227 protein-coding genes and 4 tRNA genes (2 of these 231 running past the window's edge) are annotated in these 221313 nt (G+C 64.9%); 123 read left to right on the top strand and 108 right to left on the bottom strand.

Going from position 1 to position 221313, the window contains the following annotated elements; all coding sequences use genetic code 11:
• The 5 genes from AC5FRW_RS08960 to AC5FRW_RS08940 all read right to left on the bottom strand — a co-directional run.
• On the bottom strand, nucleotides 1-818 hold the 5' portion of the coding sequence (locus tag AC5FRW_RS08960) for a PAS domain-containing sensor histidine kinase (protein ID WP_493568100.1). It extends 1015 nt beyond the left edge of the window; the window shows 818 of its 1833 coding nt (coding positions 1-818); it begins with the start codon at nucleotides 816-818; the stop codon falls past the left edge of the window.
• Complete coding sequence (locus AC5FRW_RS08955) at nucleotides 819-3878, bottom strand: ATP-binding protein (RefSeq protein ID WP_493568099.1); 3060 nt, start codon at nucleotides 3876-3878, stop codon at nucleotides 819-821. It lies immediately after the preceding gene.
• A 5-nt stretch (nucleotides 3879-3883) separates the two neighbouring features.
• Nucleotides 3884-4042 (bottom strand): hypothetical protein, encoded by a 159-nt coding sequence (locus tag AC5FRW_RS08950; RefSeq protein ID WP_493568098.1) that lies wholly within the window; start codon nucleotides 4040-4042, stop codon nucleotides 3884-3886.
• A gap of 283 nt (nucleotides 4043-4325) precedes the next feature.
• Nucleotides 4326-4988 (bottom strand): ATP-binding cassette domain-containing protein, encoded by a 663-nt coding sequence (locus tag AC5FRW_RS08945; RefSeq protein ID WP_493568097.1) that lies wholly within the window; start codon nucleotides 4986-4988, stop codon nucleotides 4326-4328.
• A gap of 2 nt (nucleotides 4989-4990) precedes the next feature.
• Nucleotides 4991-6058 carry an ABC transporter permease gene (locus AC5FRW_RS08940; RefSeq protein ID WP_493568096.1) on the bottom strand — a complete coding sequence of 356 codons (1068 nt, stop codon included), beginning with the start codon at nucleotides 6056-6058 and terminating at the stop codon, nucleotides 4991-4993.
• A gap of 206 nt (nucleotides 6059-6264) precedes the next feature.
• On the opposite strand from AC5FRW_RS08940, the gene AC5FRW_RS08935 reads away from it, so the two are divergent.
• From AC5FRW_RS08935 to AC5FRW_RS08915, 5 genes are all read left to right on the top strand, one after another.
• Nucleotides 6265-6798, top strand: coding sequence for an amino acid-binding protein (locus tag AC5FRW_RS08935; protein ID WP_493568095.1), 534 nt, complete (start codon nucleotides 6265-6267; stop codon nucleotides 6796-6798).
• Nucleotides 6795-7748: a homoserine dehydrogenase gene (locus AC5FRW_RS08930; protein ID WP_493568094.1), complete on the top strand. Its 954-nt coding sequence runs from the start codon at nucleotides 6795-6797 to the stop codon at nucleotides 7746-7748. The genes AC5FRW_RS08935 and AC5FRW_RS08930 overlap by 4 nt, the downstream gene beginning before the upstream one ends.
• A 216-nt stretch (nucleotides 7749-7964) precedes the next feature.
• Nucleotides 7965-9227, top strand: a complete 1263-nt coding sequence (tuf, locus tag AC5FRW_RS08925; RefSeq protein WP_493568093.1) for a translation elongation factor EF-1 subunit alpha — start codon at nucleotides 7965-7967, stop codon at nucleotides 9225-9227.
• Nucleotides 9228-9230: 3 nt separating this feature from the next.
• Complete coding sequence (gene rpsJ, locus AC5FRW_RS08920; RefSeq protein ID WP_493568092.1) at nucleotides 9231-9542, top strand: 30S ribosomal protein S10; 312 nt, start codon at nucleotides 9231-9233, stop codon at nucleotides 9540-9542.
• Nucleotides 9543-9679: 137 nt separating this feature from the next.
• A tRNA-Ala gene (locus AC5FRW_RS08915) sits at nucleotides 9680-9751 on the top strand.
• A 247-nt stretch (nucleotides 9752-9998) separates the two neighbouring features.
• On the opposite strand, the gene AC5FRW_RS08910 is transcribed toward AC5FRW_RS08915, so the two are convergent.
• From AC5FRW_RS08910 to AC5FRW_RS08880, 7 genes are all read right to left on the bottom strand, one after another.
• Nucleotides 9999-10256, bottom strand: a complete 258-nt coding sequence (locus AC5FRW_RS08910) for a hypothetical protein (protein WP_493568091.1) — start codon at nucleotides 10254-10256, stop codon at nucleotides 9999-10001.
• A gap of 50 nt (nucleotides 10257-10306) precedes the next feature.
• The gene (locus tag AC5FRW_RS08905) at nucleotides 10307-10498 is read right to left on the bottom strand and encodes a hypothetical protein (RefSeq protein ID WP_493568090.1); all 192 of its coding nucleotides are present in this window, start codon (nucleotides 10496-10498) and stop codon (nucleotides 10307-10309) included.
• Between the two features lie 30 nt (nucleotides 10499-10528).
• Nucleotides 10529-11368, bottom strand: coding sequence for an aldo/keto reductase (locus AC5FRW_RS08900; protein WP_493568089.1), 840 nt, complete (start codon nucleotides 11366-11368; stop codon nucleotides 10529-10531).
• Between the two features lie 126 nt (nucleotides 11369-11494).
• Entirely contained in the window at nucleotides 11495-11797 is a 303-nt protein-coding gene (locus AC5FRW_RS08895) for a CPCC family cysteine-rich protein (RefSeq protein WP_493568088.1), read from the bottom strand.
• Between the two features lie 80 nt (nucleotides 11798-11877).
• Nucleotides 11878-12162: a DUF6360 family protein gene (locus AC5FRW_RS08890; protein WP_493568087.1), complete on the bottom strand. Its 285-nt coding sequence runs from the start codon at nucleotides 12160-12162 to the stop codon at nucleotides 11878-11880.
• Nucleotides 12163-12854: 692 nt separating this feature from the next.
• Nucleotides 12855-14627, bottom strand: coding sequence for a nitrite/sulfite reductase (locus AC5FRW_RS08885; RefSeq protein ID WP_493568086.1), 1773 nt, complete (start codon nucleotides 14625-14627; stop codon nucleotides 12855-12857).
• A gap of 94 nt (nucleotides 14628-14721) precedes the next feature.
• Nucleotides 14722-15060 carry a DUF8134 family protein gene (locus AC5FRW_RS08880; RefSeq protein ID WP_493568085.1) on the bottom strand — a complete coding sequence of 113 codons (339 nt, stop codon included), beginning with the start codon at nucleotides 15058-15060 and terminating at the stop codon, nucleotides 14722-14724.
• A 266-nt stretch (nucleotides 15061-15326) separates the two neighbouring features.
• On the opposite strand from AC5FRW_RS08880, the gene AC5FRW_RS08875 reads away from it, so the two are divergent.
• On the top strand, nucleotides 15327-15482 hold the full coding sequence (locus AC5FRW_RS08875) for a DUF8595 family protein (RefSeq protein ID WP_493568247.1): 156 nt from the start codon (nucleotides 15327-15329) through the stop codon (nucleotides 15480-15482).
• A gap of 393 nt (nucleotides 15483-15875) precedes the next feature.
• Nucleotides 15876-16544, top strand: a complete 669-nt coding sequence (locus AC5FRW_RS08870; RefSeq protein ID WP_493568084.1) for a DUF7119 family protein — start codon at nucleotides 15876-15878, stop codon at nucleotides 16542-16544.
• Nucleotides 16545-16576: 32 nt separating this feature from the next.
• Here AC5FRW_RS08870 and AC5FRW_RS08865 read toward each other — a convergent pair whose 3' ends face one another.
• Nucleotides 16577-17332, bottom strand: coding sequence for an SIMPL domain-containing protein (locus tag AC5FRW_RS08865; protein ID WP_493568083.1), 756 nt, complete (start codon nucleotides 17330-17332; stop codon nucleotides 16577-16579).
• A gap of 65 nt (nucleotides 17333-17397) precedes the next feature.
• Nucleotides 17398-18681: a TIGR00341 family protein gene (locus tag AC5FRW_RS08860; protein ID WP_493568082.1), complete on the bottom strand. Its 1284-nt coding sequence runs from the start codon at nucleotides 18679-18681 to the stop codon at nucleotides 17398-17400.
• A 463-nt stretch (nucleotides 18682-19144) separates the two neighbouring features.
• On the opposite strand from AC5FRW_RS08860, the gene AC5FRW_RS08855 reads away from it, so the two are divergent.
• Complete coding sequence (locus AC5FRW_RS08855; protein ID WP_493568081.1) at nucleotides 19145-19630, top strand: DUF6653 family protein; 486 nt, start codon at nucleotides 19145-19147, stop codon at nucleotides 19628-19630.
• A gap of 204 nt (nucleotides 19631-19834) precedes the next feature.
• Here AC5FRW_RS08855 and AC5FRW_RS08850 read toward each other — a convergent pair whose 3' ends face one another.
• Both AC5FRW_RS08850 and AC5FRW_RS08845 read right to left on the bottom strand, forming a co-directional pair.
• Complete coding sequence (locus AC5FRW_RS08850) at nucleotides 19835-21082, bottom strand: Gfo/Idh/MocA family protein (RefSeq protein WP_493568080.1); 1248 nt, start codon at nucleotides 21080-21082, stop codon at nucleotides 19835-19837.
• Nucleotides 21083-21155: 73 nt separating this feature from the next.
• Nucleotides 21156-22304 (bottom strand): Gfo/Idh/MocA family protein, encoded by a 1149-nt coding sequence (locus AC5FRW_RS08845; RefSeq protein WP_493568079.1) that lies wholly within the window; start codon nucleotides 22302-22304, stop codon nucleotides 21156-21158.
• Between the two features lie 285 nt (nucleotides 22305-22589).
• On the opposite strand from AC5FRW_RS08845, the gene AC5FRW_RS08840 reads away from it, so the two are divergent.
• The 3 genes from AC5FRW_RS08840 to engB all read left to right on the top strand — a co-directional run bounded on the left by AC5FRW_RS08840 (nucleotide 22590) and on the right by engB (nucleotide 27386).
• Nucleotides 22590-24506, top strand: a complete 1917-nt coding sequence (locus AC5FRW_RS08840; protein WP_493568078.1) for a hypothetical protein — start codon at nucleotides 22590-22592, stop codon at nucleotides 24504-24506.
• Between the two features lie 18 nt (nucleotides 24507-24524).
• On the top strand, nucleotides 24525-26489 hold the full coding sequence (locus tag AC5FRW_RS08835) for a hypothetical protein (protein ID WP_493568077.1): 1965 nt from the start codon (nucleotides 24525-24527) through the stop codon (nucleotides 26487-26489).
• A 279-nt stretch (nucleotides 26490-26768) separates the two neighbouring features.
• Nucleotides 26769-27386: a GTP-binding protein EngB gene (gene engB, locus AC5FRW_RS08830; protein ID WP_493568076.1), complete on the top strand. Its 618-nt coding sequence runs from the start codon at nucleotides 26769-26771 to the stop codon at nucleotides 27384-27386.
• 232 nt (nucleotides 27387-27618) lie between these two features.
• Here the strand turns inward: engB and AC5FRW_RS08825 are convergent, their stop codons facing one another.
• The 6 genes from AC5FRW_RS08825 to AC5FRW_RS08800 all read right to left on the bottom strand — a co-directional run bounded on the left by AC5FRW_RS08825 (nucleotide 27619) and on the right by AC5FRW_RS08800 (nucleotide 34801).
• Nucleotides 27619-29628 carry an ATP-binding protein gene (locus AC5FRW_RS08825; RefSeq protein WP_493568075.1) on the bottom strand — a complete coding sequence of 670 codons (2010 nt, stop codon included), beginning with the start codon at nucleotides 29626-29628 and terminating at the stop codon, nucleotides 27619-27621.
• Between the two features lie 210 nt (nucleotides 29629-29838).
• Nucleotides 29839-30132 (bottom strand): stress response translation initiation inhibitor YciH, encoded by a 294-nt coding sequence (gene yciH / locus AC5FRW_RS08820; RefSeq protein WP_493568074.1) that lies wholly within the window; start codon nucleotides 30130-30132, stop codon nucleotides 29839-29841.
• Between the two features lie 62 nt (nucleotides 30133-30194).
• Complete coding sequence (locus tag AC5FRW_RS08815; protein ID WP_493568073.1) at nucleotides 30195-32387, bottom strand: transglutaminase TgpA family protein; 2193 nt, start codon at nucleotides 32385-32387, stop codon at nucleotides 30195-30197.
• Complete coding sequence (locus AC5FRW_RS08810; protein ID WP_493568072.1) at nucleotides 32384-33361, bottom strand: DUF58 domain-containing protein; 978 nt, start codon at nucleotides 33359-33361, stop codon at nucleotides 32384-32386. Before AC5FRW_RS08810 ends, AC5FRW_RS08815 begins: the two co-directional genes overlap by 4 nt.
• Before the next feature lie 2 nt (nucleotides 33362-33363).
• Entirely contained in the window at nucleotides 33364-34326 is a 963-nt protein-coding gene (locus tag AC5FRW_RS08805; protein ID WP_493568071.1) for an AAA family ATPase, read from the bottom strand.
• A 160-nt stretch (nucleotides 34327-34486) separates the two neighbouring features.
• Nucleotides 34487-34801 (bottom strand): DUF7573 domain-containing protein, encoded by a 315-nt coding sequence (locus AC5FRW_RS08800; protein WP_493568070.1) that lies wholly within the window; start codon nucleotides 34799-34801, stop codon nucleotides 34487-34489.
• 84 nt (nucleotides 34802-34885) lie between these two features.
• Here AC5FRW_RS08800 and AC5FRW_RS08795 point away from each other — a divergent pair, with 84 nt between their 5' ends.
• On the top strand, nucleotides 34886-35092 hold the full coding sequence (locus AC5FRW_RS08795; RefSeq protein WP_493568069.1) for a DUF8024 family protein: 207 nt from the start codon (nucleotides 34886-34888) through the stop codon (nucleotides 35090-35092).
• On the opposite strand, the gene AC5FRW_RS08790 is transcribed toward AC5FRW_RS08795, so the two are convergent.
• The 5 genes from AC5FRW_RS08790 to AC5FRW_RS08770 all read right to left on the bottom strand — a co-directional run bounded on the left by AC5FRW_RS08790 (nucleotide 35046) and on the right by AC5FRW_RS08770 (nucleotide 38940).
• Nucleotides 35046-36026, bottom strand: a complete 981-nt coding sequence (locus AC5FRW_RS08790; protein WP_493568068.1) for a 5,10-methylenetetrahydromethanopterin reductase — start codon at nucleotides 36024-36026, stop codon at nucleotides 35046-35048. The genes AC5FRW_RS08795 and AC5FRW_RS08790 overlap by 47 nt on opposite strands.
• Before the next feature lie 3 nt (nucleotides 36027-36029).
• Entirely contained in the window at nucleotides 36030-36785 is a 756-nt protein-coding gene (locus tag AC5FRW_RS08785; protein WP_493568067.1) for a coenzyme F420-0:L-glutamate ligase, read from the bottom strand.
• 180 nt (nucleotides 36786-36965) lie between these two features.
• Nucleotides 36966-37220 carry a hypothetical protein gene (locus AC5FRW_RS08780; RefSeq protein WP_493568066.1) on the bottom strand — a complete coding sequence of 85 codons (255 nt, stop codon included), beginning with the start codon at nucleotides 37218-37220 and terminating at the stop codon, nucleotides 36966-36968.
• Between the two features lie 100 nt (nucleotides 37221-37320).
• Nucleotides 37321-38214 (bottom strand): winged helix-turn-helix domain-containing protein, encoded by an 894-nt coding sequence (locus tag AC5FRW_RS08775; RefSeq protein WP_493568065.1) that lies wholly within the window; start codon nucleotides 38212-38214, stop codon nucleotides 37321-37323.
• A 231-nt stretch (nucleotides 38215-38445) separates the two neighbouring features.
• Nucleotides 38446-38940, bottom strand: a complete 495-nt coding sequence (locus AC5FRW_RS08770; RefSeq protein ID WP_493568064.1) for a metallophosphoesterase family protein — start codon at nucleotides 38938-38940, stop codon at nucleotides 38446-38448.
• An 85-nt stretch (nucleotides 38941-39025) separates the two neighbouring features.
• Between AC5FRW_RS08770 and AC5FRW_RS08765 the strand changes: the two genes are divergently transcribed.
• Nucleotides 39026-40345, top strand: coding sequence for an eIF2B alpha/beta/delta subunit family protein (locus AC5FRW_RS08765; RefSeq protein WP_493568063.1), 1320 nt, complete (start codon nucleotides 39026-39028; stop codon nucleotides 40343-40345).
• A gap of 79 nt (nucleotides 40346-40424) precedes the next feature.
• Entirely contained in the window at nucleotides 40425-40982 is a 558-nt protein-coding gene (locus AC5FRW_RS08760; protein ID WP_493568062.1) for a nitrous oxide reductase accessory protein NosL, read from the top strand.
• A gap of 43 nt (nucleotides 40983-41025) precedes the next feature.
• Here the strand turns inward: AC5FRW_RS08760 and AC5FRW_RS08755 are convergent, their stop codons facing one another.
• From AC5FRW_RS08755 to AC5FRW_RS08710, 10 genes are all read right to left on the bottom strand, one after another.
• The gene (locus AC5FRW_RS08755) at nucleotides 41026-41844 is read right to left on the bottom strand and encodes a hypothetical protein (RefSeq protein ID WP_493568061.1); all 819 of its coding nucleotides are present in this window, start codon (nucleotides 41842-41844) and stop codon (nucleotides 41026-41028) included.
• Nucleotides 41841-42557, bottom strand: coding sequence for an ABC transporter ATP-binding protein (locus AC5FRW_RS08750; protein WP_493568060.1), 717 nt, complete (start codon nucleotides 42555-42557; stop codon nucleotides 41841-41843). The genes AC5FRW_RS08755 and AC5FRW_RS08750 overlap by 4 nt, the downstream gene beginning before the upstream one ends.
• The gene (locus AC5FRW_RS08745) at nucleotides 42554-44467 is read right to left on the bottom strand and encodes a NosD domain-containing protein (RefSeq protein WP_493568059.1); all 1914 of its coding nucleotides are present in this window, start codon (nucleotides 44465-44467) and stop codon (nucleotides 42554-42556) included. The genes AC5FRW_RS08750 and AC5FRW_RS08745 overlap by 4 nt, the downstream gene beginning before the upstream one ends.
• A 190-nt stretch (nucleotides 44468-44657) precedes the next feature.
• Entirely contained in the window at nucleotides 44658-44783 is a 126-nt protein-coding gene (locus AC5FRW_RS08740; RefSeq protein ID WP_493568058.1) for a hypothetical protein, read from the bottom strand.
• A gap of 47 nt (nucleotides 44784-44830) precedes the next feature.
• Nucleotides 44831-45160 (bottom strand): hypothetical protein, encoded by a 330-nt coding sequence (locus AC5FRW_RS08735; RefSeq protein WP_493568057.1) that lies wholly within the window; start codon nucleotides 45158-45160, stop codon nucleotides 44831-44833.
• 158 nt (nucleotides 45161-45318) lie between these two features.
• On the bottom strand, nucleotides 45319-46374 hold the full coding sequence (locus AC5FRW_RS08730; protein WP_493568056.1) for a PhoU domain-containing protein: 1056 nt from the start codon (nucleotides 46372-46374) through the stop codon (nucleotides 45319-45321).
• Between the two features lies 1 nt (nucleotide 46375).
• Nucleotides 46376-47290 carry a phosphate ABC transporter ATP-binding protein PstB gene (pstB, locus tag AC5FRW_RS08725; protein ID WP_493568055.1) on the bottom strand — a complete coding sequence of 305 codons (915 nt, stop codon included), beginning with the start codon at nucleotides 47288-47290 and terminating at the stop codon, nucleotides 46376-46378.
• Entirely contained in the window at nucleotides 47283-48884 is a 1602-nt protein-coding gene (gene pstA, locus AC5FRW_RS08720; protein WP_493568054.1) for a phosphate ABC transporter permease PstA, read from the bottom strand. The genes pstB and pstA overlap by 8 nt, the downstream gene beginning before the upstream one ends.
• The gene (pstC, locus tag AC5FRW_RS08715; protein WP_493568053.1) at nucleotides 48881-49975 is read right to left on the bottom strand and encodes a phosphate ABC transporter permease subunit PstC; all 1095 of its coding nucleotides are present in this window, start codon (nucleotides 49973-49975) and stop codon (nucleotides 48881-48883) included. Before pstC ends, pstA begins: the two co-directional genes overlap by 4 nt.
• A 63-nt stretch (nucleotides 49976-50038) precedes the next feature.
• Nucleotides 50039-51145, bottom strand: coding sequence for a PstS family phosphate ABC transporter substrate-binding protein (locus tag AC5FRW_RS08710; RefSeq protein ID WP_493568052.1), 1107 nt, complete (start codon nucleotides 51143-51145; stop codon nucleotides 50039-50041).
• A 302-nt stretch (nucleotides 51146-51447) separates the two neighbouring features.
• Here AC5FRW_RS08710 and AC5FRW_RS08705 point away from each other — a divergent pair, with 302 nt between their 5' ends.
• Together AC5FRW_RS08705 and AC5FRW_RS08700 are read left to right on the top strand one after the other, a co-directional pair.
• Nucleotides 51448-52446 (top strand): PhoU domain-containing protein, encoded by a 999-nt coding sequence (locus AC5FRW_RS08705; protein ID WP_493568051.1) that lies wholly within the window; start codon nucleotides 51448-51450, stop codon nucleotides 52444-52446.
• Between the two features lie 268 nt (nucleotides 52447-52714).
• Nucleotides 52715-53041, top strand: a complete 327-nt coding sequence (locus AC5FRW_RS08700) for an ArsR family transcriptional regulator (RefSeq protein WP_493568050.1) — start codon at nucleotides 52715-52717, stop codon at nucleotides 53039-53041.
• Nucleotides 53042-53106: 65 nt separating this feature from the next.
• Here the strand turns inward: AC5FRW_RS08700 and ppk1 are convergent, their stop codons facing one another.
• The 3 genes from ppk1 to AC5FRW_RS08685 all read right to left on the bottom strand — a co-directional run bounded on the left by ppk1 (nucleotide 53107) and on the right by AC5FRW_RS08685 (nucleotide 57036).
• The gene (ppk1, locus tag AC5FRW_RS08695) at nucleotides 53107-55623 is read right to left on the bottom strand and encodes a polyphosphate kinase 1 (protein ID WP_493568049.1); all 2517 of its coding nucleotides are present in this window, start codon (nucleotides 55621-55623) and stop codon (nucleotides 53107-53109) included.
• A 1-nt stretch (nucleotide 55624) separates the two neighbouring features.
• Nucleotides 55625-56326 carry a metallophosphoesterase family protein gene (locus AC5FRW_RS08690; RefSeq protein WP_493568048.1) on the bottom strand — a complete coding sequence of 234 codons (702 nt, stop codon included), beginning with the start codon at nucleotides 56324-56326 and terminating at the stop codon, nucleotides 55625-55627.
• Nucleotides 56327-56664: 338 nt separating this feature from the next.
• Nucleotides 56665-57036: a 30S ribosomal protein S8e gene (locus AC5FRW_RS08685; protein ID WP_493568047.1), complete on the bottom strand. Its 372-nt coding sequence runs from the start codon at nucleotides 57034-57036 to the stop codon at nucleotides 56665-56667.
• Between the two features lie 94 nt (nucleotides 57037-57130).
• Between AC5FRW_RS08685 and AC5FRW_RS08680 the strand changes: the two genes are divergently transcribed.
• Complete coding sequence (locus tag AC5FRW_RS08680) at nucleotides 57131-57571, top strand: DUF2240 family protein (RefSeq protein WP_493568046.1); 441 nt, start codon at nucleotides 57131-57133, stop codon at nucleotides 57569-57571.
• On the top strand, nucleotides 57571-57927 hold the full coding sequence (locus tag AC5FRW_RS08675) for a DUF7993 family protein (protein ID WP_493568045.1): 357 nt from the start codon (nucleotides 57571-57573) through the stop codon (nucleotides 57925-57927). Before AC5FRW_RS08680 ends, AC5FRW_RS08675 begins: the two co-directional genes overlap by 1 nt.
• A 42-nt stretch (nucleotides 57928-57969) precedes the next feature.
• Here the strand turns inward: AC5FRW_RS08675 and AC5FRW_RS08670 are convergent, their stop codons facing one another.
• Nucleotides 57970-58452, bottom strand: a complete 483-nt coding sequence (locus tag AC5FRW_RS08670) for a hypothetical protein (RefSeq protein ID WP_493568044.1) — start codon at nucleotides 58450-58452, stop codon at nucleotides 57970-57972.
• A gap of 152 nt (nucleotides 58453-58604) precedes the next feature.
• Between AC5FRW_RS08670 and pyrF the strand changes: the two genes are divergently transcribed.
• Both pyrF and AC5FRW_RS08660 read left to right on the top strand, forming a co-directional pair.
• Nucleotides 58605-59468 (top strand): orotidine-5'-phosphate decarboxylase, encoded by an 864-nt coding sequence (pyrF, locus tag AC5FRW_RS08665; protein WP_493568043.1) that lies wholly within the window; start codon nucleotides 58605-58607, stop codon nucleotides 59466-59468.
• Between the two features lie 88 nt (nucleotides 59469-59556).
• Nucleotides 59557-60192, top strand: coding sequence for a sensor domain-containing protein (locus AC5FRW_RS08660; protein WP_493568042.1), 636 nt, complete (start codon nucleotides 59557-59559; stop codon nucleotides 60190-60192).
• Nucleotides 60193-60268: 76 nt separating this feature from the next.
• Here AC5FRW_RS08660 and AC5FRW_RS08655 read toward each other — a convergent pair whose 3' ends face one another.
• Entirely contained in the window at nucleotides 60269-60472 is a 204-nt protein-coding gene (locus AC5FRW_RS08655) for a hypothetical protein (protein WP_493568041.1), read from the bottom strand.
• Nucleotides 60473-60532: 60 nt separating this feature from the next.
• On the opposite strand from AC5FRW_RS08655, the gene AC5FRW_RS08650 reads away from it, so the two are divergent.
• Entirely contained in the window at nucleotides 60533-61102 is a 570-nt protein-coding gene (locus AC5FRW_RS08650; protein WP_493568040.1) for a J domain-containing protein, read from the top strand.
• Between the two features lie 39 nt (nucleotides 61103-61141).
• On the opposite strand, the gene AC5FRW_RS08645 is transcribed toward AC5FRW_RS08650, so the two are convergent.
• On the bottom strand, nucleotides 61142-63364 hold the full coding sequence (locus AC5FRW_RS08645) for a CDC48 family AAA ATPase (protein ID WP_493568039.1): 2223 nt from the start codon (nucleotides 63362-63364) through the stop codon (nucleotides 61142-61144).
• Nucleotides 63365-63575: 211 nt separating this feature from the next.
• Here AC5FRW_RS08645 and AC5FRW_RS08640 point away from each other — a divergent pair, with 211 nt between their 5' ends.
• Both AC5FRW_RS08640 and larC read left to right on the top strand, forming a co-directional pair.
• Nucleotides 63576-63986 carry a universal stress protein gene (locus tag AC5FRW_RS08640; RefSeq protein ID WP_493568038.1) on the top strand — a complete coding sequence of 137 codons (411 nt, stop codon included), beginning with the start codon at nucleotides 63576-63578 and terminating at the stop codon, nucleotides 63984-63986.
• A 127-nt stretch (nucleotides 63987-64113) separates the two neighbouring features.
• Nucleotides 64114-65457 carry a nickel pincer cofactor biosynthesis protein LarC gene (larC, locus tag AC5FRW_RS08635; protein ID WP_493568037.1) on the top strand — a complete coding sequence of 448 codons (1344 nt, stop codon included), beginning with the start codon at nucleotides 64114-64116 and terminating at the stop codon, nucleotides 65455-65457.
• Nucleotides 65458-65462: 5 nt separating this feature from the next.
• Here the strand turns inward: larC and AC5FRW_RS08630 are convergent, their stop codons facing one another.
• Together AC5FRW_RS08630 and AC5FRW_RS08625 are read right to left on the bottom strand one after the other, a co-directional pair.
• Nucleotides 65463-65750 carry a hypothetical protein gene (locus tag AC5FRW_RS08630; RefSeq protein WP_493568036.1) on the bottom strand — a complete coding sequence of 96 codons (288 nt, stop codon included), beginning with the start codon at nucleotides 65748-65750 and terminating at the stop codon, nucleotides 65463-65465.
• A 54-nt stretch (nucleotides 65751-65804) separates the two neighbouring features.
• A complete protein-coding gene (locus AC5FRW_RS08625) occupies nucleotides 65805-66551 on the bottom strand; it encodes a hypothetical protein (protein WP_493568035.1) in 747 nt (248 codons plus the stop codon).
• 59 nt (nucleotides 66552-66610) lie between these two features.
• Between AC5FRW_RS08625 and AC5FRW_RS08620 the strand changes: the two genes are divergently transcribed.
• Together AC5FRW_RS08620 and radB are read left to right on the top strand one after the other, a co-directional pair.
• Entirely contained in the window at nucleotides 66611-67462 is an 852-nt protein-coding gene (locus AC5FRW_RS08620) for a hypothetical protein (RefSeq protein ID WP_493568034.1), read from the top strand.
• Between the two features lie 24 nt (nucleotides 67463-67486).
• A complete protein-coding gene (radB, locus tag AC5FRW_RS08615; protein ID WP_493568033.1) occupies nucleotides 67487-68200 on the top strand; it encodes a DNA repair and recombination protein RadB in 714 nt (237 codons plus the stop codon).
• A gap of 183 nt (nucleotides 68201-68383) precedes the next feature.
• Here radB and phoU (AC5FRW_RS08610) read toward each other — a convergent pair whose 3' ends face one another.
• The 11 genes from phoU (AC5FRW_RS08610) to phnG form a co-directional block, all read right to left on the bottom strand.
• Nucleotides 68384-69064, bottom strand: coding sequence for a phosphate signaling complex protein PhoU (gene phoU / locus AC5FRW_RS08610; protein WP_493568032.1), 681 nt, complete (start codon nucleotides 69062-69064; stop codon nucleotides 68384-68386).
• Between the two features lie 91 nt (nucleotides 69065-69155).
• Complete coding sequence (gene phoU / locus AC5FRW_RS08605) at nucleotides 69156-69824, bottom strand: phosphate signaling complex protein PhoU (protein WP_493568031.1); 669 nt, start codon at nucleotides 69822-69824, stop codon at nucleotides 69156-69158.
• A gap of 54 nt (nucleotides 69825-69878) precedes the next feature.
• A complete protein-coding gene (locus AC5FRW_RS08600; protein ID WP_493568030.1) occupies nucleotides 69879-70547 on the bottom strand; it encodes an HAD family hydrolase in 669 nt (222 codons plus the stop codon).
• Nucleotides 70544-71350 (bottom strand): sugar phosphate isomerase/epimerase family protein, encoded by an 807-nt coding sequence (locus AC5FRW_RS08595; RefSeq protein WP_493568029.1) that lies wholly within the window; start codon nucleotides 71348-71350, stop codon nucleotides 70544-70546. Before AC5FRW_RS08595 ends, AC5FRW_RS08600 begins: the two co-directional genes overlap by 4 nt.
• Entirely contained in the window at nucleotides 71347-72513 is a 1167-nt protein-coding gene (locus AC5FRW_RS08590) for an alpha-D-ribose 1-methylphosphonate 5-triphosphate diphosphatase (protein WP_493568028.1), read from the bottom strand. Before AC5FRW_RS08590 ends, AC5FRW_RS08595 begins: the two co-directional genes overlap by 4 nt.
• Nucleotides 72510-73238, bottom strand: a complete 729-nt coding sequence (locus tag AC5FRW_RS08585; protein ID WP_493568027.1) for a phosphonate C-P lyase system protein PhnL — start codon at nucleotides 73236-73238, stop codon at nucleotides 72510-72512. Before AC5FRW_RS08585 ends, AC5FRW_RS08590 begins: the two co-directional genes overlap by 4 nt.
• Complete coding sequence (locus AC5FRW_RS08580; RefSeq protein WP_493568026.1) at nucleotides 73235-74065, bottom strand: ATP-binding cassette domain-containing protein; 831 nt, start codon at nucleotides 74063-74065, stop codon at nucleotides 73235-73237. The genes AC5FRW_RS08585 and AC5FRW_RS08580 overlap by 4 nt, the downstream gene beginning before the upstream one ends.
• Entirely contained in the window at nucleotides 74062-75108 is a 1047-nt protein-coding gene (locus AC5FRW_RS08575) for an alpha-D-ribose 1-methylphosphonate 5-phosphate C-P-lyase PhnJ (protein ID WP_493568025.1), read from the bottom strand. The genes AC5FRW_RS08580 and AC5FRW_RS08575 overlap by 4 nt, the downstream gene beginning before the upstream one ends.
• Entirely contained in the window at nucleotides 75101-76201 is a 1101-nt protein-coding gene (locus AC5FRW_RS08570) for a carbon-phosphorus lyase complex subunit PhnI (protein WP_493568024.1), read from the bottom strand. The genes AC5FRW_RS08575 and AC5FRW_RS08570 overlap by 8 nt, the downstream gene beginning before the upstream one ends.
• Before the next feature lies 1 nt (nucleotide 76202).
• Nucleotides 76203-76778, bottom strand: a complete 576-nt coding sequence (gene phnH, locus AC5FRW_RS08565; protein WP_493568023.1) for a phosphonate C-P lyase system protein PhnH — start codon at nucleotides 76776-76778, stop codon at nucleotides 76203-76205.
• The gene (gene phnG / locus AC5FRW_RS08560) at nucleotides 76775-77215 is read right to left on the bottom strand and encodes a phosphonate C-P lyase system protein PhnG (protein WP_493568022.1); all 441 of its coding nucleotides are present in this window, start codon (nucleotides 77213-77215) and stop codon (nucleotides 76775-76777) included. The genes phnH and phnG overlap by 4 nt, the downstream gene beginning before the upstream one ends.
• A gap of 275 nt (nucleotides 77216-77490) precedes the next feature.
• Here phnG and AC5FRW_RS08555 point away from each other — a divergent pair, with 275 nt between their 5' ends.
• From AC5FRW_RS08555 to AC5FRW_RS08520, 8 genes are all read left to right on the top strand, one after another.
• The gene (locus AC5FRW_RS08555) at nucleotides 77491-78489 is read left to right on the top strand and encodes a substrate-binding domain-containing protein (RefSeq protein WP_493568021.1); all 999 of its coding nucleotides are present in this window, start codon (nucleotides 77491-77493) and stop codon (nucleotides 78487-78489) included.
• 33 nt (nucleotides 78490-78522) lie between these two features.
• Nucleotides 78523-79392, top strand: coding sequence for a phosphonate ABC transporter ATP-binding protein (locus AC5FRW_RS08550; RefSeq protein ID WP_493568020.1), 870 nt, complete (start codon nucleotides 78523-78525; stop codon nucleotides 79390-79392).
• Nucleotides 79389-80384 (top strand): phosphonate ABC transporter, permease protein PhnE, encoded by a 996-nt coding sequence (gene phnE / locus AC5FRW_RS08545; RefSeq protein WP_493568019.1) that lies wholly within the window; start codon nucleotides 79389-79391, stop codon nucleotides 80382-80384. The genes AC5FRW_RS08550 and phnE overlap by 4 nt, the downstream gene beginning before the upstream one ends.
• On the top strand, nucleotides 80381-81049 hold the full coding sequence (locus AC5FRW_RS08540) for a DapH/DapD/GlmU-related protein (protein ID WP_493568018.1): 669 nt from the start codon (nucleotides 80381-80383) through the stop codon (nucleotides 81047-81049). The genes phnE and AC5FRW_RS08540 overlap by 4 nt, the downstream gene beginning before the upstream one ends.
• Nucleotides 81050-81156: 107 nt before the next feature.
• On the top strand, nucleotides 81157-81858 hold the full coding sequence (locus tag AC5FRW_RS08535) for a phosphoglycolate phosphatase (RefSeq protein WP_493568017.1): 702 nt from the start codon (nucleotides 81157-81159) through the stop codon (nucleotides 81856-81858).
• A 107-nt stretch (nucleotides 81859-81965) separates the two neighbouring features.
• Nucleotides 81966-82364 carry an ArsR/SmtB family transcription factor gene (locus AC5FRW_RS08530; protein WP_493568016.1) on the top strand — a complete coding sequence of 133 codons (399 nt, stop codon included), beginning with the start codon at nucleotides 81966-81968 and terminating at the stop codon, nucleotides 82362-82364.
• Entirely contained in the window at nucleotides 82361-82858 is a 498-nt protein-coding gene (locus tag AC5FRW_RS08525; protein WP_493568015.1) for a low molecular weight phosphatase family protein, read from the top strand. Before AC5FRW_RS08530 ends, AC5FRW_RS08525 begins: the two co-directional genes overlap by 4 nt.
• 6 nt (nucleotides 82859-82864) lie before the next feature.
• The gene (locus AC5FRW_RS08520; protein WP_493568014.1) at nucleotides 82865-83950 is read left to right on the top strand and encodes a DUF7973 family transport facilitator; all 1086 of its coding nucleotides are present in this window, start codon (nucleotides 82865-82867) and stop codon (nucleotides 83948-83950) included.
• A gap of 130 nt (nucleotides 83951-84080) precedes the next feature.
• Here AC5FRW_RS08520 and AC5FRW_RS08515 read toward each other — a convergent pair whose 3' ends face one another.
• Nucleotides 84081-84983 carry a diacylglycerol/lipid kinase family protein gene (locus tag AC5FRW_RS08515; protein WP_493568013.1) on the bottom strand — a complete coding sequence of 301 codons (903 nt, stop codon included), beginning with the start codon at nucleotides 84981-84983 and terminating at the stop codon, nucleotides 84081-84083.
• Between the two features lie 234 nt (nucleotides 84984-85217).
• Here AC5FRW_RS08515 and AC5FRW_RS08510 point away from each other — a divergent pair, with 234 nt between their 5' ends.
• Nucleotides 85218-86858 carry a GTPBP1 family GTP-binding protein gene (locus AC5FRW_RS08510; RefSeq protein ID WP_493568012.1) on the top strand — a complete coding sequence of 547 codons (1641 nt, stop codon included), beginning with the start codon at nucleotides 85218-85220 and terminating at the stop codon, nucleotides 86856-86858.
• 216 nt (nucleotides 86859-87074) lie between these two features.
• Here the strand turns inward: AC5FRW_RS08510 and AC5FRW_RS08505 are convergent, their stop codons facing one another.
• The 6 genes from AC5FRW_RS08505 to AC5FRW_RS08480 form a co-directional block, all read right to left on the bottom strand.
• Nucleotides 87075-88298: an orc1/cdc6 family replication initiation protein gene (locus tag AC5FRW_RS08505; RefSeq protein WP_493568011.1), complete on the bottom strand. Its 1224-nt coding sequence runs from the start codon at nucleotides 88296-88298 to the stop codon at nucleotides 87075-87077.
• Nucleotides 88299-88810: 512 nt separating this feature from the next.
• Nucleotides 88811-89488, bottom strand: a complete 678-nt coding sequence (locus tag AC5FRW_RS08500) for an HAD family hydrolase (RefSeq protein ID WP_493568010.1) — start codon at nucleotides 89486-89488, stop codon at nucleotides 88811-88813.
• 37 nt (nucleotides 89489-89525) lie between these two features.
• A complete protein-coding gene (locus tag AC5FRW_RS08495; protein ID WP_493568009.1) occupies nucleotides 89526-90005 on the bottom strand; it encodes a double winged helix-containing putative transcriptional regulator in 480 nt (159 codons plus the stop codon).
• Nucleotides 90006-90032: 27 nt separating this feature from the next.
• Entirely contained in the window at nucleotides 90033-90965 is a 933-nt protein-coding gene (gene mch / locus AC5FRW_RS08490) for a methenyltetrahydromethanopterin cyclohydrolase (protein ID WP_493568008.1), read from the bottom strand.
• Between the two features lie 78 nt (nucleotides 90966-91043).
• Nucleotides 91044-91253, bottom strand: a complete 210-nt coding sequence (locus tag AC5FRW_RS08485) for a hypothetical protein (RefSeq protein ID WP_493568007.1) — start codon at nucleotides 91251-91253, stop codon at nucleotides 91044-91046.
• Between the two features lie 27 nt (nucleotides 91254-91280).
• Nucleotides 91281-91595 carry an MTH1187 family thiamine-binding protein gene (locus tag AC5FRW_RS08480; protein ID WP_493568006.1) on the bottom strand — a complete coding sequence of 105 codons (315 nt, stop codon included), beginning with the start codon at nucleotides 91593-91595 and terminating at the stop codon, nucleotides 91281-91283.
• A 182-nt stretch (nucleotides 91596-91777) separates the two neighbouring features.
• Between AC5FRW_RS08480 and AC5FRW_RS08475 the strand changes: the two genes are divergently transcribed.
• A complete protein-coding gene (locus AC5FRW_RS08475) occupies nucleotides 91778-92338 on the top strand; it encodes a response regulator (protein ID WP_493568005.1) in 561 nt (186 codons plus the stop codon).
• A 60-nt stretch (nucleotides 92339-92398) separates the two neighbouring features.
• Here the strand turns inward: AC5FRW_RS08475 and AC5FRW_RS08470 are convergent, their stop codons facing one another.
• The 4 genes from AC5FRW_RS08470 to AC5FRW_RS08455 all read right to left on the bottom strand — a co-directional run bounded on the left by AC5FRW_RS08470 (nucleotide 92399) and on the right by AC5FRW_RS08455 (nucleotide 97044).
• A complete protein-coding gene (locus AC5FRW_RS08470) occupies nucleotides 92399-93544 on the bottom strand; it encodes an ABC transporter ATP-binding protein (protein WP_493568004.1) in 1146 nt (381 codons plus the stop codon).
• Nucleotides 93545-93658: 114 nt separating this feature from the next.
• Nucleotides 93659-94645 (bottom strand): carbohydrate ABC transporter permease, encoded by a 987-nt coding sequence (locus tag AC5FRW_RS08465; protein WP_493568003.1) that lies wholly within the window; start codon nucleotides 94643-94645, stop codon nucleotides 93659-93661.
• Nucleotides 94642-95691 (bottom strand): carbohydrate ABC transporter permease, encoded by a 1050-nt coding sequence (locus tag AC5FRW_RS08460; protein ID WP_493568002.1) that lies wholly within the window; start codon nucleotides 95689-95691, stop codon nucleotides 94642-94644. Before AC5FRW_RS08460 ends, AC5FRW_RS08465 begins: the two co-directional genes overlap by 4 nt.
• Before the next feature lie 9 nt (nucleotides 95692-95700).
• Entirely contained in the window at nucleotides 95701-97044 is a 1344-nt protein-coding gene (locus tag AC5FRW_RS08455) for an ABC transporter substrate-binding protein (RefSeq protein ID WP_493568246.1), read from the bottom strand.
• Nucleotides 97045-97229: 185 nt separating this feature from the next.
• On the opposite strand from AC5FRW_RS08455, the gene AC5FRW_RS08450 reads away from it, so the two are divergent.
• Nucleotides 97230-97925: a DUF4013 domain-containing protein gene (locus AC5FRW_RS08450; RefSeq protein ID WP_493568001.1), complete on the top strand. Its 696-nt coding sequence runs from the start codon at nucleotides 97230-97232 to the stop codon at nucleotides 97923-97925.
• 138 nt (nucleotides 97926-98063) lie between these two features.
• On the opposite strand, the gene AC5FRW_RS08445 is transcribed toward AC5FRW_RS08450, so the two are convergent.
• Nucleotides 98064-98134 (bottom strand) — tRNA-Gly (locus AC5FRW_RS08445).
• Between the two features lie 388 nt (nucleotides 98135-98522).
• Here AC5FRW_RS08445 and AC5FRW_RS08440 point away from each other — a divergent pair.
• The 27 genes from AC5FRW_RS08440 to AC5FRW_RS08310 all read left to right on the top strand — a co-directional run bounded on the left by AC5FRW_RS08440 (nucleotide 98523) and on the right by AC5FRW_RS08310 (nucleotide 116052).
• Nucleotides 98523-99371: a putative RNA uridine N3 methyltransferase gene (locus tag AC5FRW_RS08440; RefSeq protein ID WP_493568000.1), complete on the top strand. Its 849-nt coding sequence runs from the start codon at nucleotides 98523-98525 to the stop codon at nucleotides 99369-99371.
• Nucleotides 99372-99378: 7 nt separating this feature from the next.
• Nucleotides 99379-100395, top strand: coding sequence for a 50S ribosomal protein L3 (gene rpl3p, locus AC5FRW_RS08435; RefSeq protein ID WP_493567999.1), 1017 nt, complete (start codon nucleotides 99379-99381; stop codon nucleotides 100393-100395).
• Between the two features lie 3 nt (nucleotides 100396-100398).
• Nucleotides 100399-101142, top strand: a complete 744-nt coding sequence (rpl4p, locus tag AC5FRW_RS08430; RefSeq protein WP_493567998.1) for a 50S ribosomal protein L4 — start codon at nucleotides 100399-100401, stop codon at nucleotides 101140-101142.
• Entirely contained in the window at nucleotides 101139-101396 is a 258-nt protein-coding gene (locus tag AC5FRW_RS08425; RefSeq protein WP_493567997.1) for a 50S ribosomal protein L23, read from the top strand. Before rpl4p ends, AC5FRW_RS08425 begins: the two co-directional genes overlap by 4 nt.
• Nucleotides 101397-101398: 2 nt before the next feature.
• Nucleotides 101399-102121 (top strand): 50S ribosomal protein L2, encoded by a 723-nt coding sequence (locus AC5FRW_RS08420; RefSeq protein WP_493567996.1) that lies wholly within the window; start codon nucleotides 101399-101401, stop codon nucleotides 102119-102121.
• The gene (locus AC5FRW_RS08415) at nucleotides 102118-102540 is read left to right on the top strand and encodes a 30S ribosomal protein S19 (protein WP_493567995.1); all 423 of its coding nucleotides are present in this window, start codon (nucleotides 102118-102120) and stop codon (nucleotides 102538-102540) included. The genes AC5FRW_RS08420 and AC5FRW_RS08415 overlap by 4 nt, the downstream gene beginning before the upstream one ends.
• Before the next feature lie 3 nt (nucleotides 102541-102543).
• On the top strand, nucleotides 102544-103005 hold the full coding sequence (locus AC5FRW_RS08410) for a 50S ribosomal protein L22 (protein ID WP_493567994.1): 462 nt from the start codon (nucleotides 102544-102546) through the stop codon (nucleotides 103003-103005).
• Complete coding sequence (locus AC5FRW_RS08405) at nucleotides 103005-103946, top strand: 30S ribosomal protein S3 (protein WP_493567993.1); 942 nt, start codon at nucleotides 103005-103007, stop codon at nucleotides 103944-103946. Before AC5FRW_RS08410 ends, AC5FRW_RS08405 begins: the two co-directional genes overlap by 1 nt.
• Nucleotides 103943-104167 (top strand): 50S ribosomal protein L29, encoded by a 225-nt coding sequence (gene rpmC / locus AC5FRW_RS08400; RefSeq protein WP_493567992.1) that lies wholly within the window; start codon nucleotides 103943-103945, stop codon nucleotides 104165-104167. Before AC5FRW_RS08405 ends, rpmC begins: the two co-directional genes overlap by 4 nt.
• Nucleotides 104167-104469 (top strand): ribonuclease P protein component 1, encoded by a 303-nt coding sequence (locus tag AC5FRW_RS08395; protein ID WP_493567991.1) that lies wholly within the window; start codon nucleotides 104167-104169, stop codon nucleotides 104467-104469. Before rpmC ends, AC5FRW_RS08395 begins: the two co-directional genes overlap by 1 nt.
• Nucleotides 104460-104786, top strand: a complete 327-nt coding sequence (locus tag AC5FRW_RS08390; protein ID WP_493567990.1) for a 30S ribosomal protein S17 — start codon at nucleotides 104460-104462, stop codon at nucleotides 104784-104786. The genes AC5FRW_RS08395 and AC5FRW_RS08390 overlap by 10 nt, the downstream gene beginning before the upstream one ends.
• A complete protein-coding gene (locus tag AC5FRW_RS08385) occupies nucleotides 104786-105184 on the top strand; it encodes a 50S ribosomal protein L14 (protein WP_493567989.1) in 399 nt (132 codons plus the stop codon). The genes AC5FRW_RS08390 and AC5FRW_RS08385 overlap by 1 nt, the downstream gene beginning before the upstream one ends.
• A gap of 1 nt (nucleotide 105185) precedes the next feature.
• Nucleotides 105186-105548 (top strand): 50S ribosomal protein L24, encoded by a 363-nt coding sequence (rplX, locus tag AC5FRW_RS08380; RefSeq protein ID WP_493567988.1) that lies wholly within the window; start codon nucleotides 105186-105188, stop codon nucleotides 105546-105548.
• Nucleotides 105545-106309 carry a 30S ribosomal protein S4e gene (locus AC5FRW_RS08375; RefSeq protein WP_493567987.1) on the top strand — a complete coding sequence of 255 codons (765 nt, stop codon included), beginning with the start codon at nucleotides 105545-105547 and terminating at the stop codon, nucleotides 106307-106309. The genes rplX and AC5FRW_RS08375 overlap by 4 nt, the downstream gene beginning before the upstream one ends.
• Nucleotides 106306-106833, top strand: a complete 528-nt coding sequence (locus AC5FRW_RS08370) for a 50S ribosomal protein L5 (RefSeq protein WP_493567986.1) — start codon at nucleotides 106306-106308, stop codon at nucleotides 106831-106833. Before AC5FRW_RS08375 ends, AC5FRW_RS08370 begins: the two co-directional genes overlap by 4 nt.
• On the top strand, nucleotides 106830-107006 hold the full coding sequence (locus AC5FRW_RS08365; RefSeq protein ID WP_493567985.1) for a 30S ribosomal protein S14: 177 nt from the start codon (nucleotides 106830-106832) through the stop codon (nucleotides 107004-107006). Before AC5FRW_RS08370 ends, AC5FRW_RS08365 begins: the two co-directional genes overlap by 4 nt.
• Nucleotides 107007-107008: 2 nt before the next feature.
• Complete coding sequence (locus AC5FRW_RS08360; protein WP_493567984.1) at nucleotides 107009-107401, top strand: 30S ribosomal protein S8; 393 nt, start codon at nucleotides 107009-107011, stop codon at nucleotides 107399-107401.
• 2 nt (nucleotides 107402-107403) lie between these two features.
• A complete protein-coding gene (locus AC5FRW_RS08355; protein ID WP_493567983.1) occupies nucleotides 107404-107940 on the top strand; it encodes a 50S ribosomal protein L6 in 537 nt (178 codons plus the stop codon).
• On the top strand, nucleotides 107940-108794 hold the full coding sequence (locus AC5FRW_RS08350; RefSeq protein WP_493567982.1) for a 50S ribosomal protein L32e: 855 nt from the start codon (nucleotides 107940-107942) through the stop codon (nucleotides 108792-108794). The genes AC5FRW_RS08355 and AC5FRW_RS08350 overlap by 1 nt, the downstream gene beginning before the upstream one ends.
• Nucleotides 108791-109240, top strand: a complete 450-nt coding sequence (locus AC5FRW_RS08345) for a 50S ribosomal protein L19e (protein ID WP_493567981.1) — start codon at nucleotides 108791-108793, stop codon at nucleotides 109238-109240. Before AC5FRW_RS08350 ends, AC5FRW_RS08345 begins: the two co-directional genes overlap by 4 nt.
• On the top strand, nucleotides 109240-109800 hold the full coding sequence (locus AC5FRW_RS08340) for a 50S ribosomal protein L18 (RefSeq protein WP_493567980.1): 561 nt from the start codon (nucleotides 109240-109242) through the stop codon (nucleotides 109798-109800). The genes AC5FRW_RS08345 and AC5FRW_RS08340 overlap by 1 nt, the downstream gene beginning before the upstream one ends.
• Nucleotides 109797-110429: a 30S ribosomal protein S5 gene (locus AC5FRW_RS08335; RefSeq protein ID WP_493567979.1), complete on the top strand. Its 633-nt coding sequence runs from the start codon at nucleotides 109797-109799 to the stop codon at nucleotides 110427-110429. Before AC5FRW_RS08340 ends, AC5FRW_RS08335 begins: the two co-directional genes overlap by 4 nt.
• A complete protein-coding gene (rpmD, locus tag AC5FRW_RS08330) occupies nucleotides 110426-110890 on the top strand; it encodes a 50S ribosomal protein L30 (RefSeq protein ID WP_493567978.1) in 465 nt (154 codons plus the stop codon). Before AC5FRW_RS08335 ends, rpmD begins: the two co-directional genes overlap by 4 nt.
• Nucleotides 110890-111390, top strand: a complete 501-nt coding sequence (locus AC5FRW_RS08325; RefSeq protein ID WP_493567977.1) for an uL15m family ribosomal protein — start codon at nucleotides 110890-110892, stop codon at nucleotides 111388-111390. Before rpmD ends, AC5FRW_RS08325 begins: the two co-directional genes overlap by 1 nt.
• Before the next feature lies 1 nt (nucleotide 111391).
• Nucleotides 111392-112906 carry a preprotein translocase subunit SecY gene (gene secY / locus AC5FRW_RS08320; protein ID WP_493567976.1) on the top strand — a complete coding sequence of 505 codons (1515 nt, stop codon included), beginning with the start codon at nucleotides 111392-111394 and terminating at the stop codon, nucleotides 112904-112906.
• Between the two features lie 247 nt (nucleotides 112907-113153).
• On the top strand, nucleotides 113154-114491 hold the full coding sequence (gene trkA / locus AC5FRW_RS08315) for a Trk system potassium transporter TrkA (protein ID WP_493567975.1): 1338 nt from the start codon (nucleotides 113154-113156) through the stop codon (nucleotides 114489-114491).
• 1 nt (nucleotide 114492) lies between these two features.
• Nucleotides 114493-116052, top strand: coding sequence for a TrkH family potassium uptake protein (locus AC5FRW_RS08310; RefSeq protein ID WP_493567974.1), 1560 nt, complete (start codon nucleotides 114493-114495; stop codon nucleotides 116050-116052).
• Here the strand turns inward: AC5FRW_RS08310 and AC5FRW_RS08305 are convergent.
• From AC5FRW_RS08305 to AC5FRW_RS08285, 5 genes are all read right to left on the bottom strand, one after another.
• Entirely contained in the window at nucleotides 116037-116300 is a 264-nt protein-coding gene (locus tag AC5FRW_RS08305; RefSeq protein ID WP_493567973.1) for a MarR family transcriptional regulator, read from the bottom strand. The two genes, AC5FRW_RS08310 and AC5FRW_RS08305, sit on opposite strands and share 16 nt — an antisense overlap.
• 37 nt (nucleotides 116301-116337) lie before the next feature.
• Nucleotides 116338-118218, bottom strand: a complete 1881-nt coding sequence (locus AC5FRW_RS08300; protein ID WP_493567972.1) for a cation:proton antiporter domain-containing protein — start codon at nucleotides 118216-118218, stop codon at nucleotides 116338-116340.
• A 182-nt stretch (nucleotides 118219-118400) separates the two neighbouring features.
• Nucleotides 118401-119147 (bottom strand): Lrp/AsnC family transcriptional regulator, encoded by a 747-nt coding sequence (locus AC5FRW_RS08295; RefSeq protein WP_493567971.1) that lies wholly within the window; start codon nucleotides 119145-119147, stop codon nucleotides 118401-118403.
• Between the two features lie 116 nt (nucleotides 119148-119263).
• The gene (locus AC5FRW_RS08290; protein ID WP_493567970.1) at nucleotides 119264-121693 is read right to left on the bottom strand and encodes an amino acid permease; all 2430 of its coding nucleotides are present in this window, start codon (nucleotides 121691-121693) and stop codon (nucleotides 119264-119266) included.
• Nucleotides 121686-122126: a universal stress protein gene (locus tag AC5FRW_RS08285; protein ID WP_493567969.1), complete on the bottom strand. Its 441-nt coding sequence runs from the start codon at nucleotides 122124-122126 to the stop codon at nucleotides 121686-121688. Before AC5FRW_RS08285 ends, AC5FRW_RS08290 begins: the two co-directional genes overlap by 8 nt.
• A 216-nt stretch (nucleotides 122127-122342) precedes the next feature.
• Between AC5FRW_RS08285 and AC5FRW_RS08280 the strand changes: the two genes are divergently transcribed.
• The 3 genes from AC5FRW_RS08280 to AC5FRW_RS08270 are packed head-to-tail and all read left to right on the top strand — an operon-like array spanning nucleotide 122343 to nucleotide 125578.
• Nucleotides 122343-123203 carry a universal stress protein gene (locus AC5FRW_RS08280; RefSeq protein WP_493567968.1) on the top strand — a complete coding sequence of 287 codons (861 nt, stop codon included), beginning with the start codon at nucleotides 122343-122345 and terminating at the stop codon, nucleotides 123201-123203.
• 1 nt (nucleotide 123204) lies between these two features.
• Nucleotides 123205-123888, top strand: coding sequence for a potassium channel family protein (locus tag AC5FRW_RS08275; RefSeq protein WP_493567967.1), 684 nt, complete (start codon nucleotides 123205-123207; stop codon nucleotides 123886-123888).
• Between the two features lies 1 nt (nucleotide 123889).
• Nucleotides 123890-125578, top strand: coding sequence for a potassium transporter TrkG (locus AC5FRW_RS08270; protein ID WP_493567966.1), 1689 nt, complete (start codon nucleotides 123890-123892; stop codon nucleotides 125576-125578).
• Nucleotides 125579-125596: 18 nt separating this feature from the next.
• Here the strand turns inward: AC5FRW_RS08270 and AC5FRW_RS08265 are convergent, their stop codons facing one another.
• From AC5FRW_RS08265 to AC5FRW_RS08250, 4 genes are all read right to left on the bottom strand, one after another.
• Nucleotides 125597-125746 (bottom strand): DUF7563 family protein, encoded by a 150-nt coding sequence (locus tag AC5FRW_RS08265; RefSeq protein ID WP_493567965.1) that lies wholly within the window; start codon nucleotides 125744-125746, stop codon nucleotides 125597-125599.
• Nucleotides 125747-125931: 185 nt separating this feature from the next.
• Nucleotides 125932-126780 (bottom strand): TatD family hydrolase, encoded by an 849-nt coding sequence (locus AC5FRW_RS08260; RefSeq protein ID WP_493567964.1) that lies wholly within the window; start codon nucleotides 126778-126780, stop codon nucleotides 125932-125934.
• A gap of 64 nt (nucleotides 126781-126844) precedes the next feature.
• Entirely contained in the window at nucleotides 126845-130015 is a 3171-nt protein-coding gene (locus tag AC5FRW_RS08255; protein ID WP_493567963.1) for a PKD domain-containing protein, read from the bottom strand.
• Nucleotides 130016-130373: 358 nt separating this feature from the next.
• Nucleotides 130374-130832, bottom strand: coding sequence for an NYN domain-containing protein (locus AC5FRW_RS08250; RefSeq protein ID WP_493567962.1), 459 nt, complete (start codon nucleotides 130830-130832; stop codon nucleotides 130374-130376).
• A gap of 117 nt (nucleotides 130833-130949) precedes the next feature.
• Here AC5FRW_RS08250 and AC5FRW_RS08245 point away from each other — a divergent pair, with 117 nt between their 5' ends.
• Nucleotides 130950-131237, top strand: coding sequence for a hypothetical protein (locus tag AC5FRW_RS08245; RefSeq protein ID WP_493567961.1), 288 nt, complete (start codon nucleotides 130950-130952; stop codon nucleotides 131235-131237).
• A gap of 35 nt (nucleotides 131238-131272) precedes the next feature.
• Here AC5FRW_RS08245 and AC5FRW_RS08240 read toward each other — a convergent pair whose 3' ends face one another.
• Nucleotides 131273-131560 carry an amphi-Trp domain-containing protein gene (locus tag AC5FRW_RS08240; RefSeq protein WP_493567960.1) on the bottom strand — a complete coding sequence of 96 codons (288 nt, stop codon included), beginning with the start codon at nucleotides 131558-131560 and terminating at the stop codon, nucleotides 131273-131275.
• A gap of 123 nt (nucleotides 131561-131683) precedes the next feature.
• On the opposite strand from AC5FRW_RS08240, the gene AC5FRW_RS08235 reads away from it, so the two are divergent.
• Nucleotides 131684-132223, top strand: a complete 540-nt coding sequence (locus AC5FRW_RS08235; protein WP_493567959.1) for an NUDIX hydrolase — start codon at nucleotides 131684-131686, stop codon at nucleotides 132221-132223.
• 24 nt (nucleotides 132224-132247) lie between these two features.
• Here AC5FRW_RS08235 and AC5FRW_RS08230 read toward each other — a convergent pair whose 3' ends face one another.
• Together AC5FRW_RS08230 and AC5FRW_RS08225 are read right to left on the bottom strand one after the other, a co-directional pair.
• Nucleotides 132248-133429 (bottom strand): MFS transporter, encoded by a 1182-nt coding sequence (locus AC5FRW_RS08230; RefSeq protein WP_493567958.1) that lies wholly within the window; start codon nucleotides 133427-133429, stop codon nucleotides 132248-132250.
• 39 nt (nucleotides 133430-133468) lie between these two features.
• On the bottom strand, nucleotides 133469-134860 hold the full coding sequence (locus tag AC5FRW_RS08225) for an MFS transporter (RefSeq protein WP_493567957.1): 1392 nt from the start codon (nucleotides 134858-134860) through the stop codon (nucleotides 133469-133471).
• A gap of 292 nt (nucleotides 134861-135152) precedes the next feature.
• On the opposite strand from AC5FRW_RS08225, the gene AC5FRW_RS08220 reads away from it, so the two are divergent.
• Nucleotides 135153-136505, top strand: coding sequence for an MmgE/PrpD family protein (locus AC5FRW_RS08220; RefSeq protein WP_493567956.1), 1353 nt, complete (start codon nucleotides 135153-135155; stop codon nucleotides 136503-136505).
• A gap of 45 nt (nucleotides 136506-136550) precedes the next feature.
• Entirely contained in the window at nucleotides 136551-137381 is an 831-nt protein-coding gene (locus AC5FRW_RS08215; RefSeq protein ID WP_493567955.1) for a phosphosulfolactate synthase, read from the top strand.
• Nucleotides 137382-137484: 103 nt separating this feature from the next.
• On the opposite strand, the gene AC5FRW_RS08210 is transcribed toward AC5FRW_RS08215, so the two are convergent.
• From AC5FRW_RS08210 to AC5FRW_RS08200, 3 genes are all read right to left on the bottom strand, one after another.
• Nucleotides 137485-137760 (bottom strand): HalOD1 output domain-containing protein, encoded by a 276-nt coding sequence (locus AC5FRW_RS08210; protein ID WP_493567954.1) that lies wholly within the window; start codon nucleotides 137758-137760, stop codon nucleotides 137485-137487.
• 90 nt (nucleotides 137761-137850) lie between these two features.
• Nucleotides 137851-138048, bottom strand: coding sequence for a hypothetical protein (locus AC5FRW_RS08205; RefSeq protein WP_493567953.1), 198 nt, complete (start codon nucleotides 138046-138048; stop codon nucleotides 137851-137853).
• 61 nt (nucleotides 138049-138109) lie between these two features.
• Nucleotides 138110-138427 (bottom strand): DUF7344 domain-containing protein, encoded by a 318-nt coding sequence (locus tag AC5FRW_RS08200; protein ID WP_493567952.1) that lies wholly within the window; start codon nucleotides 138425-138427, stop codon nucleotides 138110-138112.
• 237 nt (nucleotides 138428-138664) lie between these two features.
• On the opposite strand from AC5FRW_RS08200, the gene AC5FRW_RS08195 reads away from it, so the two are divergent.
• Complete coding sequence (locus AC5FRW_RS08195; protein WP_493567951.1) at nucleotides 138665-142897, top strand: PAS domain S-box protein; 4233 nt, start codon at nucleotides 138665-138667, stop codon at nucleotides 142895-142897.
• On the opposite strand, the gene AC5FRW_RS08190 is transcribed toward AC5FRW_RS08195, so the two are convergent.
• Nucleotides 142898-143311 (bottom strand): disulfide bond formation protein B, encoded by a 414-nt coding sequence (locus AC5FRW_RS08190; RefSeq protein ID WP_493568245.1) that lies wholly within the window; start codon nucleotides 143309-143311, stop codon nucleotides 142898-142900.
• A gap of 160 nt (nucleotides 143312-143471) precedes the next feature.
• On the opposite strand from AC5FRW_RS08190, the gene gcvT reads away from it, so the two are divergent.
• The 5 genes from gcvT (at nucleotide 143472) to AC5FRW_RS08165 (ending at nucleotide 151119) form a co-directional block, all read left to right on the top strand.
• Entirely contained in the window at nucleotides 143472-144563 is a 1092-nt protein-coding gene (gene gcvT, locus AC5FRW_RS08185; RefSeq protein WP_493567950.1) for a glycine cleavage system aminomethyltransferase GcvT, read from the top strand.
• Nucleotides 144560-144943: a glycine cleavage system protein GcvH gene (gene gcvH, locus AC5FRW_RS08180; protein ID WP_493567949.1), complete on the top strand. Its 384-nt coding sequence runs from the start codon at nucleotides 144560-144562 to the stop codon at nucleotides 144941-144943. Before gcvT ends, gcvH begins: the two co-directional genes overlap by 4 nt.
• A 135-nt stretch (nucleotides 144944-145078) precedes the next feature.
• Nucleotides 145079-146416 (top strand): aminomethyl-transferring glycine dehydrogenase subunit GcvPA, encoded by a 1338-nt coding sequence (gene gcvPA / locus AC5FRW_RS08175; protein WP_493567948.1) that lies wholly within the window; start codon nucleotides 145079-145081, stop codon nucleotides 146414-146416.
• Entirely contained in the window at nucleotides 146416-147834 is a 1419-nt protein-coding gene (gene gcvPB, locus AC5FRW_RS08170; protein WP_493567947.1) for an aminomethyl-transferring glycine dehydrogenase subunit GcvPB, read from the top strand. The genes gcvPA and gcvPB overlap by 1 nt, the downstream gene beginning before the upstream one ends.
• Nucleotides 147835-148032: 198 nt before the next feature.
• Nucleotides 148033-151119 (top strand): PAS domain S-box protein, encoded by a 3087-nt coding sequence (locus AC5FRW_RS08165; protein ID WP_493567946.1) that lies wholly within the window; start codon nucleotides 148033-148035, stop codon nucleotides 151117-151119.
• Between the two features lie 5 nt (nucleotides 151120-151124).
• Here AC5FRW_RS08165 and AC5FRW_RS08160 read toward each other — a convergent pair whose 3' ends face one another.
• From AC5FRW_RS08160 to AC5FRW_RS08130, 7 genes are all read right to left on the bottom strand, one after another.
• Entirely contained in the window at nucleotides 151125-151490 is a 366-nt protein-coding gene (locus tag AC5FRW_RS08160; protein ID WP_493567945.1) for a response regulator transcription factor, read from the bottom strand.
• A gap of 58 nt (nucleotides 151491-151548) precedes the next feature.
• Nucleotides 151549-151752, bottom strand: a complete 204-nt coding sequence (locus tag AC5FRW_RS08155) for a DUF7511 domain-containing protein (protein ID WP_493567944.1) — start codon at nucleotides 151750-151752, stop codon at nucleotides 151549-151551.
• Nucleotides 151753-151832: 80 nt separating this feature from the next.
• Nucleotides 151833-152003, bottom strand: a complete 171-nt coding sequence (locus AC5FRW_RS08150; protein WP_493567943.1) for a DUF7838 family putative zinc beta-ribbon protein — start codon at nucleotides 152001-152003, stop codon at nucleotides 151833-151835.
• A gap of 215 nt (nucleotides 152004-152218) precedes the next feature.
• The gene (locus AC5FRW_RS08145; protein WP_493567942.1) at nucleotides 152219-152953 is read right to left on the bottom strand and encodes a sporulation protein; all 735 of its coding nucleotides are present in this window, start codon (nucleotides 152951-152953) and stop codon (nucleotides 152219-152221) included.
• Between the two features lie 49 nt (nucleotides 152954-153002).
• On the bottom strand, nucleotides 153003-154049 hold the full coding sequence (locus tag AC5FRW_RS08140) for a metal ABC transporter permease (protein ID WP_493567941.1): 1047 nt from the start codon (nucleotides 154047-154049) through the stop codon (nucleotides 153003-153005).
• Entirely contained in the window at nucleotides 154046-154828 is a 783-nt protein-coding gene (locus AC5FRW_RS08135; protein WP_493567940.1) for a metal ABC transporter ATP-binding protein, read from the bottom strand. Before AC5FRW_RS08135 ends, AC5FRW_RS08140 begins: the two co-directional genes overlap by 4 nt.
• A gap of 4 nt (nucleotides 154829-154832) precedes the next feature.
• Nucleotides 154833-155915 carry a metal ABC transporter substrate-binding protein gene (locus AC5FRW_RS08130; protein WP_493567939.1) on the bottom strand — a complete coding sequence of 361 codons (1083 nt, stop codon included), beginning with the start codon at nucleotides 155913-155915 and terminating at the stop codon, nucleotides 154833-154835.
• 129 nt (nucleotides 155916-156044) lie between these two features.
• Between AC5FRW_RS08130 and AC5FRW_RS08125 the strand changes: the two genes are divergently transcribed.
• The 3 genes from AC5FRW_RS08125 (at nucleotide 156045) to AC5FRW_RS08115 (ending at nucleotide 159680) form a co-directional block, all read left to right on the top strand.
• Nucleotides 156045-156578: a cob(I)yrinic acid a,c-diamide adenosyltransferase gene (locus tag AC5FRW_RS08125; RefSeq protein WP_493567938.1), complete on the top strand. Its 534-nt coding sequence runs from the start codon at nucleotides 156045-156047 to the stop codon at nucleotides 156576-156578.
• A 72-nt stretch (nucleotides 156579-156650) separates the two neighbouring features.
• Entirely contained in the window at nucleotides 156651-157901 is a 1251-nt protein-coding gene (locus AC5FRW_RS08120; protein ID WP_493567937.1) for a HEAT repeat domain-containing protein, read from the top strand.
• A 135-nt stretch (nucleotides 157902-158036) separates the two neighbouring features.
• Complete coding sequence (locus AC5FRW_RS08115; protein WP_493567936.1) at nucleotides 158037-159680, top strand: phospholipase D-like domain-containing protein; 1644 nt, start codon at nucleotides 158037-158039, stop codon at nucleotides 159678-159680.
• Between the two features lie 4 nt (nucleotides 159681-159684).
• Here AC5FRW_RS08115 and han read toward each other — a convergent pair whose 3' ends face one another.
• Nucleotides 159685-161595, bottom strand: a complete 1911-nt coding sequence (han, locus tag AC5FRW_RS08110) for a Hef-associated nuclease (protein ID WP_493567935.1) — start codon at nucleotides 161593-161595, stop codon at nucleotides 159685-159687.
• Nucleotides 161596-161725: 130 nt separating this feature from the next.
• Between han and AC5FRW_RS08105 the strand changes: the two genes are divergently transcribed.
• The 3 genes from AC5FRW_RS08105 (at nucleotide 161726) to AC5FRW_RS08095 (ending at nucleotide 163193) form a co-directional block, all read left to right on the top strand.
• Nucleotides 161726-162217 (top strand): JAB/MPN domain protein-containing protein, encoded by a 492-nt coding sequence (locus AC5FRW_RS08105; RefSeq protein WP_493567934.1) that lies wholly within the window; start codon nucleotides 161726-161728, stop codon nucleotides 162215-162217.
• Nucleotides 162211-162642 carry an FAD synthase family protein gene (locus AC5FRW_RS08100; RefSeq protein ID WP_493567933.1) on the top strand — a complete coding sequence of 144 codons (432 nt, stop codon included), beginning with the start codon at nucleotides 162211-162213 and terminating at the stop codon, nucleotides 162640-162642. The genes AC5FRW_RS08105 and AC5FRW_RS08100 overlap by 7 nt, the downstream gene beginning before the upstream one ends.
• A gap of 86 nt (nucleotides 162643-162728) precedes the next feature.
• Entirely contained in the window at nucleotides 162729-163193 is a 465-nt protein-coding gene (locus AC5FRW_RS08095) for a hypothetical protein (protein WP_493567932.1), read from the top strand.
• 210 nt (nucleotides 163194-163403) lie between these two features.
• Here the strand turns inward: AC5FRW_RS08095 and AC5FRW_RS08090 are convergent, their stop codons facing one another.
• Together AC5FRW_RS08090 and ribH are read right to left on the bottom strand one after the other, a co-directional pair.
• Nucleotides 163404-164564: a pyridoxal phosphate-dependent aminotransferase gene (locus AC5FRW_RS08090; RefSeq protein ID WP_493567931.1), complete on the bottom strand. Its 1161-nt coding sequence runs from the start codon at nucleotides 164562-164564 to the stop codon at nucleotides 163404-163406.
• Complete coding sequence (ribH, locus tag AC5FRW_RS08085) at nucleotides 164561-164974, bottom strand: 6,7-dimethyl-8-ribityllumazine synthase (RefSeq protein ID WP_493567930.1); 414 nt, start codon at nucleotides 164972-164974, stop codon at nucleotides 164561-164563. The genes AC5FRW_RS08090 and ribH overlap by 4 nt, the downstream gene beginning before the upstream one ends.
• A gap of 122 nt (nucleotides 164975-165096) precedes the next feature.
• On the opposite strand from ribH, the gene AC5FRW_RS08080 reads away from it, so the two are divergent.
• Together AC5FRW_RS08080 and AC5FRW_RS08075 are read left to right on the top strand one after the other, a co-directional pair.
• A complete protein-coding gene (locus AC5FRW_RS08080; protein ID WP_493567929.1) occupies nucleotides 165097-167190 on the top strand; it encodes a flippase activity-associated protein Agl23 in 2094 nt (697 codons plus the stop codon).
• Nucleotides 167191-167249: 59 nt separating this feature from the next.
• Nucleotides 167250-168407, top strand: coding sequence for a 5-(carboxyamino)imidazole ribonucleotide synthase (locus tag AC5FRW_RS08075; RefSeq protein ID WP_493567928.1), 1158 nt, complete (start codon nucleotides 167250-167252; stop codon nucleotides 168405-168407).
• Here AC5FRW_RS08075 and AC5FRW_RS08070 read toward each other — a convergent pair.
• A complete protein-coding gene (locus AC5FRW_RS08070) occupies nucleotides 168395-170218 on the bottom strand; it encodes a PAS domain-containing protein (protein WP_493567927.1) in 1824 nt (607 codons plus the stop codon). The genes AC5FRW_RS08075 and AC5FRW_RS08070 overlap by 13 nt on opposite strands.
• A 123-nt stretch (nucleotides 170219-170341) precedes the next feature.
• Here AC5FRW_RS08070 and purE point away from each other — a divergent pair, with 123 nt between their 5' ends.
• From purE to AC5FRW_RS08010, 12 genes are all read left to right on the top strand, one after another.
• Nucleotides 170342-170992, top strand: a complete 651-nt coding sequence (gene purE / locus AC5FRW_RS08065) for a 5-(carboxyamino)imidazole ribonucleotide mutase (protein ID WP_493567926.1) — start codon at nucleotides 170342-170344, stop codon at nucleotides 170990-170992.
• Nucleotides 170993-171114: 122 nt separating this feature from the next.
• Entirely contained in the window at nucleotides 171115-171531 is a 417-nt protein-coding gene (locus AC5FRW_RS08060; protein WP_493567925.1) for an NADH-quinone oxidoreductase subunit A, read from the top strand.
• Nucleotides 171524-172213: an NADH-quinone oxidoreductase subunit B gene (locus AC5FRW_RS08055; protein WP_493567924.1), complete on the top strand. Its 690-nt coding sequence runs from the start codon at nucleotides 171524-171526 to the stop codon at nucleotides 172211-172213. Before AC5FRW_RS08060 ends, AC5FRW_RS08055 begins: the two co-directional genes overlap by 8 nt.
• 79 nt (nucleotides 172214-172292) lie before the next feature.
• Nucleotides 172293-173975 (top strand): NADH-quinone oxidoreductase subunit D, encoded by a 1683-nt coding sequence (locus AC5FRW_RS08050; protein WP_493567923.1) that lies wholly within the window; start codon nucleotides 172293-172295, stop codon nucleotides 173973-173975.
• Nucleotides 173975-175051, top strand: coding sequence for a complex I subunit 1/NuoH family protein (locus tag AC5FRW_RS08045; RefSeq protein ID WP_493567922.1), 1077 nt, complete (start codon nucleotides 173975-173977; stop codon nucleotides 175049-175051). The genes AC5FRW_RS08050 and AC5FRW_RS08045 overlap by 1 nt, the downstream gene beginning before the upstream one ends.
• 34 nt (nucleotides 175052-175085) lie before the next feature.
• A complete protein-coding gene (locus AC5FRW_RS08040) occupies nucleotides 175086-175547 on the top strand; it encodes a NuoI/complex I 23 kDa subunit family protein (protein ID WP_493567921.1) in 462 nt (153 codons plus the stop codon).
• A gap of 587 nt (nucleotides 175548-176134) precedes the next feature.
• The gene (locus AC5FRW_RS08035) at nucleotides 176135-176404 is read left to right on the top strand and encodes an NADH-quinone oxidoreductase subunit J (protein ID WP_493567920.1); all 270 of its coding nucleotides are present in this window, start codon (nucleotides 176135-176137) and stop codon (nucleotides 176402-176404) included.
• Nucleotides 176401-176796: a proton-conducting membrane transporter gene (locus tag AC5FRW_RS08030; RefSeq protein WP_493567919.1), complete on the top strand. Its 396-nt coding sequence runs from the start codon at nucleotides 176401-176403 to the stop codon at nucleotides 176794-176796. Before AC5FRW_RS08035 ends, AC5FRW_RS08030 begins: the two co-directional genes overlap by 4 nt.
• Nucleotides 176793-177095: an NADH-quinone oxidoreductase subunit NuoK gene (gene nuoK / locus AC5FRW_RS08025; protein ID WP_493567918.1), complete on the top strand. Its 303-nt coding sequence runs from the start codon at nucleotides 176793-176795 to the stop codon at nucleotides 177093-177095. Before AC5FRW_RS08030 ends, nuoK begins: the two co-directional genes overlap by 4 nt.
• Before the next feature lie 2 nt (nucleotides 177096-177097).
• Nucleotides 177098-179176, top strand: coding sequence for an NADH-quinone oxidoreductase subunit L (nuoL, locus tag AC5FRW_RS08020; RefSeq protein WP_493567917.1), 2079 nt, complete (start codon nucleotides 177098-177100; stop codon nucleotides 179174-179176).
• Nucleotides 179177-180760, top strand: a complete 1584-nt coding sequence (locus AC5FRW_RS08015; RefSeq protein ID WP_493567916.1) for a complex I subunit 4 family protein — start codon at nucleotides 179177-179179, stop codon at nucleotides 180758-180760.
• Nucleotides 180760-182247 (top strand): NADH-quinone oxidoreductase subunit N, encoded by a 1488-nt coding sequence (locus tag AC5FRW_RS08010; protein WP_493567915.1) that lies wholly within the window; start codon nucleotides 180760-180762, stop codon nucleotides 182245-182247. The genes AC5FRW_RS08015 and AC5FRW_RS08010 overlap by 1 nt, the downstream gene beginning before the upstream one ends.
• Here AC5FRW_RS08010 and AC5FRW_RS08005 read toward each other — a convergent pair.
• The gene (locus AC5FRW_RS08005) at nucleotides 182242-183189 is read right to left on the bottom strand and encodes an MBL fold metallo-hydrolase (protein ID WP_493567914.1); all 948 of its coding nucleotides are present in this window, start codon (nucleotides 183187-183189) and stop codon (nucleotides 182242-182244) included. The genes AC5FRW_RS08010 and AC5FRW_RS08005 overlap by 6 nt on opposite strands.
• 96 nt (nucleotides 183190-183285) lie before the next feature.
• Here AC5FRW_RS08005 and AC5FRW_RS08000 point away from each other — a divergent pair, with 96 nt between their 5' ends.
• From AC5FRW_RS08000 to AC5FRW_RS07985, 4 genes are all read left to right on the top strand, one after another.
• The gene (locus tag AC5FRW_RS08000) at nucleotides 183286-183543 is read left to right on the top strand and encodes a DUF7553 family protein (protein ID WP_493567913.1); all 258 of its coding nucleotides are present in this window, start codon (nucleotides 183286-183288) and stop codon (nucleotides 183541-183543) included.
• A gap of 48 nt (nucleotides 183544-183591) precedes the next feature.
• Nucleotides 183592-183666, top strand: a tRNA-Val gene (locus AC5FRW_RS07995).
• 359 nt (nucleotides 183667-184025) lie between these two features.
• A complete protein-coding gene (locus AC5FRW_RS07990) occupies nucleotides 184026-184589 on the top strand; it encodes a hypothetical protein (protein WP_493567912.1) in 564 nt (187 codons plus the stop codon).
• A gap of 61 nt (nucleotides 184590-184650) precedes the next feature.
• A complete protein-coding gene (locus tag AC5FRW_RS07985; protein ID WP_493567911.1) occupies nucleotides 184651-185226 on the top strand; it encodes a class I SAM-dependent methyltransferase in 576 nt (191 codons plus the stop codon).
• On the opposite strand, the gene AC5FRW_RS07980 is transcribed toward AC5FRW_RS07985, so the two are convergent.
• On the bottom strand, nucleotides 185216-185578 hold the full coding sequence (locus AC5FRW_RS07980; RefSeq protein WP_493567910.1) for a hypothetical protein: 363 nt from the start codon (nucleotides 185576-185578) through the stop codon (nucleotides 185216-185218). The two genes, AC5FRW_RS07985 and AC5FRW_RS07980, sit on opposite strands and share 11 nt — an antisense overlap.
• A gap of 90 nt (nucleotides 185579-185668) precedes the next feature.
• Here AC5FRW_RS07980 and AC5FRW_RS07975 point away from each other — a divergent pair, with 90 nt between their 5' ends.
• From AC5FRW_RS07975 to AC5FRW_RS07945, 7 genes are all read left to right on the top strand, one after another.
• Nucleotides 185669-186475 carry a sulfite exporter TauE/SafE family protein gene (locus AC5FRW_RS07975; RefSeq protein WP_493567909.1) on the top strand — a complete coding sequence of 269 codons (807 nt, stop codon included), beginning with the start codon at nucleotides 185669-185671 and terminating at the stop codon, nucleotides 186473-186475.
• Nucleotides 186476-186560: 85 nt separating this feature from the next.
• Nucleotides 186561-187736 carry a thiamine ABC transporter substrate-binding protein gene (locus AC5FRW_RS07970; protein WP_493567908.1) on the top strand — a complete coding sequence of 392 codons (1176 nt, stop codon included), beginning with the start codon at nucleotides 186561-186563 and terminating at the stop codon, nucleotides 187734-187736.
• Between the two features lie 2 nt (nucleotides 187737-187738).
• Entirely contained in the window at nucleotides 187739-189526 is a 1788-nt protein-coding gene (locus tag AC5FRW_RS07965; protein WP_493567907.1) for an ABC transporter permease, read from the top strand.
• Nucleotides 189523-190584: an ABC transporter ATP-binding protein gene (locus AC5FRW_RS07960; protein ID WP_493567906.1), complete on the top strand. Its 1062-nt coding sequence runs from the start codon at nucleotides 189523-189525 to the stop codon at nucleotides 190582-190584. Before AC5FRW_RS07965 ends, AC5FRW_RS07960 begins: the two co-directional genes overlap by 4 nt.
• Before the next feature lie 99 nt (nucleotides 190585-190683).
• Nucleotides 190684-191691, top strand: a complete 1008-nt coding sequence (locus AC5FRW_RS07955; RefSeq protein ID WP_493567905.1) for an AIR synthase family protein — start codon at nucleotides 190684-190686, stop codon at nucleotides 191689-191691.
• A gap of 44 nt (nucleotides 191692-191735) precedes the next feature.
• Nucleotides 191736-191960, top strand: coding sequence for a DUF7996 family protein (locus AC5FRW_RS07950; protein WP_493567904.1), 225 nt, complete (start codon nucleotides 191736-191738; stop codon nucleotides 191958-191960).
• A gap of 49 nt (nucleotides 191961-192009) precedes the next feature.
• A complete protein-coding gene (locus tag AC5FRW_RS07945; RefSeq protein ID WP_493567903.1) occupies nucleotides 192010-193326 on the top strand; it encodes a glycoside hydrolase family 68 protein in 1317 nt (438 codons plus the stop codon).
• Nucleotides 193327-193357: 31 nt separating this feature from the next.
• Here the strand turns inward: AC5FRW_RS07945 and AC5FRW_RS07940 are convergent, their stop codons facing one another.
• From AC5FRW_RS07940 to AC5FRW_RS07930, 3 genes are all read right to left on the bottom strand, one after another.
• Complete coding sequence (locus AC5FRW_RS07940; protein WP_493567902.1) at nucleotides 193358-195478, bottom strand: glycoside hydrolase family 32 protein; 2121 nt, start codon at nucleotides 195476-195478, stop codon at nucleotides 193358-193360.
• 164 nt (nucleotides 195479-195642) lie between these two features.
• The gene (locus tag AC5FRW_RS07935) at nucleotides 195643-195771 is read right to left on the bottom strand and encodes a hypothetical protein (protein WP_493567901.1); all 129 of its coding nucleotides are present in this window, start codon (nucleotides 195769-195771) and stop codon (nucleotides 195643-195645) included.
• 71 nt (nucleotides 195772-195842) lie between these two features.
• Nucleotides 195843-197729, bottom strand: a complete 1887-nt coding sequence (locus AC5FRW_RS07930) for a restriction endonuclease (protein ID WP_493567900.1) — start codon at nucleotides 197727-197729, stop codon at nucleotides 195843-195845.
• Nucleotides 197730-197925: 196 nt separating this feature from the next.
• Here AC5FRW_RS07930 and AC5FRW_RS07925 point away from each other — a divergent pair, with 196 nt between their 5' ends.
• A complete protein-coding gene (locus tag AC5FRW_RS07925; RefSeq protein WP_493567899.1) occupies nucleotides 197926-198084 on the top strand; it encodes a hypothetical protein in 159 nt (52 codons plus the stop codon).
• Here AC5FRW_RS07925 and AC5FRW_RS07920 read toward each other — a convergent pair.
• Both AC5FRW_RS07920 and AC5FRW_RS07915 read right to left on the bottom strand, forming a co-directional pair.
• Nucleotides 198081-199199 (bottom strand): actin-like salactin, encoded by a 1119-nt coding sequence (locus tag AC5FRW_RS07920; protein ID WP_493567898.1) that lies wholly within the window; start codon nucleotides 199197-199199, stop codon nucleotides 198081-198083. The two genes, AC5FRW_RS07925 and AC5FRW_RS07920, sit on opposite strands and share 4 nt — an antisense overlap.
• A gap of 112 nt (nucleotides 199200-199311) precedes the next feature.
• Entirely contained in the window at nucleotides 199312-199800 is a 489-nt protein-coding gene (locus AC5FRW_RS07915; RefSeq protein WP_493567897.1) for a FlaD/FlaE family flagellar protein, read from the bottom strand.
• Nucleotides 199801-199973: 173 nt separating this feature from the next.
• Between AC5FRW_RS07915 and AC5FRW_RS07910 the strand changes: the two genes are divergently transcribed.
• The 7 genes from AC5FRW_RS07910 to artA all read left to right on the top strand — a co-directional run bounded on the left by AC5FRW_RS07910 (nucleotide 199974) and on the right by artA (nucleotide 209184).
• Complete coding sequence (locus tag AC5FRW_RS07910; protein WP_493567896.1) at nucleotides 199974-200882, top strand: ParA family protein; 909 nt, start codon at nucleotides 199974-199976, stop codon at nucleotides 200880-200882.
• Entirely contained in the window at nucleotides 200879-202063 is a 1185-nt protein-coding gene (locus tag AC5FRW_RS07905; protein WP_493567895.1) for a chemotaxis protein CheW, read from the top strand. Before AC5FRW_RS07910 ends, AC5FRW_RS07905 begins: the two co-directional genes overlap by 4 nt.
• Nucleotides 202064-202131: 68 nt before the next feature.
• Entirely contained in the window at nucleotides 202132-203238 is a 1107-nt protein-coding gene (locus AC5FRW_RS07900; RefSeq protein ID WP_493567894.1) for an OBG GTPase family GTP-binding protein, read from the top strand.
• Between the two features lie 22 nt (nucleotides 203239-203260).
• Nucleotides 203261-203710, top strand: coding sequence for a TIGR04206 family protein (locus AC5FRW_RS07895; protein ID WP_493567893.1), 450 nt, complete (start codon nucleotides 203261-203263; stop codon nucleotides 203708-203710).
• A 44-nt stretch (nucleotides 203711-203754) separates the two neighbouring features.
• Nucleotides 203755-204507, top strand: a complete 753-nt coding sequence (locus AC5FRW_RS07890; protein WP_493567892.1) for a VOC family protein — start codon at nucleotides 203755-203757, stop codon at nucleotides 204505-204507.
• Between the two features lie 706 nt (nucleotides 204508-205213).
• Nucleotides 205214-208036, top strand: coding sequence for a DUF7282 domain-containing protein (locus tag AC5FRW_RS07885; protein WP_493567891.1), 2823 nt, complete (start codon nucleotides 205214-205216; stop codon nucleotides 208034-208036).
• Between the two features lie 146 nt (nucleotides 208037-208182).
• Nucleotides 208183-209184: an archaeosortase A gene (artA, locus tag AC5FRW_RS07880; RefSeq protein WP_493567890.1), complete on the top strand. Its 1002-nt coding sequence runs from the start codon at nucleotides 208183-208185 to the stop codon at nucleotides 209182-209184.
• Here the strand turns inward: artA and dph5 are convergent.
• Nucleotides 209181-209960: a diphthine synthase gene (gene dph5, locus AC5FRW_RS07875; protein ID WP_493567889.1), complete on the bottom strand. Its 780-nt coding sequence runs from the start codon at nucleotides 209958-209960 to the stop codon at nucleotides 209181-209183. The genes artA and dph5 overlap by 4 nt on opposite strands.
• Nucleotides 209961-210036: 76 nt before the next feature.
• On the opposite strand from dph5, the gene AC5FRW_RS07870 reads away from it, so the two are divergent.
• Together AC5FRW_RS07870 and AC5FRW_RS07865 are read left to right on the top strand one after the other, a co-directional pair.
• Nucleotides 210037-211038 (top strand): class I SAM-dependent methyltransferase, encoded by a 1002-nt coding sequence (locus AC5FRW_RS07870; protein ID WP_493567888.1) that lies wholly within the window; start codon nucleotides 210037-210039, stop codon nucleotides 211036-211038.
• Nucleotides 211039-211112: 74 nt separating this feature from the next.
• Nucleotides 211113-211186: transfer RNA gene (locus AC5FRW_RS07865), tRNA-Thr, on the top strand.
• A 295-nt stretch (nucleotides 211187-211481) separates the two neighbouring features.
• Here AC5FRW_RS07865 and AC5FRW_RS07860 read toward each other — a convergent pair.
• Nucleotides 211482-211931, bottom strand: a complete 450-nt coding sequence (locus tag AC5FRW_RS07860; protein ID WP_493567887.1) for a CBS domain-containing protein — start codon at nucleotides 211929-211931, stop codon at nucleotides 211482-211484.
• A 238-nt stretch (nucleotides 211932-212169) separates the two neighbouring features.
• Between AC5FRW_RS07860 and AC5FRW_RS07855 the strand changes: the two genes are divergently transcribed.
• Both AC5FRW_RS07855 and AC5FRW_RS07850 read left to right on the top strand, forming a co-directional pair.
• A complete protein-coding gene (locus tag AC5FRW_RS07855; RefSeq protein ID WP_493567886.1) occupies nucleotides 212170-213375 on the top strand; it encodes an NAD(P)/FAD-dependent oxidoreductase in 1206 nt (401 codons plus the stop codon).
• 56 nt (nucleotides 213376-213431) lie between these two features.
• Entirely contained in the window at nucleotides 213432-214244 is an 813-nt protein-coding gene (locus AC5FRW_RS07850) for a cytochrome c oxidase subunit 3 (protein WP_493567885.1), read from the top strand.
• Here AC5FRW_RS07850 and AC5FRW_RS07845 read toward each other — a convergent pair whose 3' ends face one another.
• Nucleotides 214245-214751, bottom strand: a complete 507-nt coding sequence (locus AC5FRW_RS07845) for a DUF7979 domain-containing protein (protein WP_493567884.1) — start codon at nucleotides 214749-214751, stop codon at nucleotides 214245-214247.
• Entirely contained in the window at nucleotides 214751-217018 is a 2268-nt protein-coding gene (locus AC5FRW_RS07840; RefSeq protein ID WP_493568244.1) for a DUF6789 family protein, read from the bottom strand. The genes AC5FRW_RS07845 and AC5FRW_RS07840 overlap by 1 nt, the downstream gene beginning before the upstream one ends.
• A 187-nt stretch (nucleotides 217019-217205) precedes the next feature.
• Here AC5FRW_RS07840 and coxB point away from each other — a divergent pair, with 187 nt between their 5' ends.
• Nucleotides 217206-217919: a cytochrome c oxidase subunit II gene (gene coxB / locus AC5FRW_RS07835; protein ID WP_493567883.1), complete on the top strand. Its 714-nt coding sequence runs from the start codon at nucleotides 217206-217208 to the stop codon at nucleotides 217917-217919.
• Nucleotides 217920-218048: 129 nt separating this feature from the next.
• Here coxB and AC5FRW_RS07830 read toward each other — a convergent pair whose 3' ends face one another.
• Complete coding sequence (locus AC5FRW_RS07830; RefSeq protein ID WP_493567882.1) at nucleotides 218049-218291, bottom strand: DUF7385 family protein; 243 nt, start codon at nucleotides 218289-218291, stop codon at nucleotides 218049-218051.
• A gap of 37 nt (nucleotides 218292-218328) precedes the next feature.
• Nucleotides 218329-219201, bottom strand: a complete 873-nt coding sequence (locus tag AC5FRW_RS07825; RefSeq protein ID WP_493567881.1) for a cytochrome c oxidase subunit 3 — start codon at nucleotides 219199-219201, stop codon at nucleotides 218329-218331.
• 93 nt (nucleotides 219202-219294) lie between these two features.
• Between AC5FRW_RS07825 and AC5FRW_RS07820 the strand changes: the two genes are divergently transcribed.
• The 3 genes from AC5FRW_RS07820 to AC5FRW_RS07810 form a co-directional block, all read left to right on the top strand.
• Nucleotides 219295-220659 carry a hypothetical protein gene (locus AC5FRW_RS07820; RefSeq protein ID WP_493567880.1) on the top strand — a complete coding sequence of 455 codons (1365 nt, stop codon included), beginning with the start codon at nucleotides 219295-219297 and terminating at the stop codon, nucleotides 220657-220659.
• Nucleotides 220656-220919, top strand: a complete 264-nt coding sequence (locus tag AC5FRW_RS07815; RefSeq protein WP_493567879.1) for a DUF7410 domain-containing protein — start codon at nucleotides 220656-220658, stop codon at nucleotides 220917-220919. Before AC5FRW_RS07820 ends, AC5FRW_RS07815 begins: the two co-directional genes overlap by 4 nt.
• A 155-nt stretch (nucleotides 220920-221074) precedes the next feature.
• Nucleotides 221075-221313 carry the 5' portion of a sensor histidine kinase gene (locus AC5FRW_RS07810; protein ID WP_493567878.1) on the top strand. Its footprint extends 973 nt past the window's final position, so only the first 239 of its 1212 coding nucleotides appear in the window; it begins with the start codon at nucleotides 221075-221077; its stop codon lies off the right edge, out of view.

The following is a 221313-nucleotide window of genomic DNA, read 5'->3' as shown; positions in this document are numbered from 1 at the left end:
AGCAGGACGACGGCGTCGTCGATGTCGTCGATGATCTCTTCGCGGGCGACGACCTCGATGCGGCGAAGCCCGTGTTCGACCAGTGCGAGCGTCGTCAGGAAAAAGAAGCTCGCGAACCCGATCGCGGTGTAGTCGAACTGCGGTAACACGCCGCCAAAGCCGAGCTGGAGCCCGATGACCAGCATCGCCTGCGAGACGGCCATCGAGAGGACGATCGCCGGCCACCACGCCGGGCGGAACCCCGTCGTCACGGCGTAGGCCAGCAGGCCAGCGCCGCCGAGCAACAGGAGGACGTTCAGACCGACGAGACCGACCCCGAGGACGCCCCGCTGGACGCCGACGTGAGTGAAGGGGATCGTGACCCGGAGAAACGCGTCGAACACCAGCCCGTGGACGGAGTTGGTCGCGACCACAAGCGCCACTACCGCGACGACCCCGAGCATGGCCCGGCGCGTCCGGTCAGTGCTCAGGCGCTCGATGCCCGCGTAGCGTCCGGCAAACCGGAGGAACAGGAGGAGCGTCACCAGTTCGAGGAGGGGATTAAGCGCGACCAGCACGGTCAAGAGCGTCCAGAGTTCGCCGACGAGACCGTGAATCACGTCCGAGGCGAGTCGGAGTCCCAGCGCGCCGAGCGTGAGCGCAAAGAGGTGTGCACCCCGGGTCTGACGAGTCCGTCTGAGCCAGCTTCCCAGCCCGAAGGCGACGACCATCATCGTGGCAAAGAGAAGGAGGTGCTGGGTCTGGAGCGACGGGACGTAATCGAGACGCACCTCGGACAGCGGCGCCGGGAGCGTCTGGGCGAGCCAGTGCAGTGGCATCTATTCGCCACCTCCAGACTGTCGGTCGGTCTCGCAGTCACTGACGACGACTCGCGTGCCGTCGGCGTCGTCGTCGAGCGCGATGGTCCAGTCGTGTGCGCTGGCGCGCTGGCGTGCCATCGTGAGACCCAGCCCCGCAGCCGAGTCGTCGGTCGTGACACCGGACTCGAAGGCACGGTCCCGGATCGACGGAGGGATACCCGGGCCGTCGTCGGCGACGTAGAAGCCGTCGTCGGTCAGCCCGACGCGGACCGAGACGCCGTCGCCGCCGTGTTCGACCGCGTTGCGCACCAGCACGGCGAGCAAGCGATCGAGGTGGTCCGGGTCGGCACGGAGGTCGCCGCCCCATTCGATGGAAAGGGTCGCATCGGCGGTATCGAGGCGGTCCCAGACCGACCGGACGGCCGATTGGAACGAGACCGACTCGGGGTCGGCCTGGAGTTCGTCGTCGCGGGCCAGACCGAGGATGTCCTCGACGAGACTCGCCATCCGGTCGAGCGCGTCGTCGATCGATCGCAGCGCCGACGCGAGCTGGCGGCGGTCGACCGTCTCGGGGTCGTCGGCCGTCGTCAGTACGTCGATCACGCGCTCGGTCTCGTCGCGAGCGTCGGTGAGTGGGCCGCGCAGGTCCTGCGTGACCGCACCCGCGAACTGGTCGAGCTGATCGTTCTTGCGTTCGAGCCGCATCATGTGTCGCTTGAGCGCCGTCACGTCGGCGAACCGGACCGTGTAGCCGATCACGTCGTTGGTCTCGGTCATCACCGTTCTGGCGTTGACGATGTAGTGGCGTCGCTCGGTCTCGTCGGTCGCTTGTTCCACCGCAGTCTCGTCGGTCTCGGCCGCGGGCGTGGCCGCCGGCTCGTCGGCGTTGGATTCGGCCGGCCCGTTCTCGTCGGGTTCGCGCCCGACAGTGTCGGTCCCGGGCCGTTCGCCGTCTGATTCGTCATCGCTGGTGGGGGCCTCGGCCGGGTCCTCGTCGGCGGCGGTACCGTCGGCCGTCGACCGGTCGCTGTCCGCCCGCTCGATCGGGACCGGACGGTCGACCTGCAGACTCATCTCACGGGTGACCGTCTGGCTGGCTCGCGGCCGGTCGAGTGGCTCTGGCAGGGCGGTATCGAACGAGTGGCCCGCGCTCAGATCGGGGAAGAGTCGCTGTGCGGCCCCGTTCCACTCGACGACGTGCCAGGTGTCGTCGAGGATGACGATGGCGTCGTCGAGGTCGGCGACGATCGAGCGCTGGCCGCTTGGCGTGAGTCGCTGGAAGCCGTAGCCAAGCAGCGAGACTGTCGTCGCGAGGACGAAGTAGTTGACACCGACGGCGCTGTAGTCGTACCCGGAGACCGGCCCGATTGCCAGCGCGTCGACGACGGCGATCCCCAGCGCGAGGAGCAGTCCGGTCCCAATGACCGCGACCGGTCGCCAGGTCCCGCGTGGCGACCCGGCGACGAAGGGCTGGCCGACGAGCAGGCCGCCGCTCCCGACCAGACCCATCGTGAGTGCAAAGAGGAGCCAGCCCACGGGACCGACGCTCGCGGTCACGTACGTGAACGGCCCGGTCGCGACGGCGGCGTCGGTGAAGACGAGTCCGTGGACGGGGTTTGTCAGGATCGCCGTGATCCCGCCCGCCGCGAGCGCGGCGAGACTGCGGTTCGTCCGCCGAGTGGTCGTGGCACCGAGATCGGCGAACTGGACGGCGAAGCCGGCAAACAGCACCGCCGTCGAGAACTCCAGTGTGAGATTGAGCGTCGCGAGCGGTGCTTCGACGCCGACGAAGCCATCGAGGACGATCTGGGCCAGATCACTGGTCGCCCGCAACGAGGCCACCACGAGGACCAGTGCCAGCGTCCGCGTCTCGGGACCCGACCGAGCGACGAGAAGCCAGAGTGCAAGTCCCCACAGCGACACCGCCAGCGGGAGGAGTCCGCCGACGTGCTGGGTCTGTGGCGACGGCTCGTAGACGACCAGTTCTCCCGTCCAGGCGGGGACAGTGAATCCCGAGGCGTTGGTCGGCGTCCGTGATTCGGTCGACGGCACCAGCGTCTCTGTCGAGGTCGGGGTGGCCGTCGGGGTCGGCGTCGTCGTGGTCGTGACGACATCACCACCGGAATCGTCGGTGGCGGTCGGCGTGTCGTCGGACCGTGACCCGCCGCTCGTCCCGTCACCCGTTTCGTCGTCGTCCGTCTCCGTCGGTGTCGGCGTCGGTGTTCGGGTCGGTGTCGGCGTCGCCGTCCGAGTCGGAGTGTCCGTCGCGGTCGGCGTGAGCGTCACCGTCTGGGTCGCGGTCGGCGTCGCGGTCGGCGTCGCGGTCGGCGTCTCGGTGGCCGGCGGGGCAACAGGACCACCGTTCCCACCGCCGCCTGAATCAGACTCCGTCGCAGTCGGCGTCGCAGTCTGCGTGGCGGTCGGCGTGGCAGTCTGCGTCGAGACGGGTCTGTAGCGAAGATCGACCTGAAGCGTCCCTGCCGGGAGCGTAAGCTCGACCGTGTTGCTGGCAGTGACGGTGCCGGTCGCAAGCTGGGTTCCACTCGCGGCGTCGACGGCTTCGACGGTCCGGCCGGTCGAGAGCGAGTCGTCCCGGATCGTCACCGTCGCGGACGCGCTGGCGTTGTACGCCAGATCGACGCCACTGGCCGAGCGTGCGTACTCGAACGGGCCGTAGCTCAGGTTGGTGAGCGAGTCACGCACGACGACCGTCGGTCCGGCGTCCGGTGCGAGCACCACCGGCGCGCTGGTCGGGTCGATCGAGCGCAGACAGGCACCGTCGTCGGTCGCTGCGACGACGCGCACCGACGCGGTGTCGTTCGCGCGGACGGTGACGTTCGGGAACGCGAGCGTCGTGTCGTTGACGAACGGGTTCGCGTCGAGGGACTGCCCGTCGTAGCTCGCTTCGAGTCCGCTGTCGGTCACGAAAACCGCACCTTCGCTGCCGGGCTGGCAGTCGAGGCCGGCGATACCGGGTGCGCCGGCCGCACCGGCCGGTATCGGTGCCAGCACGCTCCAGACGAGGAGCGCGACGACGGCCGTGCCGACGGCGACGATCCGACTGGTGCGGTGATCCATGTAACTCACTCACTGTCGCGGCTGCGGTCGTCGCGCTTCGGGAGTCCCGCTCGGGTCATCTCTCTCCCGGACGCTGTCAGTCCACCTGTCGCCGACCGGTAGCCCGGTCCGACGGGCGAGAGCAGCGCGGGCCGCGTCGCGGCAGCGGCGACCGGTCGCTGCAACAGTTCGTACGAGGTGATTCGATAGCATAAGGATTGGTAACTGGTGTCTATTTCGAGACGACCGGACGAGCACTCGGACGTGAGACGATCGCGGAGATGTCCCCTGATTGTCTCGTCGGTTCGGGACGAGTCACGGAGAGAGACCGTTCGTCAACGCCATTTCTGTTACATCTTATCAAGCAGCCGTATCAATGTTCGGGCCAATACGGGGTTGTGTCTCGCTGTTTTGGGGTGATCGTGGACCAACTTCGAGGACTACCGGAGAGCGCCGGTGGCTGACCCATCAGTCCGAGAGGAGGTCACGGTAGCGCTCGCGCGCCGCCGGCCCGTCGGCGACGGGACCGTCGTCTCGGACGCGTCCCTGATCGAGTATCGTCAGGTGATCCAGTGTCGCCGCGAACTCGTCGACGTGGTGTGTGGCGAGCAACAGGCCGTGGTCGCGGTCGGGATAGTCGGCGAGAAATTGCCTGAATCGCCGTTTTGACCGGTCGTCGAGGTCGTCGAGTGGTTCGTCGAGGATGGCGATCGTCGGGCGCTTCAGGAAGGCCAGTGCCAGATCGAGTTTCTTCTGCCACCCGCCCGAGAGGTCGCCCGCCGGGCGCGTTGCGACCCGCTCCAGTCCGAGAACGTCGACCAGTCGGGTCCGCCACGCGGGGTCGGGCGGCGGAGCCATCGATCCGAACACGTCGAGGTTCTCGCCCACGGTGAGATCGGGGTAGAACGTCGGCTGCTGGAAGCTACAGCCGAGGGTCGCGTGTGGCCGGGTGACGGTCCCTTCGGTGGGGCGGGTCAGACCAAGCAGGAGAGCCAACAGCGTCGACTTGCCCGAGCCGTTGGCTCCCAGCAGACAGTGACAGCGCCCGGTTTCGACCGTCAGGTCGACGCCGTCGAGCGCGACGACATCCCCGTAGCGTTTGACGACGCTCTCGACGCGGATGGCAGCCACGGTCAGGCCCTCCGCTGATAGACGACGACGCTGGCGATCAGAAAGAGCACTGCCGAAAGCGCGAAGCCACCGAGCAGCAGGAAGCGGTCGCCGTACAGCGCCAGTGGGTTGCCTTTCAGTGCGGTGCCTCGGTGGACGATCGTCGCGTAGTGGATCGGGGACAGGCGCGCGATGTCGCGGCGCATCGGCGAGAAAAAGCCCGCCGGATAGACGAGGTTCGAGAACGCAAGCGTCCCGAACAGCAGCGTCGCGTTGATCATACGGCCCACCGTCGCGAAGCGTGTCAGGAACATGACCCCGAGCGCGACAGCTGACAGCGACAAAAAGGTGAGCAAGACCGCCGCGAGCGCGCCGGGCGCGAGCAGGTCGACCCGAAAGTCGAGATAGTGGGCGACCCCCTGGAACGCGACGACGGGGACGAGCGCGAGCGGGCAGAAGACGGCGTACTTCGCAGTGAGCAGTCGCCACAGCGACGACTCGACGCGAATGCGCTGAAAGACACGCTGCTCGTCGGCGACGACGCGGGGCAGGTAGACGAACGCGTACACCATCGTCAGCAGGACCGTCCCGACGCTGACGAGGAACTCGGAGAGGGTCCGGTCCTCGCCGATAGTGGTCCGGGAAACCGTCGTCTCGGCCGGGAACGTTCCCCGTAGCTGTCCCGAGAGAATGCTCGCGATGGCGAGCGAGGGCTGCTCGTAGGGGACCATCTCCGCCTCGACGACCATCTCGATTTCCACCGCCGCCGTCTCGTCGAACAGGCCATGTGGGACGACGAAGACGGCGTACACTTCCTCACGGGCGAGTGCGCGCTCGGCCGCAGAACGCGAGTCGTAATCGTGGGGCCGCGAGAAGAACGCGGCGACACCCCTGACGGCGTCGACTTCGTCCTCGGTGACAGCATCGCTCTCCGGGACGACGGCGATGGGCGTGTCCCGCGGGATGACCTGCTGGAAGGCGACCGTCGAAAGCGCAAAAATCGACGGGAGGACGAGCAAAACGAGGACGAGGACGCCGGCGTTGTGGCGAATCCAGCGCGCCTCTCGGGCGAGCAGCGAGCGCAGCGCCACTGACTCACACCCCACTCCGCTTCATTGGGCTTTCGTTTTTCGTACTGATAGAAATGGCTTGTGTCACGACCGATTACCGGGCTCGCCCCGGTCCAGTTCCGGTGTTCGGGCGCGTGATCGACGCCGGCGAACGGACGGTTTCTTATAGCCCGCGGTCCGTGTGCTTGGACAATGAGCGGCAACACTCTCGAGGAGGTGAGCGGTCGATGAGCGACTCGCAGGACGAGGTTCGAGCGTACACAGTCCGACTCGAACTGGTCGACGAGCCCGGTGAGTTGCTCCGGGCGCTGCATCCGATCGCCGACAACGGCGGCAACCTCCTCTCTATCTTCCACGAACGTGGCAACATCACGCCACGGGGACACATCCCCGTCGAAGTGGATCTGGAGGCCACGCCCGAGCGGTTCGAGACGATCGTCGAGGCGCTGCAGGACGCGGACTTCAACATCATTCAGGCAGGTGCGGAACGCTACGGCGAAGCACTGACGATCATCCTCTCTGGGCATCTGGTGAACACGGACCTCTCGCACACACTCTCACACATCCAGGAGACGACCGAGGCGACAGTGACCGATCTGGCGCTGTCGGCCCCCGAAGGCACCGAAGACATCTCCAGTGCCCGTCTCCGCCTCGCGACCGAGGAGGGCAAGGCGGCCGACGCACTGGCGGCAGTCCGGGCGGTCGCAGCCGAGAAGGACCTCACCGTCGTCGAACCACTGACGGCAGGAGGAAACGCATGAAACTCGCCGTGCTCGGTGCCGGTGCAGTCGGGCGCTCGGTCGCGGAACTGGCAGCCGACTACGGCCACACGGTGACCGCGCTGGCCGACTCGTCGAGCGCCGTCGTCGACGCCGACGGGATCGACGTGGCGGCCGCACTGACTGCCAAAGACGACGAGGGCAGGGTCGGGACCGACTCGCCCGAAGCGGCCCTCGACGGCGAGTACGACGCCCTCGTCGAGGCCACGCCGACGACGCTGGGCGACGCCCAACCCGGCTTCGGCCACGTCGAGACCGCACTCGAACGGGACCGCCACGTCGTCCTCGCGAACAAAGGCCCGGTCGCCGAACGCTACGCCGACGTACGCGCACTCGAACGCGAGAGCGCCGGGACGGTGCTGTTCGAGGCGACCGTCGGCGGCGCGATGCCCGTCCTCTCGACCATCGCCGACTTCGACCCCGAACACATCACCGCCGCCCGCGGCGTCCTCAACGGCACCGCGAACTTCATCCTCTCGCGGATGGCCGCAGAAGGACTCGGGTACGAACACGTCCTCGCGGAGGCACAGGACCTCGGTGTGGCCGAGGCCGACCCGACCTTCGACGTGGAGGGGACCGACGCCGCCCTGAAGTGTGTCATCGTCGCTAACGTCCTCGCACAGGGCGACCGGGAGTACACCCTCGACGACGCCGAAGTCGAGGGGATCAGTTCGATCCCCGGCAGCGCGCTCGAACTCGCACAGGAAGACGGCCGGACCGTCCGCCTGATCGGCGAAGTCGCCGACGGCGAGGTCCGCGTCGGACCACGACTCGTCCCCGAGAACGCCGCCCTCTCGGTCTCGGGCACGCGCAACATCGTGCAACTGGAGACCGAACACGCCGGCCGCCTCAACATCTCGGGCCGCGGCGCGGGCGGTCCCGAGACCGCCAGTGCAGTGCTTGCAGACGTTGGCCGACTGCCCGAGCGGTAACGCAGCGTCCCACTTTTCGAGCAGGCAACGACACACCAGTAGTCCAGCGACCGACACGAACGCCGGCCAATCCGGGGACGTGACGGGGCGCGGCCCGTGTCACCGCGTGCCAAATCGCAAGAAGGCGTGGGGATGGGCTAGGAACAGTTTCGAAATCGTTTTATGAACTACCGCGTAAAGACTCCGATATAGCGCCTCTGCGCGTGAGATACAACAATGAGCGACCGACACCAGAACCTGGCCATCATCGGCCACGTCGACCACGGGAAGAGCACGCTCGTCGGCCGACTCCTGTACGAGACAGGATCGGTACCGGAGCACGTCATCGAACAGCACAAAGAAGAAGCAGAAGAGAAAGGCAAGGGCGGCTTCGAGTTCGCCTACGTCATGGACAACCTCGCCGAGGAGCGAGAGCGTGGTGTCACCATCGACATCGCCCACCAGGAGTTCAGCACGGACGCCTACGACTTCACCATCGTCGACTGTCCCGGCCACCGTGACTTCGTGAAGAACATGATCACGGGCGCGTCCCAGGCCGACAACGCAGTCCTCGTCGTCGCCGCCGACGACGGTGTCGCACCCCAGACCCGAGAGCACGTCTTCCTGGCCCGTACGCTGGGTATCGGCGAACTCATCGTCGGTGTCAACAAGATGGACCTCGTCGACTACAACGAGGGCGACTACAAGGAGGTCGTCTCCGAGGTCGAGGACCTGCTCAAGCAGGTCCGCTTTGGCACCGAGGACGCCAGCTTCATCCCGATCTCGGCGTTCGAGGGCGACAACATCGCCGAAGAGTCCGAGCACACGGACTGGTACGACGGCGACATCCTGCTCGAGGCACTCAACGACCTGCCCGAGCCGGAGCCGCCGACGGACGCACCGCTGCGCCTCCCGATTCAGGACGTCTACACCATCGACGGCATCGGTACCGTCCCCGTCGGTCGTGTCGAGACTGGGATCCTGAACATCGGCGACAACGTCTCCTTCCAGCCAAGCGACGTGGGCGGCGAGGTCAAAACCGTCGAGATGCACCACGAGGAAGTCCCGAAGGCAGAACCCGGCGACAACGTCGGATTCAACGTCCGCGGCATCGGTAAGGACGACATCCGCCGCGGCGACGTCTGTGGCCCGGCCGACGACCCGCCGACGGTCGCGGAAACCTTCCAGGCCCAGATCGTCGTCATGCAGCACCCGAGCGTCATCACCGCGGGCTACACCCCGGTCTTCCACGCTCACACCGCACAGGTCGCCTGTACGATCGAGTCCATCGACCAGAAGATCGACCCGTCCTCCGGCGAGGTCGCAGAAGAGAACCCGGACTTCATCCAGAACGGCGACGCCGCGGTCGTCACTATCCGACCCCAGAAGCCCCTCTCGATCGAGCCATCCGGCGAGATTCCGGAACTCGGGAGCTTCGCCATCCGCGACATGGGTCAGACCATCGCAGCCGGTAAGGTCCTCGACGTGGACGAACGATAACGCATGCCCCAGCAAGCACGCGTCCGACTGGCCGGTACCAGCCCCGAAGACCTCGACGACATCTGCGGTGACGTTCGCGAGATCGCGAACAAAACCGGCGTCGAACTCTCGGGTCCGGTCCCGCTGCCGACCAAGACGCTCGAAGTTCCCACCCGAAAGTCCCCCGACGGTGAAGGGACCGCGACGTGGGAACACTGGGAGATGCGCGTCCACAAGCGCCTCATCGACATCGACGCCGACGAACGAGCACTGCGCCAGCTCATGCGGATCCAGGTCCCGAACGACGTCTCCATCGAGATCGTCCTCGAAGACTGACCACGGGCCACCACGGCTCGCTTCCGCACTGTAACCAGCGTTCGGCTGTCCGACAGTGCTCCGTACTGTGTGAGGACCTCCCGAACGCCACTCTCACGCGCAGGACTTATCCCAGTGCGCGATTGAGTGGCTGACGAGGGCTCGTAGATCAGTGGCAGATCGCTTCCTTCGCAAGGAAGAGGCCCCGGGTTCAAATCCCGGCGAGTCCATTTCTCTTGCTGACGTCGCCGAAATCAACGACATAGCGCACACAGGAGACCATCGTCACACAGAGCGATCCCTCCTGCTCGACGGCCCGATGGTGAGCGCACGGCACAGATGGTGATCAGTGACACAGAAGACCGGAGATATAGCGGAGTTTCCTCGGCGGATCGGCGAGCGGGCAGAGCGGCATCCGCCGAGCAGAGCAGGTGACCGTCGGCGGTGGTACTCATAGAGAGGCGATAGCGGTGGTTCTCAGGTGTCGAGGTCGGGGTTCCATTCGGTCATCGCGGCGACGAACAAGGCGGCCCCGAAGAGGGCGACGAACGGGCTAAGTTCGAACAGTGGGGCCACCAGCGGCAGTAGAGTCAGGATGGCACCGCTCTGACCCACCAGATCGACGACGAAGGCGAGCACGCCCGCAACGACGAAGAGAAGGCCGGTGACGGCGACAGAGAGCCAGACGAGGGGCGGATCTTCGGCGGCGCCGTCGAGGTCGATGTCAGAGACCATTATTGGAAGGAGAGTAGAGCAGTACCTATTCCTTGGGGTTCCGACGCGGTTCAGGTCTCGACACCGTAGAGCCACTTCGTCCCGTAGAAGACGAACCAGGCCATCCAGATGCAAAAGACTGCCAGCCAGACGCCGTACTGGAGGACGGGGTCGGGAACGAGCAGGTACGCCAGCGTCAGCAAGACGACGACGCTCGCGCCAGCGGCGTAGTCCCAGCGGCCGAGTGGTGGCGGTGGTTCCATTCGTGACCGGAGTCGTTAGTATGGCTCTCCTTACTGCGAGATACCGTACGTGTCGCCAGTCCAGTCGCGTGCGGGGTGATCGTACACGGGCTGGTCGCGGTCGAGCGCGTCGAGGCGCTCGCGATCCTCGGGGGCGAGGTCCCAGTCGAAGAGCGCGGCGTTCTGTCGGACGCGGTCGGGCGAGGAGGACTTCGGCAGGACGACCACGTCCTGCTCGACGGCCCACTTGAGGACGATCTGTGCGGGGGACTTCTCGTACGTGTCGGCCAACTCCTGTACGACAGGGTCGTCAAAGACCTCGGTACGGGCGAGGGGCGCGGCCGCTTCGATCACGGTGTCAGTCTCGCGGCAGTACTCGACGAGGTCGGGGCGCTGGAAGTAGGGGTGGAACTCGATCTGATTGACCGCGATGGGCACGTCGCTGATGTGGTGGGCGGCGCTGAGTTGGTAGGCACTGAAGTTCGACACGCCGACGTTGCGAATCAGGCCGCGGTCGTGCAGGGTGGCCATGGCCGAAAGTGTCTCGCGCAGCGAGATGGCGGGGTTGGGCCAGTGGATCAGATACAGATCGAGATACTCCGTGCCGAGTCGGTCGAGCGATGCCTCACAGGACTCGATCACCGATTCGTAGTCGAGGTGTTTCGGGAGGACCTTCGAGGTCAAGAAGAGGTCATCGCGGTCGTACTCGGCGATGGCGTCGCCGATCTCGCGCTCGTTCTTGTACCCTTCGGCGGTGTCGACGTGGCTGTAGCCCGCGTCGAGACCGGCCTGAACCGAATCGCGGACAGTATCGCCGTGGATATTCCAGGTACCGACGCCGACGAGTGGGAGTTCGTCACCGCTCGAGAGTTGGCAGGTAGGATGGGACATCGTTTAGCAAGGGAGTACACGTGGTGTTAATCGTTTTGTTGCCGGGGAAGAACGTCGGGTAGGCAGCGTTCGACGAGCATCGTGCCCGGAGTGACGTTCACCGAAGTGAAATTGCCAGTGTCGGAGTCACTCCTCGGCATAGGGCCAGTTGGGGTCCCGGGGAGCGTCGTCGGGGCTCGAAGTCTGATCGGCCGCCTCGGGCAGACAGGCACCGTGTTCCGCGAAATTCGCGCGCGCGTCGCTGAGCGAGACGTGGTTGGTGTCGCTGACGTACTGGTCGTCGCCGAACTGGACCGGGTCGTCCAGCCAGTGACACACCGGACAGACCTCGTACGAGCCGGGCTGGCCCTCGGGGAGTGTCCGATACCCACAGCACGGGCAAAAGCCCAGTTCACGGGACGCCGGGTTCCCGGGTGAGTCGGTGGACATACCCCGCGGTATGTCACGACACACCAAAGAACTATGGGATCGTTCGTCCCGATGCCGGCCGGCGGTTCGCGAGAACAGCCCTACTCGTCGTCGGCGTCGACCTTGTCGGCGTACTTCTCTAGCTCGGCGGCCATCTCGCGGGCCTGCGCTGGGGTGAGCGTGACGGTGTCTGCGTGTGGCTCGACGGCGTCGATCTCGGTGTTGTCGATCTCCAGTTGAATCTCGACGGCGTCGGGATTCGTTCGGGTGTCGGTACTGACGTTCAGAACGGTGTAGGCGGACTCCTCGAAGCCGTGCCCCTCGACTGTTCCCTCCAGCAGGTCGAAGGTCGTGTACGCGTTGACCGTCATGATGCGATCGACCATACCGGATTCACACGCCCGTCGGACTTAAGCGCGGAGTTCTGGCTCGGCGTCACTGCTGTTCGATGAGTCGGCTGAACGCTCTCGGTCCGCCCTCGTGTCGAAACAGCGATCATCAACGGAACGCTCTCACCCTGCTCTACAGCACCTGTTTCTGCCACCCACAACTGAACACCCTCGCCCGTTCGTCCACCAGGTGACGCAGTGCGAGCGCGACGGAGCGCGCTCGTGAGGGAGTCCGCCACTCCTCCCCGGATTCGCCCTGTCGGGCGAATCACGCTTCCTGACCGCACCGCAGAGGCCGTGAGCGCGTTCCATCGCGCGAACACGGGGAAAGGCCGGATCGCGGTGACGAAGCAGTTGTGGTGCTGTCCTGGCGGAATGAAAGGGCGAGCCACGTCTCGCGTCGAAGTGGAGTCGCTGGGCGGCCCCTATCAGAGCGATGCGAGGCGCGAGCGAAGCGAGGGCCTCGAAGTGAACGGGAGCGAAGCGACACGTGAACAGCGTGAGCGAAGATATGTCGCCCAGCGACCGCGAGCGTGGCGAGGGCTTTCAGTGCTCGCTGCTGTTGTTGAGTGCGAGCCCGATGATTGCTACCGAGCGTGGCGAGGGTTTTCAGTGCTCGTGGGTCTCGCTGTCGCTCGCGGCCGATGAGAGAGCACAGAGAGAAGAAGTGTCGATAGAAGCGAGATCGACTAGTCGTCAGAGGGGAGCGGTTCGTCGTTGGCGTCGGTCGGCGCAGGCGAGGACTGCATGTCGCTGTCCTCGACGTAGGGGTACCACGTCATCTTCGTGTTGCCCAGGTACGGGTCGTCGTAGCTGGTCTCTTCCGGATCGGCCAGATCCTGCAGCGTCTCCTCGTCGCGGGCGGCGACGAACTCGCGGAAGGTCTCCTCGCCGTCGCGCTGGTCCTCGAAGGCCGAAAGCAGGTTCTCGATGTAGCCCGGGACCTCGTCGGCGGCGACGCGCATCTCGACCCAGTCGGCGAACTGGGGGTTCTCGCCGAGACCGCCGCCCAGACCGATGTCGAAGGCCTCGACTGGTTCGCCGTCCTTGCGAGTCTTCATCCCGCGCAGGGAGATGTCTGCGATCTGGGGCTGGGCACACGAGGCGGTACAGCCCGAGAGGTGGATGTGGAAGTCCTCGACACCTTCCGGAAGCTCGACGTTCTCTTTGAGCCAGCGGGCGTAGCGGACCTGTCGGTTCTTGGTCTCGACGATCGACAGCGAGCAGAACTCCGTGCCCGTACAGGCGATCGAGCCACGCATGAACGGGTGGGGGTCAGGGGAGTAGTCCTCCAGCAGGTCCTCGTCGAGGAACGCGTCGAGGCGGTCGCTGTCCACGTCCGTGACGATGATGTTCTGGCGCTGAGTGAGTCGGACTTCACCCGATCCGTACTCGTTTGCGAGGTCGGCGAGTTCGTACACGTCGTCGACGCCCATCCGCCCGACGAGGACGTCCAGCCCGACGTAGTAGTTGCCGTCTGGCTGTTCGTGGACGCCGACGTGGTCGCCGTGCTCGTTGCCGCCGGCGTTGTAGGTGTACTGGTCGCGCATGTCTTCGCCAGCGGTGTGGAGTTCGAAGTCGACGAACTCCTCCTGGAGGACCTCGCGCATCTTCTCGGGACCCCATTCGTCCATGAGGAACTTGATGCGGGCGTTGAAGCGGTCGTCGCGGTCGCCGTACTCGCGGAACAGTGCAGACATGCCGTGGCCGATGTCGGCTGCCTTCTCTGGGGGCACCCACACGTCGATGTCGCGGGCGAGGCGTGGCTCCTTCCGGGAGAGACCGCCACCGACGCGGATGTTGAAGCCGAGTTTCGTCTCGCCGTCGATCTCCTTTTCCGCGGGTTCGTAGGCCAGATCGTTGATGTCACCCTGTCCACAGCCCTCGTCACAGCCGGTCACGGAGACCTTCCACTTGCGCGGGAGGTTGGCGTAGTCGTCGTCACCCTTGAAGGTCTCGTTGAGTTCCTGTGCGACGGGCCAGGCGTCGATGTGTTCGTGTTTGTCCTTGCCGGCGACGGGACAGCCGACGATGTTCCGCCAGGAGTCACCACAGGCCTGCTGGGTAGAGAGACCGACAGATTCGAGCTTCTCGAAGATTTCGGGGATGTCTTCGAGTTTGATCCAGTGAAGCTGGATCGACTGGCGAGTCGTCCAGTCACAGTACGCCTCACCGAACTCGGGGTTCTCGGCCGGTCCGCGGGCGTACTTGTCGGCGACTTCGGCGATGACTTCGAGCTGGCCCGGCTCGATGACGCCGTTGGGTGTCCCGATCCGCATCATGAAATAGGACTCCTGACCGGAGCGCTGGTGGTACAGGCCCCACCACTTGAAGCGCTCGAACCAGGCGTCCTGTTCGTCCTCGGGGATCGCGTCCCAGCCTTCTTCGGCGAACTCCAGCAGATGCTCCCTGATCTCGTTCCCGTACACCTCGTCCTTCCAGTTCTCGACTTTCGTGGGCATCGGTAGTGTATCCACTCCTAGAGTGGCTCCCATATACAACACGCCTTCTCGTCAAGGCTCCCCACCTCTCCCCGTAACCGGAAATTGTTGCCCCCTATTCGGGATCGGTCACACGGCGGCGATCGGCCGGGATGTGGACGCTGTCGTGGACGACGCCGTAGAATTCCCCGGATTCGGGGTCGATGACGCGCCCGACTGTCAGCCAGTCGGTGACGCCCTCAGTTCCGCAGGCGATACAGCGCCCGGCGATGCGAGCCTCGATATTGGGGTGGTCGACGCCGGTGTCGACGAACCCCTCGGCGAGGAAATCGGTCGTTTCACACCCACAGAAGTCACTTTTTGCCAGCAACCACAGGTCGCTGACGTTCACCTCCCGGGAGTCGTTGACGCTGATCCAGGCCCCGTCGTCGAGCTGGTGAACGTCGGTCGTCATTACATGTCATTAGATTCGCCGACCACCTGAGTCGTTCGGCGTCCCCAAGTTTCGCCGGGATCGGACCGAACCCGTTCCCCTACTGCGGTGCATGCGTGTCGATGACAGTGTTCGTTCCAGCGCCGAGACCGTACAAGATACCTGCATCGGTTGCCGGCAAACGGGAGTGCTGGTCAAGATTACAGGGGAGGGCGGCTTTAAGGAGGTATGTGCGTAACAGGTGGATACCGAAAGAGCGCGTCGCCCGGCGGCGCAACGGATCATCAATGACCAACGCACAACAGAATTCACGTGAAGATGCAGACGCCAGAGCAGAAGAGCCAGCAACCGACCACCTCGACGATGTCGAAGACGGATGCGGCTGCACCGAGATCTGGGAGCACCTCTCGGAGAACCGTGACGACGCCGCGGCGGACGACTGATCACGCCGACGCATCCGATGCCAGTTTCGTCTGGCATCGACACCAAAGTCGGTGTGGGCGACTGATCACGCCGACGCATCCGATGCCAGTTTCGTCTGGCATCGACACCAAAGTCGGCGTGGGCGACTGATCACGCCGACGCATCCGATGCCAGTTTCGTCGGTCGTCGACACCTGAGCCGGCGTGGACGACTGATCACGCCGACGCATCCGATGCCAGTTTCGTCGGTCGTCGACACCTGAGCCGGCGTGGACGACTGATCACGCCGACGCATCCGATGCTGTTTTCGCCCGGTGGCAACGCCAGAGTAGACGAGTCAGTGACCGGGCTGTCGTGTACCGGAAACACACAGCGGACCGGACGCTTTTATCGGATCGTTCCCAACGGTAAGTGATGACTGCCGATGGCCAGGATGGCCCGAGCCACGCCGAGCGCGAGTCCCCGGTGGGCAAGCCCGTCATCCGGGGCGACCCCACACTGACCGGTCAGCGCGCCGAGGAGGCCGTCGAGTTCGACCCGGACGACCCGGAGAGCCTCGAACTCGCCGCTCGGACAGTGCGCGCCTTCTCAGAGAACACCGCCGGTGCCGACGACAACGTCTACATGCTACGGGGAGCGGCCGCCTGTGCGGCGCTGGTCCGGGGCGAGGGATCGTACAAGGCCGCCGCCGAGCGCGCGGGCGGTGACGCCACCGTCTCTTTTATCCGCAAGTGGTCCCGGGTACACGACCTCCCGAACTCGATCCGCCGTCACGTCGCGATGGGTCACATCGCGCCGACGGCGGCCAAGCACATCGCCCGCGTCGGGGGCGAGGCACGCCTCCAGTTGGCCTGGGCGATCCTCGACCACGACATGACAGTCCGGCAGGTCCGCTCGGTCGCCAGTGACGTGAACAACGGCCAGTCGGTCGCACGCGCACTCGAAGCCGAGGGGGTGCGCCTCGGAGAGCTATCGCTCGAACTCGATCCCGAGGTGTACCGAGAACTGCGCCGCCGGGCAGCGATCGACGGCCGGTCACCCGGCGAGGTCGTCAGCGAACTGCTGGACGGACGGCTGGACTGAGACTGGGCGCACGGGACGGCGTGTGAGAGCCGTTACTCGTCGCTTGCCTCGTAGGTGACGTGGACCTGTGCCGAGACGGTGACCGATCCGGTGTCGATAGTCGTACTGGCATCGCTGGCCGTAGCGGTCTCGGTCGCGGCGAGTTCGTAGCCACCGTAGCGGCGCTCGACGGTCGTGATCTTCCGGGCGCTGTCGACGGTCAGGTTCGCACTCTCGGCCACCGTCGTCGCTTTCGTCCGGGCGCGATCCATCGCGGCCGTCAGAGCTTTCTCTTCGAGTTCGTCACGGCGGTCGGCCGAGAGCGTGAACTGGACGCCGTCGACGCGGGTCGCACCGTTGGCGACGGCCGTGTCGATCACCGTGCCGGCGTCGTCGGTGTCGTTGATCGTGATCTCGAATCGCTGGCGGGCGATGTAGCGGGTCTGGGGGTCTTCCCCTTCCTCGCGCGGTCGGCGGTAGTCCTCGCGGATGTCGTACCCGCTGGTCGTCACCGTCGCACCATCGATCTCCTTGAGGGCGTCGCGAAGCGTCGTCACGTTCGCGGCGAGTCGCTGACGTGCCGTCGCGGCGTCGGGACCCGTCGCTTCGACGCCGACGCGCACGACCGCCTGATTGGGCTGGGCGCTGACCGCGCCGCTCGCGGAGACGTCGACGGTTCTGTTGCTATCTACTGACGGTTGCTGTGGCGCTGCCGAACTTGGATTGCCATCTGCGCCGAGCGCGCCCGTACAGCCGCTGAGAGCGAGCAGTACGGCGAACACGGCGACGATCGGAAGTGTGCGTCGCATACACTGTCACCGACAGCACCCATCCTAAAAGCCCTCGTGGACGGTCAAAGCATGTTTTGAACGATCTACTGGGCGTGCTCGACGGTGACGAATCGAACCTCGGTATCGACGTTCCGGCCGGCGATTCGATCGGCCATCGCGTCCAGTTCCCCGGTGATGTCGGGCGGTGGGTCGTCCGGTGGAACGCCGACGGTGACGACGACGGAACTGGGCTGCTGGAAGACGGCCGTGTTGGTGTGTTCGACATCGATGGCGACCACCGTCGCGCCAGCCTCGACGACGATCTCCTCGGCCCCGGTTCGCAGCTCCTGTTCGGTAGTGGCTCGCTCGAACGAATCGAGCGTGACGCCGCCGAGAAAGACCGACAGCAGGACGATTGCCGAGAACAAGACACCGATGCGCGTGATCGTCGCACTCTGAGCGTCGTCGGTCCGAAACCACTGACTCGGTCGATAGCCCTTGTACCACAGCACGACGAGCGCCGCGAGGTTGATCGAGAGGACGTTCACCAGCAGGAGGATCGCCGAACCGAGCGACACCAGCGGCTGGCCCCACGCCAGTCCGATGCCGACGGTCGCGGCGGGCGGAATCAACGCGACGGCGATCATCACGCCGACGAGCGCCGTCGAGACACCGGTCGAAAGGCTGATCACGCCCGCGACGCCCGCGCCGATCGCGACCACGAGCGAGAGGAAGTCGGGCGCGATACGCTCGCGGATCTCTGGGACCGTCGTCACGTCCGTGAGCGGCGGGATCAGGTGGACCGAGCGAATGAAGAAAGCAAAGAATCCCGCGCTGGCGACTGCGACCACCAGCCCCAGCACCTGCAGTTTGACCCCACGGCGGAACATGTCGTGGTCGTCGACGACGGTGCCGACACTCGTCGCCATCGCCGGCCCGATCAACGGCGCGATCACCATCGAGCCGACGACGACCGCTGGCGAATCGAGCAAGAGTCCGGCGGTGGCGATCACGGCGCTGACGACGGTCATGATGACGTACGTCGACAGCGCCGGAGCCAGGTCCCCTGCGCGGGCGGTCAGCTCTTCGCGGGCGATCCGGTCCTCGTCTTCCTCCTCGGCGTAGCGCTCCTGCAGTTCCTCGAACCGACGCGAAACGACGGTGTTGGCCTCCACGATCACCGTATACCCGTCCTCGTCGACGCCGACCTCACGCAGCCGTTCGAGAACCGGCTCGACGGCCTCGTTTGGCAACGGGAAGTACGCGACACCGGTGTACTCGCGACCGCTCGTCTCGTCGCTGACGACGTAGTCGATCCCCTCGTCGTCCAGCGCCCGGAGGATCGTCTCGCGCTTTCCCGCCGGTATCGTCACCTGTACGAGTCGCACGTCCCCCTCTGTGAGCGCGACCGGCAAAAGACGGTGGGGTCGCTGGTAGTGTTCAGATAAGAGACCAGGAGTGGTCGCAACAAGCCACCGAAAGCCCTCGCGTGTTGCGGTCCCGCGGCTCGCTGCGCTCCAGTGGGTGCTTGCGTCGCCGGGGTTCCCGCAAGGGCCGGCCGGTTCCACCGGCCGGCTATAACGTGGCGGCGCAGCCGCCACGCAACGCTCGCCCTTTCATCAACCAGGGTTTAGACGGCCGAACAGCCGGGTCCTGGCGGATGAAAGGGCGAGGCGCGGTCGGTGGTTCTGCAGCGGCACTATCCGAACGAAGTGAGGATATCCGCCACAGAACCACCGAGCGGGCCGAGGGCTTTCGGTGTCTGCAAGTCTGAGACTGAGGTTGCTTCTCTGAACACTGCGGGGTCGCTCGGGCAAAGAGCCAAGAACGCGCCACTGAAATGACAACGTGATGCAGGCGGCAAGCGACACGGACGACTCGGTGCGCGCTCGTCTCGGAACGTGGGCCTGGCAGCGCCACGCGAACCCGTGGAGTGGCTGGTCACGCGTCGTCACGCTCCCGATGTTGATGTGCGGGATCTACGCGCGACGACCCCGCGTCGTTGCCGCCGTCCTCGCGTTCACCGTCGTCAACCCCGTCCTGTTCTCGCCGCCGGAGGACGCCGACGCGTGGATGACCCGGGTCGTGCTGGGCGAGCGGATGTACTACAATCACAAAGAGGGCCGCCAGGCGATCGACCTGCTGAACTACGTCAACGGACCGGTGACGGCCTACGCGGTGTACTGTGCCTATCGCCAGCGCCCGCTTCGGACCGTCCTCTGTACTGCCTGCTCGATGGCGTCGAAGTTCGCCTTCGTCGGCTTCGTCGCCCGCTACTACGAGCGCAATCGCGAGCGGTTCCCCGAGGACGTGCCGGCCTGGGACCAGCGGTCCTGAACTGCTCCCGCTCGATGCCCGTTTGCACCGACAGTCCAGCGGGCGTTGGCTCGCTTACCGCTCGATGCCCGTTTGCACCGACAGTCCAGCGGGCGTTGGCTCGCTCACCGCTCGATGCCCGTTTGCACCGACAGTCCAGCGGGCGTTGGCTCGCTCACCGCTCGATGCCCGTTTGCACCGACAGTCCAGCGGGCGTTGGCTCGCTTACCGCTCGATGCCCGCTGGACCTGCCTCGAACTCCCCACGAGCGGGTTCGGGGACGTACTCCGAGAGATCGGCATCGTCGAAGTCGACGCGCTCGCCGCGTTCGGCCGCGAGGTACGAGGCCGCCACCAGTTTCGCCACCTCCAGTCCGTCGTGGAGGTCCTCCCGTGCGTGCTCGCCGGCCCGGAAGGCCGAAACGACGTGTTCGTTCTGGTCTACGTAGCCGTAGGTCGCGCCCTCCTGTGGCAGGACGGGCATCTTCCCGCGGTCTGCGGCCTGCTTCTCGACGACGTAGCCCGCGCCCTCCGCGGCCCGATCCGAGAAGAACACGTCCGTCCCGGATTCGAGCGTGTTGATCGTCCCCGAGTACTCCGGCCCGAGCAGTTCGATGGTGATGCGCAGGCCAGAGCCGACGAAACACCAGGAGTTCGTTGCCTCGCCGACGACGAGGTCGCCCTCGGGTGTCTCGTAGAACACGCTCGCAGAAGCGTAGTCCTCGCCGGGCGAGCCGTGGTAGTCCACGTCGTACTCGTCGGCCAGTTCGGCGGTGTAGTCCTCGCGACCCCACTTCAGCGTCGAGATGTCACAGGTCACTGCGATCGGTTCCAGATCGTCCTCGCCGGGCCGGCTGAGGAGGTGTCTGTTGACCTTGTGGGAGTGACACATCATATCAGAGAGGACGCCACCGCCCTGTCGCTCGGGGTCCCAGAACCACGACGAGTGGGGACCGGCGTGTTCCTCCGCCGAGCGTGCGAGGTACGGCCTGCCCGCGCCTTCGGCGGAGTCCCAGAGTAGTTCCTTCATCCGGTCGACGCCGGGCATGTATACCTGATTTTCGAGGTAGGCGTGGTTGAGGTCCGTCCCGTCCACGAGGTCGACGATTTGCTGGGCTTCGCCGACCGTGCGAGCGAGGGGCTTCTCCATGGCGATGCCCGACAACTCGGCTCCGCCCTGTTCGAGTTCCTCGACGATGGCTTCGACCGTCTCGACCCGGGTGTGGTTGGGCGAGGTGACCCACACCGCATCCACGTCCTCGTGGGCGACCAAGTCGCGTACGTCCCCGGTCGCGATTGGGTCGCCACTGCCCGCCTCGCGGCAGGCGTCGGCCACGTCTTCGGCCTTGCTGACGGTGGGGTTCATCACGCCCGTCACGTCCGCGTCGCGGATGCGCTCGAACGTCGCCGCGTGGAACTCCCGTGTGATGAAGCCAGCACCGACGAACCCGACACCCAGTCTGTCTGTTGGCATAGCACACGGTACAGTCCCGGTCGACAAAAAGTTGCGTTCGAGCGGGCACCCAAGTGGCCGTTCGTCGGCGGTCCTACAGGTCGATCGAGCGCGAGACGGAGTGGTCGGCCACTTCCTCGGCGGTGACTTCGCGACCGAGTTCGTCAGAGAGGTAGATGCCTTCCATGACGAGCATCGAGTTCAGGGCGATCTCGTCGGTCGGAATTTGCTCGACTTCCCCGCGGATAGCGGCGACGAAGTGATCGTACTGATTCGGGCGCTCGTCGACCTCGTAGCCGCTGTCGCCCCGGATCAGCCCGTGGCGGGTCTCGAAGCCGTCCACGTCGATCTCGACGGTCGTCTCGTAGTCGTTCATCGTCGTCAACAGTTCGAGGGGGTCCAGCGCGATGCCGCCCTTGCTGCCGCTGACGACGGTACGCTCGTCCGGCTGATAGGCGTGCCACGCGGCCCGGACTTCGAGCCGTGAGCCGTCCGCCAGTCGGGCCGCGCCGGTGCCGGCGTCCTCTACGTCGTGGCCCGATTCGTCGAGGCGTTCCTGATAGAGGTCGGCGTTGTCACCGGTCAGATCCTCACTCAGGCTGTCCTCGGTGTAGTCGAAGACCTGTCCGTTGACGCGCTCGACCGCGGGGTTGTCCAGCAGGTACAGCAGTCGACCGATCTCGTAGACCCCGATGTCGAAGACGGGACCGCCGCCGGCGGATTCCTTCGAGACGAAGGCGGGCGTGCCGTAGCCGTCGACGTAGGGCCGGCCTCGTCGGCGAGAGTACACCGAGCGAGCGAACGACACATCGCCGAGGTCCCCCGACTCGATGAAGGTCTTCGTGGCCTGCGTCTCGGGTGTCAACAGTTGGAGGTTCTGGACCGCGAGCAGTTTGCCCGCGTCCTCGGCGGCGTCGACGATGCGTTTGGCGTCGATGTAGCTCCCTGCCAGTGGCTTCTCACAGAAGACGTGCTTGTCGGCCTCGAAGGCCGCGACGGCCATCGGTTCGTGGAGATTGTTGTGGACACAGATGTTGACCGCGTCGATTTCGGGGTCTGCGAGCAGCTCCTCGAAGTCACCGTACACGTCCGGGATCGAGTACTCGTCGGCCAGTGCCTCGGCCGCCTCGGTGTCGATGTCCGCGATGGCCTTGACCGTCGCGTCGTCGACGGCCGCGTACTTCGCGACGTGTTCCTGTCCCCGATTCCCTGCGCCGATGATGCCGATTGTCACTGAATCCATAAGTGGTCGTCCGAGGCTGACTGACCGTATAGTCAGCCCATGTTATCCTTATGCAACCCGACAGAGAGCATAAATCCATCGGTGAGAAAACGAGACGAGACAGGGACAGACAGGGGTACAAAAACAACCCGTATTCACATTTGATAATTGATAGCTTGGTTTTATGTTAACTGTCTCGTTCAGCACTGATAAGATGGATTTGCAGCCAGTTACCCCCGCGATGCAGAGCGGTTCGAACGAACGGGAGCGACCGACGACAGAAAGCTGGAGGAGGTATTGTTACCAATGAACAATGAAAGTGCGAGCACGCTCCTCGTTGCCCTCCTGGTCATCGGCTCGGTACTCGCGCTCCCCGTCGGGCCAGCCACGGCGGCGGTGCAGGACGATTTCGAGGTCACGACTGACGCCGCACAGTCAGACGGAGAGATTACCGTCGACGGGAACCTGAGTGCCGCCGGCAAGGTCACGTTCCTGATTCAGGACCCGGCCGACGGTGACGTGGCGACGGTGACGAAAGACGTCGCCAAGGACTTCACGGTCACCATCGACCTCAGCAAGCAGAGTTTCAAGGGTGGTGACAACAGCCTCGACGAAGGGACGGCGACGGTCCTCGCCCAAGAGGCAGATAGCTTCACCAGCGCAGAACAGAGCGACACCTTCGTCGTCGACGATACCAAGCCGAGGGCGACGATCGACGATCCCGGCAACAACGCTGATCGACAGAGTCAGCCCACGGTTTCCGGCACGGCCTCGGACGATACGGCGGTCGATACGGTCGAAATCGTGATCGAGCGAGAGAGCGACGGCAAGTACTACGACGGCAGGTCGTTCGTCAGCAGTGAGCAACGAATCGCGCTCAGTGGAACGAGCGACTGGAGCTACGACACGGCCGCGAATGGCATCAGCACTGATGACACCTACCAGATCAGTCTGGTCGTGAACGATACCGCCAACAACACCAGAGAGACGGTCGTTCCCCAGCCCGATGGCTCGACGACGGAGATCACGTACACCGTCGACAGCACGGCCCCGAGCATCGGCACCGTCAGCGTCACCGACGAGTCCGACGGTGACGGTACTGTCACCGCGGGCGACACGGTCGGCGTCACCGCCGACGTGACCGACGCGACCAGCGGCGTCGACACGGTCACCGTCGACGCGAGCGCCCTCGGCGGCAGCGAGACAGAACCGCTGGCGCTCGACAACGGCAGCAACTACACGACAACGGTGCAGGTCGACGAGCCGGAAGCCACCGACGGGTCACTGGACATGACCGTGACCGCGACGGATGCCTTCGGGAACAGCCAGGATTCGACGGTGTCCGATGCGATCACGCTCGAAACGAGCGTCGACAACGTCACATCGCTCTCGATCGAACACGACTTCGTGGGCATCGTCCGGGACGACGACACCGGCGTGACGGTCAAAGGAAGTGGAATCACCGACCCGCGAGGGCGGACGATCAACGGCCCGACGACGGTCGATATCGAGATCGCCGGGGAAGTCGCCGGAACGGCGACGGTGACCAGCGGCACGTTCGAAACGACGGTCGATCCGGTCGCGAACCTCTCGAATGACACCGCCACCGGTGACGCGACCGTCGAAATCGCCGGGACGCGTGACGACGCCGCGACCGCCACTGTCGAACTCGTCCACGAGGCACAGAGCCTCCAGAAGGGGTATCAGGTGCAGTCGACGCCAATGGCACTCGACCGAGACCCGGTGTTCGAATCGGTCAACCAGGCGATCACCTACGATCCCACGGTCGGACCGAACAGTAGCGAGTGGGTGACGCCGGCGATACAGGAAGCCGGCGAAGGGTACTACATCGAGGGCGCGAGCGACGATGCGAGAATCGGCTACGTGTTCGACACCAGTGTCTCGGCGGGTGTCGACGCGCGAACGCTCCACGAGGGTTTCAACCTCGTTGGCGCGTCCCACGACCTGACAGCGACGAACAGTAAGCAGATTTCGGACGACCTCGGCGGCGCGGTCTCGGTCGACGGGAACAGTAACGTCGAGGCGTGGGTTCGTGACAGTTCGGTCGAGCTAGACAAATCGACGAATACGTCCGCGTACGACGAAGTCGCCGGGACGAAAGACGTGACAGCCTACACTGCCTACTTCGTCTACATAGAGAACAGCGAGGAGTACCGCAACGTCGAGGTGAGACGGTACGAGCCGGGTAACAGGACCGAATAAGCCCACAGGAGACAATCGATGAGTAAGTCGTGGTACGAGTTGCTGGTAGTAGTACTGCTCTGTCTCGCCACAACGGGTCTCGCGGCGGGACAAGGAGCCCCGAGTTCCTACTACGGGGCTGCAGTGACGGAAGACGGGACGAGCCTGCCCGATGGTACGACGATCGTCGGGGTTGTCGATGGAACGGTCGAAGACGAGATCACCGTCCGTGATGGCACGTACGGCGGCGCCGATCCGCTGGACGAGAAACTGCGAGTCAGCGACACCAGTGGGCCGGTCAGCTTCTACGTCGAGACGGCCGACGGATCGTGGATCGAGGCGAACAGGACGGACCAGAACCCGACATCGGGAACCACGCAGTTCGATCTCGCGTTCCCGAACGGCACCGCTTCAGGAGGGTCGAGTTTCGAGATCGAGCGCTTCCAGCCGGGGGACACGACGGTCAATCAAAGCGAGACACTCACCGTGAACACGACAGTGGGAAACGCTGTCCAGAAGGGGACCGAAACCGTCTCACTGTTGATCGATGGGACGACACGGGATCGCAAGACGATCACACTCGACACTGACGAGTCACGCCAGCTCTCGTTTACGCTCGATGCGAGCACGGTCGAGGTGGGAAATCACAGCTACGGCGTCACCACGGACGCCGACGAACAGACGGGGACACTCACGGTAGCGTCGAGCGATTCGTCGGTCGTCGTTGACAGTCTCGATCCAAGCAAAAAGGCAGTCAAAGAGGGAGCCAGATTCGATCTCTCGGCGACCGTGAGCAACGAGGGCGTCGTCTCGGAAACCGAGACCGTCGCGTTACGTATCGGCGGTGAGACGGTCGCCGAACAGACGGTATCGCTCGACGAAGACGAGACCAGTACACTGACCTTTGCCGATATCGACAGCGCACGGTTCGGCCCCGGAAGCTACACGTATCGCGTCACGGTCGAGAACGACGAACGGGCCGGCAGACTCACCGTCGAGCCGACCAGCGCATTGATCGTCGTCGACAGTCTCGACGAGACTGACGTGAGTGTACTGGCCGGTGAGGCTGTCGACCTCGCGGCAACGGTCCGTAACGACGGGTCAGAATCGGGTTCTGACACTGTCTCCCTGATCGTCGACGGCGAGACGATCAAAACGTCGTCCGTGTCACTCGACACCGGGCAGAGCGAGACGGTGTCGTTCACCGACATCAACAGCTCACAGTTCGGTCTCGGCACCCATACATACGAGATAGCGACCGGCAACGACAGTCGGGACGGATCGATCACGGTCGAAAGTGACCGGCCCGCAGCGCCGACGTTCACCGTCCTCGATCTGGACCCCGAGCGCACGACGACCACGGACGACGAGCGCGTCGAACTATCGGCACTCGTCGAGAACAGGGGACGACAAGACGGGAGCCAGCGTCTCCAGTTCCTGGTCGACGGCGAGGGCTACTTCAGTCGCTCGCTCTCGCTGCCTGCTGGTAACCGGACGAACGTCGTGTTCACCATCGACACCGCGTCGCTTGGGACCGGTGAACACAGTTTCACGTTCGAGACGGCAAACAGCACGGGGAGTGGCACACTGAACATCCGGGACACTACGCCGACGACAGCCACACCGACGACCGCTGAACCCATCGCGGACACAGCGGATACGACCGCGACGGACACCGCCACCGGCGATGCCACGGCGGCAGTCGAAACGACGACCGACGGGCCGACGGCGACCGCTGAATCGACGCCTGTCGAAACGACGGCCGACACGGCCACCGAAACGGAGTCCCAGACCACCGAGAGCAAGGCACCGACGACCGCCGCCTCGACGACGACACAGTCTGATACGTCGACGAGCGTCGAAACAGTGACCACGACCACCGGAGGCGGCGGGAGCGGCGGTGGACTGGTCGGACTCCTGCAGTCCGCCGCTGTCGCAGTTGGTGGCCTGGTCGTCGTCGTGTACGTGATCCTGAAGGCGATGGCGATCTATCTGGGCTATTGATACGGACGATTGTCGCGATGTCCCAGTGAGCGTCTCCCCCGTGGCGACGCTCACCGGTACGCAACGACAACCGTCGGTATGAGACCGGGCGGCCAGCCAGACACTTTCCTCGACCGTGAGCACACAGGGCCGGCCGGGAGAGCGTCGCCGCCGTCACCGACCGCTGTGGCTTTGATACGGAGCATTGTAGCCGTTTTCCCGATCGACCGCACGACATCGTGCGGTCGACCGGGAAAGATCTACAATAAACCGTATCAGGCTCGACGGACTACCAGTGGTATGTTCGAAGAACGACCGAACCGAGGGAGCGAAATCGTCCTCGTGGGCCGGTCGAACGTCGGCAAGTCGACGCTGATGCGCGAGATCACCGGCCACAGCGTCGCCACCGGCCAGAGTCCCGGCGTCACCCGCAAGCCCAACCACTTCGACTGGAACGGCCCGGACTTCATGGTGACCGATCTGCCCGGCTTTGGCTTCATGAACGGCGTCCCCGAGGAGGTGCGCGAGCAGATCAAGACCGACGTGGTCCAGTACGTCGAGGAACACGCCGACAAGATTCTGGTGGGCATCCTCGTCGTCGACGGCAAGGCCGTGATCGATATCATCGACCGCCACTCCGGTCCCGACGAGATTCCCCACGACGTGGAGATGTTCCACTTCCTGCGGGAGGTCGGCGTCGAACCGGTCGTCGCCGTCAACAAGATGGACAAGGTCGACGACGAAGAGGAGCGCCTGAACGACCTCTGTGATCGGCTCGGCCTGTACCCACCCTGGCAACAGTGGCAGGAGACTGTCGCCCCCATCTCGGCGAAACGTGGCGACACCGACGCGCTGAACGACGCCGTCCGCCATCACCTCCACGAGGCCGGCCGCGACGACCTCTTTCAGTTTTTCTGAGAGCATCTTTTCCCGCTCGGGTTCGCGCAGGGCGCGAACCGCTCACGGGTCGTTCCTCCCCGTTCGCTTTCGAGGCCCGCCTTTGGCGCGCCTCGCACCGTTCGGTCGCGCGAATGCGTACAACACGACAACCGAATGGCGCGCGCTGTCGCTCGCGCTCGGCGAGCGGCAAAGTTGTGCGAGCAGGGCGAGGGCTTTCAGTGGTCGTCGACGGCATCAGCCGCTGTAACTGCTAGGGGTCGAGTCGGACGGCCGAGACGTTCTCGACGGTGGCCCGGGCCAGTTCGTCGGGCTGGACGCTACAGACGGTCAGTCCGACGTAGATCGAATCACCAAGCGGGAGGCGGCGCTGGTCGAGTGCCTGCCACGACTCGCCGTCGGTCGAGGAGTAGAGTTTCAGCGTGTCCCCGATGCGGTCCAGACGGTACCACGGTGCGTCGAGATCCGGTTCTTCGAGGTGTCGGGTCGTCCCGTCCTCACCGTGTGCCGTCCGCCAGTCGATCTTCGTGCCGTGAGCGTCGGTGCGGCCGATGTGGCCGTACGAAGCCGCCTCGTCGAGGCTGTCCCTGACCATCAGTCCCGCAGTACTCCACTCGTTGGCCCCGTCGAGGTCGACGAACTGGCCCTCGATCCGGACCGGTCCCGTGACACGGCCACAGCGGAAGTGAAACTCGTTCCACTCGCCGTAGATGTTCTTTCCCGAACCGGACACGAGCCACCGGTCCGGTGCTCCGTCCGTCCTCGAATCGCCCGCGACGTTGCTGTTACCCACGTCGACCCCCTCGGTCAGGGCCACCGTTTCGCCGGTCGCCCGCGCGATCGAGGGGTCGGCCACGACGAGCGTGTTCCTGAGTTCGATGCGAGCACCGCCGGCCCAGCTTTCCGTGATGGTCAGCTCCCAGTTTCGCTGCTCGGCGATGTCGGTGACGATGCTGAGACCGGTCCCGGTGCCGGTCTCGCTCGTCGTGTAGCCGTCCCGGACGACGCGCTCCCGGTCTTGCAGGGGAATCCCGGGACCGTCGTCTGCGACGTACAGCCCACCCGACTCCAGTGGCCCGATGCGAACGGTCGCGTCCGGGCCGGCGTGGTCGACTGCGTTCTTGAGCAGGTTTTCGAGGACCGGCCGGATGCTCGACCGGGGTGTGTTGACGATGGCGTTCGAGCCGAACGCCATCTCCAGCGACGCCGAGTCGAAGCCGACGAGATCCCACACCTCCTCGATCAGCGCCGGGAGCGACACCCCGGCGGGCCGGCCGACGCCCGATTCGTCCGGCGAAAGCGCCCCACCCTCCAGAACGATCTTCGAGAGGTCGTCGAGGATTTCGTCGATCCGCGTCACGGCTCCCTTCGCCTGTTCGAGGCAGTCGTCGGTGCCGGTCTCCTGTGCGAGCGCGATCCGGCCGCTCGCGATCTGGATGGGACTCTTCATGTCGTGTCTGATCGACCGGACGAACTGTTCGAGTCGTTCGTCCTGTCGTTCGAGGCGCTTGCGTCGCTTGACCGTCTCGGTCACGTCTCGGGTCCACCCGACCAGCCCCACGACCTCGCCGTCGTGTTCCCACGGGAGCTTCGTCGTCCGCGACCAGTGGGTGCCGTCGGGCGTCGTGTAACTCGCCTCCTTGTCGTAGATCGGCTCGCCCGTCTCGATGACGCTGCGGTCGTCCTCGTAGGACTCCACGGTGTTTTCGGACTCGCCGTACACGTCGATGTCGGTCCGACCGATGAAGTCGTCGGGACTGAAATCGCCCGGCGATGCGGACTTGCGAACGTGGCGAGCGTCCTGATCTTTGGCGTACACCGCGCCCTCGACGCCGTCAAGTAACGTCCTGAACATACTGCTCTCTGCGATCTGGTTCCGGCGGCGGTCGTACTGGTCGATCGCTGCGGCGACGCGGTCGGGCAACTCCGACGCGTCGAGGACGATTTCCGCCGCGCCGGCCGTGGTCGCTCGGGCCTCGGTCCGTCCGACCGAGCCACCGAGTGCCACCAGAATCGGACGGTGCTCGTCGGCGTCGTGCAGGCGCTGACACGCAGCCACGACCGTCGAGTCGGTGGGTTCAGCCGCGATGACGACACATCCGATATCCCGTCGCTCGGCCAGCGTCTCGCGTGCGTCACGCACGCTGTCGACGATGAGCACGTCGCTGATCGGTCCGTCTGACGACCGTTCGAGTACATCGACCGCGGCCTCGCGAGCGCCGACCACGAGCACCGCAGTCGGATCGATCAGTAACTCACGCATCGTCTCCTGCTTCGCGTAGTCTCTCTGCCAACACGTATTACTTTCCCGTATTCATTTCAGAGATTCCAAAGAGTTAAAAATAGTCTGCTACGGGCAGCCCGTGCGAGAAGACAGCACGGCACCCGAACCCGCCACGGGAGGTGCCGTCGTTAGCGATGCCCAACGGCGCTGTGGCTCGGCGTGCGGGCTGGGCGACAAGTAGGTCAGTTCTCAGGCGACGTTGAATCCCTTATCGCGGAGGAAGTCCTCGACGCGCCCCGTGTGATTGCCCTGGAGTTCGATCTGACCGTCTTCGACGGTCCCACCACAGGCGAACTTGGACTTGAGATCAGAGGACAGGCTGTCCATGTCCACGTCGTTCGGATCGAACCCTTCGATGATCGTTACCTCCTTACCGTAACGACGCTCGTCGATGCGGATGTTAATCTCCTGAGACTCTTTAGCCACGTCTTCGCAGACGCAGAGTTCCTCAGGGAGGCCGCACGTCGAGCACACTTCCGACATTACAGTTCGCCTTACGAAATGACCGTATTAAATACTGTCGGGAGGTGTTTCGTACGCGTCAGTCAGCGAACCATCTCGTCGACCAGACGAACGGCCCGGTCTGCCCGTGTTTCGGAGGCTGTACCGGCGTAGCGGGCGCGTTCGCGGATCGTCGCGACCTCGCGCGCCCGGTCGTCTGCGTCGATGGCGTCGAGGTACTCGCGAACGGTCTCGTCGGGGCGGCGCGTCCGGTCGTGTTCCCTGCCGAGATGGTACACGAGTCGGTGAAACGCCCGCTCGATGTCGGTCTCGGGGTCCGTGCGGGGCTGGTAGTAGAGCCACAGGGTGCGGTACGCGCGCTGGCCGACCTTGCTCCGGCGGACGCCGATGGCGAGGCCGACGACGGCGAGCAGGCCGAGCGCGGTCTCCTGACGCGATGGGAGTGCCCCGCCGACACCGCCACCGGCGTCGGTCGTCACGGTGGTGGTCCCAGTGAGAGTGGGACCGGACGGGCCGTCCGCCGCCCCTGTCCCGTTCGGTCTCGGACCGGGGCGGGTGACCTCGTCGGGCCGCCCAGCGAGGTTGACCGTGGTCGTCTCGTTGTCCGGGTTCAGCGGCCGGGGGGTCGCCGTCGGCGTCGGTGACCACTCCTCGTCGCCGGTCTCGTTCGTGTCGACGCCGGTCCGATTGAGTTCGCGGGCCGACGCGACGTTCTGTTGTTCGACCGCTTCGCGGTCGCCGGCGGGCGTGGGATCGAACTGGACCCAGCCATACCCCTCGAAGTACACCTCGACCCAGGCGTGGGCGTTCAGCCCGCGGACGACCCAGCGGTCCTCGGCAACGCGCTCGCCGGGGGTGTAGCCGACGGCCAGTCGCGCCGGGATGTCCTGCGTGCGAAGCATCGTCACCATCGTCGTCGCGTAGTAGGTACAGTAGCCCGCCGACATCTCGAAGAGGAACGCGTCGGCGATGTTCCCCTCGGGTTCGCGTACGTCGAGTGAGTACTCGCGGTTGTTCTGCAGCCAGTTCTCGATGGTCAGCGCGGTCTCGTAGGGGGTCCGGGCGTTTGCTGTCAGGCGCGCCGTCCGCTCTCGCACCCGGTCCGGTGTGCTGTCGGGGAGACGCGTGAAACTCTCGTTGATCCGCGTGGGATAGGCCATCGAACTGTTGTTGAGCTGTGTCGGGGACGCGGCCGGAACGGCGCTGGTCACGCGATAGCTGTCACCGGCCGCAAGCGCCTGCTCGGTGGCGAGCGTCCCGTCACCCTGGACCAGCGTCGCGGGGTTCCCCCGTGTACGGATCGGTTTCCACGCCGCCGGCATCACGTTCGCCCGGGTCTCGGCCCGAAATCGCTGGTCGACGAGCCGTGTCGGTCCCTGCGGCGACTGTAGCTGGCCGCCGCCGTAGCTGCGGCTGTTGAGCGTGCTGACCCATCCATCGCCCGTGTAACGGTCGAAACTGCCGATCCGCCAGTACCGTGGCTCGCTACTGGTGACGGTAAAGCGCACGTTCGGCGAGAGACTGATCGGCCCCTGAACCGTGAGTTCGTCGTCGGACTGGAGCAGACTGGCCTCCAGCGTGTCGGCCCCGCCGCCGCCGAAGTCCACCGAAACACCGGCTGCCGCCGGAACGATCGACACGAGAGAGGGGACGACGACCATCAGCGCGGCCGTCACGAGGATCGTCTCTGCGTCGACGATCGGTTCGCCCCGCCGGTCGAAGTCGCCAAAGCCAAGCGCCGCGGTGCCGGCGATGACGCCCGAAAGCGTCACGAGGAGTCGCGCGTCGCCGGTCAACACGAGAAAGGCGAGCGTCGCGCCCGCGACGGCGACGGCCAGTGCGTACCGCCGACGCATCGCGAAGTACCACGTCAGGAACGTCGGTGCGGGCGTGACCGCGATCACCCACGTCCGAATGTTCGCGATGCGCAACAGCGTGTTCCCCGTCAGCAACGACAGCGTGTCCGTCAGCAGGTCACCGATCGCCGGTCGGCCGGTCAACTGCTGGACGTACCACCAGAGACCGACCGCAAGCAGGATCACACCGATGCCGACGGCAACCCGAGCCGAGAGAACGCGAGCGAGGATCGTCGCGGCGAGCAGCGAGACCGCGACGACCGCAAGGAAGCGAGCGGGGACGCCGACCACGTCGATGAAGAAGTACAGTTCCTGTAAGGCAGCGGTGAGCATCGCGGCCACGGCCAGCAGCGCCGCCACGCGCGTCTGGGCACCACTGCCGAGTCGATCGCGAAGCCCTCCGATGTCGGCGGTACTCATACGACCCCCTCCGCGACGAGTGGGTTGTCTCGCGTGCGCGTCAGCGATCCCAGATCGTGGTCCCGGTCGCCCAGCGTAACCGTCACGCCGGTCGCGTCGGCCCTGATGCGTACGTCGGCGTCGTTCCACCGTTCCTGTGGGACCTCGCCGGCAGACGCCCGCGCGAGCAGTGCCAGTGCCTGCTGCTGGTGCGTCTGGCCGTATCCGTCGTCGAGCGTCCCGTTCGGGACTGTCAGTGCAGTCGTCAGTCCAGCGCGGAGCGCGCCGACCAGCAGCGTCGCCGCCGCAGTCGCCATCTCGTCTTCGTGGCCCTCGGTCCCACGGGCGGCGATGGCGACGCCGTCGTCGCCGACCGGGTCCGTGAACTCCGTCACTAGCAGGTCGTCGCGTTTCGCACTCGACTTCCAGTGAACGTCACGCAGCGAGTCGCCGGGGACGTACTCCCGGATACGGTCGAACTCGCTGCGCTCGCCGCTGTCCAGTCCCAGTGACCGAGTGAACGTCGCATCGCCCAGTTGGTAGACGGTCGGATAGACGACGACCTCCGTGCGCGCTGGGACCTCGTGGCGCTGTTCGACCAGTCCCAGCACGTCCCGGATGGCGACCGTCGTGCCGGGAATCTCGTGGACGCCGCGGCGCTCGTAGGCCAGTTCGTAGTTGATCGTCGCCGGGAGCGTTCGCTCGATGCCGGTCGTCGCGTCGAGTCCGTCGGGTAGCTGTTCGGTGATCGCGGCGACGCCGCGTCCCTCGACAGTGAGGGTGACGGTGCGGGATTCGCCCGGGAAGCCACGTCGTGGCTGACTGCGCTCGACGGTCGGCGTGCCGGTCCGTCTGACCTGCAGCGCACCCGCGACGACGGCGATCACGATCGGTGCGGCGACGGCGTTGAGCGAGCGCGGCCCCGAAAGGTAGGCCAGCAGGACGGCCGCCGTGACCACCACCAGCGCGGCGATTCCACGGCGTGTCAGCCTCATACTCACCCTTCGACGGCGATGGTATCCAGTGCCGTCCGAACCAGTTCGCCACCGGTCTGTTCGGCCGTATCGGTGCGAATCCGGTGGGGCAGGACCACCCGGGCCTCTGTCCGCACGTCGTCGGGGATAGCGTACTCGCGGCCGTCCAGCACGGCCCGGGCCTGTGCGGCCCGCAACAGCGCGATACTCCCGCGTGGACTGACGCCCAGTTGCCCGTGTTCGCGAGTGTAGCGCGCCAGTCGGGTGGCGTAGTCTCGCAGGGGTGCCTCGATCGTCACGTCCGAGACGGTCTGTTGGGCCTGTCGGAAATCGTCGAGGGTGGCGACCGGTGAGAGACTCTCGATGGGATGGTCGCTGACGACTCGTTCGAGCATCGCCGACTCGTCGTCGGGGCTTGGATACCCGAGGTGGAGTTTCTTCATGAAGCGGTCGAGTTCCGCCATCGGGAGGTCGTAGGTGCGGTTCTGCTCGACGGTGTTCTGGGTCGCGATCACCGTGAAGGGGGTGGGCACGCCGCGGGTGGTCCCGTCGACGGTGACCTGCTCTTCTTCCATCGCTTCGAGCAGGGCAGATTGGGTCTTTGGCGGCGCACGGTTGATCTCGTCGCCCAGCACGACGTTGGCGAAGATCGGTCCGGGCTGGAACTCGAAAGTCTCGCTCTGTTGATTGTAGACGTTGACGCCGGTCACGTCCGAGGGGAGTAGATCGGGGGTAAACTGCACTCGCTTGAAACTACCGTCGAAAGAAGCGGCCACGGCTTTGGCGAGCATGGTCTTGCCGACGCCGGGCACGTCTTCGAGCAGGACGTGGCCCCCGCCGAGCATCGCCGTGAGAATGTGTTCGATTTCGTCGTGGTGACCGACGATGACCCGTTCGACGTTCTCGATCACCTGCGTCGCGACTCGGTTGGCGTCACTGAGGGCGGTGTCTGACTGTGACCCTCGTGTTGTGTCCGTATCTGTCATGGATTGCGGTCCGACGCACGCGCGCTTCGTTTCACGACTCGGGTGTCCGCCCGCCACCGGGACCCCATTGCACCACCGCGCGTGATTCCAGTCGTAGCCCTTCCTAAGGGGCCACAGTATGTAATACTGCTGCCCGTTACCTCGTCACAAGCACGACCGCCTACCACTCCTTGCAGTCGGGACAGACCAGCCCCTCGTCGCTCTCCCAGCGGTGGGCCACGACCGTCCCGCAGGCACTGCACACGTCGCCGTCCGGCGACCAGGCCGCCGTCGAGACCGCTGGCTCGGCCGCCGTCGGCGGGACCCGCTCGGCACCGTCGGTCCCGGCAGCGACGGTCGCGCCAGTACCCTCGTCGGTCGACTCGTCGTCACTGTCGTCCGGTGGATCGATGGCGTCGTCCGTGGCCGTCTGCTCGGGCGGGTCGTCCTCGCCGGTGTCGCCGACGAAGTCCGTCAGCGAGGCGTCTTCGTCCATGGCCTGCCGTTCGGTCGCTCGGCTCTTGTCACTGTCGGCGGTCGATCCAGACAACTCAAGTGCGTGCCGTCGAAACGAGGGAGCATGGAAGAAGCAATCAGTCTCGCCGGTCTCGTCGACAACCTCGTGACTCACTTCACGGGCGATCCGCTGGCACTGATGATGGCACTCTTTGGCGCGCTGTTCGTCGCCGGGGCGTCGGCCGCCTTGGGCTACCTGTCGCTGGGTGCGGCCATCGACCTGCTCATGCCCGACGTATCGAATCAGTCGCCGCCCCGAGCAGGGAAATAGCGTCCTCGGGGTCCGGCCCGAGCGGTGACGCGAAGACGACGCTGTCGGCGTATTCGAGCAGTTCCTCGGTGCGCTGGGCGACCGTCTCGGGGGTGCCCGCGAGACAGAACGCGTCTAGCATCGCGTCGCTGACGGCCGCGCCGGCCTCGCGAAAGTCGCCGGCAGAGATCGCAGCACCGACTTCCTCGGCCCGGTCCCGGTCGAGACCGTGGCGTTCTAACACCGGCGGCGGTGAGCCAGCGGCGATGAAGGCCACGGGAATGCGGGCGGCCTCGCGGGCCGCAGTTTCGTCTTCGGCCACGGAGACGCTGGCGTAGGCCGCCAGATCGAACTGGCCCCGGTCGTCCGGTCGCTCTGATTTCCCCTTCTCGACCTGTTGGGCTGCCCATTCGAGATCACGGGGATGTGCGCCGTTGTACAGCGCGCCGTCGGCGTGCTTGGCAGCCATCCGGGTCATGTGAGGACCCTGTGCGCCGACGTACACCGGGATCGATCCGGCGTCGTAGTTCAGCCCGGCGTCGTGGGCCTCGAAGGTGCCGTCGTGGTCGACGCGCTCGCCGGCCCAGAGTCGCTGTGCGACCTTGAACGTCTCCAGCACGCGCCGGAGCGGGCGGTCGTGGTCGAAGCCCAGATTCGTGAGCGTCGACTTGTCGCCGGGACCGACGCCGAAGAGGGCGCGCCCGTCGCTCATCTCGGAGAGGGTCGCGACCCGCGAGGCAAGCGTCACCGGATGGGTCTCGTAGGGGTTGGCGATACCGGGACCCAGCAGTAGCTCCTCGGTCGCCTGTGCCATCGACGCGAGCGCCATGAACTGATCGCGGTTGTTGTAGTGGTGACTGGCGAGGGCGGCGTCGAAGCCCTCCTGTTCTGCGGTCACGGCCATCTCGGTCAACGTTTCGACTGGGTGCTCGGGGGTGAGTTCGATCGCGTACATGGGTTAGTCGTACTGCCACTCGCGGAGGGCTTGCCGCACGAAGTCGGTCTCGGGGTCGCGAAAGAGCGCGTCGCTCCCGTCGTGGTCGCCGAAGTCGAAGTCCCGCACCACGGCCACGGGCGTGCCCCCGTCACCTTCGCCGGTGACGAGGTTGGCCGCGCCGGCGAGTTCGTCGACGACCGACTGGACGGTGACGCCCAGTTCCCGGCCGTCCCGGTCGGACTCGCCGCGCCAGTCACGCGACGCGGGGATGCCTGTCCACCCCAGCGCGACGCCGCGCTGACCGTGACGGAAGGGTCGCCCTGAGGTGTCGGTGACGATCACCGCGGGGTCGGCGTCGAGACCGGCGCGGATGCGCTCGGCGCTCGCTGTCGGGTCCTCGGGCAACAACAGCAGGTCGGCGTCGGGGACGTTCGAGCGGTCGATGCCAGCGTTGACCGTCGTGTGACCGAAGCGTGTGGTCGCGAGCAGGAACGGACACTCCATGCACAGTTCCTCGCTCTCCTCGATGACGGCCTGCGCGAAGCGCGGGTCCTTTTGCTCGTCGGTCAGGTCGCCGATTCGCTCGGCGATCGCACGCGCGCGCTCGCCTGCCGGGAAGTCGGCCATATCCGCCTGTCGCCCCTCCGCTTTCGAGACGATGGTACTGGCGACACAGACGACATCGTCGTCCCGGAACTGGGCTGCCTCGTCGAGCAACGCTGCCAGATCGTCGCCGGGGCGGACCTCTGGCAGTCCGTCGACCGCGAAGACTTCCATACCCCACCGTGGGGGGCGGTGGGAAAAAGGACGCCGAAAGGGGACGGTGCTGCCACCCCGTGCAATCGTTGCCGGTAGTCGCCGACTGTACCACCGAGACGATCGGCTGTCCGTCTGTGACCGGTCTCGCCACCCCGGTGTAGTGCGTCCGTGGGCGAGCGGACAGCAGGCAGTGAGACGTTACTTCGACGGCGTCTCGGAGGCGACGGGGGCCGGTTCCTCGGTCCGGCCGGCGGCGGAACGCGCCACAGGGAGCAGTCGTCCGAGCGCGACGACGACCCCGAGGGCCAGCAGCGCGACAGTGGTCGCGAGCGGTGCAGACAGGAACGCCAGCACACCAGCCACGACCGCGAGATAGCCGAGCAGGCCGGCGAGCGTGGGGTCGGATCGGGCAGTCGGCGGCCGGGCGTTCGGAGCGGTGATCGACGGTTGCATCACAGATAGAGAGAGGCCCGGCATCGCCATAAGAGTAATCTGAATGATATTTCTGTAACGGCAGTTACTGAAGATTCCTTCACCGCCGGCGGTCGACAGTTCAGTCGTCCGAGCGCTCGACGGCCACGACCTCGACGTGCTCGTCGACGACGAGCGTCAGGGTCTCGTCGTCGGCGCGGTAGGTCATCGTCGCGCGGAAGGGATCTGCGCTGCGGAGCGACGACTGATCGGGGCTGACTGCGCTGTACTCCCAGAACGGTCGGTCGCGAACGTCGATCCCGTGGTCGTAGAAGAAGGCGACGACCGCCGGTTCGCCAAGCAGCGACGCCCCGAGGTCAGACGTGATCTGGGCACCGCAGCGTTCGCACTCGTACTGAACGAACGGCATGTCGTGGAACTGTTCGTGTGGCAGTTCGTCGGGGTCGAAAAGCTGGTCGACGACCGCAACGGTCGGTGTCACACGCCCCTCACAGGACCAGCAAAAGCCGTTTTCGACGTGTTCGCGGATCGCCGCGAAGTAGCGCCCCGTCACGGCCGGGATCGCGTCCCGGTCGTAGCCCACGAACACGCCCGGCGGGACGCCCGCACGAGCGGTAACAGGGCAGTCGGCACACTCGACGCGGACGGTCTCGTCCTCGTAGTACAGCGTCCGCTCGCCGCCACAGGCCCGGCAGGGTTCGGCCAGCGGGATCGGATCGATCGATCCCTCCATCGTGTAGGCGCCGGTCTGGATCGCCCCGACCGTCTGTTTGCCCGCCAGCGTCAGCGTGTAGCCGCCCTCGGTCTTGCGAACGAACCGGTCCCGAAGCTTGTCGAGGTGGTAATTGAACTGGCCCGAATCGCGCACACCGACCGCATCGCGGAGTGTCGAGAACGTCGCCGTGTACTCGTCGGCGTCCCACAGCGCCAGCAGGATATCGACGCGCGTGCCGTCAGCGAGAGCCTTGAACACGGTCCCGGGGTCGGCCGTCTCCACGATACCGGGGTCGCTCATGGCGGGAGGATAGCGGGGCGGGCGTATAGGCATGGCGGGGCAGACGCTGGCCGCGGGACGAACCACCGCAGCCCGCGGCCCGATGGTCGACGTGTTCACCGCGGCAGCGGCGCTTTCGACGAACGGGGCCACTGGACCCGAACGGCTGCTCATACGGATTACTGTAGCGAGTTACCGGTGATCGTCGTCACGGGGGAGACGATCACCGGTACACAACGACAATAAACCGTATCAGGCCTCGATGACCTCGACATCGATCCGGCCGTCCGCGACGGTGGCGAGCAGCATAGTCGCGCGCGCGGCCGGCGACGCGCCCGTCGCCGAACCGGGGTTGAGGAGCCTGACGCCGCCGTGGACCGTGTCACGTACCTCGTGGGTGTGACCCGCGACGCCGACGGCGTCCGCGTCGGCGTCGGCGTTGGCTCGGACAATGTTTGCAACGCGGTCCTCGTAGCCGTGCTTCGAGCCGGTGCCGTGGGTGAGGACGAACGTGACACCGCCCAGTTCGACCGTCGCGACCTCGGGCAAGCCAACGTTCGGGTCGGTGTTGCCACGGACCGCGGTCAGTGCCTGCGCGAGATGCCGAACGTCCGCGACGGCCCCTTCCGAATCGAAGTCGCCGGCGTGGAGAACGTGATCTGCCGTCCCGATGCGCTCGCGGAAGGCGTCGGGAATGTGACTGGCACGGGAGGGGATGTGCGTGTCGCTGATGATGGCAATCTCCATGTGCTAACTTCGAGTGGACCGGTCGAAAAGGTCGTGGTCGGCGCTTGCCCCAAGCTTTGATTCCCATGCCGGACGACGTATCGGCATGGACGACCGGGCCGTCGTCACCTGCTTCCTGCGCCATCGCGGCGACGTGCTGCTGTGTCGCCGGAGCGACGCCGTCGGCTCGTACGCGGGGCTGTGGGGCGGCGTCGCCGGCCACGTCGCCACCGACGAGGGCGAGACTCGCAACCCCGAGGCGGCCGCGCGTGCGGAGATCACCGAGGAGACCGCCATGCCGGCCGACGCCGTCACGCTCGTCCGGGCCGGCGACTCGTTCACGCTGCCCGACGACGGTCTCGGCGTGCGCTGGCAGGTCCACCCGTTCCTGTTCGACGTGGCCGAACGGGGACGGTCCGACCCACGCGCCGTCGAACCAAACCGCGAGATCGCCGAATGGGCGTGGGTCCCGCCGACAGCGATCCTGCGCCGCGACTGCGTCCCGGCGCTATGGACGGCCTACGACCGGGTCCGCCCGCGCGTCGGGACCGTCCAAGAGGACCGGGCACACGGGTCCGCGTGGCTCTCGGTGCGCGCGCTCGAAGTGCTTCGCGACGAGGCGGCGCTTTCGGTCGCCGGGCGTCGTCGGGACCGAGAGCGCCGGGAGTGCGACGGCGACGACTGGCCGGCACTCGCGGCGCTGGCCGAGTCGCTGCTCGCCGCCCGGCCGTCGATGGCCGTCGTGGCGAATCGCGTCAATCGTGCGATGGCCGACGCCAACGAGGCGGCGACGCCGGCGGCCGTCGAGACCGCCGCCAGCGACGGCATCGAACGGGCGGGACAGGCCGACGAGCGAGCGGCAGCGACCGCTGGCGACAGATTGCCCGACCGGATCGCGACGCTCTCGCGGTCGGGGACGGTACTGGCAGCGATCGACGAGACCGCACCCGAGGCGGTGCTGGTCGCCGAGTCGCGACCCGGCCGCGAGGGGGTCGGCGTCGCCGAAGAGTTGGCCGACGAGACGGCAGTGACGCTGACGACCGACGCCGCCTTCCCGGCCGAACTCCGGCGATGGGACGCCGAGGCGCTCGTCGTCGGGGCCGACCGCGTCCTGCCGGACGGACGCGTCGTCAACAAGGTCGGAACCCACGCCAGCGCGCTCGCGGCGCGGGCGGTCGGGATTCCCTGCTACGTCGTCACGGCCAGTGACAAGGTCGCAACCGACGACAGCGTCGACCGGGAGGAGCGGGCGGCGACGGAGCTATACGACGGCACAGCACCGCTCTCGGTCGCGAACCCGACGTTCGACGTGACGCGCGCGGACGCGATCACCGCGATCCTGACCGAGCGGGGTGCGCTCACCGGGGACGACATCGCGACGGTCGCCGCACAACACCGACGATCGCGGCGCTGGCTGGACGGGTGAGAGTGTCGCTGCCACGACGGCGCGGTCGTTCGACAGACGGACCACGACTCCCTTGTCGCGCGGGTACGTACTGTCGCGTATGATCGACCCGACGCGTTCCCGGCGCGAACTGCTCGCCAGCACCGCGACCGCGCTCGTCGCGCTCGCCGGATGCCAGAGCGAGTCGTCGGACCCGGAGCCAGTGACCCTCGACGGCAGCGAGAACTGCGATCAGTGTGGCATGGTCGTCGGCCAGCACCCCGGACCGGCCGGCCAGACGTACTACGAGGACAACAGCCCACCGGGTCACGACCCGCCGGCGCGCTTCTGTAGCGCCGTCTGTACGTACCGCCACCGCTTCCAGACCGAACAGCAGGGCTGGACGCCGACCGTGACCTATCTGACCGACTACAGTCGCGTCGACGCCGCGGTCAGCGACGAGGGCGGCGCGGCCGTCGTCGCCAGACACCTCGACGCGGACGCGTTCACGGAGACGGGGGCGCTGACGGTCGTCGTCGGCAGCGACGGACAGGGTGCGATGGGACCGGCGCTGGTCCCGTTCGGCGACGAGGCAGACGCCGAGGCGTTCGTCGACGACTACGGCGGCCAGACGATCCCGGCGACCGATATCTCGCGGGAAGTCGTCGCCCGCGGGTGAGCCACGCACACTGGCTCGGCGAGACCCGGCCGGCGACGACCGCTCACCGAAAGCCGGCCCAGAGCGTCGCCACGGTGGCGCTGCCGGCCCACCAGAACGCGAGGCTCGCGAGTGCGACGCCCGTCGGCACGAACCCGGAGCGGGCCTCGAAAGCGACGTACAGCACGTGTTCGAACACGAGTCCGCGGTAGGCACCCGACGGGAACAGGCCGAGCACCGTCCCGAGTGTGGACTCGGTCACGAGCCCGGCGTCCAGCGCGGCCAGTGTCGTCACGTCGGTGCCCGCGACGACGAACAGGAGACCGAACAGCCCCAGCAGGATCGCCCGGCGGCGGGCGTTGGCCGCGGCCGACAGCGCGACTGCGACGGCGAGCGTGACCAGACCAAGGACGGCGGTGAGTGCGACGAACCGGACGTACAACAGCGGCGAGTCGACACCGCGGTGGCTCGCGAGCACCGTCGTCTCCGGTCCGGCCGTCGTCGCGACGTGGACGCCCAGTGCGAACAGGGGGACGACGATCACGGCCAGCAGCGCGACGGCGCGGCCGGCGTAGACGCCGGCGACGTAGGTCCACGGCGAGAGCGGATACGTCTCCAGAACCGCCGGCTCGCCTCGGCTGGCTGCGTCGGCGAGCGAGCGATACCCGATCGCGACCGCGACGGCGGGCACCAGCACCTGAACGACCACGAGCAGGTCCACGACCGTCGGGACGTACCCGCCGGTGGGACCGCCGCCCGCACGGGCGACACCGAAGACGGCGACGGCGACGGTCACCAACAGGACGGCCGTGACGCGCGTCCGAACCAGCCCGCGGACCTCGCGGGCGAAGACAGTCCAGAACCGATCCAGTGCGGTCGTCACGTCTCGACACCTCCGCCGACGGCGGCCGTCGGATCGGCCAGCAGATCGGCGAACGTCTCGTGCAGCGGTCCGCCCGTCCGCTCGCGCAACTCGGCCGGTGTGCCGGTCGTCGCGACGCTGCCGGCTTCGATGACGACTACCTGATCGGCGGTCCGCTCGACCAGCGGGAGGGCGTGGGAACTGAGGACGACAGCCCGCCCCTCGGCAGACAGCGAGTCGATCACGTCGAAGATCCGCTCGCTCATCGCCGGATCGAGACCGCTCGCCGGCTCGTCCAGCGCCAGCACCGGCGGGTCGCCGGCCAGTGCCTGTGCGATCCCCAGCAGTCGCGTCATCCCGCCCGAGAGCGCTTCGACCGGTCGATCCGGGACGGCCGTGAGACCGACGCGTTCGAGGAGTCGGTCGGGGTCGTCGTCCACGAGCGCGGCGTAGAACGCCGCCGTCTCGCGAACGGTGTCGCCCGGCCGGAACGTCGGGCGCTGGGGCAGATAGCCGACCTGCCGTCGGGCATCGCTGTCCGCGTAGGTGACATCGCCCGCGGTGGCGCGTTCGATCCCGAGCAACACCTCCAGCAGGGTCGTCTTGCCCGAGCCATTCGGACCGATCAGGGCCGTCACGGCGTCGCTCGGGACGGTCAGTGAGACCCCATCGAGGGCGGTCACGTCGCCGTACGTTCGGCGAACGTCGGTCGCGCGCAGTGGGGCGTCCGTCACGTCGATGCACCTCCGTCGGTCGTCTCGTTGCGTGCCATAGCGAGGAGTTCGGGGTTCGCAGGGTCGGTCAGCGGTGCGGTGTCGACGATACTCGCGGAGCGAAAGCCCGGTGTCGTCCCGCGCAGCGCCCGCAAAGCGCGGACGCTCGGGGCCTCACGCAGGACGACGGCCGGATCGCTCCGGTGGAGTCGTCGGTCGATCGAGTCGGTCGGAGAGTACGGCCGGGCCAGCGTCGGGCCGTCGCCGGTGAGGTCGTACGCGCCGCTCCAGTAGTTGCCACGGCCCGCGTGCGTGTAGATGCGAAGCGGACCGGGGCCGGTCGTCGCGGGGCGGTCGTTGTCCACGAAGTCGTTGGCGACGACCCGATTCGAGGGGACGACCGTCGAGGCGGTCACGCCGATCTCGTTGCGGTAGAGGACGTTGTGCTCGTACAGCGACTGACCGGCGTTCGTCGACAGCCCCCGGTTCGTGTCGACGACGACGTTTCGCGCGATGTAGCTCTGTGCGCCAGCGGTGAGGATGCCGCTGCCCGAGTGGCGCACGTCGTTGCCGACGATGGCGTTACCGGTCGGACTCGTCATGACGACGACGCCGGCGTACTGCTGGCCCCGCGCTCGGTTGTCCGCGATCAGCGCGTCGGAGGTGTACATCAGATGCGTTCCAAAGCGGTCGTCGCGGAACGTGTTCGACCTGACGACCGTCCCGTCGGCGCGGTGGAGATACACGCCGTCACGGCCACCGTCGAACGTCGAGTGCTGCACGACGACGGCGTCGTACATCCCAATGACGCCCATGAAACCGTCGCGCCAGTAGTCGGTGCCGTCGACGGTGACGTTCTCGACCACTGCGCCGGGGGTGCGAACGAGGACGACCGCGCTGGCGGGCGTCTCGACGTGCAGATCGGCGACGTACGGCATCGAGACGTTGGTCGCGGCGACGGCGGCGTCGCTCTGCCCGTAGCTCTTTCGGACCGTCGCATCCCAGGAGCCTGACGTGTTGACCGGGTCACCGAGCGTCGTGTTCCCGACGCCGGTGATGTCGACGCCGACGAGCGCGACCCGGTCGGCCGTCACCGTCACGACCGTGCCGTCGTCGCCCCCGTCGAGCGTGGCGTTCGCACCGCGAAGCGTCAGCGGCTTGTCGACGGTGATCGGGCCGTCGTAGCTCCCCGCGGGGAGTCGGATCGTCGTGTTCGCCGGTGCGCGGTCGATGGCGGCCTGAACGGTGGGGGCGTCGCGGCCGACGACTATCGACACCGGTCGCGTGCGCAGCGCCCGTGCGGCCCCGACCTGCTCGTCGGCACGCTCGTGTCTGGCGTCGACGCGCTCACGGACCGCTTGGGCGGCGTCGTCGGGTGCCGGACGCTCGCGGACAGTCGCCCAGTCGACGACGCGCCCACCACAGCGGCCGGTGAACGCGACGGCGTCCGATCGGTCGGCAAAGGGCACGATCACCGGCCCGGCGGGGCTTCGGGCATCGCTGTCGACGACGTAGTGTGCGTCGGCGGCGGGCACCCACGACGGTGACGCAGACGTGTGGAGCAGGCCGTCGTCGTCACAGCGGATCGAGACCTGGCTGTAGTCCGAGACCGACACCGAGAGCGGGTAGCCGAACTGTCGAGTGCGGTCGGGCGCGTCGAGGGCGGCCGCGGCCTGATCGATGCCAGCGTAGCCCACGACGTACCGGAACTGGGAGTAAAACACCTCGGCGCGCGGGACGCTCACCTCTCGCTCGCGGACGACCTGTTCGGTCTCCATCGTCAGCCCGACCTCGACCGTCTCGTCGAAGGCCACCGGATCGGGCCGAGCGCTCCCGACATCGGCCGTGAACGCTCCGGCCACGACCAGCGCGGCCAGGACCACGCCCCCGACCGCGAACCACTGCCACATCGTCAGGTCGAATCGGCCCATCTATCGTCCGGTACTCGGTACGCGCCCAAACGTCGTGTGGTTCACCCGTCGAACCGTCACGATCGGTCGGCCGCGGTACCGTCGAGCAAGCGTCGTCGCGCGCTCGAATCGATCATGTCACACGCTACGACCGCCGAAAGGCGGCCTGGTACGACGGTCGAACGCCGCTCACCTCGGTCGGTCGTGCGGTCTACACCTGTCCGGCGAACGTCGCCAGATCGACGACGAGGATAAAGAGGACGACCAGCGCCGCGATCAGCATGATCACCTTGAGGTACCACGGGAGTCCGTCGGCGTCGGCTGCTGTCTCGCTCATAGCCGGTCGTACGTGCCGAGACTACCTGTATCCTCTGGCGTCGAGGCTCACTCCTCGATTCTGGGGCCGGGCTTCCAGGTGTTGCCTTCGAGGACCACCAGATCGTAGCGTTCGAGCACCTGCATCGTCTCGACGACGGCCGCGGCGTCGTACTCGGCGGCCATCTCGCCGGGCAGTTCGTCGGCGATCGCACTGCGTGTGCCACCGCCCATCCGCTTGACGGTGTCAAGCAGCGTCTCCAGATCGGACGAAAGCGGCGCGAGCGCGTCCGGGCGGCTCTGTTCGGATTTCAGTTTCGACACCACGTCCTCGTACTGGCCCGTGATCTCCATCGATACGGCGACACCGTCCGCGTCTTGCTGCTCGTCTTCGGACATACTGGCAAGCGAAGGGCAGATGCGTCAAAAGTGTTTCCACAGTCGTCCAGCAGTGGCGGTTTCGACGGCAGGTACGCACGCCCCGTCACTCGAACGCGAGATCGACGGCGAAAGTGTCGTGTTTTGACGGTATCACGACGGTATCGAGATGATCGAACTCACCCGCTCGTGTCCGCAGCGGTGTCGAGGGAGTTGCCCTCGACGTTCTCTGTGGTGATCGAATCGACGATCGCACCGTTTCGGATGGCCGCTCGAAGCCCCGTCTCGGCGACGTTACCGCCGTGTTCGGCCGTTCGAACGAGACTGTCGAGGACGCGAACGAGCCGATAGTCCGTCCCATCGGCGTCGAAGTGCTCGCGTTCGATCACTGTGGCTTGCTCGCGAACTCGGTCACGCGCCGCCAGCGCCTCTCGGGCGGTCTGGACGCCGGCATCGTCGATGAGGACCTGTACCGCGTCCTCGACGACGGCGCGGGCGTCAGCACCGAGATCACAGAGCGAGTCGACAGTCGCTGGGTCCGGCTGCTCGACCGCCGTGGCCGCCGTCGCGATCCGCTCTGCGTGGTCGGCGACGCGCTCCAGTTCGCGAGCCGCGATCCACAGTTCGAACAGTTCCGGCCGGCGCTGGCCGAGCGCATCGACCTCGTCGAGACGGTCGATACCGCGACCGAAGTGACGGTCGACCATCGCCGCCAGTCGGTCCGCCTGTTCGTCTCTGTCGGCGAGGTCGCCAGCCCCGCCGTTCGAGAGCAGCCCCGTCGCGTCGCGGTGCATCGACAGGGCGACGAACGACAACTGACGGACCGACTGTGTGATCGACACCTCGCTGGGATCGAGCATCGTCTGGACGGTCACCTGCGTGGTCGACTCCTCGGCCACGGTAACGCCAGTCATGTTCCGGGCGACCGCCTCGATCCGCTGGCGCTGCTGGCTCTCGAAGCCGTCCGTCGTCTCGAACCGGATCGCGGAGACGCCGGCCGCGTAGGCCGCCCGCAGCGTCTGTTCGAGCGTGTCGGGCGACTCGTCGGCGACGGTGACGCTGATCGGATCGGTCGCGTCGTCCGGTTCCCGTGCCTCGACGACCAGCACACCGTCGACGTGCGTGTGAAGGTCGACGGTCGATCCGGCGTCGAGGTCCTGTGCCTCGGCCCACGCCTTGGGCAGTGACACGGTGTAGGTGCCGCCGCCGACGGTCTGGATCTTGCGCGAGTCCATGTTACCCGAACTTGCCGGTGATGTAGTCCTCGACGCGCTGGCTCTCGGGGTTCTCGAAGATCTTGTCCGTGTCGTCGTACTCGACGAGTTCGCCGCCAGTGAGGAACACGGCCGTCTGATCGGATATCCGGGCGGCCTGCTGCATGTTGTGAGTGACGACGACGACGGTGTAATCTTCCGCGAGTTCCTCGATCAGATCCTCGATCTTGGCGGTGGCGATCGGGTCCAGTGCGGAGGCTGGCTCGTCCATCAACAGCACGTCGGGATCGGTCGCCAGTGCACGAGCGATACACAGCCGCTGTTGCTGCCCGCCGGAGAGACCGAGTGCGTTGTCGTCGAGGCGGTCGCTCACTTCGTCCCACAGCGCCGCCTGTTTCAGCGTCCGCTCGACCAGTTCGTCTTCTTCGTCGGTGTCGTCCCGGCCCAGCAGGCGCGCCAGCAGCCCTTTGTTGATGTCACCGTGTTTCCGCGGGCCGTAGGAGATGTTGTCCCGGATCGACTTCGGGAAGGGGTTCGGTGCCTGAAACACCATCCCCACGCGCTTGCGAAGCTCGACGAGGTTCGTGCCGTCCTGATAAATCTCCTCGCCGTCGAGTGCGACCGACCCGTCGATCCGGGCCGTCTTCACCCGGTCGTTCATCCGATTCAGACACCGCAGGAACGTCGATTTCCCACAGCCGGAGGGACCGATCAGCGCCGTCACGCTCTCGCTGGGAATGTCCATCGAGACGCTCTTGAGCGCGTGGTCGTCGCCGTAGTACACGTCGAGGTCCTCGACGGCTAGCTTCGGCCGGCCCGCAAAGTCGTAGTCGCGCCACTCCGTCTTGACCTCTTCTTGGGACTCGCCGCTGGTGGTCAGTTGCTCGCTCGCTGCTCCGGTCTCGGCTTCGGTCTGATCGATTTGTGCATCACTCATGGTGTAGTTTCCTCCTGAAGTACAGTCTGCTGCCGACGCCGATGGCGTACAGCGCGATCACCACCAGCAAGAGTACGAGCGCGGTCCCCCAGCCGAACTCCTGGTTCGTGAAGATATCCTTGGGGAACACGCCGGCGGTGATCGTCGAATAGAGTTGGTAGGGCAGCGCGCTGGCCGGCGACAGCAGCGCCTCGTTGGTGATAAACGGTGGATTCGGCGTCAGCTGGAACGATCCCAGCACGTTCGGCGTGTTGCTCGGGTAGGGCGCGCCACCGAACACGAGCAAGAGCGGGGCGGTCTCACCGGCGATCCGACCGACGCCCAGGATCACGCCCGTGATCGTGCCGGGCATCGCCGCCGGCACCACCACCGACCGGATCGTCTGCCACTTCGTCACGCCAAGCGCCGCGCTCGCGTCGCGATATTCGTCGGGGACGGCCAGAATCGCCTCTCGGCTCGTAATCAAGACGAGCGGCAGGAGCATGAACCCGAGCACGAGCTGGCCGACGATGATCGAGTTGCCGCCGCTGATCCGTGGCACGAGGAAGGCCAGCCCGAACAGGCCGAAGACGATGCTCGGGGTCGACCACAGGCCGTTAGTCGCCACTTCGACGACCTGGGTGAAGCGGCCGCGCTCGGCGTACTCGGTGAGGAACACAGCCGCGCCGACGCCCAGCGGGACCGCGAAGAGGACGGCGCCGAAGACGAGCCACAGCGTCCCGATCGTCGCCGGCAGTACACCGGGAATCTCGACGAACAGTCCGCCCGTGACGTTCGTCAGGAACGGGAACGACGGCCACGGCAGCGACAGGCCAAAGAGCGAGAGTGTGCCGCCCAGCAGCGACGCGCCGGTGAGCATCGTCTTCAGTCCGTTGACGACAATGAAACCGATCAGCAGCAAGAGGACCGCGAGCATCCCGAAGACGACGGTGCCGATCAGCGCGAACGCGCCGGCTTCCCGACCTTGCGCGCCGAAGCCCTCCTTGGCTTTCGCCCCGCTCCAGGCGGCAAGCAGGGTGCCGAAGATGACGACGACGGGGACGAGTTCGCTCCCGGGGAAGATCGCCGAGGACCACTCGGGTTCCCAGGTCCAGCCGGCGTTGATCTGACCCAGCGCGATCGCCCCGCCGAGCAGGGCGAGGATCACGGCGACTGGAACTGTCGAGCCGATGTCCTCGCGGGGGAGAACGCCGGCGACGCTGCCGATCGCGCCGAACAACAGTGCTGCCGGGATCCAGACGACGGTGCCAGCGCCGAGGAACGTCGTGGCGACGAGCGCGCCGAGCACGGACCACAGCAGGCCGAAGACGACGCCGACGGTGAAACCGGCCGTGTCAGAGGGCGTCGTGTCGAGGGCTTCCAGTCGAGAGGCGACGCCGATAGCGACGAGGCCGACGGCGGTAATGAGCAACCCCGCGCCCAGCAGTTTGAGGATCGACACGCCGCCGACGGTGGCGGTCTCGTCGATCCACTGGAAGATGAGTGCCCATGAGGCGACGAAGGCGACGAAGCTCACGCCAAGGATGCCGTAGGCAGCCAGTTCGCTCGTGGTCGATTCCCCGCTCTGGAGTGCCGTGGACTGGACGTTGCTCATTGGTCACCTCGTAGTTTCTTCTGCATGCGCCACTCGACGAACTGGGACGTCACGGAGAGGACCATCACCATGAAAAAGAGGACGACGCCGCCGGCGAACAGCGCGCTCATCTGGAGGCCACTGGCGTTGCCGCCCTCGAAGGCAATCACTGTGGTGAGTGTCTCGCCGTAGCGGCCGAACACGTCGATAAAGGGAGTCGGGAAGCCCTTGGTGTGGGAAAGCATGACCGTCGCGGCCATGGTCTCACCCATCGCACGTCCGATTCCAAGGAGAATCCCAGCGGAGACACCGGAGAGAGCGGCGGGGATGGTGACTGACTTGGTGGTCTGCCACTCGGTCGACCCCATCGCCAGCGACCCACTTTTCATCGATTCAGGAACGGTCGAGAGGGCGTCTTCAGCGACGGTGACGATGGTCGGCAGCGCCATAATGCCGATCATGATGCCGGCGGCGAAGTAGTTGCCAATCGTTGGGGTGCGAAATTCGGTGTAGAGGTATTGATTGACGATCGTCAGGCCGATGAACCCGTACGTGATCGAGGGGATACCGGCCATGAGTTCGATGCCGGGCTTGACGACTTCGCGGACGCGGGTTGGTGCCATCTCGGAAATAAACACCGCGCCGGCGATGCCCAGTGGCGCGGCAATGATCGTCGCGATGACGGTCGTGATCGCCGTCCCGACCATCATCGGGGCGAGCGACCAGATTCGGCCACCGTTCCCGCCCCACAGCGAGTCGACTGGCTGGGTCTTGAAGAGGAGATCGAGACCCATCTGGCCGACGACCGGGAGCGAGCGCAACAGGAGGAACGAGATGATTAACGCCAGAATCGCAACCGTGATGATCGTCGTCAGAAACGTCAGTCCCTTGGCAGCCTCGGCCTGGTAGCGAACCCAGCCGTAGCCGATCGTCGAAAGAAAGCCGATGGCGGGGAGGACCGTCCACTGTGAGCCGAGGAAAAAGAGCAAGAAGGTGAGAAGGAGCCAGAACGCGACGAGACCGTGCATCAGGATTGCTCCGTCCTCGGTCCGGGACCGGTAGTCCCGCGCGCGTTGTCGTAAGTCAGCGCCGTCGAGCAGTACTTGGAGCATCCTTGAATCGAGTAGTGCGTTCGGGGTAATTGTTAGTTTCTGTTCGGCCCGACTGCGGGAACCTCACTCGTAGTTGTCGGGGGAGACCTTCTCTCGCTGGGCTTCCAGGCGGTCCTCGGGGAGCTTGAAGTAGTTGTTGCCGGCGACGAACTGCTCTTGGCCGAAGTCAGAGAGGACGAAGTTCAGGAAGGCCGCTTCCTTGCGGGAGGTGTCCTCCCACGTGTAGGCGTGCAGGTCACGCGAGAGCGGGTACTCTTGTGCGCCGAGGTTGTTGCCGTACTCGTAGAGTGTTCCGTCGATCTCGAGGCCGATCGGCGGCGTTGCGCCGTCCGGCTCGACGAACGCGAGCGCGATGTAGGCGATAGCGTTGTCGGCCTGGCCGATTGTCTGCTGGAGTTGCTGGTTCTGACCGAAGCGCTGGTCGGGGCTGATCGACGCTTCGGGGTCGCCGTAGACGTTGTTCCGGAATGCGGTGTCGGTCCCGGACCCTTCGGCGCGCCCGAGCGCGAGGATCTCGCGGTCCGGACCGCCGACTTCGCTCCAGTTGGTGATCTCTTTCCGGTAGATCTGCTTGAGCTGATCGAGCGTGATCGACTCGACGCCGGCCTCCGCGATCTCACGGGAAACGACGATCGGCTGGCCGTCGACGCCGACGACGTGGTCGGTGAAGTTGTCCAGTTCCTCGTCGCTGACGTCGCTGCCGGAGAGTTCTGCCTCTGCCGGAGCGGAGGAGTTCCCGAGATCGACGCGCTCTTCCATGACTCCCTCGATACCGGTCCCGGAGTGAGACAGTGCAATCGAGACGCGGAAGGCGGGACTCGAGCGCTCGCCCGTCGCTTCGTAGCCGTAGTGACTGGCGAAGTAGTCGGCCAGGCGCTGGTCGGTCTCGTACTGGTCGGCCCACTCCTGGGGCCAGTAGTCCCCGTCACCAGTCTCCGGGTTTGAATTCCAGTAGCTCGCCCCGTCATTCGTGATCGGGAACACGGTCGAGGAACCGTCGCCTGTCAGGACACTCGTGTCCGTGCCGTCCGAACTCGATCCCCCATCGTCAGTCGATTCACCAGTGCTCCCGGAGTTCTGTGAACAGCCAGCGAGCGCCGCCGCGCCCGCTGCCCCTGTGCTTACCACGAACCGTCGACGCGAGAGCGTTCCGTTCGAGTCCGCTGTCATCATCTGAACCGTACTCTGGGGTGGGTAAATATCCTACTATGAAGAATACAAATAGATACGTAATCTATATATCTATATATTTGGTACTGAGATGCACGTATATTTTCTTGGGGTGAACAACGAATATGAACGGGTAGCCGTCTCACGGGTGACAGGTTTAATCGGCGATTTATCGGAGTATCTGTAGTTGAAAGCAGCTTTTAGCTGATCGAAGCGAACCACTGCGAACGATATAGGGATCACGCGACCGTCGCTATATAGTTCCCCATGGGTTTATGTTGGAGTAGGGTCGATGGGGCGACATGGAGACGCGAAAGGTGCAGGTGACGGGTGGCTCGACGTACACTGTCTCGCTGCCCAAGGAGTGGGCTACTGCAAACGACGTGAGTGCCGGCAGTGTCGTCGAGTTTCACGCAGAAGAAGATCTCCTCTTGCTCTCACCGCGACGTGAGAACGACCGAGTGGAGGGAACACTCGACATCAGTGGACTGGAAGAAGACCACGAACTGACTCGGGCCGTCATGACGATGTACGTCAGCGGCTTCGACGTGATCACGCTCGAAACAGCGCGCATCTCGGCCGAACAGCGCCGTGTCATCCGTAACGCGGTGCAGGGTCTCGTCGGACTGGAAGTGATCGAGGAGACTTCCGACCGGGTCGTCCTGCAGGACCTGCTCGACTCCTCGGAGTTGTCGGTTCACAACGCGATCACGCGGATGCAACTGGTCTCGCTGACGATGCTCGAAGACGCCATCGAGGCGCTGATCGAGGACGACGACGACCTCGCCGAGGACGTGAAACAGCGCGACGAGGACGTGGACCGCCTCTGGTACATGGTCTCGCGCGTGTTCCGCACCGTGCTTCGCAATCCGACGGCCGCCACGGACATCGGCTTCCCTCGCGAGACTGTCTTCGACTATCAGTCCAGCGCCCGACAGCTCGAACGCATCGCCGACCACGCGACCAAGATCGCCGACCTCTCACTGGAGATCGATGCCATCAGCGGCGAGACCGCAACGAAGCTCCGAGAGCTACAGGGTGAAGCCGTCACCGTGCCCGAAACCGCGATGGAGGCGCTGCTCGCCGACGATTCCGGCGAGGCGACCGAACTCGCAAACGAGGCCCGAGGGAACATCCGTGCCGTCGACGATCTCGCCCGCGACGTCGACAAGCAGGTCCGCGAAGCCGACCCACAGAGCGCACAGGTCCTTGGACTCGTCGTCGACTCGCTCTCGCGGACGGCGGACTACGGCGGCAACATCGCCGAGAGCGCCCTCCAGAAAGCAGCACCGCGGCCGTGAATCACCACCAGCCTATTCGCCGCCTTCGGCGGCTCCGTGAGACAGGGCGGAGCGCCTGTCAAAACGTCTCGATCTCGCGCTGCTCGACCGAGTGAATTGGGCAATTCACCGGGTCCTCCGGACCGCTCGTTCGCGTGAATGCTGGTCTTTCAGTGGTCAGTACAGTCTGGCGACTGACCAACTGCCAATAATACTGGGAGTGTTTGAACACCGTGCTTGGTATGCCATGTCGCAGTCATATGTGAGCGCCGTTCGACAGGACAAGTATATGAAAGCTACGCAGTCCGGTTTTGATACGGCTATTGCTGCTCTTGCAGACCCCTATCGACGACAGTTGCTACTCGCACTTCTCGATCATAATCCACAGGATGATGAAGACAACGACCCGCTTGATTTGATTGCCGAGAATGGTGAGCCAGACGTACTTGAAACCGAAATGGTCCACAAACATCTACCGAAACTCAAAGCGATGGGATATATCACGTGGAACCGTAGTGAGAACGATATTAGTAAGGGGCCAAAGTGGGACGAAATCGAACCGTTACTTGAACTAATCGACAACCACCGAGATGAACTCCCGGATGGCTGGATTTAAAACCGGGATATCGATCATTCCCCAGATTACTGAGCAGCAGCTGCAATCAACCGCGGATCACTCTCTCACTCGTCACCGTAGTGTCGCCGCAGCACCGAGGCGGCACCTTCTGCCGTCTTTCGGTAGGCACGATCACCGTCGGGCGTCCGAACGGCGTACGCGTAGGTCTTGCTGTCGGGTTCGTACCAGTGCTCGCTGTACTGCTCCAGTGGCCCCATCACGCCGCCGTCGGCCTCTGGAGTCGTCCCGTCGGTGTCGAACGCAGGAGTCGTCGAACCGTCCGTCGCCGTCTGGGATTCCTCCGTCTCGGTCTCTGCCGTCGCTGCGTCGTGGTCCGTGCCCGTCACGAGCAAGTCGCCCTCGACCGGGTACGGACTCGTCAGCCCCGGGACCGGATCGTCGCGTTCGGCGGCTTCGAGCGTCTGCGCCATCAGTGTCGCCTGTGTGCTGCGCTCGGCTTCGTCCGGCCCCGGTCGACGCTGTTCGTAACTGCCGTCCGAGCGCATCTCCCACACCTGACGGTTGTCGGCAAGCGTCAGTTCGAGGATGAATTTGAGCTGTCGCCGGATCGTCGGGTCCTCGACCGGTGTGACCGCCTCGACCCGGTAGTCGAGGTTGCGCGTCATCCAGTCGGCACTGCCGATGAAGTAGCGCGGCTCGCCCCCGTCGTCGGCGCGTGCGCCGTTCTCGAAGTAGAAGATCCGCGAGTGTTCGAGGAAGCGCCCGACGACGCTGTACACGTCGACGTTCTCGCTGACCCCCTCGATGCCGGGACGCAAGCGACAGATGTCCCTGACGATCAGGTCCACGTCGACGCCGGCCATCGACGCCCGATACAGTTCCTCGACGATCTTCGGGTCTTCCAGTCCGTTGACCTTCGCGACGATCCGGGCCGGCCGGCCCGCCTGGGCGTGCTGGGCCTCTCGCCGAATATAGCGGGTGAACCGCTCGCGCATCGTCACGGGTGCGATCAGGAGCTTTCGGAACTGCTCGTCCAGCGAGGGACCGGTGAAGAAGTTGAACACCTTCACGAGGTCCTGTCCGATGTCCTTGTCCGCGGTCAACAGTCCGAGGTCGACGTAGCCTTTGGCGGTCCCGGAGTGGTAGTTCCCGGTCCCGACGTGAGAATACAGTTCGACGCCGTCGTCCTCCTCTCGGACGACGAGCGCGGTCTTGGTGTGGGTCTTCAGTCCGATGGTGCCGTAGGCGACGTGGATGCCGTGTTCTTCGAGCGTGCGGACCCATTCGAGGTTGTTCTGCTCGTCGAAGCGAGCCTTGAGTTCGACCATCACCGCGACTTGCTTGCCGTTCTCGGCGGCGTCGATCAGCGACTGGATCACCTGCGAGTCGCTCGTCGTCCGATAGATCGCCGCTTTGACCGCCAGCACGTTCGGGTCGGAGGCGGCCTCGTCGAGGAACGCCTGCACGGTCTGTCTGAAGTCGTGATAGGGGTGATGGAGCAGGATGTCTGTCTTACCCACCTGCTCGAAGACGCTCTGCTGTTCGGTCGTGTGCTCGCCGATCGTCGTTCGGTCGGTGGCCGTCAGTTGCGGATGTGGCTGGGGTGTCCACTGCTCGCGCTTGAGGTCCGGCCGGTCGAGATCGAGCAGCATGTCGAAGTCGCGGTAGTCAAGTGGCCCCTCGCGCTCGTAGATCTCCCGGTCGTCGAGGTCCAGTTGCTCCTGCAGCGTCGAGAGTGCGCGCGGGTGTGCGTCTGCTTCGATCTCCAGTCGGACGACAGAAGCGAACCGCCGCTGTTCGATGACCTCCTCGATCATGTCGATGAGATCCTCTGCGACCTCCTCGTTGCGTCGCACTTCGGCGTTGCGCGTCAACCGAAAGAGGGCGGTGTCGACGATCTCGACGTTGGGCAAGAGGAGATCGAGATTCTCGCGGATGATCGCCTCGATACGGACGAATCGGCCGCTGTCGTCGATCTCGATCAGGCGCGGTCGGTTCGGCGGAATCTTCACACGCGTGAAGGTGAGTTCGTCGCTCGGTGATTGCCGGGTCATGATCCCCAGCGACAGCGACCGATTCGAGATGAAGGGGAACGGATGGGCGGGATCGAACGACAGCGGGGTGAGCGTCGGCAGCACCGAGTCCTCGAAGTACCCGCGAAGTTCGTCACGCTCGCTCGCCGCGAGGTCGTCGTAGTCGACGATCTCGATGCCGGCGTCGGCCAGCGCCGGTCGCACCACGTCGCGGTAGCAGGCCGTCTGGGCGGCGAACATCGGTTCCATCCTGTCGTGGATCGCCTCCCACTGTGCCTGTGGCGTCCGTCCGTCCGGCGTCCGGTCGGTGACGCCGGCTTCGATCTGTTGTTTCAGTCCGCCGACGCGCTTCATCACGAACTCGTCCATGTTCCGAGTGAAAATCGAGAGGAAGCGCACGCGTTCGAGCAGCGGGGTCCGGTCGTCCTCTGCCTCGTGGAGTACCCGCCGCTGGAACGCCAGTTCACTCAGTTCGCGATTGAGATACAGCTCCGGATCTTGCAGATCCACGTCGGCGTCCGGTTCGAAGGGTTCGATCCCGATATCGTCGGTCGCCAGCGTGTCGTCGCGGTCGGCCTCGTCTGTCATCTCAGTTCACCACGGTCGGTTGGGGATCGACGATGCTGTCGTCGCTGCGTTCGACGTACGTCGCGGGCGGTTCGACCGAGACGAACTCGCCGGTCGAACAGCGATAGGCCGTCAGTTGCCCGCCGTAGACACAGCCAGTGTCGAGGCCGACGGCCCAGGGGGTCGCGAACGGACGGGCAAGCACCGTGTGACCGAAGAAGACGGTCCGGCCCGAGTCGCGCTTCTCGAACCAGTACGGTCGGTCGTAGCTCCCGTCGGGGACGAGCGAACGGTTGTTCAGCAGTTCCTCGACGGTGTGTTCGGCGAGTGCCTTGCGGTGGTCGATCCCCCCGTGGACGACGAGGGACCCGTCCCAGGAGATGACCAGCGGCATCGACTCGACGAAGGCGAGGTCGTCCTCGGAGAGCGAATCGATCGATTTCCGGCCGTCGATCAACTTCTGTTCGTTGTTACCCCGGACGCTGACGAGGTTGTCGCGTTCCCGGACGAGGTCGAGCGCGGCCTTGCTGTCTGGTCCCTTCCGCACGAGGTCGCCGACGAAGACGAACAGGGTCCGACCGTTGTCGAACTTCGCCAGCAATCGTTCGAGCGTTTCGGCACAGCCGTGGACGTCGCCGACGACGTACACGTCGTCCCATCGGTCCACGTCGATCCGTCGGTGCTGGTCTGCGACTGTCTCCCGAAACGATAGGTTTGCTGTCATAGGTGAATCCGTTATGCGGACTGCCGTTGTTCGTACGCGTCAGGACGAGAGGGCCTTTGTAACGGGTTTATAATACTTCTCGATAGGGATATGTACTGGTATAGAATTGTATTGATAAGCGCTCTGACCCGTTCGAGTGGCGTCGTTCGAGCGCTGACATCGCGTCTCGCTGGCACTTGGGCGACCGACACGTCCGTTACCGGTCGGCGACACTCCCCAAAAGGGTCGCTAAGAGCTGTCGGGGACACTCACGAGCGGTATCTCGGTCTCGGGAGCAGACGCTCGCCGGGACGAGATGTGCGACCAGTGGGTCGCGACTGATCGAGTGTGCCGAGTCGTTACTCGACGAGAACGGCGTTGACCTGCCCGTCCTGACCGGGGCGGGAGGTGACGCGTGCCTGTCCTTCGCTCGTCTGGATGATCGCGCCCTTGGTGATGATGTTTCGGCGGGCGTAGTTCGGGTCAGACGCGTTCTCGACGACGTCCTCGATGGTCGCCTCGACGACGGAGTCGCCGTCTGCGACGCTCGCCACGTCGGACGTGACGGCGCGGAACTTCTCCGTGTTGCCGCGTGCGTCGACGGTCTTGAGTTGCTGATCGCCGACGGTCGTCTCGGTGGACTCGTTGCCCAGTTCGTACTTTCGCTTGTTTCGCGACGGGCGGACGCGGCCGCCGGTTCGCTTGCGTGTGGAGCGTCCCTGATCTTTCATACGGAATCGATGGCACAGCGACTACTTGAAGCGTTCGATGCCGACTCGCCGGCGACCGTCACGCTGATACGCTCGCCGCTGCCACGGGAGAGCGATGAGTCTCCGTCGTGCCGTCGCCGCACCGTTCGCCACCGAGGGCAGCGACCGACTCGGCGAGAGCGAGTTCGTCGTCGCGCTGTCGCTCGACCGAGACTGGTTCTCGCCGGATCAGGCAAAGCGTCTCGTCGACGTGGCCGCAAGTGAGGGGCTGATACAGCAGGACGACGGCGACCTCGTGGCGACGTTCGACCCCGCCTCGGTGTCGATTCCAGAGGAGTTCGCTCCGGAGGAGTCGATCCTGCGGGCACGCTCGACGTTCGAGCGCGTGCTCGATGCGATCGTCCAGCACGGCGGCCAGAAACAGGAGGCCGTCGCAGCGATCAATCGACTGCAAGGCGACCTCGGCATCACCCTCGAAGCCGCCGCCGTGGTGTACGCCCGCCGGCAGGGCGTCGACGTGAGCGAGTTCGCCGAGCACGCGCGGGGTGAACTCTGATGGTCGAAGACAGGATCACGAACGGCAAGCGGATCGCACAGTTGCTGGCCTCGGAACTGACCGGAATCGAGACGCCGCCGATGGACCGCGTCGAAGTGGTCGACGCGACGCCGGATGTCGAACCGTCGCCCGAGGGCACCGAAGCATACGGAATCGCCGTCGACGGCGACCGGATCGGAACGGTGACCGTCTACCCGGACGCGGCAGTCCTCTCGATCCGTGGCTCGCGACCGGCTTCGTTCGAGCCGTCCGATGGCCTCGCCGTCGAGCGTGACGACGACGGTCTCACGGTTCGAATCGAGTTCGGGGCCGCAGTGAAAGGTGCCGTCGACCTGCTGATCGAGACGCTTCGATAGGAAAAAGCGCTCGGCTGATCGAACCCTGAAGCGCCCGGATCGTTATCGGGAGACCGGTTTTTCGACCAGCGTGCGCGAGGTCCAGGCGATAAAGCCGGTGAGGATGAGCACGGACCCAAGGATGGCGAGCGATGCGGCCGCGAGCCACACACTCATCTCGAAGCCGACGACCGGCCCCAGAACCGCGACGGTGATCGGCGAGAAGACGACCAGCAGCGAGCCGATGGCGACGATGCGTCGCTGTTTGTACGTCAGGTCGATACCGAGGGTGAACAGATCGGATTCGTCGTCGGATTCGGGTGCGGCAAGCCCGAGCGAGAACAGCGGGACGCCGACGAACACGAGGACGCCGGAGACGACGGAACTCCAGAAGCTATCGACCGTCGGAATGCCGAGCAAGGCACCAAACAGCACGAGCGAGAAGCCACCGACGAGTCCAACCGGGCGCAACCGCGTGTCGTCGAGTACCGCATCGAGATCAGGGAGCTGTTCTGCGACGTGCTCAACGTCGAGCGAGCGGTCCATGCCGGGGGCACGAAACCCAGTGGCTTATAGCCGCTGGATTATTTATCAAACCTGGTAATCGGACCCACCGTCGTCGAGAAAGTCACGCGAACGGGGCTTACTGGCCGAGTTGGAAGGAAACGCTTGTATCGGTCGCCCTCGCGTGCACGTGCATGAGCTTTTTCGACCGACTCGGCGAGCGCATCGCGGCCGTCGACAGCGTCGTCTCGGTTGGGCTGGACCCCGACCCGGATCGACTGCCCGATTGTGTCGCCGACGCCGATCTGCCCCGCTGGGCGTTCAATCGTCGCATCATCGACGCCACTCACGAGTACGCCGCCTGTTACAAGCCCAACGCCGCCTTCTACGAGGACGCCGACGGCTGGCGGGCGCTCGAAGAGACCATCGCCTACGCCCACGGCAAGGACGTGCCCGTCCTGCTGGATGCCAAGCGCGGCGACATCGGCAACACGGCGCGCCAGTACGCGACAGCGCTGGACCGCGCCGACGCGATCACGGTCAATCCCTACATGGGCGGGGACTCGCTCGCGCCCTTCCTCCAGCGCGAAGACAAAGGCGTGTTCGTCCTCTGTCGGACTTCCAACCCCGGTGGGGCGGACCTGCAGGACCTCGAACTCGCCGCGGGCGGGCCGCTGTACGAACGCGTCGCCGAGATCGCGTCGACGTGGAACGAGCGGGGCAACGTCGGGCTCGTCGTCGGCGCGACCAACCCCGACGAACTCGCCGAGATTCGCGACGTGGTCCCCGATCTCCCCTTCCTCGTCCCCGGAGTCGGCGCACAAGGTGGCGACGCCGAGGCGGCCGTCGAGCACGGACTGGCCGAGCGAGGCGAGCACGACTCGTCGCCGGACCACGCACAGTCCGGTGTCGACGTCGGACTGGTCAACTCCTCGCGCGGGATCATCTTCGCCGGCGAGGACGCCGGTCGCGGCGAACCCGACGAAGACGGTTACTTCCGGGCTGCGGGGCAGGCTGCAAAGCGACTCAAGGACCGCCTGAACCAGTACCGGGACTGAATTAATATATAAATCTTTGGGCCACGTTCCGCCCGAGAAACTGTGGTCTCATTTATAGGGTGGTGTGGTGCCACAGTTCGGATGCAGCATGACGACCCATCCCGCTCGAACTGGTCTCCGGCGCTTCTTCGGCGTCGCAACCGACGAACAAACGTATCGCAACCTCGCCTATCTGGCGCTGACGTTCCCGCTGGGCATCCTCTACTTCACGCTCCTCTGGGGCGGCGGCGCGGCGGGCGTGAGCACCCTCCCGATCCTCGTCGGGGCACCGATCCTCGTGGCGGTCCTCGCCATGGCGGTCGCCGTCGCCGACATCGAGACGCGACTCGCGCGCGGCCTGCTCGGTGCCGACGTATCGATGGACACGCCCAGTCCCAACGAGGAGACGCTCACCGAGTACGCGAAACGGTTGGTGCTCTCCCCCCGGAGCTACCTCGCCGTCGTGTACCTGCTCTCGAAGTTCGTCGTTGGCATCGCCGCGTTCACGGCGCTGGTCACGGCCGCAACGCTGTCGGCGGTCCTGACTGCCGCGCCCCTCGTCTACGACCACCCCGGCGCGGCGTACAACCTCGGCCCGAACGTGGTCATCGACACCCTCCCCGAAGCGATGGCCGCCTCCGTGGCCGGCATCCTGCTGGCGTTCGTCTCCCTCCACGTGTTCAACCTTGCCGCCCGCGCACTCGCCCGTTACACCGAGTTGCTGCTCGGCGCGGGCGAGGCGTAAGGTCCCGCTGACGCTCCCCTCCTCACCCGATCCGCCCTGCCGCCCGGTCCCCACTGGCGCGCTCGGCGCTCACCCGTCAGAACTCGTAGGTGTCGACGCCGTCGGGCATCTCGTCGGGATCGGTCCGCTCTCCGGGCTGGTTCCCACGCTCGCCGAGGCAGGCCGTACAGATGTTCTCGGTCTCGCTGAAGTGCTTGGCACACACCTGCCGTCCACAGAGGTGACAGCCGTACTCTGCGGTCGCGTTCTCACAGATTTCACACAGGCCGGTGACGCTCATGCGACAATGTAGCACGCCCGGCGGCGAGAGGCTTACGGTGGTCCACCCCAAACGTCAGGTGTGCAGTACGACCGTCTCACTACGGGTCTGGCAGCGGTTCTCGGTGGATTGACAGTCGTGTTGACGGTGCTTGCGGTGGTGTCGAACCCGGCGGTCATCTTCGTCGCGCTGGCCTTTGGCGCGGCGACGTACTTCGTCTATTATCACGCCAGCGGGCGGATGGCCTCACGCGTCTACCGACGTGTCGAGCGACAGGCCCGCGTCGACGGCGGCCGTCGCCGGACGGGTGCCGGTCCGCGTGAGGAGTGGGAGCCACCGCGTGGTGGCGCGACCGCACGGGAGGCCGCCGGTGGAAGTCGACGCGCCCGGCAGGCCAGACAACGCGCCGAGCAACAGCGCCAACAGCGTCGCAGACGGGCCGGCCAGCGGACAAACAGGGCACCGTCGACCAGCGACGGACCGACCGCGGCCCAGGCGTACCAGCGCCTCGGCCTCGATCCGAGCGCCGACCAGTCGACGGTGAAGTCGGCCTACCGCGAGAAAGTCAAAGAGGTCCACCCCGACACCGACGGCGGTGACGAACAGTCCTTCAAAGAAGTCAAGGAAGCCTACGAACGCCTGAGTGACTAGTCTCGCGGTTTCGAGAGCGCTCGGGGAAAAGATGGGGTCCTACTGGAAGCCGATGCGGCCGCCGCCTTGGCTGGGCTGGGGTTCGCCGCCACCCTTGAATTCGTCTTGCATCTGCTCGTAGTAGTCGCGGATGTCGTCGGTGATCGTCGGGCGCACGCTCTCCATGGCCTTGCGGAAGTGGCGCATCTCGACCATCTCGGCGTCGTCGTCCTCGCGCAGGGCCTCGATGGCGGCCTCGCGCCCGATTGATTCGAGGTCGGAGCCGACGAACCCGCCGGTCATCTCGGCGAGTTCGCGCAGGCTCACATCCGGCGACAGCGGCGTGTCGTCGGTGTGGATCTTGAGGATCTGCTCGCGGCCCTCGACGTCGGGTTCGCCGACCATGACGAGACGGTCGAAGCGCCCCGAGCGGATCAGTGCCGGATCGATCATGTCCGGCCGGTTCGTCGCGCCGATCACCATCACGTCCTCCATCTCTTCGAGTCCATCGAGTTCGGTCAGGAGCTGATTGACGACGCGCTCGGAGACGTTGCTGCCGACCTCGCCGCCCCGACCGGGGGCCAGCGAGTCGAGTTCGTCGAAGAAGATCACCGTCGGGGCGACCTGCCGGGCCTTGCGGAAGGTCTGGCGGATGGCCTTCTCGGATTCACCGACCCACTTGCTGAGCAGTTGCGGGCCACGCACCGAAATGAAGTTCGCGTCGGTCTCGTTGGCGACGGCTTTCGCCATCAGCGTCTTTCCGGTGCCGGGCGGGCCGTACAGCAACACGCCCGAGGGTGGTGAGACGCCCATGCGCTCGAACTTCTCGGGGCTGTTCATCGGCCACTCGACGGACTCTTGGACCTGCTCTTTGGCGTCGTCGAGACCGCCAACGTCGTCCCACGATATCTTCGGTAGCTCCACGAGGACCTCGCGCATGGCCGACGGACTCACCTCGTTCAAGGCCCCGCGGAAGTCCTCACGCTTGATGATCATCCGGTCGATCAGGCTCGGCGGGATGTCCTCCTCGTCCAGATCGATCTCGGGGAGGTAGCGCCGGAGCGCCTTCATCGCGGCTTCTTTGGTCAGGCTCTCGATGTCGGCACCGACGAAGCCGTGCGTTTCGGTCGCCAGCTTCGAGAGCGCGACGTCGTCGGACAGCGGCATCCCGCGGGTGTGGATCTGGAGGATCTCCTCGCGGCCAACCTCGTCCGGGACGCCGATCTCGATCTCGCGGTCGAAGCGACCGGGGCGACGCAGTGCCGGGTCGACCGAGTCGACGCGGTTCGTCGCGGCGATGACGATGACCTGTCCGCGCGATTCGAGGCCGTCCATCATCGTCAGCAACTGGGCGACGACGCGGCGTTCGACCTCGCCGGTCACGTCCTCGCGCTTGGGCGCGATGGAGTCCAGTTCGTCGATGAAGATGATCGAGGGCGACTCCTCGCTGGCGTCCTCGAAGATCTCGCGTAACTGTTGTTCGGACTCACCGTAGTACTTCGAGATGATCTCCGGGCCGGCAATAGAGAAGAAACTGGCAGAGGTCTCGTTGGCGACGGCCTTGGCGAGCAGGGTCTTCCCGGTGCCCGGTGGGCCGTGCAGGAGCACACCTTGCGGTGGCTCGATCCCCAGTTTCTTGAAAATCTGAGGGTGTTTCATCGGTAGCTCGACCATCTCGCGGACCCGCTGGATCTCACTGGAGAGACCGCCGATGTCCTCGTACGTGATGCCGCCGCCGGTCTTCTCGAAGCCGCTGATCGGCTCTTCCCGAAGCTCGACTTCGGTGTCTTCGGTGATGAGACAGACGCCCTCCGGCTCCGTCTCGACGGCGATCAGCGGGATCGCCTGCCCGGGCGAGCGCATGAATGGGTGGTTCGTGCTCGACATGACGGGCACGATATCGCGCTCGACGACCGGCCGCTTGAGGATCTGGCGCTTGACCATTCCCGCCGCGTCAGAGCCGAACTGCACGCTGGCTTCCTCGGGCGGTGCCAGTACGAGTTTGTCTGCTTTCTCTGCCTCTGCCTTGCGGATCGTGACGCGCTCGCCGATCCCGACATCGGCGTTCTGGCGCGTGAAGCCGTCGATACGCACTGTGTCGGTGTTCCAGTCCTGTCGATCGGCACGCCACACTTTCGCAGCCGTCTTGTCACTTCCCTCGATCTCGATGATGTCGCCGGGCGAGAGCTTGAGATGCAAGAGCGTGTCCGGATCCAGGCGAGCGATACCGCGCCCCGAGTCGTTCGGGTACGCCTTCGCGACCTCCAGTTGAACCTCGTTCATAGTTAGTCTGCGGGGATACCTGAAGTCTGTTGTCGCCGGAGATATGCTTTATGCTACCGGCGGTCCCCTGTTCGTCCGGCAGGTACTTATGTCATGGATTACCACACCACTCTCGACCGGGTTTCTGGGCCTGTGCCTCGACGGTATCCACTGCATGGTACAGCTTGCCGTGGTGGTAGCTTTCATAGGGCTGGCCGCGAAAGCCGCAGATATGGTGTTTCTCGTTCCGTACGATGGATCGTCGCCGGCCCGTGCAGCACTCGACCGCGCAGTCGAGTACGGCACGGCGCTGGATCGCGATGTCGTCGCAGTCAGCTACATCCCGACCGGCAACAGCTACGCAGAACGCCGCCAGTGGGTCGACCCCGACGACGAGTTCCCCTTTGAGACGGTCACGCAGGACCTCGAACGCAAGATCGAGGAGGCGACCGACGACACCGAACTGCGCTACACCGACGTGAGCGCACACTCGCCAGCGGGCGGATTCTCCGAGGAAGTGCGCCAGACCGCGAGCGACGTGGACGCGACTGTCCTGTTCGTCGGCGACGACGAGGAGTCGGTCGTCGTCCCGGTCGGTGACGCGACCGACGAGAGCTACGACGTACACGTCGTCCGGGGTTGATACGGAATATCGCCGCAGTTTTCTCGGTCGACCGCCCGCCGTCGTGCGGTCGATCCGGTAACGATCGACAATAATTCGTATAGGACGCTTCGCGGCGTTTTTCTTGTGGCGTCCCGATCGTCCCACTATGCGAACACTCGCGTTCGACGGCCGGATGGGCGCAAGCGGCGACATGCTGCTGGCTGCCCTGCTGGCCGCCGGTGCCGACCGGGACGCACTCGCCCCCGTCGAGGCGGCGTTACCGGTCCGGTACGAAGTCACCGAGACGATGGAACACGGGATCGGGGCGACCAGCGTCGCAGTCGTCCTGACCGACGACGGGCCGTCGAAGGTGCCGGCACAGGACCACAGCCACGGCGATGGTGCTGGTCACTCACACAGCCACGACGATGGTGAGGGCCATTCCCATAGCCACGGCGACGGTCACGATCACGGCGACGGCCCAGGTCACGACCATCACAGTCACGACACGCCTGCCGAGGGACACGGCCCGTCACGCTCCTACGACGAAGTCTGTGAGATCGTCGAGGGGATGGATCTCCCCACTGGCGTCGAGCGCGACGCACTGTCGATCTTCGAGATCCTCGGCGCGGCCGAGGCGTCGGTCCACGACACGACGCTCGACGAGATGCACTTTCACGAGGTCGGGGCCGACGACGCCATCGCCGACATCGTCGGCGTCTGCCTGCTGCTGGACGATCTAGGCGTCGAGCGCATCGTCACGACGCCGCTCTCGGCCGGCGGGGGCACCGTTTCGATGAGCCACGGGACCTATCCCGTGCCGGGACCGGCGGTCGTCGAGATCGCTCAGCGGGCCGACTGGTCGCTCTCGGGCGGGCCAGTCGAGGCGGAACTGTTGACACCGACCGGTGCGGCGATCCTCGCTCACGTCGCCGAGGGCGTCGACACGCTCCCGGAACTTCAGATCGAGGCGTCGGGCTACGGTGCCGGCGGCTACGACTTCGAGGACCGGCCGAACGTCCTGCGGGTGATCGTCGGCGACGGTGGCGGCGGGCTTCGACGCGACGAGATCACCGTACTGGAGACGAACCTCGACGACGCGACGCCGGAGGTGCTGGGTGGCCTGCAAGAGCGCCTCCAGGACGCGGGGGCGCGTGACGTGTCGATCCTGCCGGCGACGATGAAGAAGTCCCGGCCCGGCCACCTCGTGAAGGTGATCTGCAAGCCCGAGGACAGCCAGCGCGTCGCCCGCCGACTCGCCGAGGAGACCGGGACGCTGGGCGTGCGCGAACACAGCGCGGGCCACCGCTGGATCGCAGAGCGCGAGATCGTCACCGCGAGCGTCGAGATCGACGGCGAGTGCTACGATGTCGACGTGAAAGTCGCCAGCGACACCGACGGTACCGTCTTCGACGTGAGCGGGGAGTACGACGATGCCCTCGCCGTGGCCGAACGAACGACTGTCCCGGTTCGCGACGTGCTACGCCGAGCGGAAGACGAGGTTCGGTAACGCCGTCAGGGCTGTAGGCGCTGTCTGTGCGTCGCGAGTGAGTCGTCCAGTACTGTCTTTCCGATCGCGACGATGCCAATCGCCGCGAGGACGAACCCGATGATCTCCGTCAGGAACCCGAACACGCCAAACAGCGGCTGCCAGACGACGGGTGGGAGCAGTGTAAAGAGGAAGAAAAACGGTTCGAGCACGTTCCAGCGACGAAGGACCAGTCCGACGAAGACGACGCCGTAGAGGACGAGCAGTTTCCGCTTGACTGCGTACCGGAGTGTCGCACCGAGTGGAGGGCGCATGATTCGGCGCTGTTGTGGCTGTCGGAAATGGATTTCGAGTTGCCGATCACCGTTTTACTCCTCGTCGGACGACGCTTCGCCGCGGTGTTTCGCCAGCGCTTCCTCGATGGTCAGCTGGCCGTCGGCGACCCGCCGGGCAAGCCCCTCACCGATGGCCCGGTTCGTGTCGCTTTGCTCTCGTGAGCGCTGCTTGATCCGCTTGAGTTCGCCCGCAGTCGGGTCGATCTGCCGGGATTCGATCTCTTCGCCCTCGATACGAGCGATGTTGACCGCGGCGAGTACGTCGCCCATCCCGCGCGCGCCGGTCCCGAGATACGGCGTCGTCCCGGTCTCGTCGACCAGTTCGACGGTCACGTCGTCGAGATCGTCGATGATCTGAGACCCGAGCAGTCGCGCGCCGTCGCCGATCCGCACCAGCGGGTCGACCGCGTCTGCGATCTCCTCTTCGACGGCCGCGGCGACCTGATCGGTCGGCACCTGAAACGCCGCGACGATCATCTCGCCGGAGCAAACGGCGATCCCCGGCCGCTCGCCGGGGTCGATCCCGACGATCAGTTTGCCGTCGCCGCCACGCAAGAGCGCAGCGACCTCGTCGACGGCCCGGCGTGGCTCGTCGGGATCGGCCCGGACCACGTCGACGCCTACCGGATCGTAGGACTCTCCGGTGGCGGTCACGACGATAGTCGTCCCCTCGGGAATCTCGTCGCCGGGTTCGATCGTGGTGAAGGTGAGGCCGCGATCCCGTAGCTCTCCGACCACCCCGTGATACACTTCGAAGTCTGCCGTGGCGACGACGATCACTAGCTGTCTGTTGTCGGTGTGTATGCAAGTATTTACTGTCGGGCCATCAACAGCCGGATATGTCGAACGCCGCGTCCCGTTCGGTCCCACCCCTTCCGCTCGACTCCCCCGACCCGGAGTTTCGGCTCGCCGTCGGCCTGTACGTCGCGTTGCTGGTCGTCCCGGTCGTTCTGCTCGGCGCGGTCACGGTCGGCGTCTCGGACGCAGCGACGCTGTACGGCGTCTTCCTCGTCTCGGGTATCGTCGTCACCGGCGGCGTGACGTGGGCGGTCGGGTCCGTCGAAGGCGGTGCAGTTCGACTCGGAGGGCGTTCCGGCAGATGGCTGCTTCCCCTGCCCGGGATCGCGTTCTCTGTGGGCTTGTTCGTCCTCCAGCCGGCCGTGGGCGCGGTGGCCGTCGTCAGCTTCTTCCTCGGTGCTATCGCTGCTCTCGCTGGAGTCCTGCTCGCGGTGATGGCTCGGAGCCGGTACATCAAAACCCTCCTCGACACCGTCGGAGCCGACTGCGAGTGGACCGCCGGCTGGCCTGCCGACGCCAAGCGTCGCCGCGACTGGCTCGCTGCCGTGTTGATGATCGCCGGGGCCGCCAGCTTCGCCGGCGGTCTCGCCATCGAGGCGGAGTTCTGGTTTCCGGGCCAGTTCCTCGTCGCGGCCGGAGCCGCGATCACAGGCTACGGCCAGCAACAGGACTACGCCGTGACACCGTCCGGTCTCGTCGTCGAACGTGGCGGTTTCCGGCGCTTCTACGTCTGGGAGCGCTTCGACAGCTACACGCGAACCGGCAACGCGATCGTCTGTCACCGTCCCCGGCGTGTCGATTTCCGATTCGCGCTCGACGATCTAACGGCACCAGACGCGGTCGCGCGGGCGCTCGGTCGATTCCTCGACCGGCGCGAGGTCGCCAGCGTTTAGACGGGGCTGCTCGTAGTTCTGCTCGTGAGCGAGTACGTCCCGACCGGCTGTGACGAAATCGACGACCTGCTGGGTGGCGGGTTCGAGCGTGGCGCGGTCACGCAAGTGTACGGCCCACCGGCAGCGGGCAAGACGAACCTCGCACTCAGCGGTGCCATCGAGGTCGCGGCCGCCGGCGATTCGGCGCTGTACATCGACACCGAGGGACTGTCGGCCGACCGGATGGAACAGATCGCACAGGCCCGGGCGGACGAAACGGGCGCGTCACTCGACGATGTCGCCGAGCGCATCGTCGTCTCGGAGGCCTACGACTTCGAGGAACAGGAAGTCGCGGTCCAGGACGCCGAGGACCTCGCCTCGCAAGTCGACCTGATCGTGCTCGACAGTGCGACGGGGTTCTACCGACTCGAACGCAACGATCACGACGGCGGCGAGGCGCTGCGGGACGTGGCCCGACAGATCACGCATCTGCTGTCGCTGGCCCGAAAACACGATCTCGCGGTCGTCTTCACCAATCAGGTCTTCTCCGATCCCGAGAGCGACGGGACGCGTGCCTTGGGCGGGCACACGCTGAACCACTGGTCGGGTGCGATCGTCCGTCTCGATCGATTCCGTGGGGGTAACCGCCGGGCGACGCTGGAGAAACATCGGGCGAAAGCGGCCGGCGACACCGTGCAGTTTCGTATCACTGAAACGGGGCTTGCGGGCGGACAGGACCGCGAGCGGTCGCTCGATTGAGTCGGCCGACCGTTCAGTAGAACAGGTCGGCGTCCTCCACAACCATCTTTTTTCCGTTCGGGTTCGCGCGATACGCAAACCACTCACGGCAAAAACATGGGTGAAAAAGCGACGACTCGGCCGCTGGCCTCGTCGTCGTGAACCGCGCTCGCTCCGCTCGCGCGGATGCTGGTGTGACTCGGGTCAGTAGATCAGATCGGCGTCGTTCTCCACCATGTACAGCGTCCGAGCGGCGATGTTGACCGCGTGGTCGCCGACTCGTTCGAGGTCCCGAATCGTCAAGAGCAGACGCGACACGTCGTTCATCAGCTGTTCGATCTCGTCGTCACTTGCGCCGTCGCCGACTTCCCGCTCGATCAGGTCACGGACGACGGCTTCGGAGGCCTCACCACAGAGGTCGTCGATCTCGTCGTCGCGCTCGGCGATCTCGTAGCAGGCATCGATGTCCTCGTTCGCGTAGCCATCCATCGCGTCCTCGATCATCTCCAGCGTCAGATCTGCGATCCCCTGGATGTCGACCTCGGGGAACATGTCCCGGTCGGCATCCAGCGTGTATTCGCCGAGGTTCGTCGCGAGGTCACCGACCCGTTCGAGGTCGGTGATGATCTTGAACGAGGCAGCGATAAAGCGCAGGTCGCCGGCGACTGGCTGCTGGAGTGCCAACAGGTCGACACAGTCCTGTTCGAGTTCGAGATACATCTCGTTGATCTCGTCGTCGCCCTCGATGACCTCCCAGGCGAGGTCTTCGTCTTTCTGTTCGAGCGCGTCCAGTCCGAGGCGAAACCGCTCCAGCACGACTTCAGACATGTAGAGAACGTCTTCTCGAAGCTCTTCGAGAAGCTCTTGATACGATTCACGTGGCATGGAGGGTCCTGCGCCGTTCGCCCGTATCAGCCTTTCCCTTCTCTCAATATCGGCCTGTAGTACTCAATATGTGGCTGTCCCACAATGGGGGTCAGTAGATCAGTTCGTCGTCGTTGTCGATCATGTACAGCGTGCGGGCGGCGATGTTGACCGCGTGGTCGCCGACTCGTTCGAGGTCCCGAACCGTCAGGAGGAACCGCTGGGTGTCGGCCAGCAGCACTTCGAGTTCGTCGGCCGTCGCCTCGTAGTTGACCAGAAACCGCACGAGATCGTCGGCGGCCGCCTCACACCGCTGGTCGAGGTCGGTGTCGTCGGCCGCGATAGTTCGACACTGTTCGGGGTCTTCCGCGACGTAGGCCTCGATGGCGGCCTCGACCTGTGCGATCGCCATGTCGGCGATGTCGGCGACCGGGACGGCAGTGAGCCGTTCGTCGTCGGCCGACTGGACGTAGCGCCCGAGGTTGCTGGCGAGGTCGCCGATCCGTTCGAGATCGGTGAGGATCTTGAACGTCGCGGCCACGAGACGCAGGTCGCCGGCGACGGGCTGCTGGAGTGCGAGCAGGTCGATACAGTCACTTTCGAGTTGCAGGTATCGCTCGTTGATCGCCGCGTCACCGTCGGCGACCGTCGCTCCGAGCTGCTCGTCGCCCTCCGCGTATGCCGTTGCGGCGTCGCGAAGCCGCTCGACGACGAGAGTACCCATCGCCTCGACGGCGGCTTTCAGGTCGTCGAGTTGGTCCTCGTAGCTGTCCCGTGTCATCCGTGCGTTCCTGCAAGTCCGACGACCACAATACTTCGGGTCCGTCGCGAGCGACTACTCCGCACGGACGCCGAGTCGGTCGGTCAGTTCGTACAGATCGCCGACCTCGTGGGTCGGTTCGACCGATAGTTCGAGGTCAGTCCGATGGTCCCGGCGGACGAACGCCGAGTCGATCCCGGCACGCTGGGCGGCGACCACGTCCTTCTCGCTGTCGCCGACGTACAGCGCGCGCCGCGTCCCCAGATCGTCCAGTGCCTGCTCGATGTAACTGGGATCGGGCTTCTTGCGGTTGGCCCCCGATAGCGTCGGCACGCGTCCGTAGGCCGTCTCGAAGTGCTGGCCGAGGTCGTGATGATCGAGGATGAACTCGATGGTGGCGTGTTGATTGTTGCTGACGACGCCGGTCCGGTGGGGGAGTGCGGTCACCGCGTCGATGTCGTCGTACAGTGCCTTCTCGCCGCGCCGGATCGCCTCGCGCTGGAACTGGCTGGCGATCGCTTCCCGGCGCTCCCAGAACTGTGCCGGATCGATCCCGTACTCGCCCTCGAAGCCGTCGTCCGGGACGGCGTCCGCGGCGACCATCTCGCGGGCCACCGCCTCGTCGACGGTCACGTCGAACTCGGCGAACGCCTCGTGGACGGCCTCGGCGAGCAGTCCTCTGTCGGTCGGCCTGATCAGTACGCCGTCGTTGTCGAAGACCACCGCGTCGTACTCTGAAGTCATTGTGGTTGTGGGTCCGCTATCGAGTCGAACGGTTCGGGATCCACCTTCATACATCGCGCGATGTCGGCAACCGACTTCGTCTCGAAGACGAAGTAGTCGGCCGGGACCGTCTCGACGATGGTTTCGTAGTCGGGCAACGGTTCGTGCTGGTCGCTCTCGCCGTCGTTGTCGTGGAGGTGACAGACGGTGATCCGGTCGCCAAAGCGGTCGACGAAGTCCCGCCAGTGATAGCCGTTGACCTTGGCGTGGCCCACGTCCAGTGTGATCCCCAGCGACTCGGGCAATACGTCGACCCGTTCGACTGCGGCTTCGAGATCGGCGGGTGTCGTCGTGTGCCGGCGCTTCGAGTCGTTGATCGGTTGATTCTCCAGACACAGCGGGACGCCGACGAACTGGGCGTACTCGGCACACTCCGCCAGCGAGCGCTCGGCGTTGGCGACGGCTTTCTCGCGGACCCAGCGGGGGTAGCGATCCGGGACTGCTCCGCCGTGGACGACGACCGCGCCGGCCCCCGCTGCTGCCGCGTCGTCGAGGGTCTGCTTGACGCGGTCGACCGCAGACTCGCGGGCGGCGTCGTTGAAACTCCCCATGTTCCAGTCCCGGAACGGGGCGTGGTAGGTGATCGAGACGCCGTACTCGTCGGCGAGGTCGCCCATCTCGTTCGGTGAGGGGGCCTCGGGATGGCCTTCGAGGTACTCGCGCTTGAGTTCGACGTGGTCCAGTCCCATCCCGGTGATCGTGTCGAGGAACGCCTCGACATCGGTCCCGAAGCGCACGTCCATGGCCGCGCCGAGCGAGCTCATCGGCCACCCTCCGCGCGGTAGACCGGCCGGCCGGCGACGAAGGCCCGCTCGACGGTCGGGGTGGGTTCGGGATCGACCACGAGCAGGTCCGCGCGAGCGTCGGCTTCGATCCGGCCCCGGTCGGAGAGTCCCACGGCGTCGGCGGGGTTGGCCGTGACGCGTGCGACCCGTTCGGGCAGTGGCTCGCCGGTCTCGACGAACGGGGCGGCGAGCAACGACTGGGGGTGGTAGTCCGCGACGAGCGCGTCGACCACGCCTGCGTCGATGGCCGCGGCCGATTCGAGGTTGCCCCACTGGCTCTCCCCGCGGACGAGGTTGGGCGCGCCCATCAGGACGGCCATCCCGACCTCGGCCGCTCGCTGTGCGGTCTCCAGCGTGATCGGGTACTCGGAGATGTCGACGCCGCTCTCGGCGAGGCGCTCGACCTCGCGGGGGTCCTCGTCGTCGTGCGAGGCGGTGACGATCCCGTTTTCGTGTGCGCGCTCGACGACCCGGTCGATCCGATCCTGTAGTTCTGCCATGCCGATGTCGCCCCGCTGCTCGATCATCTCCAATGCCTCGTCCTCGCTGCGGTCGGTGGCGTCCCGGTAGTACTGGAGGAACGCCTCGACATCGCGGAACTGTCCTTTGCCGGGGATGTGGCTCATCACCGATACGAGATCGGCGTCGCCGGCCGCGATCACGTCCAGCACCGCGTCGACGCAGGTCGCCTGTGTCACCTCGCAGCGAGCGTGCAGGCGGTGGTCCGCGAGCAGGTCGTCCGCCTCGTCGATGGCAGCGGTGAGTTCGGCGGCCAGCTCCGGCGATCGGTCCTCGTCGGGGTCGTCCTCGAAGGACATCGCGTGGAACTTCGTCGTGATGCCGGCCGCGAGGTTGGCGCGGTCTGCCGCCCCCAGCGCGAGGTCGGTGTCCATGCGTGCGCCGGCCCGCGGGTGGAGATGCTCCTCGATGTCGTCGCCGTGGAGATCGATCAGGCCGGGCAGGACGAGGCGGCCGTCGGCGTCGACGGTGTCTGCCTCGGCGCTTGCTGTCACGGACTCCCCGACCGCGTCGATCAGATCGCCCTCGATGCGGACGCTGCCGTCGACGACGCTGTCGGGCGTGACGATCCGGCCGTTCTCGACGACGACCGCCGACTGGCTGGCCGGGCGCTGCTGGCTCACGCCACCACCTCCCCGACGTACTCGGCGACGGGCACGTGGCGCACGCGCTCGGCATCGTCGAGTTCGAGCACGCGGTCTGCGACCTGCTCGACCACGTCGCGGTTGTGGAACACGCCGACGACGGTGGTGTCGTCGTCGAGATAGGTCGAAAGCAGGTCGATGGCTGCCGCCCGCGTCTCGGGGTCGAGCGCGCTCGTCGGTTCGTCCAGCAGGAGCAGGCGTGGCTTCGGAGCGATGGCCTGCGCGAGGTTGACCCGCTGGCGCTCGCCACCGGAGAAGGTCGCCGGGTAGGCCTCCCAGAGCTGTTCCGGGAGATTCAGCGCCGACAGTAGTTTACGGGCCTGCTCGCGGGCGTCCTCGGCCGCCATTCCCTGTTCTTGCAGCGGTCGCGCGACCACGTCGACCGCGGGCACGCGCGGAATCTCGTCCAAGAACTGCGAGGCGTAGCCGATCTCGTCGGCTCGCAGGGCCATCACGGTCCGGTCGCCACAGGTCGCCAGATCGTCGCCGGTCGGGTGGTACGTGATCGATCCCGAATCCGGTTCGTAGGTGCGGTAGAGACACTTCAGCAGCGACGACTTGCCGCTGCCGGACTCGCCGACGACCGCGAGGAAGTCGCCCTCGGCGACGGTAAACGACACGTCGTCGAGACCGACGACCCGCTGGTCGCCCATCGCGTGAACGTCGAACGTCTTGTCGAGTGCATCGACTGTGAGTAAGGTCATATGACTGAGTTGATGAGGGTCTGGGTGTACTCGTGGTGCGGGTCCTCCATGATGCGGTCGGTCAGCCCGGTCTCGATGACCTCGCCGTGGCGCATCACGATGGTTCGATCTGCCAGCAGGCGCACGACGCCGAGGTCGTGGCTGACGACGACGGCGGCGACGTTTTGCTCGCGTTGCACCCGGCGGAAGGTGTCGAGCACGCGCGCCTGCACGCTCACGTCCAGCCCGGTCGTCGGCTCGTCCAAGACGATCACCTCGGGATCGGTCGCCAGCGCACGGGCGATCTGGACCCGCCGCTGCATCCCGCCGCTGTAGGTGTTGGTCGGATCGTCCAGCCGCTCGACCGGCACCTCCGTCGCAGCGTACAGTTCCTTCACTCGCTCGCGTACGTCGCCGAAGTTCCGCCAGCCAGCCGCAAGCAGTTTCTCGGCGACGTTGCCCCCGCCGGTGAAGGACAGATCGAGACCGTCGCGGATGTGCTGGTGGACCAGTCCGATCTCGTCGGTCCGAATCTCGTGGCGGGTCTGGTAGTCGGCGTCGAGCAGATTCCCGTCGTGGCCGTCGAGGGCAACCTCGCCGTCGACGTGGCCGTCACCGCTGGCTTCGAGTGCCAGCAGTTCCGCGACGCTGGATTTGCCCGACCCGGACTCGCCGACGATGCCAAGCACTTCGCCGGGTTCGACATCCAGGGACACGTCCGCACAGGCGACGACGCTGCCACACTCGGGGCACTGGTTCGTCCCCGCCAGATCGCCGGTGTGGTGCTTGCACTCGCCACAGGGATCGCCGTAGATCGTCTCCAGTCCGTCCGCTTCCAGCAGTGTCATCGGTCGTCACCTCCCGACTCGGCGGCCGGTTCCCCGGCCGCTCCGTCCTCACTGTCTGGCGTCTTGCGCCCCTCGTTCGGCGTCCCCGGTCCCCAGTCGACGCCGCTTTCGTCGAGGTGGTGGTCCTTCGGGATCACGGGGTCGTCCTGCCGTTTCGCACAGAAGCTGGTGTCGTTACAGGAGTAGAGCCGGCGGCCGTCGTCGGTCTCGACCTCGGTGAGGAAGGTGTCTGTCGACCCGCAGGCGTCACAGGACTGATCGGGGAAGCGCTCGACCTGGAAGGACTCGTCCTCGAAGGCAAGCGGTTCCACGTCGGTGTGGGGCGGGACCGCGTAGATGCGGGCCTCCCGGCCGGCGGCGAAGATGAAGAGATTGTCCGCGTCGTCGAGTTTCGGCACGTCCCAGCGCGGGATCGGCGAGGGGTCCATCAGGTAGCGGCCGGCGACCATCGTCGGGTACCGGCTCGAAATCTTGATCTCGCCCCACTCGACGACGTTCTCGTAGAGGTGGACCCACATCCGCCCGTAGTTCTTGTGGGCGTGCCGGCGGCGATTGGCGGCGTCGCTGCCGTCGACTTTCCGTAGCGGGTCGGTGATCGGCACCTGCAGGACGAGGATCTGGTCGTCGGTCATGACCTCCTCGGGGATGCGGTGGCGCGTCTGGATCACGTCGGCGTCGGTCGTGTCGCTGGTCGTCTCGACGCCCGCGGTGCGGTCGGCGAGTCGGCGGATGTTGGCGGCGTTGACGCTCTCGTCGGCCCCCTGATCGATCACTTTGAAGGTGTCGTCGGGACCAAGCAAGGAGAGTGAGGCCTGAATGCCGCCGGTCCCCCAGCCACGAGCCAGCGGCATCGGTCGCGAGGCGTAGGGCACCTGATGGCCCGGGATGGCGATGCCCTTCAGGATCGCCCGCCGGACCTCGCGCTTGGTGTGTTCGTCGAGGTACGCGAAGTTGTATCCCGACAGGCCGTCGTCACCGAGTTCGGCGACGGCGTCGTCGATGGAGTCCGATTCGAGGGTCGTGACGGCTCTGTTTTCAGTCATCTGCGGGTACCTCCTCAGTCGTGGCCGCGTCGGCTGTTCCAGCACTCTTCTTTCGCTCGCGGATCGACCGAATCCGATCCAGCGTGCTCTGGAAGGTGACGTAGTGGGGGAGTTTCAGGTGCTCGATGAAGCCAAAGGAGTCGATGCCATCGATCACGTCGAGCACGAACTCGGCCGATTCGGCCGGCTCCTCGCCGTCCAGCTGGATGCCGGCGTCGAGGATGCTCATGCCGATGGCCTTGCGCTCGTTCCGACCGAAGCAGAGACCGTAGCCGAAGGCGAACTGCGGGTCGTCGCGCTTGGCGAAGACGGGCACGACGGCTTCACACTCCGTGACTTCGGCGCGGGTGACCGTCGCTGCCTCGCCGGTGTAGGGGTGTTCGATCTGGACCGGCAGATCGCCGGTGCGGACCTCGCCCAGGGTCGGGTGGACCTGGCCGTACCCGCGCAGGGAACTGTAGCCGAGCGCGGTCACCGCGCCGGTCTCGCCGCGGGCCAGTTCCTGCAGGACCGCGGATCGTTCGGCGGGCATCGTCACCGGTTCGCGGGTGGTGTCGACCGGCTCGTCGGGGTCGTCCCCGGGGTCGTGGAGCAGCCCCTCCTCGCGCAGCACCGAGACGACGTTGCGAAGCTGTTCGGGGTCCTCGGGGTCGAGATCCCACGATTCGGTCGGATCCTCACCGTCGTCGTCCAGTAGGTCGAAGTCGAGTAAGCGCTGGGTGTAGTCCTTCGTCGCGCCGAGGATCTGGCCGCCCGGCACGTCCTTGTAGGCCGGCGAGACCCGGCGGCTGGCGAGCATCTCGGCTGGATCGGCGGGGACGCTCTCGTCCCAGCGTTCCAGCGTCGAGCGGTAGGCTCGCAGCAGGAAGCCCGCTTCGGCGGTGTCGCCCTGTGCTTGCTTGACGGCGAGTGCGGCCAGTCGCGGGGCGAACAGCCCGCCCTCGCTCATCGCTTGCCCGACGAGGCGGCCGAACTGCTCGTCCGTTTGCTCGACGGTGATCTGTTCGTCGTCACCGTCGACGCGTTGCTTCTCGAAGAGATCCTCCGCGCGCTCGATCACGTCTTCGCTGGCTGTGACTGCGACGTACCCCATCTCAGGCCACCTCCAGCGTGACCGAGCGCGGTACCGCGGCGATCCGGTCGTCGGCGGCTAACACTGCGTCGACACCGCGCGGGTAGGTCGACTGGGCGTCCGCGAGGGCGCGTGCCTCGTCGGCCGGGAACCCATCGACTGCGACGGTCCGCTCACCGTCGACGCCGGGACCGCTGAGTCGGAGCGTCGTCCAGTTGGCCGTCCGGTCGTCGGTCGCCGCGGTCGCGGCGTCCGCGAGCGCATCGACCCGGTAGACGACGGTCGCACCGTCGCTGGGTTCTTCGAGCGTGCCGCGGTCGTACTCGCGGACTGCGCCGTCGGTCGGTGCCGTGGCGTGGACGACAGCGGCCTGCTCGGCGGGTGCCTCGGTCAGCCGTCCTTCGTTCGAAAGCGCCGTCGCGATTGCCTCGTCCGGCGTCGCGAGGGTGACCTCGTGGTCGACCAGCGTCGCGAGGACGGCGTGGTCGGCCGGATCGGCGTCGACCGACTGGATCGTGCCCGGTCGGCTCGTCGCGTCGACCAGCGCACGGAAGCACGCACGCGTGTCGTGGACCGGGTCCATCCCGATGGCTCTCACGTGTGGTCCTCCATCTCGTCGAAGTCGACGGCCGTCTGCTTGCGTCGCGCCCACTGTTCCCGCTGGGTCTGCTCTCGTTTTTCGGCGTCGGCGACGAGGGTCTCGATCATCGCCTCGGCTCGCGGGTGGTCGCTCTCGATGGCGGCGTCGACGACAGCCCCCGACAGCGCCGGCTTCTCGGCTTTGCCCGGTACCATCGCGAAGCCCTGCTCGCCGTCCAGTGCGACCTCGGCGGCCGTGACGACGACCTCGCCGAGATTGAACGGCTGGTGGTGTACTGGCTCGACGACCCGCTGCATCACTAGCTGTGGTGTCGGCGCCTGCAACACCTCGACCGTGGTGTCTTCGACGACCACGTCCGCGTGCGTGACGAGCGCCGACGGCTCGCAGGCCGCGATCAGTTCGAACCGCTCCGTCCGATCGTGTGGATCGACCATGTACTCGTCTGAGACGGGACAGAGCGACCCGTTAAGCGTTGGCTGCGTACTCTCCAGTCTCGTCGACCAGTGGTGGTCTCACCCACGTCCACTCTCAGACAGTCTGGACACCTATTGTGATCTCTACCGCCGACTGTTCGGCATAGACGATTTGGGAGGACTCCAGTGGCGTCCGGCTGCGAGAACGTGATCCGTCCTCGTTGCAGGAGTCCTGGCTCGGGGTGCGTACTCTCGCCAGCCAATGGTTATGCGAACCCTCTGGTTGGCTTCGTGTGATGACAGACGGTCAGTCTGCAACTGGTGGTAGTGTATCGACGAGCCGACGGGGTTTCATCGCAAAGACCGGCGTTGCTGCCGGTGCCCTCACGGGGCTCGCAGGGTGCTCGGCGATCGGTGGGACGCTGTCGGGCGGTGCCGAGGAGATCACGATGCTGCTGACGCCGGGGACGCCGGCTGACGCTCGCCGACGGTACAAGCCGGTCCAGAACCTCATCAACGGCGAGGTAGACGGCGTCGACGTCGAGATGCAAGTCCCGCAGGACTACTCCGCCATCCGTCCGGCCCTCCAGAGCGAACAGGCCGAAATCGGGATGGACGACATCACGCTGATCTCGAAGCCCGACCTGATGGACGTGTACGGCACCACCGTCACTGGTGGCTCCGCGTTCTACTTCTCGATGATGCTGACGAACCCCGACTCGGATATCGACGAGCGGACGGACCTCGAAGGCAACACCATGGCCTTCGCCGACCGACTCTCGACGAGCGGGTCGATCTTCGCCGTTTACGCGCTGAAAGAGGCGGGTCTCGACGTGGGCGAGGCACCCGACGGCGATCCTGTCGACTTCGACGGTAGCTGGTCGAACCACGACGTGGCACTCGAAAAGCTGGGCAACGGCGATGCCGACGCCGCGACGACGTGGGGTGGGAACGGCATCCCCCACCTCCCCTCGGGTACCGAAGTCCCACAGCGCGTCGACGACAAGAGTTCGTTCCTCGATACGATGGGAACCGAGGAGCCGCAGTTCCGACCGTTCTGGTGGTCCTTCCCGATCCCGAAACAGCCGATGTACGCCCGAAAGAGCTGGGAATCCGACAAGAAGAGTAAGATCGGTGAGGTCCTTCGCAACTCCGATCAGGACCTGATCGAGCAGTACTATCCCGAGGACTACAACGAGGAGGAACTGCCCTTCACCACGCTCGCGAACACGTCGATGGACGACTACCAGCCCGTCATCAAACGGCTGAACGACCTCGGCATCGAGCTGGGATAGTCGCCGACCGTTGCGGATCACCTTTTCATTACAATGAGCACACTCAAAGTAGAAAACCTGACAAAAGAGTACGGCGACGTGACGGCGGTCGACGACGTGTCGTTCGAGATCGAAGACGAGTTCGTCGTGTTGCTCGGCGAGTCCGGTGCCGGCAAGTCGACGCTGTTGCGCTGTATCAACGGTCTCACCGAGCCGACCAGCGGCTCGATTACGCTCGACGGCGACCCGCTGTCTGGGTCCCGGGCGGAGGTCGGGATGATCTTCCAGCAGCACAACCTCGTCGAGGGCGTCTCGGCGTACCTGAACGCACTCAACGGCTCGCTCGAACACGCCTCGACGGTCGAGAGCCTCTTCCAGTGGCAGGATCGATCGGACAAGCTTCGGGCGCTCGAAGCCCTGGAGACGGTCGGTCTGCTGGACGAAGCTCACCAGCGCGTCTCCCAGATGAGCGGCGGCCAGCAACAGCGCGTCGGCATCTCGCGGGCGCTCGTCCAGGACCCCTCGCTCCTGCTCGCGGACGAGCCAGTGGCGAGTCTCGACCCCTCCAGCGCCGAGACGGTGATGGGCTACCTGAAGAAGGCCGCCAGCGAGCACGAAGTGACAGCGCTGGTCAGCCTCCATCAGGTCAACATCGCCGCCCACTTCGGCGAGCGATTCATCGGTCTGCGAGACGGCCAGCTCCTCTTCGACGTTGGCCCGGACGAACTGACGCCCGAACTGATCGATCAGCTGTACGGCAGCGTCGAGACGGTCGGTCTCGCCGCCCAGAACGACGGCGACGACTCTGGCACCGAGCAGGCGGCCGGCGGCAGTGTCCTCGTCGACGACAGTGTCGCGGCCGACGGCGAGTCGACCGACGGTGAAACGGCCGACGACGACGAGGGGCGGAGGGTCGAAGCGTGAGTTCCGAGTCACCCGACGGTGGTCTCGCCGCGTATTTCGGCTTCGCCCAGCGCGGTAGTTCGCCCGCCGAAGAGAAGCTGACGGACATGAAGCGCCGGAAGACGATCCGCCGGCTCTGGACGGGGCTGGGGATCGTCGTCGGCGCAGTCCTGTTCAACTACAGCCTCGGCGTCGTCGGCTTTTCGCTCAATGAACTGTTCACGCAGATTCCGTTCTTCATCGAGGCCCTGTACGAGTACTTCCCGCCGACGACCTACTACGGAATTCCCTTCGTCGACGTGATGCAGTACGTCGAGTTCATGATCGAGGAGAGCCTCTTTCAGGCCTCGCTCGTGACCGTCTCGATCGCCTTCGCAGGATCGATCCTCGGCCTGCCGCTGGCGCTTTTCTTCGGCGTGATGGCGAGCGAGCGCGTCGTTCCCTATCCGTTCAACTTCATGTTCCGGGCGACGATGAGCTTCATCCGTGCGATCCCCGCACTCGTCTGGGTTCTAATCTTGATTCCGCTTGGCGGTGTCACCCCCTTCACCGCGACGCTGGCGATCATGATCGACACCGCCGGCTATCTCGGTCGCCTCTTTACCGACGAACTCGAAGAGATCGCCGACGGTCCCATCGAGGGGATTCGATCGACGGGCGCGAACAAGCCCCAGATCGTCTCCTTCGGCATGCTGAGTCAGGTGTTCCGGCAGTTTATCGCCTGGATCGCCTTCGATCTCGAACACAACGTCCGGGTCGCCATCGGGCTGGGACTGATCGGTGCCGGCGGGCTGGGACTCGAACTCGACATCCAGCGCAAGACGTTCAACTACACGGAGATGATGGCCTGTATCATCCTCATCCTCCTGCTCGCTGGCTCCGTCGAACTGCTGAGCCAGCGCGTCCGCTCGTACCTCCGGGACGACGAGGACGTGGAGACGACTGGCTTGCTCACGGCCGTCCTCCGTGCACCCAAGAAGATCATCGCCTCGACGGCGGGCCGACGCGAATGACCTACATCGAATCACACGGGCCGGATCGCGTGCGCGAACTCGGTCCCGAACCGACGCTGCACGACCCCGTCACGATCACCGAGAGCGAACTCGGCGCGTGGACGGAGGTTCGCCAGCACGCCCGCCTCAACGAATCGGCCATCGGTGATTACACATACCTGATGGAGCGGGTCCAGCTCGATTACGCCGAGATCGGGAAGTTCGGCAACGTCGCCGCCGACGTACGCGTCGGCCCGACGAACCACCCGATCGACCGCCCGACGGCCCATCACTTCACCTATCGTGCGGCGATGTACGATCTGGGCGAGGACGACGAGTCGATCTTCGAGTGGCGCGCCGACCAGTCCGTCGAGATCGGTCACGACGTGTGGCTCGGCCACGGCGCGCTCGTGCTGCCGGGCGTGACGATCGGCAACGGTGCGGTCGTCGGGGCCGGCGCGGTCGTCACGAGCGACGTGGCCCCCTACACCGTGGTCGCGGGCGTCCCCGCCGAACCGATCCGTCGGCGCTTCCCCGCCGAGGTGGCCGCTCGGATCGAGGCGACCGAGTGGTGGGACTGGGACCACGAGGTGCTCGGCGAGCGACTCGATGCGTTCCGCGATCTGGAAGCATTTCTTGACGCGTACGCGCCCGAATCTGACGCTGTCGGTGTGGCGAGCGACTGATCGGAGTTCCCGTGCACCTTCTGTTCTTATCGATGGGTGGCGAGTGAACCCGGTGTCGAAAACGGTGAAACCGTAATCTGCATGCCCGTCCGCTGCCCAGCGAGCGTATGAATGAGACCACGGCCGCCGACGGGGGAGCCACGCCGCCGCTGGTGGTCGACATCGACGGCACGCTGACCGGGCGCGACCAGGCGATCGACCCGCAGGCGATGACGGTGTTGCGCGAGTGGCCGGCACCGGTCGTCGTCGCCACGGGCAAGGCCTTCCCGTTCCCGGTCGCGCTGTGTCAGTACACCGGGATCGAGGCCTGCGTCATCGCCGAGAACGGCGGCGTCGTCTTCGTCGGCCAGACCGACGAACTCGTGTTTGGCGGCGACCCCGAGGCTATCGACGCTTTTCTCGCCGAGTACCGCGAGCGAGGCCACTCGCTTGGCTGGGGAGATGTCGATCTGGCGAACCGCTGGCGCGAGACCGAAATCGCCGTTTCGCTCTCTCAGCCCCGCGAGCCACTGGACGAACTGGCCGAGGCCCACGGACTGGTCGTGATCGATACGGGATTTGCCTACCACGTCAAGTCACCCAGCGTCGACAAGGGACTGGGACTCGCTGCGGTCGCCGAGGAACTCGGTCTCGAACCCGAGGACTTTCTCGCGGTCGGTGACTCGATCAACGACGTGCCGACGTTCGAACTGGCCGGCGAGAGCGTCGCCGTCGCCAACGCCGACGAGCACGCCGCGGCCGCGGCCGACTGGCAGACCGACTCGCCCTACGCCGACGGATTCCTCGAAGCGGTCGCTCAGTATCGCTGACGCCGTTCGGTGTCTGTTCTCGTGGCGTCGTTCGATGTCTGTCCATCGCTGGCTCGGCGCTTCCCGTACCGGCAGCATAATATGAACGGCCGTTCAGTCGTTCATACATGAGCCAGGATGTAACTCGACTCCGTCGGCTGATCGCGGACGAAGTCGGCAGCTGCTGTGAGGCGGACGTAGACGCTCGTCTCGACGAACTCGACGGACTGACCGACGCGGTCCCGCCCGAGACCGACGCAGACCTCGCGGCCCTGCAGACGCTGGGCGACGAGACACGGTATCTGATCGTGCGTTTGCTCGCTGCCAGCGAGGACGAACTCTGCGTCTGTGAGTTCTCACCGGTGCTCGACGTGAGCGACAGCGCAATCAGTCACGCCCTCTCGGACCTGACCGACGCGGGCCTCACCGCCCGGCGGAAAGACGGGAAGTGGCGCTACTATCGGCTGACCGAGCGGGCAGAACGTCTCGTCGACGCACTCGACGCGACGCGAGGTGACGAGCGATGAGCGACGACGCTGCTGGGAACGACGGCGCCACTGAGAGCGATGGCGCTGGCGAGACGACCGACGAACCGATCCGCGTCGCGTTCGTCTGTGTCCAGAACGCCGGCCGCAGCCAGATGTCGACGGCCTTCGCCGAGCGCGAGCGGGCCGATCGCGGCCTGGACGACGACGTGGCGATCATCACCGGCGGCACCCACCCGGCCGACCACGTCCACGACATCGTCGTCGACGTGATGGCGGAACTGGATTTCGACCTCGCCGAGCGGACGCCCCGCGAGATCACGACCGCGGAACTGGAATCGTGTGCCATCGTCGCGACGATGGGCTGTTCGACGCTTTCACTGGACGCCGAGGACGTGGACGTGCGCGACTGGGCACTCGACGACCCAGACGGGCAGGACCTCGATCGTGTGCGCGAGATCCGGGACGACATCGCCGAGCGCGTCGCGGCCGTCTTCGACGAGATCGAAGCCGAACTGGCCGAGCGCCGCGCCTGATCGACGATGAGTGGGGGACTCGTCTCGATCGAACTGGTCGTGGTGGCGTTCGCCGGCGGCGCGTTTGGCGCGGCCATCGGTGCACTCCCGTCGTTCTCGCTGGCAGGCTTGCTGGTGATCGTCGGCGAACTGTACACACTCGTCCGTCGGACGGGCGATGCTGGGCTTCCGGCGGTCGACATCACGGGGAGTATCGCGTTCGGACCAGTGCTCGGCCCCCACGTCGCGTTCGGGGGCGGTGCCGCGGCAGCGGCCTACGCAGCAAAGCAGGGGTACTTCGAGACGGACTTCGACTACCATCCGGCGAAGAACGTGGTCCAGGGGCTTGGCAGCAGGCCCGACGTGTTGCTCGTCGGTGGCGTCTTCGGCGTCGCGGGCCACCTGATCGCGACGCTGTCAGGGGCGTTTTCGATACCGACCGATCCCGTCGCGGTCGGTGTCGTACTTTCGGCGCTACTGCACCGAGTGGTCTTTGGCTACAGCCTGCTCGGCGCGCGACTGGGCGACCTGCTCGACATGACCCCGTACGCACGCGCTCAGCGTGCCGCCGGAAACGACGTGCCCGGCGGTGAGGGCGACGCCGTCACCGACGGTGGGACGGCAACAGGGGGCTTCGCGGTCGAGCCGTGGCTGCCCTACCAGTATCGGTGGGGACACGTGCTCGCGCTCGGACTCGTCGTCGGGGTCCTCGGAGCTTACGTCGCCTACGTCACTGCCAGCGCTTTCCTCGCGTTCGGCATCAGTGTCGTCCCACTCCTGTTGATCAACGCCGACGTTGCGAAGATTCCGGTGACGCACCACATCACGCTCCCCGCGAGCACGGCCGTGCTGGCGAGCATCGACGCACCGTTGGCGGCGACGACGCCCGCCGCCGTCGCGGCGGCCCTGCCGATGGGCGAGGCGCTCGTTCTCGGTGCCGCCTTCGGCGCGCTCGGGGCACTGCTGGGCGAGGTCGCGCAACGCGTCTTCTACGCCCACGCCGACACGCACCTGGATCCGCCCGCCGCGAGCATCGTCGTCACGTCGCTGGTGATCGCCGCGCTGGCGGTCGTCGGTGTCTTCCCGACGGCGGCGTGGGTACCGCTGCCGTAACGCTCGGTCCGACGGCAGCGTGGGTGCCGCTGCCGTAACGCTCGGTCCGACGGCAGCGTGGGTGCCGCTGCCGTAACGCTCGGTCCGACGGCAGCGTGGGATCGTTGCCGTCACACTCGCCAGTGCTCGATCACGCCCCGTCGGGTACGTACCCGTCACCGACACGGAGATCGAGGCATTCACGCTCGACCGACAGCGTCAGTTCGTCGTGGCTGGCGAGTTCGCCGTCGCGGCTGAACGTGATCGACTCGCCCCGACCGCGGACGGTGAGGTCGCTCGCGCGGAGGTGCGTCACGTGCTCCGAGTCCTCCCCCAGCAGTCGGTGGGTGACGGCTTCGGCGACGAGGTTCCCGGGTGGCATCTGTTCGACGATCGCCACGTCGAGCAGGCCGTCTTCCATGTTTGCCTGTCCGCCTTTCCCGACGAAGCGGCGGGCGTTGCCGACCAGCAGACACAGCGCTTCGCCGCGCCACTCGACGTTTGCCTCGGCGGCGGTGGCCTCGATCTCGATCTCCAGCCCCTCGAACTCCAGTGCTTCCTGCACGCCGGTGACGAGGAAGGAAAGCGTCCCGAAGCGCGCTTTCAGGTCGCTGGACGTGGCGACGCTTGCGTCCGCCGGCAGCCCGGCGATACAGGAGACGAGGAACGGTTCGCCGTCGGCGAAGCCGACATCGACGGTGTGGGTGGTGCCCGTGTCCGCGACCGCGACGCCGTCCTCGATACTCTCGACCCCGGTCATCTGAGCCAGCAGATTCGCCGTTCCCGCCGGCACGACGCTCAGTGTGACTGCATCGAGGTGGTCGGCGGCGTGGAGTCCTCGGAGGACTTCGTTGACTGTCCCGTCGCCGCCACAGACCGCGACCTCGCTCGCGCCCGCCTCGCCCGCTTCTCGACCCAGTTCGACGGCGTGTCCTTCGTGTGCTGTCTCGCACACTTCGAAACCACGAGCACGCATGAGTCGAGGGAGGTAACTGGCGTGCTCGCCGTCTCCACTCTCGGGGTTGAGGATACAGCGACGCGAGCCGATTTGCATACAGCCACGGTGTGGTGTGGGACATTTATACTGTCCGTCGTCGCCCGCTCGGTGCTCGATCACCAGTCCGTTTTAGATACCAGTCTGTCCCGGATCGCCTACTGCTTCGGTCCGCCTTTGTTTCAGTTCGCGTGAGTGGCAGACTGACCGATATGGACCGCTATTGACCGTTCAGGTGAGATACGTCCACGAACCCGGGGAAGGCTTTTATTCTGTGGTCCGTTATCCCGTCCCATGAGCCCCGACCAGGCCGTGCTCCGCCGTGCGATCGAGCGCGGTGAACAGGAGGGCGGCAGCGTCGAGTTCAAAGAACGGCTCACCGAAGACCTTCATCTCGCCGAAGGACGGCTTGAGAGTCTCGCTGCACAGTTACGCCACCGCGTTCTCTCGGGTGACGGTGAAGCCACCTACGTCGTCGGCGTCACGGACGACGGCGGTCTCGCCGGCATCCCGCCGGCCGAGTTCTCCGAGTCGATGGACGTCCTCTCCTTGCTCGCCGACGAAGCCGGCGCTCACATCGAGGAGGTCCAGACGTGGGGCGTCGACAGCGCGGCCCGGACTGCCGATCCCGAACCGGAGGCCGACCCCGAGGGAATCGTCGGTGTCGCGACGATTCGGGAAGGTGCCGTGCTCGAAGACGACGACCACATCGTCGTCGGCACCGCCGGCCACGTCGACCACGGCAAATCGACACTCGTCGGCACGCTTGTCACCGGCAGCGCCGACGACGGCGAAGGCAGCACGCGCTCGTATCTGGACGTGCAACCCCACGAAGTCGAACGCGGCCTCTCGGCCGACCTCTCCTATGGCGTGTATGGCTTCGAGGACGACGGCGGTGCAGTTCGGATGGACAACCCCGACCGGAAGGACGACCGTGCCCGCATCGTCGAGGAGGCCGACCGACTCGTCAGCTTCGTCGACACCGTCGGCCACGAGCCGTGGCTTCGGACGACGATCCGGGGGCTGGTCGGGCAGAAACTCGACTACGGCCTGCTCACGGTCGCAGCCGACGACGGGCCGACAAAGACCACGCGCGAGCATCTCGGCATCTTGCTGGCGACGGAACTGCCGACCATCGTCGCGATCACCAAGGCGGATCTTGTGAGCGACGAGCGCGTCGCCGAGGTCGAACGCGAGGTCGAGCGTGCACTGCGTGACGTGGACAAGACGCCGCTGCGCGTCGCACGCCACGGCGTCGACGCCGCCATCGAGGAGATATCCGAGACCGTCGTGCCCGTCGTCACGACCAGCGCGGTCACGATGGACGGTGTCGACCAGCTCGACGCGATGTTCGAACGGCTGCCAAAGACCGCCGGTGAAGCCGGCGACTTCCGCATGTACGTCGACCGCAGCTACAACGTTCAGGGGGTCGGTGCGGTCGCCTCCGGGACGATCAAGTCCGGCACCGTCGAGGCCGGCGACGAACTCCTGCTCGGACCGATGCCCGACGGCACCTTCCGCGAAGTCGAGGTCCGCTCGATCGAGATGCACTACCACCGCGTCGACGAGGCGAAAGCCGGCCGGATCGTCGGAATCGCACTGAAAGGAGTGACCGAACCCGCAGTCAAGCGCGGGATGGTCTTGCTCCCCCGCGACGCCGACCCGGAACCGGTCACAGAGTTCGAGGCCGAGGTGATGGTGCTCAATCACCCCACACGGATCGGCGACGGCTACGAACCGGTCGTCCACGTCGAGACGATCAGCGAGGCCGCACAGTTCTTCCCGACCGACGGACAGCTACTCCCCGGCGACAGCGGCGAGGCGACTGTCCGATTCAAGTTCCGCTCCTATCTCGTCGAGGAAGGCCAGCGGTTCGTCTTCCGCGAGGGACGCTCGAAGGGCGTCGGTACCGTCAAGCGCGTCCTCGACGAGTAGGTCTGGCTCATCCGTCACCGTCCCGCCTCGACCGAGAGGGAGAGTAGATTTCGAGTGCTTTTCGGAGAGAACGACCGGGTGTGTGAGCGACCGTATCGCCGGTTGGGACGGTCCTTTTTCGAGAGGGAGAGTAGGTTTCGACTGCTATCTGGCTCGACGCTGTGGGGCGGTGTCGACTGCTATCTCGCCCGAGGCTGTGGGTGCGGTGTTGACCGGTCAGGACTCCGCGGCCACGTCCTCGATGTCCTCGCGGGTCTCGAAGACGAGTTCCGGGTCCAGATCGTCGAGTTCGAACTCGTAGTACTGCCCCCCGCTCAGTCCCTCGTTGCGCTCGTAGCGCTTGAGGAATCCGAGCATCTGGAGATCCGAGAGGTGGCTGTGGACGCTTCGGACTGTCGTGAGTGGATCGTGTGCCCACGACTCGGCGACGGTCTGATACAGTTCGTAGATCTCCTTGGCTCGTGCCGGCGTCTCGCCGTCGTCTTCGAGGTGTGCGAGCGTTTCGAGGACGAGCTGGGCGTGAGTCGTCTGGTCGCGGATCTTGTTGCTGAGGCGGCCACGCTGGACGCGCTCGCGAGCGCGTTCGATGTGATCGTCGGTGACGCGGAACTCGCCCTGATTCTCCGCGACCTCCGCGCCGACTCGCAGCAGGTCGATGGCTTGGCGCGCGTTGCCCATGTCACGGGCAGCCAGTGCCGCAGCCATCGCGATCGCAGAGGAGTCGTAGCCGTCGCTCTGGAGCGCTTTCTCGGCTCGCTCTTCGAGAATCGATCGGAGTTCGTCGGCCGAGTACGGCGAGAACGATATTTCGGTCTCCATGAGCGTGTCCTTTACTTTCGCCGAAAGCTGCTGACGGAAGGTGTAGTTGTTCGAGATGCCGATGACGCCCACGCGGGAGTCGGTAATGTGGCCGATCGAGCGTGCCCGCGGGAGTTCGTACAGCAGCGTGTCCACGTCGTCGAGGTGATCGATCTCGTCGAAGACGACGAGGTGTGTCCCACCGGCGGCGTCGAGTTCGTCGTACAGCGCCGCGAACGCGTCGCCGATCCCCAGCCCGCGCTTCGGGAACGTCTCCGTGTCGGTGTCGGGGCCGGACCGGGCGGCCCGAAGGTCGTTGACGAGCGCTCTGACGACCATGAACACTGTCTTGCCGTTACAGTTCTGCTCGTGGACGTGCAACGCGTCCGCCTCGGGACGCTGCTGGATCTCCTCGGTCAGTGCGTCCATCATGAAGTTCGTGACGGCGGTCTTCCCGAGACCGGCCTTCCCATAGAGGAAGATGTTCTGGGGACTGCGCCCGAACAGCACGTCTTTGAGCGCGTTGCGGTACTCCTCGATCTCCTCGTCACGCTCCAGAATCTCGTCGGGCTGGTAGTCCTCAGTCAAGACACTTTTATCGGCGAAGATAGTGTCAGTAATCGCATCGAAGGGACCACCCATTGCTATTATGGTGAAACCGACGCCCCCACATAAGGCTTACTTCACGTGTTTCTCTTGTTTCTCGTGCTTCAGATGCATGCCAGATCTGTAAGCCGTGCCCTTCGCTGTGCGACTGCTTCCCTGCGTGATGCCCTCTCACACCCTTCGCCGTTTGTTTCACCATCACCCTCTCACGCGAAAGCACTCGAAATCTACTCTCACCCTCGGTCTCACACGCAGTCTCGCTTTCGGTCTCACGCGTCGTCCTACTCCCGGGTCGAATCGCTCCCGACCCGCGACAACCTGTCCTTCATCGTCTCTGACAGCTGACGGCTCCGGCTTCCCCGCTGGCCGAAAGCACTCGAAACCTCCTCTCACTCTCCACAGATCCGTCCGTTCACCGTCTCATCCGTCGTCGAGAGTAGATTTCGAGTGCTTTCTGCACGACCTGCCTTCCTCACCGGCCACGGAGAGTACGTTTCGCGTGCTTCGCGAGAACGACTAGCACGAGTGGGGCGGTCGAGACGGTCGCCTCACTCCCAGGGTTCGTCCAGTAACGCTCGCATCGACTCGATCCGGCAGTGTGGCTCCGGGTCGGGGTCGCCCACGCCGTCTCGGTCGAGCCACACCGACCGCAGGCCCGCGTTGTGTGCACCCTGAATGTCGTGTTCGAGGGAGTTGCCGATCTTCAGTGTCCGCTGGGGGTCGGTCCCCAGCACGTCCAGCGCGCGTTCGAACGGTGCCGGATCCGGCTTGGCCGCCGTATCGAAGCCCGCGAACACCACCGTCTCGAAACGGTCGCCGATCCCGAGACTGTCGAGTTTCGCCGTCTGCATCGCCGGGTCGCCGTTCGTGACGGCTGCGAGCGGGTACCGCTCGGCCATGGTCTCCAGCGCTTCTTTGGCTCCCGGCAGAAACCGCACGTCCCGGTGGTCGCGGGCGTCGGCGTAGATTGCCGCGACCTGCCGACCCACGTCCGGGTCGACGCCCTTCTCCTCGGCGAGACCGGCGAAGGACAGTTCGCGGATCTCCTCGGTGTCCTCGGCCACGTCGATGTAGTCCTCGAAGACGCCGTAGTACTCATCGGCCGTGAAGAACGGCTCGACGCCGACTGTCTCGAACGAATGGTCCAGCAGGTCGGACGCCGTCCGGCGGTACTCACACAGCGTGTCGTCGATGTCGAACAGCACCGCCTCGACCGAGTCGGTCATACGTGAGTGTTCGAAGCCGACGGAATAAATCGACCGGTCAGTTCTGCAGTCGGTACTGCCCGTCGTCCTCACGCACGAGCCCGAACACTGCACCCCATTGCAGGAGGTTTGCCGTCCGTTCGCGCCACTCGGCTTCCCAGTCCTCGTGGCGGTCCCGTTCCCACTGGGGAATGTCGTCTCGGATCGCGTCGAATGCCGTCGCTGGGGTCCGTGGTTCCGTTGCGACGCAGTCGAGCACCTCTCGTGCGCCGAAGACTCGCTCCCGGAAGGCTTCGGCCAGTGCGTCGTCGTTCGGTGCGTTCCGAATTCGATGGAAGCCCCGATCCGTCTCCGCCACGAGACCGAGCGCCTGCATGAACGTCAGACATTCGCGCGCCTCGTCACGGGAGGGTACGGCTGTGCCATCACGCACGCGCGAACAGCAGTCTTCGACACTCCCCGGGACCAGCGGCAGCGTCTCCGCAGCCGTTCGGAGGAACTCGACCGACCGCGCGGGCGGGACGACTTTGTATCGCATCGTGTTCACCACTTCACTACCGCCGGTTCACAGCCCGAAGCTCTCGGCCAGCACGTCTTCGTGAGTATCACCGACAACGTGGGTCTCGCCGCCGATCACGTCGATGGTCACCTGTGCGGGCGCGAACACCTCGACGGGCAACTCCGCGAAGTCCCAGTCGGCATCGTCGAACGTCTCGCGGAGGGGCGTGCCGTACTCCTCGGCCGCGACGGAGACGACCTCCTCGAAGCGGTCGAACTCCTCTTCGACGGTGAGATGGACCTGTCCGCCGTAGGCCAGTGCGTCCGTCGTCCGGGCGATGGCGGCTTCCTCGCTGTCGGCGACGGGCGCGACCGGTGCCGACCCGGTCGCAGAGAGGATCGAGATGGGATCGTAGCCAAGTTCCGACAGCCGGAACGTCGCCAGTTCCGCAGCGCGGGCCGCCGCTACCACGCTGCCGGTGACACTCGCCGTCGAGTACACGGGGAGGAACACGGCGGTCTCGGGAACGCCGGTCAGTTCCGCGACGTGGCCCGCGACCTCCTGCTCGGGGAGTTCGTCGGTCTCGATGGTCAACACGGCGAAGTCGGCGGCATCGTGGTAGCCGACGCGGTTGTAGATGTCTTCCTCGGCGACGAGAGCGCGCGCAGGACCACTACCCAGCCCCTCGAAATCGTCCAGACTGATCTCCCAGCCGCCTTTCTGGGAGCACAGTAGTCCCAGCGCTGGGTGGTCGGTCGACAGTTCGACGTGTGTCAGGGGCGCACCGGCGACCTCCGACAGCCCGGTCTGGACCGTCGCCAGCCCGGCCGTCTGAATCTCGGTCGCGAGCAGGCCCGCTTCGACCGCTCCGGGTACCTCGACGCCGAAATCGAGCACTGCCGCGTCACCGTCGAGCGCGTGGACGGCAATCGTGAGTTCGTCGGCGAAGTCGATCGCTTCGTCGACGAGTTCCGTCGCCATCCGATTGAGACTCTCCATACTCTCGGCTTTGCGCGCCTCGTTGTAAGACTGTTCGTGTTGGGATCGCCCCTCGTCCGTGACCGGCAACGATCCGTCTCAGGCGGTGAGAACGAGATAGAGTCCGACGGCTGCCAGTACGACACCAGCGACTCGGCCCAGCCGTTCGTTGATCTCGACCTCGTCACCGCCGGCACCGAGATACAGAAACCGTTGCTGGAGTCTGCTCATTCGTACCGGCTTGACGGCCCAGAGGAGACCCAAGACGACACCGAAGAGTCCGAAGACGACGTTGACGATCGCTGTCATAGGCGTGTTTGTGCTGGACGCTTCAAATCAGTCGCGATCGCTTCGAGCCTCGTGGCCCAGTTCCGCCTCGACGGCATCGACCTTCTCCGACGCCTGCTGTGACACCGTTCGCTTGTCGTCGATCTTCAGGAACGTCTCGACGCGGTCGGCGTCGACAGCCTCGTGTGCAGCGTGGGCCGCCTCGAACAGTTCGGCGCTGTCCTCGGCTTCGATGATCGTCCCCATCGGGGTGGTCTCGTACTCGACGCCCGATGCTTCCAGTGCCGCGACGGCGTCGGCGACGTCCGATGCCATACTCCCTTCGACGACCGGTGCGACCGAGAGGAAGCCGATACAGGTCATACAGCTAAGTGTTTGGACCCCGCTCTTTTAGCTGTGGCTGTCGCGCACGAACACCGCTGTCCGCTGGCAGTCGGGTGTTTCTCGCTCTCTCGATGTCGGTTCGTCCATCCACGCCGGGCCGTTGAACTAATGGTTACAATATTCCAATAAGTATACGTACGTGGAACTCACATGTCCGGGCCGTGAGGGGTGCTTCAGACGAAATCTCGGTGCTCGTCCTCGAAGACGAGAGCGAACTACTCGACGCGTACGTCACCGCTTTGGGCTCGGAGTACGCCGTCCATCCCGCGGCCAGCGGCGCGGAAGCGATCCAGACCGTCGAAGAACTCGGCGCTGACCTCGATATCGCGCTCCTCGACCGTCGTCTCCCCGAGAGTTCCGGCGACGACGTGTTGAAACACATCCAGTCGATGTCGATCGACTGCCGAACGGCCATGGTGACCGCTGTCGACCCGTCGTTCGACATCATCGATATGGGGTTCGACGACTACGTCCTCAAGCCGGTCACCCCCGCGGACCTGCGTTCGGTGATCGATCGGCTCACGATGCTCGACGAGTACGACGAGACCTACCGAAAGCTCAGTCAGAAACGCGTCAAACAGAGCGTCCTCGCCGCGGAAAAATCCCGGACACAACTGCGCGACAACGACGAGTATCGCCGTCTCCAGACCGAGATCGAGGAACTCGAACGCGAACTCGAATCACTCGAAGCCGAGATCGACGACAGGGCACTGCCCCATTGATCGCCCGTTCGGTCTCGACCGCTCGCCGTCACGTCGCGAGACTGGCTGTCGCGCTCGCCGCTATGCCGTCGGACCGCTGATCTCTTCGTCGACGTCGAGGCGACGGGTGTGTAGCGTCTCCCCGGACCCTCGATCGAAGAGATGGATCGTCGATTCGGGAATCTCGACGGTGACGTGATCGCCGACGGCGACCTGCTGGAGGCCGCCGATCGATGCGACGAAGGTCTCACCCTCGGGAGCGCCCTCGAAGCCCAGATACACCGTGTTCTCGTCGCCCATCGGTTCGACCACGTCGACGACGGCCGGGAAGGTGTGTTCGCTCGTTACGTCCTCTGCGAGTGCGATGTCTTCGGGACGGACACCGAGCACGAGTTCGCGCTGCTGGCCCACGTCGTCCAGTGTTTCCGTCGAGAGTGGGTACCTGAACCCCGGGCCGACGAGCTGCTCGTCCTCGCGGTCTACCTCGAAGAAGTTCATCGACGGATCGCCGATGAAGCCCGCGACGAACTGATTGGCCGGTCTGTGGTAACACTCCAGTGGCGTCGCGACCTGCTGGAGTTTCCCACCGTCGAGGATAGCGATCCGGTCGCCCATCGTCATCGCCTCCGTCTGGTCGTGGGTGACGTACATCGTCGTCACGTCGAGGTCGTCTTGCAGGCGCTGGAGTTCCGTGCGCATCTGCGAGCGGAGTTTGGCGTCGAGATTCGACAGCGGTTCGTCCATCAGGAACACCGCCGGGTCACGGACGATCGCGCGCCCGAGCGCGACCCGCTGTTGCTGCCCACCGGAGAGTTCCGAGGGTTTGCGATCCAGCAGGTCCGCGATGCCCATCGTGCTTGCGGCCTCGGAGACGCGCTCTTCGATCTCGTCGCTCGACAGATCGGTCGACTCCTCCAGCCCAAAGGCCATGTTCCCACGCACGGTCATGTGGGGGTACAGTGCGTAGGACTGGAACACCATCGCGATGTCTCTGTGCTGGGGCTTCACGTCGTTGATCACGGTCCCGTCCAGTCTGATCTCGCCTTCGCTCACCGATTCGAGGCCGGCGACCATCCGCAGCGTCGTCGACTTCCCACAGCCAGAGGGGCCGACGACGACGATGAACTCGCCGTCGTCCATCTGAAGACTCACGTCGTCGACGGCGACGATGCGGTCGTCCCCGTCCTGAAACACCTTCGTCAGCTGATCGAGTTCGAGCGTCCCCATCCTACTGACCTCCCGATGCTTCGGTTCGGTCTGCTGTGACACAGCGTGCTGGCGATACATCCGCGTCTGTCTCGGTGGGGTCCTGTCGAATCATGGTTCGATGCTGTGTGTCGGTCACGTCGCCACCCCCTCTGCGAACTCCTCGCCGAACATGACGTACACCGCGAGCGTGGGCAGTGCTGCGATGAAGGCCCCGGCCATCCGCAGGGCGAAGTCTTGCCCTTCGAGTGACTCGCCCAGTCCCGCGAGGATCAACACGACCGGTGCGGCCGGACTGGACTCCGTCGAGACCAGCACCAGCGCAAAGAGGAGGTCGTTCCAGATCTGGGTGAACTGGTAGATCAGGACGACCGCGAACATCGGCCCCGACAGCGGCAGGACGATCCGCCGGTACACCCGCCGGATCGTCGCCCCGTCGAGGCGTGCGGCCTCGATCATCTCCTCGCTCATGTTCTTGTAGTAGGATCGGAACAGGACCGTACAGATCGGCAGGCCGTAGGCCACGTGGGTGACGATCAACTCCACGATGCCGACGTAGTCGTCGTTGATTCCCAGCGCCCACAGCAATCCGAGCGCCTCCTCTAGGGGGACGAGCGACCAGAACCGCGAGAGGGGCACCAGCACGGCCTGATACGGAATGAAGATGCCGGCGACGAACAGCGCGAGGATCGGTGCCTTGTACCGGGGTTTCCAGTTCGACTGGGTGATGCCGTAGGCGGCGATGCTGCCGAGAAACGCCGAGATGGCTGTCGCCGGCACCGCATACAGCGCGCTGTTGAGCAAGCCACGCGCGAGGGCGTCGAACGCGGTCTGCCACTTTTCGAGTGTGAAAAACTCCGCTGTCGGTGGCGCGAACGGCAGGGTCCCGCTGACGCCCTCGGGGTTAGTCTTGAACGAGGTGACCAGTCCCGATTCGATGGGCGTCATGAAGAACGCGAGCAGAGCGAGCAACACTACGTACAGCCCCACACGGTAGCCGTCGATGGTTGCCAGTCGATCACCAAGCGAGCGCGACTGTTTCGCCGACGCAGTGCCGCCATCGGTTCGTGGACCGTCCCGCTCGCTCCCGTCGCTGCGGTCGGGCTGTCTCTGGTCTGTCATAGATTCCCTCGTCGGTATTGATAGTACAGATACGGGCCGATGATGCCGAGCGCCATCAGAAAGAGGAGGATGGCGATCGCCGAGGCGTAGGCCCAGTTGAGGTTTGCGTACGCTTCACGAACCATCTTCGTCGCGAGGATGTCCACGCCGTTCGGCGGTCGATACCCCGAGACCAGCGAGTACAGGAAGTCGAAGGCCTTCAGCGCGAACACCATCAGGACGACTGCGGCGCTGATCGTCGCTCCCTTCAACTGCGGGACGATGACCCGTCGGTACATCCGAAACGTCGACGCGCCGTCGACCATCGCGGCCTCGTAGTGCTCGGTTGGAATCGCACGCAGGCCCGCCAGATAGACGACCATGGTGTAGCCCGAGAACTGCCAGAGCAGCGCGAACACGACCGCCCAGAGGACGATCGTCGGATCTCCGATCCAGTCGACCGGCCCGATACCGATCGTCCCGAGGACGATGTTGACTACGCCGTTGTTGAAGTTGTACATCCACAGCCAGAACTGTGCGGTGACGACAAAGGAGAGGCTCATCGGCAGCAGATAGATCGTCCGAAACGTGTTCTCGAAGCGGATCCGCCGGTCGATCAAGATCGCAAGCACCAGCCCTAGCAGTAACGTCGCCAGCGTGAACACGATCACCAGCAGGAAGGTGTTGATCGCCGCGTCGACGAAGCCAGAATCCGAGAACGCCCGTGCGTACATCTCGAAGTCCAGATCGCTATAGTCCGGGTCACCAAAGCGAGAGTGGTCGGTCAACGAGATCAGGACGTTCCAGAGGATCGCGCCGTAGACGAACAGCGCCATCAGGAGGAAGGGTGGCAGCCAGAACTGCGAGGATTCCACGAAATCGGTGCCAAAGCGCCCGTTCAGTCTGCTTCGCGTGCGCCCGATCACACCTGCCCGCCGCTCGACGCCGCCGTCGGTCCGGGTTCCACTGGCGTCCTCGTGGCCGACACTGTGCTCCGTGCCGTCGCCGGTGCTCTCGGCGTCACCTCGACCAAAGTGCCGTCGCAGTCGTCGAAGCCGATCGATCATCGAACTGCGCTAGTTCGAGACCGCCTCGACGAACCCGTCGGTCGCAGCCTCGACGTTGTACGGTCCCGTAAAGTCACTCGATATCACGTCGTTCAGGGCCGTCATCGTCTCGGAGACGACCGCCAGTCCGTGCTGGAGCGTCGGTGGCCGGTGCTCGGCGTTGGCGAAGTCTTCGGCCGTCTCCTGTAGGTACGGGCCGAACTCACCCATATCCACGTCGGTCCGGGTCGGGATCGACCCTTTGAACTGATTGAACGCGACCTGTGCCGCTTCGCTGCCGGCGAACGCGAGGAACTGTTTGGACTTCTCGGGCGTGGGGTTGTTCGAGGGATAGAGGAACGAGTCGAAATGGAGTGTGTACATGTTCTCCGTGCCCGGGAACGTCTTGAACCCCCACTGCTCGTCGTAGTTGAAGTCGTCTGCGTTGCGGAAGGCACCGGCCGCCCAGTTGCCCTGGTGGATGAAGGCCGCGTTGCCCTGGATGATGTTCTGATTGGACTCCGTCAGACCGATCGAGGCTGCGTCGTCGTTGATGTAGTTCTGGAGGATCTCCCCCAGCGTCTCGAACGTCGCCTGGACCGCTGCGCGGTCGGGGTTCCCCTCGATGAAGTTCATGTACGGCTCGAACCCTTCCTGTCCGAGCATGATCGCGGCCCACAGCTGTGTCGTCGTCCACGTGGCGCTCATGCCGTGAGTCATAGGCACCTTGTCGGTCTCGGTAGCGACCGTCTCTAGCGCCGTCATCAGCGCGTCGACGCTGGTCAGCGAACTCGGGTCGACGCCTGCCTCTTCGACGACAGCGACGTTGTAGAACAGGCAGTTCAAGCGGTGTGAGCCGATCGGGACCGCTCGGAACGCGCCGTTGTACTGGTGCAGTTCGACTGCTTCCTCGACCATCACGTCCCGGAATCCCTCTTCGTCCCACACGTCCCCGACCTCGCCAAGCACGCCCTCGTAGCGCTGGAGATTCTTGCCCGGCCAGTTGGCGAAGGAACTCGGGGGATTGTTGTTCTGGAGTCGGTTGGCGACGACCGCATCGAGGTTCTGGTTCCCGCCACCGCCGATGGGATTGAACTCCGTCGACATGTCGGGATACGCTTCCTCGAAGGCCGTGACGAGTGCTTCGGCCGCGCGTGCGCCGTCGCCACCAGTCCAGCCGTGCAACACTTCGAGGGGCTGGCCGCCGTCACCGCCGCCGCCATCACCACCATCACCGTCCGTTCCACCGTCGCCGTCTGTCTCACCCCCGCCACCACCGCCGTCGCCGCCATCACCGCCGTCACCCGCACAACCGGCCAGAGCGAGCACTGTTCCTGTGCTGGTCACTTTGACGAACCGCCGTCGCGAAAACATCGTGTTGTCTGATGCCATCGTTCTGCTCAAACAATTGAGGCTTTCCAGAGGTATTGTAACACACACGTTACTCGCATCGCCGAACATATCGTAATCTCTCGTTATCCCACGCCATCGCTCGGTCTTCGCTGGCACGGCCAGCGTAGTCACTTCGTAGCTACGGTGATACCCCACGACCGACGACCATGGGCTGGGTCTGGGCCGCATTCCGTTCGCCATTCGACGGGCCCCGGGCCGAGCGGCCGCTGCTCGCGGTCTGGATCGCGCTGGCGCTCGCCGTTGTCCTCCCCGTCCTCCCGCTCGTTCCCGTCGTCGGCTACCTCGTTCGTGCCCTCGCCGCAAGTGCCCGCGGTGAACCGCTCCCACCGGTACTCTCGGACGTTTCCACCCTGTTACGTCAGTCACTCGGTGGGTCGGCGCTCTGCCTGCTCGTGCTCGGCCCGCCGCTGGTCGCGCTGCTCGTGACGATCTCTGGGCTGGTCTCGATCAGTCCTGTCACCGATTCGGTCCCGACGCTGCGCTTTCTCGCTGGCTCGACGGCAGTTCTCCTGTTCGGACTTCTGGGTCTCTATCTCCTTCCGGTCGCGCTTACGACCTACGGCACCACCGGGTCGCTCCGCAGTGCCGTCTCGCCGTCGCTCCTTCGACCGGTCGCCGGCCACGGCGCGTACTTCGTCGGCTGGACGCTCGGTTCGCTCGCGCTGACACTCGCCGCCGGTCTCGCGACCGCACTCTCCGCAGTGGCACGACTTGGCCCGCTCCTGTCGGCACTCGCTGGCGCCTACGGTCTGCTGGTGGCCGTGTTCTTCTGGGGCCGTGCGATCGGCCGGGCACGTACAGTCGGCAGTACAGCACTGCTCGACGATGTGGACGTGGAATAGTTCGCTCGGGTGATTCGAATCTCGCCGAGACTCGCTTGCGCTCGTCTCGTCTGATTCAAATCCCCCTCCCGCACTCACGCTCACTCGGAAGTAAGCGACACGCAAAGCGGTCGCTCACTGGTTTGCGTTCGCGAGAAGTGCGGTGGGGGGGATTTGAACCCCCGTTAGGACCGTGGCAGGGTCCTGTGATACCACTACACTACCACCGCGGGTAAGTGCATTTCATTCTGGCGGGGGTGAAGGATAAAAGACTTCCGAATCAGTCCGAAAACCGTGGGAGGGCGACACGAATGTGTCGCTGTCACGCAGTCTCCCATTGCGCGCTGGACGGCTCCGATCATCGACAGCGTCGTCTGATACGGAGCACCGTAGCGATGCACCGGCGACTGATTCCCCGCGGCGACGAGCGTCGAGGTGTCCAACGATTCGTACGATTCCGTTCCAGATTGGGGTGAGTACACATGGCGAGATCTACAGATACAGGCCATCTAGAGTCGTGTGAACGGTTCTCATCGCGCGCGTGAAGCGGGTTCTTTTTAAGGATGGCTGGGGGAGTAATCGCTACAGTCTAGTGGCGCGACGTGGAAGCGTCACGGCATGACGACCAGCGTACTCGTGCCCGACTCCCTTTGCCGGGAAGCCGAGGACAGACGCGAGGCAACTCGCAAAATAGGATACGTGGCCCGCGCGGCCACGATCTTCAACGTCGATCGGCTCACGGTCTTCCCCGACCCAGATAGGGCGGGGAAGTGGGAAGACGGGTTCGTCGCAACCGTGCTGCGATACGCCGCAACGCCCCCGTACCTCCGAAAGGAGGCCTGGGGCAAGCGGGACGAACTGGAGTACGTTGGCGTCCTGCCGCCGCTCCGCGTGCGTTCACAGACCGGCTCCGGATCCGAGGGTTCGGGGTCGTTAAGACAGGGAATCGTGACCGAGGTCGGAGCTGATGGGCGCGTTCGGGTCAATTGCGGACTGCAACACCCGATCTCCCTTCCGGTCGCCTCTGCTATGGAGGTGCCCGGTGAGGGAGAGCGCGTCACCGTCAGGGTCTCTTCGCGACGGCCAGTCCGCGCAAAGCTCGTCGACGAGCCCCCAACTGGGTACACCGTCGACACCGCGGACGTGGATACGGCACTCGAACGGTCGGACGCCGGTCTCACCATCGCCGCATCGCGGCATGGGGAGTCACTGGGCGTCGGCCGGCTCGGCCAACTGGTCGAGCGCCGGGAAACCGAGGGCCACATGACAGTGGTCTTTGGCGCACCGGAGCGCGGGTTGCCAGAGATATTCGGATTGGACCCGGACGACGCCGTCACAGGCGGCGCAGGTGACACCGGCGCCGGGTTCGACCTTTGGCTGAATACGGTTCCAAACCAGGGAAGCGAGGTCGTGCGAACCGAAGAAGCCATGTTCGCCACCCTCGCTTCGCTGACCCTCACGGAGTGAGAATCCGATGCCACAACCAAGCAGACCACGCAAAGGCTCGTTGGGCTACGGCCCGCGTACGCGAGCGGCGTCCGAGACGCCGCGTTTCAACAGCTGGCCGTCTGACGACGGTCAGGCTGGTCTCCAGGGGTTCGCCGGCTACAAGGCGGGGATGACACACGTCACCCTCGTCAACGACGAACCCAACTCCCCACGCGAGGGGATGGAAGAGACCGTCCCCGTGACGGTCGTGGAGACGCCACCGCTGCGCGCTGTCGCAGTCCGAGCCTACGAAGACACGCCGTACGGCAAGCGTCCGCTCACGGACGTCTGGACCGACGAGTTCCACTCGGAACTCGATCGTGCACTGGACGTACCCGAGGGCCACGACGCCGATGCCGCAGAGGAACAGGTACGAGACGCACTCGAAGCCGGTAATCTCGCGGACGTGCGCGTCGTTACGCACACTGTCCCCGACGAACTGGCAAACGTGCCCAAGAAAAAGCCCGACGTGATGGAGACGCGAGTCGGCGGTGGCTCGCTCTCTGACCGGCTCGACCACGCGCTCGAACTGGTCGGCGACGGCGGCGAACACTCGATGAACGACGTGTTCCGCGCCGGCGAGTACGCCGACATCGCGGCCGTCACGAAGGGGAAAGGCACCCAGGGTCCCGTCAAGCGATGGGGCGTCCAGAAGCGGAAGGGCAAGCACGCCCGTCAGGGCTGGCGACGACGGATCGGCAACCTCGGTCCGTGGAACCCGTCCCGGGTCCGCTCGACGGTGCCCCAGCAGGGCCAGACTGGCTACCACCAGCGCACCGAACTCAACAAGCGCCTCATCGACATCGGCGAGGGCGACGAGCCGAGTGTCGACGGTGGCTTCATCAACTACGGTGAAGTCGACGGGCCGTACACGCTCGTCAAGGGTTCGGTCCCCGGTCCGGATCAGCGCCTCGTGCGCTTCCGACCGGCCGTGCGTCCGAACGACCAGCCGCGCCTCGACCCCGAGGTGCGCTTCGTCTCGACGCAGTCGAATCAGGGATAAACTATGCAGGCAACAATCTACGACCTGGACGGTAACGCGGGCGACGAGGTCGAGGTCCCCGAGGTCTTCGAGACCACGGTACGTCCCGACCTCATCGCCACCGCAGTGCGTGCCGCACAGGCAAACCGGAAACAGGACTACGGCTCCGACGAGTACGCGGGTCTGCGAACACCCGCCGAATCGTTCGGTAGCGGTCGCGGGATGGCCCACGTCCCCCGAGAGGGTGGCAAGGCACGACGCGTGCCCCAGGCTGTCGGTGGGCGTCCGGCCCACCCCCCGAAAGCAGAGAAGGACCGCTCGCTGACGATCAACGACAAGGAGCGCAAACTCGCGACGCGCTCGGCTATCGCAGCAACGGCCGACGCCGAGACCGTCGCAGACCGAGGCCACCAGTTCGACGACGACCTCGAACTGCCCCTGGTCGTCGACGACTCCTTCGAGGATCTGAAAAAGACGCAGGCCGTCGTCGACGTGCTCGAATCGCTGGGCGTCAGCGAGGACATCGAGCGTGCCGACGAGGCAAAGATCAAGGCCGGCAAAGGCTCCGCCCGCGGGCGGAAGTACCGCCGACCGTCTTCGATCCTCTTCGTCACCAGCGAGGAACCATCGCGCGCAGCGCGTAACCTCGCCGGTGCCGACGTGACGACCGCACGCGAGGTCAACGCAGAGGACCTCGCACCGGGCGCGGCCCCGGGCCGACTCACGATCTGGACCGAGAGCGCACTCGAGGAGGTCGCAGACCGATGAGCTGGGACATCATCAAGCACCCGCACGTGACCGAGAAGGCCATGAACGACATGGACTTCCAGAACAAGCTGCAGTTCGCCGTCGACACCGAGGCATCCAAGCCCGAGATCGCCGACGCGATCGAACAGCAGTACGAGGTCACGGTCGAGTCAGTCACGACCCAGAACACGATGGACGGCGACAAGAAGGCCGTCGTTCGCCTTTCTGAGGACGACGACGCGCAGGAAGTCGCCTCCAGGATCGGGGTGTTCTAACGATGGGACGACGAATTCAGGGACAACGACGCGGTCGCGGGACGTCCACTTTCCGGGCGCCTTCCCACCGCTACAAGGCAGATCTGCAGCACCGAAACGTCGAAGATGGCGATGTCGTCTCCGGGACGGTCGTCGACATCGAACACGACCCGGCCCGCTCGGCACCCGTCGCGGCTGTCGAGTTCGAGGACGGCGATCGACGGCTCGTGCTCGCGCCGGAAGGCGTGGGCGTGGGCGACCGGATGCAGGTCGGTGTCTCCGCGGCCATCGAGCCCGGGAACACCCTCCCGCTGGCGGAGATCCCGGAAGGGGTCCCCGTCTGTAACGTCGAGGCCAACCAGGGCGATGGCGGCCGCTTCGCTCGCGCGTCGGGTGTCAGCGCACAGCTGATGACCCACGACCGTAACGTCGCGGTCGTCAAGCTGCCGTCGGGCGAGGTCAAGCGCCTCGACCCACAGTGCCGTGCTACCATCGGCGTCGTCGCCGGTGGCGGCCGGACGGAGAAGCCGATGGTCAAGGCTGGCAACAAGCATCACAAGATGAAAGCACGCGGGACGAAGTGGCCCAACGTTCGCGGTGTGGCGATGAACGCCGTCGACCACCCGTTCGGTGGTGGCGGTCGCCAGCACCCCGGCAAGCCAAAGTCGATCTCGCGCAACGCCCCGCCGGGCCGCAAGGTCGGGGACATTGCCTCGAAGCGAACCGGTCGAGGTGGTAACGAATGAGTCAAGGATACCAGACAGGCCACGAAGGTGACTTTACCTATCGCGGCCACACGCTCGACGAGCTGCAGGAGCTGTCGCTCGACGAGGTTGCGGAACTGCTCCCCGCTCGCCAGCGGCGAAGTATCACACGCGGTCTGACCGACGAGCAAGAGAAGTTGCTCGAAAAGGCCCGCAACGCAGAGCCCGAGGAGACGGCGAACAACCCGATCCGCACGCACCTGCGCGATATGCCGATCGTGCCGGCGTTCGTGGATCTCACCTTCGCCGTCCACAACGGGCAGAGCTTCGAGCGCGTGAAAGTCGAACCCGAGATGCTCGGTCACTATCTCGGCGAGTTCCAGCTTACCCGAACCTCCGTCGAACACGGTCAGGCCGGGATCGGAGCGACACGCTCCTCGAAGTTCGTACCGCTCAAGTAAATCATGGGAATCAGCTACTCAGTCGACGCGGATCCGGACACGACGGCGAAAGCGATGCTCCGGGAGCGTCAGATGAGCCACAAGCACAGCAAGGCCATTGCCCGAGAGATCAAGGGCAAGACGGCTGGCGACGCGATTGCGTACCTCGAAGACGTGATCGCCGAGAAGCAGTCCGTGCCGTTCAAGTCCCACAACTCGGGCGTCGGCCACCGGAACGACATCGACGGCTGGGACGCCGGTCGATACCCCGAGAAGGCCAGCGAGGCGTTCCTCGATCTGCTCGAAAACGCGATCGGAAACGCCGACCACCAGGGATTCGACGGTGAATCCATGGAGATCATGCACGTCGCCGCCCACAAGGTCGGCGAACAGCAGGGTCGCAAGCCCCGTGCGATGGGGCGGGCCTCCGCGTGGAACAGCCCGCAGGTCGACGTCGAACTGATCTTAGAGGAGGTGGCCGAATAATGGCCGACGAACAACAGTTCATCGAGGACGGACTCCAGCGCACCCAGATCGACGAGTTCTTCGCAGAAGAACTCGGTCGCGCCGGCTACGGCGGCATGGATGTCGCCAAGACGCCGATGGGCACCCAGATCGTGCTCAAGGCAGAGAAACCCGGTATGGTGATCGGCAAGGGTGGGAAGAACATCCGCAAGATCACCTCGACGCTGGAATCCGAGTTCGGACTCGACGACCCGCAGGTCGACGTGCAGGAAGTCGACGAGCCAGACCTCAACGCCCGCATCGTCGCGGACCGTCTGGGTAACGCCCTCGAACGCGGCTGGTACTTCCGCAAGGCCGGTCACACCACGATCGACCGCATCATGGAAGCCGGCGCGAAGGGTGCCGAAATCGTTCTCTCGGGTAAAGTCACGGGCGCACGCTCGCGCGTGGAGAAGTTCAACCGTGGCTACATCAAGCACAACGGTGAACCCGCCGAGAACATCGTCGACAGCGGTGTCGGCGTCGCAGTGATGAAGCTTGGCACCATTGGCGTGCAGGTCAAGATCATCCCGCCGGAGGCGGAACTCCCCGACGACTTCGAGATCTACGAAGACGTCGAGGTCGAGGACTACGTCGCCGACACCGACGGAGAGTCCGTCGAGGAACTCCTCGAAGGCGAGCCCGAAGGCGAGGACGCTGCCGCCGAACACGGCGCGCAGGCTCCCGCCGACGACGTTGGCGACGACGAAGATCTCGCCGCGGACGTCGACGAAGAAGTCGTCGAAGAGGCCGCCGACGAGTTCGAGGAAGTCGAGACGCCCTCCGACGAGGACGCCGATGTCGACATCGACGAGGTCGAGGAGTCCATCGAGGAGGATCTCGACGAGGAGACCGCCGCCGAGGCGGAAGAACTCATGGACGAGATGGACGACGCGGACGACGAGGAGGCTGACGACGAATGACGGTGCTCCACGTCGAAGAGATCCGTGACATGACGCCTGCAGAGCGTGAGGCAGAACTCGACGATCTGCAGACGGAACTGCTCAACGCCCGTGCCGTGCAGGCAGCGGGTGGTGCGCCCGAGAACCCGGGCCGCATCGGTGAGCTGCGGAAGGCTATCGCCCGGATCAAGACGATCCAGACCGAGGAAGGCGACCTCGACGACGAACAGGACTCCGAATGATGCCACTGACACCCGAAACGCTCCCACGACACGAACTCGCCGGCCTCGAAGTCGAGGTCGTCGCAGCGTCCAACCCCGACGTGATCGGTCTCGCCGGGACCGTCGTCACCGAGACGACGAAGACGCTGGGTATCGAGGGAGCCGATCGGGTGTGGCACGTGCCGAAGGACACGGCGACGTTCCGATTCGAACTGCCCGCCGACGGCGACGACGAGTCGCAGTCGGTCCGGGTCGAGGGTTCGAAGCTCGTCGCCCGTCCCGCTCGACGCACGGAAGCGACAGGTGATTCCAAATGGCGCTAGGACTGAACGTACAGGAACCGGACGAGACCTGTGCCGACGGGAACTGCCCCTTCCACGGCCAACTCGGCGTGCGAGGGCAGACACTCGAAGGCGAGGTTGCGTCCACTGACATGGAGAAGACTGTGGTCGTCGAACGCGAGTACGACGTGAAGGTGCCCAAGTACGACCGGCTGATGAAGCGACGCAGCCGCGTACCGGCTCACGCACCCGACTGTCTCGACCTCGCGGTCGGCGACACGGTCACGATTGCAGAGTGTCGACCGCTCTCGAAGACGAAAAGCCACGTTGTCGTCTCGATCGAGGAGGGTGACGACTGATGGAGGCCCTGAAAGCAGACGTAACGCAGGGACTCGAAAAAGGCTCGCTGATCACGTGTGCGGACAACACGGGCGCACGCGAGCTGAAAGTTATCAGCGTCTCGGGCTACTCCGGGACGAAGAACCGCCACCCCAAGGCCGGACTCGGTGACAAGATCACCGTCTCGGTGACGAAAGGGACCCCGGAGATGCGCCGGCAGGTGCTGGAGGCCGTCGTGGTCCGCCAGCGCAAGCCGATCCGCCGACCGGACGGTACCCGCGTCAAGTTCGAGGACAACGCGGCCGTCATCATCAACGAGAACGAAGAACCCCAGGGCTCGGAGATCAAGGGCCCGATCGCTCGCGAAGTCGCCGAACGCTTCGGCTCCATCGCGAGTACCGCGACGATGATCGTATAGCATGACACGACAACCATCCAAACAGCGCAAGAACGATCGACGCGCCCCGCTTCACGAGAAGCACAAGCAGGTGCGAGCGACGTTGGCCGACGACCTCCGCGAGGAGTACGACCAGCGCAACGTTCGCGTCAACGCGGGCGACACCGTCGAAGTCCTGCGCGGCGACTACGCCGGCGAAGAGGGCGAAGTCGTCGAGGTCGACCTCGGCGATGCCGTCGTCTACGTCGAAGACGTGACCGTCGCTGCTGCCGACGGCGAGGACGTTCCTCGCCCGCTCGACGCGAGCAACGTTCGCGTCACCGAACTGGACCTCGACGACGACCGCCGCGAGGCGCGTCTCGAATCCGAGGAGGACAGCGCATGAGCAACCACCAGAAACGACTTTCGGTCCCGAAGAGTTGGCCGGTCGAGCGAAAGACCGAGACGTTCACCGTAAAGGCCGACGCCGGTCCCCACGGCGAGGCAGGGGTTCCCCTGCTCATCGTCCTGCGGGACGTGCTCGGCTACGCGGACTCCCGCAAGGAAGCACGCTACGCCCTCAATCAGGACAGCGTCCTGATCAACGGCAAGGCGGTCTCCGACGAGGAGCGCCCCGTCGGGATGTTCGACATCCTCGCGTTCGTCGAACGCGACGAGTTCTACCGCGTGTTCCCCGGTGAGGGCGGCCGACTCGCTCTGACCGAGATCGACGAGGACAGCGCGCAGTCCAAACTGGGCAAGATCGTCGGTAAGCAGGCAGTCAGCGGCGACCAGTTGCAGCTGACCCTGCACGACGGCCAGACGCTGCTCGTCGAGGAAGACACCGACTACGACGGTGGCGACTCCATCGTCGTAGCCAACGACGGCGACGAGGTCGTCGCTCACTTCGAGTACGAAGAGGGCGCACTCGTCACCGCCGTCGACGGCGCACACGCTGGCGAGATCGGGACGATCGACGAGATTCAGGTCACGCCCGGCAGCTCCCAGAACAACGTGCTCGTCTCGCAAGACGAGGGCGAGGGCTTCGAGACGGTCGAAGAGTACGTCGTCGTCATCGACGAGAACTTCGTCGAGGGTGACGATGCCACCGACGAGGCAGTCGAGTCCGATGCCGACGACACGGACGAGGAGGGTGACGACGAATGAGCTCCGAGACCGAGTCTCAGTTCCACGAGATGCGCGAACCGCGCGTCGAGAAGGTCGTCGTCCACATGGGCGTCGGTCGTGGTGGCCGCGAACTGCAGGAAGGCGAGGAGATCCTCGCCGAGATCGCAGGCCAGTCGCCGGTCCGAACCGTCGCACAGAAGACCGTCGGCGAGTTCGAGATCCGTGAGGGCGACCCCATCGGTGCGAAGGTGACTCTTCGCGCGGATGACGCCCACGAGTTCCTCGAGACGGCGCTCCCGCTGACGGAGCTGTCGGCCTCACAGTTCGACGACACCGGCAACTTCAGCTTCGGTGTCGAGGAACACACGGACTTCCCGAGCCAGGAGTACGACCCACAGATCGGGATCTACGGGCTGGACGTGACGGTCAACCTCGTCCGTCCGGGTTACCGCGTCGCCAAGCGAGATCAGGCATCGCGGTCGATCCCGTCGAGCCATCGACTCGACACCGACGACGCCGTCGCGTTCGTCGAGTCGACCTACGACGTGGAGGTGAGCGAATGAGCGAAAGTGAAACCGAAGACGAGGCGACCGAGGAATCGGTCCCGACCGGACAGCTCGAGGCGTGCCAGCGATGCGGCCGTGAGCAGGGTCTCGTCGGCAAGTACGACATCTGGCTGTGTCGACAGTGCTTCCGGGAGATCTCCCGGGGCATGGGATTCAAGAAGTACAGCTAACCATGACAGGAAACGACCCCCTCGCCAACACGCTGTCGGCGCTCAACAACGCCGAGAGCGTTGGCCACCTCGAACAGACAGTACAGCCCGCATCGAACGAGATCGGCAGCGTACTCGAGGTCTTCTACGACCGCGGGTACATCGACGGCTTCCAGTTCGTCGACGACGGAAAAGCCGGCTCTTTCGACATCGAACTGAAAGGTGCCATCAACGAATGTGGCCCGGTCAAGCCCCGCTACTCTGCGGGATCCGACGAGTTCGAAAAGTGGGAGAAGCGATTCCTCCCCGCCCGTGACTACGGGACGCTCGTCGTGACGACCAGCCACGGCATCATGAGCCACTACGAGGCCCGCGAACAGGGCATCGGTGGCCAGGTCATCGCATACGTATACTAACCATGCCACGAGTAGAACTCGAAATTCCCGAGGACGCAAGCGCGGAGCAGGACCATCTCGATCTTACGGTCGAGGGTCCAAACGGCTCCGTTACACGGCGACTCTGGTATCCAGACATCACCGTGTCGGTCGCGGACGGTAGCGTGGTCATCGAGTCCGAAGAGTCGGACGCGAAGACCCGCTCGACGATCGGCACCTTCGAGAGTCACGTCGAGAACATGTTCCACGGCGTCACCGAGGGCTGGGAGTACGAGATGGAAGTCTTCTACTCTCACTTCCCGATGCAGGTCGAGGTCGAAGATGGCGACGTCGTCATCGAGAACTTCCTCGGCGAGCGCGCACCCCGACGTGCGCCGATCCACGGCGACACCGACGTGTCCGTCGACGGTGAGGAACTCACTCTCTCCGGCCCGGACATCGAGGCCGTGGGCCAGACCGCCGCCGACATCGAACAGCTCACCCGTGTCAACGACAAGGACGTTCGGGTGTTCCAGGACGGCGTGTACATCACGAACAAACCCAAGCGAGGTGACGCCTGATGGCGGACAACCCCGACAACAGAAGTACTGACGCCAACGCCGACGAGGAAGCGCTCCCGCAGGACGAATCCCCGGACCCGGACATCGAGTCCGAGGGGACGGAGACCGAGCCTGCCGAAGACCTCGACGAGGTCGCCGAGGAAGCCCAAGACGACGCCGAGGACGACGGCCCGCAGGAACTGACCGACATCAGCGGTGTCGGTGCAGCCAAGGCCGATTCGCTCCGCGACGCTGGCTTCGACTCCGTCGACGCCGTTCGCGGTGCCGATCAGTCCCAGCTCGCCGACGTCGACGGCATCGGGAACGCGCTCGCAGCGCGGATCAAGGCCGATGTCGGTGGTCTCGAAGTTGCAGCCGAGACCGAGGCAGAGGTCGAAGAAGAGGAGACCGAGGAAACCGAGGACGAGGACGTCGAGACCGAACTCCGCCCGCGCGGACTGGTCGACAAGACGCCGTCCCTCGACGACGAGGAAGAGCGCCTGCTGACCCAGCGCAAGCGGGTCGGCAAGCCGCAGTTCAACGCACAGGACCACCACAAGAAAAAGCGCATCCCGACCTCCTGGCGCGCACCACGGGGCGCCCTCTCGAAGCAGCGCCGCGGTGTCAAGGGCAAGGGCGACACGGTCGAGGCCGGCTTCCGCTCGCCGAAAGCGGTGCGGGGCAAGCACCCCTCCGGCTTCGACGAGGTTCGCGTCCACAACGTGGACGACCTCGACGGCGTCGACGGTGACGTCGAAGCCGTTCGAATCGCCTCGAAGGTCGGCGCTCGCAAGCGCGAGCGCATCGAGGAGGTCGCCGAGGACGAGGGTATCCGCGTCCTCAACCCCACCTACGAAGAGGTGCAAGTCGAATGACTGATCTGAGTGCACAGAAGCGACTCGCGGCCGACGTACTCGACGTTGGCGAGAACAAGGTCTGGTTCGATCCCGAACGCCAGTCCGACCTCGCCGACGCGATCACGCGTGAGGACATCCGCGAGATGGTCGATGAGGGCGCCATTCAGGCGAAAGACTCCAAGGGCAACTCGCGCGGTCGTGCGCGAGAGCGTCAGGAGAAACGTGCCTACGGCCACCAGAGCGGTGCAGGGTCCCGGAAGGGGAAGGCCGGCGCACGGCAGAACGAGAAGCAAGATTGGTCGTCGCGTGTTCGAGCCCAGCGAAACTGGCTCAAGGAGCAGCGCGACGAAGGGAGTCTCGACAGCTCGCAGTACCGCAAGCTGTACGACCTCTCGGCCGGTGGCGAGTTCGACAGCGTCGCCGACCTCGAACGATATGTCGAAGCAAACTACGGTGACGAATAATGGCAACAGGACCACGATACAAGGTGCCGATGCGGCGACGCCGTGAGGCACGAACGGACTACCATCAGCGGTTGCGCCTGTTGAAATCTGGCAAGCCGCGCCTCGTTGCTCGCAAGAGTAATAAGCACGTCAGGGCGCAGCTGGTGACGCTCGGCCCCGAAGGCGATCAGACCCACGCTGCAGCAGAATCACGAGACCTGCGAGAGTTCGGTTGGGAGGCACCGACGGGTAATCTACCCGCCGCGTACCTCACCGGCCTGCTCGCTGGTCTTCGCGCGCTAGAGAACGGCGTCGAGGAAGCGGTCCTCGACATCGGACTCAACAGCCCGACGCCGGGAAGCCAGGTCTTTGCAGTACAGGAAGGTGCAATCGACGCAGGGCTCGAAATCCCCCACAACGACAGCGTGCTCGCTGACTGGCAGCGCACGCGTGGCTCCCACATCGCGGAGTACGCAGAGGACCTCGACGAGGATCTCTACAGCGGGGAGTTCGACGCCACGGAGCTGCCGGAGCACTTCGACGAGCTTCGGGAGACACTGCTGGAGGCAGATGAACTATGAGTAACGGATGGACACCACGAACGCGGCTGGGCAAGGAAGTCGCCAACGGCGAGATCGACTCGATGGAGGCGGCGCTGAACTCCGGCCTACCGCTCAAGGAACCGGAGATCGTCGACCAGCTCGTGCCCGACCTCGAGGACGAGGTCCTGGACATCAACATGGTCCAGCGGATGACCGACTCCGGTCGGCGCGTGAAGTTCCGCTGTGTCGTCGTGGTCGGTAACCGCGACGGTCTCGTCGGCTACGCCGAGGGGCGGGACGATCAGGTCGGCGGTGCGATTCAGAAAGCGATCGAGGTCGGCAAGCTCAACCTCATCAACATCTCCCGCGGATGCGGTTCGTGGGAATGTGGCTGTGGCCGTCCCCACACGGTCGCACTGCGCTCGACCGGCAAGGCCGGCAGCGTCGAGGTCGAGCTTCAGCCCGCACCCCGCGGACTGGGTCTTGCAGGCGGGGAGACCGTCCGCAAGGTGCTCGAACTCGCCGGTATCGAGGACATCTGGACGCGTTCGAGCGGGAACACGCGCACGACGGTGAACTTCGCGAAGGCGACGTTCAACGCACTGCAGAACACCGCCGAAGCGCGCGTCCCAGAGCGCACCTTCGAGAAGCGTGAGGTGATCGAATGAAGGCACTCGTTCAGCTTCGCGGTGAAGTCGACATGAGTCAGGACGTCGAGGACACGCTGAAGATGCTCAACATCCACAGCGTGAACCACTGTGCCCTCGTCCCGGACACGGACACCTATCAGGGCATGATTACGAAGGTCAACGACTACGTCGCCCACGGTGAGCCCAGCGTCGAGGTCGTCGAGACCCTGCTGGCAAAGCGCGGCGAACCCCTCGAAGGGGCAGCCGACGTGGACGACGAGTGGGTCGCAGAGCACACCGACCACGACGACCTCGGTGCGCTCGCACAGGCCCTCGTCGACGAGGAGACGACGCTTCGCGACGAAGGTCTCTCCCCGACGCTCCGTCTGCACCCGCCCCGTGGCGGTCACGACGGACTCAAACACTCGGCCGTCGAAGGCGGCCAGCTCGGCAAGCACGACGCCGAGCAGATCGATCAGCTACTGGAGGCGATGCGATAATGACGAGCAAGAAACGACGACAGCGAGGCTCGCGCACGCACGGCGGCGGTTCCCACAAGAACCGCCGTGGTGCCGGTCACCGCGGTGGTCGCGGTCGCGCCGGCCGTAGCAAGCACGAGTTCCACAACTACGAACCGATCGGCAAGAGCGGCTTCAAGCGACCCCAGAAGGTCAAAGAAGAGATCGCCGAAATCGACGTTCGCGAACTCGACGAGGACGCTGCACTGCTCGCCGCAGAGGGCGTTGCAGAAGCGACCGACGGTGGCTACCGCATCGACGTCCGCGATGTCGTCGACGAGGCAGACAGCGCCGACGCAGTGAAGGTCCTCGGTGCGGGTCAGGTCCGTAACGAACTCGAACTCATCGCAGACGCCTTCTCGGACGGTGCCCGAGAGAAGGTCGAGGCCGCAGGCGGTAGCGTCGAACTGACCGAACTGGGTCAGAAACGCGCACAAGAAAACGCTGAAGACGACGACGCCGAAGACACAGACGAGGAGTAACATGAGCTGGAAGGACACCGCCGAACCGGTCCTCGTTCGCATGCCTGCCGTCCGTCGGCCAGAGGGGCACGTCCCCTTCAAGCGGAAGCTGCTCTGGACGGCCGGCGTGCTCGTGCTGTATTTCTTCCTGACCAACGTGATGCTGTTCGGTCTCAATACTGCATCCGACTCGGCGCCGCTGGGTCGGTTCTCGTCGATTCTGGCGTCGGGCCAGGGATCGATCATGCAGCTCGGTATCGGACCGATCGTGACGGCGAGCATCGTGTTGCAGTTGCTCGGCGGTGCCGACCTGCTCGGACTGGACACACAAGAGAATCCGCGTGATCAGATCCTCTATCAGGGCCTCCAGAAGCTGCTGGTCCTGGTGATGATCTTCCTCACCGGATTGCCGATGGTGTTCGCCGGTGGGTTCCTCCCACCGACGCAAGTGACGCTCTTTGGCGTCCAGCTTGGCGCTGGTGCGGTCTCGTGGCTCATCTTCGCCCAGATCGCCGTCGGTGGTGTCCTCATCCTGTTCATGGACGAGATCATCTCCAAGTGGGGCGTCGGCTCCGGTATCGGGCTGTTCATCATCGCCGGCGTGAGCCAGCGACTGATGGGCGGACTGTTCCAGCATCCGATCCTGGGCGCACCACCGGGTGAGTTCGGCTTCTTCCCGACGTGGCTTCGGATCGTCACTGGCGACATCGGCATCGGCCCAGTGCTTGGGGCACAGGGGCTGCAGTCTCTCCTGATCGGTCCCGGTCAGATCGTCGCGCTGATCACGACGATCCTGATCTTCGTCGTGGTCGTCTACGCCGAGTCCGTACGCGTCGAGATTCCGCTCTCGAACGCACGTGTCAAGGGCGCACGCGGTCGCTTCCCCGTGAAGCTCATCTACGCGAGCGTCCTGCCGATGATCCTCGTCCGCGCACTGCAGGCCAACATCCAGTTCCTCGGTCGGATTCTGGTCTCCCAGACCGGCCAGAACGGCGTCATTTCGCTGTTCGGGACGAAGCTCCCGTGGCTGGGTGTCTACTCGCTCCAGCAGGGGGCACCCGCCAATCCGACCGGCGGGCTGTTCTACTATCTGGCACCCATCTACAGCCCGCAGGGTTGGATGTGGTGGGCCTACTCGACGCAGGCACCGTGGCAGGTCCTGATCCGTATCGGCGTCGACCTGACGTTCATGATCGTCGGCGGTGCGATCTTCGCCATCTTCTGGGTGGAGACCACCGACATGGGGCCGGAGGCGACGGCCAAGCAGATCCACAACTCCGGGATGCAGATCCCCGGCTTCCGACAGAACGTCGGCGTCGTCGAGAAGGTGCTCGAACGCTACATCCCACAGGTCACCGTCATCGGCGGTGCACTCGTGGGCCTGCTCGCCGTGATGGCGAACATGCTGGGCACTATCGGTGGTGTCTCCGGTACTGGACTGCTGCTGACGGTCTCGATCACGTACAAACTGTACGAGGAGATCGCAGAGGAGCAGCTCATGGAGATGCACCCGATGATGCGCCAGATGTTCGGCTGATCGGCACATTCGGTATCGCGGCCATTTTTTCACGGAGTCCCCAGAGCGCGGCGATCGTGTGCAGACACGTTCATCGAACCGTTCACTGCGTGATCCTGTCTCAGTTACCTCGTCGGTGGCTCTTCGGACACCGCTTGCCTCTCCGCGTTCTGTCGGCGAGTCCGCCCGCACGAAGTTCGGTCGGATAGCAACGGATTTAGGTGCGGACTGAAAAAACCGTCTCTATGAACGTCGCGGAGGGGCACCGATGCGAGTCGTAATCGTCGGTGCTGGCGAGGTCGGGTCGAGTATCGCAGCGAGTCTCGCCAATTCTCACGAAGTCGTCGTCATCGACATCGACCGAGAACGCGTCGAATCACTCCAGTACGAGGTCGACGTGCTCGCGATTCAGGGCGACGGCGCTTCTCTGGAGACACTCGAAGACGCGGATATCAGGGACGCCGACATGCTGATCGCCAGCACGGACGACGACGAGACCAACATCGTCACCTGTGGGACGGCAAAGACCGTCAGCGAGGACTGCTTTACCATCTCGCGGGTCAAGAACACGAAGTTCCTCGAAACGTGGCGCCACGCCGAAGGGGCCTTCGGCGTCGATTTCATGGTCGGGACGAATCTCCTGACCGCCCAGACCATCGTCAGCGTGATCGGCCTGCCGGCGGCAAGCGACGTGGAATCCTTCGCCGGTGGCCGAGTGCAGATGGCCGAGTTTACCATCAACCCCGACAGTCCGATCGCCGGCCAGACCGTCCAGCAGGCGGATCGTTTCGACTCGCTGACCTTCGCCGGTCTCGTCCGTGATGGTGACGTGATCATCCCCGATGGCTCCTCGCGCATCGAGGCCCACGACGAGGTCGTCGTCATCGGCTCCCGGGACAGCGTCCGACAGTTCGCACAGGAAGTCTCGCCCAACGACGACAACGGGGCCAGCAACGTCCTGATCGTCGGCGGCAGCGACATCGGCTTTCACACGGCTCGACTGCTCGAAACACGCGGGCTGAAGCCCCGGCTGATCGAGCGAGACCACGATCACGCGCGGGCACTCGCGGAGGACCTCCCGGGGACGACCGTCATGGAGAGCGACGCGACCGACCGGGAGTTCCTCGAACGCGAACACATCGACGAGGTCGATGTGGTCGTCGCGGCACTGGACAACGACGAGAAGAACCTGCTCGCGGGACTGCTGGCGAAGCGACTCGGTGCAGAGCGGGCGGTCGCGGTCGTCGATGCCGGCGAGTACGTCGATCTGTTCCAGGCTGTCGGTATCGACGTGGCAGTGAACCCCCGTGAGGCGACCGCCGAGGAGATCACGCGCTTTACCCGCGAGCGGAAGGCTGAAAACGTTGCGATCATCGAACACGATCAGGCCGAAGTCATCGAGATCGAAGTCGACTCGGGCAGTCAGCTCGTGGGCCGTCCGATCCGGGAGGCGATCACGGACCTGCCTGACGGCGTCGTCTTCGGGGCGATCACGCGAAACGGCGACTACGTCGTTCCGCGCGGTGACACGATCATCGAGGCCGACGATCACGTCGTCCTGTTCGTGGATGCGTCGGCGGTCGAGGAAGCTGCGGGTCTGTTCTAACATGTCTCGGTTACGTGTCGACTGGCGGGCGGCGACGAGCCTCGTCGGCTCCGTCCTGAAGTACCTCGCTGTCCCGCTGGTCTTGCCGTTGCTGGTCGCGATCGGCTACGGCGAGGGTCTCGTTCCGTTTGCGGTGACGATGATCGTCACCGTCCTGTTGGGCGTCGCGCTCGAACAGCTGGACGACGACCCCGATCTGGGCGCGCGCGAGGCGTTCTTGATGGTGTCACTGACGTGGCTGGCCGTCGCTGTCGTCGGCACGATCCCCTACGTCGTCGCAGGCTGGGGCACCCAGTCGACGCTCGCGAACCCGGTCAATGCGCTGTTCGAGTCGATGTCCGGCTTCACGACGACGGGGGCGACGGTCATGGGATCGATCACCTTCGACCGCCACTCGCATGCCCTCCTGTTGTGGCGACAGCTAACCCAGTGGCTCGGCGGGATGGGGATCGTCGTCCTCGCTGTGGCGATCCTCCCGGAACTCTCGGTCGGTGGCGCGCAGTTGATGGACGCCGAAGCGCCGGGTCCGGGTATCGAGAAATTGTCGCCACGGATCGCAGCCACCGCACGGGCGCTGTGGCTGGCGTATCTCGGCTTTACTATCCTCGAATTCTGTCTGCTGTACGGGCTTCACCTGCTTGGCTACGCCCCGAACATGGGCCTGTACAACGCCATCACCCATCCGCTGACGACACTCCCGACGGGCGGGTTCTCACCGGAGGCCCGCAGTATCGAAGCGTTCTCGGCAGCGGTCCAGTGGGTTATCATCCCCTTCATGGTCGTCGCTGGGACGAACTTCGCGCTGTTCTGGCGTGCGTTCGACCGGGACGGGCGCGTGTTCAGCAAGGACAGCGAGTTTCGCTTCTATGCCGGTGTGATGGCGGTGCTGTCGGCAGTGCTTGCCGGCCTGCTCTTTGCCGGTCTCGGCGACGGACTTGCGACGATCGCCGAGAACGTCCTGCCGATCCCGGGCAATGCCGAACGGTCGCTCCGTCACGCCACCTTCCAGGTAGTCTCGATCGTTACGACGACCGGCTACGCCAGCATGGACTTCAACACGTGGAGCCAGACCAGCCAGTATCTCCTGCTCTTTGGGATGTTCATCGGTGGCTCGGCGGGATCGACCGGTGGCGCGATCAAGATCGTCCGCTGGCTGGTCATTCTCAAGAGCCTCAAGCGGGAACTGTTCACGACGGTCCACCCCGAGGCGGTCAGTCCGGTTCGACTCGGCGGTCGCACCATCGACGAGCGTGCCATCCGTGGGATCTACGCCTTCACGCTGTTGTATCTCGTCATCTTCTTCGTCAGTGTCGGGTTGCTGGCGCTCAACACTGCCAGAACTGGTGCCTACGATGGCTCGCTGTCCGTCCTCGAACTGATGGCTGCAATCGCGGCGACGCTCGGCAACGTCGGGCCGGGCTTCGGTGCGATCGGGCCGATGAACAGCTACCTCGGGTTCGCGCCGTCCTCGAAGCTGTTCATGGTGTTCCTGATGTGGATCGGACGACTGGAGATCTTCCCGGTGCTCGTCTTGCTAACCCGGGCCTACTGGCGCTCGTGATCGCTGTCGGTACCGCTCGCCCAGTAGGCGCCGCGGTGACGCACCCGCCCACTGTCTTCTAGCTTCGAGAGGACGCTCCCGATGCAGCCACGGGGCACACCGGTCGCTTCTCGGATTTCCTTGAGCGTGTACGCCTCGTCGGCGTGGTCGGCGAGGAACTGTTCAACGGTCTCGACGTGTGTCGGATCCCGGTGCGTGTGGAGTTCCGTGACTGGCGTCTCCTCGAACTCGACGATAGAGATCGGCATGTCCGGGTATACGCTCGAAGTGGAAATAACCGTATCGTCACGTATTGTACTGATCGAGCGCCTCGCGAACGGCCTCTTTGCGACCGATGATCGTCAGGTGGTCGCCTCGCTCGATCGTCTCACTTGGCTCGGGCAGCCGATTGTGTTCGTTCCGGCTGATCAAGGCGAGATGGCAGTTGTCTGGGAGGTCGGTCCGCAGTGCAGACACTGTCTCGCCGACCATCCCGTCGGTCACCTCGATCTCCTGTACGTCGCCCTCGCGGTCCAGTTCGGTCATCCAGCGGGCGATCGCCGGGCGCTCGATGACGTTGTCCATCGACCACGCGATCGACATCCCACTGGAGATCGCCTCGATATCGAGATCCCTGAACGCTTCCTCGTTGTTCGGGTCGTTGACCCGGGCCACGATCGTCTCTACGCCGAACGTGTTTCGTGCTAGCTGGCCGACCAGCAGGTTCACGTCGTCGTCGGCAGTCGCCGCTGCGACGACCTTCGCGTTGTCGGCACCCGCGTTCTCCAGTACGTCACGCTGTGTCCCGTCGCCCTCGTGGACGGTGAACCCGTCGCTGCGGAGGTCCTCGACGACAGCGGAATCGTGTTCGATCAACAGGACCTCCTCGCCGCGGTCCGCCAGCCGCTCGGCGAGTGCCCGCCCGACTCGACCGCCGCCGACGACGATTGCGCGCATCGGTATCACGTTCAGTCCCTGTGCGATGTGTCGGGCCAGTCCACCTTCAAACACGATGGTGACGAAGATGACGAGAAACACCGTTCCGACCAGCGTCGAAGCGGCTTCCGGGTTCGTCGGCTGGAGTTCGAGTGCGAACAGCGTCGCGACGCTGGCGGGGATGATGCCACGGGGTCCGATCGCGCTGATGAAGGCACGCTCGCGCAGTGTCAGTCGATCGCCGATCGTACAGAGACCGACGAGCAGCGGGCGGACGACCGCTGCGATCGCGACGACGGCGACGACGCCGGGAAGCCCGAGTGCAGCAAGGTCCTGCAGCGAGAGCAGCGACGCGAGGACGACGAACACGAACGTCAGCACCAACAGCGTGATGTCGCCCTTGAACTGCTCGATCTCCTCGCGGTAGGGCAGGTCGACGTTCCCGAGGACGAACCCGGCGGTCGCGACGGCGGCGATACCGGACTCGGAGCCCAGTTCTCCCGCGAAGCTGGTCTCGGCGGCCGCGATCTCGGCGATACCGTAGGCCCCGAGCGCGGCGATGAGGACGATAAAGCGGGCGTTCTGTGGTGCGTTCTCCACCGAGAGGTGGACGTGATTGAGCAGGTACCAGATCACACCGGCCACACCACAGCCGACGAGGATACCCAGTCCGAGGCGTACCGAGAACGTTCCGACGAGCGTCTCCAGCCCTTCCGATCTCAGCAGGACGTACTCGAAGGTGACGAGCGCGAGGATCGCGGCAGTCACGTCGTTGACGACGCCCTCTGTTTCCAGCGTCGTCGCGACCCGTTCACGAACGGGGACGACGTTCATGATCGGCGTGATCACCGTCGGCCCGGTCGCGACGAGCAACGCCCCGATCAACAGCGCGAGGTCCCACCCTGTTCCGATCAGATACCGGACCACCGTCGCGGTGCCAACGAGCGAGATGACCGCGCCGATGGTGACGAGTCGCAGCGTCTCGCGAGGCGCTTCCCTGAGACGCTCGACGTGGAGGTGGAAGGCTCCCTCGAAGACGATGATCGCGACGCTCAGTCCGACGATCGCGGGGAGCGCGTCACCGAACACGTTTGGGTCCACCAGTCCGAGTCCCTCCGGGCCGACGATGACGCCCGCCAGCACCAGAAAGAGGACACTCGGGATCCGAAGCCGGTCTGCGAGCACCTGTGCGGCGACGCCGACCCCCATGATCGTCACGACGATCCTGACGATATCGATCGCCCCGCTCATCGTCTGTCGCGGTCGCCACGATCCGATTCGATTCCTACCCCGTGCATCTAGCTGTCTGTTCCGTATCGATCGGCTAAACAGTTCTCATGGTGCTCCACGGGGCTGTTTGCGGGACCCGCCTGCCGGGACCGGACCCGGATGAAGTCTCGTCCCGACGGGAGTCGACCCGCTTTGGGCGCGGACTACTGTCGGTCCCCGAACACGTCGAGCGTCGATTCGGCGACGCCGTCCCGCGAGAACACGGACACCAGATCGCCAGCGCGTATCTCGGTGTTGCCCTTCGGCGTGATGATCTGGTCTTCGCGCTCGATAGCGATCACCAGAAGGTCGTCGTCGAGCAGTTCCTTCTCGTTTGCGGCCCGAAGCGTCTCGCCGACGATCGTCGCGTCCGTATTGACGGTCACGTCGACGACCGATGCACCCCCGGCCAGATTCACGACATCGGTCATGACGCCCCGCTGGGTCCCGTCGTCGGGACCGAACGGCTGGTACGGTGCGAAGTACTCCCGCTGGACGAGGTCCTCGTCTTCGATCGAGAGTCCGATCTTGTTCAGTTGCTGGGCGATCCGGGTGAGATCGCTCATGTCTTCGCCGATCGCCTTGATCTGGAGGTTTCCCCGTCCCGTTCGAAGCTCCCGCACGTTGATGACGCCCGGCACCGTCAGGACCTGTCGTGCGAGATCCTCGCGGTCGCCGACGGGGGCGTCACAGACGAACAGGTTCGTCAATCGTCCCTCACAGCGCTCGAAGTCGATGTCGGCGTGGTACCCCCGGATGATGTTGTCCTGCTCCAGTTGTGAGATGCGATTGCGGATCGTCGCGGCAGAGACGTCGACCTCCTCGGCGATCTGCGGTGCGGAGATGTTCCGCGCGTTACGGGCTAGCTCGTAGAGAATCCGCCTGTCGATATCGTCGATCCGGCGACCCATGATGGTCGGTACAGCAGGGGTGTCAATCGGTCTTTCTATTCATAGGGATCATCGTAGCCGGTCGGAGAGAGCAAGCCTCCCGACCGGCCCTGGAGGTCGATTTTCCCGAGAGAGATCTATGAATTACTACGATGATCCCTATCAGTGAGTCGCTGGACGATCGCGTCTCGGATCGACCGCGGGCTTCGGGACGCACCCCGGGCCATGACGACGGTCCCGTCGGTTTGCTCCCCGATCGCCTCCGGGATGGACCCGAACAGCACCTGCGAGACGGCACCTGTCCGGGTCGCGCCCACGCTCACGGTGTCGTAGTCGGCCACGGCGTCGAGGATCGCCGGGCGGATCTCCTCGTCGGTGACGACGATTCTGGTTTCGTAGTCGATGTCGTCGAGGTCACTCGCCTCGACGAGTCGTTCGATCGTCGCCTCGCCACGCTCCTGGGGTGGCGTCTCGTCGTCCGTCTCGGTCGACTGGACGTTGAGCAGCGTCAGCGACGCGGTATCTGTCGCAGCGACGTACTCCGCGGCCCGCTCCGTCGCGACCGGTGCGTGGGGACCGTCGCCGGCGAGGACGACGACCCTCTCGGTGTCGGCTGCGCTCCCGGAGGGTTCGCGGTCGTCTGCTAATTTGATCAGCGTCGTCTCACAGGGGGCCTGCTCGACGATCGGATCGATGTTCGACCCCAGTACGTGTTCGCGTGCACTGCGCGAACCGGTCCAGCCCACGACGACGTGGTCGGCGTCTTCCTCCTCGACCGCGTCGAGGATGGCGTCGCTGGCGCTCCGGGCGACGATCGCTCTGGTTCGCAGTCCCACGTCGAGGTCGGTCGCGATGTCGCGGGCCGACGCGAGCAGTTCCTGCTGTCGATCCACGCGCTCCTCTTCGAACGCCACGTCCTGTGCGAGTGAGGTCTGCTGTGGCACCTCGATGACGTTGATCGCGACGATCTCGGCTTGCCCGTTCTCGTGGGCGTGGGCGCTGGCCGCCGCCCATCGCAGGAGATCGCGCTCGGTGTCGGGGTTGGCGACCGGGACGACGACGCGATAGCTGCCTTTGCCGTCGGCGACCGTGTCTGGCTCCGGGGCGATGGCCTCACCCACGAGGCTCGCGCTCGGCGCGCGCTCGCTCGCGTACGCGTAGTACCAGACGACGCCCGCGACGACCAGTACCGACCCGATCGCACCGACGACCGTCAGTGCGAACGGCAGGGTGACGCCGACGCCGCCGAGCGCGACCGTGAAGGGCGACCAGTCGATCGACATCTGGACGAGCACGGCGAGACAGGCCGCGCATCCGACGATCGGGACGACCGGGTAGGCCACGTCGGGGATACGGAAGTCAGGCTCGTAGTCCTCCGGCTCGGCCCGGCGCAACACGACCACGGCTACGTGGACCAGCGCGTAGGTGACCAGATACATGAAACTCGCCACCTCGGCGAGGGTCCCGACGCCGACGCCGACGGCGATCAGGACGAGCGTGATGATACCCGTCGCCGTGATCGCCCGGTAGGGCGTCCGGAAGCGGTCGTGGACTTCGTTGAGCCAGTCGGTGAGGATCCGGTCCCGGCCCATCGCGAAGTTGACGCGGGCCGCCGAGAGGATGCTTGCGTTCGCACTGGAGACAGTGGCAAGCACCGCGCCGAGGATCATCAGAAGCGCGCCCAGTGAGCCGGCCGTGTCGGCCGTCACGTCGACGAGCGGGAGCATCGACAGGACGCCGGCGAGGGGGGCGAAGATCTCTCGGGCCACGTCGGCCACGGGGATCGGAGAATCGGCGAGCGCATCGATGTCGAGCGTGCCCGTCGAGATGTACATGACGCCGACGTACATCAGCGTCGGCGTGACGACGGCCGCGATCATCGCGAGCGGGAGGTTCCGACTGGGGTTCTTGATCTCCTCGGCGCTGGTGGCGATCACCTCGAAGCCGATGAAGGTCACGTAGACGGTGCCGACGGTCGCTGCGACGGCGGGCCACCCCTCCGGCGGGAGAAAGGTTCCGATGGTCGGTCCACTTCCGATGCCGAGTCCGAGGAACGCGACGATCAGACCGACAAGCGTCAGGACGATCACGTTCTGGAGCGCGCCCGTCTCCTTGACGCCGTAGTAGTTGACGCCGGTCAGGATCGCCGCCATCACCAGCGCCGCGACGGTGATCCCCGTCTCACCCCATCCCGAGAGGAAGCCGACGTACGATCCCAGTCCGGGCAGGAGGTACTGGCCGAACCCGATCATGTAGAACGCCGAGGCGAAAGTCAGCCCCGACCACATCCCGAGACCGACGATACTGCCGAAGAAAGGGCCGAGCGCGCGGTTGACGTAGTAGTAGCTCCCGCCAGCTTTGGGCATCCCGGTCGCCAGTTCCGACAGCGACAGCGCGGCCAGCAGCGAGACGATCCCACCGACGAGAAAGGAGACCATACTCGCCGGGCCGGCCGCCGCCGCCGCGATGCTGGGCAGGACGAAGATGCCCGCGCCGATCATCGTCCCCAGTCCGATCGTGTACGCTTCGAGGAAGCCCAGGTCGCGCGCGAGTTCCTGATCAGCCATCCGCTTCCTCCACGTCGGGGAGTGTCACGACCGGCCGGTCGCTCGTCTCGACGAGCGTGTCCGCCACGTCCCCGGTCAGAAGCTTTACCCACTTGCTGCCACCTCTGGGCGTGAAGACGATGGCGGTGGCGTCGGCCTCGTCTGCGCCCTCGATGATCGCCGTCGCTACGTCGGTGTGATAGCGGATCTCACTCTCGACTGCCACGTCGTCGTCCGCGAGTACGTCCAGTGCCGCGTCGAAGATCGCCTCGGCGTCGTCCTCACGCTGTTCGACCGATGCCTTGTCGAGTGCGCCGCCGGCCTTCTCGATGACGTGGACGAGCGTCACGACGCTCTCGCCCGCCCGCAGGTGCGGACGGAGCGCGCGAACCGTCGCCGTCGCGTCTGACTCGGACGCGAGTGGTACTACTGGTCGATCGAACAGGTCGCTCATCGTGTCCCCCTCCGCGGCCGCTTCGTGTCGACCATATCCTATCGACCGCGGTGGCTGTCTCCCATCGGATTCATATTCGTGCCTGATTCGGTGGCGCTCCTTAATTCATTTGTGTCGATGGTGACTGGTCTGCTGATTCCTGTGGGAAATCCGACTGTACTTTCGATTCAAAACTGACTAGCCAGTTTTATTGTCCTCCGAAAGATACCGGTGTGCATGTCCGGTTCGAACGACCCCGAACCCGATCGACCGTCGGTCGGCGACTCGACCGACGGCGATCAGGAATACGTCCTCTATCCGATCTTCGAATCCCACGATCACCGGACGTTCGAGATCGCCCGTGATATCGCCGAGGGGGCGGACGCGACACTGCTGGTGCTGGATCTCTATGCCGACGACATGGAAGTCCTCGACGAGTCACGGCGAGTCAGTAGCGAACTCCTCGCGAACCGACTGGACGAGGACCACGACCTCACGATCGAGACTCGCTTCGAACGCACCGTCGATCCGGCCAGCGAGGTGGTCAGGGTCGCCCGAAACCACGACACGAGACTGCTGGTCTTCGACGAACACGCACCAGAGGGACTCGTCACGCCGATCACCGGTGACGTGACCGACCGGATCAGCGATCGGGTCGCCTGCGACGCGATCACGGTCGAACGCGTCCGCAACAGTCCGGTCGCGTCCATCCTCGTCCCGATCGCCGGCGGGAAGCACTCTGCACTGTCCGTCTCCGTCGGGGGTGCGATCGCCCGGAGCGTCGGCGCAGTCGTGGAACTGTTCCACGTCGCCGAATCCGGCGAGACGGCCGAACAGGTCGACGAACTGTTCGCGGACGCCGCCCGACAGATTCCCGACGACGTCGACGTGGACACGTGGACACTAGAGCGTGAGAACGTCGCCGAGACCATCGTCGAGCAGTCGAACCACTACGACCTGACCGTCGTCGGCGAACCCACCCGGGGACGGCTCCGCCGGTTCGTGTTCGGATCGGTCACCGACGACGTGAGTGAGGGGTCTCACAACACCGTGCTCGTGAGTCGCCGCAGTAATGGGGATCCGTTTAGTTGCACCTAACATGTACATCGTTATCGTCGGTGCCGGTGACACCGGCACTCCGTTGATCGAGATGGCCACACAGGGCGGCAACGAGGTCGTCGTCGTCGAGCGCGACGACCAGCGAGCGGAGCGTGCCGCCACGCAGTACGATTGCCTCGTCATCAACGACGACGCGACCACGAAGGAGACGCTGCTGGACGCCGGGGCCGACCGGGCCGACGCGCTGATCAGCACGACGGACGTGGACGCGACCAACGTGATGATCTGCCTGCTCGGGCAGGAACTGGACGTGCCGGAGGTCGTCTCGGTCGTCCACAACCCCGAGCACATGAACCTCTTCCGCCAGATCGGGGTCAACACGATCGAGAACCCCCAGCGGCTCATCGCCGATTACCTCTACCGGGCGATCGTGCGCCCCTCGGTCGTCGACTTCATGCGCATCGGCGAGACGGCCGAAGTGTTCGAGATCACCGTCACCGAGCAGTCGCCGGTGGTCGGCAAGACTCTCAGCGAGGCCGGCCAGGAGGGACTCCTCCCGGAGAGTGTCCTTATCGTCGCGATCGACCGGAACGGGACGGGCGACCCGATCACCCCGCGCGGGACGACTCGCATCGAACACGACGACCTCCTGACGGTGTACTCCGCCGAGGGTGCGACCCCCGAAGTGACCGACCTCTTCGGCCATCCGGAAGACCACGCGTGACATGAACGATCGGGTACTCACTGCCGTTCCCGACGATCTCGCGATCATCGCGCGAGACGTGGGGTCGCTGCTGTTGATCGAGGCGCTCGTGATGACCGCGAGCATCCTCGTGGCACTCGCGTTCGGCGAGTTCCACGCCGCGCTCGGGTTCCTGCTGGCTGGCGGGATCACTGCCGGCGTCGGGGGTCTCGCCAATCACGCGTTCGCCGACGCCCGCCCGCCGAAGATGAAACACGGGATGGTGATCGCCGCCAGCGGGTGGCTGATGGTCGCCGTCTTCGGCTCGCTGCCCTTCCTGCTGACCGCGTGGCTGACGCCACCGGAGGTGATGGCGACGTTCGTCCCTGCCGGCACCGACACCAGCGGCTGGGAACCGATCGCCGTCGGGTCGACGACGACGCTGTCGAGTCTCGGGTACTTCCGCGATCCCTTGCACGCGCTGTTCGAGAGCATGAGCGGCTGGACCGGAAGCGGGCTGACGATGGCCGTCCACGAACCGTCGCTCCCGCGGGCGATCCAGTGGTGGCGCTCGGTGATCCAGTGGGTCGGGGGCGTCGGCGTGATCGTGCTTACCGTCTCGATCCTCGCGCGGCCCGGCAGTGGGAGTTACGCGCTGTACCAGAGCGAGGCCCGCGAGGAGAAGATCCATCCCAGCGTCGTCTCGACGGTCCGAACGGTGTGGAAACTGGTGCTGGGATACACTCTCGTGTCGACGCTGCTGCTGTTCGTCGCCATCCGCGCGAGTGACTTCGGGAGTGCGCTCCCGCTGTGGGAGGCCGGCTGGCAGGCGCTCAATCACGCGATGACCGGCCTCACGACCGGCGGGTTCAGCGTGACGGACAACTCCATCGCGACCTACGACTCGGTGCTGGTCGAGGTCACCCTCTACCCGATCATGATCGCGGGGGCCATCGCTTTTCCCATCCACTACGTCGTCCTGCACGACTTCGAGTTCCGCGAACTCGTCTCGGACCTCCAGACCCGGTGGCTGTTCGTCCTGCTGGCGGTCGGGATCACGGTGCTCTCGCTCCAGAACGTCGTCTCGATCCCCGCGACCGAGGGTGCCTTCTCCTCGCAGTCGATTCTTGGCGGGGTCGTTCCGTCGCTGTCTGCCCAGCAGGTCGATGCGGTCCGGGACGGCACCTTCCAGTGGATCAGCGCGCTCAGTTGTACGGGCTTCCAGTCGGCCCCGATCGGTCGCTGGGTCGCCGGCGCAAAGGTGTTCGTCGTCGGCGCGATGACGCTGGGCGGGGCCGCCGGGTCGACCGTCGGCGGTATCAAGATCGTCCGCGCCTACACCGCCGTCCGCGGGATCGTCTGGCAGTTCTCTCGCGTGTTTCTCCCAAAAAACGCCGTCGTCGTCGCGAAGATCGACGGTCGGACGCTCGACCGCGCCGAGATGGATCGCGAGTTCAGCGAGGCGGCGATCGTCTCCTTACTGTGGCTCCTCTTGCTGGTCGCCAGCAGCCTCCTGCTCGTGAACCTGATCGGTCCCGATTTCGGCTATGCTGACGCACTGTTCGAGGTCGCCAGCGCACAGGGCAACGTCGGCCTCTCCTCGGGAATCACCGGGCCGACGATGTCGCCCGTCGCCGAGGCGATGTTCCTCTTCAACATGTGGATCGGTCGGCTGGAGATCATCCCCGTCCTCGTGTTCGTCCGCTCGGCCATCTACGGGCTGAATCCCTGACACGCAAACCGTTCCGTATCAGACCTCTCTGGCGCGCTGTTTTGCCACTTCCGCGATGCCGGCGTTGGCCGAGCAGTCCGGACACGCCCGAAGCCGGCCGCGGCCGTCGGCGAACACCCGAGCGAAGCGATCCGAGACGTGACTGTTGCAGTGATCACAGGTTGGCATTGGTACGTGCACGCCGACCGTCGAAGGCCGCGCGCTCACTTCTCGATAGGCAATGTCATCTAAAGACGATTTGCCGGAATGTCACCCAAATTCGTCCCAGATTCGAGCGACGGCGGGCGATGTCGCCGACTCTAGGGCCGTCTCGGTTCAGTCACTGCCGAGCGTCGCCTCGGTGTCGTCTCGGTTCAGTCACTGCCGAGCGTCGCCTCGGTGTCGATGCCGTAGACACGGGCTGGCGTCTCGACGTGGGCGCGCCGGACCGCCTCGCCGTGGCCTTCCTCTAGCAGCCACCGGACCCGTCGCGGGACCGTCTTCGGCCCGAGTACCGCGCCGGGGCGGTCCGGGTCGTCGATGTAGTCGGTCTCCATCAGGAACGGTTCGCCGGTCTCGATGGCATCCTCGATGTCGTCGGTGTTGGCGATGACGCTCTTGATCGGCCCGCGCACCCGGCCGTTCGAGTAGTGCTTGACGACCTGCTCGCGGGGCAGTCCTTCCGCCTCGGCCCACTCGACGATCTCGGTGAAGTCCTCGCCGCCTTCGGTGTGTAACTGGACGACACAGCCGACTTCTCCCGCCAGATTGAAGGCGTGGCGCATGACCTCGTTCGAGGCTTCCCACACCGCGTCGTCGACCTCGTAGTGAGGTCGGCCGGACTTGATCGCCAGCGCCGGCCCGTCGGCGACGTACTCCGCGGCCACGTCGAGACCGGTCTGCATGATGTCGCGGGCTTCCTTTGGGGTGTAGCCGTCGTCGACGAGCTGGCTGATCAGCGCCGGATGGACACCGAGCACCGGCCACGCTTTGCCCGGCAGGACCTCGCTCGCGTCGGCCGTGACTTCGACGGTCAGGTCGAAACACTCGCGAAAGACCGACTCCTCCGTGGCCGCCTCGACGAGGTTCCACGACGGCTTGTTGAGCACGTTCAGGTGGGTGCCGCCGTGGTCGGCGAACTCCGCTGCGGCCTCGACCCCGCGGCCGTTGACCGGATCGAGATGTAAGTGATTGTCCAGCACCGGCGTGTCGAGTTCGTCCATACGCGCCCCGTCGCAGGGCCAGCAAAAAAGCGATTCGCGTCGATTCCCCTACTGGGAAGCGCCGTCAGTTCCCGAAGCGGTTGCGCATGTCGAGTGCGTCGACCAGTTCGGTGTTCTGTTCGACACTCGACATTTCCTCGCGGAACTCGACGTGGCAGGTGTCGAGCATCACGTCGACGAGGTCATCGAGGTTCCAGTCGTACTGGCCGTCCCCGGTGACGTTACCGTAGGTCATCGCGAACTTCTGGTTGGGGTAGAGCACCCGGTACTGGTACGGGTTGTCGTGGTGCGTGACCCGAATGCCGTAGGCCGACAGCGGTGCGTCCGTTCCCTCGAAGGGACCGGGCTTGGCCGCCTTGGGCAGTTTCACCTCGATCACGTCACGCTGTGGGTGGCCCACCGAGTAGTTCTTCCGTTCGGCGTTGTCGTAGGAGAACTGACTCAGGCCGCTGCCACCCTTCGACGGGGCGACGTACCACATGATCGCGCCGTCGATCAGTAGCGGCACGTCGGTGAGGTTCTTGAAGATCAGCGACGTGTCGAACAGCCAGCCGCTGCCGTGAATCTCGGCGGTCGCCTCGACCGGCGCGTTCGAGGTGAAGCCGCTCCCGAGCGTCTCGCCCGTGAGCGGATGGACCTTCTCAGTGGTCGCCTCGATGATCGGATTGTCGGTGTCGTTGTACTGGCTGTCGCTGACGCCGCTACTCCACTCTTCGCGTTCGGGCTGGAGGTAGACGTCGTCGAACGATTCGCCGCCCGGCCAGGCGTCCTGGATGAGTACCGACGGATCGTTGGTCGCTGCGACCGGTCCCGCGTCCGCGGTCAGGCCACCGTCGCGGCCGCCACCGTCTTGGAACGGAACCGGTTCGGTCTCTTCGGGCAGTCCGGTCACCCACGCCATGATCCGTGCGTTGTTCACCCGCGGGACGCCTGCGGCATCGAACTGCTTGACCAGTTCCAGTCCGCGGTCGCCGAGCGCGCCCAGTTGCATCGAGCCGTCGGCGGCGTTGTTCTGGATCGCGTCGACGTCGGCACCGTACTGGCTGGCGTCGCCGTTCAGTTCGTTCTTGAGCAGCCCCTGTACGCCGCCTTCGGTGTATTCGAGGTTGAAGTCCTGATCGTAGTCCGGGTAGAACTCCGCGAGCGTCGTCTCGGCGGTCACGTCGGTCCCGGAACCGACCGCGACCGTCGACGTAGTGGTGTCGGTCGCGCCGCCGTCGTCGGTGACGGTCAACTCGGCGCTGTAAGAGCCTGCGTCGCTGTAGGTGTGAGTCACCGTCTGCCCTGTGGCGGTCGAGCCGTCACCGAAGACCCACTCGTAGGACGTGATCGAGCCGTCGGCGTCCGACGAGCCGGTGCCGTCGAAGGTCGCTTCCTCGCCGGGTGACGGTGAGGACGGCGAGACGGTGAAGGATGCGGTCGGTCCCTCGTTGGGGGAGCCGACGGTGATGTCGGTCGTCGTCGTCGCCGACGCACCGCCGTCGTCGGTGACGGTCAGTTCGACGGTGTACTCGCCGTCGCTGCCGTAGCTGTGGGTCACCGTCTGGCCGGTGGCTGTCGTGCCGTCGCCGAGCGTCCACTCGTAGGACGTGATCGAGCCGTCGGCGTCCGACGAGTCGGCGCCGTCGAAGGTGACTTCCTCGCCGGGGTCCGGGTTCGCGATGTCGACCGTCAGCCCCGCCATCGGCGGCGCGTTGCCGTCGATCGCGAGGTCGCCGACCATCGACTGTGGGTGGACCGTACAGATGTACTCCACCATCTCTTCGGTCGCTTCGAATTCGAGCGTTCGGCTCTCGCCTTCCTGGCCGACGCGCTCGGTCTCCAGCAGATTGTCGCCGTTGGCGTTCCGAATCACGAGGTCGTGTGGGACGCCGTCGATGTTGTTCCAGGTGAACGCGTACGATTCGCCGGAGGTGAGGTTGATCGTCGGGTTCTGTTCGCCCTCGATACCCGATGGCTCGACGCCGACCCAGCCGTCGACGTTGCTGTCGATCGTAATCTGCGTGGCGGTGTCCACATTGCTGACCGAGACCGTCACCGATGCGGTGTCGGACGCGCCAGCGTCGTCGGTGACTGTCAGCGTTGCGGTGTAATCGCCCGACGAGGCGTAGCTGTGGGTCACCATCTCGCCCGTTGCCGAGGAGTCATCGCCGAAGTCCCACTCGTAGGACGCAATAGAGCCGTCCGGGTCGGACGACCCCGACGCGTCGAAGGTGATGTCCTGACCGGTATCGGGCGCACTCACGTCCGTCGTGATCGATGCCGTCGGCCCTTCGTTGGTGCTGCCACAGGTCCCGACCTTGTCCCAGGGACCGTACTCGCCGCCGGCACCGGGTTCGTCACCCGAGGTCCACCAGTTGGCTTCCCACAGGCCGCCGTCGAAGGTGACTTGATCGCCACCCGAGTAGGCCGTGCTCGAATCCCATGCTGGGACGCCGTCACAGCTCCCGCCGCTCGTGTCACTGGTGACGGTGACGGTGGTGGTGTTCGAGTCAGTCGCGCCCGCGTCGTCGGTGACGGTGAGCGTGACCGTGTAGTCGTCCGCGCTGTCGTAGCTATGGCTCGCGGACTCGCCGGTGGCGGTGGTACCGTCGCCGAAGTCCCACTCGAAACTCGCGATGGTGCCGTCCGTGTCCGAGGAGCCGGCTGCGTCGAACGACACGGAATCGCCGGTACTCGGCTCGGCCGGATCGACGGTGAACGACGCGTCGGGCGCGACGTTCGACGAGTCGCCGACGGTGATGGTCTTCGTTGCCGTCCCCGGAGCGTCCTTGTCGTCGGTGACGATGAGCGTGACCGTGTACTCGCCTTCGGAGTCGTAGGTGTACGTGACGGTCTCGCCCGTGGCTTCGACCTCGCCGTCGCCGTTCAGGTCCCATTCGTAGGACGCGATAGAGCCGTCCGAATCAGACGACCCGGACGCGTCGAAGGTGACTTCCTGACCGGGGTCGGGCGAACTCACGTCGGTGGTAAAGGTCGCCGTCGGTTCGGTGTTGTCATCCGAACAGGAGTGTTCACGGGTCCAGGCGGCGACGCTCTCGCTTGGCTCTTGCTGGGTCCACCACTCGGCGGTCCACAGCGCACCGTCGTAGATGACTTCGTCGCCACCGCTGTACGTCGCGCTCGAATCCCATTCGGGCGCGTCACAGTGTGCTGTTGCCGTCGCGCTCGCACCCACCGCGAGCGCCGACAGTGCCGATACTTTCCGCAGGATGTTTCGTCGTGTGTCTTTCATAGATCCCCCAACCGCACGATTGTCGCTTCCCGATACCCCAACCGTTTCACTTTGGCAGTTGCTTGCACAATGCTATTTTCGCTACTAAGGTAGCGGCAGCAGTATATAAGTTTTTATGATTTTGCAGATTTTTTAATTAAGGTCTAGGGCGGTGAGCGAGATGTCTCGCCACCGGAGCGAGACAGGCCCAGTGGTGGTGACACGACCTGCTGGGATAGTGATCTGACACCATCTTCGACGACCGAAAGGCGCGTCCCAACCACTGCTGACGGTGTGAATCAGATCTCTCAGTGACACGGAGCGGTCCCGTGCTTGGGCGAGTAACAGTCCCGTTACCGAGGTGCCCACGACGGTATCGTCACTCTTCGAGTGTCGTCGCGTTCTGTGCTGCGTTGCGCAGCGCGTCAGAGCGACCGTGTGCGCCGGGTGCGATCGCCAGCGTCTCGATCCCGCGTTCGCCGGCGCTCTCCAAGACCGGTTTGAAGTCCGTATCGCGAGAGACGATCGCCAGCAGATCGATGCTCCCGTCGGCCGCTGCAGCGGTCGCGTCGACCCCGAGTTTCACGTCCACGTCGCCACTCGTGATGACGACCTCGAACCCCCGTGCTTCGGCGGCCTGAATCAGGCCCGGCGTCGCGTGTTCGTCGAGATAGAGCCGCGTGATCGAGAGTCGGCCCCACTTGTCGGCCTCCTCGCGAACGTCGTCGAGGTCCACGTCGAACTCGTTGCGAAGCACGTTCGGGCCGTCGACGAACACCCCGACGCGAGGCTCGGCGGCTGTGTCGTCGCCGCCGAGCAGGCCACGGAACCAGTCCATATCAGTCGGTTCGTGCCCTCCGGTAAAGTGGTTACTAGTCGGTGTCTCTCGTCGCCGTCCAATTCGTCCACCACGCGCGCCGCTGGGTTTACCGGCGTGTACGCGGATGCACTGGGTATGGAACGGCTCCGCCACTGGATCGAGGACATCTTCTACACCTACATGTACGGCGATTGGGAATCCGTCACCCACGGCCTGTGGGTGTACGGCCACGTCGCGATCCTGCTCGCGACGGCACTGGTCGGGTACACGTTCGCCCGCGGGCAGTACCTGCTCACCGCACTACTGGTCCCGTTTCCGCTCGTGTACTTCTATAAACGCCACGAGAAGGCCCGGATCTACACGGTCCACTCGGAGACACCGATCGAACCCGGTGAGGAGTACGACCCCAGCGAGCACCGGTGAGTGGTCTCCCGTCGTTCGGGATCGGCGGTGGGAACCTACTCGATCTGTAGGTCGCCGCTGCCGCCGTCGCCGCCTTCGGCGTTCTCGTCCCACTCCAGTTCGAACTCCACGCTGAGTTCGCCGCTGGCACCGGTCGGCCCTTCACGTTCCGCTTTGACTTCGAACTCGACGGTCTCGGGTGGGTCCATCGTCACCGACTCGCCGCCGGCTTTCAGCGTGATCGGCCCGCCGCTGTCGATGCTGTCGGCGACCTGCCGGAGGTACGCCGCGACATCGCTCCTGCTGTGGTTCGCTTCCGATTTGAAGAGTACTTCTTCTGGCATACCCACTCCTACGTTCCCATCACTGATATATTGGAGGTCTACCGACACGTCGGTGACGGTCCCGTAGAAACCGCCGAAAGGTTTTCAGAGACACCCGCTCACGCTGACAGTGGAGCAAACTGCATGGTACCCCACGACTCCGAGACCGATCCCTCCGACACCGGCGTCGACTCCCTCGTCGAACACGAATCACTGCAGGACCGCGACGACGTGCAGTATCACGAGCAACGGGACGTTGTCGACGCTTCGGTCGTCGACGACGTGGCGGCCCTCCCCGACATGGCCGGGGTCGGCATTCCGAACGACGACGGCGAACTTCTCTTTCGGCGGCTCACCGACACCTGCGAGTGGAAGATACCCGTCGCGAACGTCGGTCCCGGCGAGGACTACGCGGCGGCGATTCGCGACCACGTCCGCGAGACGATCGGTTTCACGCTCGAACTCGACGCGGTCGAGACCGTACTGGACATCACTCTCGAAACCGAGGACGGCGAGCGCACTGCCTCTCGGACGTTCGTCACGTTCCGCGGGTCGCCCGTCTCGGGCGAGTACGATCTGGCGGCGGTGACGCCCGACGGAGAGGCGGTCGAGGACGTGGACTGGTTCGCCGAATGCCCGCCGGCGGCCGACGAGATCCCCGGAACTGAGGTCTTTCTCGATTGATCCGGGACCAAGCTTCGGTCGCGTTCAGGCACCGACGCTCGCTCGCTTTCGTTCCCACCGGAGAAAGACGGGGATCGCGAGCGCCGCCACGCCGATCTCGATGGCACCGGTGACGAGGAAGGCGGTGAAGAAGTCGAAGCGGTCGGCGACGGTGCCCCCGACGAGGATGCCGGCGAGGAAGCCGACACTACCGAAGACGTTGAACCCGCCCATCGCAGCACCGCGTTCTTCCGGGCGAGCGAGGTCGGTCACGAGCGCCATCGTCGCCGGAGCCATCAGCGCGCCGATGACGCCGACGGCGACCATCCCAAGCCCCACGAGTTCGATCCGTGGTGCCGCGCCGACGCCGATCACGGCCAGTCCGTAGACGGCCGAGCCAGCGACGACCGGGACCGTCCTGCCGATCCGATCCGAGAGGACGCCGAAGGGGTACTGAAAGAGGGCGAACGGTGCGAAAAAGAGCGCGAGGACGATGCCGGTCGCGCCGGGCGACAGTTCGAAGGCGTCCCGGAAGTACAGCGTCCCGACGAGCGCGAAGAAGCCAGCGGTGTAGCGATCGATGAAACCGAAGGCGTAGGGGACGAACAGTTGCGGGCGCGCGCCGAGGCTGCCAAGCACCGCGCCGAGACCGCGGTCGGTCGTGGGTGCCCGGTCGGGGACTGTCCACGCAAGCACGGCTCCGAGAGCCAGCAGCGTGCTGGCGGCCGCGATGGGGGCCAGCGGAGCGACCTCGTACAGTTGTCCACCGAGTGGCGCACCCAGTGCTGTCCCGCTCCCGATCGCGATGCCGGCCGCGCCCATGTTGCGTCCGTGGCCGCCACCGAGGTCCATCAACATCGTCATGGCGAGCGAGAACGCGCCGATGGTCAGCGCGCCCTGCACCACGCGGAGAGCCAGTACCGTGAGAAAGGAGGGCGCGACGTTCGGGACGGCGAGCAAGGCAGCGTACCCCGCTGCCCCACCGAGCGCACCGACGACGATGTAGGGTGCGCGCCGGCCGGTCGCGTCGCTGATAGCCCCCCAGACGGCCGCGAAGACGACGAACGCGCCAAACTCCGCGGCGAGGAACCACATGCTCGCTTCGAGGTCGGTCGTCGCCCCTAGTGCGTCGACGAGCGTGTCGATTCCCGGATACAGCAGCACTTGCGCCAGCAAGACGAGAAAGATCACGCCCGCCAGTGCGATTCGTGTCCGTCGCTCGCTCACGAGCAGTGGTTGGGTGTCGGGGATCTTACGAATGTCGGGTCATGCTCGACTGTACGCTTCGAACTCTCGACCGAAGACGAGGAAGACGGCGACCCCGACGATGCCGATGGCCGAGGCGACCCCGAAGGCCAGTTCGGGACCGGCAGCGAGCGTTCCGAGTCCCGTTCCGATCGCCCAGTCGCTGCCGTAGAGCCACCCGCCCAGCGCGGCACTTGGGATGACGAGCGTGTTCCGCAGGAGGTAGTAGGTCCCCGTTACCCGACCGCCGGCGTCGCGTTCGGCCGGGCCGACGATCAGCGCCTTGTGGGCGGGCAGGCCGGCAAAGCGCAGTCCCGAAAAGGCAAAGAGTGCCACGAGCAGCCACTGGTCGGCGGGCGCGTAGATCAGGAGGACCGGGAAGACTGCGTAGACGGTGAAGCCGATGGCGACGACCGGTTTGAGACCCGTCCGCTCGGCCAGTTTCGAGACGGGCACCATCGACAGCAGGGCGATCACCATCTCGATGCCAAGCAGGACGCCGAAGAAGGCGTCGGGGCGCAGCGAGACCCCGGCGAAGTCGAACCCCACGGTCAGGAAGTCGGTGACGACGATGACGAAGAAGACGTACACCATCCCGTTGGCAAAGCGAACGAGCGTATCGGCGACCAGCAGGGGTCGCAACGCCGCCGGCATCGCCCGGAGGTCGGCGACGACGCCAGAAATTCCCTCGAAGGACTTTCCGAGCGTATCCTCGCTGGCATCGTAGAGGGCGTGCTGGGCGACCGTCGCGACCGCGCCGAAGGCGACGGCGACGAGCAAGACCCACTGAAAGCCCGTGAGGAAGTCGGCAGCGACCGCGAGCAGCCCCGCCGCGACGAGCGGTCCCAGCAGGAACCCGATCCGGCGGAACACCTCCGTGCTGGCAAAGCCCATCGCGAGATGCTCCTCGGCGGTGGCCTGCTTGACGACGGCGAACGTCGCACCGAGACCGAACGATTTCCAGGCTTGCGTGAGGAAGAGACCGACGAACAGCCAGAGCCACGGTTCGACGGTCCCCCCGAGCGTCACTCGGCCGAGCGCCGGCACGCCGAACTCGACGACCGGCAGCGTGACCACGGGGAGGACTGGCGCGACGTACCACAGCGCGAATCCGACGGTCGCGACGGTGCCAAAGAGCGTCAGCGCCAGCCGTGACCCGATCCGATCGGAGAGCGCGCCGCCGGGATAGGGGTAGACGGCGCTGATGAGGTTGCCGACGCTGCCGTACAGACCGATCACGCCCGCACTCGCCCCGAGGACGTTCAGGTACTCCGGGACGTAGCGACTCGTCATCTGGAAGGCGAGGCTGAAGGCCAGCATCGCCAGTGACAGGACGAGCACGTCCCGTTCGAGCGCGAAGAACTGCCGGAACGGGTCGAGAATGCTGGCGTCGTCGCTCGCCTCTGTCGACATGTTCGTCCGTTCGGTCTCTACCACCTAAACGCCCGGAAACCGGCAACGAGAGTGTCACTGTGTCTGCTGGCGAACCGAAACGCCAAGTCGGAACTGGCCGGTCAGTCGGAGAACGATGGGCCAGCAACGGCGTGGCGACGGCGATCAGGACGGTCACGCGACGGGCGCTCCTCGCGTGATTTGCGTCTCGACACCGCCATCGAACGGTAAGCCGGCCCTATTCGCCCTGCGTCTCCCCGTCCTCGACGCTACCGAATCCATTCTTTTGCCGTCACTGTCGGTACGGTCCCATATGACGACGACAGCCGAACTCGCCGACTTCGCAGCGCGTGTCGACTACGATTCACTCTCGGCCGACACTGTCGACGCCCTGAAACGGCGCGTCCTCGACTCGCTGGGCATCGCGGTCGGCGCGATGGGTGCCGAGCCGACCGGGAGCGTCCTGAAGACGGTCCGCGAGGAGGGCGGGCGGTGTGACGCTCGACTCTGGGGGACCGACGAGTCGGCGTCGGCCTCCGACGCGGCGATGTACAACACCGCGCTGACACGCTATCTCGACTACATGGATTCGTTTCTCGCGCCCGGTGAGACGCCCCACCCGAGCGACAACATCGGTGCCGTCGTCGCCTGTGGCGAGCGCGAGGGGGCGAGCGGCGAGGAACTGTTGGCGGCTATCGGCGTCGCCTACGAGGTGCAGGGTGAACTCGCCTGGAATGCGCCCGTTCGGGACCGTGGTTGGGACCACGTCACCCACACCGTCGTCTCGGCGGCCTGCGGGGCGGCCCACGTGATCGGACTCGACCGCGAGCAGTTCCGCAACGCCGTCGGCATCGCTGGCACCGCCCACAACGCCTTGCGGGTGACGCGGACGGGCGGCATCAACGAGTGGAAGGGGATCGCAAGCGCCAACGCCGCGCGGAACGCGGTGTATTCGGTCCGCCTCGCGGAGAACGGCATGGAGGGACCGACCGATCTGTTCGAGGGACAGAAAGGCTGGCAACAGATCGTCTCCGGTGACTTCACCGTCGACCTCGATCCCGGCTGTGAACGGGTCCACGACACGATGACCAAACGCTACGTCGCCGAGACCTACGCCCAGTCGGCCGTCGAAGCCGTGATCGAACTGGCGACCGAACACGACATCGACCCCGACGCGGTCGAGCGGATTCACCTCGACACCTTCGCCGGCGCGAAACTGATCATCGGCGGCGGCGAGGGGTCGCGCTACGAGGTCGAGACGAAGGCACAGGCCGACCACTCGCTGCCCTACATGCTCGCCGCGGCACTGGTCGACCGGGAACTGACCAACGCCGCCTACGACCCCGAACGGATCCGACGCGACGACGTTCAGCAGTTGCTCCAGACCGTCGCAGTCGAGGACGACCCGGCCCTCACCGAGCAGTTCGAGGACGGGAAGATGCCCGCCGAGGTGACCATCGAACTCGACGACGGCACCACCTACGAGATGGGGAAGGCGGCGTTTCGGGGCCACCCCACGCAGCCGATGGACTGGGACGCCATCGTCGCGAAGTTCGAGACGATGACGGGCGACCGGTACGAGCAGGCCCGACGTGACGAGATCGTCGCCACCGTTCGGGCACTCGAAGACCACTCGGTAACCGATCTGACTGCACTCCTCGAATGAGTGGCGAGTATCACTTTCGGTGATCTGGCGCTCCTTGTACACGTCATGTCCCTCGACGACCGCGCGTTCGACTTTCTGCACGTCAACGACCGTCCCGACAAGCCACGTGACCGCGGGATCACGGAGATTCGCGGCCCGTACTACGATCCGATGGGTCCCCGAGAACTCCGGGACATCCTGGAGACGATGGGCCACTACGTGGACATCTACAAGTTCTCCGGTGGCTCCTTCGCTCTGATGCCCGAATCGGCCGTCCGGGAGTTGATCGACACTTGCCACGAGTTCGACGTGCAGGTCTCGACCGGCGGGTTCGTCGAGAGCGTCCTCGTGAGAGACCACGAGCACGTCGAGGCGTACGTCGCCGAAGTCGAGGACCTTGGCTTCGACATCGTCGAAATCTCCTCCGGGTTTCTCGCGATCGACACCGACGATATGGTCGAACTGACCCGACTCGTGCAGGACTACGGCCTGAAGGCCAAACCCGAGATCAACGTCCAGTTCGGGGCCGGTGGGGCCTCCAGTGTCGAGGAATTAGAGAGCGAGGCCGCAATCGACCCGACGAGCGCCATCGAAGCGGCACAGGCCCACCTCGACGCCGGCGCGTACAAGATCATGGTCGAGTCCGAGGGGATCACAGAGCGCGTCCGCGAGTGGCGCACCGACGTGGCCTTCGAGATCGCCAACGAGGTTGGCATCGAACACTGCGTCTTCGAGGCGGCCGATCCGCAGGTGTTCGAGTGGTACATCAAGAACTTCGGGCCGAACGTCAATCTGTTCGTCGACAACTCACAGATCGTCGAGTGTGAGTGCATGCGCTCGGGCCTGTGGGGCAAGAAATCGAGTTGGGGACGAATCACGTCCTACAGTCGCGAGTGAGACTTCGGTCCTCGCCTGTCGGCCGTGACCGTCGTCGCTTCGACCGTCCGACAACACTTCCGGGGACGACGTGGGTGACGATCACCGTCCCGGGCGGTACGTCTCAGTCGACTTCGATCAGCCTCGCCGTTCCGTTCTGCTCGACGTTGATTCGATATCCTTCGTACGAGAAACTCACCTCGACCTGCGCCTCCGGCGACGGGGGGTTCGAGAACAGGTGGTCGATGACGTGGTCGATGGTCTGCCAGATCGACTCCAGATCCGACTCCTCGACATCCTCCAGATCGGCGATGAATTCGACGATTTGTAGTGCCGGGTCGTTCTCGGGACCGGTCGCCATCTCTCGGTGGATGATGTCGTCATCGTGATGCTCGCTCATCGTCTGCGTGTTCACGCGAAAATCGTTTAAATCCTAGGCCTATTGACATCATGTCCCAGGAAAGCAGAGCGATCCGTGGCGACGCCGCGTTCAGCGGTCGACGGGCGACCGCTCTTCGACAGTGCCGTACTCACTGCCGAGGACGACGAGAGCGAAGATTACGGCCCCCAGCGCCACCCCGAAAGCGAGTCCTAGCAGCGGACGGCCGGCGAGTAAGTACGTTCCCGAGCCAGCGGCGACCCCCGGCGGAACCGACAACAGGAGCGCGTAGCGAATCGACTGTCGCATACGTCGTCCTCACGCCCCGGGATAATAGAAGTAAGCGCGGCGAGTGCCCGAGGTCCGACTGTCACTCCTCGTCGCCCGCGAGACGGACCTGCCGCCGCTCGCGGTCGTAGTCGATGACTCCTGCATCCGCCAGTTTCGGCAGGTGGATGTGGTGGAGCGTGATCCGTAACTGCTTGACTGTCTCGGGGTCGTTTTCGTCGACTCCGTCCTCGTGTGTCGCGACGGTCTCACTGAGTTCGGCAAGCGAGTACTGGCGATCCCCGAGAACTGCAAGCGCGACCCGTCGTCGTTCGTCGGCGAGGAGACGGTGGTATTCGCTCTCTTCGAACGATCCGTTCGTGGCGTCCCTGTTCGATAACTCCAGCGATGATTTGGACATGATACGTTACGACCGGTCTGGGCCGGCCGCTATCTGCATCGATGTACTTCCAGGGGGTAAGCACTCTGTGTAAGGCATTAGGTCCGGCCCGGCGTGGCCTCCCCTGCGACATCGTTACCAGTATCGTTCTTTTCACTCCGAAAATTCTCGGATAGTCGCGTGTTACGGTCCGAGAACCCTCCAGAACCCACTTCCGCCGGCGGAGCGTTCATGGGTGTCTGGCTCCTGTCTGTGTCAATGGCGACGGACCTGCTCACCGACCGACTCAGGGAAACACTTGCGTGCTTCGACCGACGAGGGACTCCGCGGACGACGATGGAAGTCGCCGACGACTTGGACCTCGGTCGCCGGAGCACCTACGACCGTCTGGACCGTCTCGTCGACCACGACCGTCTCGCGACCAAGAAAGTCGGCGCGAGCGCGCGGGTCTGGTGGCGGCCGCTTCCCGACGGCACCGGCGATGCCGGACTGACCGACACGGAGGGATCTGTCGTCGACGGCTCGCTGGTCGAAATCTTCGAGAGCGCCGGGATCGCCGTCTTCGTCCTCGATTCGTCGTTCGACGTTGTCTGGCTCAACGACGTAACCGAACGCTACTTCGATATCGACCGCGCCGCAGTTCTCGGACGCGACAAGCGCCGACTCCTCGACGAGGAGATCGCACTGACTGTCGACGACCCCGACGACTTCGTCGAGCGTCTCTCCGGGCACTACCGAAACGACACGTATCCAGAGCGGTTCGTCTGTCGCGTCGCGCCAGCGGGAACCGACCCACGCTGGCTCGAACACCGCAGTCGCCCAATCGACACCGGTCCCTTCGCGGGCGGGCGCGTCGAACTCTACTACGACGTTACGGACCGAATGCGGACGCAACGACAGTCTCAGGTCGAACACCGTCAGTTCGCCTCGCTGATCGAGACCGTCGAGGAGTACGCGATCGTCGCCCTCGACGCCGACGGGCGGATTCAGGACTGGAACGCCGGTGCCGAGGCGATCATGGGCTACGACAGGGCGACCGTCGTCGGCGAGCACGTCTCGCTACTGTACACCGACGAGCAGCGTGCGGAGAACGTACCCGCGGACGCACTGGCGACGGCGAAACGGGAGGGGGCGACCGAACACGAGGGCTGGCGCGTCCGGGCCGACGGCTCCCGGTTCTGGGCCAACACGACACTGACGGCGATCACCGACGAGGACGGGACGGTGACCGGCTTTACCAAGATCACGCGGGACATGACCGAGCGTCGCGACCGCGAGCACAAGCACCGCCGCGAGCGTGACCTCGTCGACCAGCTATTCGAGACTGCGCCGGTCCGCATGGCGACGTTTCTCCCGGACGGTTCGATCGAGCGGATCAACGCAAAGGCACGCGAGCAACTCGGTCTCGATCCGGCCGAGGTTGCCTCGTTCACGATCGACGATCTGGACTTCTACGATCCCGACGGCGAACCGTTCCCGACCGATGACCACCCGCTCTGGACGGTTGTCGAGACCGGCGAGACGGTGTCGGACCGTATCGTCCAGCACGACGGCCCGGACGGGAGTCGGCGCTGGGTCTCGCTGACCGCCGCGCCGATCGTTACCGACGGGGAACTGGAACGCGTCCTCGTCATCGCCGCCGACATCACCGATCTCAAACGGACCGAACGGCAACTCTCCCGGGAACGAGACTCGCTCGAACGGGAACTCGACGAGGTGTTCGATCGGATCGACGACGGCGTGTTCGGACTGGACACCGACTATCGGTTCACGTACGTCAACGACAGCGCCGTGGCGATTCAGGACCGGCCGAAGGGTGAACTGCTCGGCCGCTCGATCCTCGATCTCTTTCCCGATCTTCGGGAGACGGAGTTCGAGGCCGCTGCGGACCGGGCTATCGAGACCCAGGAGCCACAGACGTTGACGGCCTACTACGAACCGTTCGACGGCTGGTTCGAGGCGACGGTCTACCCGTCCGAAACCGGTCTCTCGGTGTACTTCCGCGATGTGAGCGAACGGAAGGCCAGAAAGCGCGAACTCGAACGGTACGAGGCGATCGTCGAGACGATGTCCGATGGGGTCTACGTCATCGGTGACGACGGCCGATTCGCGACGGTCAACGAGTCCTACGCAGCGATGACCGGCTACGACCGCACGGAACTGCTCGGGTCCGACCCGACGAAGGTCGTCAACGAGGGGGTCGTCGAAGCGGCGTCGGCAATCCACGAACAGCTCGTGACGGGCGCGGACGATACGGCTCGTCTCGAAGCGACGATCCAGACTGCCGACGGCGATGAGTTCCCCGCCGAAGCGACGTTCTCACTGCTCCCCACTGACGACGGCACGCTAGAGCGCGTCGGTGTCGTCCGCGACATCAGCGAGCGAACGGCCCAAGAGCGCGAACACCGGCAGTACGAGGCGGCACTGGAGACGATCGAAGACGGCGTCTACGTCCTCGACGACGAGGATCGATTCCGATTCGTCAACGACGCCCACACGGAACTGACTGGCTACGACCGCGCGGAACTGCTCGGTGCCCACGCCTCGCTGGTCACGTCCGATCGGTCGGTCGCGTTCGCCGACCGGACTCACGAGGAACTGCTCGCGTCGGACCGGTCGGCCGCGACCGTCGAGACCGTTCTCGAAACGGCCGATGGTCGTAAGATTCCAGTCGAGACCCGCTTTGCACCGTTCCCACTCGGTGACGGGACCACTGGACGAGTCGGCGTCGTGAGAGACATCACGGCACGCCGCGAGCGCGAGCGCCAGCGAGAGCGCCGGGTGTCCCAGCTAGAGACGATCGCCAACGTGGGCCAGCGCGCGCTCGAAACCCACGACATCGACGCACTGATGGCCGATGCCACGTCGCTGGTCGCCGAGACCCTCGACGCCGATTACTGCAAGGTACTCGACCTCGACGAGGACGGCGACCACCTCCTGCTTCGACAGGGCGTCGGCTGGGACGACGGCATCGTCGGCATGGCGACCGTCTCGGCGGTCGACGACGACTCGCAGGCTGCCTTCACCCTCGGGACCGACGAGCCAGTTCGAGTCGATGATCTCACGACCGAATCACGCTTCGACGGTCCTGCCCTGCTCACGGAGCACGGAGTCAGGAGCGGCGTCAGCGTCGTAATCGGCCCGCTCGACGATCCGTGGGGTGTGCTGGGCGTCCACGACACGGAGCCACGAGAGTTCACCGATCACGACCTGACGTTCGTCCAGTCGGTCGCGACCATCCTCGCGACGGCGTTCTCCCGTCACGCCCACGAGCAGGTCCTCGTCCAGCAACGCGAACGGCTCGCGGCGGTCAACAGTCTCAATCGCGTCGTCAATCAGATCGCCAGTGCCGTCGTCGAACAGTCGACGCGTACGGAGATCGAGACGACCGTCTGCTCGCTGCTCGCAGCCAGTGACTCCTACGCGTTCGCCTGGATCGGCGAAGCGGATTTCGACTCACAGCAGGTGTCGCTACGAACCGAGGCCGGCGTCGAGGACTATCTCGACGACGCACAGATCTCGGTCGATCCCGACGACCCGCACGGTCTCGGGCCGACTGGCGAGGCGTTGCGGACCGGTGCGATCCAGACCAGACAGCACCTTCAGACCGATCCCCGCTACGAACTGTGGCACGAGACCGCCCGGGAACACGACGTCAACGCCTCGGCGTCCATTCCGATCTCCTACGAGGAGACGGTCTATGGCACGCTCAATCTCTACACCGAACGGGTCGATGCGTTCGAGGGCGAAGAGCGGACCGTCGTCGAACGCCTCGGCGAGATCGTCGGCCACGCAATCGCTGCGACTGACCGGAAGCGAGCGTTGCTGAGCGACGACATCGTCGAACTGGAGTTTTACATCCGCGACGTGTTCGAGACGTTCTCGGTCAGTGACGCCGCCGGCCGTATCACCCTCGACACGACCATCCCCGTCGACGACGACGAGTACCTCCTCTACGGCACCACGACCGAGGACGCCGCTGCGGCGCTCTCGGATCTCGTCGGCGTCCTTCCACACTGGACCGATCTACGGTTCCTCGACGAGGCCGACACGTCGTTCGAGTTACGGCTCACGGAGCCACCGGTACTGTCCGTACTCGCCGCCCTCGGTGGCCGGATCGATCAGGCGGTCATCGAAGATGGAGACTATCACATGACGTTACACGTCGGCACGGGGACTGATCCGGCCCCATTGATCGATGCCGTCACGGACACGTACCCGACCGCGGAACTGACGAGACGCCAGCAGCGGTCACGGGCCGACGCCACCGTGCACCGCTCCGACCCACTGCTCACGGCGGACCTGACCGACCGGCAGCGCGTCGCACTGGAGACGGCGTACCACGCGGGCTTTTTCGAGTGGCCGCGGGACTCCTCCGGCGAGCAACTGGCCGATGTCCTCGGTGTCTCGGCGCCGACCTTCCACCAGCACCTCCGCAAAGCGGAAGCGAAACTGCTGCAGTCGGTGCTGTCGCCCGACGACGGCGAGTGATCACGTGCGTCGTCGGGCGACTAGCGCCGTGGCGGTTACCAGTACGAACGCCAGTGCAGAGAGGTTCGGAATCGTCAGACCGACCACTGGCGACTGCCACTGGACGGCCGCACACGGTCCCGAGAGCGTGCAACTGTCGACGGTCGCCTGCAGATACGAGTGATACGCTGCGATCGCCAGTCCCGGGAGCGAAAGTGGCACGATGCTCCGCCAGACCCCAGCTCGATTTTCGAGCGCTGCGACACCGAACACGACCACGAGTGGATACAGCAGGATTCGCTGGTACCAGCACAGTTCACAGGGTACCAGCCCGAGTCCGAGACTGAACCAGAGACTCCCCGCCGTACCCACCGCCGCGACCACGGTTCCGGCAGCGAGTAGATGGCGTGTGTCACTCCCCCACGTTCGATTCATCCCGGTCAGCCGCTTGGATGTCGTCACACAAATGTCTACTGAGAGCCGCTGCCGTCGAATCGACTGAGTGGATTTCTATATCGCGAAATATAATTTATCAGCCCGCCCCTCTACGCCCGGAGAGCCAACAGATAAGCCGCTGCCGGGTCATTCTGGGGATATGAGCCTGCGATCACCCCCGCTTCGTGCCGTTCACGCCGACGCTGGTGCGCACTTTACCGACTTCGGCGGCTGGGAGATGCCCGTTGAGTTCGACTCGATCAGAACTGAACACGCCGCTGTCCGTGAGTCCGTGGGCAAGTTCGACGTTTCGCACATGGGCGAGGTCGTCGTCTCCGGTCCCGACGCGACACGTCTCACCCAGCGCCTCGCGACGAACGACGTGACGGAACTCGACGCCGGGGAGGCCCACTACTCTGCGATCACGCGCGAGGACGGTGTGATGCTCGACGACACCGTCATCTACTGCCTGCCCGAGGCGACCGACGGCGACTACCTGTTCATCCCCAACGCCGGCCACGACGAGCAGATGGCCGACCGCTGGCGAGCGCACGCCGATGACTGGGGACTCGACGCCACCGTCGACAACCGGACGACCGAGTACGGTCTCGTCGCGCTGCAGGGACCTGACGCCCCCGACCTGCTCGCTGGCGAGACCGACATCGACCTCTCGGAACTGGGCCGGTTCGAAATCGCCGACGGGACGGTCGCAGGCGTCGACGCGCTCGTCGCGACGACGGGCTACACCGGTGAGGCGGGCTACGAAATCCTGTGTCCGTGGGACGCCATCGAGACGGTCTGGGCGGCACTCGACTGTCAGCCCTGCGGGCTGGGCGCACGCGACACCCTCAGACTGGAGATGGGATTCTTGCTCTCGGGGCAAGACTTTCACCCGGCGGAGGAACCACGGAACCCGATCGAAGCGGGGATCGGTTTCGTCGTCGACCTCGATACGGAGTTCGTCGGCCGCGACGCGCTGGAGGGGATCGATGTGGAAGGTCCCGAGGAAAAACTCGCCGGCCTCTCGTTGATCGACCGTGGCGTCCCCCGGTCCGGATACGAGGTGACGACGCCCGGTGGCGAGCACCTCGGGACCGTTACCAGCGGGACGATGAGTCCGACGCTCGGCGAGCCGATCGCGCTTGCATACATCCCCACGGACTATACGGAACCGGGGACGAAGCTCCGGGTCGTCGTCCGCGGCGAACCGAAGAAGGCACGTATCAGGACCACCCCATTCATCGATAGATGAGCTTCGACGTTCCCGACGATCTGCGCTACCTCGACTCTCACGAGTGGGCCAGACAGGACGACGGCACCGTGACGGTCGGTATCTCCGACTTCGCACAGGACGAACTCGGCGACGTGGTCTTCGTCGAGTTGCCAAGCGAAGGTGACGAGCTGGCCGCGGGTGACGACTTCGGTGTCGTCGAGTCGATCAAGGCCGTCTCTGACATTTACGCGCCCGTTTCGGGCACGGTGTCGGCGGTCAACGACGGCCTGCGCGACCAGCCGGAACTGCTCAACGAGGACCCCTACGGCGAGGGCTGGCTGCTCGAACTCGAACTGGCCGACGAGAGCGAACTCGACGACCTGCTGTCGCCCGACGAGTACCGCGACCAGATCGAATAACTCCGTTCGAATCGATCCCACGACCTTCTTCTGACGTGCGCCACCCAGCCACACGGCGCGGGCGGAACGCGCACACTAATGTACGCAGCCCCGCTAGGCTCGCCCATCACGTCCGATACCGGACGACGCTACATCATGAGCGATCAACGGTCCCGCGGTACACCATACGCACCGCACACGGCGGCGGCGACGGCGACGATGCTGGACGCGGTCGGCGTCGACAGCGAAGCGGCGCTGTTCGACATTCCAGACTCGGTTGCCTTCGAAGGACAGTTCGACATTCCGGAGCGGACAGAGCGAGAAACCCGCCGGCACGTCGAATCGATTCTGAACCGGAACCACGATCTGACGGCGCTGCTGGGCCGTGGGCACTACGACCACTACGTCCCCTCCCTGATCGACGACCTGTCGAGTCGCTCGGAGTTCTTGACCTCCTACACCCAGTACCAGCCAGAGGTCGCACAGGGGTTCCTGCAGGCACTGTTCGAGTACCAGTCGATGCTGGTGGAACTGACGGGGCTGGGCGTCGCGAACTGCTCGATGTACGACGCGGCGACGGCCCTTGGCGAAGCGGCGACGCTCTCCCAGCGCGTGCGCAGCGTCTCGGGTGACCGCGTGCTCGTCCCCGAGCAGTTGCGCGAGAGCAAGCGCGAGGTGCTTGAAAACTACGCCGCCGGTCCCGGAATCACGGTCGACAGCTACCCGATGACCGACGGCAACGTCGATATCGACGGTCTCCGGGACGCGATCGGTGACGACGTGGCGCTCGTCTACGCCGAGAATCCCACGGTTCGGGGCACTATCGAGGAGCAACTCGCGGCCGTCGGCGGCGTCGCCGACGCCCACGACGCACTCTTCTGTCTCGGTACGGACCCCGTCGCGCTCGCGTTGCTCGAAGAACCCGCGAGCGTCGGCGCGGACGTGGTCGTCGGCGACGCCAGTTCGCTCGGGACGGGCACGGCCTACGGCTTCGGTCTCGGCCTGTTCGTCACCCGCGAGGAGTACCTCCGGCAGGTGCCCGGTCGCCTCGTCGGGGCTGCCGAGGACGCGAGTGGCCGACGGGCCTACACGCTGACACTCCAGACCCGCGAACAGCACATCCGTCGCGAGCGGGCGACATCGAACATCTGCACCAATCAGGCGTGGGTCGCCCTGCGGACGGCGATGCACGTCGCGTGGCTCGGTCCCGACGGGCTGCTCGACCTCGCGGAGTCCTGTGTCACCCGCGCTCGGGACCTCGCTGCGCGGGTCGACGAGGTCCGGGGCGTCACAGCGCCGGTCCACGACCGCCATCACTTCCGGGAGTTCGTCGCACACACCGACCAGCCGGCGGCGGCGGTCCGCGACGACCTCGCGACGGCGGGCTACGCGGTCCACGCAGTGGGCGAACATCAGATCCAGATCTGCATGACCGAGACGGCCGACCACGCCGTCGACGACTTCGTCGAAACCCTCGCGGAGGTGGCAAAATAATGCGATACGATCAGGCACGCTGGACCGACGACGAGGACAGCTACGAACCGCTGCTTTCCGAGAAGTCGACCGAGGAAGTATCGACCGACGACGGGCCACTGCCCGACGACCTGACCCGGGACTCGCTCGAACTGCCCGACCTCAGTGAGCCGGAACTGGCACGCCACTACACGCGCCTCTCCCAGATGAACTACGGCGTCGAGAGCGGCCCGTTCCCGCTTGGCTCGTGTACGATGAAGTACAACCCCTCCTTTACCGAGGATCTGGCCGCACACCCGTCCGCGGCGGTCCACCCGGACCAGCCCCAGCGGACCACGCAGGGGACGCTCGAACTCATGTACCGCCTGCAGGACTCCCTCGGTCGGATCGGCGGGATGGACGCCGTCTCGCTTCAGCCACCTGCTGGCGCGGCCGGCGAGTTCACCGGTATCCTCGTCGCACAGGCCTACCACGAGCACAACGGCGAGGCCCGCAGCGAGGTCGTCATCCCCGAATCGGCCCACGGGACGAACTTCGCCAGCGCGGCGATGGCCGGCTACGACGTGGTGTCGCTGGCGAGCGACGACGACGGTCGCGTCGACCTCGATGCGCTCGAAGCCGCTGTCGGCGAGGAGACGGCGGCGCTGATGCTCACCAACCCCAACACGCTCGGCCTGTTCGAGCGCGACATCGAGCAGATCGCCGATATCGTCCACGACGCGGGTGGCCTGCTGTACTACGACGGTGCGAACCTCAACGCCTTGCTGGGTCGAGCGCGCCCCGGCGACATGGGCTTCGACGTGATGCACTACAACGTCCACAAGACCTTCGCGACGCCCCACGGCGGCGGTGGTCCGGGCGCGGGGCCGATCGGCGTGACCGACGAACTCGCTCCCTTCCTGCCTGCGCCACAGGTCGCCGAGGCCGGCGGTGGCTACGCCTTTACCGATCCAGAACACACTATCGGCAAAGTCCATGGCTTCTACGGCAACTGGCTCGTCCTGCTGAAGGCCTACGCCTACATCGCCCGGTTGGGTGATGGCGGCCTGACCGACGCCAGCGCCAAGGCCGTGCTGAACGCCAACTATCTCGCCGAGCAGATCGACCTCGACGTCCCCTTCGGCCCGTTCCACCACGAGTTCGTCGCCAGCGCCGGCGACCGGGACGCCGCCGACTTCGCCAAACGGATGCTCGACTACGGCGTTCACCCGCCGACGACCAAGTGGCCCGAAATCGTCAGCGAGGCACTGATGACCGAACCGACGGAGGTCGAATCGAAGCGCACGCTCGATCAGTTAGCCGAGGCGTTCGACGCCGTCGGCGGCGAGGACGATGCGACCCTCGCGAGCGCTCCCGAATCGACGGCCGCTCGCCGGATCGATCAGGTCAGCGCCGCCCGTGACCCCTCGCTGAGCTGGCAGTCGCTCGCCGACGAGTGAGGGTCAGACGAGAACAATTACATTTTTTACACGAAGTGGTCGGGGGACGATCCCCTTCGGTAAGGAAACGGCGCGTGCGGCGCATCTGGACACTCTGGGTCCCGGACCCTCGATCATCCCCGCCGTGCTCGTGGGTGTCGTCGAGTCGACACACATCGGGTATTATATGTCTGTTGGTGCGCTATCTTTTCTCGTTCGATGCCAGCCACTGCTCTCCTTCACGTCCGGCCCGAGGCGTGGATCGGGACGGACCTGCGAGACACCGTCGCCGTCTCCGTGGTTCACGACACCGATGCCGCCCTCGCCCACCTCGATTCGACTGTTCCTGACTGCGTCCTCGTGGAGCACAGCCCCGGTGCGCTCGATGGGATCGAGACGCTCCGAACGCTCAGGGACGGCTATCCGTCGCTGCCGATCGTCCTCTGCTCTGAGAGTGCCGACGGGATGCTCGCGGCGGCCGCGACGCGCAATGGGGTCACCGAGTACGTTCCCAGAGACGGCCACGCGAGCGTCGGCGACCGGATCGAGGCGATCGTCGACGACGACGGCATCAGCGGGTTCGGTACCGTCGAGACCCGGCACGCGCGATCACTCCAGCGGACCAACGACGCGCTCGAAGCCCTCGCAGCGCTGGCGGCCAGCGAAGATCGTTCCTCGACGGCCCGCCTCCGCCGGGCGCTCGCGATCGGCCGCGAGCGCCTCGATCTCCCGATCGGCTATCTCACCCGAATCGACGGCGACACCCAGCACATCGAGGTAACGGCCGGTCCGAGCGACCTGCTGGAGGCCGGTACGTCTGCGCCGCTCTCGAAGACGTATTGCCGGCGAACGATCCAGCAGGACGGTCTCCTGACGATCACCGATGCCCAACGAGAGGGGTGGGGCGACGACCCGACCTACGAAACCTTCGGCGTCTCGTGCTATCTCGGTGGCACCGTGGTCGTCGGCGACCAGACGTACGGGACGATGTGCTTTGCCTCGCCCGATCCACGCGAGCAGCCCTTTACCGACGCCGAGAAACGTCTCGTTCGCCTCCTCGTCGAGTGGGTGGGCAACGAGATCGAGCGCGAGCAACGCGAGGCGGACCTCCAGCGATACGCCGACATCATCGAAGCCGTCGACGACGGGGTCTACGCGCTCGACACGGCGGGCCAGTTCACCCTCGTCAACGACGCGATGACGGACCTGACGGGCTACGACAGCGAGACGCTGCTGGGTTCGCACACCAGTTTCATCAAGGACAACGACACCGTCGCGCGGGCCGAGTCGGTCGTTCGAGAGATGCTGCGCGGGGAGCGTCCCGAGGAGGAGACGTTCGAACTGCCGATTCAGCGGGCCGATGGCTCGTCGTTCCCGGCACAGGACCACATGACGCTGTTGTGGGACGAAGCCGGCGACTTCGCCGGCACGGCCGGCGTGATCCGTGACGTGACGGTACAGAAAGAGCGCGACGACGCGCTGGAGGGACTGCTCGAGACGACCCGCTCGCTGATGCGTGCCCAGACGCCGACCGATGTCGCCGGGATCGTCGCCATCGCCGCCCGTGAGACGCTCGGTTTCGAGCAGAACCTCGTCAGACTCCACGACGCCGACGCGGGGACGCTCGTCCCGGTTGCAGGAGGTGCAGACGCCACGTCCGCCGACGACCGCCCCATCAGAGGTGAAGACGAAGGATTCCACGGCGAGGCCTTCACCACCGGCGAGACCGTCGTCGTCGACGATCTGACCGGCCTCGATGAGTACGACAGCGGGCCTGCAGCCTCGGCCATGTACGTCCCGCTGGGCGATCACGGCACACTCACGATCGGGAGCAGCAGTCCCCACACGTTCGACAGCACCGACCAGTCGATGGCTGAGATCCTTGCGTCGAACGCCGCAGAAGCGTTCGAACGGGTCGAACGCGAACAGGCGCTGGTGCGCTACGAGACCGCCGTCGAGAACGTCAACGACATGATGTACGTCCTCGACGAGGACGGGAATTTCCAGCTTGTGACACAGCCACTCGCTTCGTATCTCGGGTTCGAACGCGACGAGATGCTCGGTCGGTACCCGGGAACGATGCTCGACGACCGGACGGTCGAGCGGTTCGAACACGAGATGGAGGCGTTGCGTTACCTCGACCGAGACAGCGTCGAGGTCGAAACCGAACTCGTGGCTGCCGATGGGACCCACAGGCCCGCCGAGATCGAGATGTCGCTCATCCCGAGTGAGGGTGCGTTCCGCGGAACGGTCGGCGTCGTTCGCGATCTGACCGAACTCAAAGAGACGCGAGAGCGCCTCGATGCGGAACGAACTCGCTTCTCGTATCTGTTCGATTCCCTGCCCGACCCGGTCGTCGAGACGGAACTGCTCGACGGCGAAGCACTCGTTCGCTCGACGAATCCTGCGTTTTCCGAGACGTTCGCCGCCGACTCGTCGTCGGTCGCCGGCCGGCCGCTGTCGAGCCTGCTCAGATCAGCGAACGGCTCGTCCGACACTGAGGTGTCGATGGCGTTACTGACCGACGGCGAGTCCGTTCAGGCAGAGATACGCCGGCACACTGCGGCGGGATTCCGTGACTTCCTGTTCCGTGGCGTCCCCTATCGGCGGGGCGACCGTCGCTTCGCGTTCGGCATCTTTACAGACATCACCGAGCAGCGAGAACGCCAGCGACGGCTGGAAGTCCTCAATCGCGTCCTGCGGCACAATCTCCGCAACGATATGACGGTGATCCTCGGCAGGGCAGAGGAACTCCGTCGCCGGAGCGACGGCTCGGACCGAGAACTCCTCGACACGCTCTTGCGAAAGGCCGAGGAGGTCGTCTCGCTGTCGGACCGTGCTCGCGAGATCGAGGGGGCTGTCCGCCGCGACGCGGGCGAGGAATCTCCCGTCGATCCCGGTCCACTGGCGGCGACCGTCGTCGACGAACTGAGTTCGGCGTATCCCGACGCGACCATCCGACTCGACACCGAGGCGGTTCCACCGGTCGCAGACGCTCGACTCAGGACCGCTCTCACGGAAACGATCGAGAACGCTCTGGAACACAACGACGGGCCGACGGTCTCGGTGACCGTGACGGCTCACGACGGAACCGTCGAGATCACAGTCTCGGACGACGGCGACGGCATCCCAGACGACGAACTGGCGGTCGTCTCAGGCGACGCCGAGATCACACAGTTGACCCACGGCACCGGTCTCGGCCTGTGGCTGATCACGTGGCTGATCGAATCCTACGGCGGCACGGCGACTTTCACGGTCGACGGTGGAACGACAGTCACGCTCACGATCCCCCACACTGACCCCTGACGGCGTTACAATGCCGCTTTGATTCGTTCTGCGAGCTCCTCGTACTGCTCGGTCCCGGTACTCTTCTTGACGTACGCGGTCGGGCAGTCGGCGTCGTCTCTCTCGATGTTGTTCTCGTCGCGGCCAGTGAAGACGAGAAACGGTATCTCCGGCCGAACGTCTCGAAGCTGTCGGCACAGTTCCAGGCCGTCGAGTTTCGGCATCGTCAGATCGCTCACGACGGCGTCGAAATCGCCAGCAGAAACCCGTTCGAGCGCGGCTTCGGAGTCTTGCTCCGTCGAAACCGCCAGTCCGTCTTGTCTACCCAGAAACGCCTCGGTGATGTCGAGTACGTCTTCGTCTTCGTCGACGATCAGGACCTCGATTGCCATCGTGCCATGTGAACGGCATACACTCGGTTAAACCCCCCGGTAGCGGCGGCTTCCTCGCTTACCGCATCGATTCGAGATTCTCGAAAACCGACCGGTTCGCGCTCAGCCAGGTCGTCATTCGATCACAGTCGTCGGTCGCCGGCGGAAACATCGTACAACGGTCCGGGCTGTCTGCGTAGTGGACGACGGTCGACTGGAGGTCGAAGTGTCGTTGCTGGGCTGGCCGCGGCGTCGCGTCGACAGGATTTCCCTCGCAGGCCATACGTGTGGACAGACGAACCGGCCTAAAAACGGCTGCTAAGAGTGCTATCGAGAGCTATTGATCGGACAAGAGCCGACAGATCAGGCCGTCGCGCCGGTGTCGACTTCACCGTCGATGCGGACGAACCCGTGGTCACACTCCGCGCAGTGCCACTTGGTCTTCGTGCCAAGATGCATCGTCGTGCTCGCGACTTTCCAGAACGTCCGGTACTCCTCGCACTCGGGACAGTAGTGCTCAAGGTCCATTGCCATATCTCCGCGTTTTTTCCGGGCGTAATTGAAGCTCCCGGTTTCCCGCCCAATAAATCATCATCCGCTATATTGAATCGGCGTGGGCTGGCTTCGAGAGTGTCCGCTCTCACTGTGCGTACACTGTCGTGGCGACGAGACGTTCACCTAGTGCTCTCGACACGTGTCGGGACGGTGTGGCCGCCGGCCGCAGAAAAAAGCGTGGCAGTCGTGTCCGATCAGGCGTGGGCTTCGATCTCGCGTCGAAGCTGTTCGCGTACTGACGACTGGTCGGTCGACGTGATCGTCACCTGTGTCGTTCGCTCGTCGGTGTCGGCCATCTCGCTCAACAGACCGCCCTTGCGGTCGATCTCGACGAACAGGTCGAGCGCGTCGGGACCGGGCTGGGCGACCAGTTCCACTTCGTCGAGGTCCCCGCGGAACGGCCCTGACTGCACCCGGAACTCGAATTCTTGGATGAATCGCGCTCCGGTGTACCGTCCGTAGGGGTCGGCTTCACACTCCGCGGTGTAAAGCGAGAAGCCCAGTTCCTCCATCGCGTCGAAGACGGTCTGGAGTCGATCCGTCGGCCGCACGTCGAGGTAGTCTTTGTCTTCGGGGTCGACTGCGAGGTCGATGTCCAGTTCCGTCTCGATCCACACGTCGACGTTCCCGATCGTCACCGGCGTCCCGTGGGGAATGTCGATCGATACGTCACGGGTCTCCTCCTGATCTGGCTGGATCGTCAGCCCGTCGGCGAGGGTGAAGCGGTCGATGTCGACCTCCTCGTATCCCTCTTCGGTTCGATACCGGGTCTCGATCTCGAAGCGGATCGTTCCGATCTCCTGTTCGGCGTTGCCGCCGACGATCTGTACTTCCGCGTCGACTGTCTCGCCCGGCTGTACGGTCTCGGAGGGCAGGACGGTGTCGACGGAGGCGTTACCGATGCCGATGCTCGCGAGGACGTTCTTCATGACTCCATCCGGGGCTGGGACGTGATCCGGTATAAGCTTCGTGTTGAAATCAGTCCGACGGCACTTCCTGCTCGTCGGCGTCGATACTCCCGACCTCCGGCGTCGACTGCTCACCGAGAGCGGTCTGGAGTTTCCCGACCACGACGGCCGCGGCGTAGATCACGACGGCGACTAGCACTACGACGCCGCCCGCCGTCGCGCCTGCGTAGTAGGAGATGCCGATGCCGATCAACACCGCCAGTTCCGCGAGGATCACGGAGACGAACAGCGACTCGGTGAAACTCCGGGAGACCTGCGCGGCCCCGGCGACCGGAACCACGAGCATCGCGGCGACGAGGATGACACCCATGATCTGCATCGCGCCGACGACGACCATCGCCGTCAGCATCACCATGATGCGGTTGTACCAGCTGACCGACAGGCCCGACACTTCTGCGGCGGTCTCGTCGAAGGTGACGTACAGCAACTGATTGCGCGTGACGGCCACGACGGCGACGATGATCACGAACAGGACGAGCAACACCGCGGCGCTCTGGCTGGTCACCGTCGAGAGATTGCCAAAGAGGTACTGATTGACCGAGACGGTCAGCCCGCCGGCGTTGAGACTGATCAGCGTACTCCCCAGCGCGAATCCGGTCGAGAGGACGATCGCCATCGACACGTCGTTGTAGGCGTCGGTCGCTTCGGAGATGAGTTCGATCAACAGCGCGGCGATCATCGCGACGACCACGGCCGTGAGATAGGGCGTCACGCCCAGATCGATCACGGCGTTGAGGAACAGGCCGATGGCGACCCCCGCGAAGGCGGTGTGGGCCAGCGCGTCACCGATCAGGGCTAGCTGTCTATGGACGAGGAAGGTCCCGATCAGGGGTGCCATCACGCCGATACACAGCGCAACGAGGATCGCGCGGTGCATGAAGCCGTACTGGAGCACTTCCAGTCCGGTCACCTTCCCCAGCCAGCCGACGAAGCCCGACCAGAGATCGAGCACCCAGAACAGCGGCGCGAGCACCGCGTCCAGTCCACCGGTCTGGAGTGCGACCGCCAGTGGCTCGAATCCAGCACTTCCAAGCCCGGCGAGGATGGCGTCCGTCACGCCTGCTCACCTCCCATCACGTTCGCGGCCGTCCCGAACGCACGGGCGAGTGCGTCGCTGTCGACGAACTCGTCGGTCGGGCCGTCGAAGTAGATCTCGCCGTTGAGACAGACGACTCGCTCGGCGTGTTCGGTGACGGCACTCAGGTCGTGCTCGATCAGCAGGATCGTGATGCCGGCGTCGTTGAGCGACGCCAGGAGGTCGTAGAACGCTTCCACGGACTCGGCGTCGACGCCGACGGTGGGTTCATCGAGCACGAGCAGGTCGGCCTCGCCAGCGAGCGCTCGTGCGATGAACGCCCGCTGGCGCTGCCCACCGGAGAGCTGGGTCACTCGGCGGTCGGCGAAGGCCGTCATGCCGACGGTCGCGAGTGCTTCGTCGACGATCCGTCTGTCCTCGGCCGAGAGGAAGCCAAAGCCGACGTGGGGGTACCGACCCATCTTGACGACTTCTCGCACCGTGATCGGCATCTCCTTGGACGCGCTGGCGTGCTGTGCGACGTAGCCCAGCCGCTCGCCGTCGTCGAAAGCGTGGGCCGGCTTACCGAACAGCCGCGCGACACCCGCGTCGGGTTCGAGCAAACCGAGCAGCAGTTGCATCACGGTCGATTTCCCGGACCCGTTCGGGCCGACGACGGCAACGTACTCGCCGCGGTCGATCCGCAGGTCGATGTCCTGTACCACTGGTGTAGCCGTGTAGCCAAAGTTCACGTCGCGAAGTTCGGCCACTGGCTCGCTGTCTCCCTCCCGGGTCTCTTCGGAGGCTGTTTGTGTACTCATGCTATCACTCGAAGTTGCGCCACTCGTCGTTCCAGCCCTCGTACCCGACCTCTCCGGGCGATTTGTTGCCCAGAACGACTTCGAAGGTGGGCATGTTGATGTTGTACGCGATCTCCTCGTAGCCCCAGTCGTTCGCGACCCAGTCCTCGCGGACGCCGGCGTAGGGTGTGACCGGGTAGTACGCCTCGACCTGCGTCTCTTCCATCAACTGGACGGCGGGGCGGCGCGCCTCGAAGACGCCGTTGGCGATGTAACGGATGTCGTTGTCCTCGATGACGCGCTTGGCCTGCGTGATGTCCTCGGGAGCCACGTCGCCGCTGGCTGCGAGGTTCGTCACCAACGGGCGCATCCGCACGCCGTATCGGACGCCGATATACTGGAAGGCGTTGTGGGCCGCTAGCTGGACGACCTCGCGGTCGGCCGCGTCGAAGATGGCCTGATAGTCCTGGTCGATCTGGTCGACCGTCTCGGTCTTGTACGTCTCCGCATTGTCGCGCAGAGCGTCCTCGTACTCGGGCGCGAGTGTCACGAGTCCCTCGGTGATGTTGTCGATCGAGGTCTTCGCGCGCTGGGGGTCGAGCCAGAAGTGTGGGTCTTTGCCCTGTTGCTTGCCGACGCCCTCCTCCTCGGGGTCGAGCGTGGCCGCCAGATCGACGAGTTCGACGCCCGCTCGGGAGTTGATCAGTTGCGTGTCGACGCCATCGTCTTCGAGCGTCTGGATCGCGCGGTCGGCCCACGGCTGGAAGCCCGGCCCCACGTGGATGAAGGCGTCGGCCTCGATGATATCTTTCGTGACCGAGGCGTTTGGTTCCCAGCCGTGACCGTGCAGACCCGTGGGAACGAGGTTCTCGACCGTGACGGGGGTGCCGTCCGCGATGTTGCGCGCGAAATCGAAGAAGCTGAAGAAAGAGGCCACGACGACTGGAGCCTCGTTCGTCCCGGTTCCTGTCGCCGTTCCATTCGTCTCCGATGTGAGTTGTGCCCCGCCGAGACAGCCAGTCAGGCCGGCGCTGAGTACACCGCCTGCTCCAGCCAGCAGCGACCGTCGCGAGACTCTCCTGCCCGTCGAATCATGCTCTGTGTTCATGCTTAACTCGATATAGGACGAACCAATCATATAGTAGTTACCATCGAAGCTAAGAATTAGACGGATCTAATCCTTTACTCACGCTCGTTTCTGGCACCCTATAAGGTACTGGCGACCCCAGCCACGACCATGACGATCTACACCGGTCGTGGTGACGCCGGCCAGACTGACCTCCGAAACATGGAGCGCGTGTCCAAAGACAGCAAGCGCATCGAAGCCTACGGGACCGTCGACGAGGTCAACGCCCTCGTCGGCGTCGTGCGCCCGACGGGTCACGACGACATCGACGAGAAACTCCGCGAGATCCAGAACCATCTCCACGTCGTGCAGGCAGACTTCGCGAACCCCGATCCCGACGAAGACGACCCCCAGATCGACGACTCCCACGTCGACGAACTGGAGGCCTTCATCGACGAGGCGGACGAGGAACTCGATCAACTGACGCAGTTCATCCTCCCCTCGGGGTCGGAACCGGGCGCGAAGTTGCACCACGCCCGTGCGGTGTGCCGGCGCGCGGAGCGACGGGCCGTCTCGTTCGCCGCCGAGCAATCGGTCAACGAGGACGCCATCGTCTACCTGAATCGACTCTCTGACGCGCTCTTTACGCTGGCGCGACTCGTCAACAAGCGTGAGGGCGTGCGCGAAGAGAATCCCGAATACTGAGCGTCCCCTCCGCGTCGGAAATGCTCGCTCTGTATGGAAACGCTCTTAGCCCGGACAGACACACCTTCGTGCATGAGCAACGGGGACGACGACGGCGAGGACGCCGAGAGTCCGGTCGTGACGCTGGAGAGTCGCCTCGACGACGCGGCTGAGAGTCTCGAAGCCGCCGAGACCGAGGCGGACCTTGACGATGTCGAGGCGACCCTCGACGAGATCGAATCGGACCTCGAAGACACGGACCTCCCGGAACCCGACGAGGACGACGACGAGGCCGAGGACCCGCGCGAGGAACTGGAATCGCGCCTCTCGGACCTGCGCGACGACCTCGCGGACCAGCGCGGTCCCTACGTCGAGGACGTCGCCGAAATCGTCGAGAACGCACAGGCGACCGTCGCGGACAGTGAGTGGACCGAGGACGGCGAAGACGAGGCAGTCGCCGCGGTCGCGGACTTCTTCGATGCCGCTGGCGAACACTACGATCTCGACGAATCCGCCGGGGGCTCGCCCGCCGAGGCCGCCGACGCACTCGGTGCCGTGGCCGACACGCTCGCCGACTCGGGACTCGACGCAGACGACGATGCCGAGACCATCGCGGGTCTCCTCGACGCCGCCGAGACACTCGAAGACGACCTCGACGCCGCGGAGACGTGGGACGATCTGACCGTTCAGGAACAGCTCGATGCGCGGGGGTTCTACGACGTGCTGGACAACGAGAACCGCAAGGACTTCCCACCCGAGTGGACGGCGCTGAAGATCTACGCCAAACGGGGCGAGGTCGAACCGATGCTGTTCGGGCTGGACAAGCTCGGCGACTCCGATTTCATGACGGAGTACGTCCTCGATCAGTTCCTCCACATGGGCAGCGAGGCCGCCGACGCCTTCGAGGAACTCCATCAGCGCTCCCAGAAGCGTAACAAGCGTCCGATCCGCATCCTCGGGAAGATCGGCGACGAGCGCGCCGCCGAGACGTTCCACGACTTCATCGACGGCGACGGCGACCCGGCGCTCCAGAAGGTCACGCTGCGCGCGCTGGGTGAGATCGGCAGCGAGGAGTCGGTTCAGCCGGTCGCGAACCGTCTCGTCGCCGAGGACGAAGAAGTCCGCTCGGTCGCGGCCCGCGCGCTGGGTCTGCTGGGTGACACGCGTGCCATCGCACCGCTCGAACGCGTCCTCGACGAGGACGACAGCGACTCGGTGCGAGCCTCCGCCGCGTGGGCGCTGCGCCAGATCGGCACCGAGCGCGCGCTCGATGTCGCAAGCGAGTACACCGACGACGACGCTTACCTCGTGCAGGCCGAGGCCGAGAAGGCCGCCGGCGTCTGATACGGAACGTTGTCGTTGCGTACCGGTGAGCGTCTACCCCGCGGCGACGCTCACCGGTACATCGCTACAACCGTCCGTATGAGTCGACCTTTCCTTCCAGTAGTTTAAGTCCGAAGACGCCGCCATCGCGGTTCGATGGATCGGATCGTGGCGTGTGGGTTCGTCTGTCTGTTGCTCCTCGTAGCGGCGACGCCGGTCGCCATCGCCAGCGGCGTGTCCCGGCCGTCGGCGTCGCTCTCGTCGGCGTCTGGATCGACCGCCACACCGTCTCTCGTCGCCGCCTACCCAGATCCGATCGCCGACGGTGACACGGGAGAGTTCGTCGTCCTCGCCATCCCCGAAGCGACCGACACCACGGGATACAGTTTCACAGACGGCGAGAGCACCGTCTCGCTTGCCAACGTCTCCGAGCGTGGACGGATCGCACTCACTGCCGCCCCTGCTCGCGTCCGAAACATCACCGACGCCACCGTCGTCGGGATCGAGTCACTCTCGCTTGCCAACGGTGGCGAACGGCTCCAGATCCGCCGGAACGGCACTGTCGTCGACCGCGCCGTGTACCGCGATACCGAGGAAGGCCACCTCGCGACGTGGAACGGGACTCGAATCCGGTGGCGACCGATCGGTGCGACCGACCGTCCGGTCGTCAGATCGGACGGCGGACGGGTTCGGGCGTTCGTTCTGCCCGATGCCCCGAACGTTCCGATCGAAACGCTCCGCGGTGCAGAGGAACGAATCCTGCTCGCGGGCTACACGCTCACATCCGAACGGGTCGTCGACGCACTGCTGGCCGCCCACGAGCGCAACGTCACCGTTCGTGTGCTACTGGAGGGCGAGCCAGTGGGCGGCCGCACCCGAATCGGCGCTCGTAGCCTCGACCGTCTCGTGGCCGCCGGGATCGACGTGCGACTCATCGGCGGTGCCCACGCTCGCTACGACTACCACCACGCGAAATACGCCGTCGTCGACGACCGGGCGCTGATTCTCACGGAGAACTGGAAACCTGCGGGCACCGGCGGGGCGAGCAGTCGTGGCTGGGGTGTGCGGACGAACCAGTCGGCGGTCGTCGATGGTCTCGCAACGACGTTCCGGGTCGACGCTGATGGGCGGGACGCGATCCCATGGGCACAGTTCCGGCGGGGGCGCTCCTTCGAGGACGGCGAGCGCTCCACCGCGAACTACAGTCAGCGCGTCGCGCCGGCGACTGTGCCCGTCGATCGGACGACGCTCCTGGTCACGCCCGATAACGCCCGTGATCGTCTCGTCGCGACGCTCGACCGGGCGAACGACTCCATCGACGTGATTCAGGTGACCGTCGGCTACGAGAGTCCCCTCGCGACGGCACTCCGCCGGGCCGCCCGTCGTGGCGTCGCGGTTCGGCTCCTCCTCTCGAACGCGTGGTACGCCCGTGAGGACAATCGTGCGCTGGCCGAGCGCTTTCGCGAGTGGGCCAGTGCGAACGACGCACCCCTCACCGTTCGACTCGCCGATCCCGGCGGTCGCTACGGGAAGATCCACGCCAAGGGCGCTGTCGTCGACGACCGCCGCGTCGTGCTGGGGAGTCTCAACTGGAACGAGCAAGCGGCGACGAGCAACCGCGAGGTCATCGTGCGCTTGGACGGCACGGCCATCGCGGACTACTACGGGTCGGTCTTCGATGCCGACTGGTCGGGTGGTCGATCACCGCTCCCCTACGGCCTGCTCGGGGCCGTTGCTGGCTGTCTGGGCCTCGCGGTGATCGTCGGGAGAAAGATCGGGTTCGAAGCTGACCTCGGCTGACCGTTTAGTCCTGACTCAGAACGCCCGTGCTCTGGAGGTCCTCGTCGATCTCTGCGTCGGCCATCTTCTCGACCAGCGCGTCGATGACCTGCTCGCGCATGCCTTTGACGAACTTGATCGAGCCGACGACGAGGTGGCCGCCGCCGCTGACACCGCCGCCGTCGATCTCGTCGGTCAGTTCGGTGACGTACTCGGGGATGTCGAGTCGGACGCCGTCGGAGCGAAGCACCGCGAAGTCCGGCCCGTAGCCGATCGTGATGACGGGATCGCCGGTCTCCTCGACCTTGCGGTCGTGGATCTTCCCGGTCGTTTTCCCCGGCGCGGGGTAGGTAAAGCGGTGGGCGTGATGTTCCACGTCGATGCGATAGAGGTGTGCGCCGTTGTCCAGTTGTTCGTGTTCGAGGTGTTGCATCGCGCCGTCGAGTTGGGTCTCCACGTCGCGCTCGGCCCGCGTCGAGAGGAACTCGACGATCTCCTCGTGGCGTTCGCGGTCGTCGCAGTTGACGTTCAGCGCGTCGTCGATCAGTTCGCGACCGTCGTCGTACTTCAGCCAGAACGTGGCGTAGTCGAGCGCCTCGCCGATGGCCTGCAGGTCGTCCTCGTCGTAGCCTTCCTCGCGGGCCAGTTCGATGTAGTCGTCCATCGCCTCGCCCTCCGAGCGGTCGGAGATGCCGGCGACTGCGGGGACGTGGCGGACCTGCTCGGTCAGGGACGGGTCGATCATGCGCGCGAGTTCGACGCACATCATTCCAGTGGTGATCCGATAGTCCTCGTCGTGGAGGTAGGGGTTGACGTGGGCGTCGATCAGCGGTTCGACGGCCTCGGGATCCGGGTGGTGGTGGTCCAGTACGACGACGGGGATGTCGTAGTGGCGGAGATTCCGGTAGGCCGGCGTGTCCTCCTCGGTCGACCCGTTGTCGAGCATGAGCAGGAGGGGGAGCTTCTGGCCGTGGCGCTCGCGGTTTTCCAGTGCGAAGTTGAGGTCACGGGTGACGTCTTCGAGTTCGTAGTAGGGGGCCTTGCTCGGCAGGCGCTTGAGCATGTGTCGGCCCGCCTCGTCGTCCTCGTAGTTGTCGGCGATGAACCGTTCGAGGGCAAGCTGGAGCGGGACGCTGGCACACAGGCCGTCGCCGTCGGCGTGATGACGCATTCGGATCGGGCGTCCCTCCAGTACCGTGCGGCGAAGTTGTCGCGCGACTTCCCGGAGGTCATCCCACAGCTTCTCGAAGGCCGGCCACTCGACGAGCGGGTCGATGTCGGCCGGTTCGGCGAGGTCGTCGAGGGCGGCGTCGATGCGTTCGCGGACCTCCGCTTCCGCGTCGTCGGTGAGGACGGTGAGATCGTCGACTTCGAGCTGGACGCCGCCGTTGCGGCTCTCGACGCGGCCCGTCAACTGGACCACGTCGCCGACCGCGACGCCGGGGAACGCCCGGACGCCGGCCTCGTCGAAGGCCGCACAGGGGACGATCCCGCTCTCGTCGCGGACCTGGAAGATCGTCGGGCCGCCGGTCTGTTTGATCTGGAGGACCTCGCCGGCGATGGTGACGGTCTCGCCGGTCGCTTCGGCGAGGTCGTCGACGACCTCGTCGCTGCCGTGGCTGACCTGTTCGACGGTGTAGTCCGCGATCTGGACCTCCTCGAAGGCGACGTCACCGTCCTGACGAACCTCGGCGAGTTCGACGACGAACTCGTCGCCGACGCCGTAGTCACCGATGAGGTTCGAGCTGTGAACCAGCCCGGACAGTTCGTCGGAGAGATCCACGAAGACGCCGTATTCGACGACGCCGTTGACTGTACCAACGTAGTAGTTGCCCGCTTCGACATCGTCGAGTGTGCAGCCGTCCGCGAGTTCGTAGACGACGGTCCCCCCGTCGGGGACCAGAGCACCGTTGCCGGTGCCTGTGTGTGGAGACATTTGACCATTCTTGGTCGCTACCGCGTTTTTATGCTTCGGTATCGTCGCGCCAGCGATGATTAGCACGCGCGGTTCTCGTGGGGCCGCTCCCATCGACAGGATTAGAAGGCACGCCACCACAGAATCAGGTATGGGTCTGTTTCGTTCGGGCGCGATCTTAGGCATCGCCGACTCCGCGCTCGAATTCGCTCTCGCGGCGTCCGAGGAGAGCCACCCCAACGAGTACATGGGACTCCTCCGCGGCGAGGACGCACGCAAACTGGGACTTGACGAGGACGGGACGGTCCTCTCGGACGTACTCGTCATCCCCGGCACCGAGTCGAACCCGGTGAGCGCGACCGTCAAGACGAGTATGGTACCAAACGACGTCCGCGCGGCGGGCTCGATTCATTCACACCCCAACGGCGTGCTTCGGCCGAGCGACGCCGACCTCCAGACGTTCGGCCGCGGCGACGTCCACATCATCGTCGGCGCACCGTACGGCCGGGACGACTGGCAGGCCTTCGACAACGAGGGCGAACCGATCGAACTGGACGTGCTCGACGTCGAGCCACCGGAGGAGGCCTTCTTCGACTTCGATCAGGCAGACATCGACGCCGAACTCCGGGAGGACGAGTGGTGACCGTCGACGTGGTCGCACAGGGGACGTTCGACATCCTCCATCCGGGACACGTCCACTACCTCCGGGAAGCGGCGGCGATGGGCGACCGCCTGCACGTCATCGTCGCCCGCGGCGAGAACGTCACCCACAAAGCGCCCCCGATCGTCTCGAATCGCCAGCGCGTCGAGATGGTCGAGGCGCTGAAGCCCGTGGATCGGGCACAGCTCGGCCATCCCGACGACATCTTCGTCCCCATCGAGCAGATCGAACCCGACGTCATCGCACTGGGCTACGACCAGTACCACGAGATCGAGGGGATCGAAGCGGCGCTTGCAGAGCGCGGGCTGGACTGTGACGTGCGGCGTGCCGGGCCGCGCGAAGCTCGCGAGGACGAACTGCTCTCCTCGGGTCGGATAATCGAGAAGATTCTGGAAGAACGAGGGTAGCAGCTGTTATAGAAGCGCCGCGTATCGCTCAAACAACTGTGTTAGCCACGCCATCGTTTATTGTCATAGCAGACGGGCGAGACAATATGAATCGTCGGCGCTTTCTCGGCGCGGCTGCCTGTGGCGTCGTCGGTACCGCTGGCTGTCTGGGTACCGGTACACCAGCGACCAACGGCGGCATATCATCGACCAAGTTTGAGGTGCATGATGATGACGAAATGGAAGTAGAGGCGGATGCAAGGGTCGCCTTCCAGCCTGAAGCTAATCAAGTGTCTGTCCGGAGTGCGATGTATTCGGGGAACCCCTGCACGGTCGCCACTCTGCAATCAGTGACGTTCAACCAAACAGAATGTAAACTGACACTCACGATCGGTACCAAACCGACAGGTAACATTCTCAAACGCCTCCTCGGCTGCCCCGATTCTCTTGGTATAGCTGACTTCACGGTGGCGGTTACGATGGAATCAACGCTTCCTCAGACAGTTACTGTAACAGAACTTTCCGACGGTGGGCCGAACCAAACGACGACTGTCGGTCGCGACTCCGGGTGAAAGAGGGGTTCGTAGCTCACAGTAGCAACTGATTGAACAGTGTCCACTGCACGCCCTGTACTGATCGGAAGCATCCGGGCGACCGAGCGGTCCAAAGGACTCGGTAGGTCGCCCGATTCCCCGGACCGAGCGTAGCGAGGTCCGGCCTTTTTCGCCCACGTTTTTCGACAAGCGGTGCGCGAAGCGCACCCGTAGTCGAAAAAGGTGGGTTTACAGCAGTCCTGCGTCGTCCAGCCGTTCGACGGCCTCTTCGAGTCGTTCCTTGCTGTTGGCGTAGGAGATTCGGGCGTAGCCCGGCGTCCCGAAGGCGTGGCCGGGCACCGTCGCGACGTGGGCCTCGTTGATCGCTTTCTCACACCACTCGTCGTCGTCGCCGTCGGGGGCGACTTCGGGCATCATGTAGAAGGCACCCTGTGGCTCGGGGACGTGGACGTCCCGCTCTTCGAACAGTTCTTTCAGGAAGGTTCGGCGCTCGTCGAAGGCTTCGACCATCTCGTCGACGGCCTCGTCGGTGTTGGTGATCGCCTCGATGCCGGCGTGCTGGACGAAGTTGACGGCACAGGAGACGGAGTGGCCGTGGACCTTGCCAGACTGCTCGATGAGGTCTTCGGGGCCGGCGAAATAGCCCAGTCGCCAGCCGGTCATCGAGTAGGCCTTCGAGAAGCCGTTGACGGTGATCGTTCGGTCGTCCATGCCGTCGAGCGTACCAAGCGACGTGGCTTCGCGGCCGTCGTAGGTGATCTCCTTGTAGATCTCGTCGGAGATGACGGCGAAGTCGTGCTCGACAGCCAGATCGCGGACGCCTTCGAGGGCGGCGTCGGAGTAGACCGCGCCGTGGGGGTTGCCCGGTGAGTTGACGACGAGCAGCTCCGTCTCGTCGGAGACCGTTTCGGCGAGGTCGTCGAGTGCGCCTTCGAGCTTGAAGTCGTGGGCAGCGGTGTCGACGCGCTTGAGCGAGCCGTCTGCGAGTTTCACCATCGCCTCGTAGGAGACCCACGCCGGATCAAGCAGGACGACCTCGTCGCCGTCGTCGATCAGCGTCTGGAAGACCTCGAACAGCGCCTGCTTGCCCCCGGGCGTGACGACGATGTCGTCGGCGTCGTACTGGGTCAGCCCGTCGTCGTGCAGATAGTCGGCGATCGCTTCGCGGAGCTTTGGGATGCCCGGTGTCGGCGTGTAGCCGGTGTGGCCCGCGTCGAGAGCATCTTTAGCGGCGTCCTTGACGTTCTCGGGCGTGTCGAAGTCCGGTTCGCCGACGCTCAGATCGACCACGTCGACGCCGTCGGCTTCGAGTTCGGCGGCCTTGTTGCTGATCGCGAGCGTCGCGCTCGGTTCTACTCGTCCCACGCGTTCGGCGAAGTCCAGATTCATTGTTGTAGCTCCTGTGCGAGGTCGATGGCACTGGCGACGGCACCGCCGCCTTTGTCTGTTCGTGCCACGGCCTCGTCCTGGCTCATGCCCGGACCGACGATGCCCAGCGTCACCGGCGTGTCCCGGTCGAGGCTGACCTCGGTCAGCCCCTGCGCTGCGGCGTCGGCGATCACTTGATCGTGATCGGTGTCGCCGCTGATGATCGCGCCCAGCACTGCGACGGCGTCGATGTCATCTCTGCGCGCCAGTCGGTCGGCGGCAAGCGGCGTGTCGTACGACCCCGGCACCTGGTGGGTCGCGACGATCGTTGCGCCGTGTTCTTCGGCCGCTGTGCGTGCCGACTCTTCCATCGCCGCGATCACGTCACCGTGTTTGTCGTACTGGGCGACGACTAGCCCGAGCTGCACCATATCGGAGAGGCGGGTGGGATAGCTAAAAGAAGTACCGCTTGTCCCACGATGGGGCGCTCTCGGAGGGGCGGTCCGTCGACGAACCAGAAGGATTCTATGCCGTCCTCGTTTCAGTGGCCGATATGGATTCGTCGGACCGTCCGCCGGCGTTCGAAGGAGCTGCCGACGACGGCGGGACGGATGGCGGTGTCGACGATGGGGAGTCAGGCCCCGCTGCTGGCCGTGACAGTGTGTCACTGCTTGCGCGTGCAGTCGAATCACGGATGGCATCGGTCGCTGGACTGGTCGTCGCCGTCACGCTCGTCGGTCTCGCCTTGCGACTGTTCTTGCTCGGCGACCGGATCTCCCACTGGGACGAGGGGCGTGTCGGATACTGGATCCTCTACTACGCCGAGACCGGCAACTTCGCGTATCGTCGGATCATCCACGGTCCGTTCATCCAGCACGTCAATCGCTGGCTGTTCCCGATCATCGGTGCGAACGACTTCACGATGCGTCTGCCGGTCGCCCTGATCAGCGCGACGTTGCCACTCGGGTCGCTGCTGTTCCGCGAGCATCTCCGAAAGGCAGAGACCGTCGCACTCGCGCTCTTTCTCGCGGTCAACCCCGTCGTCCTCTACTACTCGCGGTTCATGCGCAGCGACCTGCTGGTCGCGACGTTCATGTTCGTCGCGCTGGGGATGCTGGTCCGATTCTACGACACCCGAAAGTGGCGGTACGTCTACGCCGCCGCGGCGCTGATGGCCTGTGGGTTCGCTTCCAAAGAGAACGCGATTCTCTACGTTCTGACGTGGCTCGGAGCGGTGGGGCTGCTCGCCGATCAGGCGCTGTATCGCCCACGTGAGGAGGCCAGTGGCTACCATCTGCTGGCGACGAAGGTGCGGGCGACTGTCTCCTCGGCACGTTCGACGCTGTCGCGACCGGCGGCCAACGGGGGCCGGTCCGACGGTGGCATCGATGACGGCCCGTTCGACCTTCTTCCGTCCGATCTGTCGGCCAAGCGTGCCGTCGCGACGCTCGGTTCCTACGGCGGGCACCTCCTCGGGGTCGCCGTCGTCTTTCTCGGCCTGAGCCTGTTCTTCTACGCCCCGCGGGGTGCAGGCGAGGCGGGGCTGCGACACCCCCCGATGACGACCGAGCAGGTGATGTTCTGGCAGGCGGTCGCCGACCCGACACAGTTGCCGGCGCTGGTCGGGGACACGTGGAACCACGTTAGCGTCGAGTACGGTCGGTGGTTCGGTCAGGCAGGCGAGAGCGGCGACGAATCGATCGTGTCGGTGTTCGCCGAGTTCCTCGGCCGGTACGTCCGTGTCATGGGGACCAAGGCCGCACCGCTGTCGCTGCTCGCCGTCGTGGGGTTCGTCTACGAACGCTACGGCCGCGAGCGCTCGCGCAACCTCGTCATGTTCTCGGCGTACTGTGGCTTCGTCTCGGTGATCGGCTACCCGCTTGGAACGGACATCTTCGGGGCGTGGATCGTCGTCCACGCGCTCGTCCCGCTCACGATTCCGGCCGCCGTCGGTCTGGGTGTCCTGTTCCAGTGGGGCCACACCGCGTTCGCCGCCGCCGACGAGATCGGCGTCGCCGCGGCCGGGGTCGTCCTCCTGTTGCTCGGCGGGCAGATGGCGTTCGTCACCGCCGGCTCGGTCTACCAGCACCCTCAGTCCGGCGACAACTATCTCGTCCAGTACGCTCAGCCAAGCGACGACCCGCGCGCGGAGTTCGAAGCGATCCGCGCGGTCGCCGGGGGCGAGCGCGGGTCTGGAACCGATGTCATGCTGTACTACGGCGAGCAGGGCGACCGGTACGCCGACGGTGACGCCCTCGTCGAGAAAGATCCCGCTGGCTGGAACAACTCCTACTACAGCTACGAACCGCTGTGTAGCAAGTGGTTCAACATCCTTCCGCTCCCGTGGTACTTCGCCAGCACCGACGCGAGCGTCGACTGTGCCCGCGAACCCGGGACACTCGAAGACGCAGTGACGGCGACCCCGCCGGCGGTCGTCATCACCGCCACGGGCGATTCGACGGTGCCCGAGACCGTCCTCGAAGACCAGTACACGCGTGGGACCTACAGCATGCGAACGAGTGGCACGAACATGGTGTTCTGGGTCCACGAGCGCGTCGAGATCGACCGCGAGGCCGATCCGAGTGACACGGACGCGGGCGCGATCTCGCGAACGTTCGACCGACGCGCGGTCGGCAGACACGGCTAACGCCCGCTCGCCCGGTTCGTGAAGTAACGCTTATGCAGGTCGGTCGGAACCCCTCGCACATGACCATCTCTACACCGGGTGTGACGCTGGGCGTGGTCGGTGGCGGACAGCTGGGACGGATGCTGGCCGAGGCCGCCCCACCGCTTGGCGTCGATCTCGTCGTGACCGACCCGACCGATCGCTGTCCGGCCGCACCGGTCGCCAGTGACGCGCTCGTCGGTGACTTCGACGAGGAATCGACGATCCGTGCCGTCGCCGAGCAGTCGGACTTTCTCACCTTCGAGATCGAACTGACCGACCCCGACGTGCTCGAACGGGTCGCCGAGGAGACCGGGACGCCGGTCCACCCACAGCCCGACACGCTCCGACTCATTCAGGACAAACTCGTCCAGAAAGAACGACTCGGCGAGGCCGGCGTTCCGGTGCCGGCCTTCCGGCAGGTCGACGACGAAGCGGACCTGCGGGCCGCCGGCGACGAACTGGGCTACCCGCTGATGCTCAAGGCCCGCGAGGGGGGCTACGACGGTCGCGGGAACGTCCCGGTCGACTCGCCCGACGACGTGCACGCGGCGCTCGATGCGATCGAAGGACCGGCGATGGCCGAGGAGATGATCGACTTCGAGCGGGAACTGGCCGTGATGGGCTGTCTGGGCGACGGTGAGCGCGATACGTTCCCCGTCACCGAGACGATCCACCGCGAAGAGATCCTCCGTGAGAGCGTCTCACCCGCCCGTGCCGACCCCGACGTGTGCGGGCGCGCGCGAGATGTCGCACTGGATGTCCTCGACGCGATGGACGGCCGTGGCGTGTACGGCATCGAACTGTTCGAGACCACGGACGGCGACATATTGCTCAACGAGATCGCACCCCGGCCGCACAACTCCGGGCACTGGACGATCGAGGGCTGTCACACTTCGCAGTTCGAACAGCACGTCCGCGCGGTCACTGGTCGGCCACTCGGGACGACAGACCGGCGCGCGCCGACGGTCTCGGCCAACATCCTCGGTGACGTCGCGGAGCGCCAGCCCGCGACGCTCTCCGGCGAGGACACGATCTTCGAGACGCCACGGGCACATCTCCACTGGTACGGGAAACAGGACGTGTACCGCCTCAGAAAGATGGGCCACGTCACGCTCGTCGGTGACGGGGAATCGACGGCCGATCTGCTCGCCGACGTTCGGGACTTGCGGGATGGACTGACGTTTCAGACGGACTGAGACGGTTCGACCGCCGCGTCGACGCGAATCTCGAATCTCGTGCCACCCTTTTCGGGCGTCTCGTACGTGATCGTGCCACCGGAGCGACTGACGATCCACCGGACCAGACAGAGCCCGATCCCCGAGCCATGGTAGAGTGGTCGCTCCGGTTGAGCGCGCGTGATCACGTTCGCCTCGTTCGCTGGGAGACCGCTCCCGTCGTCTTCGACGGTGACCGCGATCTCGCCGCCAGACTCGCTGACGGTCACGCTGACGGTCGGGCTATCGTTGTGCCGACAGGAGTTCTCGACGAGTTCGGTGACGGCCTGTCCGAACTGTGGGATCGCACTTGCGACGGGCGTCCCGTCGACCTGCAACGTCACGTCGGCGCCCGGATACTCGGTCCGCAACTGTTCGACCGCCTGACCGAACTCCCTCGCACAGTCGACCTGTGTCGTTTCGTCGTAGTCGAGCAGAATCTGCGTGATCTCGAAGGTCTTCTCGGAGAGTTCGATCAGGGCATCGGCGGCCTGTTCGGCCCGGACGAGATTCGTCTCGAGTTCGGCCCTGACTTCGGGGTCGTCGACCGACTGGATCACGGACTCACGCAGGTACTCCGTCTCGCCCGTGACCACGGTCATCTTGTTGCGGACGTTGTGTCTGAGCGCTCGACTGAGGACTGCGATCTGTTCTTCGCGTTCGATCCGGTCGGTGATCTCGCGGCCGATCCCACAGACCAGCCCTTCGCCGTAGGGGCCGGTGACGAGGTTCGCACTGAACTGATACGGGATCTTCTCGCCGTGTTTCGTCACGACCGGGATTTCGATCTCGCCACTCCCTGTTTCGACCACTGCCGCGAACGCCTCGGCGAGACGCTCCGTCTCGCTCTCCGGGACGAACATCGACGTGTCCGTCCCCCGTATCTCGTCGTCGGTGTAGCCCGTGACTCTGTTGAGCGCCCCGTTCCACTGTTGCAGACGGCCGTCGGTGCCGTAGATGTACACGATGTCGTCGATGGCGTCGAGCACTCGCTCCGTGTGTCCGCGATACTGCTCGACCGCTCGCTGGTGTCGACGACGTTCGCTAATGTTTCGACCGAGACAGACGAACCCGTGTTCACCGCCCGGGAAGTGAAAGCGAGTGCCGACGAACTCGTATGGCGTCGTTGTCGCCCCCTCGCTCCCGAACCCGGTCTCGGCACGGGCCACACCTTGGTCGCGTAACTGGTCGACGAATCCCACGAGCGCGGCAGTGTCGTCCGCCGCATCGAGCGTCGTGAGTGCCGTCTTCTGTAGCTGTTCCCGCTCACATTGTGTCACACGCTCGAATCTCTCGTTCCACCGCGCGAGTCGTCCTTCGGTATCGAGGACGAAGAACAGGTCGTTCAACGCGTCGATGACTTCCGAGATTCCTGCGACCTGATTCTCGATCCGGCGGCGGTCCTGCCGCGACTCGGTCACGTCCTGTAGAACCACCAGTACGTACTCCCCTGACGTGCTCACATCCGTGGGTGAGACGGTGCCCTCGATCCACTGCTGGCCCTCGCGCCCGTCGACAGCAGTCGCGAACTTCTGTGTCTCCCCTGACCGGGTGACGGAGTCGACCGCGTCCAGCAGTCGCGTCCCGAGACCGTCGCTGAAGGCCGTCTCGACGTGCGCGCTTTTTCGGTCCTCGACTATCGCCAGCGGACTCGGTGGCTCTGCGAGGACCTCGACGACCCGGCCGTCGTCGTCGACGATACACACGAACCCGGACAGGGCCGAAGACACTTGCTCCAGCGCGTCTTCCGCCGTGAACGCTGCCGAATCCGGGCGTTCGTCAGAGTAGCCCATTGTCCCTATTATACTGTTCAGATAGTTATAAAATCGTCCCTACTGGTAAGGGTACCCGAGCGCCCCCTTCCGACCCGGTGTGGATCGCCCACACTTACGTCCCGGCGACTCGGACAGTCGCCTATGACCGAGGCAGAGAGCGTGCAGTCACTGATCGACCAGCTTCACGAGGAAGCCGCGATGGATCGCCCCAACGAGGCGACGCCCGACGTGGGCATCGTCATGGGATCGGACTCCGATCTGGCGACGATGGCCGGTGGCAAGGGGAAACGACCCGGAGCCTACGCCGCGTTCGTCGACGAACTGGGCTTCGCTGAACAGACTGACTTCACCGACGCACCCGACGCACAGTTCACCTTCGAGACGTTCGTCGTCTCGGCCCATCGCACGCCCGAACTGATGTACGCCTACGCCGAGACCGCCGAGGACCGCGGTCTCGACGTGATCATCGCGGGTGCGGGCGGCAAGAGCGCCGACCTGCCGAACATGACCGCTTCGATCGCCTATCCGCTGCCCGTCATCGGCGTTCCCGTCCAGGAGAAGTCCGTCGACTCCGTCATCGGCATGCCACAGGGCGCGCCCCTGACTGCCGTCGACGCCGGCAAGTCCTTCAACGCCGCCCTGAGCGCAGCACAGATCCTCTCGCGCAAACACCCAACACTCCGCGACCGGCTTCAGGACTACCACGACGGCCTGCAAACGGCGGTCGGCGAGGCTTCTCGCGACCTGCACGAACTGGGGACGCCGGGGTTCAAAGACGAGTACTGGGAGTAGACGCGTCGGCACAGACGACCGGCGAATAGTTCCGACTCCCTAGCAGGTAGATCGGTAGAAATCACAAGAATCAACCCTTATATGCCAGCGGTCGAAAGTCACGAACGATAGGAGATTCCGGAATGAGTAATCCATGGATCGCGATCGGCGCGCTCGCGCTCGTCGGCATCGTCATCCCGCTCAGCATGATGGCGGTTTCGATGCTGTTGCGGCCGAGTGTGCCCGAGCAAGGCAAACGCGCCACCTACGAGAGCGGTGAGATCCCGACCGGCAGCAGCCAGAAGATTCGCTTCAACATCCAGTACTACATGGTCGCGCTGCTGTTCGTCGTCTTCGACATCGAGACTGTCCTCATCTTCCCGTGGACGGTCATCTATCGGGACGCGGTCGACCTGGTGGGTCTCGGCCCAGCGCTGTACCCCATGCTTCTGTTCCTCGGGGTCCTCGTCGCGGGTCTCGCGTGGGCGTGGCGCAACGGCGCAGTACAGTGGGTCAAAAGCCCGCGTGCCAGTCGGCAACTGAGTACAAACAATGAGTAGTGACCAACCAATCCCCGGCGACGCACAGTCTACACAGGAAGCCCGGCTTGGAAGCGGCGCTGACGACCGCTTCAATTCGAAGCTCCGGGAGGCCTTCGGCTCGACGCCCTTCATCCTCACCAAGTTCGACAAGTTCATGAACTGGGTGCGCGGGTCGTCGATGTTCATGTTGCAGTTCGGGATCGCCTGCTGCAGCATCGAGATGATCCACACCTACGCGATCAAGCACGACCTCGACCGCTTCGGTGCAGGTGTGCCTCGTGCCTCGCCTCGACAGGCAGACGTGATCATCGTTCCCGGGACGATCGTCTCGAAGTTCGCCCCGCGGATGAAGCGCGTCTACGACCAGATGCCCGAGCCGAAGTTCGTCGTCTCGATGGGATCGTGTACCATCTCCGGTGGCCCGTTCCAGGAAGGCTACAACGTCATCAAGGGCGCAGAAGAGGTCATCCCGGTCGACATCCACGTCCCGGGCTGTCCGCCCCGCCCCGAGGCGCTGATCTACGGCGTCGCCAAGCTACAGGAACGGATCGCCAACGGCGAGTCCTCGCCGGTGACGGTCAAACCGTACGAACTCGAACAGTTCGGAGACCTCGAACAGGACGAACTCGTCGACAAACTCGCCAGCGAGATCGACGAAGAAGACCTCGTGATGCGCTACAACTGGGCTGATTCGCCATGAGTTCCGATAGACGATCCCGCTCGCGTTCGCTCGCGTGCTGCGACTATCGACCTCACGCTCGACATCGGAGGTGTCTCGCATGAGTTTAGAGGAACCCGAACCGTCCACACAGCTCGACGTGGGCGTCTCCGAGGACGGCCTGAACTACGACCAGATCGAAGCGTTGCTGGGCGATTCGGTCATCGGTCGCGAGAGCCACGTCAACGCCGAGGGGTTCGTCATCCGACCCGACGACGTGCAGGCGGTCCTCTCGACGCTCAAGACCGAGGCAGGCTTCGACTTCTGTACCTGCGTCACGGCGCAGGAGTATCAGGATCGTTACGAATCGATCTACCACCTGCGAAAGTACGACGACCCGACACAGGAAGTCAGCGTCGTCGTCCCCTCGCCGCGTGACGATCCACACAATCAGACCGCACAGCCCGTCTACGAGACGGCTGCCTGGCACGAGCGAGAAGCCTACGACCTCGTCGGGATCGACTACGAGGAACACCCGGACCTGCGCCGGATCCTCCTTCCGGAGACCTGGCAGGGCCACCCGCTCTCACTGGACTACAACCAAGAACAGCCACAGATCGTCACGCTGCGAGAGCACGCGAACCCGCTGCAGGACGACATGCAGAGTCCCGACGACCCGGACACGATGTTCGTCAACATCGGGCCTCACCACCCGGCGACCCACGGCGTGCTCCACGTCAAGACGACGCTGGACGGCGAGCAGATCGCCGACATCGAACCGGACATCGGCTACTTGCACCGCTGTGAGGAGCAGATGTGCCAGCAGGGGACCTACCGTCACCAGATCATGCCCTACCCTGACCGGTGGGACTACGTCTCGGCCGGTATCCTCAACGAGTGGGCCTACGCACGTGCGGCCGAGGACCTCGCGGACATCGAGGTCCCCGAGTACGCACAGATCATCCGGACGATGTCTGCCGAACTGTGCCGCATCGCCTCCCACGCACTCGCGATGGGGACGTTCGCACTGGACGTGTTCGGTGACTTCACCGCCGTCTTCCAGTATGCCTTCCGCGACCGCGAGGTCGTTCAGAGCATCCTCGAAGACCTCACCGGCCAGCGTCTGATGTTCAATTACCTGCGTCTCGGTGGCGTGGCGTGGGACCTGCCCGAGCCACGCGAAGAGTTCTTCGAGAAGGTCCGGGACATGCTCGACGATCTCCCGGAGAAACTCGAAGAGTATCACGACCTCGTGACGGGCAACGAGATCTTCCAGATGCGGTGTGTCGACACCGGCGTCCTCACGCCCGAGAAGGCCAAGGAGTTCGGCTGTACCGGTCCCGTCGCACGTGGATCCGGCGTCGACTACGACCTGCGGCGTGACGACCCCTACGGCTACTACGACGAACTCGACTGGAATGTCGTCACCGAGGATGGTTGTGACAACTTCTCGCGCGTGCTCGTGCGACTCCGAGAGATCGAGGAGTCCGCGCGCATCATCGAGCAGTGTATCGACCTGCTCGAAGAGTGGCCCGAAGACGACCGCGAGATTCAGGCCAACGTCCCCCGGACGCTGCGCCCGGACCCGGACCGTGAGATCTACCGTGCGGTCGAAGGTGCAAAGGGTGAACTCGGTATCTACATCCGCTCCGATGGCACCGACAAGCCCGCACGCTTCAAGATCCGCAGTCCGTGCTTCAGTAATCTCCACTCGCTCGCGACGATGTCCGAAGGCGAGTACGTGCCCGACATGATCGCGTCGCTTGGCAGCCTCGACATCGTGCTCGGGGAGGTCGACCGGTAATGCAGTCACAGACACCGCTGCCGGACTTTATCGCTGGCCTGCTCGACGCCATTCCGGGCGTCAGCGCCGACAGTCAGTTGACGTTCATCGTCGCGGCGATCCTGGCCGGTGCGATCGTCGGATCGCTCATGTTGACCCAGACGGCACTGGTCATCTGGGCCAAGCGTAAGGTCACGGCCGCTTTCACCGACCGGATCGCGATCAACCGCGTCGGTCCGGCCGGGTTGCTGATCATTCCGGCCGACGCGGTGCGACTCCTCTCGAAGGAACTGATCGTTCCCGAGGGTGTCGACCGTCCGGCGTGGGACCTCGCACCGCTCGTGCTCGCCGCGTCGGCCCTGTTTGGCTTCGCCGTGATCCCGATGGGATCGCTGCTTGGTATCAACTTCCAGGTGGCCGACCCCGAGACCGGGCTGGCGTACGTCTTCGCGACGGCGTCGATGGCCTCGATCGGACTCGTGATGGCCGGCTACGCGTCGAACAACAAGTATTCGTTCCTCGGGGGGCTGCGCGCGGTCGCGCAGAACCTCGCGTACGAGATCCCGCTCGTCCTGACGGGCATGTCCGTCGTGCTGTTCGCGGGCACGCTCCAGATGAGCGAGATCGTCGCTGCCCAGTCCCAGACGCTGATCAATCTCGGCGGACTGGCGATCCCCTCGTGGTACGCGTTCGTGAACCCCTTCGCCTTCGTCCTGTTCCTGATCGCGAACCTCGCGGAGGTCGGGCGGAACCCCTTCGACATCCCGGAAGCGCCGACCGAGATCGTCGCCGGGTACCAGACCGAGTACTCCTCGGTCTACTTCGTCCTGATGTACTTGGGAGAGTTCATCCACATCTTCCTCGGTGGGGCGATCATCGCAACGATCTTCCTCGGTGGTCCGGCCGGGCCGGTCCTGCCGGGACTGATCTGGTTCCTCATCAAGATCTGGGGTGTCTTCCTGTTCACGCAGTGGGCCCGCTCTGCGGTGCCCCGTGTCAGGATCGACCAGCTAATCGAGATCGGCTGGAAGGGTATGCTCGTGCTGTCCTTCGCGAACCTGCTCCTGACGGCCGTGATCGTCGGGGTGATCGTCTAATGGTGACGAACGCGACTATCGGAGGTGACCTGTCATGATCGGAATCCTGAAATCGATGGCAACGACGATGAAGCACGCACTGGACGGGGAGACGTTTACGGTCGAGTACCCCGACACTGCCCCCGAAGTGAGCCCGCGCTTCCGCGGTGTCCACAAGTTCAGCCAGGAACGCTGTATCTGGTGTCGGCAGTGTGAGAACGTCTGTCCGAACAACACGATCCAGATCGTGACGGACGACAAGCGAAACGGCGAACAGTACAACCTCCACATCGGTCAGTGTATCTACTGCCGACTTTGTGAGGAGGTCTGTCCGGTCGACGCCATCCTGCTGACCCAGAACTTCGAGTTCACGGCCGACACCAAAGACGAGTTCGCCTACAACAAAGAGCAGCTAAAGAACGTCCCGTGGTACAAGGACATCGACCCGCTGGAATCCCGAGAACCCGACCGCGGTGCGTGGATCGGCGAAGGCGACGGCGAAGTCGACTATCAATAAGCATCCGGCGACTGCGTCGCCGGTTCGCGGAACCGAACGGAGTGAGGTTCCGTTTTTTCGCCACCGGGAGAGCAAGCTCTCCCGAGCCCACACTCGCTTCGCTCGCGTGGACCACGTTTTTCGAGGAGTGGTTCGCGACCAGCGGGAGCGAACCCGACGCTGAAAAAGGTGGCGTCGGATTGGCGAAGGCGAGGGCGAAGTCGACTATCAATAATTTGAGCGAGCATCCGCGGCGCACTGCGCCGCGGTTCACCGAACGCGAGCGGAGCGAGCGTTCGGCTTTTTCACCCATGTTTTCGCCCGAGCGGTTCGGGAGCGGAGCGACCGAACCCGACGGGGAAAAAGATGGGAGGGCGACGGCGAAGTCGACTATCAGTAAGCCACCGAACGCTCTTTTCGGAACTCTTTGCGACGGCGAGCCGACGAATCTTTCCGACCAAACGTCACTTCTCGTGATCGTTCACTGCCGCCGGACTGGTACCGGTGATTGTTGCCACCACCATGGTGGAAAGACCACCAATCAGGGCCGCCGTGACGAGACGAAAGAGGAATCTTCAAAAGCGCGCCGGCAAGAGAGTCAAACAATGATGGGACTGTACGAGACAATAGCGTTCGTGCTGTTCGCAGCTGTAACGATTGCGAGCAGCTGGGGCGTCGTGCTCGTCCGCGACGTCTGGCACTCGGCGCTGTTACTGGGCGTGGCGCTAATCAGCGTCGCGGTCCACTACGTCATGCTTCAGGCCGAGTTCGTCGCCGCGATGCAGATCCTCGTCTACGTGGGCGGGGTCCTGATCCTGATAACATTCGCGGTGATGCTCACGCGCAAAGACGAGAGCGTCGTCGAGGTGAGCACATGAGTCGCCCCGAACTCAAGACCGATACGTCGCTGTGGCCGGGCGTGGCCGCGGTCGCACTGTTTGCCGTCTTCGCCGTTGCCTTCCTCGGCGCGGACCTTCCCGATCCAGCGGGCTTCGGGGCGGATGCGGCGATCATGAAGAGTATCGGTGCAGCGATGTTCGGTTTGGAAGCCAGCGCGCTCGTCGGTGATGGCGCGTCGGCCGTCGCCGCCGAATCGTTCCTCGTCGTCTTCGAGATTATCGACCTCGTGTTGGTCGGTGCGCTGATCGGCGCGATCATGCTCGCCCGTCGCGAGGAAAGCGGTGAAACCGTCACCGTCACGTCGACGACCGATACCGAGTCGCCCGCAGTCGCTGCCGATGGCGGCCAGTCTGGAGGTGACGACGAATGATCCCGACGGAGTACTACCTCTTGCTTTCGGCCGCAGTCTTCTGTATCGGGGTCTTCGGCGTGCTCACCCGACGTAACGCGCTGATCTTCCTGATGTCCGTCGAGTTGATCCTCAACGCCGCGAACATCAACCTCGTGGCCTTTTCCCTGCAGTACGGGAACCTCTCGGGGCAGGTGTTCACGCTGTTTACCATGGCCCTCGCCGCAGCAGAGGTCGCCGTCGGCCTGGGGATCGTCCTCGTACTGTACCGTAACTTCTCGGACGTGGACGTCACTGAAGCGACGACAATGAGGTGGTAATTATGGCAGGTGCATTTGACTTCGCTCCCGCGATCGCGCTGCTTCCGTTCGTATCGTTCCTCGTCGCACTGTTCGGCGGGCAATATCTCCCGAAGAAGGGCGCGCTGGCAGGCGTCGCTGCGACGGCCGGTTCGCTCGTCCTCTCGGCATGGGTCGCCGTGACCGTCGCCGGTGGGGAGACCTACAACGAAGCGCTGTACACGTTTACCGCCGGGCTGGATACGTTCGAACTCCATCTCGGCATCCTCATCGATCCGCTGACCGCGCTGATGCTGTTGATCGTCTCGTTTATCGCCTTGCTCGTCCACATCTTCTCGATGGGGTACATGAACGACGAGGGCGAGACGGGACTGCCCCGCTACTACGCCGGTCTCGGCCTGTTCACGGCGAGTATGCTCGGGTTCGTCTTCGCCGACAACATCCTGATGGCGTTCATGTTCTTCGAACTCGTCGGGCTGTGTTCGTACCTCCTGATCGGGTTCCACTTCCGCGAGGAAGGCCCGCCGAGCGCCGCGAAGAAGGCGTTCCTGGTCACTCGCTTCGGTGACTACTTCTTCCTGATCGGCGTCGTCGGCATCTTCGTCACCTTCGCGGGCGCGACCCAGACGCCTGGTCTGTTCGCTGGCGAACACTCGTTCCCGGTCGTCGCCGAACACGCAATCATGGACGGCGCGACTGAGGGACTGAACACGTTCGGCTTCGCGCCCCAGACGTGGTTCACGATCCTCGGCCTGCTCGTGCTTGGCGGTGTGATGGGTAAGTCCGCGCAGTTCCCACTGCACACGTGGCTGCCCGACGCGATGGAAGGCCCGACGCCGGTCTCGGCGCTGATCCACGCGGCGACGATGGTCGCGGCCGGTGTCTACCTCGTCGCGCGGATGTACGGGTTCTATTCGCTGACGCCGACGACGCTCGCCGTCATCGCACTGGTCGGTGGCTTCACCGCCCTGTTCGCGGCGACGATGGGTGTCGTCAAGCAAGAACTCAAGCAGGTACTCGCGTACTCGACGATCTCCCAGTACGGGTACATGATGCTCGCGCTGGGATCGGGTGGCTACATCGCCGCGGTCTTCCACCTGACGACCCACGCCGTGTTCAAGGCGCTCCTGTTCCTCGGTGCCGGGTCGGTCATCATCGCGATGCACCACGAGGAGAACATGTGGGAGATGGGCGGTCTCAAGGACAAGATGCCCGTCACCTACTGGTCGTTCCTTGCCGGCTCGCTCGCACTCGCCGGCATCGTTCCGTTCGCCGGCTTCTGGTCGAAGGACGAAGTGCTGTACGAGGCCCTGATCCACGGCTTCGGGACCGAAGGTGGGCTCGGATGGGTCTTCCTCGTCGCGTACGGGATGGGGCTGCTGGCCGTGTTCTTCACCGGCTTCTACACCTTCCGCATGGTGTATCTGACCTTCCACGGCGAGCCACGGACCGAGACGGCACGCAAGCCCCACGGCGTTCGCTGGAACGTCAAAGGGCCGCTCGCGGCACTCGGCATTCTCGCGACGACGATCGGGTTCATCAACATGGCCCCGGTCAAGAAGCTACTCGGCCCGGAGATCGATTTCCTGCACAAATGGCTCGCAGGTGCGGAGGGGTCCGGCTGGGAAGCGCTCGCGACCGGCTACCACCACTACGAGGGGCTTCTCCACGACGGCCCAGCACACGTCCTCGTCGGCGAACCGCTCGGTGCGACGGGAACGCTGGTCGCCTCCGCTGCAGTCTCGCTCGGTCTGGCACTGGCTGGCGTCCTCGCCGCGCGCTCGCTGTACAAGGTGCCGGAACCGGTCGAACACACGAACAAGCTCGGCTCGATCAAGACGCTGCTCATGCACAACTACTATCAGGACGAGTATCAGGTCTGGCTCGCGACTGGATTCACGTATCCCATCGCGCGGGCCGCAGACAAGTTCGACCAGGGCGTGGTCGACGGAGTCGTCAACGGAATCAGTAGCGTCAGCCTGTTCTCCGGCGCTCGCGTGCGCCGACTCCAGACTGGCGTCGTCAGCAACTACGCCTTCTTCATCACGGTGGCACTGGTCGTGTTGCTGGTGATCTTCGGTATCACAGGGGGGTGGTTCTAGATGGTCGCCGTCGCCGCATTGCTCGCGGTCACGCTGCTTGGCGCTATCGCGACCTTCCTCGTCGACGACGAGTACGCCGCGAAGTTCGCGACCGCAGTGAGCACCGTGCCACTCGTCGGCTCGGTGTGGATGTACTACGTCTATCTCACCGACTATCAGGGCGTCGGCAACGCCTTGCTCTCGCCCGAAACCGTTGCGTTCCGCCAGTCGATCGACTGGATCGAACTGGGCGGCTACACGCTTCAGTACTCCGTCGGACTCGACGGTGTGAGCATGCCGCTGCTGACCCTAACCGGCGTCCTCACGACGCTCGCACTCGTGAGTTCGTGGACGCCGATCGACGAGCGCCAGTCCCAGTTCTACGGGCTGATGCTCCTGATGGAAGTGAGTCTCATCGGCGTCTTCGCCGCGCTTGACTTCTTCCTCTGGTTCGTCTTCTGGGAGGGCGTTCTCATCCCGATGTACCTGCTCATCGGAATCTGGGGTGGCCCACGCCGGAAGTACGCCGCGATCAAGTTCTTCGTCTACACGAACGTGGCGTCGCTGGTCATGTTCGTCGGCTTCTTCGCGCTCGTGTTCTCGCTTGGCTCGTCGATCGGTTCGTTCGGGCTGCCAGCGATCGCACAGGCCCTTCGCGGTGGCGCGGAACTGGTCCCGGTCGCCGGGGTCACCGCTGCCCAGCTGAAGGTGCTCGCTTTCATCGCGATGTTCTTCGGCTTCGCAGTGAAGGTCCCAGTCTTCCCACTGCACACGTGGCTGCCCGACGCGCACGTCGAGGCACCGACGCCGGTGTCGGTGATGCTGGCTGGTGTGCTCCTGAAGATGGGGACCTACGCACTGCTGCGGTTCAACTTCACGATGCTGTCGGACGTGGCGACCGGTGAGGTGGCCGCGATCCTGCCGTTCTCGATGCCGGTCGCGATCGCCGTTATCGGTGTGTTCAGCGTCATCTACGGCGCGATGCTCGCGCTCGCACAGCGCGACCTCAAGCGCATCGTCGCCTACTCTTCGATCTCGTCGATGGGCTACGTCATCCTCGGACTGGTCGCCTTCACGCCACACGGGATGGGCGGTGCGACCTTCCAGATGATCTCCCACGGCCTGATCTCCGGGCTGATGTTCATGGCCGTCGGTGTGATCTACAATGAGACGCACACGCGCATGGTCGGGGATATGTCCGGGCTGGCCGATCGAATGCCGTGGACTGTCGGCATCTTCGTGTCGGCCGCCTTCGGGTACATGGGCCTGCCCCTGATGAGCGGGTTCGCCGCCGAGGTGTTCATCTTCCTCGGTTCCTTCGGTGCGACCGAGACGCTCGGAACGCTTGCCCCGGTGCTGACTTCGGTCGCGATGTTCGGCATCGTGATCGTGGCTGGCTACCTGCTGTGGGCGATGCAGCGCACGCTGTTCGGTGACTTCGAACTCGAAACCGATTACGAACTCAACGGTGCGGCGTTCCACGACGTTGCGCCACTTGCGGTCTTGCTCCTGCTGGTCATCGCGCTGGGTGTCGCACCCGACCTCTCTTACGGGATGATCCAGGAAGCGGTTAATCCGATCCTCGATATCGGAGGTGGTGTCTGATGGTACAACTCCCAACGTGGACGGCACTCGGTCCGACGCTGTTGCTTGCGCTGACCGCCGTCGTCCTCCTGCTCGTCGACAGTATCGACCCGGATACGACGAACAACGAACTGCTCGCGGGCATCGCGGGTGTCGGCTCGCTGGCTGCGGTCGCGACGAGCGTCTGGTACCTCGTCAGCGGCACGGGAGTGCCCGGTGAGAACGGCACGATTATCAGCCTCTTTGGCGACCAACTGGTCGTCGACCAGATGACGCTGTTCTTCTCGTTCCTGATCGCCAGCGTCCTCACGCTCGTCGTCGTCGCGAGCTACGACTACATGAGCGAGCACCGCTATCAGGCGGAGTACTACACGCTCGTGTTACTGGCCGCGACCGGGATGACGCTGCTCGGGAGCGCGAACAGCCTCGCCGTGGCGTTCGTCGCGCTCGAACTCGCCTCGCTGCCGTCTTACGCACTAGTCGCCATCCTCAAGACCAACAAGGGCAGCGTCGAGGCGTCCTTGAAGTACTTCCTCGTCGGCGCGCTCTCCTCGGGTGTGTTCGCGTACGGGATCTCGCTGGTCTACGGTGCGACTGGCTCGCTCCGGTTCGATCTCGTCGCCAGCGCCCTCGCGGAGGGTGCTCCCGCTGGTCTGCTGGGGATCGGTATCCTGATGGTCATCGGTGGGGTCGCGTTCAAGACCGCGAGTACGCCGTTCCACTTCTGGGCTCCGGAGGCCTACGAGGGTGCACCGGCACCTATCTCCGGGTTCCTCTCCTCGGCATCGAAGGCTGCTGGCTTCGTGCTGGCGTTCCGCGTCTTCGTGACGGCCTTCCCGATGGACGCCGTCGGATCGGCGATCGACTGGGTGCTGGTCTTCCAGGTGCTCGCCATCGCGACGATGTTCGTCGGCAACTTCGCGGCTGCGACCCAGGAGAACGTCAAACGGATGCTCGCCTACTCCAGTATCGGCCACGCCGGCTACGTCCTGATCGGACTGGCCGCGCTGACCGGTGAGGCAAACAGCTACGTGCTCGGTTCCGGGATGGCCCACCTGCTCGTCTATGGGTTCATGAACACGGGCGCGTTCCTGTTTATCGCCATGGTCGAGTACTGGGACGTTGGTCGGACCTTCGAGGACTACAACGGTCTCGGGACGGAGGCACCGCTTGCGTGTGCCGCGATGACTATCTTCCTGTTCAGTCTCGCCGGCCTGCCCATCGGTGGTGGCTTCTTCTCGAAATTCTACCTGCTGAGCGCGACGGTCCAGACCGGGACGTGGCTCCTGGCCGCGTCGTTGATCATCAACAGCGCGCTGAGCCTGTTCTACTACTCTCGGGTGGTCAAGGCGATGTGGATCGAGGACCCAGCCAGTGGGCTGGAGATCGAGAGTTACCCGCTCGGTCTCTACACTGCCGTGATCGCTGCAGCGGTCGTGACGGTGCTGTTGATTCCCGGCTTCGACATGGTGTCATCGACCGCCGAGACCGCTGCGACGCTGCTATAACGGCCGATAGACCAGCACACCGCCGCTTTCTTCGCGTTCGACGCGGCCCCGTTCTTCGAGTACGTCGAGATGGCCGACAGCCTCGCTCATTCCCGAGAACTGTTCGGTGACGGCGAGATCGTCGAACAGGCCGTCCATCACGTCGATCGGCGTCGTCGGCCCGTCGACCAGTTCAGCGACCGCCCCCGTCCGCTGTTCGTGTTCGGTCAGGATCTGCTCGATGCGTTCGCTCGGGGCCTCGATCTCACCGCGATGACCGGGGAGAAAGCGGTCGAACCCTTTCTCGGCCAGTGCATCGAGTGAGTCGTTGTATCGGGGGAGGACCCTCGGACGTGGTCCGTCAGGGTCGGCCGGTGGCTGGAGGAACGGATTGGGCGTGATCTCTGCGAGGACGTTGTCGCCGACGATCCCGCGTCGCTCGTCGCCGACCGTGTACGCGAAGACGACTTCTCCGATCGCGTGACCGACGACCGTGTGGACCGTGATCGGCCGGCCGTCGACGCTGACCTCGTCGCCGTCGCCCACTCGCTCGTCGACGGTGACGCTCGAAGCGTAGTTGAGGAACGCCCGCGGCAGTTCCGTCACCGTCTCGGCGGTATCGCTTGCCATCCCACAGCGCTCGAAGAACGGCTTGAAAAACGATTGTTCGTATTCAAGTCGGCCCGCGAAATCTTCTAGAATCGGTGCTGCGGCGTCGCTGGCGACGACGTTCGCACCCGCCTCCTGAAACCGATGTGCCAGCCCGAAGTGATCAGGATGGGGATGCGTAATCAGGATCTGTTCGATGTCGGCCGGCGTCAGATCACGCGCTTCGAGCGCGCCGAGTAACGCCGACCACGCTTCTTCACTGTCCGGCCCCGGATCGACGACCGTTCGACCGGCGAGATAGGCGTTGATGGGTCCAACCTGAAACGGCGTCGGCAACGACACGCGGCGAAACATATCTCGGATATGCGCTCGCTGTGGAAAACTGTTCGTCCGAACGCCAGTATCGACCGGGCCACAAACACTTTATTCGTTGCTTCCGTAAGGTCAGATATGAACAGGTACTTCAAAGACACCCGATACTACCTGAAGCGAGCGGCAGAGACAGCGCTACAGGGCGTGCGGGCCGAACTCGATCCGATCGAAGCGCGCGTGCGAACACTCACCGGGCGGGAGGTGTCCGAGACTGGTCACCTTGCCGACGTGAAGGCCGACCTCAAGGACACACAGGCGAAGGCAGAAAGTGAGGCGAAAGCGGCTGTCGCGGATGCACGCGAGCGACTCGACGCCTATCGCCAGACTCGGGCCTGATCGGGAAGACAATTCTTAAGTCGACCCCTCGAATACCATCAGGTGTCCGGGTTGGTGATCTAGTCCGGTTATGATACCTCCTTCACACGGAGGAAGTCGGCGGTTCAACTCCGCCCCAACCCACTTCTGCGACGAACGGACGTGAGGAGCGAATGGGAGATGGTGGGTTGAAGCAGACGAGACGAGCGCAGCGAGTCTCGGCGTGGTTCAACTCCGCCACAACCCATTTTCGACGACACAACACCGCGAGCGAAGCGAGCGGCCCGTGTCGTCGAAAATTGTTCCGAAGGAGTTGAATCCTGCCGGTCGCACGCAACGAAGTGAACACGTCTGATTTCGGTTCAACTCCGCCCCAACCCATTCTGCGACGACCCATCACCGCGAGCGAAGGGAGCGTCCGTGTCGAAGATTTCTCCGACTCGTGTGCCCGCGGTCTCGGACCTCGCCACAACACGTAATCCGCTGGCGACCAGTGAGGGCGTATGACCGAGGATTCCTTGCACGAGCAGATGGAGCGGTACGAGGAACTGGCAGCCCAGACGCGAGCGCGAGCAAGCGAGCGTGACGCTGTCGGGGATGCAGTCGGTGAGCGACTCGCCGAGACGATCACGGAGACCGTCGCGGAGGCGGGTGTCAACGTCGAGGTAGACGAGTCATCGACCGACGGTCGGCAGTTTCGGTTTCGGGCACGACTGGACCGGGCGGCACTGGTCGCGGCGTTGACGGAGTCGTTGCCAGTGGGATTTTTCGTCTCTCATGTCAACGACGACGGATCGTTGAACATCGAGTGGACCGGTGACGATCGAACGCCGTCGAAGCGTGAGCACGGCGCGGTGCTGAAAGCGATCGTTGCCGAGGGTACTGTCACCGATGCCGACGGCCTGATCGAATCAGTGCCATCGAAGGAAGCGGTGCTCGACCGCGCAGTCGAACTCGGCATCGATCGTGCAGCGGCGGCGGACCGACTCGGTCGGCTGTCGACGCTCGACGTGGTCGACATCGCCGACGGACGCGTGTATCCCGACACGAACTTCTCGCGATACTGACCGCGCCGGTTCGGGTGGGACTGCACGGGAGATATTTCATCCTCAAGAGCATAGGCAGCGTATGGGTTTTCACACGTTCGACGCGGGGCGGGCCGACAATCTCGAAAACGCGGCCAAGCGATACCGCTACTGTTCGGCCGAGGAGTTACTCGGGGCGCTCGCACTCGACGGGGGCGAGCACGTGGCCGATCTGGGCAGTGGAACGGGTTTTTACACGGACGACGTGGCACCGTTTGCGGGGACGGTATCAGCCGTCGACGTACAGGCAGCCATGCACGACTACTATCGGGAGAAGGGGGTCCCGGAGAACGTCGACTTGCTCACGGCCGAGGTCGCGGACTTGCCCGTCGGGACCGACACGATCGACGCGGCGTTCTCGACGATGACCTACCACGAGTTCGCCGACGAGGCGGCACTGGCGGAAGTCGGGCGCGTGCTGGTCGCGGGCGGACGGTTCGTCGTCGTCGATTGGGCGGCGAGCGGGAGTGGCGACGCCGGGCCACCCCTCGACGAACGGTTCGGTGTCGACGAGGCGGAGACGGCGCTCGAAGCGGTCGGTTTCGAGATCGATATAGCGACGACACGCCCCGAGACGTTCGTGATCGTCGCACGAGCGCCGTCGGACCCTACTCGCTGAGGTCGACTGCGCCTTTCGAGTCCCAGATCTCTTCCATCAGTGCGGCGAATTTCGCCGTCCTGATCGGATAGCCGTCGCTGTTCGTCGCGTCGATTGGCTGGTCGGCGATCTTCTCGACGATCGTCTCGTTGTAGTCCATGTCCGCGAGCGTCTCGCGAACGTCGAAGGTGATCGTTCCGTCGTCGTCGGTCGAGATCCAGGCCGCGGCCTGTGCTTTCGTGTCGTACTCAAGCGTGTAGGTGTCGCCACCGATGATCTCACAGATGTCGTCCAGCGAACCGACTTCGAGGTCCTGATCGCCGACCTCGAGAAACAGCGTGTCGTCGTCGATCCGGGTCTCGTAGCGCTCCATACCGTCACTGGTGTGATGGCTGGCAAAAGGCGTACTGCTTTGGACACGCTCGTGCGCGAGGATCGAACGACCCCCGGATCGTATATATCGATGGCGACGAAACGAACCCGTGTGTCCGTCACACTGACGCCCATACTGGGTGCGCTCGTCGTCGTGGTCGTCCTCGTGGCGGGGGCGATCAACGGTCTCGCGGGCTTTGGGTTCGCGCTCGTCGGAACGATGGTGCTGGCGTCGGTGATCGACCCGGCGACGGCGGTCGTGTTCATGATCGTGCCGATCCTCGCGGCGAACCTCTCGCTGGTGCGTGAGCTATCGGCCGACGAACTGCGGACCTGTGGGGTTCGCTTCGGGCCGCTGCTTGCCGGGGCACTGGTCGGGACCGTCGTCGGACTCGTCGCCGTCGACGGCATTCCGACCGCACCGCTTCGAGTCGGTCTCGGGGTGCTCTCGCTGGGGTTCGTCGCGACAACACAGCAGGCCGTCGCGATCCCGGGGTTCGAACGAGCCAAGCGACGCTGCTTCGTCGACGGGCCACTGGCGATGGTCGGCGTCGGTGGTCTCTCGGGCGTGGTCTTCGGCGGGACGAACGTCGGCGTTCAGTTGATCGCGTACGTTCGGAGCTTCGACCTCTCGCATGGCCTGTTCGTGGGTGTCGTGGCGATGCTCTTTCTCGGACTGAACGGCGTCCGGGTTCTCGCCGCCGGCGCGCTGGGGTTGTACCCTGACGTGACCACGTTCGGGCTTTCGATCGTGGCGGCGCTCCCGACGCTGGTCGGCGTCTCGGTGGGGCGTCGGCTTCGCGTTCGGATCACCGAACGCTGGCGTCGCAGACTCGTCCTCGGCTTACTGACCGTGATCGGCGCTCGCCTTCTCGCCGGTGGACTCGGACTGTTCTGATCCGTCGGATCGATGATGTCAGGGAACTGTGACGGCGCTGGACAGAACGAGTGGTTCAAGTATTACTCGGTGTAACAACTGGGAAATGCGACGACGAACCTTTCTCACCCGGACGGGTGCCGGGCTCGCGGGGCTGACGGCACTCGCAGGCTGTACAGAGGATGGAACCACGACACAGAGCGACGGCGACAGTACGACGGCGAACCCGGAGACCGACACCGCGACCGACACTCCGACGAGCACCACAGAGGAAACGACGACCGAGGGGACCACGACGGGGACGGTCTCAGACCTGAACGGGACACTCACCGTTGCCACGTACACCTCTTTCACCGGCGAGGAGACGGCGGGTAACTGGCTCAAGTCTGCCTTCGAGTCCGAACACCCGGACGTGACCGTCGAGTTCGAGACGCCCGAGAACGGCGTCAATCGCTACATCCAGCGCACGGCACAGGGTGCACCGGTCAACGCCGATCTGTACGTCGGCCTGAACACCGGCGAACTCGTCCGCGTCGACGAGCAACTCGACGACCCGCTCTTTGCGGCCACCAGCGATCAGGTCGCCGGCAGCGACGCGGTCAAGTCCTCGCTACAGTTCGACCCGGACGGGCGGGCGATCCCCTACGACACGGGCTACATCAGTCTCGTCTACGACGAAGGCGAGGTCGAGGAACCGGCGACGTTCGACTCGCTGCTGGAGCCGGCTTACGAGGACGCGCTCATCACCCAGAACGCCCAGCAGTCCGACCCCGGCCGGGCCTTCCTGCTGTGGACCATCCACGAGAAAGGACCGGACAGCTATCTCGACTACTGGGCCGATCTGATCGACAACGGGACGCAGGTCCTTTCGGACTGGTCGACGGCTTACAACGCCTACGACAACGGGGAGGCACCGATGGTGGTCTCCTATTCCACCGATCAGGTGTACTACCACGGCGAGGGCGTCGACATGTCGCGCCATCAGGTCGGCTTCCTGAACGATCAGGGCTATGCCAACCCCGAGGGGATGGCACAGTTCGCCGACGCGGACAACCCCGAAATCGCACGTGAGTTCATGTCCTTCATGTTGACCGAGGACGCCCAGTCCGAAATCGCGGTCCGAAACGTCCAGTTCCCGGCCGTCGAGGGCGTCGAACCGGGCGGTGACTTCGGCGAGTACGCGCTCGAACCGCCGGAGCCAGTCACCTTCAGCTACGACGAGCTGGCGGGCAACGTCGGCGACTGGATCGACGCCTGGGCGCGACAGGTCGCGAGTTCGTAGCGATGGCTCGCCGGGTCGATCGGATCGCGCTGCCGGCCGGGGCCGTGGCGACGCTCGCGACCTTGGTGGTCGTGTTCTATCTGCCCGTCGGGAGCGTCCTCGCGAGTGCGATCCATGCGAGCGGCCGCCTGACCGTCGACCCACTGCTCACCGTCCTCGGTGACCCGTTCTACACCGGCGTGGCCCACTCACTGTTCGTCGACCCGCTCGGCGTGCCGGGCGGAATCGGCCAGTGGCTCGCTGACGGCGTCCCGTCGATCGACTTCGGACTGTTCGGGTTCACCGCGTATCAGGCGCTCCTCTCGACAGTGGCGAGCGTTGTCGTCGGACTGCCGGGCGCGTACCTGCTGGCGCGCTTCGAGTTTCCCGCCCGGCGCTTTCTGCGGTCGGTGACGATCCTGCCCTTTGTCATGCCGTCGATCATGGTCGCCGTGGGTTTTCTCGCGATGTTCGGCCGGAGCGGTGTGTTCAACGATCTCCTCGGCGTCGTCGGTCTCGGGCCGGTCGAACTCACGTTCACGCTCGAAATCGTCATCATGGCCCACGCGTTCTACAACGCGCCGCTGGTGACGCGGCTGGTGACGGCCGCCTGGGAATCGGTCGACGGGCGGCGCGTCGAGACCGCCCGGACGCTGGGGGCCTCGCCGCTGCGGGCCTTCCGTGACGTGATCGTCCCGCAACTGCTCCCGGCACTGGGGACTGCGGCGGTGCTCACCTTCGTGTTCACGTTCATGTCGTTCCCCATCGTGCTGGCGCTTGGCGGCCTCAAACTGGCGACCGTCGAGGTGTGGCTGTTCGATCGCGTCCAGAACCTCGCGCTGGCCGAGGCGGCGACGCTGGGCGCGATCGAGACGGCGCTGTCGCTCGGCCTGATCTATCTCTACCTCCGGTTCGAAGCGATGCAACTCCAGTCCGGTGGCGAGTCCCGTGGACTGGCCCGCGAGCCCCTCGTCGACGGCTGGCGCTCACTGACCGACCCGCGTCGCCTCGCCCTGCTCGGGTACGCTGTCGTCGTCCTCGTCCTCTTTGTCGGCCCGCTGGCGAGCCTCGTCATCGAGAGCGTGACGACGCCCGAGGGACAGTTCACCGGCGAGTACTACGCGTTCTTGCTCTCTCAGCAGACGGGCGCGGCGACCGGGACGATCCAGCCCAGTCAGGCAGTGTCGAACTCCTTGCTGTTCGGTGTCGGCGCGCTCGCGGTCGCTGTGCCGATGGGGCTGGTCGTCTCGCTCGTCGCCACGCGCGAGCGACGCGGGTCGCGACTCGCCGAGGCACTCCTGACGGCACCGCTCGCCGTCAGCGGCATCGTCCTCGGACTGGGGATGCTCCAGACGCTCGTCTTTGGCACCGAGATTCTGGGGCATCGCCTGACCGTCACTGGCCCGGCCGCTATCGTCGCGGCCCATGCCGTCGCGGGGTATCCGTTCGTGACGCGCAACGTGACTCCGGCGCTGGGTGCTATCGACGACCGACTGGTCGACGCCGCCCGGTCGCTCGGTGCGAGTCGCGCCCGGACGCTGGTCGACATCGAGATCCCGCTGATCGGGGCGGCACTGGTCGCGGGGGCGGCCTTCGCCTTCGCCATCAGCATCGGCGAGTTCGACTCGACGGTGCTGCTCGCGGAGGGCGTCGACAGCGCGACGATGCCGGTCGCACTCGAACGGTACACGGGCAACCGCTCGCTCGGGCCGAACCTCGGGCCGGCGACGGCGATGGGCACCGTGTTGCTCGCGGTGACGACCGTCAGTTTCGTGGTGATCGACCGCGTCGGCGGGCGGTGGGAACCATGACGACGACCGGCGTCGAGATCGAGCACTGTTCGGTCGCCTACGACGGCGTCACTGCCCTCTCGGACGTGTCGCTGTCGATCGACGACGGCGAGTTCTTCACGCTCGTCGGTCCCTCCGGCTGTGGGAAGACCACGACGTTGCGCGCGATCGCCGGGCTGGAGGCACTCGACGCTGGGAGGGTCTCGATCGGTGGCAACGACGTGACCGACGTGCCACCCGAGGATCGCAACGCCGGCATCGTCTTCCAGAACTACGCGCTCTTTCCCCACATGAGCGTTCGGGAGAACGTCGCCTACGGCCTACAGTTTCGCGACTCCGGGGAGACCAGCAGCGACGCGACACGGGTGACGGAACTGCTCGAACTCGTCGAGGTCGCGGATCTGGCCGACCGGGACCCCGATCAGCTCTCGGGGGGCCAGCAACAGCGGGTGGCGCTGGCTCGCGCGCTCGCGCCCGAACCGGACGTGCTCTTGCTTGACGAACCGCTGTCGGCACTGGACGCACAGCTTCGACAGCGTCTGCGTGTCCAGATCAAGTCGATTCAGGCCGATCTGGGGATCACGACGGTGTACGTGACCCACGATCAGGCAGAGGCCCTCGCCATCTCGGACCGGGTCGCGGTGATGCACGACGGTCGCGTAGAGCAGATCGCCACGCCCGAGACGGTGTATCGTGAGCCAGCGACCCGCTTCGTCGCGGAGTTCGTTGGCGACAACAACGTCTTCGACGCGGCCGTCACGGGACCCTCGCAGGCCTCGGTCGACGGCGTCTCGATCCCGCTGCCTGTCGACCGGGCGTTCGACGGCGGGCGGCAGATCACGCTCTCGGTGCGCCCGGAGTCGATCACGGTCGGCGACAGGGCGGTCAGTGACGGCCCGGTCGGCGACGACCGCGCGACGCTGTCGGCCACTGTCGACACCGTCGAGTTCCTCGGGGACTCGTACCGCGTCCACTGTGACTGGGGGGACCGAACGCTCGTCGCAAAGACGGACGCGAGCGAGCCACCGACGGGCGACGTACGGCTCGGGTTCGACCGTGACGCCGTCCACGTACTGTGAGCCGGACAGCCGAGTGTGCCGCGTCGGCCGACGAACCTCGTGTGCCCCGATACGACCGGATAGCTGCGACTTTAGGGCACCACCGCCAAACCGAGAGCGATGAGTGATCTGGGCAAGATCGACCGCGCCGTCTTCGAAGAGATCATCTATCCGAATCTCGGGGCCGAGCGGTCGGACGTGACGGTCGGGCCGCGCCACGGCGTCGATTTCGGCGTACTCGACGTGGGTGGGCAGGCAGTCGTCATCGCGACGGACCCGGTCTCACTGCTGCCCGCGCTTGGCCTCGAACGCGCGGGTCGGCTGGCACTGGAGATCGTCCTGACCGACGTGGCGGTCTCCGGGATTGCCCCCTCGCATCTGGCGATCAATCTGACGCTCCCACCCGAATGGAGTGACGACGATCTGGCGACGGTGTGGCGCGCGATCAGCGACCACGCCGAACGCCTCGGCGTGAGCATCGTTTCGGGGCACACGGCCCGATACCCCGGCATCGAGAGTTCGTGGGTCGGTAGTGCGACGGTGCTTGGCGTCGGCGATCACGACGAGATCGTCAGGCCGGACGGCGCGACGCCGGGCGACCGGATCGTCGTCACGACCGGGCCAGCGGCGGAGATCACGGGGCTGCTCGCGACGCTGTTCCCCGAGCAACTGGGACTCGATCCGGCGACGGTCGCGACGGCACAGGACCGCGTCGACGACATCGCGGCCGTCCGTGACGCCCGAGTGGCGTTCGACGCGGGCGGCGTCACGGCGATGCACGACGCGACCGAAGGCGGTCTCGCGAGTGGGTTAGCCGAGATGGCCCGCGGTGCGGGCGTCCGGTTCGACGTCGACACCGATCGTGTGCCCGTCCAGCCGGGAGTTTCGGACGTGTGTGACGCCGTCGATCTGGACCCGTGGACGGTCACGAGCGCCGGTACGCTCGCCGTGACCGTCGAGGAGGACCGGGCTGATAGCGTCGTCACTGCACTCCGGGATCGCGGGACACCAGCGGCCGTCGTCGGCAGTGTCGGGGCAGGAAATGGCGTCTACCTCGACGGGGAGCCAAAGCAGGTCCCGGACGCCGACCCGTCGTGGGCCGTCTTCGACCGTCTCGACGCAGAATAGCTCCGGTTCGGCACGCATTTACGCCCGCCACCCCAAGCATAGCTATGGCAACGACCGCGAGCGGTCGACGGAACAAGATCGCGTTCGGACTCGCCTTCGCGTTGGTCGTCATCGTCCCGGGACTGGCGAAGTACGTGTTGACCTCGTTTGGCTACGGACTCGTCGGGAGTGTCGTCTGGGCGCTCGGGTACGGTCTGGGCGCAGTCGCGATGTGGGCCATCTGGATTCGCCCCCTCGATCTGACGGGACCGAACGGGACTGCAGACTGAGTACAACGGCTGTAGTAAACCTTTTGAGCCAGTCGGACACAGGTAGTCCATGGTTCGGAACGTTTCTGACGACGGCGCACCCGGGTACGGTGCACGATCTGGCTGGTCGCGTGAACACGCAACGCGCATCCAGCGGACGACGGACAACACGACGCCGATTTTCTATCCACCGGCGACCGACCAAGCGCCCGACGTCCACGTCTGGGACACGTGGCTGTTGCGTAACCGTGATGGCACCATCGCGGAAGTCGACGGCTACCGCGTCGCCTTCTCGCTGACGGCACCAGCGGATCTGCTGCCGGGCAAGCGCCACGACGTGGCGACGATCCGCTACTTCTACTCGCCCGACGGCCGGACGTGGCACAACGGCGGGCCGATCTTCGAGGACCCGCTGGGCCAGCGCACGTGGGCTGGGTCGGCCTTGCTCGACGACGGCGACATCTACGTCTTCTACACTGCCGCCGGCGAGCAAGGGGCCGACGAACTCACCTACACCCAGCGGATCGTCGGGGCCTCCGGCGGGGAGGCAGTCACCGGCGACGGCTTCAGTATCGAGGGTCCGTGGACCCACCACGAACTCGTCCGCCCCGACGGTGAGCGCTACGAGCGCGAGGACCAGTCCCGCGGGATGATCTACACCTTCCGTGACCCGTGGTTCTTCGAGGACCCGGCGACCGGCGAGACCTACCTCCTGTTCGAGGCCAACACGCCCGTGCCCGAGGGGAGCGATGCCTGCGGCGGCGACGCCGCCCAGCAGGCGTTCAACGGTAGTATCGGTCTCGCCCACTCGCCGACCGGCGACCCACTGGACTGGGAGCTAAAGGACCCGCTGCTGGACTCGGTCTGCGTCAATCAGGAACTCGAACGCCCCCACGTCGTCTACCGCGACGGCCTGTACTACCTCTTCATTTCCAGCCACATGCACACCTTCGCGCCCGGCCTTTCGGGCTACGACGCGCTGTATGGCTTCGCCGCCGACTCCCTGCGCGGGGACTACGCCCCGCTCAACGACTCCGGTCTCGTCGCGACCAACCCCGCCAACGCGCCCTTTCAGGCCTACTCGTGGATGGCCTTCCCCCACCGCGAGGAAGTGCTCGTCCAGAGTTTCTTCAACTACTACGACTTCGACGCCGACTCGCTGGATCTGGTCTCCGAACTGCCAGAGTCAGAGCAGATGCGACGCTTCGGCGGCACTCTCGGGCCAACGCTTCGCATGAACGTCGAGGGTACTCGGACCGAGATTCTGGGTACGCTCGACCACTGGGAGATACCCCTGCCCGACGAGGACCTGCCGCCGACGGATCGCGAACTGTTCGCGCGTGCAGACGGGACCGGTCGTGGTTCCTACCACAACGACAGTAACTGATTCTCGCCGCCGCGAGGCGTCGAGGTCGCCCTCACGCCCATATATCGTCGAGTTCCCACGCGTCGAACGTCGGGATGTGAACGCGCCCGCCCACGGCACGCAGTTCGATCTCCGTCGAGTCCGTGCCGGTGGGGTAGACGCGACTCGTCAGGCAGTGACGCTCGTTTGCGAACACCTCGACGACGGAGCCATCGACGAACACCCGGAGGTCGACCGGTTCGTCGTAGGGCGTCACGCGCATGCGTTGGCTATCGCTGGTCGCTCGGGGGTCCGTACTGGAGTGGGTTCGGTCGACGACGACTTCGTTGTCCTTCGTGTATCGGATCGGCGTTCGCTCGGTGCCGTCGGGGTCGGCGAGCACCCGAATCTCGACCGCGTCGGCGTCCACGAGCGAGAACCGGCCAGCGAGTTCGACCGTCCGGCCGCTCGTCGCGAGCGTCGTCGTCTCGCCGTCGTCGAGTTCGACGCCGCCGTGGTGTTCGTTCGCTCCCCGGAGTGCAGTCAGTTCGTCGGCGGGTCGTTGTTCGAGTCGGCCGTCACCGGCCAGCGACAGTTCTCGCGGGAGCGACATCGTCCCGGACCACCCGGCGTCCCACTGTGCGCTCACGTCCCGTGCTTCCGGCAGCCACCCCCACGTCAGGATGCGGCCGTCGTCGGTTCGCATCGACTGGGGGGCGTAGTAGTCGCCGTGGTCGAGTTTGTCCCGATACTCCGGATCGAAACTGTCGCCGTCGAACGTCCCGAGGAAGTACACCACGTCCTCGTAGTTCGAGACGTGGAGCAGTTGCTTGCCGCCCAGATCGAGCAGTTCCGGGCACTCCCAGACGGTTTCCTCCGGGATGTCTCGGTCGCCCGAGAGGATCGGACCACAGTACTCCCAGTCCCGCAGGTCCGCGGACTCGTACAGGAGGACGACGCCGCCGCCGTTCTCCATGCCGGCTCCGATCAGCTGATACCATGTGCCGTCCTCGCGCCAGACGCAGTGATCGCGAAACTCGCCGTCCCAGTGTTCCGTCGAGAGCACGTCCGGGTCGCGCGGGAGTTCTTCGATGATGGGGTTGCTCTCGTCTTTGTTCCACGTCCGCAGCGCCGGGTCCCCAGTCGTCGCCAGACACGGGAGCTGTTTACGATCACGCCCACCGGTGTACAGAATGGTCGCCGTCCCGTCGTCGTCGACGGCACACCCGGACCAGCAGCCGTCCCTGTCGGGGCCGTCCGGCGAGGGCGTCAGTGCGACCGGTTCGTCCTCCCAGTGGACGAGGTCGTCGCTCACCGCGTGGCCCCAGTGGATCGTATCGTGATAGGGGCCGCCGGGGTTGTACTGATAGAAGACGTGATAGCGGTCGTTCCACTGGATGATGCCGTTGGGATCGTTGAGCCAGTTGGCCGGTGTCGAGAGGTGATATGCTGGACGGTGGTGGTCGTCGTCGAACTGTTCGCGCAACGCAGCGATCTCCTCGCCGCTACGTGGTCGCGCGGGGACGGTCGTCTCGCCGACGGCCGTCAGCAGTGAGCGAGCGAGCCGGTCGCGGGCGTCGACATCGCCGCCCGCCGCCCCGAAGACGAGACCGTCACCGAGACCAAGGACGACGCCCTCGCCCAGCGACCACCCGACGCACGTGACCAGATCGGGCACGTCGTGGTCGATGCGTGCCGTGCTCGCGAGTACTTCGCCGCGCTCGGGAAGAATGCTGTCGTACCGCGCGAGCGTCGCTTCGGTGGGGCCTCTGGTGATCGGCCGGCGGTCTGCCAGCGGCGCGAACAGTGGGTGGTCGTCGTACGCGGCCTTGACCAGCGGTCCTGTTTCTGGACTGTCCGGGTCCGGCCCGACGGCATCCGGGGCGACGGGATCGATCCCAAGCGCCTCGACGGCCGTCAGTGCGGCGAGTGAGAGAACCAGCCCACCACCCGAGCGCACGAACGCTCGGAGGACACCCCCGAGGTCGGAGTCGACGGAGAGTGCCGGCGGCTCGTCGGCGTGCCACCAGCACACGTCGACCCTCGACAGCGTCGTCGTCCCGTCGACCAGTTCCCCGACGGTGACGGCCGTCACGTCGAAACCGCTCGTCTCGGCCCACTCTCTCGCAGCGATCTGCTCTCCGGTCCAGTCGCCCGCCGAGAGCATCGCGACACGAACCGACGAATCAGTCATAACCGGACAAAGACGAGCACAATCAAAAGCTTCCCGTTCTCGCTTCTTGGCGCTGTCCGTCACCGACCGCGTTGGTAGGGTGTCATACGGAACGTTGTCGTTGCGTACCAGTGAGCGTCGTCACGGGGGAGACGCTCACCGGTACATCGCTACAACCGTCCGTATCAGGCGACGGTCCGCGCGCGTGGTTTGTACTCGATGACCGTCTGGTGGCAACGCGAGCAGGCGAACTCCAGCAGTTTGGTCGTTTCGTCGTTGTAGCTCATGCGTTCGCCACAGTTCGGGCACTTCATGATAAATAATGATAGATGGGCAGGGGGCTTAACCCTTTCTCGACCGTCGGGGATGGGTCGCTGCCGGACAGTTACTCGATTTCCACGGCGTTCGAGACGAGTTCGTCTCCGAGGTCACGTGACTCGATGACCGCGGCGAGACACTCGTCGTCGAGGAGGCGGACCTCCTCCTCACGGGAGCGTCGCGTCGCTTCGTCGGTGATCCCTGCGGAGGTCGCCATCATCACAGCGTCCACGTTCGACCGCTCTGCACGCAGGTCACGACACGTCTCGATGGCTGCCTCGGTCACTGGCTCTCCGTCGGGTCGATGATAGAGGCGAACGAGCATCCGCTCGGTCGTCGGGTTCCCTTTCGCGACGATGACGGTGTCGTCGGTGGCCGCTTCGACGGTCCACCCGGTCTCTCCGAGTACGGTCGCGACGACATCACCGAACCGATCCTCGTCGAGTTCTCGGAGACGCCGTTCGATGCTCTCCCCGGGGGAATCTGGCTCGGCCGCGGCTGGCTCCGTCTCCGGCGCTTGCTCGTCGGTCTCGTCCGTGTCTTCGGCCGCTCCGATCGTCGCCTCGACGGCGTAGTCGGGTTCGTCGTCGGCAGGGTCCGTCTCGACTGGATCGACGGATTCGCCGTTGTTCGCGGCCCGTGCGCGTTCGAGACTGTCTTCGACGGCCGCGAGATCCGTTTCGAGGTGATCGACGGCGTCGGGATAGTGTTCGGCCGCGACCTCGATCGCACGCTCGAACTGGTCACGTGCTGTCTCGAACTCCTCGATTGCGAGGTCGTACTGGTCGGTCCCGATGTACCACTCTCCGGCCTGCTTGGCGTCCGTGGCGACGTTCCGACGCGTCGATGTCAGTGACTCGATCACGTCCTCACGGCGCTCTCTGATGTCCTCGGGATCGCCGGTAAAGCGTCGCTCGGGCGCGTCCTGATCGATCTCGATCGCGTCCTGATACAGGTCGATCGCTCGTTCGAGGTGTGTCACTGCGGTCTCGTCGTCGTCGGCTTCACTCGCCGCTTTGTCGGCGTCGATGGCCTTCTGCAGTGGTGCGTCTTCGAGTTGCTCGATCGTCCTGTCGACGCGCTCTGCTTCGGCCTCGATTCGGGTCCGGTCCTCGACGGCGTCTGACGACATCGCACAGATCGATTCGTACTCGCTCTGTGCACGCTCGTAGGCGTCGCGTGCTCCCTCCAGATCGTCGTCTCGCCAGCGACGCTCTGCCCGGTCGGCGAACTGGCGCGCGCGACCGACCCGAACCGTCGCGATCGTGTTCTTGCAGCGGTCGGCGACCTGTAGCACACGGTCGAGTATCGCCGTTCCCGGCCACTCTCTGTCGAACTCCCGTGCGGTTCGGACGGCGTCTTCGAGCTGGTCCGTGGCCGCCTGTGCGGCGTCGAGCGCGTCGTCGTACTCCCCCTTGTCGCGGCGGTCCAGCGCGCTGACCAACGCACGCGTGACGCCATCGATCGTCGACTCCACGTGAGTCCAGGCCTGTACGGCTCCCCGTACGAACTCCTCGACGGCATCCAGTCCCGACCCGCCAGCGTGGATGGTCCACGTCGTCCCGCTGGTCCGATCGAGGGTGAGCGTCCCCCCGCGCCGTCCGCCCTCGCTTGCGACGGACTCGACCTCGGTGAACGGCACCGACAGGCGCTGGTCGCCGTCGACGTTCTCGTGACTGCTGTCGCCGACGAGGACGACGATCCGCCTGTCCGTGACGACGGTGATCGTCCGAAAGCCCTTGCCCGAGGTGATACGCTCGTGTGACCCCTCTCGTTCGATCTCGATCCCGCGCTTCTGGTTCGTCAGTACGAAAACCGGCGTCTCGTCCTGCAGGTGTGCCGCTGCGGGGTCCTCACGAAGGTAGCCAGCCGACAGGAGACCACCCTTGCCGGTCTGTGTGAGAACCGAGGCCGATTCTCTCTCCCCATTATTCAATCTGATAATGCGACCCATCAATTACACCTTCTACGCCTGTCGTTATGAGCCTCATCTATTCTATATTGATACTTAGACGTGAAATTTACACTCAAATTTCGTGAGACGCTTCTCACAGGACCTTCTCACTCGCTCACCGAGCGCGTTCCGTCTGCTCTCCGACTGACGGCTGTCTGACTGAGCTTTACCACACTGTCGTCGAAAAATGGATAGCATGTTCGAGCGACGTGAGGCTGGCCGTGGAACCGACACGGAGTCGGAGTCCGCGGTGATTCAGATCGATTCGACCGTCTTCGAGACGTTCTCGTCGATACCACACCGGGGATCGCCCCGTATCGTCCGCTGGCTCGGGACCTGGGCCGGCCGTTCTTAGGCGTTCTCGGTGAGTCGCTCGGCGATCCGCTGGGCACCGATCGTCGGCGCGATGTCGGGCTGGTCGGCCGCGATAGCCTCGATCTCACGGTCGAGTTCCTCGCTCAGGCGCGCCTCGAACTCCTCGACGATCCCCGGGATACACGCCATCCCGCCGGTGAGGACGATCGGACGATCCAGTGCGAGCTGGTACACCTTCATGTAATCGTTGGCTAGTTCCGGGAGGAAGGTGTTCGCGATCTCCTCGACGGCATCGTCGAGATACTCGTCGACCGCGTCCATCACCGACCGTTCGATGGTGAACTCGTGGGAGCCACCACCGGGCTGCTGGATGATGTCGGTGAAGGGTTCGAAATCGACGAAGTCGGCGTGTTCTTCCTTGTACTCGCGGGCGGTCTGGGTGTCGATGTTGACGCGGCCCTGCGTCTCCTCTTCGACGTAGTTGGCGATCATCCGGTCGACCTCGTTGCCCGTCACCGCGCCCGTGGTAAAGGGTGCAAGCTGTTCACCGCGGCGGTAGGCCGATGCTTCGAGGTTCGTCGATCCCATGTTGACGGCGATGAAGATCTCGTCGATCGCTTCGAGGTCGTCGCCGAAGGCCGGAATCGCACCGCACAGCGATTCGGGGTAGCTCTCGACGAGGCGCTTGCCGATCGAACTCCCCTCGATGACGGAACTCAGGTTTTCGAGCCCGCGGGGATTGTCGATGGTCGGGATCGCGTAGACGACGGCGCTGTACTCGGGCAGGTCGTTCTGTTCGATCAGCGCCTCGAAGAACGTCGCGGTCAGTTCTGCCCGATCCTCGTCTTCGGGCAGTCCCGACCGAAGCATGAACTGGACCCGGTCGGGGTATTCGGTCGCGGCTTCCTCGCCGTAGAGGATCTTCTCTTCGCCCGTGAGTGCGTCCTCGTAGGTCGCGAGGCAGGTCAGCGTCCTGATGATCTCGTCTTCCGTACCACGTGCCCCCGGAACCGAGATGACAGTACGTGTACTCCCCAGTTTCACGCCGATCGGAACGGCCTGTCCTGCGTCACTGATCTCGGCGTCCGTGTCGCCAGCGTCCTCGTCGACTGACTCGTCTGCTGGCGGAGTCTCGTCTGCAGCGTCCTCACTCATACGACGTGATTTTCACCGGTCAGATATATAACCCCCGACCAAAGTAACAGCACTGATAATCGGACTGCCCCACAGCGAATTTCGCCATCGACCCATCACGACCGCGACGATCCTACTGCATCGAGTGAAGCTTCGCGATGTAGACCAGACTCAGCATGTGGTCGTCGACGTCGAGACTGTTGCCGTCGTTGGTCCCTGACTCGTCGATTCCCCGCAGGTAATCCGAGAGGTTCGACTGGACCGTTTCGGTGATCCAGTCCACGTCCTCGTAGTAGTCGAGTGCGTCTTCGGCACCGTGATACCCCGAGTGCATCAGCAGGAACTCCAGCCACTCGAACACGACGAACTCGGCCGCGTAGTTCTCGGGTAGCTGTGCGAGGTACGGCTTCTCCGCGCCGTCGCCACCGAGGAACGGGAGCAGCTCCCGGTACAGCCCGGCCCGGAAGGAGTCGCCTGCAGCCGCGTCGCCCTCGTCGGCCATCGCCATGCTCAGCTCTGCCGGGTCCAGTTCCGCTTCGTCGCCCAGCCCGTTCTCGGGTCGCTGCTGTCGTGCCATCTTGCGTAACTCGTCGAGGTCGTAGTCGCGTGGGTTGATGGTCATGATACTGTAACTACTTCGCCCCAACGTGTTAAATGTTGCACACAGTCAGACGGCCGTCTGACGCGCTCAGCGGCTCGTTTCGTGATATCGTCGCGCCGTCTCCCAGTCCAGTCGTTGATAATCGGGAGCGTATTTTTATATTCCGGTAGTGTCGACACCTTCCTAGTCCGACGATGAGTCGCCAATCTGGGTCCGATACGGCACGCCTGTGCGTGACGAACGCGAAAGGGGGTACTGGGAAGACGACAGTCGCCGTCAACGTCGCCGGCGCGCTCAACGAGCGTGGCCGGGACGTGTTGTTCGTCGACCTCGACCCGCAGGGCAACGCCACAGAGGCCCTGGGCTTGGTCGATGCCTACGACGCGGCACCACCGACGCTGTTCGACGTGTTGACAAGCGGTGACCACCGGTCGTCGCTCGGAGACCTGATCGTCGACCACGACGAGATGGATGTCGTTCCGAGCAACATCGACATGCTACAGGTCGAACACGAACTGACGATCGCTGATCTGGTCGCCCGAGCCAAACACGACGACGCGGTCGGCATCGACCCCGACACACTGAGCGAGATGGCGCTCAACATCACACCCGAGAGCGTCTCGGGATCACACACGCTCGACGTGCTCGACGAGGCGCTCGGAGCCATCGAAGCCGACTACGATTACGTCGTCATCGATTCGCCCCCGTTCTACGGGAAACTCACTGACACGGGCATCTACGCCGCGCGCAACGTCCTCGTCCCGGCACTGACCGAGGCGACCTCCGAACGGGCGATCGAACTACTGATCGACCAGATGGCCGCCCTCGAAGCGCAGGCGGATATCACGGTCGACACGCTGGGCGTCGTCGCCAACCGCGTCGAGAAGACCAACGAAGACCGGACCATGCTCTCGTGGCTCGAAACCGTGTTCGAGGACTTCCCCATCTGGGAAGTCCGCAAACGCGTCGCACTCCAGCGGGCGTTCTCCGCCGGCAAATCTATCTTCCACTACGAGCAATCCGTCGACATGGAAGACGTCTTTCTCGACATCGCGACGGAACTCGACCGTCAGTTCGGCTATACCGAGGAGGTCCCCGCATGAGCGACGACGACGAACGCATGGAACGCGCCCATCGAATCCGACGGATGCGAGAGGGCCAGCGAGCGACCGACGACGGGGACGAGGACGCTGAGGACACCGACGCCCAGACGAACGACGACAGCGACGCCGACGACACCGACGACCTTGACCACGCCGACGACGCCCAGACGAACGACGACAGCGACGCCGACGACACCGACGACCTTGACCACGCCGACGACGCCCAGACCAACGACGACAGCGACCAGGTCGAAGCAGACACCGACGATTCGGGCGCGGGAGACTCACTGTCGACCGAGCCGGCCGATCAGACCGAAGAGACAGCACGACCGACCCGAGCCGACGGCTCCGACCAGCCCCAGGAAGATAGCATGAACGAATCGACACCGACGAACGAGCCAGCAGCATCGAACGAGACAGACGAGGACGACCCCGATCCACAGGCCATCGCACAGCGGGCGGCACAGGCCGCCGCCGAGGTCACCGGTGGTTCCGAAGCGTCGGGTGACAGTGGTGCGCCGGCCAGCACCGAACCGACGAGCGACGATGCGCTGACCGGTGTCTCCACGTCGGCCATGCAAGGCCCGACGGGCGTCGAACTCCCGGACCAGGAAGACATCGACGCCGCCATCGAGGCCACAGACGGCTCGGTCGAGACAGCCGAGACCGCCGAGACGGGCGACGCCGACGGTATCGAGGCTGGACCCGGAGCGGTCGATGCGTCCGCGTCGACGGCTGAGGACTCGACGCGCGTCCTCGAATTCACGCTGGGCGACGAACACTACTGCATCGACATCTCGCTGGTCGAGGAGATCGTCAAACGCGACTCGATCACGCGCGTCCCAAACACCGACGAGTACATCGAAGGTGTCGTCGACCTCCGGGGCCAGATCACGACGATCCTCGATCCCAAGGCGCTGATGGACATCGACGCTGACGGCTCGGAGACGCTGATGATCGTCTTCGACCCCGACGCGTTCGACGATCAGGGTGCGCTGGGCTGGATCGTCGACGAGGTCCGGCAAGTCGCGCCGATCACCGAATCCGAGGTGAACCAGCCGCCGGTCGACGAAGATTACATCCGCGGTGTCGTCGACCGCGAGGACAGCGACGAGTTCGTCATCTGGACGAAACCCGAAGTCGCGATCAAACTCGCGACGATCGACGAGACCGAAGACTAATTTCCCCTGTCGGTCCCGCCGGGGCAGGAGGAAAGCCTTATTCGGGACCGAGGGCGGACGTACACATAATGGGGCTCGAAGAGGAGATCCGCGAGATCGAAGAGGAGATCGCCAGCACGCCCTACAACAAGTCCACAGAGGCACACATCGGCCGCCTCAAGTCCAAGCTCGCGGAGAAAAAAGAGAAGCTCGAACAGCAAGACGGCTCTGGCGGCGGTGGCGGCTACGCCGTCGAGAAGCACGGCGACGCCACCGTTGCGCTCGTCGGCTTTCCCAGTGTCGGGAAGTCGACGCTCCTCAACGCCCTGACGAACGCAGAGAGCGAGACCGGCTCTTACGAGTTTACGACGATCGACGTCAATCCCGGGATGCTCCAGTATCGCGGCGCGAACATCCAGATGCTCGACGTGCCGGGCCTTATCGAAGGCGCGGCCGCAGGCAAAGGTGACGGACAGGCGGTCCTCTCGGTCGTCCGCACCGCCGACCTGATCGTCTTTACCCTCTCGGTGTTCGAGATCGAGCAGTACGGGCGCCTGCGCGACGAACTGTACAAGAACAAGGTCCGAGTCGACCGTGAACCACCACGGGTCTCCATCCGCCGGAAGGCCAAGGACGGCCTGTCGGTCAACGCCAGCGTCGACCTCGACCTCGACGAGGAGACGATCAAGGGCGTCCTGCGCGAACACGGCCACGTCAACGCCGACGTGACCATCGGCGAGCAGGTCGATATCGACCGACTCATCGACGGCGTGATGGACAACCGCGTCTACCTGCCCTCGACTGTCGTCGTCAACAAAGCCGATCTCATCGAGCCAGACTACAAGGAGACCGTCGACGCGAACCTTCGCGACCACGGTATCGATCCAGACGATGCGGTGTTCATCAGCGCCGAGGAACAGCGCGGTCTCGACGCCCTGCGCGAGGAGATCTGGGAGCGCCTCGGGCTGATTCGAATATACATGGACAAGCCCGGCCGGGGGGTCGACAAGGACGAACCGCTGATCCTTCGCCGGGGCCAGACTGTCGCCGACGCCTGCGAGAAACTCGGCGGTGACTTCGAGGAGCGGTTCCGCTTCGCCCGGGTGAGTGGCTCGAGCGCCAAACACGACGAACAACAGGTCGGTAAAGATCACCAGCTAGCAGACGAGGACGTGCTGCGAATTCTCACCCAGTGATCTACGTGGTCGTCGTCCCCTTATGAATCGCTTTCTCGCGAATCGCCGACTCGTTGCCATCTTCGCACTCGCTTTCGTCCCGTGGACGATCGCCGTCGCCGGCACCGTCACGTTCGTCTTTCCGTTTGCCCTCGTCGATCCCAACACCGGTGCGATCACACCGATCACCGATTATTACTTCGTGTACACGCGAGGGCTTCCCCCGTTCTTGCGCGCGTGGGGCATCGGCGTCTGGCTCTATCTCGGTGCCGTCGCGAGCGCGGTCAGTGGCGCTGTCCTCGACATCGAGGACCGGCGCCTCACTGCTGGCCTGCTCGTCTTCGCCGGCCTGACTCAGCTTTCCCTCGCACAGGGCTTCTCTCGCCAACCCGGCCGATTTGCCGTTCCGCTCGGAACGGTGCTTTGCTTCGCGGTCGTCTGGGTTTTCGATTGGCCTGCGATCCGTGCCGCTATCGGGCTGTCATCGGAGTGATGGCTGGCACTAGGCTTTTCGGCGCACGGCCCCTCCGCTCGCACATGGGAATGCCCCTCGACCACACGATGATCCGTGTCGAAGACCTCGACGAATCGCTGGACTGGTACACGACACACCTCGACTACGAAGAGAAGGGCCGCTGGGAGGCAGACACCTTCACGAACGTCTTTCTCGGTCCTGAAGATGTCCACGAGGACGGCGCGCTCCTCGAACTCACCTACAACCACGACGGCCGGTCGTACACGATGGGCGACGCCTGGGGCCACATCGCCGTCCGCGTCGCGGACGTGACCGAAGCGTACCACGAACTGATGGACGAGGGCGTCGCGGACTACCGACCACCGGAGGAAAACCCCGGCTACGCGTTCGTCAAAGACCCCGACGGCCACGAGATCGAGATCGTCGAGCGCGACCACGGCGCACGGTACAGCCTCGATCACACGATGATCCGCGTCGAAGACGCCGACGCAGCCATCGGCTGGTACGCCCGGAAACTCGGCTACGTCCCGGCCGGCCGCTGGGAGTCCGATACGTTCGCGAACTACTTCATGGCCGACCCCGACGCCGCCGAGGAAGCGATGACCGTAGAACTCACCTACAACTACGACGGGCGCACGTACGAGATGGGCGACGCGTGGGGACACCTCGCCGCTCGCGTCGACGACCTCGAAGCGGACTGGGACTCCCTGCTGGAACGCGAGGCCGAGGACTACCGCGACCCCGAGTCCTGTGACTACAACTACGCGTTCACCAAGGACGCGGACGGCCACGAAGTCGAGATTGTCACCAGCTGACGGACGCGAGCGAAGCGAGCGCTTTTTGGTGCAGATTTTTGGCCGAGGGTTCCCGCAGTGAGTGGAACGAACGAGGAAACCCGACGGCGAAAAAGGTGCGTGAGTACAACTACGCGTTCACCAAGGACGCGGACGGGCACGAAGTCGAGATTGTCACCAGCTGATGGACGCGAGCGAAGCGAGCGCTTTTTGGTGCAGATTTTTGGCCGAGGGTTCCCGCAGGGATGCGGACGGTTGTAGCGATGTATCGGTGAGCGTCTACCCCGTTGCGACGCCCACCGGTACGCAACTACAACCGTCCGTATGAGTGGAACGAACGAGGAAACCCGACGGGGAAAAAGGTGCGTGACTACAACTACGCGTTCACCAAGGATGCGGACGGCCACGAAGTCGAGATCGGCACGCCGTAGAACTCTCGGCAGCGACTCACTCGTTTCCTTCACGGTTTGTCACTTTCTACTCGGGCCGCAGTCTCGGCAAATCTCGATATAGCGCATCGGCCCAAAACGGCCGTTTCAGCCCGTGTGTCTGTGTGTCATCATCACATAGGTGACCACAAAGCATTTATAATACCCGCCTAACCCTTTGACTGTACCCCTACCTATGGTGTCAGTAGCGAGTATGCCGGTTCGGTCTGTACGCGACCAACACGGTCGCGTCCGACAGGGAGAAAGCTGCTGTCGCCGACAGAAGCACACAACAAACTATGACAGGAACTAACGATAAGGTTCGCAGCCTCTTCCTCGCTGCGCTGATGGTCGTGTCTGTATTCGCCATGACCGTCTCGCTCAGTGGGGCAGCCGCTGCAGCCAATACTAGCGGTGGACCTACGGTTGAAAAGGTCACCCACTACGACAATGGATCGAACGCTATCCTCGAGATCGCGTTCGACGAGGACGTACAGCTTAGCGGTGACGAATATGTTACAATCAACGGTGACGACGGTGTCGTGACGAACGTCACCGCTCAATCGGCCCTCGAGGTCGGCGAAGACGGCAACCCCGCACGGGTTGCGATCGTTACTGGATCGTCGGTGAACACCGATGTCACCAACGCCACGATCTCTGGCTTCACTGACGTTGGTGGCGAGGCCATGGACGATGACGGTAACGACTTCGATGTCACCATTGCTCCGGAGTCGCTTGACACCAGCGGTGACGGTGACTCGAACGATATCTACCGTGGTACCAACCTTGCTCTCGATAACGGTACCAACAAGAGCACGTTCGAGATTGTCGGCCCAGACGGCAGCAGCGAAATTGACCGGACCCGCGGATCTGGGAACGGTAGCAATGTCTACGTCGTCAACACCGACGACTTCGAACTCGGTCAGTACAACGTCACGAACGGTACTGACATCGGAGCGATCGATACGCACAGCTTCACTGTCGAAGACCTGGGTCTCGAAATCGAGGCCGACTCCACGTCCATCACGGACGAGGATGACTTCGAAGGCACGGTCTCTGCCGAGGATATCAACATCCCAGTCGAAGTTGAACTGATCAACTCCGACGGTGAAGCCGTCGATGGTGCGACTGACAGTGGTCAGCTCGACGGCGAAGGTAACTTCGATTACAGCATCGAGAACGTCAGCGAGGCCGGACTCGACGAAGACATTGGTAACTACACGGTCCGTGCGACAGCTACGGAAAGTGGCGTCACGGCCGAGACCGACACAATCGTTGTCGACTCTGCCGCTGACTCCGACGTTACCTTCGCAGGCAACAAGGTCTTCCAGGAAGAGCGCGGTGACATCGCCTCCGTTACGGTCGAGATGACCAACACCGATACGGCAACGGTCGTCATCGGCAGCGAAGACCAGAACTACTACTACATCGCTGAAGTCGAAGACGGCAGCGGTGACGGCGAGGTTACCCTCAACCTGAACACCTTCACTGCAGGTGCAGGTAACATCTCCGCCGACAGCGAAAACAAAGCGACTGTCGAGGACGGCGACGACGACATCCTCCAGGCTCATGAGGGCGGCGAGTTCTACGAGCCCTCGGGTGCCCCCGGAGACAAGCTCCTCGGCGCAGTCGACTACAACATGAACGCAACTGTCGGCGAGAACCTCAACGACAGTAACGCGCTCACTGCCACTGACGCAGACGACCGTGGTACTCTGGCGCTGCGCCCGCGCAGCACCGAGAGCCACCAGATCTGGACTGCTCCTGCAAGCACCGACGTTGGCGACCTCGAAGTCGCTGACATCTACGCTGACATCGGCAGTTCGATCACGCAGACCAGCGACGTCGTCGACGGCGACTACGCAGTCCACCAGATCGTTGCATCCGGTATCGAGGGTCACGTCGATAACTCGTCGGACCTCTTCGACGCACTCAACAACGAGAGTCAGATCAACCTGACGGTCGAGGAGACCGACGACAGTGTCGGTGCGAACGCCGATCCGAAGACCTTCGAAGTCAACTCGTCCAACGCGGACGCAATGCTTGATCCGGCAAACAACACGTACTTCCTCTTCGTCAACACCGACAATCTGAACATTGTCGAGACTGGCGAGGACTACAACGCAACGTTCACTGTGAACGGCACGGACAACAACGGCATCCTCACTGGCGACAGTGACGATGAGAGCGTCTCCGACGAGTTCGGACTCGTCGATGCGGAAGCCTCGCTCGACACGGACAGCGACGACAAGGTCCACGTCAGCTCCGCTTCCGACCAGACGATCACCGGCGAGACGAACCTCGCACCCGGCACGGAAGTGACGGTGCAGATCACCTCCAAGGGGACGGCTAGTCCGTTCCTCGCGAACCCGACTGCGACCGTTCAGCCGAACGGTACCTTCTCGACCTCGGAGGACTTCTCGAGTGTCGAACCCGGCACGAACCTCTCGCTCGAAGTTCGTGTCGACGGTAGCGAGGTCGGTGACGACGACGAGGCAACCTTCGATGGTCAGGTCGGTGACGCACCGACTGCCTCTGTCTCGATCAGCGACCAGGAATCCGACGGTACCACCGTGACGGTCGACTCCGTCACGATGTCTGACGGTGGCTTCGTTGCGATCCACCTCAACAACGCCAGCGGTCAGGTCATCGGTGCAAGCGACTACCAGACCTCCGGCACCACGGAATCCGTCGAGATCACGCTCGACCAGGAAATCGACAACGGCACGACGGTCGTTGCGATGCCCCACCAGGACACCAACGGTAACGAGGAGTACGACTTCAGTGGCGGTTCCACTGACTCCCCGTACACTGGTGACGATGGTGCGGTCACGGCCTCCGCGGTCGTGACGGTCTCCGACACGACCACCACCGAGACGGCAACCGAGACGGCAACCGAGACGGCAACCGAGACGGCAACCGAGACGGCAACCGAGACGGCAACCGAGACGGCAACCGAGACGGCAACCGAGACGGCAACCGAGACGGACACCGAGACGATGGAGCCTGGCACTGACACCGAGACCGAGACCACGGATGGTTCCGGTCCCGGCTTCGGCGTCATCCTCTCGCTCGTTGGCCTCCTCGCTGCTGCGCTGCTCGCTGCGCGGCGCAACAACTGAGGACGCTAACTAACCGGACTTCGTCCGGTCTCTGAACTCGCGATTTTTCTTCGGATCTCACGTACCAGTGCCAACAGTCGGTCGTGCGTGCTGGACACGCGTAACGACAAAGCATATAGCGCGGATTCTGTAATGTATCGATACGAATGGTTGTCGATGGTGCAGTCACGCTTGTCGCGTTCGTCGGCGACCCACTCGCCGTTGCACGCCCACTCTCGTGGGTAATCGTCACACTCTTTCTGGCGACGGCTCTCCTGTCGGCGCGAAGCGACGCACGCGAGCGGGCGCGGTACGTCGGTACCGTTGCCTGGGGTCTTTTCGGGCTGTTCTGGCTCGTACTCGTGCCCCATTTCGTACTCGTTCAGAAGAGCATCGTCGAGGGGATCGGGAGCATCGCGGCCGTCCCACTCTCGCTGTACGTGGGCTATCTCCTGTGGAACGGCCGTGAGTCGCTGCTGACACTCTCGAAAGCAGTCGGATTCATGGGACTGATCTACTTACCGTTCGCCTACCTGCCGCTGGTCGCGTCGAACCCGCTTCGCGGGTGGCTGATCGAGACAGTCGCAGCCCAGACTGACTTCCTGTTGTCGCTGATCGGTGTCGACCCGCAACTGGTCACCGGGACGAGCGTCCTCGACGGCGTCGACCCATCATCAGACTATCAGTACGAAAGCACGTTCTACTTCCCGGGTGATTCGAACCCGATCACGTACACGATCATCGTCGCCTGTACGGGTATCGGATCGATCGCGATTCTCGCGGGTGCGATCCTCGCCGTCGAGGCACCGATGCGTCGGAAGGCGCGCGCACTCGCGGTGACGGTGCCAGTGATCTACGTGCTGAATCTCGTTCGGAACGTGTTCATCGCGACGATGTTCGGCCAGCAACACATGCAGTGGTTCGTCGGAACGTTCACTGGTCTCTTTGGTACGTCGGATCCCCAGATGGTGTCGTACTACATCGCCGACCGCTTGCTCGCGCAGTTCGGATCGGTGATCGCACTCGTCGCGATCACGTGGTTGATCGTCCGGGAGCTTCCGGAGATTCTCTCGCTGATCGAGGACGTCGCGTATCTGGTGACAGGGACTGAGTACGACTTGCAGGCTGCGCTGGATACTGGGGGCGTCCGGGCCGACGGCGGGGATTAGTCGTCGGCTGGTGCGCCAGCGAGTCGAATCAGTGCGTCCCGTTCCATGTCGTGCAACTCGCCCGGAACGACGAGAAGGTGGAGCGGGCGGCCGAAGTCACTGGTCGCCAGTGTATCGAGAGTATCGGCCTCGACGACGGGATTGGCACTGCCAGCGCGGGCGACGACGACGCCGAGCGTGTCGTCGAACTCCTCGGCCAGCAGCGTTGCAGCGTGATCGGCGCTCATGAACTCCTGGTCGCCCTCCCAGTGTGGGTCGTCGACCTTGATGTCGAGATAGACCAGCGTGTGCAGATTCCGTGCCTGATTGTCCTCGATGGTGTCGACGACGCTCTGGGGGACGCCGTTGCCGCCGTGGGCGTCCTCGAAGGGGAGAGTCGTGGCCTTCCCGAACCGGTAGTTCTGGAAACCGGTCAGCGAACTGGCGGCGGTCTGGGCCGTCGTACCGTGGATGACGCGCGTGTGAATACCGCGTTCTTCGGCCCGCAGTCGCAGGTCGACGTGGGTCGTCGAGACCATCGTGTCTCCGGCCGTGACGAAGGCTACGTCCCCCTCTTCGGCGGCGTCCAGCATCACGTCTGGGTCCTGTTCGACGCCCGTGCGATCTAACACCTCGATGTCGATATCGTGGTAGTACTCCAACTTCTGTGTGGTCGTCCCGATCAGTTTGCTCGTGTAGAACTCCGCGAACACGTCCGTCGCAGTCTGGAGGGCTTCCTGTCCCTCGACCGTGATCGACCGTTCGTCGTAGAGTCCAAGCCCGACGAATGTGAGCATACACTCTGTCGACGATGCCGGCCAATAAAGGGCGCGAAGCGTCAGGCTTACCGCTGGCGATGTGGTCAGTGATGGTATGGGCGTCCCCTGTGTTCGTGTTGCGCGCGAGGCCGGCGAGGAGACCCGGCAGCGCCTCGCCGAGGCGGACCTCGTCGCCGACAGCCACGACATCGTCGTCGACGATACGTCGATCTACATCCCTGTTACCGATCCGACGGCCGTCCCGGACGACCTCGCAGTCGTCGACTACGATGCGCCGGTTCGGGAATCACAGACGATGCCGGCCGACCGACTGGACTTCGAACCGAGTTACGAACGGATCGGCGAGGTCATCGTCCTCGACGAGGACGATCCGGCCCGTGCTCGCGAAATCGCCGACGCCATCGTCGCCTCTGACCTCCCGGTCAGGACCGTCCTCGATCGTGCCTCGAAGATCAAGGGCCAGACGCGTGTCCGTGACTGGGACGTGCTCGCACAGGTGGACGACGATCCAGACCGAAAGCCGACGGAAGTCGTTCATCGCGAGTACGGCTGTGAGTTCCTGCTGGATCTGGCTGCGGTGTATTTCTCGCCACGTCTGGCGACCGAACGCCACCGGGTCGTAGAGCAGATCATCGAGGGGGACCACGTCTTCGACATGTTCGCCGGCGTCGGGCCGTTCGTGATCCCGGCAGCGAAACGCGGCGCGACGGTCGTCGGGGTCGACGTAAATCCGCCCGCCATCGAGTACCTCCGGGAGAACGCTCGACGCAACGGCGTCGTCGACCGCGTGACCGCAATCGAGGGCGACGTGCGCGAGGTCGCCTCCGAGTACGAGGGCTGGGCCGACCGTCTCTTGCTGAACCTTCCCCACAGTGCCGACGACTTCCTCGACACCGCCGCGGTCCTCGCTGGCGATGACTGTGTCCTACACTACTACGACATCCAGCACGAGGACGACCCCTACGGTCCCGGAGAGCGCGCCATCCGCGACGCCTTCGAACCCGAATACGAGGTCACCGTCGAGAATCGCCACACCGTCCGCTCCTATGCCCCTCACGAATGCAACGTCGTCCTCGACGTTCGGGTGACGAAGTAGTGTGTTTCGGGGTGGCATAATCGCCAGACTTCGGAACCCTTATGACCGTCTTGGGCATCCTACCGAATGCACGCGCCGGTGTAGCTCAGACTGGCAGAGCGAATCCTTCGTAAGGATTAGGCCGAGGGTTCAAATCCCTCCACCGGCTTTCTGCTGCGAACGAACGTGAGCAGCGAAAGCTAAACGAGGGATTTGAACCAGACGAGACGCGCAGCGAAGCGAGCAGTCTCGGCGTGGTTCACAATCCCTCCACCGGCTTACTTTTCCGGCGAACAACACCGTGAGCCGGAAATACGTCACCTGAAGATTTGAACCCTGCAAGTCGCAGCACCGAGCAAAGCGAGGCGACCGTCTTGCTCCGGTTCACAATCCCTCCACCGGCTCTTTCTGTTCGAACGAAGGTGGATCGCGACCACAAGACAGAAGTTACAGTTACCACGTTTTCAATCGCTCATCGTCAGTCCACCCGTGCCGGTCGTCTCCACGTCTCCCGGATCGTCGGTCCATTCGATGTCCAGACTGCGGCGCGAGAGGTAGGGCGCCAGTGATTCGGCCGACAGCAGGCCGAGATAGATGTCGTCGTCGACGACCGGCAGGTGTTTGACGCCGGTCTCACGCATCCGCTCGGCGGCCTCGGGGAGCGTCGCAGACGGTGGAATCGTCGTGACCGGCGTCGACATGATCGCTCGGACCGAGGGGAGGGTATCGGTTTCGGCGACGAGGGCGACGATGTCGGACTCGGTGACGATGCCCACGACCCGTCCGTCTTCGAGAACGGGGAGGGCAGGCGTCGCTGGCTCACGGAGTGTGCTGGCGGCAGCGCGCACGCTCGTGTCCGGGCTGATCGTCTCGGGGGTGGCACAGTCGACCGCGGCGACAGTGAGTTCGATCATGGATGTCCCACGCTACCGCACGACACTGCTTAACCATTATGGACATACAGATTGAAAGAACTAGAATTACTAGTATGACTTCAGAGATATTGTCACGTGAGGTTGAGAAACGGACGCAAATCGTCCAAAAACAGCACAGACGACTGCCAGACCACTCTCTCGATACGCGACGCCAGCCGGGGACGTCGATTTCGGACCGCAACTGACTACCCGATTTATCCCTGAGTGTGAACCGAGAATGCCGGAGTACGATATCGTCGTCGCAGGTGGTGGACCGGCGGGCCTGCAGTTCGCTCGGGAGGTCGGGCATCGAACGAAGTACGACATCGCCGTACTGGAGGCCAACGACGCGCTGGCGGACAACGACAAATCGACCGGTGGGACCTTCGAGCAGGTGATCGAGGGGTACGACATCCCCGAATCGGTGGTGATGGCTGCGTGCCCGGACGTGCTGTTCGAGGGGCCAGGGGCACAGTCACGGCTGGCGATCTCGAACTACGTGCTCGACTTTCCGGCCTTCCTCGAATTTCTGGGCGAGGATGCGTCCGAAAGGGGGGTCGAGATACACACTGGCACGCGCGTGCAGGCACCCGTGATCGAGGACGGCGCGGTCGCTGGCGTTCGCTGTACGTGTGGCGGTTCGACGGTGACCTACAGCGCCGACCTGGTCGTCGACGCGACCGGCCCGGCCGGAACCTTGACCACGCAGTTGGGGATGTGGGACCGAGCGGCCGCCCAGCGAGGGATCGGCAAGGAGTACGAGGTGACGGGCTCCTTCGACGAGCCGTCGATGCTGTTCAAGTTCGACCACGACGTTGCACCGGGCGGGTACGCGTGGGTGTTTCCCGCCGGCGAGGACGTGTTCAAGGTCGGAGTCTGCTGGATCGACGACTTCTACGAGCGCCACAGCAGGCCCAACGACGGTTCCATCGACGACTACGTCGAGCGGTGGGCCGAGAGTGACCCGCGCTGGGCGGTCGACGACATCAGGGCCGTCCACGCCGGGCAGGCCATCTCGGACAACTCGATCAACTGTCGTGCCGTCGACGGTCTCGTCGCGGTCGGTGACAGCGTCTCCAGTATCAATCCCCTGTTCGGCGAGGGGATTCGGCCGGGGATGGAGTCGGCGGAGATGGCTGCCGATGTCGCCATCGATGCCCTCGACGCTGGCGACCCCTCGCGGGCACGACTGGCGGCCTACGAACGGCGGTGGAACCGCGAGAAAGGACCCAAGTGGAAGACCCAACGCATCGTCGGCGAGCTACTCTACGACTTCGGCGCGAGTCAACAGGACGGGTTCGTCGAGCGCAGCGGGGGACTCTCTGTCGAGCAACTCGACCGTCTCCAGCGCTACGACCTGACGCTCGGCGATCTCTTGGACCTGTACCCATTCCGGGTCGGCGACCTGACGAAGGTGCCCACGCTCCTTCGACACCTCCGATAGGGTCGACCACGCCGCCCGGGCGATGATTTATTGGCCTACCGACAGATGGTGGTGGTATGCAAGCCACCGACGCCGCGTCGGGTCAGCCTGCCGACGAACACGAACACACGAGTCGCTGGCCGCTGGTAGCGGCACTCGGGGCCGGGGGTCTGTACGCTGGCGTCGGACTCGCGTTCGTCGGTCTGGATCTGGTGCCGGCAGTGCTGGCACTCGTGCTCGGTGTCGGCGGCGCGGTTGCCTTTCTCGTCGGCATCGGGGGGTGGCTCGTCGAGGCGTTCGTCGTCGATTACTGGCGCAACCACGACGCCGACCGGTCGCGAGTCTACGTTGCCGGGATGGTCCTCTTTCTGGTGTCGGACGTGGCGACCTTTCTCGGTGGGTTCACGTACTACGCCTTCGTCAGGGCTGGGACGTGGCCGCCGTCGGAACTGCCATCGCTGCTGGGGTCGCTCGTCCTCGCCAACACGCTCCTGTTGCTCGCGAGTAGCGTCACGCTACACTACAGCCACGAGGCACTCGAAGGCGGGCATCGTCGCCGATTTCTCGGACTGCTGGCGATGACAGTACTCTTCGGCGTTGCCTTCCTCGGCGGGCAGGCGTTCGAGTACTACGAGTTCGTCGTCGGGGAATCGTTCACCCTCGCGAGTGGCGCGTTCGGGTCGGCGTTCTACGGCCTGACTGGCCTCCACGGCCTGCACGTCGCACTGGGTGTACTGTTGCTCGCCATCACGCTCGGGCGGGCACTCCGGGGCCAGCACACGCCCGAGCGCGACACGGCAGTTCGGACGGTCTCGCTGTACTGGCACTTCGTCGATGCCGTCTGGATCTTCCTCGTCGTCGTCCTGTACGTCGGGGCCGTCCTTGGCTGATCACTGGCGTCCGGTTTCGAGTGCGACCAGTCGTCGGTACGCCGGTGGCGTGAGGATGCCCACGATGCCGAGTGCGATGGCGAACACGCCGAGTGGGAACTGCAACGGGGCCGTCTCGAAACAGGGGTGGTCTGCGATCACGGTCACGTAGTAGGATCGCCCGTCGTCGGTAACGATGGTGCCGTTCAGGAACGTCTCGTAGTGGGGGAACGGCCCGCGAACGTGGGCCTCTCGACGGGGGGCGTCGATTGCGTCGCGGAACGCCGTCCGCTCGGCTGGTGACAGTTCGGTCACGTCGAGGCGGGTGATCGTCGACCGCTGCCCGTCGCCAAACCGCTGCTCTGTCGCTTCGGGCGTCTCGACGAGGATCGACGGATCGCTGCAGTCGGCGATGTCCGTCTGGATGAGACCGTACGCGCCGGGGACCGCCGCAGCGATGCCGACGGCGACGAGCAGGACACCGACGAAGGGAGCACCGTACGTGAAGACGACCGAATCGTCGGCCATCACTGCGTCCCCCGCCCTGCTCGCTGGCGCTGCCGGAGGTAGTCAAAGGTCACGGTCAGTCCGATGCCGTAGGCCCAGTGGGCGACGACGACGAACCCGAGATACCCCACCAGCGCCAGCCCCTGCTGGCCGGTGTAGAAGGCGACGAGAAAACCCGTCGAGATGAGCGTGGCGAACACCAGTCCGGTCTCGAACAGCAGGCGGCCGGGAAGATACTCCTGAAAGGCGAGGAAGATCAGCGGCCACGTGACGGTCCCGCCGATCAGGAACAGCACCGCGCCGATAGTCGGTGACGGGCCGAGACCGACGAGGTCGGCGATTTCACCGAAGGAGACCGGATCGAGGACGCCGATCAGGATGGCCGTGCCGAGACCGCCGCTCATGAGGACCGTTCCGACCAGTCCGCCGACAGCCGCCATCGAGGCGTTGCGAGAGACGGTCTGGGCGACGGTCCCGACGCCGCCGGCGAGTCCCGCCGGCTCGGCCTCGGGCGCGTAGGATCGTCGCCGAGACGCAGGCTCGGCCGGCGTTCGGTCGTAGCGTTCGACCATCCGGTCCTCGAACCACTGCCACTCTTTCGTGAACTGTGCGGTCGCCTTGAGGTCCCAGGGGTCGGTCGTCTGAACGGGGTCGCCACGCCAGTAGGACGCCAGCATGTTGTACAGCCACAGCAGCGCACTCAGTCCGATGACGTAGGCACCGACGGTCGCGATCTGCTGGGCGAGCTGGTACTCCGGCGGATAGACCGCCTGTCGGCGCGGGAGACCGAGTCCGCCGATGACGAGCAGTGTGAGGAACGTCACCGATCCGCCGAAGATGACAAGAACGGCCTGAAACTGGGCGAGTCGACGGTCGTACCAGCGTTCCGTGATCAGGGGATACCAGTAGTAGCTCGCGGCCATCATCATAAACGGGATGATGCCGACGACGATCAGGTGGAAGTGACCCACGACGTAGTAGGTGCCGTGATAGAGGATGTCGACGGGGATGACCGCGAGGAAGACGCCCGTGACGCCGCCGACGATGAACGTCCCGATGCTGCCGGCCGCGAGGATGAAGGGTGCGGCCATCCGAATGTCGCCGTTCCACATCGTCGTGATCCAGTTGAACACCTTGATCGCGCTGGGGACGGCGATGGCGACCGAGACGGCCATAAACGAAAGGCGAAGCCGTGGGTCGATGCCCGTCGTGAACATGTGGTGGGCCCAGACGCCAAAGGAGAGCACGCCCAGTCCCAGCGTCGAGTAGACGATGAACCGATAGCCAAAGAGCTTCCGGCCGACGAACTTTGGGAGGATCGTACTCAGCAGACCGGTCGCCGGCAGGAAGAGGATGTACACTTCGGGATGGCCCCAGAACCAGAACAGGTGTTGCCAGAGGATCGGCCCACCACCGTCGACCGTGAAGAAGGTCGTCCCAAGATTACGGTCGAGCAGGAGCATCACCAGCGCACTGCCAAGGAGTGGGAAGGCGAACAACACCAGCCCGCTGGTCGTCAGCATGTTCCACGAGAAGATGTCGAGGTTCGCCCACGTCACGTCCTCGGCCCGCTCGTAGGCGATGGTGACGATGAAGTTGATCGCACCGATCGTCGTCGCGATGCCACTCAGGTGAAGTCCGAGCAACAGCAGGTCCAGTTGGGGATTTGCACGCTGGACCGACAGCGGGGCGTACAGCGTCCAGCCGACACTGACCTCCCGGAGTGTGAGGAAAAAGCGGATCGTCTCGGGTGGGAACACCGCTCCGAGCACCTGCCCGCCGATCTGGACGAACAGCCCCATCCGTGCCAGCAGGAGTGCCGGGGGTAACAGCCAGAAGCCGATGGCGTTGATCCGCGGAAACGCCATGTCGTCGGCTCCGACGAGCAGCGGCACGACGTAGTTCCCGATCCCGAAGAACACGGGCACCACGAAGAAGATCAGCATCGTCAGCCCGTGCGTGGTAAAGAGCGCGTTGTACGTCTCGGGCGTCCAGATGTCCGCTGGGGGCGTCAGAAGCTCCGTCCGCAGCATCATCGCGTCGACGCCGCCCCACAGACCCGCCGCGGTGCCAAAGAGAATATAGAGGATCCCGATCTCGCGGTGGTCGGTCGTCGTCAGCCATCGCAGCAGGGTCCGCCGGAGTCGTCCCAGTTCGAGCCACAGGCCCTCACGGGTGGTGTAGCCCCCGTCACTCTCGATGGTCTCGTCTCGGAGTCGAAGCCACAGCACCAGCGAGCAGACGGCGAGGAGAGCGAGCGCCCCGCCTTCGACGAGCGCCCGGTTCATCGTTCCTTGGGAGACCACGCTCGGGCTGTCGTGTGTCGTGCTACCACGGCTGTCATCGTGCCACACTGGTTGTTCCATTTACATAAAGCTACGCGGCGAGTCGATCGTCTCCACACTGACCGTCGGACCGCGCCAATCCTGTTAGACAGGCGAAACTATTTGGGGGCGGAACTGTCACTGTATGACAATGCGGCTCCGCTGGCTGTCACTCCAGTTCGGTCTCCTCGTGGCCCTCGTGGCCCTCGTCGCGACACCGGTGGCGGCCCAGTCGGTCAACCGGGCGGTGATCGACGAACTCAACACGCAACTGCTGTACGTCGCGCTCCCGCTGGTGCTTTTCGTCGAAGTGACGCTCGTCTACGCGATCTACCGCTTTCGGGACAACGACGACCCCCGCCCGACCGTCGACGACCCGTCACTGGAGATCACCTGGACGGCCGCGACGGGCGTGATCCTCGTGTTCGTCGGCGTCTCGGCCTTTTTCGTGATGACCAATCCGTATCTCACGCCGACAGCAGCGGCCGAGTCCCCCGACGAGGCGGGCGAAGACCTCGTCGTCGAGGTGACGGCCTACCAGTGGAACTGGGTCGTCACCTACCCCGAGGCGAACGTCACGCTGGAGGACCGCCTCGTGCTCCCGGCAGACACCGATGTTCGACTGACGCTTCGGACGCGGGACGTGATTCACTCGATCTACGTCCCCGCGCTGGGCATCAAACAGGACATCTTCCCCGGCAAACAGCAGGTGGTGCGGACCCGAGCGACCGAGACCGGCCAGTATCGCCTCTACTGTGCGGAACTGTGCGGGTCCGGCCACAGTCGGATGGACGGCACCGTCGCCGTACTGAACGAATCCGACTACGACACGTGGCTGGCGAACCGATCCGGTGCTGGCCCGTGACAAGCAGGGACCGACGGTGTACTGCCGGGCGTGTGCGGCGGGCTACCACTACGAGCAACTGCTCGACGCACGTGCCGACGAGGTGCCACTGGAGCGTCGATAGCGTCGCGCTGGCCCGTGGCCGACGGATCAGTGGGTCACCAGCAGTATCTGCTCGTCGGTGCGGACGAGACAGATCGGACTGTCGGGGTTCCCAAAGGTGTTCTCGCGGCGCTCGGAGACGAACAGCTTCTCGAAGCGCTCGCCACAGGCCGGACAGGCGAAACCCTCGCGGTTGGCGAGAGCCATCGTCTCGCGGTCCTGTTTGAGGAGCTTCAGGCCGTGGCGGTAGTCGTGGACGTCGAACCCGTCGCTGACGTCTAGCTGCTCCATACGACTGACTGGTGAGAAACCGGCTTGAAACTACTGCCTAGATGTTGAGTTCCGCACCGACGTACAGCACGACGACGAGGAAGATCCAGACGACGTCGACGAAGTGCCAGTACATCGAGGCCGTCGAGACGGAGGTGTGGCGTTCGGCGGAGTACTGACCGTAGATCCCGCGGACGAAGACGATGCCGAGCAACACTGCGCCCATCGACACGTGCAGGCCGTGCAGGCCTGTCAGGCCGTAGAACGCCGACGCGTAGGCACCTTCGGCGATGGTAAAGCCCTCACCGACGATGAACTCGTAGTACTCGTAGATCTGGCCGGCGATGAAGATCACGCCGAGCAAGAGCGTGATCGCGAGCCAGCGGACGAAGCTCTGGCGGTCGTCGTCCAGCAGTTTGACGTGGGCGTAGTGGAGCGTGAACGAACTGATGACCAGAATGATCGTGTTCGCGATCACGAGGTTCCCGAAGACGTGGCCGCCGTGGGGCAGCAGGTCGGCAGACCAGACCTCGCCTCCCCGAACGATGAAGTAGTAGACGAAGCCGGCACCGAAGGTGGCGACCTCGCTGCCAAGGAACAGCAACATCGCGAACTTCAGCGTGCTGCCCGAGTGGTGATCGGTGCCCCGTTCCCAGAAGTTGACGACGAAGGCGTGGTACAGCCAGCCGTAGATGCCGGTCAGAAAGATACCGACGGCGGCGACGGCCGCGCCGGCACCGACAAGCTCTGAGACGAGCGGGCTTTCTCCCTGTGACATGACGAACAGGGCGGCGGCGACGTAGATGCCAGCGCCACCGATCGCGGTGATGAAGGGCCACCAGCTAGCTTCACCAAAGCCGCGGGGCCAGTCCTCGACGGCGGGGAGATGGTGGTCCCCGTGCTCCTCTGACGTATCTTCGGCGACAGTCATACGCGCACCTTGCGAGTGGACCGTCAAAAGCGCTTCCAACTTCTGGCGCGACGAATCGATGCCTTCTCCGTCCCCGAGCCGAAATCTCGGACAATGCTTCGTCGTCGTGTGGTCGCCGTCGTCGCGCTCGCCGTCCTTCTCGCCGGTCGTGCGTCGGCTCACGGCGGCAGTCTCGCCGAGGGCGTCCGCGAACCGCTAACGATCCCGACGTGGCTGTTCCTCTCGACCGGTGGTGCGGCCGTGGGTGCCTCGTTCTTGCTCGCGAGTTTCGTCACCGACCGGTCGCTGATCGACGCGATCCACGACTGGCGGCGGTCGACGCCGGTGCCGGCCCGTCGCGTCCTCGTCGCCGTTGTGCGCGCGCTCGGGGTCGCCGGTCTCGCGGTGGTGATCGTCGCGGGCTACTTCGGCCCCGACGAGCCACGCGCCAACGCCGCCATCCTGCTGGTCTGGGTCGGCTGGTGGGCCGGACTCTCGATGAGCGCGTATCTGCTTGGCAATAGCTGGGCCGTCCTCAATCCGTGGCGGACGGTCGCCGATCTGTTGCCGTCGCTCGACCGGACCTACCCCGACCGACTCGGTGCGTGGCCGAGTGTCCTCGGTCTGCTGGGGCTGGTCTTCCTCGAAGTCGTCAGCCCGCTCGCCGAAAACGCCAGTCTGCTGGTGACGACCGTGCTCGCGTACTCCGTCGTAACTCTCGCCGGTGCGGTCGTCTTCGGACCGGCGACGTGGTTCGAGCAGGTCGATCCGCCGGCACGGGTGTTTCGCTACTACGGCCGGGTCGCACCGATCACCGCCGACGAGGACGGCCTGCGGGTGCGCCTGCCGGGGATGGCGCTCTCAGAGCGTCGCCTCGTCGACGGGCGCGACGAGGTCGCCTTCGTCGTCGCCTTGCTATGGGTCACGACCTTCGACGGCTTCGTGGCGACGCCGGCGTGGAGTGCCATCGCACGGCCACTGGTCGCGGCCGGTCTCCCGCCGCTTGCCGTCTACATGCTGGGGCTACTCGTGGGCTTCGCGCTCTTTTCGAGTAGCTACTTCCTCGCGGCCGAACTGGCCCGTCGCAGTGCCGAGACGTTCCTGACGCCGGCCGCGCTCGCAGAACGCTTCGCGCCGCCGCTGCTCGCCATCGTCGCAGGCTACCACCTCGCGCACTACCTCGACTACTTCCTCGGCCTGTCGCCGGCGCTGGCCCAGGCCCTCGCTGCGCCGCTCGCGACGCGTGAGACGATCCTCACGCTCCCCATTCCGGGATGGTTCGGCGGGGTCGCGATGGCGAGTATCATCGTCGGCCACCTGCTGGCGATCTGGGTCGCCCACGCCGCGGCCTACGACCTGTTTCCCGGTCGCTTGCAGGCGATCCGGTCGCAGTACCCCTTTATCGCCGTCATGGTCGTCTACACCATGACGAGCCTGTGGGTCATCAGCCAGCCAGACGTTGCCCTGCCCTACCTATGAGCGAGACAGACGACTACCACGTTCCGCCGACCGAGTCGGTGTACGAGTGTGAGTACTGTGAGCGCCCGTTCGCCCGCGAGGAGTGGCGTGCGCTGCATCGCGGACTGGAACACGCCAGTCTGCTCGACGACGAACAAGTCGAGCAGTTCCGCGAGGCCTACACCGACGAGGACGCGGACCTGCGGCTGTTCCGGCTGAAGTCACTCGCTGTGCTCGTCGTGCTGTACTTCGTTCTGTTGATGATCTACGCCGTCGTCTGATCCTCGTCGAAACAGGCCGGCGACTCCCACGGAGACTGCAGCGGCCGGTCTCTGTGCCTGCGTGGTCCGACCACTGATCGAAGCAGCGGGCGAACTGCTCGGCTGGGGGTGTGTGAACCAAGAATTATTGTCTCTCGATACTCCTAAGGTAGTCAATGGGTCTCGATCTGCCCGTGGCTGAACGACGCGTCCCGCGTTACTTCTTCGGTACTGGCGTGGCGATCGTGGCCGTGATGCTTCTCGAAGTCGCTCTCTACGCCGTCGACTTCCCTGGCTGGGTGCATGCTCCGCTGGTCTTTCCGGGTGAGTTTCTGGTCGGGATCGTGACCACCGTTCCGTTCGCCCTCAGTCTCGGATACGCAAGCTACTGGCTCCGGGACAGTGAGATCGAACC

Source organism: Halomicrobium sp. HArcht3-1, from assembly GCF_058933345.1.
Note: the sequence above shows the minus strand (reverse complement) of the source record. Positions and strands in the feature narration are given on the sequence as shown.

Bases quoted from the DNA above. Each gene is read 5' to 3' on its own strand.
- AC5FRW_RS08460 (WP_493568002.1), bottom strand. From the start codon at position 95,691: ATGATCGATCGGCTTCGACGACTGCGACGGCACTTTGGTCGAGGTGAC.
- AC5FRW_RS08420 (WP_493567996.1), top strand. From the start codon at position 101,399: ATGGGACGACGAATTCAGGGACAACGACGCGGTCGCGGGACGTCCACT.
- AC5FRW_RS08785 (WP_493568067.1), bottom strand. From the start codon at position 36,785: ATGGAAGTCTTCGCGGTCGACGGACTGCCAGAGGTCCGCCCCGGCGAC.
- AC5FRW_RS08955 (WP_493568099.1), bottom strand. From the start codon at position 3,878: ATGGATCACCGCACCAGTCGGATCGTCGCCGTCGGCACGGCCGTCGTC.
- AC5FRW_RS08770 (WP_493568064.1), bottom strand. From the start codon at position 38,940: ATGGAGATTGCCATCATCAGCGACACGCACATCCCCTCCCGTGCCAGT.
- AC5FRW_RS08810 (WP_493568072.1), bottom strand. From the start codon at position 33,361: ATGAGGCTGACACGCCGTGGAATCGCCGCGCTGGTGGTGGTCACGGCG.
- AC5FRW_RS08790 (WP_493568068.1), bottom strand. From the start codon at position 36,026: ATGTACGCGATCGAACTCACCCCCGAGCACCCAGTCGAAACGTTGACC.
- AC5FRW_RS08410 (WP_493567994.1), top strand. From the start codon at position 102,544: ATGGGAATCAGCTACTCAGTCGACGCGGATCCGGACACGACGGCGAAA.
- AC5FRW_RS08285 (WP_493567969.1), bottom strand. From the start codon at position 122,126: ATGAGCGACCTGTTCGATCGACCAGTAGTACCACTCGCGTCCGAGTCA.
- AC5FRW_RS08290 (WP_493567970.1), bottom strand. From the start codon at position 121,693: ATGGCTGATCAGGAACTCGCGCGCGACCTGGGCTTCCTCGAAGCGTAC.
- AC5FRW_RS08640 (WP_493568038.1), top strand. From the start codon at position 63,576: ATGGTGTTTCTCGTTCCGTACGATGGATCGTCGCCGGCCCGTGCAGCA.
- dph5 (WP_493567889.1), bottom strand. From the start codon at position 209,960: ATGCTCACATTCGTCGGGCTTGGACTCTACGACGAACGGTCGATCACG.
- AC5FRW_RS08160 (WP_493567945.1), bottom strand. From the start codon at position 151,490: ATGGCAATCGAGGTCCTGATCGTCGACGAAGACGAAGACGTACTCGAC.
- AC5FRW_RS08095 (WP_493567932.1), top strand. From the start codon at position 162,729: ATGAATCGTCGGCGCTTTCTCGGCGCGGCTGCCTGTGGCGTCGTCGGT.
- AC5FRW_RS08555 (WP_493568021.1), top strand. From the start codon at position 77,491: ATGACAGACGGTCAGTCTGCAACTGGTGGTAGTGTATCGACGAGCCGA.
- AC5FRW_RS08080 (WP_493567929.1), top strand. From the start codon at position 165,097: ATGGATTCGTCGGACCGTCCGCCGGCGTTCGAAGGAGCTGCCGACGAC.
- AC5FRW_RS08645 (WP_493568039.1), bottom strand. From the start codon at position 63,364: ATGAACGAGGTTCAACTGGAGGTCGCGAAGGCGTACCCGAACGACTCG.
- AC5FRW_RS08730 (WP_493568056.1), bottom strand. From the start codon at position 46,374: ATGGACTCGCGCAAGATCCAGACCGTCGGCGGCGGCACCTACACCGTG.
- AC5FRW_RS08890 (WP_493568087.1), bottom strand. From the start codon at position 12,162: ATGGTCGATCGCATCATGACGGTCAACGCGTACACGACCTTCGACCTG.
- AC5FRW_RS07925 (WP_493567899.1), top strand. From the start codon at position 197,926: ATGTTCGAGCGACGTGAGGCTGGCCGTGGAACCGACACGGAGTCGGAG.
- ppk1 (WP_493568049.1), bottom strand. From the start codon at position 55,623: ATGACAGACGAGGCCGACCGCGACGACACGCTGGCGACCGACGATATC.
- AC5FRW_RS08585 (WP_493568027.1), bottom strand. From the start codon at position 73,238: ATGACCTTACTCACAGTCGATGCACTCGACAAGACGTTCGACGTTCAC.
- AC5FRW_RS07900 (WP_493567894.1), top strand. From the start codon at position 202,132: ATGGGGCTCGAAGAGGAGATCCGCGAGATCGAAGAGGAGATCGCCAGC.
- AC5FRW_RS08250 (WP_493567962.1), bottom strand. From the start codon at position 130,832: ATGGACTGGTTCCGTGGCCTGCTCGGCGGCGACGACACAGCCGCCGAG.
- engB (WP_493568076.1), top strand. From the start codon at position 26,769: ATGTTCGAAGAACGACCGAACCGAGGGAGCGAAATCGTCCTCGTGGGC.
- AC5FRW_RS08390 (WP_493567990.1), top strand. From the start codon at position 104,460: ATGGCGCTAGGACTGAACGTACAGGAACCGGACGAGACCTGTGCCGAC.
- AC5FRW_RS08000 (WP_493567913.1), top strand. From the start codon at position 183,286: ATGAACAGGTACTTCAAAGACACCCGATACTACCTGAAGCGAGCGGCA.
- AC5FRW_RS08765 (WP_493568063.1), top strand. From the start codon at position 39,026: ATGGACGACCGGGCCGTCGTCACCTGCTTCCTGCGCCATCGCGGCGAC.
- AC5FRW_RS08525 (WP_493568015.1), top strand. From the start codon at position 82,361: ATGAGCGACGACGCTGCTGGGAACGACGGCGCCACTGAGAGCGATGGC.
- AC5FRW_RS08480 (WP_493568006.1), bottom strand. From the start codon at position 91,595: ATGACCTGTATCGGCTTCCTCTCGGTCGCACCGGTCGTCGAAGGGAGT.
- AC5FRW_RS08030 (WP_493567919.1), top strand. From the start codon at position 176,401: ATGAGTCGCCCCGAACTCAAGACCGATACGTCGCTGTGGCCGGGCGTG.
- AC5FRW_RS08225 (WP_493567957.1), bottom strand. From the start codon at position 134,860: ATGTCGACAGAGGCGAGCGACGACGCCAGCATTCTCGACCCGTTCCGG.
- AC5FRW_RS08885 (WP_493568086.1), bottom strand. From the start codon at position 14,627: ATGCCCACGAAAGTCGAGAACTGGAAGGACGAGGTGTACGGGAACGAG.
- AC5FRW_RS07855 (WP_493567886.1), top strand. From the start codon at position 212,170: ATGCCGGAGTACGATATCGTCGTCGCAGGTGGTGGACCGGCGGGCCTG.
- AC5FRW_RS07945 (WP_493567903.1), top strand. From the start codon at position 192,010: ATGGTTCGGAACGTTTCTGACGACGGCGCACCCGGGTACGGTGCACGA.
- AC5FRW_RS08735 (WP_493568057.1), bottom strand. From the start codon at position 45,160: ATGTCCGAAGACGAGCAGCAAGACGCGGACGGTGTCGCCGTATCGATG.
- AC5FRW_RS08495 (WP_493568009.1), bottom strand. From the start codon at position 90,005: ATGCGATACAAAGTCGTCCCGCCCGCGCGGTCGGTCGAGTTCCTCCGA.
- gcvPA (WP_493567948.1), top strand. From the start codon at position 145,079: ATGAGCGATCAACGGTCCCGCGGTACACCATACGCACCGCACACGGCG.
- AC5FRW_RS08150 (WP_493567943.1), bottom strand. From the start codon at position 152,003: ATGGCAATGGACCTTGAGCACTACTGTCCCGAGTGCGAGGAGTACCGG.
- AC5FRW_RS07870 (WP_493567888.1), top strand. From the start codon at position 210,037: ATGGGCGTCCCCTGTGTTCGTGTTGCGCGCGAGGCCGGCGAGGAGACC.
- AC5FRW_RS07890 (WP_493567892.1), top strand. From the start codon at position 203,755: ATGGGAATGCCCCTCGACCACACGATGATCCGTGTCGAAGACCTCGAC.
- AC5FRW_RS08535 (WP_493568017.1), top strand. From the start codon at position 81,157: ATGAATGAGACCACGGCCGCCGACGGGGGAGCCACGCCGCCGCTGGTG.
- AC5FRW_RS08795 (WP_493568069.1), top strand. From the start codon at position 34,886: ATGGAAGAAGCAATCAGTCTCGCCGGTCTCGTCGACAACCTCGTGACT.
- AC5FRW_RS08930 (WP_493568094.1), top strand. From the start codon at position 6,795: ATGAAACTCGCCGTGCTCGGTGCCGGTGCAGTCGGGCGCTCGGTCGCG.
- AC5FRW_RS08550 (WP_493568020.1), top strand. From the start codon at position 78,523: ATGAGCACACTCAAAGTAGAAAACCTGACAAAAGAGTACGGCGACGTG.
- AC5FRW_RS07820 (WP_493567880.1), top strand. From the start codon at position 219,295: ATGCTTCGTCGTCGTGTGGTCGCCGTCGTCGCGCTCGCCGTCCTTCTC.
- AC5FRW_RS08655 (WP_493568041.1), bottom strand. From the start codon at position 60,472: ATGAGCGTCACCGGCCTGTGTGAAATCTGTGAGAACGCGACCGCAGAG.
- AC5FRW_RS07930 (WP_493567900.1), bottom strand. From the start codon at position 197,729: ATGGGTCGCATTATCAGATTGAATAATGGGGAGAGAGAATCGGCCTCG.
- coxB (WP_493567883.1), top strand. From the start codon at position 217,206: ATGCGGCTCCGCTGGCTGTCACTCCAGTTCGGTCTCCTCGTGGCCCTC.
- AC5FRW_RS08900 (WP_493568089.1), bottom strand. From the start codon at position 11,368: ATGTCCCATCCTACCTGCCAACTCTCGAGCGGTGACGAACTCCCACTC.
- AC5FRW_RS07950 (WP_493567904.1), top strand. From the start codon at position 191,736: ATGGCAACGACCGCGAGCGGTCGACGGAACAAGATCGCGTTCGGACTC.
- AC5FRW_RS08575 (WP_493568025.1), bottom strand. From the start codon at position 75,108: ATGACTGAAAACAGAGCCGTCACGACCCTCGAATCGGACTCCATCGAC.
- phoU (WP_493568031.1), bottom strand. From the start codon at position 69,824: ATGACACGGGACAGCTACGAGGACCAACTCGACGACCTGAAAGCCGCC.
- secY (WP_493567976.1), top strand. From the start codon at position 111,392: ATGAGCTGGAAGGACACCGCCGAACCGGTCCTCGTTCGCATGCCTGCC.
- rpl4p (WP_493567998.1), top strand. From the start codon at position 100,399: ATGCAGGCAACAATCTACGACCTGGACGGTAACGCGGGCGACGAGGTC.
- AC5FRW_RS08130 (WP_493567939.1), bottom strand. From the start codon at position 155,915: ATGAACACAGAGCATGATTCGACGGGCAGGAGAGTCTCGCGACGGTCG.
- AC5FRW_RS08350 (WP_493567982.1), top strand. From the start codon at position 107,940: ATGGCGGACAACCCCGACAACAGAAGTACTGACGCCAACGCCGACGAG.
- AC5FRW_RS08360 (WP_493567984.1), top strand. From the start codon at position 107,009: ATGACAGGAAACGACCCCCTCGCCAACACGCTGTCGGCGCTCAACAAC.
- AC5FRW_RS08680 (WP_493568046.1), top strand. From the start codon at position 57,131: ATGAGTCTCCGTCGTGCCGTCGCCGCACCGTTCGCCACCGAGGGCAGC.
- AC5FRW_RS08335 (WP_493567979.1), top strand. From the start codon at position 109,797: ATGAGTAACGGATGGACACCACGAACGCGGCTGGGCAAGGAAGTCGCC.
- AC5FRW_RS08105 (WP_493567934.1), top strand. From the start codon at position 161,726: ATGGGTCTGTTTCGTTCGGGCGCGATCTTAGGCATCGCCGACTCCGCG.
- AC5FRW_RS08135 (WP_493567940.1), bottom strand. From the start codon at position 154,828: ATGAGTACACAAACAGCCTCCGAAGAGACCCGGGAGGGAGACAGCGAG.
- AC5FRW_RS08510 (WP_493568012.1), top strand. From the start codon at position 85,218: ATGAGCCCCGACCAGGCCGTGCTCCGCCGTGCGATCGAGCGCGGTGAA.
- rpmD (WP_493567978.1), top strand. From the start codon at position 110,426: ATGAAGGCACTCGTTCAGCTTCGCGGTGAAGTCGACATGAGTCAGGAC.
- AC5FRW_RS08485 (WP_493568007.1), bottom strand. From the start codon at position 91,253: ATGACAGCGATCGTCAACGTCGTCTTCGGACTCTTCGGTGTCGTCTTG.
- AC5FRW_RS08595 (WP_493568029.1), bottom strand. From the start codon at position 71,350: ATGAGCTCGCTCGGCGCGGCCATGGACGTGCGCTTCGGGACCGATGTC.
- gcvH (WP_493567949.1), top strand. From the start codon at position 144,560: ATGAGCTTCGACGTTCCCGACGATCTGCGCTACCTCGACTCTCACGAG.
- AC5FRW_RS08415 (WP_493567995.1), top strand. From the start codon at position 102,118: ATGAGTCAAGGATACCAGACAGGCCACGAAGGTGACTTTACCTATCGC.
- AC5FRW_RS08800 (WP_493568070.1), bottom strand. From the start codon at position 34,801: ATGGACGAAGACGCCTCGCTGACGGACTTCGTCGGCGACACCGGCGAG.
- AC5FRW_RS08200 (WP_493567952.1), bottom strand. From the start codon at position 138,427: ATGTCCAAATCATCGCTGGAGTTATCGAACAGGGACGCCACGAACGGA.
- AC5FRW_RS08515 (WP_493568013.1), bottom strand. From the start codon at position 84,983: ATGCAAATCGGCTCGCGTCGCTGTATCCTCAACCCCGAGAGTGGAGAC.
- AC5FRW_RS08355 (WP_493567983.1), top strand. From the start codon at position 107,404: ATGCCACGAGTAGAACTCGAAATTCCCGAGGACGCAAGCGCGGAGCAG.
- AC5FRW_RS07985 (WP_493567911.1), top strand. From the start codon at position 184,651: ATGGGTTTTCACACGTTCGACGCGGGGCGGGCCGACAATCTCGAAAAC.
- mch (WP_493568008.1), bottom strand. From the start codon at position 90,965: ATGGAGAGTCTCAATCGGATGGCGACGGAACTCGTCGACGAAGCGATC.
- AC5FRW_RS08600 (WP_493568030.1), bottom strand. From the start codon at position 70,547: ATGACTTCAGAGTACGACGCGGTGGTCTTCGACAACGACGGCGTACTG.
- AC5FRW_RS08275 (WP_493567967.1), top strand. From the start codon at position 123,205: ATGTACATCGTTATCGTCGGTGCCGGTGACACCGGCACTCCGTTGATC.
- AC5FRW_RS07965 (WP_493567907.1), top strand. From the start codon at position 187,739: ATGGCTCGCCGGGTCGATCGGATCGCGCTGCCGGCCGGGGCCGTGGCG.
- AC5FRW_RS08280 (WP_493567968.1), top strand. From the start codon at position 122,343: ATGTCCGGTTCGAACGACCCCGAACCCGATCGACCGTCGGTCGGCGAC.
- AC5FRW_RS08270 (WP_493567966.1), top strand. From the start codon at position 123,890: ATGAACGATCGGGTACTCACTGCCGTTCCCGACGATCTCGCGATCATC.
- AC5FRW_RS08035 (WP_493567920.1), top strand. From the start codon at position 176,135: ATGGGACTGTACGAGACAATAGCGTTCGTGCTGTTCGCAGCTGTAACG.
- AC5FRW_RS07905 (WP_493567895.1), top strand. From the start codon at position 200,879: ATGAGCGACGACGACGAACGCATGGAACGCGCCCATCGAATCCGACGG.
- AC5FRW_RS08470 (WP_493568004.1), bottom strand. From the start codon at position 93,544: ATGGGGACGCTCGAACTCGATCAGCTGACGAAGGTGTTTCAGGACGGG.
- AC5FRW_RS08465 (WP_493568003.1), bottom strand. From the start codon at position 94,645: ATGACAGACCAGAGACAGCCCGACCGCAGCGACGGGAGCGAGCGGGAC.
- AC5FRW_RS08870 (WP_493568084.1), top strand. From the start codon at position 15,876: ATGACTGCCGATGGCCAGGATGGCCCGAGCCACGCCGAGCGCGAGTCC.
- AC5FRW_RS08500 (WP_493568010.1), bottom strand. From the start codon at position 89,488: ATGACCGACTCGGTCGAGGCGGTGCTGTTCGACATCGACGACACGCTG.
- AC5FRW_RS08685 (WP_493568047.1), bottom strand. From the start codon at position 57,036: ATGAAAGATCAGGGACGCTCCACACGCAAGCGAACCGGCGGCCGCGTC.
- gcvPB (WP_493567947.1), top strand. From the start codon at position 146,416: ATGCGATACGATCAGGCACGCTGGACCGACGACGAGGACAGCTACGAA.
- AC5FRW_RS08235 (WP_493567959.1), top strand. From the start codon at position 131,684: ATGGTACCCCACGACTCCGAGACCGATCCCTCCGACACCGGCGTCGAC.
- AC5FRW_RS08265 (WP_493567965.1), bottom strand. From the start codon at position 125,746: ATGCCAACCTGTGATCACTGCAACAGTCACGTCTCGGATCGCTTCGCT.
- AC5FRW_RS08710 (WP_493568052.1), bottom strand. From the start codon at position 51,145: ATGACAGCGGACTCGAACGGAACGCTCTCGCGTCGACGGTTCGTGGTA.
- AC5FRW_RS08365 (WP_493567985.1), top strand. From the start codon at position 106,830: ATGAGCGAAAGTGAAACCGAAGACGAGGCGACCGAGGAATCGGTCCCG.
- AC5FRW_RS08195 (WP_493567951.1), top strand. From the start codon at position 138,665: ATGGCGACGGACCTGCTCACCGACCGACTCAGGGAAACACTTGCGTGC.
- AC5FRW_RS08540 (WP_493568018.1), top strand. From the start codon at position 80,381: ATGACCTACATCGAATCACACGGGCCGGATCGCGTGCGCGAACTCGGT.
- rpsJ (WP_493568092.1), top strand. From the start codon at position 9,231: ATGCCCCAGCAAGCACGCGTCCGACTGGCCGGTACCAGCCCCGAAGAC.
- AC5FRW_RS08425 (WP_493567997.1), top strand. From the start codon at position 101,139: ATGAGCTGGGACATCATCAAGCACCCGCACGTGACCGAGAAGGCCATG.
- AC5FRW_RS08115 (WP_493567936.1), top strand. From the start codon at position 158,037: ATGGATCGGATCGTGGCGTGTGGGTTCGTCTGTCTGTTGCTCCTCGTA.
- AC5FRW_RS07920 (WP_493567898.1), bottom strand. From the start codon at position 199,199: ATGAGTGAGGACGCTGCAGACGAGACTCCGCCAGCAGACGAGTCAGTC.
- AC5FRW_RS07845 (WP_493567884.1), bottom strand. From the start codon at position 214,751: ATGGCCGACGATTCGGTCGTCTTCACGTACGGTGCTCCCTTCGTCGGT.
- larC (WP_493568037.1), top strand. From the start codon at position 64,114: ATGCGAACACTCGCGTTCGACGGCCGGATGGGCGCAAGCGGCGACATG.
- AC5FRW_RS08345 (WP_493567981.1), top strand. From the start codon at position 108,791: ATGACTGATCTGAGTGCACAGAAGCGACTCGCGGCCGACGTACTCGAC.
- AC5FRW_RS08220 (WP_493567956.1), top strand. From the start codon at position 135,153: ATGACGACGACAGCCGAACTCGCCGACTTCGCAGCGCGTGTCGACTAC.
- AC5FRW_RS08155 (WP_493567944.1), bottom strand. From the start codon at position 151,752: ATGGCCTGCGAGGGAAATCCTGTCGACGCGACGCCGCGGCCAGCCCAG.
- AC5FRW_RS08805 (WP_493568071.1), bottom strand. From the start codon at position 34,326: ATGACAGATACGGACACAACACGAGGGTCACAGTCAGACACCGCCCTC.
- AC5FRW_RS08935 (WP_493568095.1), top strand. From the start codon at position 6,265: ATGAGCGACTCGCAGGACGAGGTTCGAGCGTACACAGTCCGACTCGAA.
- AC5FRW_RS07970 (WP_493567908.1), top strand. From the start codon at position 186,561: ATGCGACGACGAACCTTTCTCACCCGGACGGGTGCCGGGCTCGCGGGG.
- AC5FRW_RS07990 (WP_493567912.1), top strand. From the start codon at position 184,026: ATGACCGAGGATTCCTTGCACGAGCAGATGGAGCGGTACGAGGAACTG.
- AC5FRW_RS07850 (WP_493567885.1), top strand. From the start codon at position 213,432: ATGCAAGCCACCGACGCCGCGTCGGGTCAGCCTGCCGACGAACACGAA.
- AC5FRW_RS08300 (WP_493567972.1), bottom strand. From the start codon at position 118,218: ATGAGCGGGGCGATCGATATCGTCAGGATCGTCGTGACGATCATGGGG.
- AC5FRW_RS08305 (WP_493567973.1), bottom strand. From the start codon at position 116,300: ATGCCGATCTCTATCGTCGAGTTCGAGGAGACGCCAGTCACGGAACTC.
- AC5FRW_RS08060 (WP_493567925.1), top strand. From the start codon at position 171,115: ATGAGTAATCCATGGATCGCGATCGGCGCGCTCGCGCTCGTCGGCATC.
- AC5FRW_RS08040 (WP_493567921.1), top strand. From the start codon at position 175,086: ATGATCGGAATCCTGAAATCGATGGCAACGACGATGAAGCACGCACTG.
- AC5FRW_RS08075 (WP_493567928.1), top strand. From the start codon at position 167,250: ATGACCATCTCTACACCGGGTGTGACGCTGGGCGTGGTCGGTGGCGGA.
- AC5FRW_RS08005 (WP_493567914.1), bottom strand. From the start codon at position 183,189: ATGTTTCGCCGCGTGTCGTTGCCGACGCCGTTTCAGGTTGGACCCATC.
- AC5FRW_RS08045 (WP_493567922.1), top strand. From the start codon at position 173,975: ATGCAGTCACAGACACCGCTGCCGGACTTTATCGCTGGCCTGCTCGAC.
- AC5FRW_RS07825 (WP_493567881.1), bottom strand. From the start codon at position 219,201: ATGACTGTCGCCGAAGATACGTCAGAGGAGCACGGGGACCACCATCTC.
- AC5FRW_RS08145 (WP_493567942.1), bottom strand. From the start codon at position 152,953: ATGAAGAACGTCCTCGCGAGCATCGGCATCGGTAACGCCTCCGTCGAC.
- AC5FRW_RS08295 (WP_493567971.1), bottom strand. From the start codon at position 119,147: ATGGGTCGCCGGATCGACGATATCGACAGGCGGATTCTCTACGAGCTA.
- AC5FRW_RS08310 (WP_493567974.1), top strand. From the start codon at position 114,493: ATGTCTCGGTTACGTGTCGACTGGCGGGCGGCGACGAGCCTCGTCGGC.
- AC5FRW_RS08245 (WP_493567961.1), top strand. From the start codon at position 130,950: ATGGAACGGCTCCGCCACTGGATCGAGGACATCTTCTACACCTACATG.
- han (WP_493567935.1), bottom strand. From the start codon at position 161,595: ATGTCTCCACACACAGGCACCGGCAACGGTGCTCTGGTCCCCGACGGG.
- AC5FRW_RS08370 (WP_493567986.1), top strand. From the start codon at position 106,306: ATGAGCTCCGAGACCGAGTCTCAGTTCCACGAGATGCGCGAACCGCGC.
- AC5FRW_RS08050 (WP_493567923.1), top strand. From the start codon at position 172,293: ATGAGTTTAGAGGAACCCGAACCGTCCACACAGCTCGACGTGGGCGTC.
- phoU (WP_493568032.1), bottom strand. From the start codon at position 69,064: ATGCCACGTGAATCGTATCAAGAGCTTCTCGAAGAGCTTCGAGAAGAC.
- pstC (WP_493568053.1), bottom strand. From the start codon at position 49,975: ATGCTCCAAGTACTGCTCGACGGCGCTGACTTACGACAACGCGCGCGG.
- AC5FRW_RS08660 (WP_493568042.1), top strand. From the start codon at position 59,557: ATGACGACCCATCCCGCTCGAACTGGTCTCCGGCGCTTCTTCGGCGTC.
- AC5FRW_RS08620 (WP_493568034.1), top strand. From the start codon at position 66,611: ATGTCGAACGCCGCGTCCCGTTCGGTCCCACCCCTTCCGCTCGACTCC.
- AC5FRW_RS08740 (WP_493568058.1), bottom strand. From the start codon at position 44,783: ATGAGCGAGACAGCAGCCGACGCCGACGGACTCCCGTGGTACCTCAAG.
- AC5FRW_RS08855 (WP_493568081.1), top strand. From the start codon at position 19,145: ATGCAGGCGGCAAGCGACACGGACGACTCGGTGCGCGCTCGTCTCGGA.
- AC5FRW_RS08690 (WP_493568048.1), bottom strand. From the start codon at position 56,326: ATGACAGCAAACCTATCGTTTCGGGAGACAGTCGCAGACCAGCACCGA.
- AC5FRW_RS08450 (WP_493568001.1), top strand. From the start codon at position 97,230: ATGGGCTGGGTCTGGGCCGCATTCCGTTCGCCATTCGACGGGCCCCGG.
- AC5FRW_RS08570 (WP_493568024.1), bottom strand. From the start codon at position 76,201: ATGGGGTACGTCGCAGTCACAGCCAGCGAAGACGTGATCGAGCGCGCG.
- AC5FRW_RS08760 (WP_493568062.1), top strand. From the start codon at position 40,425: ATGATCGACCCGACGCGTTCCCGGCGCGAACTGCTCGCCAGCACCGCG.
- AC5FRW_RS08210 (WP_493567954.1), bottom strand. From the start codon at position 137,760: ATGAGCGAGCATCACGATGACGACATCATCCACCGAGAGATGGCGACC.
- AC5FRW_RS08055 (WP_493567924.1), top strand. From the start codon at position 171,524: ATGAGTAGTGACCAACCAATCCCCGGCGACGCACAGTCTACACAGGAA.
- AC5FRW_RS07815 (WP_493567879.1), top strand. From the start codon at position 220,656: ATGAGCGAGACAGACGACTACCACGTTCCGCCGACCGAGTCGGTGTAC.
- AC5FRW_RS08580 (WP_493568026.1), bottom strand. From the start codon at position 74,065: ATGACACTGCTGGAAGCGGACGGACTGGAGACGATCTACGGCGATCCC.
- AC5FRW_RS08520 (WP_493568014.1), top strand. From the start codon at position 82,865: ATGAGTGGGGGACTCGTCTCGATCGAACTGGTCGTGGTGGCGTTCGCC.
- AC5FRW_RS08865 (WP_493568083.1), bottom strand. From the start codon at position 17,332: ATGCGACGCACACTTCCGATCGTCGCCGTGTTCGCCGTACTGCTCGCT.
- tuf (WP_493568093.1), top strand. From the start codon at position 7,965: ATGAGCGACCGACACCAGAACCTGGCCATCATCGGCCACGTCGACCAC.
- AC5FRW_RS08875 (WP_493568247.1), top strand. From the start codon at position 15,327: ATGACCAACGCACAACAGAATTCACGTGAAGATGCAGACGCCAGAGCA.
- AC5FRW_RS07910 (WP_493567896.1), top strand. From the start codon at position 199,974: ATGAGTCGCCAATCTGGGTCCGATACGGCACGCCTGTGCGTGACGAAC.
- AC5FRW_RS08505 (WP_493568011.1), bottom strand. From the start codon at position 88,298: ATGGGTGGTCCCTTCGATGCGATTACTGACACTATCTTCGCCGATAAA.
- AC5FRW_RS07955 (WP_493567905.1), top strand. From the start codon at position 190,684: ATGAGTGATCTGGGCAAGATCGACCGCGCCGTCTTCGAAGAGATCATC.
- pstB (WP_493568055.1), bottom strand. From the start codon at position 47,290: ATGAGTGATGCACAAATCGATCAGACCGAAGCCGAGACCGGAGCAGCG.
- AC5FRW_RS08905 (WP_493568090.1), bottom strand. From the start codon at position 10,498: ATGGAACCACCGCCACCACTCGGCCGCTGGGACTACGCCGCTGGCGCG.
- AC5FRW_RS07895 (WP_493567893.1), top strand. From the start codon at position 203,261: ATGAATCGCTTTCTCGCGAATCGCCGACTCGTTGCCATCTTCGCACTC.
- AC5FRW_RS08340 (WP_493567980.1), top strand. From the start codon at position 109,240: ATGGCAACAGGACCACGATACAAGGTGCCGATGCGGCGACGCCGTGAG.
- pstA (WP_493568054.1), bottom strand. From the start codon at position 48,884: ATGAGCAACGTCCAGTCCACGGCACTCCAGAGCGGGGAATCGACCACG.
- phnG (WP_493568022.1), bottom strand. From the start codon at position 77,215: ATGGTCGATCCACACGATCGGACGGAGCGGTTCGAACTGATCGCGGCC.
- AC5FRW_RS08165 (WP_493567946.1), top strand. From the start codon at position 148,033: ATGCCAGCCACTGCTCTCCTTCACGTCCGGCCCGAGGCGTGGATCGGG.
- nuoL (WP_493567917.1), top strand. From the start codon at position 177,098: ATGGCAGGTGCATTTGACTTCGCTCCCGCGATCGCGCTGCTTCCGTTC.
- AC5FRW_RS08255 (WP_493567963.1), bottom strand. From the start codon at position 130,015: ATGAAAGACACACGACGAAACATCCTGCGGAAAGTATCGGCACTGTCG.
- AC5FRW_RS08675 (WP_493568045.1), top strand. From the start codon at position 57,571: ATGGTCGAAGACAGGATCACGAACGGCAAGCGGATCGCACAGTTGCTG.
- trkA (WP_493567975.1), top strand. From the start codon at position 113,154: ATGCGAGTCGTAATCGTCGGTGCTGGCGAGGTCGGGTCGAGTATCGCA.
- AC5FRW_RS07915 (WP_493567897.1), bottom strand. From the start codon at position 199,800: ATGACCATCAACCCACGCGACTACGACCTCGACGAGTTACGCAAGATG.
- AC5FRW_RS08840 (WP_493568078.1), top strand. From the start codon at position 22,590: ATGAACAATGAAAGTGCGAGCACGCTCCTCGTTGCCCTCCTGGTCATC.
- AC5FRW_RS08090 (WP_493567931.1), bottom strand. From the start codon at position 164,564: ATGAATCTGGACTTCGCCGAACGCGTGGGACGAGTAGAACCGAGCGCG.
- AC5FRW_RS08015 (WP_493567916.1), top strand. From the start codon at position 179,177: ATGGTCGCCGTCGCCGCATTGCTCGCGGTCACGCTGCTTGGCGCTATC.
- AC5FRW_RS08205 (WP_493567953.1), bottom strand. From the start codon at position 138,048: ATGCGACAGTCGATTCGCTACGCGCTCCTGTTGTCGGTTCCGCCGGGG.
- AC5FRW_RS08375 (WP_493567987.1), top strand. From the start codon at position 105,545: ATGAGCAACCACCAGAAACGACTTTCGGTCCCGAAGAGTTGGCCGGTC.
- AC5FRW_RS08780 (WP_493568066.1), bottom strand. From the start codon at position 37,220: ATGCAACCGTCGATCACCGCTCCGAACGCCCGGCCGCCGACTGCCCGA.
- artA (WP_493567890.1), top strand. From the start codon at position 208,183: ATGGTTGTCGATGGTGCAGTCACGCTTGTCGCGTTCGTCGGCGACCCA.
- AC5FRW_RS08745 (WP_493568059.1), bottom strand. From the start codon at position 44,467: ATGGGCCGATTCGACCTGACGATGTGGCAGTGGTTCGCGGTCGGGGGC.
- AC5FRW_RS08880 (WP_493568085.1), bottom strand. From the start codon at position 15,060: ATGACGACCGACGTTCACCAGCTCGACGACGGGGCCTGGATCAGCGTC.
- AC5FRW_RS07940 (WP_493567902.1), bottom strand. From the start codon at position 195,478: ATGACTGATTCGTCGGTTCGTGTCGCGATGCTCTCGGCGGGCGACTGG.
- AC5FRW_RS08190 (WP_493568245.1), bottom strand. From the start codon at position 143,311: ATGAATCGAACGTGGGGGAGTGACACACGCCATCTACTCGCTGCCGGA.
- AC5FRW_RS07885 (WP_493567891.1), top strand. From the start codon at position 205,214: ATGACAGGAACTAACGATAAGGTTCGCAGCCTCTTCCTCGCTGCGCTG.
- AC5FRW_RS08125 (WP_493567938.1), top strand. From the start codon at position 156,045: ATGACGATCTACACCGGTCGTGGTGACGCCGGCCAGACTGACCTCCGA.
- AC5FRW_RS08530 (WP_493568016.1), top strand. From the start codon at position 81,966: ATGAGCCAGGATGTAACTCGACTCCGTCGGCTGATCGCGGACGAAGTC.
- AC5FRW_RS07980 (WP_493567910.1), bottom strand. From the start codon at position 185,578: ATGGAGCGCTACGAGACCCGGATCGACGACGACACGCTGTTTCTCGAG.
- ribH (WP_493567930.1), bottom strand. From the start codon at position 164,974: ATGGTGCAGCTCGGGCTAGTCGTCGCCCAGTACGACAAACACGGTGAC.
- AC5FRW_RS08850 (WP_493568080.1), bottom strand. From the start codon at position 21,082: ATGCCAACAGACAGACTGGGTGTCGGGTTCGTCGGTGCTGGCTTCATC.
- AC5FRW_RS07840 (WP_493568244.1), bottom strand. From the start codon at position 217,018: ATGAACCGGGCGCTCGTCGAAGGCGGGGCGCTCGCTCTCCTCGCCGTC.
- AC5FRW_RS08385 (WP_493567989.1), top strand. From the start codon at position 104,786: ATGGAGGCCCTGAAAGCAGACGTAACGCAGGGACTCGAAAAAGGCTCG.
- nuoK (WP_493567918.1), top strand. From the start codon at position 176,793: ATGATCCCGACGGAGTACTACCTCTTGCTTTCGGCCGCAGTCTTCTGT.
- AC5FRW_RS08835 (WP_493568077.1), top strand. From the start codon at position 24,525: ATGAGTAAGTCGTGGTACGAGTTGCTGGTAGTAGTACTGCTCTGTCTC.
- AC5FRW_RS08070 (WP_493567927.1), bottom strand. From the start codon at position 170,218: ATGGGCTACTCTGACGAACGCCCGGATTCGGCAGCGTTCACGGCGGAA.
- AC5FRW_RS08440 (WP_493568000.1), top strand. From the start codon at position 98,523: ATGACGACCAGCGTACTCGTGCCCGACTCCCTTTGCCGGGAAGCCGAG.
- AC5FRW_RS08010 (WP_493567915.1), top strand. From the start codon at position 180,760: ATGGTACAACTCCCAACGTGGACGGCACTCGGTCCGACGCTGTTGCTT.
- AC5FRW_RS08325 (WP_493567977.1), top strand. From the start codon at position 110,890: ATGACGAGCAAGAAACGACGACAGCGAGGCTCGCGCACGCACGGCGGC.
- AC5FRW_RS08775 (WP_493568065.1), bottom strand. From the start codon at position 38,214: ATGAGCGACCCCGGTATCGTGGAGACGGCCGACCCCGGGACCGTGTTC.
- AC5FRW_RS08910 (WP_493568091.1), bottom strand. From the start codon at position 10,256: ATGGTCTCTGACATCGACCTCGACGGCGCCGCCGAAGATCCGCCCCTC.
- yciH (WP_493568074.1), bottom strand. From the start codon at position 30,132: ATGTCGGAAGTGTGCTCGACGTGCGGCCTCCCTGAGGAACTCTGCGTC.
- AC5FRW_RS07960 (WP_493567906.1), top strand. From the start codon at position 189,523: ATGACGACGACCGGCGTCGAGATCGAGCACTGTTCGGTCGCCTACGAC.
- rpl3p (WP_493567999.1), top strand. From the start codon at position 99,379: ATGCCACAACCAAGCAGACCACGCAAAGGCTCGTTGGGCTACGGCCCG.
- AC5FRW_RS08670 (WP_493568044.1), bottom strand. From the start codon at position 58,452: ATGGACCGCTCGCTCGACGTTGAGCACGTCGCAGAACAGCTCCCTGAT.
- AC5FRW_RS07860 (WP_493567887.1), bottom strand. From the start codon at position 211,931: ATGATCGAACTCACTGTCGCCGCGGTCGACTGTGCCACCCCCGAGACG.
- AC5FRW_RS08395 (WP_493567991.1), top strand. From the start codon at position 104,167: ATGCCACTGACACCCGAAACGCTCCCACGACACGAACTCGCCGGCCTC.
- AC5FRW_RS08845 (WP_493568079.1), bottom strand. From the start codon at position 22,304: ATGGATTCAGTGACAATCGGCATCATCGGCGCAGGGAATCGGGGACAG.
- AC5FRW_RS07935 (WP_493567901.1), bottom strand. From the start codon at position 195,771: ATGAAGTGCCCGAACTGTGGCGAACGCATGAGCTACAACGACGAAACG.
- AC5FRW_RS08815 (WP_493568073.1), bottom strand. From the start codon at position 32,387: ATGAGTACCGCCGACATCGGAGGGCTTCGCGATCGACTCGGCAGTGGT.
- pyrF (WP_493568043.1), top strand. From the start codon at position 58,605: ATGAGCTTTTTCGACCGACTCGGCGAGCGCATCGCGGCCGTCGACAGC.
- AC5FRW_RS08895 (WP_493568088.1), bottom strand. From the start codon at position 11,797: ATGTCCACCGACTCACCCGGGAACCCGGCGTCCCGTGAACTGGGCTTT.
- AC5FRW_RS08455 (WP_493568246.1), bottom strand. From the start codon at position 97,044: ATGTTTTCGCGACGGCGGTTCGTCAAAGTGACCAGCACAGGAACAGTG.
- AC5FRW_RS08705 (WP_493568051.1), top strand. From the start codon at position 51,448: ATGGAGACGCGAAAGGTGCAGGTGACGGGTGGCTCGACGTACACTGTC.
- AC5FRW_RS08215 (WP_493567955.1), top strand. From the start codon at position 136,551: ATGTCCCTCGACGACCGCGCGTTCGACTTTCTGCACGTCAACGACCGT.
- AC5FRW_RS08120 (WP_493567937.1), top strand. From the start codon at position 156,651: ATGAGCAACGGGGACGACGACGGCGAGGACGCCGAGAGTCCGGTCGTG.
- rplX (WP_493567988.1), top strand. From the start codon at position 105,186: ATGACACGACAACCATCCAAACAGCGCAAGAACGATCGACGCGCCCCG.
- AC5FRW_RS08825 (WP_493568075.1), bottom strand. From the start codon at position 29,628: ATGCGTGAGTTACTGATCGATCCGACTGCGGTGCTCGTGGTCGGCGCT.
- AC5FRW_RS08405 (WP_493567993.1), top strand. From the start codon at position 103,005: ATGGCCGACGAACAACAGTTCATCGAGGACGGACTCCAGCGCACCCAG.
- AC5FRW_RS08240 (WP_493567960.1), bottom strand. From the start codon at position 131,560: ATGCCAGAAGAAGTACTCTTCAAATCGGAAGCGAACCACAGCAGGAGC.
- AC5FRW_RS08260 (WP_493567964.1), bottom strand. From the start codon at position 126,780: ATGGACGAACTCGACACGCCGGTGCTGGACAATCACTTACATCTCGAT.
- AC5FRW_RS07975 (WP_493567909.1), top strand. From the start codon at position 185,669: ATGGCGACGAAACGAACCCGTGTGTCCGTCACACTGACGCCCATACTG.
- AC5FRW_RS08700 (WP_493568050.1), top strand. From the start codon at position 52,715: ATGAAAGCTACGCAGTCCGGTTTTGATACGGCTATTGCTGCTCTTGCA.
- rpmC (WP_493567992.1), top strand. From the start codon at position 103,943: ATGACGGTGCTCCACGTCGAAGAGATCCGTGACATGACGCCTGCAGAG.
- AC5FRW_RS07830 (WP_493567882.1), bottom strand. From the start codon at position 218,291: ATGGAGCAGCTAGACGTCAGCGACGGGTTCGACGTCCACGACTACCGC.
- gcvT (WP_493567950.1), top strand. From the start codon at position 143,472: ATGAGCCTGCGATCACCCCCGCTTCGTGCCGTTCACGCCGACGCTGGT.
- purE (WP_493567926.1), top strand. From the start codon at position 170,342: ATGACCGAGGCAGAGAGCGTGCAGTCACTGATCGACCAGCTTCACGAG.
- AC5FRW_RS08630 (WP_493568036.1), bottom strand. From the start codon at position 65,750: ATGCGCCCTCCACTCGGTGCGACACTCCGGTACGCAGTCAAGCGGAAA.